General features: G+C 35.1%; 233 protein-coding genes, 2 tRNA genes, 7 pseudogenes and 1 riboswitch (1 of these 243 only partly in view). Of the genes and pseudogenes, 186 read left to right on the plus strand and 56 right to left on the minus strand.

What is annotated here, in order from left to right:
• Positions 1–176: 176 nt before the first annotated feature.
• The 15 genes from MKY69_RS02365 (at position 177) to MKY69_RS02435 (ending at position 11504) form a co-directional block, all read left to right on the plus strand.
• On the plus strand, positions 177–620 hold the full coding sequence (locus MKY69_RS02365) for a YlbF family regulator (protein WP_003105053.1): 444 nt from the start codon (positions 177–179) through the stop codon (positions 618–620).
• Positions 621–622: 2 nt separating this feature from the next.
• A complete protein-coding gene (locus MKY69_RS02370; RefSeq protein ID WP_003106243.1) occupies positions 623–898 on the plus strand; it encodes a YlbG family protein in 276 nt (91 codons plus the stop codon).
• 146 nt (positions 899–1044) lie between these two features.
• Entirely contained in the window at positions 1045–2220 is a 1176-nt protein-coding gene (locus MKY69_RS02375) for an ABC transporter substrate-binding protein (RefSeq protein WP_004234730.1), read from the plus strand.
• Between the two features lie 38 nt (positions 2221–2258).
• Complete coding sequence (locus MKY69_RS02380) at positions 2259–3128, plus strand: branched-chain amino acid ABC transporter permease (protein ID WP_003106245.1); 870 nt, start codon at positions 2259–2261, stop codon at positions 3126–3128.
• Between the two features lie 2 nt (positions 3129–3130).
• Entirely contained in the window at positions 3131–4084 is a 954-nt protein-coding gene (locus MKY69_RS02385) for a branched-chain amino acid ABC transporter permease (RefSeq protein ID WP_003106246.1), read from the plus strand.
• Complete coding sequence (locus tag MKY69_RS02390) at positions 4085–4849, plus strand: ABC transporter ATP-binding protein (protein ID WP_003103139.1); 765 nt, start codon at positions 4085–4087, stop codon at positions 4847–4849.
• Positions 4849–5559, plus strand: coding sequence for an ABC transporter ATP-binding protein (locus MKY69_RS02395; protein WP_003106074.1), 711 nt, complete (start codon positions 4849–4851; stop codon positions 5557–5559). Before MKY69_RS02390 ends, MKY69_RS02395 begins: the two co-directional genes overlap by 1 nt.
• An 81-nt stretch (positions 5560–5640) precedes the next feature.
• Positions 5641–6303 (plus strand): CBS domain-containing protein, encoded by a 663-nt coding sequence (locus MKY69_RS02400; protein WP_004234723.1) that lies wholly within the window; start codon positions 5641–5643, stop codon positions 6301–6303.
• 63 nt (positions 6304–6366) lie between these two features.
• A complete protein-coding gene (tmk, locus tag MKY69_RS02405) occupies positions 6367–7023 on the plus strand; it encodes a dTMP kinase (protein ID WP_003105765.1) in 657 nt (218 codons plus the stop codon).
• Between the two features lie 12 nt (positions 7024–7035).
• The gene (locus tag MKY69_RS02410) at positions 7036–7911 is read left to right on the plus strand and encodes a DNA polymerase III subunit delta' (protein WP_003104949.1); all 876 of its coding nucleotides are present in this window, start codon (positions 7036–7038) and stop codon (positions 7909–7911) included.
• Entirely contained in the window at positions 7908–8708 is an 801-nt protein-coding gene (gene ricT, locus MKY69_RS02415) for a regulatory iron-sulfur-containing complex subunit RicT (RefSeq protein WP_003104246.1), read from the plus strand. The genes MKY69_RS02410 and ricT overlap by 4 nt, the downstream gene beginning before the upstream one ends.
• A 43-nt stretch (positions 8709–8751) precedes the next feature.
• Positions 8752–9021 (plus strand): DNA replication initiation control protein YabA, encoded by a 270-nt coding sequence (gene yabA, locus MKY69_RS02420; RefSeq protein ID WP_340791869.1) that lies wholly within the window; start codon positions 8752–8754, stop codon positions 9019–9021.
• A gap of 3 nt (positions 9022–9024) precedes the next feature.
• Positions 9025–9894 carry a 16S rRNA (cytidine(1402)-2'-O)-methyltransferase gene (gene rsmI / locus MKY69_RS02425; RefSeq protein ID WP_003106249.1) on the plus strand — a complete coding sequence of 290 codons (870 nt, stop codon included), beginning with the start codon at positions 9025–9027 and terminating at the stop codon, positions 9892–9894.
• A 176-nt stretch (positions 9895–10070) separates the two neighbouring features.
• Positions 10071–11030 carry an IS30-like element IS1062 family transposase gene (locus tag MKY69_RS02430; RefSeq protein ID WP_002360751.1) on the plus strand — a complete coding sequence of 320 codons (960 nt, stop codon included), beginning with the start codon at positions 10071–10073 and terminating at the stop codon, positions 11028–11030.
• Positions 11031–11108: 78 nt separating this feature from the next.
• Positions 11109–11504: a DUF5684 domain-containing protein gene (locus MKY69_RS02435; protein WP_003104681.1), complete on the plus strand. Its 396-nt coding sequence runs from the start codon at positions 11109–11111 to the stop codon at positions 11502–11504.
• Positions 11505–11531: 27 nt separating this feature from the next.
• On the opposite strand, the gene MKY69_RS02440 is transcribed toward MKY69_RS02435, so the two are convergent.
• Complete coding sequence (locus MKY69_RS02440) at positions 11532–12164, minus strand: copper homeostasis protein CutC (protein ID WP_003106250.1); 633 nt, start codon at positions 12162–12164, stop codon at positions 11532–11534.
• A 116-nt stretch (positions 12165–12280) separates the two neighbouring features.
• Here MKY69_RS02440 and serC point away from each other — a divergent pair, with 116 nt between their 5' ends.
• The 5 genes from serC to MKY69_RS02465 all read left to right on the plus strand — a co-directional run bounded on the left by serC (position 12281) and on the right by MKY69_RS02465 (position 16091).
• On the plus strand, positions 12281–13372 hold the full coding sequence (gene serC / locus MKY69_RS02445; RefSeq protein ID WP_003106251.1) for a 3-phosphoserine/phosphohydroxythreonine transaminase: 1092 nt from the start codon (positions 12281–12283) through the stop codon (positions 13370–13372).
• 22 nt (positions 13373–13394) lie between these two features.
• Positions 13395–13943, plus strand: a complete 549-nt coding sequence (locus MKY69_RS02450; protein ID WP_004234714.1) for a GNAT family N-acetyltransferase — start codon at positions 13395–13397, stop codon at positions 13941–13943.
• A 47-nt stretch (positions 13944–13990) separates the two neighbouring features.
• Positions 13991–15166 (plus strand): 3-phosphoglycerate dehydrogenase family protein, encoded by a 1176-nt coding sequence (locus MKY69_RS02455; RefSeq protein ID WP_003106254.1) that lies wholly within the window; start codon positions 13991–13993, stop codon positions 15164–15166.
• Between the two features lie 68 nt (positions 15167–15234).
• Positions 15235–15735 (plus strand): methylated-DNA--[protein]-cysteine S-methyltransferase, encoded by a 501-nt coding sequence (locus MKY69_RS02460; protein WP_003106256.1) that lies wholly within the window; start codon positions 15235–15237, stop codon positions 15733–15735.
• Entirely contained in the window at positions 15732–16091 is a 360-nt protein-coding gene (locus tag MKY69_RS02465) for a Spx/MgsR family RNA polymerase-binding regulatory protein (RefSeq protein ID WP_340790914.1), read from the plus strand. Before MKY69_RS02460 ends, MKY69_RS02465 begins: the two co-directional genes overlap by 4 nt.
• A gap of 440 nt (positions 16092–16531) precedes the next feature.
• Here MKY69_RS02465 and MKY69_RS02470 read toward each other — a convergent pair whose 3' ends face one another.
• From MKY69_RS02470 to MKY69_RS02490, 5 genes are all read right to left on the minus strand, one after another.
• A complete protein-coding gene (locus MKY69_RS02470; protein WP_340791871.1) occupies positions 16532–17434 on the minus strand; it encodes a cation transporter in 903 nt (300 codons plus the stop codon).
• A gap of 246 nt (positions 17435–17680) precedes the next feature.
• A complete protein-coding gene (locus MKY69_RS02475; protein WP_003106265.1) occupies positions 17681–18097 on the minus strand; it encodes a VOC family protein in 417 nt (138 codons plus the stop codon).
• A gap of 18 nt (positions 18098–18115) precedes the next feature.
• The gene (locus MKY69_RS02480) at positions 18116–18490 is read right to left on the minus strand and encodes a glyoxalase/bleomycin resistance/extradiol dioxygenase family protein (RefSeq protein ID WP_003106267.1); all 375 of its coding nucleotides are present in this window, start codon (positions 18488–18490) and stop codon (positions 18116–18118) included.
• A gap of 74 nt (positions 18491–18564) precedes the next feature.
• Positions 18565–19230: a DNA alkylation repair protein gene (locus MKY69_RS02485; RefSeq protein WP_004234706.1), complete on the minus strand. Its 666-nt coding sequence runs from the start codon at positions 19228–19230 to the stop codon at positions 18565–18567.
• 1 nt (position 19231) lies between these two features.
• Positions 19232–20059 carry an exodeoxyribonuclease III gene (locus MKY69_RS02490; protein WP_003106271.1) on the minus strand — a complete coding sequence of 276 codons (828 nt, stop codon included), beginning with the start codon at positions 20057–20059 and terminating at the stop codon, positions 19232–19234.
• A gap of 175 nt (positions 20060–20234) precedes the next feature.
• On the opposite strand from MKY69_RS02490, the gene MKY69_RS02495 reads away from it, so the two are divergent.
• The 16 genes from MKY69_RS02495 (at position 20235) to MKY69_RS02570 (ending at position 33930) form a co-directional block, all read left to right on the plus strand.
• On the plus strand, positions 20235–20516 hold the full coding sequence (locus MKY69_RS02495) for an autorepressor SdpR family transcription factor (protein WP_004234704.1): 282 nt from the start codon (positions 20235–20237) through the stop codon (positions 20514–20516).
• Positions 20503–21150 (plus strand): SdpI family protein, encoded by a 648-nt coding sequence (locus MKY69_RS02500; RefSeq protein ID WP_340790915.1) that lies wholly within the window; start codon positions 20503–20505, stop codon positions 21148–21150. Before MKY69_RS02495 ends, MKY69_RS02500 begins: the two co-directional genes overlap by 14 nt.
• Positions 21151–21244: 94 nt before the next feature.
• The gene (locus MKY69_RS02505; protein ID WP_340790916.1) at positions 21245–22933 is read left to right on the plus strand and encodes a hypothetical protein; all 1689 of its coding nucleotides are present in this window, start codon (positions 21245–21247) and stop codon (positions 22931–22933) included.
• Positions 22934–23020: 87 nt separating this feature from the next.
• Positions 23021–23110, plus strand: a tRNA-Ser gene (locus MKY69_RS02510).
• A gap of 65 nt (positions 23111–23175) precedes the next feature.
• Positions 23176–23895: a YoaK family protein gene (locus MKY69_RS02515; RefSeq protein ID WP_340790917.1), complete on the plus strand. Its 720-nt coding sequence runs from the start codon at positions 23176–23178 to the stop codon at positions 23893–23895.
• A gap of 107 nt (positions 23896–24002) precedes the next feature.
• The gene (gene metG, locus MKY69_RS02520) at positions 24003–26009 is read left to right on the plus strand and encodes a methionine--tRNA ligase (protein WP_340790918.1); all 2007 of its coding nucleotides are present in this window, start codon (positions 24003–24005) and stop codon (positions 26007–26009) included.
• Between the two features lie 198 nt (positions 26010–26207).
• Complete coding sequence (gene brnQ / locus MKY69_RS02525) at positions 26208–27566, plus strand: branched-chain amino acid transport system II carrier protein (RefSeq protein ID WP_037619745.1); 1359 nt, start codon at positions 26208–26210, stop codon at positions 27564–27566.
• 69 nt (positions 27567–27635) lie between these two features.
• Positions 27636–28550 (plus strand): magnesium transporter CorA family protein, encoded by a 915-nt coding sequence (locus tag MKY69_RS02530; RefSeq protein WP_003103164.1) that lies wholly within the window; start codon positions 27636–27638, stop codon positions 28548–28550.
• A 258-nt stretch (positions 28551–28808) separates the two neighbouring features.
• Positions 28809–29045 carry a DUF2829 domain-containing protein gene (locus MKY69_RS02535; RefSeq protein ID WP_003103015.1) on the plus strand — a complete coding sequence of 79 codons (237 nt, stop codon included), beginning with the start codon at positions 28809–28811 and terminating at the stop codon, positions 29043–29045.
• Positions 29038–29736 (plus strand): 3-oxoacyl-ACP reductase, encoded by a 699-nt coding sequence (locus MKY69_RS02540; RefSeq protein WP_003106279.1) that lies wholly within the window; start codon positions 29038–29040, stop codon positions 29734–29736. Before MKY69_RS02535 ends, MKY69_RS02540 begins: the two co-directional genes overlap by 8 nt.
• On the plus strand, positions 29737–29901 hold the full coding sequence (locus tag MKY69_RS02545) for a hypothetical protein (protein ID WP_003105634.1): 165 nt from the start codon (positions 29737–29739) through the stop codon (positions 29899–29901).
• A 20-nt stretch (positions 29902–29921) separates the two neighbouring features.
• Complete coding sequence (locus tag MKY69_RS02550; RefSeq protein WP_004234687.1) at positions 29922–30884, plus strand: Gfo/Idh/MocA family protein; 963 nt, start codon at positions 29922–29924, stop codon at positions 30882–30884.
• A 98-nt stretch (positions 30885–30982) separates the two neighbouring features.
• Entirely contained in the window at positions 30983–32365 is a 1383-nt protein-coding gene (gene glmU / locus MKY69_RS02555; protein WP_340790920.1) for a bifunctional UDP-N-acetylglucosamine diphosphorylase/glucosamine-1-phosphate N-acetyltransferase GlmU, read from the plus strand.
• Between the two features lie 29 nt (positions 32366–32394).
• Positions 32395–32949 (plus strand): NUDIX hydrolase, encoded by a 555-nt coding sequence (locus tag MKY69_RS02560; protein WP_003106285.1) that lies wholly within the window; start codon positions 32395–32397, stop codon positions 32947–32949.
• Positions 32949–33224 (plus strand): cell wall synthase accessory phosphoprotein MacP, encoded by a 276-nt coding sequence (macP, locus tag MKY69_RS02565; RefSeq protein ID WP_003104502.1) that lies wholly within the window; start codon positions 32949–32951, stop codon positions 33222–33224. The genes MKY69_RS02560 and macP overlap by 1 nt, the downstream gene beginning before the upstream one ends.
• A gap of 13 nt (positions 33225–33237) precedes the next feature.
• On the plus strand, positions 33238–33930 hold the full coding sequence (locus tag MKY69_RS02570) for a 5'-methylthioadenosine/adenosylhomocysteine nucleosidase (RefSeq protein WP_003106287.1): 693 nt from the start codon (positions 33238–33240) through the stop codon (positions 33928–33930).
• Between the two features lie 29 nt (positions 33931–33959).
• Here MKY69_RS02570 and MKY69_RS02575 read toward each other — a convergent pair whose 3' ends face one another.
• Positions 33960–34607, minus strand: coding sequence for a metal-dependent transcriptional regulator (locus MKY69_RS02575; protein ID WP_003106289.1), 648 nt, complete (start codon positions 34605–34607; stop codon positions 33960–33962).
• 143 nt (positions 34608–34750) lie between these two features.
• On the opposite strand from MKY69_RS02575, the gene MKY69_RS02580 reads away from it, so the two are divergent.
• The 4 genes from MKY69_RS02580 (at position 34751) to MKY69_RS02595 (ending at position 38339) form a co-directional block, all read left to right on the plus strand.
• The gene (locus tag MKY69_RS02580; protein ID WP_003103719.1) at positions 34751–35683 is read left to right on the plus strand and encodes a metal ABC transporter substrate-binding protein; all 933 of its coding nucleotides are present in this window, start codon (positions 34751–34753) and stop codon (positions 35681–35683) included.
• A 60-nt stretch (positions 35684–35743) separates the two neighbouring features.
• Positions 35744–36463 (plus strand): metal ABC transporter ATP-binding protein, encoded by a 720-nt coding sequence (locus MKY69_RS02585; protein ID WP_003106292.1) that lies wholly within the window; start codon positions 35744–35746, stop codon positions 36461–36463.
• Positions 36463–37317, plus strand: a complete 855-nt coding sequence (locus tag MKY69_RS02590; RefSeq protein WP_340791874.1) for a metal ABC transporter permease — start codon at positions 36463–36465, stop codon at positions 37315–37317. Before MKY69_RS02585 ends, MKY69_RS02590 begins: the two co-directional genes overlap by 1 nt.
• 62 nt (positions 37318–37379) lie before the next feature.
• Positions 37380–38339 carry an IS30-like element IS1062 family transposase gene (locus MKY69_RS02595; protein ID WP_002360751.1) on the plus strand — a complete coding sequence of 320 codons (960 nt, stop codon included), beginning with the start codon at positions 37380–37382 and terminating at the stop codon, positions 38337–38339.
• A gap of 57 nt (positions 38340–38396) precedes the next feature.
• On the opposite strand, the gene MKY69_RS02600 is transcribed toward MKY69_RS02595, so the two are convergent.
• Positions 38397–39203 carry a peptidylprolyl isomerase gene (locus tag MKY69_RS02600; protein WP_003106294.1) on the minus strand — a complete coding sequence of 269 codons (807 nt, stop codon included), beginning with the start codon at positions 39201–39203 and terminating at the stop codon, positions 38397–38399.
• Between the two features lie 123 nt (positions 39204–39326).
• Positions 39327–40286, minus strand: a complete 960-nt coding sequence (locus tag MKY69_RS02605; RefSeq protein WP_002360751.1) for an IS30-like element IS1062 family transposase — start codon at positions 40284–40286, stop codon at positions 39327–39329.
• Positions 40287–40488: 202 nt separating this feature from the next.
• Between MKY69_RS02605 and MKY69_RS10550 the strand changes: the two are divergent.
• A pseudogene (locus MKY69_RS10550) lies at positions 40489–41128 on the plus strand (cell division protein FtsK); the annotation flags it as partial.
• Positions 41129–41415: 287 nt separating this feature from the next.
• Positions 41416–42897, plus strand: a pseudogene (locus tag MKY69_RS10555) (DNA translocase FtsK); the annotation flags it as partial.
• A gap of 27 nt (positions 42898–42924) precedes the next feature.
• Here MKY69_RS10555 and MKY69_RS02615 read toward each other — a convergent pair.
• Positions 42925–43275, minus strand: coding sequence for a DUF3397 domain-containing protein (locus tag MKY69_RS02615; protein ID WP_003103771.1), 351 nt, complete (start codon positions 43273–43275; stop codon positions 42925–42927).
• 181 nt (positions 43276–43456) lie between these two features.
• Between MKY69_RS02615 and MKY69_RS02620 the strand changes: the two genes are divergently transcribed.
• The 30 genes and pseudogenes from MKY69_RS02620 (at position 43457) to smpB (ending at position 68955) form a co-directional block, all read left to right on the plus strand.
• The gene (locus tag MKY69_RS02620; protein WP_003106299.1) at positions 43457–44557 is read left to right on the plus strand and encodes a baeRF6 domain-containing protein; all 1101 of its coding nucleotides are present in this window, start codon (positions 43457–43459) and stop codon (positions 44555–44557) included.
• A gap of 245 nt (positions 44558–44802) precedes the next feature.
• Positions 44803–45228 (plus strand): 50S ribosomal protein L11, encoded by a 426-nt coding sequence (gene rplK, locus MKY69_RS02625; protein WP_003105508.1) that lies wholly within the window; start codon positions 44803–44805, stop codon positions 45226–45228.
• A gap of 105 nt (positions 45229–45333) precedes the next feature.
• Positions 45334–46023 carry a 50S ribosomal protein L1 gene (rplA, locus tag MKY69_RS02630; RefSeq protein WP_003103240.1) on the plus strand — a complete coding sequence of 230 codons (690 nt, stop codon included), beginning with the start codon at positions 45334–45336 and terminating at the stop codon, positions 46021–46023.
• A 148-nt stretch (positions 46024–46171) separates the two neighbouring features.
• Positions 46172–46900 (plus strand): UMP kinase, encoded by a 729-nt coding sequence (pyrH, locus tag MKY69_RS02635; RefSeq protein ID WP_003104318.1) that lies wholly within the window; start codon positions 46172–46174, stop codon positions 46898–46900.
• A 33-nt stretch (positions 46901–46933) separates the two neighbouring features.
• Positions 46934–47491, plus strand: coding sequence for a ribosome recycling factor (gene frr / locus MKY69_RS02640; protein WP_003104966.1), 558 nt, complete (start codon positions 46934–46936; stop codon positions 47489–47491).
• A gap of 83 nt (positions 47492–47574) precedes the next feature.
• Positions 47575–48429 carry a CvfB family protein gene (locus MKY69_RS02645; RefSeq protein ID WP_003102620.1) on the plus strand — a complete coding sequence of 285 codons (855 nt, stop codon included), beginning with the start codon at positions 47575–47577 and terminating at the stop codon, positions 48427–48429.
• 68 nt (positions 48430–48497) lie between these two features.
• A complete protein-coding gene (msrA, locus tag MKY69_RS02650; RefSeq protein WP_003103153.1) occupies positions 48498–49019 on the plus strand; it encodes a peptide-methionine (S)-S-oxide reductase MsrA in 522 nt (173 codons plus the stop codon).
• Between the two features lie 20 nt (positions 49020–49039).
• A complete protein-coding gene (locus tag MKY69_RS02655) occupies positions 49040–49255 on the plus strand; it encodes a YozE family protein (RefSeq protein WP_003105877.1) in 216 nt (71 codons plus the stop codon).
• Between the two features lie 152 nt (positions 49256–49407).
• A pseudogene (locus MKY69_RS02660) lies at positions 49408–51140 on the plus strand (oleate hydratase).
• Positions 51141–51258: 118 nt separating this feature from the next.
• On the plus strand, positions 51259–52314 hold the full coding sequence (locus tag MKY69_RS02665) for a PhoH family protein (RefSeq protein ID WP_003106305.1): 1056 nt from the start codon (positions 51259–51261) through the stop codon (positions 52312–52314).
• Between the two features lie 58 nt (positions 52315–52372).
• A complete protein-coding gene (locus MKY69_RS02670; protein ID WP_003106306.1) occupies positions 52373–52948 on the plus strand; it encodes a uracil-DNA glycosylase family protein in 576 nt (191 codons plus the stop codon).
• Between the two features lie 172 nt (positions 52949–53120).
• Positions 53121–53618 (plus strand): rRNA maturation RNase YbeY, encoded by a 498-nt coding sequence (gene ybeY, locus MKY69_RS02675; protein ID WP_103344930.1) that lies wholly within the window; start codon positions 53121–53123, stop codon positions 53616–53618.
• Positions 53599–54006, plus strand: a complete 408-nt coding sequence (locus MKY69_RS02680; RefSeq protein WP_003105517.1) for a diacylglycerol kinase family protein — start codon at positions 53599–53601, stop codon at positions 54004–54006. The genes ybeY and MKY69_RS02680 overlap by 20 nt, the downstream gene beginning before the upstream one ends.
• Positions 54007–54019: 13 nt before the next feature.
• Entirely contained in the window at positions 54020–54919 is a 900-nt protein-coding gene (era, locus tag MKY69_RS02685) for a GTPase Era (RefSeq protein WP_003106308.1), read from the plus strand.
• A gap of 184 nt (positions 54920–55103) precedes the next feature.
• The gene (locus tag MKY69_RS02690; RefSeq protein ID WP_003106309.1) at positions 55104–55580 is read left to right on the plus strand and encodes an NUDIX hydrolase; all 477 of its coding nucleotides are present in this window, start codon (positions 55104–55106) and stop codon (positions 55578–55580) included.
• 144 nt (positions 55581–55724) lie between these two features.
• Entirely contained in the window at positions 55725–56114 is a 390-nt protein-coding gene (locus MKY69_RS02695; RefSeq protein ID WP_003106311.1) for a hypothetical protein, read from the plus strand.
• 57 nt (positions 56115–56171) lie between these two features.
• Positions 56172–56468, plus strand: coding sequence for a hypothetical protein (locus tag MKY69_RS02700; RefSeq protein ID WP_340790927.1), 297 nt, complete (start codon positions 56172–56174; stop codon positions 56466–56468).
• A gap of 62 nt (positions 56469–56530) precedes the next feature.
• Positions 56531–57490 (plus strand): IS30-like element IS1062 family transposase, encoded by a 960-nt coding sequence (locus tag MKY69_RS02705; protein ID WP_002360751.1) that lies wholly within the window; start codon positions 56531–56533, stop codon positions 57488–57490.
• 1140 nt (positions 57491–58630) lie between these two features.
• Positions 58631–59263, plus strand: a complete 633-nt coding sequence (locus MKY69_RS02710; protein WP_340790928.1) for an ABC transporter ATP-binding protein — start codon at positions 58631–58633, stop codon at positions 59261–59263.
• A gap of 286 nt (positions 59264–59549) precedes the next feature.
• Positions 59550–59783 carry a hypothetical protein gene (locus MKY69_RS02715; RefSeq protein ID WP_340790929.1) on the plus strand — a complete coding sequence of 78 codons (234 nt, stop codon included), beginning with the start codon at positions 59550–59552 and terminating at the stop codon, positions 59781–59783.
• A 232-nt stretch (positions 59784–60015) separates the two neighbouring features.
• Complete coding sequence (locus tag MKY69_RS02720; protein ID WP_003106321.1) at positions 60016–60303, plus strand: bacteriocin immunity protein; 288 nt, start codon at positions 60016–60018, stop codon at positions 60301–60303.
• Positions 60304–60658: 355 nt separating this feature from the next.
• Positions 60659–61483, plus strand: coding sequence for a DNA-formamidopyrimidine glycosylase (gene mutM, locus MKY69_RS02725; protein ID WP_003105438.1), 825 nt, complete (start codon positions 60659–60661; stop codon positions 61481–61483).
• Positions 61476–62066 carry a dephospho-CoA kinase gene (coaE, locus tag MKY69_RS02730; RefSeq protein WP_003106323.1) on the plus strand — a complete coding sequence of 197 codons (591 nt, stop codon included), beginning with the start codon at positions 61476–61478 and terminating at the stop codon, positions 62064–62066. The genes mutM and coaE overlap by 8 nt, the downstream gene beginning before the upstream one ends.
• Positions 62067–62073: 7 nt before the next feature.
• Positions 62074–62730, plus strand: coding sequence for a membrane protein YczE (yczE, locus tag MKY69_RS02735; protein WP_003103741.1), 657 nt, complete (start codon positions 62074–62076; stop codon positions 62728–62730).
• A 120-nt stretch (positions 62731–62850) separates the two neighbouring features.
• Complete coding sequence (locus MKY69_RS02740) at positions 62851–64353, plus strand: helicase HerA-like domain-containing protein (RefSeq protein ID WP_037619776.1); 1503 nt, start codon at positions 62851–62853, stop codon at positions 64351–64353.
• 100 nt (positions 64354–64453) lie between these two features.
• Entirely contained in the window at positions 64454–65656 is a 1203-nt protein-coding gene (locus tag MKY69_RS02745; protein WP_076751741.1) for a multidrug efflux MFS transporter, read from the plus strand.
• Positions 65653–65799: a 50S ribosomal protein L33 gene (rpmG, locus tag MKY69_RS02750; RefSeq protein WP_013793719.1), complete on the plus strand. Its 147-nt coding sequence runs from the start codon at positions 65653–65655 to the stop codon at positions 65797–65799. The genes MKY69_RS02745 and rpmG overlap by 4 nt, the downstream gene beginning before the upstream one ends.
• Positions 65800–65844: 45 nt before the next feature.
• Positions 65845–66081: a preprotein translocase subunit SecG gene (gene secG / locus MKY69_RS02755; protein WP_340790932.1), complete on the plus strand. Its 237-nt coding sequence runs from the start codon at positions 65845–65847 to the stop codon at positions 66079–66081.
• An 82-nt stretch (positions 66082–66163) separates the two neighbouring features.
• On the plus strand, positions 66164–68488 hold the full coding sequence (rnr, locus tag MKY69_RS02760; RefSeq protein ID WP_340790933.1) for a ribonuclease R: 2325 nt from the start codon (positions 66164–66166) through the stop codon (positions 68486–68488).
• A complete protein-coding gene (smpB, locus tag MKY69_RS02765; protein WP_003104652.1) occupies positions 68488–68955 on the plus strand; it encodes an SsrA-binding protein SmpB in 468 nt (155 codons plus the stop codon). The genes rnr and smpB overlap by 1 nt, the downstream gene beginning before the upstream one ends.
• 41 nt (positions 68956–68996) lie before the next feature.
• On the opposite strand, the gene gloA is transcribed toward smpB, so the two are convergent.
• Positions 68997–69374: a lactoylglutathione lyase gene (gloA, locus tag MKY69_RS02770; RefSeq protein WP_003102359.1), complete on the minus strand. Its 378-nt coding sequence runs from the start codon at positions 69372–69374 to the stop codon at positions 68997–68999.
• Positions 69375–69383: 9 nt separating this feature from the next.
• Positions 69384–70046, minus strand: a complete 663-nt coding sequence (locus MKY69_RS02775) for an NAD(P)H-dependent oxidoreductase (RefSeq protein WP_013793721.1) — start codon at positions 70044–70046, stop codon at positions 69384–69386.
• 164 nt (positions 70047–70210) lie between these two features.
• Between MKY69_RS02775 and MKY69_RS02780 the strand changes: the two genes are divergently transcribed.
• From MKY69_RS02780 to MKY69_RS02820, 9 genes are all read left to right on the plus strand, one after another.
• Positions 70211–71644, plus strand: coding sequence for a 6-phospho-beta-glucosidase (locus MKY69_RS02780; protein WP_003106329.1), 1434 nt, complete (start codon positions 70211–70213; stop codon positions 71642–71644).
• A gap of 210 nt (positions 71645–71854) precedes the next feature.
• On the plus strand, positions 71855–72190 hold the full coding sequence (locus MKY69_RS02785) for a hypothetical protein (RefSeq protein WP_003106331.1): 336 nt from the start codon (positions 71855–71857) through the stop codon (positions 72188–72190).
• Between the two features lie 152 nt (positions 72191–72342).
• Complete coding sequence (locus tag MKY69_RS02790) at positions 72343–72657, plus strand: PTS cellobiose transporter subunit IIB (protein WP_003106050.1); 315 nt, start codon at positions 72343–72345, stop codon at positions 72655–72657.
• Positions 72658–72718: 61 nt separating this feature from the next.
• Positions 72719–74686, plus strand: coding sequence for a BglG family transcription antiterminator (locus MKY69_RS02795; RefSeq protein ID WP_340790935.1), 1968 nt, complete (start codon positions 72719–72721; stop codon positions 74684–74686).
• Between the two features lie 9 nt (positions 74687–74695).
• On the plus strand, positions 74696–75010 hold the full coding sequence (locus tag MKY69_RS02800; RefSeq protein ID WP_003102976.1) for a PTS cellobiose transporter subunit IIA: 315 nt from the start codon (positions 74696–74698) through the stop codon (positions 75008–75010).
• 21 nt (positions 75011–75031) lie between these two features.
• Positions 75032–75550, plus strand: a complete 519-nt coding sequence (locus MKY69_RS02805; protein ID WP_003105572.1) for a hypothetical protein — start codon at positions 75032–75034, stop codon at positions 75548–75550.
• Between the two features lie 26 nt (positions 75551–75576).
• Positions 75577–76914 (plus strand): PTS cellobiose transporter subunit IIC, encoded by a 1338-nt coding sequence (celB, locus tag MKY69_RS02810; protein ID WP_003105300.1) that lies wholly within the window; start codon positions 75577–75579, stop codon positions 76912–76914.
• 69 nt (positions 76915–76983) lie between these two features.
• Complete coding sequence (locus MKY69_RS02815; protein WP_340790936.1) at positions 76984–78072, plus strand: DUF871 domain-containing protein; 1089 nt, start codon at positions 76984–76986, stop codon at positions 78070–78072.
• 95 nt (positions 78073–78167) lie between these two features.
• Positions 78168–78422 (plus strand): hypothetical protein, encoded by a 255-nt coding sequence (locus MKY69_RS02820; RefSeq protein ID WP_041828406.1) that lies wholly within the window; start codon positions 78168–78170, stop codon positions 78420–78422.
• A 19-nt stretch (positions 78423–78441) separates the two neighbouring features.
• On the opposite strand, the gene MKY69_RS02825 is transcribed toward MKY69_RS02820, so the two are convergent.
• Positions 78442–79527, minus strand: a complete 1086-nt coding sequence (locus tag MKY69_RS02825) for a M24 family metallopeptidase (protein ID WP_100083805.1) — start codon at positions 79525–79527, stop codon at positions 78442–78444.
• Positions 79528–79698: 171 nt separating this feature from the next.
• On the opposite strand from MKY69_RS02825, the gene ccpA reads away from it, so the two are divergent.
• The 6 genes and pseudogenes from ccpA to MKY69_RS02855 all read left to right on the plus strand — a co-directional run.
• Positions 79699–80700 carry a catabolite control protein A gene (gene ccpA, locus MKY69_RS02830; RefSeq protein WP_003106338.1) on the plus strand — a complete coding sequence of 334 codons (1002 nt, stop codon included), beginning with the start codon at positions 79699–79701 and terminating at the stop codon, positions 80698–80700.
• 43 nt (positions 80701–80743) lie between these two features.
• A complete protein-coding gene (locus MKY69_RS02835; protein WP_004234634.1) occupies positions 80744–82210 on the plus strand; it encodes an alpha-amylase in 1467 nt (488 codons plus the stop codon).
• A 67-nt stretch (positions 82211–82277) separates the two neighbouring features.
• The gene (locus tag MKY69_RS02840) at positions 82278–83276 is read left to right on the plus strand and encodes a glycosyltransferase family 4 protein (RefSeq protein WP_003104452.1); all 999 of its coding nucleotides are present in this window, start codon (positions 82278–82280) and stop codon (positions 83274–83276) included.
• 1 nt (position 83277) lies between these two features.
• The gene (locus tag MKY69_RS02845; RefSeq protein WP_340790938.1) at positions 83278–84609 is read left to right on the plus strand and encodes a glycosyltransferase family 4 protein; all 1332 of its coding nucleotides are present in this window, start codon (positions 83278–83280) and stop codon (positions 84607–84609) included.
• 342 nt (positions 84610–84951) lie between these two features.
• Complete coding sequence (thrS, locus tag MKY69_RS02850) at positions 84952–86898, plus strand: threonine--tRNA ligase (protein WP_003106342.1); 1947 nt, start codon at positions 84952–84954, stop codon at positions 86896–86898.
• Positions 86899–87445: 547 nt separating this feature from the next.
• Positions 87446–87550: pseudogene (locus tag MKY69_RS02855) on the plus strand (IS3 family transposase); the annotation flags it as partial.
• 57 nt (positions 87551–87607) lie between these two features.
• Here the strand turns inward: MKY69_RS02855 and dhaQ are convergent.
• The gene (dhaQ, locus tag MKY69_RS02860; RefSeq protein WP_004234630.1) at positions 87608–88597 is read right to left on the minus strand and encodes a DhaKLM operon coactivator DhaQ; all 990 of its coding nucleotides are present in this window, start codon (positions 88595–88597) and stop codon (positions 87608–87610) included.
• 8 nt (positions 88598–88605) lie between these two features.
• The gene (gene dhaS, locus MKY69_RS02865) at positions 88606–89145 is read right to left on the minus strand and encodes a dihydroxyacetone kinase transcriptional activator DhaS (RefSeq protein WP_003103591.1); all 540 of its coding nucleotides are present in this window, start codon (positions 89143–89145) and stop codon (positions 88606–88608) included.
• A gap of 151 nt (positions 89146–89296) precedes the next feature.
• Here dhaS and dhaK point away from each other — a divergent pair, with 151 nt between their 5' ends.
• The 5 genes from dhaK (at position 89297) to MKY69_RS02890 (ending at position 93163) form a co-directional block, all read left to right on the plus strand.
• Positions 89297–90286, plus strand: a complete 990-nt coding sequence (dhaK, locus tag MKY69_RS02870; protein WP_045406679.1) for a dihydroxyacetone kinase subunit DhaK — start codon at positions 89297–89299, stop codon at positions 90284–90286.
• Between the two features lie 9 nt (positions 90287–90295).
• Entirely contained in the window at positions 90296–90871 is a 576-nt protein-coding gene (dhaL, locus tag MKY69_RS02875; RefSeq protein ID WP_003105739.1) for a dihydroxyacetone kinase subunit DhaL, read from the plus strand.
• Positions 90871–91245, plus strand: a complete 375-nt coding sequence (dhaM, locus tag MKY69_RS02880) for a dihydroxyacetone kinase phosphoryl donor subunit DhaM (RefSeq protein ID WP_003104071.1) — start codon at positions 90871–90873, stop codon at positions 91243–91245. The genes dhaL and dhaM overlap by 1 nt, the downstream gene beginning before the upstream one ends.
• Positions 91246–91257: 12 nt before the next feature.
• Positions 91258–91968 carry an MIP/aquaporin family protein gene (locus tag MKY69_RS02885; RefSeq protein ID WP_003106349.1) on the plus strand — a complete coding sequence of 237 codons (711 nt, stop codon included), beginning with the start codon at positions 91258–91260 and terminating at the stop codon, positions 91966–91968.
• A gap of 187 nt (positions 91969–92155) precedes the next feature.
• The gene (locus MKY69_RS02890; protein ID WP_340790944.1) at positions 92156–93163 is read left to right on the plus strand and encodes a DUF3114 domain-containing protein; all 1008 of its coding nucleotides are present in this window, start codon (positions 92156–92158) and stop codon (positions 93161–93163) included.
• Positions 93164–93185: 22 nt separating this feature from the next.
• On the opposite strand, the gene MKY69_RS02895 is transcribed toward MKY69_RS02890, so the two are convergent.
• From MKY69_RS02895 to MKY69_RS02910, 4 genes are read right to left on the minus strand one after another with little or no spacing between them, the layout of a single operon-like run.
• On the minus strand, positions 93186–93833 hold the full coding sequence (locus MKY69_RS02895) for an amino acid ABC transporter permease (RefSeq protein WP_003104005.1): 648 nt from the start codon (positions 93831–93833) through the stop codon (positions 93186–93188).
• Between the two features lie 14 nt (positions 93834–93847).
• A complete protein-coding gene (locus MKY69_RS02900; protein ID WP_003104614.1) occupies positions 93848–94552 on the minus strand; it encodes an amino acid ABC transporter permease in 705 nt (234 codons plus the stop codon).
• Between the two features lie 13 nt (positions 94553–94565).
• Positions 94566–95381, minus strand: coding sequence for a transporter substrate-binding domain-containing protein (locus tag MKY69_RS02905; RefSeq protein ID WP_003106354.1), 816 nt, complete (start codon positions 95379–95381; stop codon positions 94566–94568).
• A 12-nt stretch (positions 95382–95393) separates the two neighbouring features.
• Positions 95394–96173 carry an amino acid ABC transporter ATP-binding protein gene (locus MKY69_RS02910; RefSeq protein WP_003106355.1) on the minus strand — a complete coding sequence of 260 codons (780 nt, stop codon included), beginning with the start codon at positions 96171–96173 and terminating at the stop codon, positions 95394–95396.
• A 247-nt stretch (positions 96174–96420) separates the two neighbouring features.
• Here MKY69_RS02910 and yycF point away from each other — a divergent pair, with 247 nt between their 5' ends.
• The 9 genes from yycF (at position 96421) to MKY69_RS02955 (ending at position 107420) form a co-directional block, all read left to right on the plus strand.
• Entirely contained in the window at positions 96421–97131 is a 711-nt protein-coding gene (gene yycF, locus MKY69_RS02915) for a response regulator YycF (RefSeq protein WP_003102576.1), read from the plus strand.
• Complete coding sequence (vicK, locus tag MKY69_RS02920) at positions 97124–98485, plus strand: cell wall metabolism sensor histidine kinase VicK (RefSeq protein WP_004234616.1); 1362 nt, start codon at positions 97124–97126, stop codon at positions 98483–98485. Before yycF ends, vicK begins: the two co-directional genes overlap by 8 nt.
• A 4-nt stretch (positions 98486–98489) precedes the next feature.
• Positions 98490–99299 (plus strand): MBL fold metallo-hydrolase, encoded by an 810-nt coding sequence (locus tag MKY69_RS02925; protein ID WP_037619792.1) that lies wholly within the window; start codon positions 98490–98492, stop codon positions 99297–99299.
• A 97-nt stretch (positions 99300–99396) separates the two neighbouring features.
• Positions 99397–100089: a ribonuclease III gene (gene rnc / locus MKY69_RS02930; protein ID WP_003103277.1), complete on the plus strand. Its 693-nt coding sequence runs from the start codon at positions 99397–99399 to the stop codon at positions 100087–100089.
• Entirely contained in the window at positions 100090–103635 is a 3546-nt protein-coding gene (gene smc, locus MKY69_RS02935; RefSeq protein ID WP_340790945.1) for a chromosome segregation protein SMC, read from the plus strand. It begins immediately after the preceding gene.
• Between the two features lie 16 nt (positions 103636–103651).
• Complete coding sequence (locus MKY69_RS02940; protein ID WP_340790946.1) at positions 103652–104458, plus strand: Cof-type HAD-IIB family hydrolase; 807 nt, start codon at positions 103652–103654, stop codon at positions 104456–104458.
• On the plus strand, positions 104451–105278 hold the full coding sequence (locus tag MKY69_RS02945; RefSeq protein ID WP_062806892.1) for a Cof-type HAD-IIB family hydrolase: 828 nt from the start codon (positions 104451–104453) through the stop codon (positions 105276–105278). Before MKY69_RS02940 ends, MKY69_RS02945 begins: the two co-directional genes overlap by 8 nt.
• The gene (gene ftsY / locus MKY69_RS02950) at positions 105278–106891 is read left to right on the plus strand and encodes a signal recognition particle-docking protein FtsY (protein WP_003106359.1); all 1614 of its coding nucleotides are present in this window, start codon (positions 105278–105280) and stop codon (positions 106889–106891) included. Before MKY69_RS02945 ends, ftsY begins: the two co-directional genes overlap by 1 nt.
• Before the next feature lie 40 nt (positions 106892–106931).
• Positions 106932–107420: a YkgJ family cysteine cluster protein gene (locus MKY69_RS02955; protein ID WP_445684233.1), complete on the plus strand. Its 489-nt coding sequence runs from the start codon at positions 106932–106934 to the stop codon at positions 107418–107420.
• 26 nt (positions 107421–107446) lie between these two features.
• On the opposite strand, the gene MKY69_RS02960 is transcribed toward MKY69_RS02955, so the two are convergent.
• The 4 genes from MKY69_RS02960 to MKY69_RS02975 all read right to left on the minus strand — a co-directional run bounded on the left by MKY69_RS02960 (position 107447) and on the right by MKY69_RS02975 (position 110859).
• Positions 107447–108802: an MFS transporter gene (locus tag MKY69_RS02960; RefSeq protein ID WP_013793738.1), complete on the minus strand. Its 1356-nt coding sequence runs from the start codon at positions 108800–108802 to the stop codon at positions 107447–107449.
• Positions 108803–108897: 95 nt separating this feature from the next.
• Positions 108898–109713 (minus strand): TIGR03943 family putative permease subunit, encoded by an 816-nt coding sequence (locus MKY69_RS02965; RefSeq protein ID WP_003103478.1) that lies wholly within the window; start codon positions 109711–109713, stop codon positions 108898–108900.
• Positions 109710–110615 (minus strand): permease, encoded by a 906-nt coding sequence (locus MKY69_RS02970; protein WP_003106363.1) that lies wholly within the window; start codon positions 110613–110615, stop codon positions 109710–109712. Before MKY69_RS02970 ends, MKY69_RS02965 begins: the two co-directional genes overlap by 4 nt.
• Positions 110616–110700: 85 nt before the next feature.
• A complete protein-coding gene (locus tag MKY69_RS02975) occupies positions 110701–110859 on the minus strand; it encodes an SPJ_0845 family protein (protein ID WP_003105237.1) in 159 nt (52 codons plus the stop codon).
• Positions 110860–111050: 191 nt separating this feature from the next.
• Between MKY69_RS02975 and MKY69_RS02980 the strand changes: the two genes are divergently transcribed.
• The 15 genes from MKY69_RS02980 (at position 111051) to MKY69_RS03050 (ending at position 123688) form a co-directional block, all read left to right on the plus strand.
• A complete protein-coding gene (locus MKY69_RS02980) occupies positions 111051–111434 on the plus strand; it encodes a VOC family protein (protein ID WP_003104707.1) in 384 nt (127 codons plus the stop codon).
• A 171-nt stretch (positions 111435–111605) separates the two neighbouring features.
• Positions 111606–112325, plus strand: coding sequence for a response regulator transcription factor (locus MKY69_RS02985; RefSeq protein WP_003104099.1), 720 nt, complete (start codon positions 111606–111608; stop codon positions 112323–112325).
• Positions 112309–113646: a two-component system histidine kinase PnpS gene (pnpS, locus tag MKY69_RS02990; protein WP_003106364.1), complete on the plus strand. Its 1338-nt coding sequence runs from the start codon at positions 112309–112311 to the stop codon at positions 113644–113646. The genes MKY69_RS02985 and pnpS overlap by 17 nt, the downstream gene beginning before the upstream one ends.
• A gap of 159 nt (positions 113647–113805) precedes the next feature.
• Entirely contained in the window at positions 113806–114687 is an 882-nt protein-coding gene (locus tag MKY69_RS02995; RefSeq protein WP_340790949.1) for a substrate-binding domain-containing protein, read from the plus strand.
• A 66-nt stretch (positions 114688–114753) separates the two neighbouring features.
• Complete coding sequence (pstC, locus tag MKY69_RS03000; protein WP_003104511.1) at positions 114754–115617, plus strand: phosphate ABC transporter permease subunit PstC; 864 nt, start codon at positions 114754–114756, stop codon at positions 115615–115617.
• Positions 115610–116428 (plus strand): phosphate ABC transporter permease PstA, encoded by an 819-nt coding sequence (pstA, locus tag MKY69_RS03005; RefSeq protein WP_003105386.1) that lies wholly within the window; start codon positions 115610–115612, stop codon positions 116426–116428. Before pstC ends, pstA begins: the two co-directional genes overlap by 8 nt.
• Complete coding sequence (pstB, locus tag MKY69_RS03010; RefSeq protein WP_003106366.1) at positions 116428–117180, plus strand: phosphate ABC transporter ATP-binding protein PstB; 753 nt, start codon at positions 116428–116430, stop codon at positions 117178–117180. Before pstA ends, pstB begins: the two co-directional genes overlap by 1 nt.
• A 15-nt stretch (positions 117181–117195) precedes the next feature.
• Positions 117196–117849 carry a phosphate signaling complex protein PhoU gene (phoU, locus tag MKY69_RS03015; protein ID WP_003102956.1) on the plus strand — a complete coding sequence of 218 codons (654 nt, stop codon included), beginning with the start codon at positions 117196–117198 and terminating at the stop codon, positions 117847–117849.
• 101 nt (positions 117850–117950) lie between these two features.
• Positions 117951–120083 carry a Tex family protein gene (locus tag MKY69_RS03020; protein WP_004234599.1) on the plus strand — a complete coding sequence of 711 codons (2133 nt, stop codon included), beginning with the start codon at positions 117951–117953 and terminating at the stop codon, positions 120081–120083.
• Entirely contained in the window at positions 120070–120510 is a 441-nt protein-coding gene (locus tag MKY69_RS03025) for a SprT family protein (protein WP_013793743.1), read from the plus strand. The genes MKY69_RS03020 and MKY69_RS03025 overlap by 14 nt, the downstream gene beginning before the upstream one ends.
• A gap of 60 nt (positions 120511–120570) precedes the next feature.
• On the plus strand, positions 120571–120843 hold the full coding sequence (locus tag MKY69_RS03030; protein ID WP_003103187.1) for a PspC domain-containing protein: 273 nt from the start codon (positions 120571–120573) through the stop codon (positions 120841–120843).
• A gap of 190 nt (positions 120844–121033) precedes the next feature.
• The gene (gene hprK / locus MKY69_RS03035) at positions 121034–121966 is read left to right on the plus strand and encodes an HPr(Ser) kinase/phosphatase (RefSeq protein ID WP_003102519.1); all 933 of its coding nucleotides are present in this window, start codon (positions 121034–121036) and stop codon (positions 121964–121966) included.
• Positions 121963–122742, plus strand: coding sequence for a prolipoprotein diacylglyceryl transferase (gene lgt / locus MKY69_RS03040; RefSeq protein ID WP_003104954.1), 780 nt, complete (start codon positions 121963–121965; stop codon positions 122740–122742). The genes hprK and lgt overlap by 4 nt, the downstream gene beginning before the upstream one ends.
• A 15-nt stretch (positions 122743–122757) precedes the next feature.
• Positions 122758–123165, plus strand: a complete 408-nt coding sequence (locus tag MKY69_RS03045; RefSeq protein ID WP_003105569.1) for a DUF948 domain-containing protein — start codon at positions 122758–122760, stop codon at positions 123163–123165.
• Positions 123158–123688: a YtxH domain-containing protein gene (locus MKY69_RS03050; protein WP_003102478.1), complete on the plus strand. Its 531-nt coding sequence runs from the start codon at positions 123158–123160 to the stop codon at positions 123686–123688. Before MKY69_RS03045 ends, MKY69_RS03050 begins: the two co-directional genes overlap by 8 nt.
• Before the next feature lie 29 nt (positions 123689–123717).
• On the opposite strand, the gene MKY69_RS03055 is transcribed toward MKY69_RS03050, so the two are convergent.
• Complete coding sequence (locus MKY69_RS03055) at positions 123718–124002, minus strand: DUF3270 domain-containing protein (protein WP_003106368.1); 285 nt, start codon at positions 124000–124002, stop codon at positions 123718–123720.
• A gap of 156 nt (positions 124003–124158) precedes the next feature.
• On the opposite strand from MKY69_RS03055, the gene MKY69_RS03060 reads away from it, so the two are divergent.
• Positions 124159–125085, plus strand: coding sequence for a peptidase U32 family protein (locus MKY69_RS03060; protein WP_004234595.1), 927 nt, complete (start codon positions 124159–124161; stop codon positions 125083–125085).
• 50 nt (positions 125086–125135) lie between these two features.
• Positions 125136–126425 (plus strand): peptidase U32 family protein, encoded by a 1290-nt coding sequence (locus MKY69_RS03065; RefSeq protein WP_003105933.1) that lies wholly within the window; start codon positions 125136–125138, stop codon positions 126423–126425.
• Positions 126426–126451: 26 nt separating this feature from the next.
• Here MKY69_RS03065 and MKY69_RS03070 read toward each other — a convergent pair whose 3' ends face one another.
• On the minus strand, positions 126452–126763 hold the full coding sequence (locus MKY69_RS03070) for a hypothetical protein (RefSeq protein WP_004234593.1): 312 nt from the start codon (positions 126761–126763) through the stop codon (positions 126452–126454).
• A 121-nt stretch (positions 126764–126884) separates the two neighbouring features.
• Between MKY69_RS03070 and MKY69_RS03075 the strand changes: the two genes are divergently transcribed.
• A complete protein-coding gene (locus tag MKY69_RS03075) occupies positions 126885–127097 on the plus strand; it encodes a YdbC family protein (RefSeq protein ID WP_003102937.1) in 213 nt (70 codons plus the stop codon).
• A 204-nt stretch (positions 127098–127301) separates the two neighbouring features.
• Entirely contained in the window at positions 127302–128951 is a 1650-nt protein-coding gene (locus tag MKY69_RS03080) for a peptide ABC transporter substrate-binding protein (protein WP_003103889.1), read from the plus strand.
• 19 nt (positions 128952–128970) lie between these two features.
• Here the strand turns inward: MKY69_RS03080 and MKY69_RS03085 are convergent, their stop codons facing one another.
• Together MKY69_RS03085 and MKY69_RS03090 are read right to left on the minus strand one after the other, a co-directional pair.
• Complete coding sequence (locus MKY69_RS03085) at positions 128971–129111, minus strand: hypothetical protein (RefSeq protein ID WP_003103556.1); 141 nt, start codon at positions 129109–129111, stop codon at positions 128971–128973.
• A gap of 25 nt (positions 129112–129136) precedes the next feature.
• On the minus strand, positions 129137–130171 hold the full coding sequence (locus tag MKY69_RS03090) for a DNA glycosylase AlkZ-like family protein (protein WP_013793747.1): 1035 nt from the start codon (positions 130169–130171) through the stop codon (positions 129137–129139).
• 124 nt (positions 130172–130295) lie between these two features.
• Between MKY69_RS03090 and MKY69_RS03095 the strand changes: the two genes are divergently transcribed.
• Complete coding sequence (locus MKY69_RS03095; RefSeq protein WP_003105214.1) at positions 130296–131057, plus strand: tryptophan-rich sensory protein; 762 nt, start codon at positions 130296–130298, stop codon at positions 131055–131057.
• 34 nt (positions 131058–131091) lie between these two features.
• On the opposite strand, the gene hutI is transcribed toward MKY69_RS03095, so the two are convergent.
• The gene (hutI, locus tag MKY69_RS03100) at positions 131092–132360 is read right to left on the minus strand and encodes an imidazolonepropionase (RefSeq protein ID WP_003106379.1); all 1269 of its coding nucleotides are present in this window, start codon (positions 132358–132360) and stop codon (positions 131092–131094) included.
• Between the two features lie 206 nt (positions 132361–132566).
• Between hutI and MKY69_RS03105 the strand changes: the two genes are divergently transcribed.
• The 8 genes from MKY69_RS03105 to hutG all read left to right on the plus strand — a co-directional run bounded on the left by MKY69_RS03105 (position 132567) and on the right by hutG (position 142715).
• Positions 132567–134600, plus strand: a complete 2034-nt coding sequence (locus MKY69_RS03105; RefSeq protein ID WP_062806899.1) for a urocanate hydratase — start codon at positions 132567–132569, stop codon at positions 134598–134600.
• A 131-nt stretch (positions 134601–134731) separates the two neighbouring features.
• A complete protein-coding gene (gene ftcD, locus MKY69_RS03110) occupies positions 134732–135631 on the plus strand; it encodes a glutamate formimidoyltransferase (protein ID WP_004234586.1) in 900 nt (299 codons plus the stop codon).
• Positions 135632–135644: 13 nt separating this feature from the next.
• On the plus strand, positions 135645–136271 hold the full coding sequence (locus MKY69_RS03115; protein WP_062806900.1) for a cyclodeaminase/cyclohydrolase family protein: 627 nt from the start codon (positions 135645–135647) through the stop codon (positions 136269–136271).
• Between the two features lie 11 nt (positions 136272–136282).
• Positions 136283–137956 (plus strand): formate--tetrahydrofolate ligase, encoded by a 1674-nt coding sequence (locus MKY69_RS03120; RefSeq protein WP_340790950.1) that lies wholly within the window; start codon positions 136283–136285, stop codon positions 137954–137956.
• Between the two features lie 11 nt (positions 137957–137967).
• The gene (locus MKY69_RS03125) at positions 137968–138582 is read left to right on the plus strand and encodes a HutD family protein (protein ID WP_340790951.1); all 615 of its coding nucleotides are present in this window, start codon (positions 137968–137970) and stop codon (positions 138580–138582) included.
• Positions 138583–138607: 25 nt separating this feature from the next.
• Entirely contained in the window at positions 138608–139945 is a 1338-nt protein-coding gene (locus MKY69_RS03130; RefSeq protein WP_340790952.1) for an APC family permease, read from the plus strand.
• A gap of 23 nt (positions 139946–139968) precedes the next feature.
• Positions 139969–141510 (plus strand): histidine ammonia-lyase, encoded by a 1542-nt coding sequence (gene hutH / locus MKY69_RS03135; protein WP_003106385.1) that lies wholly within the window; start codon positions 139969–139971, stop codon positions 141508–141510.
• Between the two features lie 194 nt (positions 141511–141704).
• Positions 141705–142715 carry a formimidoylglutamase gene (gene hutG, locus MKY69_RS03140; RefSeq protein WP_062806902.1) on the plus strand — a complete coding sequence of 337 codons (1011 nt, stop codon included), beginning with the start codon at positions 141705–141707 and terminating at the stop codon, positions 142713–142715.
• Between the two features lie 53 nt (positions 142716–142768).
• Here hutG and MKY69_RS03145 read toward each other — a convergent pair whose 3' ends face one another.
• Both MKY69_RS03145 and lysS read right to left on the minus strand, forming a co-directional pair.
• The gene (locus MKY69_RS03145; protein ID WP_003104042.1) at positions 142769–145807 is read right to left on the minus strand and encodes an AAA family ATPase; all 3039 of its coding nucleotides are present in this window, start codon (positions 145805–145807) and stop codon (positions 142769–142771) included.
• A gap of 119 nt (positions 145808–145926) precedes the next feature.
• Complete coding sequence (gene lysS, locus MKY69_RS03150; protein WP_037619813.1) at positions 145927–147417, minus strand: lysine--tRNA ligase; 1491 nt, start codon at positions 147415–147417, stop codon at positions 145927–145929.
• A gap of 173 nt (positions 147418–147590) precedes the next feature.
• Here lysS and MKY69_RS03155 point away from each other — a divergent pair, with 173 nt between their 5' ends.
• On the plus strand, positions 147591–148493 hold the full coding sequence (locus MKY69_RS03155; protein WP_003102444.1) for an HAD family hydrolase: 903 nt from the start codon (positions 147591–147593) through the stop codon (positions 148491–148493).
• A gap of 31 nt (positions 148494–148524) precedes the next feature.
• Here the strand turns inward: MKY69_RS03155 and MKY69_RS03160 are convergent, their stop codons facing one another.
• The 5 genes from MKY69_RS03160 to MKY69_RS03180 form a co-directional block, all read right to left on the minus strand.
• Positions 148525–149157, minus strand: a complete 633-nt coding sequence (locus tag MKY69_RS03160; protein WP_004234552.1) for a histidine phosphatase family protein — start codon at positions 149155–149157, stop codon at positions 148525–148527.
• A 16-nt stretch (positions 149158–149173) separates the two neighbouring features.
• A complete protein-coding gene (locus tag MKY69_RS03165) occupies positions 149174–149539 on the minus strand; it encodes a YccF domain-containing protein (protein WP_003104382.1) in 366 nt (121 codons plus the stop codon).
• A 2-nt stretch (positions 149540–149541) separates the two neighbouring features.
• Entirely contained in the window at positions 149542–150015 is a 474-nt protein-coding gene (locus tag MKY69_RS03170; RefSeq protein ID WP_003106393.1) for an aminoacyl-tRNA deacylase, read from the minus strand.
• A gap of 75 nt (positions 150016–150090) precedes the next feature.
• A complete protein-coding gene (thiT, locus tag MKY69_RS03175; RefSeq protein ID WP_003106395.1) occupies positions 150091–150654 on the minus strand; it encodes an energy-coupled thiamine transporter ThiT in 564 nt (187 codons plus the stop codon).
• 41 nt (positions 150655–150695) lie between these two features.
• Positions 150696–150792, minus strand: a riboswitch (TPP riboswitch).
• Positions 150793–150875: 83 nt separating this feature from the next.
• Positions 150876–151718, minus strand: coding sequence for a glycoside hydrolase family 25 protein (locus MKY69_RS03180; protein WP_340790953.1), 843 nt, complete (start codon positions 151716–151718; stop codon positions 150876–150878).
• A 331-nt stretch (positions 151719–152049) separates the two neighbouring features.
• Between MKY69_RS03180 and MKY69_RS03185 the strand changes: the two genes are divergently transcribed.
• Both MKY69_RS03185 and MKY69_RS03190 read left to right on the plus strand, forming a co-directional pair.
• Entirely contained in the window at positions 152050–152553 is a 504-nt protein-coding gene (locus MKY69_RS03185; RefSeq protein ID WP_003106399.1) for an ECF transporter S component, read from the plus strand.
• A complete protein-coding gene (locus MKY69_RS03190; RefSeq protein WP_003105997.1) occupies positions 152537–152911 on the plus strand; it encodes a DUF4430 domain-containing protein in 375 nt (124 codons plus the stop codon). The genes MKY69_RS03185 and MKY69_RS03190 overlap by 17 nt, the downstream gene beginning before the upstream one ends.
• Positions 152912–152944: 33 nt before the next feature.
• Here MKY69_RS03190 and pepF read toward each other — a convergent pair whose 3' ends face one another.
• Complete coding sequence (pepF, locus tag MKY69_RS03195) at positions 152945–154735, minus strand: oligoendopeptidase F (protein ID WP_003105575.1); 1791 nt, start codon at positions 154733–154735, stop codon at positions 152945–152947.
• 194 nt (positions 154736–154929) lie between these two features.
• Here pepF and ppc point away from each other — a divergent pair, with 194 nt between their 5' ends.
• The 4 genes from ppc to tpiA all read left to right on the plus strand — a co-directional run bounded on the left by ppc (position 154930) and on the right by tpiA (position 161599).
• Positions 154930–157746: a phosphoenolpyruvate carboxylase gene (ppc, locus tag MKY69_RS03200; RefSeq protein ID WP_004234543.1), complete on the plus strand. Its 2817-nt coding sequence runs from the start codon at positions 154930–154932 to the stop codon at positions 157744–157746.
• 139 nt (positions 157747–157885) lie between these two features.
• Complete coding sequence (ftsW, locus tag MKY69_RS03205) at positions 157886–159166, plus strand: cell division peptidoglycan polymerase FtsW (RefSeq protein ID WP_004234541.1); 1281 nt, start codon at positions 157886–157888, stop codon at positions 159164–159166.
• 264 nt (positions 159167–159430) lie between these two features.
• Positions 159431–160627: an elongation factor Tu gene (tuf, locus tag MKY69_RS03210; RefSeq protein ID WP_096633765.1), complete on the plus strand. Its 1197-nt coding sequence runs from the start codon at positions 159431–159433 to the stop codon at positions 160625–160627.
• A gap of 213 nt (positions 160628–160840) precedes the next feature.
• Positions 160841–161599 (plus strand): triose-phosphate isomerase, encoded by a 759-nt coding sequence (gene tpiA / locus MKY69_RS03215; protein ID WP_003104880.1) that lies wholly within the window; start codon positions 160841–160843, stop codon positions 161597–161599.
• A gap of 34 nt (positions 161600–161633) precedes the next feature.
• Here tpiA and MKY69_RS03220 read toward each other — a convergent pair whose 3' ends face one another.
• The 4 genes from MKY69_RS03220 to MKY69_RS03235 form a co-directional block, all read right to left on the minus strand.
• Positions 161634–162866, minus strand: coding sequence for an aminoacyltransferase (locus tag MKY69_RS03220; protein WP_003106404.1), 1233 nt, complete (start codon positions 162864–162866; stop codon positions 161634–161636).
• On the minus strand, positions 162866–164092 hold the full coding sequence (locus tag MKY69_RS03225) for an aminoacyltransferase (protein ID WP_003103860.1): 1227 nt from the start codon (positions 164090–164092) through the stop codon (positions 162866–162868). Before MKY69_RS03225 ends, MKY69_RS03220 begins: the two co-directional genes overlap by 1 nt.
• Positions 164092–164901 (minus strand): sugar-phosphatase, encoded by an 810-nt coding sequence (gene yidA, locus MKY69_RS03230; RefSeq protein ID WP_004234537.1) that lies wholly within the window; start codon positions 164899–164901, stop codon positions 164092–164094. Before yidA ends, MKY69_RS03225 begins: the two co-directional genes overlap by 1 nt.
• Positions 164902–165066: 165 nt before the next feature.
• A complete protein-coding gene (locus MKY69_RS03235; protein WP_013793757.1) occupies positions 165067–166368 on the minus strand; it encodes an HD domain-containing protein in 1302 nt (433 codons plus the stop codon).
• 87 nt (positions 166369–166455) lie between these two features.
• Here MKY69_RS03235 and MKY69_RS03240 point away from each other — a divergent pair, with 87 nt between their 5' ends.
• From MKY69_RS03240 to MKY69_RS03250, 3 genes and pseudogenes are all read left to right on the plus strand, one after another.
• Positions 166456–166842, plus strand: coding sequence for a DUF1934 domain-containing protein (locus MKY69_RS03240; RefSeq protein ID WP_003103787.1), 387 nt, complete (start codon positions 166456–166458; stop codon positions 166840–166842).
• A 2-nt stretch (positions 166843–166844) separates the two neighbouring features.
• Positions 166845–167785 (plus strand): annotated as a pseudogene (locus MKY69_RS03245) (cation diffusion facilitator family transporter).
• Between the two features lie 228 nt (positions 167786–168013).
• A pseudogene (locus MKY69_RS03250) lies at positions 168014–170701 on the plus strand (cation-translocating P-type ATPase); the annotation flags it as partial.
• Positions 170702–170751: 50 nt separating this feature from the next.
• On the opposite strand, the gene MKY69_RS03255 reads toward MKY69_RS03250, so the two are convergent.
• Entirely contained in the window at positions 170752–171711 is a 960-nt protein-coding gene (locus tag MKY69_RS03255; protein ID WP_002360751.1) for an IS30-like element IS1062 family transposase, read from the minus strand.
• 344 nt (positions 171712–172055) lie between these two features.
• On the opposite strand from MKY69_RS03255, the gene MKY69_RS03260 reads away from it, so the two are divergent.
• Positions 172056–172799 carry a glycerophosphodiester phosphodiesterase gene (locus MKY69_RS03260; RefSeq protein ID WP_004234523.1) on the plus strand — a complete coding sequence of 248 codons (744 nt, stop codon included), beginning with the start codon at positions 172056–172058 and terminating at the stop codon, positions 172797–172799.
• Positions 172800–172874: 75 nt separating this feature from the next.
• On the opposite strand, the gene MKY69_RS03265 is transcribed toward MKY69_RS03260, so the two are convergent.
• Positions 172875–173261 (minus strand): hypothetical protein, encoded by a 387-nt coding sequence (locus MKY69_RS03265; protein WP_340790956.1) that lies wholly within the window; start codon positions 173259–173261, stop codon positions 172875–172877.
• Positions 173239–174123, minus strand: coding sequence for a metallophosphoesterase (locus MKY69_RS03270; protein WP_076751726.1), 885 nt, complete (start codon positions 174121–174123; stop codon positions 173239–173241). Before MKY69_RS03270 ends, MKY69_RS03265 begins: the two co-directional genes overlap by 23 nt.
• Before the next feature lie 70 nt (positions 174124–174193).
• Between MKY69_RS03270 and MKY69_RS03275 the strand changes: the two genes are divergently transcribed.
• From MKY69_RS03275 to ftsX, 6 genes are all read left to right on the plus strand, one after another.
• Positions 174194–174838 carry an HAD family hydrolase gene (locus tag MKY69_RS03275; RefSeq protein ID WP_013793763.1) on the plus strand — a complete coding sequence of 215 codons (645 nt, stop codon included), beginning with the start codon at positions 174194–174196 and terminating at the stop codon, positions 174836–174838.
• A gap of 144 nt (positions 174839–174982) precedes the next feature.
• The gene (locus MKY69_RS03280; protein WP_340790958.1) at positions 174983–176899 is read left to right on the plus strand and encodes a fructose-1,6-bisphosphatase; all 1917 of its coding nucleotides are present in this window, start codon (positions 174983–174985) and stop codon (positions 176897–176899) included.
• A 122-nt stretch (positions 176900–177021) separates the two neighbouring features.
• Positions 177022–178140, plus strand: a complete 1119-nt coding sequence (gene queG / locus MKY69_RS03285; RefSeq protein WP_062806912.1) for a tRNA epoxyqueuosine(34) reductase QueG — start codon at positions 177022–177024, stop codon at positions 178138–178140.
• A 48-nt stretch (positions 178141–178188) separates the two neighbouring features.
• Positions 178189–179290 (plus strand): peptide chain release factor 2 gene (gene prfB, locus MKY69_RS03290; protein ID WP_340790959.1). Its coding sequence is split into 2 segments (ribosomal slippage): positions 178189–178260 and positions 178262–179290, totalling 1101 coding nucleotides; the frame shifts between segments, so codons are not numbered across the junction.
• 29 nt (positions 179291–179319) lie between these two features.
• The gene (gene ftsE / locus MKY69_RS03295) at positions 179320–180012 is read left to right on the plus strand and encodes a cell division ATP-binding protein FtsE (protein WP_003105787.1); all 693 of its coding nucleotides are present in this window, start codon (positions 179320–179322) and stop codon (positions 180010–180012) included.
• The gene (gene ftsX / locus MKY69_RS03300; protein WP_004234505.1) at positions 180005–180934 is read left to right on the plus strand and encodes a permease-like cell division protein FtsX; all 930 of its coding nucleotides are present in this window, start codon (positions 180005–180007) and stop codon (positions 180932–180934) included. The genes ftsE and ftsX overlap by 8 nt, the downstream gene beginning before the upstream one ends.
• 10 nt (positions 180935–180944) lie before the next feature.
• On the opposite strand, the gene MKY69_RS03305 is transcribed toward ftsX, so the two are convergent.
• On the minus strand, positions 180945–181904 hold the full coding sequence (locus MKY69_RS03305; protein ID WP_002360751.1) for an IS30-like element IS1062 family transposase: 960 nt from the start codon (positions 181902–181904) through the stop codon (positions 180945–180947).
• Positions 181905–182084: 180 nt separating this feature from the next.
• On the opposite strand from MKY69_RS03305, the gene MKY69_RS03310 reads away from it, so the two are divergent.
• Positions 182085–182372 (plus strand): helix-turn-helix domain-containing protein, encoded by a 288-nt coding sequence (locus MKY69_RS03310; protein WP_014571824.1) that lies wholly within the window; start codon positions 182085–182087, stop codon positions 182370–182372.
• A 2-nt stretch (positions 182373–182374) separates the two neighbouring features.
• Positions 182375–183253, plus strand: a complete 879-nt coding sequence (locus MKY69_RS03315; protein WP_167842509.1) for an IS3 family transposase — start codon at positions 182375–182377, stop codon at positions 183251–183253.
• A 73-nt stretch (positions 183254–183326) separates the two neighbouring features.
• Here MKY69_RS03315 and MKY69_RS03320 read toward each other — a convergent pair whose 3' ends face one another.
• Positions 183327–183962, minus strand: a complete 636-nt coding sequence (locus MKY69_RS03320) for an MBL fold metallo-hydrolase (RefSeq protein ID WP_003104512.1) — start codon at positions 183960–183962, stop codon at positions 183327–183329.
• A 173-nt stretch (positions 183963–184135) separates the two neighbouring features.
• On the opposite strand from MKY69_RS03320, the gene MKY69_RS03325 reads away from it, so the two are divergent.
• From MKY69_RS03325 to asnS, 3 genes are all read left to right on the plus strand, one after another.
• Positions 184136–186598, plus strand: coding sequence for a bifunctional DnaQ family exonuclease/ATP-dependent helicase (locus tag MKY69_RS03325; protein WP_307877781.1), 2463 nt, complete (start codon positions 184136–184138; stop codon positions 186596–186598).
• 124 nt (positions 186599–186722) lie between these two features.
• Positions 186723–187922, plus strand: a complete 1200-nt coding sequence (locus MKY69_RS03330; protein WP_003102759.1) for a pyridoxal phosphate-dependent aminotransferase — start codon at positions 186723–186725, stop codon at positions 187920–187922.
• A 24-nt stretch (positions 187923–187946) separates the two neighbouring features.
• Positions 187947–189293, plus strand: a complete 1347-nt coding sequence (gene asnS / locus MKY69_RS03335) for an asparagine--tRNA ligase (protein WP_003106428.1) — start codon at positions 187947–187949, stop codon at positions 189291–189293.
• A gap of 40 nt (positions 189294–189333) precedes the next feature.
• Here asnS and MKY69_RS03340 read toward each other — a convergent pair whose 3' ends face one another.
• Together MKY69_RS03340 and MKY69_RS03345 are read right to left on the minus strand one after the other, a co-directional pair.
• A complete protein-coding gene (locus tag MKY69_RS03340) occupies positions 189334–190590 on the minus strand; it encodes an ISL3 family transposase (protein ID WP_017768237.1) in 1257 nt (418 codons plus the stop codon).
• Between the two features lie 149 nt (positions 190591–190739).
• Positions 190740–191177: a nucleoside hydrolase gene (locus tag MKY69_RS03345; RefSeq protein ID WP_071519730.1), complete on the minus strand. Its 438-nt coding sequence runs from the start codon at positions 191175–191177 to the stop codon at positions 190740–190742.
• A gap of 360 nt (positions 191178–191537) precedes the next feature.
• Between MKY69_RS03345 and rapZ the strand changes: the two genes are divergently transcribed.
• The 18 genes from rapZ (at position 191538) to MKY69_RS03430 (ending at position 208474) form a co-directional block, all read left to right on the plus strand.
• Positions 191538–192431 carry an RNase adapter RapZ gene (rapZ, locus tag MKY69_RS03350; RefSeq protein WP_003104863.1) on the plus strand — a complete coding sequence of 298 codons (894 nt, stop codon included), beginning with the start codon at positions 191538–191540 and terminating at the stop codon, positions 192429–192431.
• Positions 192428–193405, plus strand: a complete 978-nt coding sequence (locus MKY69_RS03355; protein ID WP_003106431.1) for a YvcK family protein — start codon at positions 192428–192430, stop codon at positions 193403–193405. Before rapZ ends, MKY69_RS03355 begins: the two co-directional genes overlap by 4 nt.
• Complete coding sequence (whiA, locus tag MKY69_RS03360) at positions 193402–194313, plus strand: DNA-binding protein WhiA (RefSeq protein WP_003103234.1); 912 nt, start codon at positions 193402–193404, stop codon at positions 194311–194313. Before MKY69_RS03355 ends, whiA begins: the two co-directional genes overlap by 4 nt.
• Before the next feature lie 80 nt (positions 194314–194393).
• On the plus strand, positions 194394–195791 hold the full coding sequence (locus tag MKY69_RS03365) for a C69 family dipeptidase (RefSeq protein ID WP_003105466.1): 1398 nt from the start codon (positions 194394–194396) through the stop codon (positions 195789–195791).
• 160 nt (positions 195792–195951) lie between these two features.
• Positions 195952–197499 (plus strand): zinc ABC transporter substrate-binding protein AdcA, encoded by a 1548-nt coding sequence (locus MKY69_RS03370; protein WP_004234490.1) that lies wholly within the window; start codon positions 195952–195954, stop codon positions 197497–197499.
• A gap of 613 nt (positions 197500–198112) precedes the next feature.
• Positions 198113–199072 (plus strand): IS30-like element IS1062 family transposase, encoded by a 960-nt coding sequence (locus tag MKY69_RS03375; RefSeq protein ID WP_002360751.1) that lies wholly within the window; start codon positions 198113–198115, stop codon positions 199070–199072.
• Positions 199073–199176: 104 nt separating this feature from the next.
• Positions 199177–199626, plus strand: coding sequence for an HTH domain-containing protein (locus tag MKY69_RS03380; RefSeq protein WP_340790961.1), 450 nt, complete (start codon positions 199177–199179; stop codon positions 199624–199626).
• Positions 199627–199690: 64 nt separating this feature from the next.
• Positions 199691–201238 carry a PTS sugar transporter subunit IIA gene (locus MKY69_RS03385; RefSeq protein WP_340790962.1) on the plus strand — a complete coding sequence of 516 codons (1548 nt, stop codon included), beginning with the start codon at positions 199691–199693 and terminating at the stop codon, positions 201236–201238.
• 20 nt (positions 201239–201258) lie between these two features.
• Positions 201259–202370 (plus strand): IS3-like element IS981 family transposase gene (locus MKY69_RS03390; protein ID WP_340790963.1). Its coding sequence is split into 2 segments (ribosomal slippage): positions 201259–201475 and positions 201475–202370, totalling 1113 coding nucleotides; the frame shifts between segments, so codons are not numbered across the junction.
• A 112-nt stretch (positions 202371–202482) separates the two neighbouring features.
• On the plus strand, positions 202483–202938 hold the full coding sequence (locus MKY69_RS03395; RefSeq protein ID WP_062806915.1) for a PTS sugar transporter subunit IIA: 456 nt from the start codon (positions 202483–202485) through the stop codon (positions 202936–202938).
• Between the two features lie 12 nt (positions 202939–202950).
• The gene (gatB, locus tag MKY69_RS03400; RefSeq protein WP_231070365.1) at positions 202951–203229 is read left to right on the plus strand and encodes a PTS galactitol transporter subunit IIB; all 279 of its coding nucleotides are present in this window, start codon (positions 202951–202953) and stop codon (positions 203227–203229) included.
• A 34-nt stretch (positions 203230–203263) separates the two neighbouring features.
• Positions 203264–204610, plus strand: a complete 1347-nt coding sequence (locus tag MKY69_RS03405; protein ID WP_311981867.1) for a PTS galactitol transporter subunit IIC — start codon at positions 203264–203266, stop codon at positions 204608–204610.
• A gap of 15 nt (positions 204611–204625) precedes the next feature.
• Positions 204626–205666, plus strand: a complete 1041-nt coding sequence (locus tag MKY69_RS03410) for a galactitol-1-phosphate 5-dehydrogenase (protein ID WP_062806918.1) — start codon at positions 204626–204628, stop codon at positions 205664–205666.
• Entirely contained in the window at positions 205659–206588 is a 930-nt protein-coding gene (locus tag MKY69_RS03415) for a tagatose 1,6-diphosphate aldolase (protein ID WP_340790965.1), read from the plus strand. Before MKY69_RS03410 ends, MKY69_RS03415 begins: the two co-directional genes overlap by 8 nt.
• Before the next feature lie 62 nt (positions 206589–206650).
• Positions 206651–207583: a 1-phosphofructokinase gene (pfkB, locus tag MKY69_RS03420; RefSeq protein WP_062806920.1), complete on the plus strand. Its 933-nt coding sequence runs from the start codon at positions 206651–206653 to the stop codon at positions 207581–207583.
• A gap of 9 nt (positions 207584–207592) precedes the next feature.
• Entirely contained in the window at positions 207593–207763 is a 171-nt protein-coding gene (locus tag MKY69_RS03425; RefSeq protein WP_340790966.1) for a hypothetical protein, read from the plus strand.
• Positions 207764–207800: 37 nt separating this feature from the next.
• Positions 207801–208076, plus strand: a complete 276-nt coding sequence (locus MKY69_RS10560) for an aldose epimerase family protein (RefSeq protein ID WP_445684230.1) — start codon at positions 207801–207803, stop codon at positions 208074–208076.
• The gene (locus MKY69_RS03430) at positions 208073–208474 is read left to right on the plus strand and encodes a hypothetical protein (protein ID WP_062806922.1); all 402 of its coding nucleotides are present in this window, start codon (positions 208073–208075) and stop codon (positions 208472–208474) included. Before MKY69_RS10560 ends, MKY69_RS03430 begins: the two co-directional genes overlap by 4 nt.
• 393 nt (positions 208475–208867) lie before the next feature.
• Here MKY69_RS03430 and MKY69_RS03435 read toward each other — a convergent pair whose 3' ends face one another.
• The 5 genes from MKY69_RS03435 to yghU form a co-directional block, all read right to left on the minus strand.
• Entirely contained in the window at positions 208868–209101 is a 234-nt protein-coding gene (locus MKY69_RS03435) for a hypothetical protein (RefSeq protein ID WP_003105475.1), read from the minus strand.
• Between the two features lie 147 nt (positions 209102–209248).
• Positions 209249–209509 carry a type B 50S ribosomal protein L31 gene (locus MKY69_RS03440; protein ID WP_003104133.1) on the minus strand — a complete coding sequence of 87 codons (261 nt, stop codon included), beginning with the start codon at positions 209507–209509 and terminating at the stop codon, positions 209249–209251.
• A 105-nt stretch (positions 209510–209614) separates the two neighbouring features.
• Complete coding sequence (locus tag MKY69_RS03445; RefSeq protein ID WP_096633466.1) at positions 209615–210550, minus strand: DHH family phosphoesterase; 936 nt, start codon at positions 210548–210550, stop codon at positions 209615–209617.
• A 3-nt stretch (positions 210551–210553) separates the two neighbouring features.
• The gene (locus tag MKY69_RS03450; RefSeq protein WP_003103861.1) at positions 210554–210994 is read right to left on the minus strand and encodes a GNAT family N-acetyltransferase; all 441 of its coding nucleotides are present in this window, start codon (positions 210992–210994) and stop codon (positions 210554–210556) included.
• A gap of 86 nt (positions 210995–211080) precedes the next feature.
• Positions 211081–211860: a glutathione-dependent disulfide-bond oxidoreductase gene (gene yghU, locus MKY69_RS03455; protein ID WP_340790968.1), complete on the minus strand. Its 780-nt coding sequence runs from the start codon at positions 211858–211860 to the stop codon at positions 211081–211083.
• Between the two features lie 266 nt (positions 211861–212126).
• On the opposite strand from yghU, the gene add reads away from it, so the two are divergent.
• The 14 genes from add to MKY69_RS03525 all read left to right on the plus strand — a co-directional run bounded on the left by add (position 212127) and on the right by MKY69_RS03525 (position 224750).
• Entirely contained in the window at positions 212127–213146 is a 1020-nt protein-coding gene (gene add, locus MKY69_RS03460; RefSeq protein WP_004234474.1) for an adenosine deaminase, read from the plus strand.
• Positions 213147–213214: 68 nt separating this feature from the next.
• Positions 213215–213670, plus strand: coding sequence for a flavodoxin (locus MKY69_RS03465; RefSeq protein WP_003102675.1), 456 nt, complete (start codon positions 213215–213217; stop codon positions 213668–213670).
• A 107-nt stretch (positions 213671–213777) separates the two neighbouring features.
• Entirely contained in the window at positions 213778–214065 is a 288-nt protein-coding gene (locus tag MKY69_RS03470; protein ID WP_340790969.1) for a chorismate mutase, read from the plus strand.
• Positions 214052–215281: a chloride channel protein gene (locus MKY69_RS03475; protein ID WP_003106446.1), complete on the plus strand. Its 1230-nt coding sequence runs from the start codon at positions 214052–214054 to the stop codon at positions 215279–215281. The genes MKY69_RS03470 and MKY69_RS03475 overlap by 14 nt, the downstream gene beginning before the upstream one ends.
• 159 nt (positions 215282–215440) lie before the next feature.
• Complete coding sequence (rplS, locus tag MKY69_RS03480) at positions 215441–215788, plus strand: 50S ribosomal protein L19 (RefSeq protein WP_003102436.1); 348 nt, start codon at positions 215441–215443, stop codon at positions 215786–215788.
• Positions 215789–216470: 682 nt separating this feature from the next.
• Positions 216471–217151, plus strand: coding sequence for a hypothetical protein (locus MKY69_RS03485; RefSeq protein WP_003106447.1), 681 nt, complete (start codon positions 216471–216473; stop codon positions 217149–217151).
• Between the two features lie 61 nt (positions 217152–217212).
• A tRNA-Arg gene (locus MKY69_RS03490) sits at positions 217213–217284 on the plus strand.
• Between the two features lie 62 nt (positions 217285–217346).
• Positions 217347–218561 carry an FtsW/RodA/SpoVE family cell cycle protein gene (locus MKY69_RS03495; RefSeq protein WP_004234345.1) on the plus strand — a complete coding sequence of 405 codons (1215 nt, stop codon included), beginning with the start codon at positions 217347–217349 and terminating at the stop codon, positions 218559–218561.
• 86 nt (positions 218562–218647) lie between these two features.
• The gene (locus MKY69_RS03500) at positions 218648–219208 is read left to right on the plus strand and encodes an HAD-IA family hydrolase (protein WP_003104906.1); all 561 of its coding nucleotides are present in this window, start codon (positions 218648–218650) and stop codon (positions 219206–219208) included.
• Positions 219209–221161 carry a DNA topoisomerase (ATP-hydrolyzing) subunit B gene (gyrB, locus tag MKY69_RS03505; RefSeq protein WP_003106448.1) on the plus strand — a complete coding sequence of 651 codons (1953 nt, stop codon included), beginning with the start codon at positions 219209–219211 and terminating at the stop codon, positions 221159–221161.
• A gap of 140 nt (positions 221162–221301) precedes the next feature.
• Positions 221302–223026 carry a septation ring formation regulator EzrA gene (ezrA, locus tag MKY69_RS03510; RefSeq protein WP_340790971.1) on the plus strand — a complete coding sequence of 575 codons (1725 nt, stop codon included), beginning with the start codon at positions 221302–221304 and terminating at the stop codon, positions 223024–223026.
• Positions 223027–223124: 98 nt separating this feature from the next.
• The gene (gene serB / locus MKY69_RS03515; RefSeq protein ID WP_003104464.1) at positions 223125–223772 is read left to right on the plus strand and encodes a phosphoserine phosphatase SerB; all 648 of its coding nucleotides are present in this window, start codon (positions 223125–223127) and stop codon (positions 223770–223772) included.
• A 1-nt stretch (position 223773) separates the two neighbouring features.
• A complete protein-coding gene (locus MKY69_RS03520) occupies positions 223774–224205 on the plus strand; it encodes a VOC family protein (protein WP_004234339.1) in 432 nt (143 codons plus the stop codon).
• Positions 224205–224750, plus strand: coding sequence for a DUF1697 domain-containing protein (locus tag MKY69_RS03525; RefSeq protein ID WP_003102762.1), 546 nt, complete (start codon positions 224205–224207; stop codon positions 224748–224750). The genes MKY69_RS03520 and MKY69_RS03525 overlap by 1 nt, the downstream gene beginning before the upstream one ends.
• A gap of 20 nt (positions 224751–224770) precedes the next feature.
• Here the strand turns inward: MKY69_RS03525 and MKY69_RS03530 are convergent, their stop codons facing one another.
• Complete coding sequence (locus MKY69_RS03530) at positions 224771–225214, minus strand: YueI family protein (protein WP_003106454.1); 444 nt, start codon at positions 225212–225214, stop codon at positions 224771–224773.
• 221 nt (positions 225215–225435) lie between these two features.
• Between MKY69_RS03530 and eno the strand changes: the two genes are divergently transcribed.
• Positions 225436–226743, plus strand: coding sequence for a surface-displayed alpha-enolase (eno, locus tag MKY69_RS03535; RefSeq protein ID WP_003104921.1), 1308 nt, complete (start codon positions 225436–225438; stop codon positions 226741–226743).
• 83 nt (positions 226744–226826) lie between these two features.
• Here eno and MKY69_RS03540 read toward each other — a convergent pair whose 3' ends face one another.
• Entirely contained in the window at positions 226827–227786 is a 960-nt protein-coding gene (locus tag MKY69_RS03540; protein WP_002360751.1) for an IS30-like element IS1062 family transposase, read from the minus strand.
• 238 nt (positions 227787–228024) lie between these two features.
• Between MKY69_RS03540 and MKY69_RS03545 the strand changes: the two are divergent.
• Positions 228025–228665 (plus strand): annotated as a pseudogene (locus tag MKY69_RS03545) (TIGR00366 family protein); the annotation flags it as partial.
• Positions 228666–228848: 183 nt separating this feature from the next.
• On the opposite strand, the gene MKY69_RS03550 reads toward MKY69_RS03545, so the two are convergent.
• On the minus strand, positions 228849–229106 hold the full coding sequence (locus MKY69_RS03550; protein ID WP_196755765.1) for a LysR family transcriptional regulator: 258 nt from the start codon (positions 229104–229106) through the stop codon (positions 228849–228851).
• A 115-nt stretch (positions 229107–229221) separates the two neighbouring features.
• On the opposite strand from MKY69_RS03550, the gene MKY69_RS03555 reads away from it, so the two are divergent.
• Positions 229222–230412, plus strand: coding sequence for an acetyl-CoA C-acetyltransferase (locus MKY69_RS03555; protein ID WP_340790972.1), 1191 nt, complete (start codon positions 229222–229224; stop codon positions 230410–230412).
• A gap of 93 nt (positions 230413–230505) precedes the next feature.
• On the opposite strand, the gene MKY69_RS03560 is transcribed toward MKY69_RS03555, so the two are convergent.
• On the minus strand, positions 230506–230686 hold the final stretch of the coding sequence (locus MKY69_RS03560) for a helix-turn-helix transcriptional regulator (protein WP_003106457.1). The gene runs 494 nt beyond the window's last position; only the last 181 of its 675 coding nucleotides appear in the window; its start codon lies beyond the right edge, outside the window; it ends in the stop codon at positions 230506–230508.

A 230686-nucleotide genomic window follows, 5' to 3' on the forward strand; every position in this document is an offset into this window, starting at 1 on the left:
TGTCTAGCTTTTTTTGTACTATAATTATATCCAAATAATCAGGATACTGAGATAAAAGACATATCTGTGGAGAGTGATGTCTTTTTATTTTAAACATGCTATAATTGAAGAAAGCCAATAATAAATAAAAATCGACTAGAATAACTGATTCTGAGACATTATGATATAATCAAGTTATGTTAGTCATAAATGAAGACTTAATAGTAATTGATGATGCCATTGACCAATTGGTCAATGATTTGCTTGAGAGAGATGAGTTTCTTAATTATCAAGAAAAGTTAAATGCACTTGATCAAGATAGTGAGGTCCAAGTTGCTATTCAAGAACTAAGTCAATTAACTGATAGCTATACAAAAGAGATTGATTTTGTAAAGTTTCGACCAGAATTGAGAGAGTTGAGGAGGACGATTCTGGCAAACAAGAAGAAACTTGATATGAATTCAAAAGTGATCGAATTGAGATATGCGGAAGTAGCATGTCAAGAAATTCTAGCTGAAATCAGTCAGCAGATTGCAAATGTGGTGTCTCCCACAATTTTTGTTGATGAAGGTTTACCTCTATCATCAAGTAAAGAGCACCCAGAAATTGGTATCTATCAAAATATCAAAGAAAAGGATTAAACATGTATTCAAAACAAGATAGAATAGGCATCGTTGTTTATTTATATTACAATCGTGATGCAAGAAAAGTTACTAAGTTTGGTGACTTATATTATCATTCTAAACGCTCTCGTTATTTAGTATTGTATGTCAATAAAGAAGATGCAGAGTCGAAAATACAAGAAATTGAAAAATTTAAGTTTATTAAAGAGGTAAAACTATCTGCATTTGATGATATCAATCATGAATTTGTGGGAAATTTACACCGTAAAGAAGAGGAGAAATCTAAAATTATCTGACAATTAAAGTGACCTTTAAAAAGCCTAGAAGTATTGCTTCTTGGTTTTTTCTTTATTTTTTAAAAAGTAATCTTAAATTATTGACAATTTTCAGATAATTCTGTATTCTTATCTACATATCAATTTTATTAAATGAGGAAATGCATATGAAAAAGAGACTTGTACTTTGGTCAATGGCAACAATATCACTAATGTCTTTAGCAGCTTGCGATGCTGCGCCGCCAAGTAGTACTTCTAATGCCAAAGGAACAGAAATAAAAAAAACCATTAAGTTAGGCTTAAATTTAGAGTTGACTGGTCCAGTCTCAGCCTATGGTGGTGCTGAAAAGGTCGGTGCTCAAATGGCAGTTAACGAAATCAATCATGCAGGTGGAGTCAATGGTAAAAAAATTGAGTTGGTAACTAAAGACAATAAATCAGAGAATGCTGAATCCGCAACTGTAACAACCAGTCTTGCTACTCAAAATAATGTTAATGTTATCGTCGGACCAGCTACTTCAGGTGCAGCAGCTGCTGCCTCACCAAATGCTACGGCAGCCGCAGTTCCATTAATTACCCCTTCGGGAACACAAGATGACTTAACTATTGCTCGTGATGGGAAAACCTATGATTACATCTTTCGAACTACCTTTATTGATTCCTATCAAGGGGATGTCATGTCAACCTTTGCGACTGACCAATTAAAAGCTAAAAAAGTTTTCCTATTTTATGACAATTCAAGTGATTATGCAAAAGGAATAGCTAAACAATTCAAAAAGGTCTATAAGGGTAAAATTGTTGCCGAAGCAACCTACCAATCTGGAGATACAGATTTTCAATCTGCTCTTACCAAATATAAAAATAAATCATTTGATGCGGTGATTATGCCAGGTTATTATCAAGAAACTGGAACAATTATTAAACAGGCTCGAGAAATGGGTATTACTGCACCAATCGTTGGTCCTGATGGCTTTGCTGATGATAAGCTTGTTGAACTTGGTGGCAAAGAGAATGTTACCAATGTTTACTACCTATCAGGATATTCAGAAAAGACTTCCAAGAAAGCCGCTAAATTTGCCAAAACATTCAAAGCAAAATATGGCTCAAATCCTTCAATGTTTGCAGCCTTAGGCTATGATTCAGTTTATATGGCAGCAAAAGCCTCTGAAAATGCAAAATCTTCAAAGGATATTTCTAAAGCTCTCGCCAAATTGAAAGATTTTAAAGGTGTTACAGGAACAATGACCATTGATAAGCATCACAATCCTATTAAATCTGTATCTGTGATTGGCTTAACAAAAGGTAAAGAAACCTCGACAACAGTTATCCAAGCAAAAAAATAATGCTTGTACCAGATTATTATGAAAGAACGGTAACAAATATGCTCCAACAACTTGTAAATGGCCTAATCTTAGGTAGTGTCTACGCCTTGTTGGCCCTAGGCTATACAATGGTCTACGGGATCATCAAACTCATCAACTTTGCTCACGGCGATATTTATATGATGGGTGCCTTCATTGGCTATTATTTAATTAATACACTTCATTTAAACTTTTTTGTAACCCTATTGTTAACAATGGTTATCACAGCAACCTTGGGGGTGTTAATTGAATTTTTAGCCTATCGACCCCTAAGGAATTCGACGAGAATTGCTGCGCTGATAACAGCAATTGGTGTCTCATTCTTGCTAGAATATGGCATGGTCTATTTTGTGGGTGCAGAAGCGCGTGCTTTTCCACAAGCTCTCAAAATCATCAAGTACAACTTTGGACCAATTAGCGTGACCAATGTCCAATTAACCATCTTGTTGGTTTCTCTTATGCTGATGCTTGCTCTGCAATTCATCGTCAAACAAACCAAAATGGGTAAAGCCATGCGTGCAGTTTCGGTTGATAGTGATGCTGCTCAACTAATGGGAATTAATGTCAATTCAACAATAAGCTTCACCTTTGCTTTAGGTTCTGCCTTAGCAGGTGCGGGTGGGGTCTTAATTGGTTTATACTATAATTCAATCAATCCATTAATGGGTATGACACCAGGGATTAAAGCTTTCGTAGCTGCCGTTCTCGGAGGAATAGGGATTATTCCTGGTGCAGCCCTAGGTGGCTTTATCATCGGTCTCTTGGAAACATTTTCAACTTCTATTGGTTTATCAAGTTACCGTGATGCTATTGTGTATGCTGTCTTAATTATTATCTTACTAATTAGACCAGCCGGACTTCTAGGAAAAAATGTAAAGGAGAAGGTATAGTCATGAAAAAAAATATGTCATCCATTTTATCATGGGCAGTCTTAGTTACTGTTATTTTCCTTGTTCTTAGTTTTCTTATTGGTCAAGGTATTTTAGGTCCCTATTATGTGCAGATTTTAATGGGGATTGGAATTTCAATTATTATGGCGATGGGAACTAACCTTGTACTTGGTTTCTCTGGTCAGTTTCCTTTAGGACAGGCTGGCTTTATGGCCATCGGGGCATATACTACAGCCATTATTACACAAAATATTCCAACTTATTTAGGATTTTATGTTTCAATGCTAGTTGGAATATTAGTTGCAGGCTTAGTAGCGGTAATAGTTGGATTTCCGACCTTACGTTTGAAAGGGGATTACTTAGCTATTGCAACTTTGGGTGTTGCTGAGATAATTCGAATCGCTATTGTCAATGGTGGAGAAGTAACCAATGGCGCAGCTGGTTTAACAGGGATTCTTCGTTACACATCATGGCCAGTAGTTTTTGCCTTTGTTGTCCTCATCATTGTTTTAACCATGAATTTCTTACAGAGTTCAATTGGTCGTCAAGTCATTTCTGTTCGTGAAGATGAAATTGCGGCTGAATCAATGGGAGTTAATACAACTAAAATCAAAGTAGCAACCTTTGCTTTTGCTGCCATGACAGCAAGTGTTGCTGGTTCACTTTATGTCGGTTATATTGGCACTGTTGTACCAAAAGACTTTACAATTATGCGTTCGATTGATTATTTAATTATTGCTGTATTAGGTGGCTTAGGTTCAATGACTGGAACCATCCTTGCGGCTATTGTACTTGGAGGACTAAATATGTATCTCCAGAGCTTTTCAGAAGTTCGAATGATTGTTTACTCATTAGCATTAATCCTCGTCATGGTTTTCAAACCAGGTGGATTATTAGGGACAAAGGAATTTCAATTTTCTAAATTATTTTCAAATAAGACAGAGGAGGGCAGATAGATGGCGCTTCTTGAAGTGAAAAATTTAAGTAAACACTTTGGCGGTCTAACAGCTGTTGGAGATGTCACGATGGAATTACATGAAGGGGAATTAGTTGGTTTAATTGGGCCAAATGGTGCTGGTAAAACAACCCTCTTTAACTTATTAACTGGTGTTTATGTACCTAGTGAAGGGACTGTAAGCCTTGATGGTACTGTCTTAAATGGTAAATCCCCATACAAAATTGCATCTTTAGGTTTATCTCGGACTTTCCAGAATATTCGTCTCTTTAAAGATATGACTGTTCTCGAAAATGTCTTAATTGGTCTTGCTAATCAATCAAAATCTCATACTTTAGCTAGTTTGCTTCGTTTACCAGCTTATTACAAATCAGAAGCAGAACTTAAAGAAAAAGCTTTAGAATTACTGGCTATCTTTAATTTGGAAAAAGAAGCTGATACACTTGCTAAAAATTTACCTTATGGTCAACAACGACGCTTAGAAATTGTCCGTGCCTTGGCAACCAGGCCAAAGATTCTTTTTTTAGATGAGCCTGCTGCAGGGATGAATCCACAGGAGACAGCAGAGCTGACGGCATTAATTCGTCAGATCAAGAATGACTTTGGGGTTACAATTATCCTTATCGAGCACGACATGAGTCTTGTTATGGAAGTTACTGAGCGGATCTATGTTTTAGAATATGGTCGCTTAATCGCCCATGGCAATCCTGAAGAAATAAAAAATAATAAGCGCGTTATCGAAGCTTATCTTGGAGGTGATCTATAATGTCAATGTTATCAGTTGAAAACTTATCCATTAATTATGGAGCTATTGAAGCTGTTAAGGATGTTTCATTTCACGTTGAAGAGGGCGAGGTTGTAACCTTAATTGGGGCTAACGGTGCTGGAAAAACTTCCATTTTAAGAACAATCTCGGGTTTAAATCGTCCCAAAAGTGGAAAAATTAGTTTTTTAGGTAAAGAGATTCAAAAAATGCCAGCGAGAAAAATTGTAGCTGAAGGTTTATCTCAGGTGCCAGAAGGACGCCATGTTTTTCCTGGCTTAACAGTTATGGAAAACTTGGAGATGGGTGCCTTTTTGAGCAAAGATCGTGAAGAAAATCAAAAAAATCTTAAAATGATTTTTGATCGTTTCCCACGACTTGAAGAGCGTAAGGTTCAAGATGCCGCAACTCTTTCGGGTGGTGAACAGCAGATGCTTGCAATGGGTCGAGCCTTAATGAGTAAACCCAAATTACTCCTTTTGGATGAACCATCGATGGGATTAGCGCCAATTTTTATTCAAGAAATTTTCGATATCATTCAGGATATTCAAAAGCAAGGGACAACGGTCTTGTTAATTGAACAAAATGCCAATAAAGCATTATCTATTGCTAATAGAGCCTATGTTCTAGAAACTGGGAAAGTAGTTTTATCCGGTTCTGGTGTGGAACTATTAGCTTCTGATCAAGTTAAAAAGGCTTACTTGGGTGGCTAATTTAGGTAAAGTCGCTTGCAAGATGCATATAAATTATGGACCATGCTATAATAAATTATCAAGATAAATGAGGATAAAAATATGTCAGTAAAAGATTATATGACTAAAAACGTTGTTACCATTACACCTGACACAAGAGTAGCCAAAGCTGCCGATTTACTAAGAGAAGAAGACTTGCGTCGTCTACCAGTTGTCGAAAATGGACATTTAGTAGGTTTAGTGACTGCTGAGACAATGGCCGATGCCACTCCCTCAAAAGCAACCAGCCTGTCTATCTATGAAATGAATTACTTATTAAACAAAACGAAAATTAAAGACATTATGATTAAAAAGGTCATAACTGTTGAACCAAATGCTAGTTTAGAAGATGCAATCTACCTCATGCTTACACATAAAGTGGGTGTTTTGCCTGTTCTCGATGGCGAAGAACTTGTTGGTATCATTACTGACCGTGATGTTTATAAAGCCTTTCTCCACATCTCAGGATATGGTTTAGAAGGTATTCGTGTTGTAATTAATACAGATAATGCTGTAGGTATATTAGCGCGTGTTGCGTCAACTATTTCAGAGGAAAATTTAAATATTAGACGTACTGTTGTTGATACGCGTGCCAATGGTAAGACAGTTGTTGAACTTCAAATTGATGGCGATATCTCACCTGAAATTCTGAAAGAAAAATTGCATAATACTGGTGTTGAAGTCGAGTCAGTAATGAAAACACATGAAAAACCAGAAGTAAATTGAGGAATAAAGCACTGCTAATAATTGGCAGTGTTTTTTCTTCCAAAATTTTGGTAAAATAGATGTATGAATAATAAAGTAAACGACCTATCAAAGGGATTAATTATAACATTTGAAGGCCCTGATGGGGCGGGCAAAACTAGTGTTTTAGAGGCCCTCTTGCCTCTTTTAAAGGCTGAGTTTGATAAAGAATTGATTACGACAAGAGAACCAGGTGGCGTTGCTATTGCCGAAGAAATCAGAGAGGTCATTCTTGATGTTAACAATACAGCCATGGATTATAAAACGGAATTATTACTTTATATTGCAGCTAGACGCCAACATTTGGTAGAAAAAGTTTTACCAGCCAAAGAAGCGGGCAAGATTGTTCTGATGGATAGGTTTATTGATAGTTCAGTGGCTTATCAAGGAAGTGGCAGAGGTTTAGACAAAGCTGATATCCAGTGGCTAAATGATTTTGCAACAGATGGAGTTGATCCTGATTTGACCCTCTATTTTGATGTTCCTTCCTCAGTTGGCTTGGCTAGAATTGCTAAAAATAGGACACATGAAGTTAATCGCCTTGATCTTGAAAAGTTAGAAATGCATCAAGCTGTGCGAAATGGCTATTTAGAGTTGGCCAAGGAAAATCCTAATCGGATTGTCACTATTGATGCTTCAAATGTTTTAGAACAAGTCATTTCAGATGCCTTTAATGCAATAAAAGCAAAACTAAATGTCTGAGGGGGAAATGGTATGCAAATAGAGCAACAAGCACCAAAAGCATTCCAAGAATTCAAACAGATATTAAAAAAAGATCGCCTTAATCATGCATATCTCTTTTCTGGTGATTATGCCAATTTTGAGATGGCCATTTTTTTGGCCAAGGCTATTTTTTGTAACAACAAAATTGATTTTTTGCCTTGCGGCGATTGTCGAACTTGTCAGTTAATCGACAAAAATGAATTTTCAGATTTAACAATTTTAGAGCCAACTGGTCAAGTTATCAAAACAGAAGCTGTGAGAGAAATGATGCGTAACTTTTCTCAAACTGGATATGAGAGTCAAAAGCAAGTTTTCATCATTAAAGATTGTGAAAAAATGCATACAAATGCAGCTAATAGTCTTTTAAAATTTATAGAAGAACCACAGAGTACTTCTTATATATTCCTCTTAACTAATGATGATAATCAGGTCTTACCGACAATCAAAAGTCGGACACAAATTTTTCACTTCTCTAAAGATATTGAATTTCTATCTAGGGAAGCTCAAAAATTAGGATTATTAAAGAATCAATCTGATTTAATTGCACAACTTGCCAAGAATCCACAAGATTTAAAACTTTTAGCAAAAGATAATAGGCTTTTAGATTTAATCAATAAGAGTCAACAATTTGCTAATATTTTATTGACGGATAAAGACAAAGCATATCTTGAAGCAAGCAGACTGAGTCTTCTTGCGAGTGAAAAAGCAGAACAGGATACGGTCCTAAAATTATTAACACTTATTCTTGCAAAAGATTATTCACAAAAAAATAGCCTACATTATCTTCAAGCTTTATATCAAGCACGATTAATGTGGCAAAGTAATGTTAATTTTTTAAATGTTATAGAATTTATGGTGATGGCATGACTAAGGTAATTGGTGTCAAGTACGGACAAGCAAACTTGGCGAAATTTGTAAAAACAGATAAAGAATTTCCGGAAACAAGTCTGCTTGTTATAAAAGATGGCAAAGGTAGTTATTTAGCTAAAGTTTCACATAAGATGAGAGAAATTGCTGACGAAAAATTACCCAAAGATCTTCCAGAGATTGTTCGAGAAGCCTCTGAAATGGACACCAAAGCCCATGAAAACAATGCTAGTTATGCCCAATCTTCTCGAAAACTTGTTAAAGAGCTCATTGAAGCTAACAAGTTACAAATGAAGATTGTTGATATTATCTTTCCTTTAGAAAGAAGTTTCGTTTTGATAACATTTACAGCTGAGGACCGTGTTGATTTCAGACAACTATTAAAGGACTTAGCTACGCTGTTCAAAACAAGAATTGAATTAAGACAAATTAATAGCCGAGAAGAAGCAAAAATCCATGGGGCAATTGGGCCTTGTGGTCGTCCCTTATGCTGTACGAGCTTTTTAGGCGAGTTTCCCCCTGTTTCGATAAAAATGTTAAAAAATCAAGGATTATCATTAAATTCTGGCAAAAGTCAGGGTTATTGTGGACGTTTGCTGTGTTGTTTAAAATATGAAGACGATTTCTATAAAGAAAGTAAGCAAAAATTTCCTGATTATGGCACAATTGTTGAAACAAAAGATGGTTTAGGACGAGTTGTCTCTATTGACCTCTTTAAAGAAATTCTTAAAATTAAACTAGAAGAAAATGATACAGTTGTTCCTTACCCACTAGAGGAGGTAAAATTTGGTCAATAAAAGAGAGCTCTTTGACGCATTTGATGGTTTTTCACAAAATCTAATGGTTACATTAGCTGATGTAGAAGCTATGAAAAAACAAGTCCAAGGCTTAGTTGAAGAAAATACAGTATTACGAATTGAAAATACAAAATTACGTGATCGTTTAAGTCAAGTAGAACATGAAACGGTTCATAAAACCCTAAAACAAGGGAAAGAACACTTAGAAAGCATATATGACGAAGGTTTCCATATCTGTAATTTATTTTACGGACAACGCCGTGAATATGATGAAGAGTGTATGTTTTGTAGAGAATTATTAGACAGAAAGTAGCCCATGCAAATTCAAAAAAGTTTCAAAGATAAAAAAACGTCAGGAATTCTTTATTTAGTTCCGACCCCGATTGGTAATCTGCAAGATATGACGTTCAGAGCCGTTGAAACGCTTAAGTCTGTCGATTTGATTTGCGCAGAAGATACTAGGAATACCGGATTACTACTTAAGCAATTTGAAATTCCAACCAAACAGTTTTCATTTCACGAGCATAATGCATTTGAAAAAATTCCTTATTTAATTGATTTATTATTATCTGGGCAATCGCTGGCGCAGGTCTCAGATGCTGGGATGCCATCTATTTCTGACCCTGGTCATGATTTGGTCAAATCAGCTATCGCAAATGACATTAACGTTGTTGCCTTGCCAGGAGCATCCGCAGGAATAACAGCTTTGATTGCAAGTGGTTTAGCACCGCAACCCCATATATTTTATGGCTTTTTGCCAAGAAAAGCAGGCCAACAAAAAGAATTCTTTAGAGAAAAAGAAGTTTATCCAGAAACCCAAATTTTTTATGAATCACCATACCGTGTAGCAGATACTTTAGAAAATATGCTGACAATCTATGGTGATCGTCAAGTAGTGCTGGTCAGAGAATTAACAAAAATATTTGAAGAATATCAACGCGGTCAAATTTCTGAACTCCTTACCTCTATTAAAGAAACCCCATTAAAAGGGGAATGTTTATTGATTGTCTCAGGACAAAGTGAACAAAAGCAAGATATTAACCCTGAAGATCTGGAAAGAAGTTTACCAGACTTAGTTCAAGAATTGATTAATCAAGGGATAAAACCAAATCAGGCGATCAAAACAGTTGCAAAAGATTATCAATTAAATCGACAAGATGTCTATAATGCATATCATGGTCTATAAATGAGTTGAAAAAATTTCAACTTTTTTATTTTATCTTCTTCAATCTATTGGTTTAAGGTTAGAAATATGTTAAATTTTATATACGCCGATTGTAAAATTAAGCTAGACAAATAAAAAAGTCATTTGTGCTACACTCAAGATAGTTCCCGCAAAAGAATTATAAGGAGTGAAGACAAATGACCTATACCCATCTTACATCAAATGAACTTGCAATGATAGAGGCGTATTATAATAATCATCAATCTGTAGCTAAAACCGCAGTACTATTGAATAGATCTAGACAAACGATTCATAAAGTTTACCAATTTTTCAAAACAGGGCACAATGCTCTAGATTATTTCAATCAATACAAGAAGAATAAAACTCGCTGTGGCAGACGTCCTATTGTCTTATCAGATGAACAAACAGAATATATTCAAAAGAGGGTTGTTCAAGGTTGGACACCTGATGTGATTGTTGGCCGTGCAGAGTTTTCTATTTCTTGTTCTATGCGTACACTTTATCGTATGTTTAAACAAGGCGTATTTGAAGTGACTCACCTACCTATGAAAGGAAAACGTAAAGCCAACGGACACAAAGAAACTCGGGGAAAACAATCTTTTCGTCGATCACTTCGTGACAGAGGAAATGATTATTCTAAATTCAATCAAGAATTTGGCCACCTTGAAGGGGATACTATTGTGGGTAAAAAGCACAAAAGTGCTGTTATTACCCTCGTTGAGCGATTATCTAAAGTAATCATCACTCTTCAGCCAGAAGGCAGACGAGCTATAGATATTGAAAATCGTTTGAACCAATGGATGCAATCTGTACCTAAGCATCTATTCAAATCAATGACTTTTGATTGTGGAAAGGAATTTTCAAATTGGAAATCAATCAGTAATATAAATGATATTGATATCTATTTTGCAGATCCTGGTACACCATCACAAAGAGGGTTAAATGAAAACTCTAATGGTTTATTACGTAAAGATGGTTTACCAAAGCAAATGGATTTCAACGAAGTTGATGAATCTTTTATCCAATCTATTGCATCGAAAAGAAATAATATCCCTCGAAAATCATTAAACTATAAAACACCAATAGAAGTATTCTTGAGTCACATATGCAAAGAGGAATTGTCTAACTTAATTTGACAATTAATAATATTAGAATGTTATTATGACAATTTCGTCAGATTATTGTCATATGTTTTTTTCAGAAAGAGGAGATTTATGACTGAAGATGAATATGCATTAGTTGCCATTGTGGGCATCTATGGAATTATTTTTATTATTGCTTTAATTTCAATACTTTTAATGGTAATTGGGAATTGGCGTCTATTCAAAAAGGCTGGCCAAGAAGGTTGGAAATCAATCATTCCAATCTATGCTGATTTTGTCAAACATGAAATTACATTTGGGCCTGAAAATAAATGGCTTTACTTTATTGGATGGGTTTTCCCGATTTATTATTCTTATACACATTTTTGCTATTTAAGAGCATTTGGTGCATCAAAAGGCTTAGCAGTACTTGGTTTATTTTTCCCAGGAATTGTGACCTTAGTTGTAGCTTTTGGTAAACTATATCAAGAAGATAACTACCATATTGTTAAACACCTTATGGGCTAAAAAGATCAACTCATTGAGTTGATCTTTTTAGATTATTTTTGTGCCGTGAACAACTTTTGTTCCAGTCATTTGACTGAGTTCTTCTGCATTCGCGGCAGTGACACCTCCACCGATCATTAACTCAATGCGTCCGTCAGCATAGTCTACTAATTCTTTGATGTGATCGACATTATCATAAATACTCTGACTAGCTTCACTGCCGTGCAATAAAATACGGACAAAACCATAGTCAATTAAAGCATCAATTGTTGATTTTTGCTCTTCTTCAGGGATGGCATCAAAAGCCATATGAAAGACAAGTGGTAAACCTTGGCTAGCTGGTAAAAGCTGTTCAATGGCATCTGTATCTAAGAGATTATCTGAAGTTAGACAACCTAGAACTAAAGTATCTGATCCAGCTTCAATAGCTTTGATGATGTCTTCTTCCATGGCTCTGAGTTCAAGGTCATTGTAGACAAAGTTTCCACCTCGTGGACGAATCATTGTAGCTACAGTGATTGCCTTTTCATGTAATAGCTGACAGGCTTCTTTAATGACACCGTACGAAGGTGTCGTTCCCCCGACAGCTAAGTTGTCACATAATTCAACACGTGCAATAACAGGAGCTTGCAAGTTGCTTAAATGAGTTAGATTTTCTGCACAAAATTCTTTGATTAACATATCTTCTCCTTTACCTTTCTATTATACCATGATTATGGCCAGGAAATTTTCTAAAAATCTTTGTAAAATTCTGAAAATTATGATATACTCTGAATAATAATTTTGGAGGTGTACCTATGACAATTTATAATTTCTCTGCAGGACCTGCTGTCTTGCCAAAACCTGTCCTTGAAAAAGCACAAGCAGAAATGCTTGACTATCAATCAAGTGGCATGAGTGTATTAGAAATGTCCCACCGATCCAAAGAATTCGATAAAATCATCAAAGATGCTGAATACCTTTTAAGAGAATTAATGGCAATTCCTGATAACTACCGTGTCCTCTTTTTACAAGGGGGAGCATCAACGCAATTTACCATGCTCCCATTAAACTTAGCTCGTGGCAAAAAAGCCTACTATTTGGTGGCAGGTTCATGGGGGAAAAAAGCATATACAGAAGCATTGAAACTTGCTAAAACAGTGCCCTTTGAACCAATCTTGCTAGCATCATCAGAAGATAGCAACTTTGACCAGATTCCAACTTACGATGCGACGCAAATTGACCCAGATGCCGCTTATGTCCACCTAACAACCAACAATACTATTGAAGGAACAGCTATCTATGATTTGCCGAACACCAACGGTGTCCCCATTGTGGCCGATATGTCATCAAACATTCTAGCAGTTCGCTACCAAGTGGAAAAATTTGGTATGATTTATGCTGGCGCTCAGAAGAATATTGGGCCAGCTGGAGTAACTGTTGTCATTGTCAGAAATGATTTTCTCAACGAACAACCAACGCCGTCAAGTATGTTAGATTATAAGATTCAAGCAGATGCACAATCTTTATATAATACGCCACCAGCTTATAGTATTTATATTGCTAAGATGGTCTTTGAATGGGTCAAAAAACTTGGTGGCTTAGATCAAATGGAAACTTTGAACAGAGATAAATCAGGTTTATTATATAACTATATTGATCAATCTGAGTTTTATTCAAGCCCTGTCAAAAATTCAAAAGACCGTTCAGTGGCAAATATTCCCTTTACAACACCAAGTAAAGAATTAGATGATGCTTTTGTCAAAGAAGCAGATGCTCGTGGCTTTAAAAATATTAAGGGTCACCGTAGTGTTGGAGGTATGCGTGCCAGCTTATACAATGCCTTTCCAGCTGAAGGTGTTGTTGCTTTAGTTGATTTTATGAAAGAATTTGAAGCTAAAAATAAGTAATAGAAATGTGAGTTTTATAGGTATGGAAATTAGATTGGCTTTTCCTAATGAAGTAAAGCAAATTATGGACCTCATTGATGGGGCAAAAGAAATCATTGCTGCTTATGGCAGTGACCAATGGCAAGATGGTTATCCAGATGCCTCAATAATTATTGATGACATTTTGGCTGGTCAGGGTTATGTTGCCTTGGAAGATGGTGAGATTGTGGCTTATACGGCTGCCATTTTTGGCAATGAGGAAGCCTATAATGCTATTTTTGATGGTAATTGGTTAACAGATAATAAAGACTATATTACTTTTCACCGAATTGCTGTTGCTAAAGACAAACAAGGACAAGCTATCGGACAAACCTTCTTACAAGGACTCATTGAAGGATTTGATCAAGTTGATTTCCGTGGCGATACGCATGAAATGAACTTGGGTATGCAACATATTTTTGAAAAGTTGGGCTATACCTACTGTGGTAAAGTACCATTAGCAGGAGAAAGACTAGCCTATCAAAAAATCAAAGGAGACCATGAAAAGGCAGATTATCAACAAATTGATGAAGATAGTCGTTATGGTTTATAAAAATTAATAAGGAGTGCTGAGATAATCATCTCAGCTTTTAACAAATTATGGTATTTAGTGTAAAAACATTTAATAATATTAATCAAATTGGACTTAAAGAACTAGGGAATACTTTCCAGATTGATGGTGATTTGGCTGACAATCCAGATGCCTATATTTTAAGAAGTAAAAATTTGCATGGACAAATATTTCCAGATAATTTAAAAGCTATTGCGCGTGCAGGTGCAGGTACAAACAATATTCCAATTCAAGAGGCCACACAAGCTGGAGTAGTTGTTTTTAATACACCAGGTGCAAATGCCAATGCAGTAAAAGAAGCAATTTTGACATCTATCTTATTATCAGCTAGAGATTATATTTCTGCTAATCTATGGACAAATGGTCTAGTTGGAAATGATGTTCCAAAACAAGTAGAAGCTGGGAAAAAGCAATTTGCAGGTAGTGAAATAAGCGGAAAAACACTAGGTGTTATTGGACTTGGTGCTATCGGAGCAAGAATTGCTAATGATGCTTATCGACTAGGGATGCATGTATTTGGTTATGACCCATATGTATCAATTGAGACAGCTTGGAATATCTCAAGTCATGTCAAACGGGTTAATGATCTCAAAGATATTTTTAGGCAATGTGACTATATTACGATTCATGTTCCTTTAAATGAAGATACTCAAAATACTTTTAACAAAGATAACTTTGGAATTATGAAGAAAGGAACAACTGTTATCAACTTTGCACGCGCCGAACTGGTTGATAATCAAGCCCTCTTTGAAGCTATTGAAACAGGTGTGATTAAACGTTATATCACAGACTTTGGAACGGAGGAACTCTTAAACAAAGAAAAAGTAACTGTCTTTCCACACGTTGGAGGATCAACAGAAGAAGCTGAACTAAACTGTGCTATTATGGCTGGCCAAACCATTCGCCGTTTTATGGAAACAGGTGAGATTACTAATTCAGTCAATTTTCCAAATGTACACCAAGTATTGACAGCCCCTTACAGGATTACTCTAATTAATAAAAATGTCCCGAATATTGTTGCTAAGATCTCAACAGCTGTTTCGGATATGAATATCAACATTACCAATATCATTAACCGTTCAAAAGGTGATTATGCCTACACACTACTAGATTTGGATGAATGTGATGCTAATAAAATTGACCAATTAGTCCAAGACTTCAAAAACAATGACAACATCATCAAAGTGAGATTAATTACTAAATAAAAGAGACCTCCAGAAATTTGCTTTCGGGAGGCCTTTTGATTATACTAATGATTATAGAGGTGATGATTATGACATTATACCATGCAAGCTATCAATCACCATTAGGACCTATGTCCCTAGTGGCCGATAATTCTTACTTACTTGGAGCATGGTTTATAGACCAAAAGTACTTTCAAGCAGGGCTTGAGCAAGACCTTTTTTTAGAAAAAACTACACCTGTTCTCAAGCAAGCCATAGACTGGTTGGACACCTATTTTTCCGGAGAAATCCCAGCCAAACCACAATTTATAAAAGCTAATGCCAGCCCCTTCCAAGCCAAAGTTTGGACTCAATTGCTGACAATCCCTTTGGGACAGACCAGTAGCTATGGTGTCATTGCTAAAGCAATTGACTGCGCCTCAGCCCAGGCTGTCGGTGGTGCAGTGGGTCGTAATCCTTTAAGCATTTTTGTTCCTTGCCACCGCGTCCTAGCAAGTGACGGTCGCTTAAGCAACTATGCAGGCGGAATTGACAAGAAAGAATGGCTCCTCAATCACGAAAAAACAATTTTAGAAAAGGAAAGAAAATGATTATTTTTTATGAATACCCTAAATGTTCAACCTGTCAAAGAGCTAAAAAAGAATTGAAAGTCTTGGTTGATCAGTTTGAATCCGTAGATATTAAGACCAATCCACCAAAAGCAGAGCTAATCAAAGGCTGGATGGAAAATTCAGATTTTGCCATGAAGAATTTTTTCAATACCAATGGGAGTAGTTATAAAGCAATGGGTTTGAAAGATAAGATTAGCAGTTTAACAATTGATCAAGCAGCAGAACTCTTGTCAAAAGATGGTATGTTAATCAAACGTCCAATTCTAGTTCAAGATGATAAGGTATTACAAATAGGTGCTAGAAAACTTTATGATGAAGACTTGTTAAAAAAATGAAAAAGAAGATAAGTAGCTTATCTTCTTTCAGAATGAAGACAAAGTCACTTGTCTTCATTTTTTGATACTTTTCTTGTTAATTCGGCTCTAGTATGCTCTCCTTTAGTTTTAAGGAGAGCAGATCAAAGGGTTCACTGGAACCTTTTGATTCTTCGGAATTCCATTATTAAAATTTTAGTCCCCTCGCTTTTTTCTTTCAAGGGTCACGCAGAATTAGTACATTGGACTAATTCTCCAAAAATATTCCGAAAATGGCTGGTAATAATGTACTTCAGCCATTTTTACCACGTAGAAAAGTATCTTTTAATTTTGTATTGAAATTGATTTTAATGCTTAAAAAATCAAAATTTTATTCGTTGAAAGAAAATAAAATTTTGATGTAGATAATTTGTCTATAACCTCAAAGTAGATAAGTGATTTATCTTCTTTTTCATCTTCTATTAAAAAGTAAATTCTAAACTAATTTGTTCAAATTCTTTACGTAAGTGATTTAAGAGATTGGCTTTTTCCAAAGCTAGTTCTTCAATGGTATCAGTGTTATCAATACCAATAATAAAAACGCGAATATTTATTTGCATGCCTTGTTTATAAATTGTAATATCTAAATTTTCAAGGTGATTAGGTAATTCTGCTTTAAAGACGGAAATAATACTTGCTTTGATTTCTTGATCCTGGACAGTAGAGTAAGCAAATTCTTTAAAAGAATGAATAAGTACCATTAAAGGTTCTTTGAAGGATATGGCTACTAGCATAATAGTGATAAAAAAGTCACCAGTATAGTGTAAGAAACCTAATTTACCATCAATAGCAATAAAATACAGCATTAGTAAAGTTAAACCAATTCCATAAGAAATGATACCATCCACAAAGTTGGCCTTAATCTCCGCCTGTAACATGGTACTTAGATTGTTTATACTTTTATTTTTTTTATGGTTATAATATGCCAATAATAGACACATTGTCCCAGTTATGATTGCGTAAGGAAAAGCAGGCCCAATAGTTATTGGACTTCCTTGATTTTTAAAAAAATAAGCATAGGCAACTGTTGCAGATTCAAGACTTGCAATAATGAGAAGCATAAGAGTTGCAATTGACTTTAAGATTCCAAATAGTGGTTCCAGAAAGTACATGCCATTTGGAAAGTTTTTAGTTTTTCGGTGACTATTTTTAGTAATATAGAACCCGGCTAGGGTAGACGCACAACCGATAGCAGAAAATACACTATCTAAAAGCAATGCATTTAGTCCAGTAATGATATATATGATTATACCTGCAATCGCGGTAATAAAGTTTACAATTGTTGAAACAGCTAGTGCTTTCCTCTCGATAGATTTATTATTTATTTTTTTTTTGATCATGTATCCCCCTTTTTAATTTTTCTCTATATAATGGTAACATGAATAATAGGATAAATCAAAAATGGTCAGATATTACAAACTATATCACCTGTTATTGAATGATATGGTTTTATGCTTGATGTTACTTTAGTCAAAAAAATTTAGTAATCATTCATCAAGTTTGTATTGATAATACACAGCAAAAAAGACAAGAAATCTTGTCTTCATTTTGAGAGATGGAATTTCTCTCGATTATTTTGCTAATTCTGTGTTAATTTGCCACATGATACCATATTGGTCAATAAAGTTAGCATAGGCTGGGCTCCAGAAGATTTCTTGAAGTTCCATTAGAATGTTTTGAGCATTTACTGTTAATTTCTTGTAGAGGTCATGAGCTTCTTCAACACTATCAACGATAATAGCAGCTGACATGTTACCACCAGCTCTGTATTCAAAATCAGGGTTTTCATCTGATAATTGAAGACGAAGGCCATTAAATTCAAGTTGAGCATTCATTACTAAATCTTCACGTTCTTTTGGACAATCAGGAACGCCATCTTTCCAGAACATTAAGTTTGTGATTTCAGCATTGAAAACATCCTTGTAAAATTGAACAGCTTCTTTTCCATTGCCATTAGTAATTAGATAAACATTAATTGATGCGACCATGAAATTCTCCTTTGAGTCTTAGTTAGTCTGACGAATGGCAATATAATTGCCTTCGCTATCAGTGAAAGTAAAGTGAACAATTCCTTGATATTCCATGATTGGATTAGTAGTGACACCAGCAGCCGTCATACGTTCATATTCAGCTTCTAAATTATCAGTTTCAAACATTAATGAAGGAAAGCCAACATTCATTTCAGGATTTGCCGCAGCAACTAAGCCTTTATTAAATAAACCAAATTTAACATTTGATTCTTGAGAAGGTGCAATCTCGTAAGACATATGTCCTTCACCTTCAGCTTGCTCAATAATGACAAAGCCCATTTTTTCAGTCCAAAATTCCATTGCAGCCTTAGTGTCATCAACATAAAGCATTGTAGTAGATTTAATAATCATTGTTCTCTCCATTTAGTAATAAATTATTTTAAGTAATTATAGCTTGACTGGAAAAAATAGACAAGCTTTTTGGCTTAAATATATTTACTAGCTTCTCTAAAGGATAGTGGGGCTAAATCCTCCTGATATGTAATGACAAAATCTCTAACCCAATCGGGATTAACTTTGGAATAGTCACGTAAACTCCATCCAATAGCTTTGTTAATGAAAAATTCCTTAGAGCCAAAATTATTGGTAATAATTTCTTCCAATAAAGCAGTATCCGTTTTATCTTTACGACCTAGTTGGTGGTCAATAGCTATGCGTCGCAACCAGAAATCCTCAGATTGAGAAAGCTCCAGCATCAACGAAGGGATTCTATCATCGGAGATGTTTCCTAGAATCCGGTCAAAGTGATCAATGGAGTCCCACCATTGATTACTTTTAGCAAATGTTAGAATAAGCGGCACATCATCGTAACTTAAAAACTTATGTAGTCCCTTTAAATAATCACAGACAAAGTAGTGGAGTTCCCGTTTTTCTTGAGACCAAACTAAATTTAGCAAATCCCAATCAATCTTTCCATTCTTTTTATCAGCAATAATAATATCTTTATAAAGAGTCCTGCGGATTGGCGTTTGTACCCCATAAAAAGGAAAATGATTTTTCATATATGCAGCCATTCTACTAGCTTGCTCAGCATTAGCTTGCTCTTCAAAACGCACAAGCAATTCCTGATATTTTTCTCTTGCGTCAGTCATTTTATAAATCAATTTCTAATAAAATTGGGGTATGGTCTTGTCTTGCACCTGAGTTAATCATTTCTGATTTAGTGACTTTATCAGCAACTCGGTTTGATGTTAACCAGTAGTCAATTCTCCAACCTGTATTATTAATTTTACTGGTTTTACTGCGTTGTGCCCACCAAGTATATACATTTGGTATGTCACCGTGCAAATGGCGGAAGGTATCTGTGAAACCTTTGGCTAATAAGTTAGTGAAGCCTAAACGTTCTTCATCAGTGAAACCAGCGGAACGACGATTGCTGGCTGGGTTAGCAAGGTCGATTTCATGGTGAGCTACATTATAGTCGCCTGTGGCCAGAACTGGTTTAGTTTTATCTAATTCAGCTAGGTAATCAGCGTACTGAATGTCCCAAGCTTGGCGATCCTCAAGACGCTTCAAACCATCGCCAGCATTAGGGGTATAGACTTGTGTTACATAGAAGTCTTCAAATTCCAAGGTGATAATCCGGCCTTCCGCATCCATCGTTGTAGGAGCGCCAATTTCGGGGAAAGTTACTGTTGGGTTAAGCTCTTTTTTATAGAGGAACATAGTTCCAGCATAACCTTTACGGGCAGGCTCTACAGATGAACGCCAAACATGAAGGTATTCTGGAAAGTAGCTAAGAATAGCTTCCAAATGCTTTTTAGTTGGACCAGTTGCTGATAATTTTGTTTCTTGGATGGCAATAATATCAGCATCCTGATTAACAATGGTATCAATAACAGCACGAGATAAAAGGGCGCGTGGCGACTCGCCAGTAAGTGCAGCATTAAGGGAATCAATATTCCATGAGATTAATTTCATTTGATGGTCTCTTTCTTTATTTCTATCGTCTTTATTCTATCAAAAAAGGTCAAAGCAAGCGAGGTTTTAAGCTCTATGTAACTATTTAGAATTTTATCTAAATAGGTCTTGCATTCTGCATATATGATGCTATAATCTATTTAGAAATATTTCTAAATAGATGAGGGGTGATGAAATGAGTTTTGCTAATACTTTTAAAGCTTTATCAGATCCTATTAGGAGAGAGATTTTAACACTTCTAAAAAATGGTCAGTTATCTGCCGGAGACATTGCTAGTCAGTTTGATATGGCGCAAGCCAGTGTGTCCTATCATTTGAATATCTTAAAGAAAGCAGATTTGATAACAGAGGAGAAAGTCAAAAACTTTATTTATTATGATATCAATACCTCAGTTTTGGAGGATATAATGGTCTGGATTTCAGATTTAAAAGGAGACAATGACAATGAAAATCAATAAAAAATTATTACTAATAACATCTTTACTAACCTTGCTACCTTTGTTATTTGGGCTACTTTTATGGAATCAGTTACCTGAACAAGTTGCAACCCATTTTGGAATGAATGGTCAGGCTGATGACTATTCAGGAAAAGCTTTTACAGTTTTCTTTATGCCACTATTTATGATGGTCATGCATTTATTTGTCGTTTTTACCACAAGTTTAGATCCAAAGGCAAAGAAAATTGGAAAAATTTACAAATTAACTTATTGGATTATACCTCCTATTTCGATTTGGGTTCAAACAGCTGTTTTGTTAAATGCAGTAAAAATAGTTACTTTCTCTGGTAACTCAGTTTTATGTCTATTAGGAGCTCTCATTCTGATTCTTGGAAATTACCTTCCAAAAATTGGACAAAATTACACAGTCGGAATCAAACTACGCTGGACACTTAACGACGAAGGTAACTGGAAACAAACCCATCGCTTTGCCAGCAAAAATTGGGTTATTGGGGGTCTTCTCTTAATTGTTAGTGGGCTATTCAATATTTATCCAGTTGTCATCTTAATCATTGATTTGATTCTGATGATACTAGTACCAACTATCTACTCATATCTTATTTATAAAAAGAAGTTAGACATAACTAAAAACTAGGTCAAGAGAATTCTTTTGCTAATTTTATACCGTAAGTCTTTTCGAAGTTATGTTATAATATGGAAAAGTTTGATAGAAATCTATGAGGAAAAGAATGAAAAAAATGATGACCAGTGGACAAGTGATAGTCTCAATCTTAATTATTGTTGGCTATTACTGGAATAACCTACCGCCAATTAATATCTTCAGTGGTGATTTTTGGCTATTTTTAATTTTCATCCTATTTATTATTGCCGTTAATATTGTCCTATCATCCTATAGCCAAGGCTTTTCAATGCTTTTTTCAAGCAAGAACCCAGGTACTGCAAAGCCACTCAATGGCAAAAAAGATGTCACAGCTTACTTTAATCCTTTCTTAGGGAAAGTAAAATGGATAGTCATTACTATTATTGCAATAGCAATGGGATTAGGTCTATTATCGTTTTTTAACACGCGTGTTTTTCGTGCTAAAAGCTACGCCAATGTAATCAAAGTTAAAAATGCTGACTTTAAAAAAGATTTCCCTGAAACAAATATCTCAACCTTAGCCTTGCTAGACCGTGAGTCAGCAGAAAAAATTGGTGATACTTATTTAGGGACAATTGACAAAGTCTCACAGTTTGGTATCTCTGATGACTACCGCCAAATTACAATTGGGAAACAGCCTTATCGTGTGTCTCCATTACAATACAAGAGCTTTTGGAAATGGTTGACAAATAGAACTGAAGGCATTAATTATTATGTTAAGGTTAATCAAACAACAGGTAAAGCTGAGTTAGAAAAATTACAAAAACCAATGAAGTACTCTGATTCTGAATTCATGTTCAGAGATACGATGAGACATTTACGTTTCCTTCATCCCTTTACAATTTTTGCAGATCCGTCCTTTGAGGTTGATGACCAAGGTAATCCATACTATGTAGCCACGACTTATAAACCCAAATTTGGTTTATCTTCACCAGACCCAACAGGTGTCATCTTATTAGATGCTGTAACTGGTAAAACTAAACATTATAAATTGGGTCATATTCCTGAATGGGTTGACCGTGTTTATTCAGCAGAAAATGTAATTCAACGGGTTGATGACCATTATACTTATCATAATGGTTATTGGAATACGGTTTTTAGCCAAGCAGGGGTTAAAAACACAACAGATTCTTATAACTACATTACCATTGGATCAGATATTTACTTATATACTGGACTTACTTCAGCAACTGCTGATTCCTCAAATTTAGGTTTTATCTTAGTCAATATGAGAACCAGAGAAATCACTAATTACAAACTTGCTTCAGCAACTGAAACATCAGCAATGAAATCAGCAGAAGGAGAGGTTCAAGAAAAAAACTATACAGCTACTGCACCAACTTTAGTTAAGTTAAATAATAAAGCATTCTATTTAGTTTCACTTAAAGATGAAGCCAGTTTAGTTAAATCCTATGCCTTAGTTGATGCAGAAGATTATCAACAAGTTACAGTTAATAATGATATTGAAACATTAATTTCTCAGTTTACAGATCGTGATACAAGTGGACTGACAACGCTCAGTCCCTCAAATAAAAAAGTAGAAAAAGTTTCAGGCACTATTGAACAAGTTGCTAGTCAGACAATTTTAGGAACAACCATTTATTATATAATGACTGAAGGCAAGGTCTATAAAATCAGAGCCAGTCGTGAGACAAGTGACTATTTACCATTTGTCAAAGCAGGAGACCAATTTACTGCTGAACTTGGTGAGGCTAATTATTTACAAAACTTCAAATTGACCCTAGAAAAATCAACTACTTCTAATCAAACCAACTAAAAAGAGCGTTAGCTCTTTTTTCTTATGAAAACTTCTAAATGTTATTGTTTATTTGTAAATGCTATGCTATAATTTTAGATAGTTTTCGGAGGATTACCCAAGTCCGGCTGAAGGGAACGGTCTTGAAAACCGTCAGGCGTGTAAAAGCGTGCGTGGGTTCGAATCCCACATCCTCCTTATACTAGATAAAAATACTGACGTCAGTATTTTTTTTCGTGTAAAGACAAGAATGGAAGGACACAATGTCAAAAAGAAGTCGTAAAAAATATTATATTCACGAGGGTTTAAGATGTGCTATGACCCTTACTTTTATCTCTGGTTATGTCAATGCCTTTACTTTTATGACACAAGGAAGACGTTTCGCAGGAGTACAATCAGGAAATGTCGTTTCATTTGCGATGAGCTTAGCAGAAGGAAATATATCTAGGGCTTTAGATTTCTTACTTCCAATAATTGTCTTTATGTTAGGGCAATCTTTTACCTATTTTATGCATCGTTGGGCTAACAAGCATAATATTCACTGGTATTTCTTTTCGAGCTTTATTTTGACTTTAATTGCAGCAGTAACAGCTGTTTTAACACCACTATTACCAGCTTTCTTTACTGTATCAGGATTAGCATTTTTTGCATCAATCCAAGTGGATACTTTTAAATCACTTAGAGGGGCAGGTTATGCTAATGTTATGATGACTGGTAATGTTAAAAATGCTGCTTATCAATTAACAAAAGGCATTTATGAAGGCAATAAAGAATTGATATTAATTGGTCGAAATACGCTATTTGTCATTATTAGTTTTATCATCGGTGCCTCTACCTCAACAATTCTCTCGCTAAAAATCAATGAACTAGCTCTTATCCCAGTCTTACTACCTCTGTTTTACGTTAATTATTTATTGGGAAAAGAATTCAATCGCATTCAAGCAAAAGTTAAACCCTTTCAGACTGGCTATTCTGCGGAATAAACAGTTTTTTTGTTTTTTTACTTATGCTATAATAGTTTGTAGACTGTTCATTTTTTAGATGAACATAAAAATTCACAAAGGTTTCATTAGCCTTGAAAGGAATCAAAATGACTGAGAAAAAATCATTTTACATTACGACACCCATTTATTATCCATCAGGGAAATTACATATTGGGTCATCTTATACAACCATAGCATGTGATGTACTAGCACGTTACAAACGACTAATGAATCATGACGTCTTCTATTTAACTGGATTAGATGAACATGGTCAAAAAATTCAAACAAAAGCTGAAGAAGCAGGAATAACTCCGCAAGCCTATGTTGATGGGATGGCCAAAGATGTCAAAGAATTATGGTCACTTCTTGATATTTCATATGATAAATTTATTCGTACAACTGATGATTTTCATGAAAAAGTGGTCGCAGATGTTTTTGAACGATTGCTTGCCCAAGATGATATTTATTTAGGTGAATATTCAGGTTGGTATTCGGTTTCAGATGAAGAGTTCTTTACTGAAAGCCAATTGGAGGAAGTTTTCCGTGACGAATCAGGCAATGTTACTGGTGGTATTGCACCATCTGGACATGAAGTTGAATGGGTCTCAGAAGAATCTTATTTCCTTCGTCTTGGAAAATATGCGGACAGATTGGTTGCATTCTTTAATGAACATCCTGAATTCATCCAACCAGACGGTCGGATGAATGAAATGTTGAAGAACTTTATTGAGCCGGGTTTAGAAGATTTGGCTGTTTCTCGTACGACATTTACATGGGGTGTGCAAGTTCCTTCAAATCCTAAACATGTTGTTTATGTTTGGATTGATGCCCTCCTTAACTATGCTACTGCACTTGGTTACGGTCAAGAAAATCATGCTAACTTTGATAAATTCTGGAATGGCACAGTCTTCCATATGGTTGGTAAGGACATTTTACGATTCCATTCTATTTACTGGCCAATTTTGTTGATGATGTTAGATATGCCTTTACCAGAAAGATTGATTGCTCATGGCTGGTTTGTCATGAAAGATGGCAAAATGTCTAAGTCAAAAGGCAATGTCGTTTACCCTGAAATGCTAGTTGAACGTTTTGGTTTGGATCCATTACGTTATTATCTGATGAGAAGTTTACCGGTTGGATCTGATGGAACATTCACTCCAGAGGACTATGTAGGCCGTATCAATTATGAACTTGCTAACGATTTAGGAAATCTCTTGAATCGTACAATTGCCATGATTAACAAATATTTTGGTGGACAAGTTCCTTCCTATGTAGAAAATGTAACAGAGTTTGACCTTGACTTAGCTTATCTAGTTGAAGAAAAAATTGCTGATTACCATAAACAAATGGATGCAGTTGATTATCCACGTGCACTTGATGCCGTTTGGTCAATCATTTCACGTGCAAATAAATATATTGATGAGACAGCTCCATGGGTTCTTGCCAAAGAAGATGGTGATAAAGAACAACTAGCCTCAGTAATGGCTCATTTAGCAGCTAGCTTGCGTGTGGTTGCCCACTTAATCCAACCATTTATGATAGAAACGTCAAATGCAATCATGACTCAGCTTGGTTTGTCGATAGACTTTGACCTAGAAAATTTAACCCTCGCTAATATGCCTGAAAATATTCAAGTTATTACAAAAGGGCAACCTATTTTCCCACGTTTAGATATGGAAGAAGAAATCGCCTTTATCAAGAAACAGATGGAAGCTAGCCCCGCCAATTCTACACAGGAAAAAGAGTGGATTCCTGAAGAAGTTGAGCTAAAATCAGAAAAAGAAGAGATTAAATTTGAGACCTTTGATGCAGTCGAAATCCGTGTTGCCGAAGTAAAAGAAGTTTCTAAGGTCGAAGGCTCTGATAAATTGCTGCGCTTTAGACTTGATGCCGGAGATGGTGAAGATCGTCAAATCCTGTCAGGAATTGCTAAGTTCTATCCCAACGAACAAGAGTTAGTTGGCAAGAAATTGCAGATCGTCGCGAATCTAAAACCACGTAAAATGATGAAAAAATATGTCAGTCAAGGGATGATTTTATCTGCTGAATTTGATGGTCAATTGTCAGTCCTAACGGTTGATTATTCAGTTCCAAATGGTTCAGTTATTGGTTAAAAAATGATAAGAGTTACTGTAGTTGCAGTAACTCTTTATTAAATGTTTGAATTGTTAGAAAATTTCGAAAAAAGACTAGATTATTCAAAAATTTCTGTTATAATAGATAACAATCTATTCATTTTAGGACATTTGTCCGCTATTATGGATGAAACGAAAAAGAAAGGTGTAAGCAAAGGTTTACATAACTGGTGTTTTATGGTTAAAAAAGGTTTTCTAACAGGGTTACTTTTATTTGGAATATTTTTTGGAGCAGGTAACCTGATTTTCCCTCCTGCCTTAGGTGTTGATTCAGGTACCAATTTCTGGCCAGCAATTTTAGGATTCTGTCTATCAGGAGTAGGACTTGCCATTATTACCTTGCTTGTCGGAACCCTCACAAATGGAGGTTACAAGCATGAGATGGATTTAAAGTTTAGTCCATGGTTTTCATTAGGATTCCTTGTTTTACTTTATTTAACCATTGGCCCGCTATTTGCCATTCCTAGAACAGCAACTGTCTCTTTCGAAGTTGGACTAACGCCGCTTGTAGGACACAGTCAACTTGCCCTTTTCATCTTTACCCTAATCTATTTCTTGGCGGCATTTGCCTTGGCATTCCGACCAAACAACATTCTTAATAGTGTCGGTAAAATTTTAACACCCCTTTTTGCTTTATTAATTCTTTTATTAGTGACAATAGGTGCCCTGAAGTATGGTCATGAAACGAGTTCTGTAGCTAACGCGGCCTATACAGCCAGTGCATTTGGATCAGGAATCCTTGCTGGTTATAATACACTTGACGCTTTAGCCTCTGTCGCTTTCTGTTTGGTAGCAATTGAAACCCTCAAACAATTTGGTTTTAAGAGTAAACAAGAATATTTATCAACCATTTGGGTAGTTGGAATTGTAACCAGTTTGGCCTTCAGTATCCTATATATTGGACTAGGCTTCCTAGGTAACAAATTCCATATACCAGCTGATGTTTTAGCTGATCCAAATGTTAACAAAGGAGCATATGTTTTAGCCCAAGCCTCATATAGTTTATTTGGTCCTTTTGGACGTATCTTTTTAAGTTTGATGGTTGTGCTCACTTGTTTTACAACAACTGTTGGCTTAATTGTCTCTGTATCAGAGTTTTTTGATAAGCATTTCTCATTTGCTAATTATAAAGTATTTGCAGTTGCCTTTACGATTATTGGCTTCTTGATTGCAAATTTAGGCTTGAATACTGTGATTCAATTCTCTGTACCTGTTTTGACCTTACTTTACCCAATTGTGATTGTAATGGTCATCATTATTTTAATCAACAAATGGTTGCCTTTATCTAAAAAAGGGATGTCGGTGACTATTGGTTTGGTCAGCTTTGTTTCACTTCTAGAGGTTTTAGCAGGTTTAATTAAATCACAATTCTTATCAAACATAGTAAATGCTATTCCTTTCCATGCTCTGTCAATGGGCTGGTTGGTGCCAACAGTGATTGGTTTAGTGATTGCTTTGATTCTGCCAGATAAGCAATTGGGTCAAGCATTTAATCTTTCTCGTTTCCAAGCGGAAGCTAATGAAGAACTATCATAATTATCAAAAAGAGCTTCTGAGCTCTTTTTTTGGTATACTGGTTTTACCAATTCAAAGGAGAAAAAGCATTTGAAAGAAGTTACACAAGATTTATTTACAGTTGTTATGGCAAATGCTGATAACCCTGAGGATATCCTCTTTTTAAAAAATAAGTTACAAGTTGATGAAGAGATTTTGACTTATGCCTCTGACAAAAATGAGTTATCCCATTTAGAGTACAATAAGGACGAGCATAGTCTTCTCTTAATTTATAATGTTTTGGATGTATCCAAACAGGGTCATTATTATCAAACAGTTCCCATTACCTTTTATGTTCACCAAAATCGTTTGATTACGATTTATAAGGATCGCAGTGCTTACATTGTCAATCAAATGGCGACATTCTTGAAAAAAACGGATGGTCAAAGTCTTTATAAATTTCTATTTACCATGTTATATGTCATTTCAAAGAACTATTTTCCAACTGTTGAGAAGATGAACCATGAGCGCAATCGACTTAATCTATTGTTAAGGGAACGGACTAGTAAACGTGAATTACTGGAGTTGTCAGATTTAGAGACTGGTTTAGTCTATATGGTTTCGTCAAGTAAGCAAAACGTTTTGTTGCTTCAACAAGTCAAGAGCTTGGGTGCTCATCTGAAGTTGACTGATATTGAAGCAGAAGAGTTAGATGATGCCATCATTGAGGCCAAGCAGTTATTGGAAATGACCCAACTATCTGCTCAAGTCTTGAACCAGCTTGAAGGTACTTATAATAATGTCTTAAACAATGAGTTAAATGATACGATGAAAATCTTGACCTTATTGTCAATCCTTCTAACCATTCCAAGTATTGTAACTGGTTTCTTTGGGATTAATGTCCCACTTCCAAGAGGATTGACCCACAATCCGATTGGTTGGGTCATGGTTATTCTCATTTCAGTCGTTCTTTGGTTTGTGATGGCATTAATTTTAAGAGTCATGATGAAATATCGAAAAAAATGAGTAAAATTTTAATAGGGGTCACAAAACGAAAGCAGAGCTTTTTGTCTTCGTTTTGTGATATTTTTCTATAGTGGTGAAGGACGGCAGCGAATTCCGAAAGAATTCCATGCCTAATATTTTAACTTTGGTCTAAAATATTTCCCGCTCACTATATCTTATAAAAAAGGGAAACTAGTAATATCTGATTAGCTCCCTTTTTTTATGTTTTGCCTATTAGATGGTATAATAGACAGAGAATTAAGAAAAGGAGTCATTGACATGACATTTGAAGAAATTTTACCTGGATTAAAAGCTAAGAAAAAATATGTGAGAACTGGTTGGGGCGGTGCTGAAAATTATGTTCAGTTATTCGATTCTATAGAACAAAATGGACATGCTTTAGAGGTGACACCTTATTTCCTAATCAATGTATCAGGAGATGGTGAAGGTTTCTCAATGTGGGCGCCAACGCCGTGTGATGTCTTAGCCGAAGATTGGATTGAAGTGAATGACTAAATCTGTTTTAGTAACGGGTGTCTCGTCTGGTATTGGACTTGCCCAAGCTCAGGCTTTTTTAAAGCTTGGTTATACTGTTTATGGTCTTGATCTAGCTGATGAACCTAAATTGATAGGTAATTTTCATTTTTATCAGGCTGACATTAGTCAGGATTGCCAGGCAATTTTTGAAGAGATTGGGACAATTGATATCCTGTGCAACACAGCTGGTGTTTTGGATGCATACTTGCCCTTGCTTGATATCAGTCAAGACCAGTTTACAAGGGTCATGAACGTCAACTTTTTTGGGGCTGTTCGAACCACTTCCTTTTTTCTTGGCAAAATGCGAGCGCAGCAATCCGGCATAATCATAAACATGTGTTCCATTGCTAGTTTTATGGCTGGTGGTGGCGGTGCTGCTTATACAGCTAGTAAACATGCTCTTGCTGGGTTCACGAGACAATTAGCTTTGGACTATGCCAAGGCAGGTATTTCCGTTTTTGGGATTGCACCTGGGGCAGTTAAAACAGAAATGACAGCCATTGATTTTGAGCCAGGAGGCATGGCTGATTGGGTTGCTCAAGAAACACCAATTGGCCGCTGGTTGGAGGCTGATGAAGTGGCAAATTTAACTCTCTACTTAGCAAGTGGAAATGCATCAGGCTTACAAGGTGAAATTGTCAAAATTGACGGTGGATGGAGTTTGAAGTAAATGCAAATTAGACCAGAAAGAAAAAGTGATGAACAAGCTATTCAGACTTTAATTAATGAATCGTTTGCGACTGCTGAACATGCTGATGGCAATGAGGCAGAATTAGTCCGGGCTTTGAGAGCTGGTTCATCTTATGTTCCAGAGTTAACACTTATTTTGGAATGATTGATTAAGAAGGAGAAATAATGAAATTAGCTATATTAGGTACAGGTAAAATTGTTGAAGAAGCCTTACCTGTATTACAAGAAACAAAAGGTATTGTTCTCAAAGCCATCCTTTCTACGCCAAGAAGTATTGAGAAGGCTGAGCAACTAGCGGAAGACTGTGGAATAGAAGAAGCTACTAGTGATTTTCAGGAGTTGCTAAATAATTCTTCAATAGATACTGTCTATGTCGCAACACCAAACCATTTGCATTATGACATGGCTAAGAAGGCTTTGCTTGCAGGCAAACATGTTATTTGTGAAAAACCGTTTACCTTAACGATGTCTGAGTTTGAGGATCTTCGTCAGATTGCTCAGGATAAAAAATTGATTTTGTTGGAAGCAATTACTAACCAGTACTTGGAAAATTTTGCTTACATTAAAGAAAATTTAGACCAACTTGGGGAAATCAAGATTGTTGAATGTAATTATTCTCAATATTCCTCACGTTATGATGCTTTCAAAGTTGGAAAAATTGCGCCAGCATTTGACCCTGAAAAAGGGGGAGGAGCCTTGCGTGATTTGAATGTCTATAATATCCATATTGTGGTCGGGTTATTTGGACAGCCCAAAAATGTAAATTACATGCCAAATATTGAACGAAATATTGATACCTCTGGGATACTTCTGTTAGACTATGGACACTTTAAGGTAGCTTGTATTGGTGCTAAAGATTGTAGTGCTGAAATCAAGTCAACAATCCAAGGAAATAAAGGTTCAATAAGTATTTTAGGAGCAACAAATACAGTTCCCAAAGTAGCGTTGACGTTGAATGGTCAGGAAGAAGAAATCATTGATCAGAACCAAGGTAATCACCGTATGGTAGCTGAGTTTAAAGCTTTTGAAGAGATTATTAGTGGTAAAGACTTTGATAGAGCAAATCAAGCTTTAGAGCACAGTCAAATAGTTATGGCAGTCTTAGATCAAGCAGCAAAACAAATCTAAAAAAGAGGGAGTTAGTTAGTCTAACTTCCTCTTTATGCAGTCTTTCCCATTTTATGCTATAATGAGATGATATTTGAATAAAAAAATAAGGAAAATATATGACAAACTACGCAATTATTTTAGCTGCGGGTAAAGGTACTCGCATGAAGTCTGACCTCCCAAAAGTACTCCACAAAGTATCTGGATTAAGCATGTTAGAACATGTTTACCGCAGTGTTTCAGCAATTAATCCTGAAAAATATGTGACTGTCATTGGGCATAAAGCAGAACTAGTTCAAGAAGTTCTAGTAGACCAATCCGAATTTGTGCTTCAAGCAGAACAACTAGGAACTGGTCACGCAGTTATGATGGCTGAAGAGCAACTAGCTGGATTAGAAGGTAATACTTTGGTTATTGCTGGTGATACACCGCTGATTACTGGTGATAGCTTGAAAAATTTAATTGACTTCCATGTTAACCATAAAAATGTTGCTACAATTTTGACTGCGCGTGCTGAAGATCCATTTGGTTATGGTCGAATCATTAGAAATTCTGATGACGAAGTTATCAAAATTGTTGAACAAAAAGATGCAAACTCCTATGAGCAAGCAGTTAAAGAGATTAATACTGGAACTTACTTATTTGATAATAAACGTTTATTTGAAGCATTGAAAAATATTAACACTAATAATGCTCAAGGTGAATATTACTTAACAGATGTTATCTCAATTTTTAGAGAAAATCGTGAAAAAGTAGGTGCATATGTTCTTCGTAACTTCAATGAAAGTCTTGGTGTAAATGACCGTGTTGCTTTATCAACAGCAGAAAGTGTTATGCATCGTCGTATCAATAAGGTTCACATGGTTAATGGGGTAACATTCCAAAATCCAGATGCTACTTACATCGAGCGCGATGTTCAAATTGATCCAGATGTGGTGATTGAAGCTAATGTTACCTTAAAAGGCAAAACTAAAATTGGATCTGGAACTGTTTTAACTAATGGAACTTATATTGTTAATTCTGAAATTGGACAATCAGCAGTTATTACCAATTCAATGATTGAAGATTCAAAGCTTGCTGATGGAGTCACAATAGGTCCTTATGCCCACATCCGTCCAGGTTCAACCTTAGAAAAAGATGTACATGTTGGAAACTTTGTGGAAGTCAAAGGTTCAAAAATTGGTCAAGGTACAAAAGCAGGTCATTTAACTTACATTGGTAATGCCCAAGTTGGCTCTGATGTTAACTTTGGTGCAGGAACAATTACAGTTAATTACGATGGTCAAAACAAGTACAAAACGATTATTGGCAACAATGTCTTTCTTGGCAGCAATTCAACCCTAATCGCACCTTTGGAAATAGGCGACAACTCGCTGACAGCTGCTGGATCAACAATTACCAAAAATGTTTCCTCTGACAGCATTGCAATTGGGCGAAGCCGCCAAGAGACTAAAGAAGGCTATGCTAAACACTTGCCTCATCATCCATCAAATAAAAAATAAGTAAACTACTTGTGAAAAGGAGAAGAAGGATGGAATTTGAAGAAAAGACTATTCGTCGACAAACCATATATGAGGGAGCTATCTTTAATGTCGCAGTAGATGACGTGGAGCTTCCTAATGGCCTTGGACAAGCAAAAAGAGAACTGGTCTTTCACCGTGGAGCCGTTTCAGTTCTAGCTATTACGGATGACCAGAAGATTCTTTTGGTTAAGCAATATCGCAAAGCAATCGAGCAAATTTCCTATGAAATTCCAGCTGGTAAGTTGGAAGTTGGCGAAAATGGCTCTGAGCTTGACGCTGCAGCAAGAGAACTTGAGGAAGAGACAGGTTATCAAGGTCAATTAGAATTCATTTATGAATTCTATACAGCTATTGGATTTTGTAATGAAAAAATCAAACTTTATTTAGCTAAACAATTAGAAAAAGTTCCTAATCCTCGTCCACAAGATGATGATGAAGTGATTGAATTGTTAGAAGTGACTTATCAAGAGGCACTTGAAATGATAAGTAATGGCAAAATTGTTGATGCAAAAACAATTTTAGCTATTCAATACTATGGATTGACTGTTGGAGGTGAGATGTGATGGGAAAATCATTACTAACCGATGATGTCATTGAGCGGGCTAGGCGTGGTGAGACTTTTGAAGAAGATCCTTATTTAGACTCAGACACCAAAATTATCACATTTGCAGAAAATCAAATTAATGATGATCTTGATGATAATGTTGATAATCGAATTTATAAAAGTCGACGAATCGAGAATGCTAGAAGAGGGCAGTTTCAAGCTAAATTAAATTTAATGTTATTTGCCCTTTTAGTTCTGATAGCCATTCTTATCTTTGCCGTATTTAGACTTTAGGAGTATTATCAAAATGAAAATTGGAATAATTGCTGCTATGGAAGAGGAATTAAATTCTCTTTTAGAAGCATTAACCTCTAAAACGGAGTCATCTGTTTTAGGAAACACATATTATAGTGGTCGATTCGGTAAACACGAGCTTGTTCTTGTTCAATCTGGAATTGGTAAAGTCATGTCAGCTATGACGGTGGCTATCCTAGTTGAAAATTTTAATGTTCAAGCTATCATTAACACTGGTTCAGCAGGCGCTGTAGCCTCTGACTTATCTATTGGAGATATTGTTGTAGCTGATAAACTTGTTTATCACGATGTTGATTTAACAGCATTTGATTATGATTTTGGGCAAATGGCTCAACAACCACTTTTTTTTGAAAGCGATCAAGAGTTTGTTGAAACCTTCCAAGCTGTTTTAGAAGAGGCTGACAACCACAGTAAAATTGGCTTGATTGCTACTGGAGACTCCTTTATTGCAGGACAAGACAAGATAGACTTGATTGTCTCGCATTTTCCTGAAGTTTTGGCAGTTGAAATGGAAGGGGCAGCAATTGCCCAAGCAGCTCACACCTCTGGTGTTCCGTTTATTGTTGTAAGGGCAATGAGTGACACAGCTGCACATGATGCTAATATAACTTTTGATCAATTTATTATCGAGGCTGGTAAACAGTCCGCATTCACCTTATTAGCATTTTTAAACAAATTAAACTAAAAAAAAGATTGGATTCATATCCAGTCTTTTTATAGTTCAGAAACATATATCTCTTTTGCAATATTTTCGGGGATTATCAAACTTTTATCTTGATATGTAATTAAATAGGTTTTGGCATAGCTGTCAATACTTTGTAATTCGAAAACTGTTTGGATACTAAGCTGATGGGATTCCAGATATTGAATCAAATGATACTGGTCATGAATACGGCTCAATTGGTATTTGCCAGGCTCCGTAATTTGATTTAAGGTTCTTGTATTTATTTCATTTAGAGGTTGATCCTTACGAGGAATAGTTCCTCCATGCGGACAAAAAACGGGGAAACCAAGACGTTCATCTAGACGATCGATAAAGTTATCAGAAACAGTGTGTTCCAAAACTTCAGCTTCTTGGTGAACTTCCTGAGAGGTGTAAGATAGTTGATTAATTAGAAAAACCTCGATCAAGCGATGCTTACGATAGAGATTAGCAATTAATTTTAAGCCTTTATCAGTTAAATAATAACCAACTACTTTATCTTTAATAATCCATTCCTGGTTCAGCATTTTTTTTATCATTTCTGATACTGCTGGGGCAGATACTTGCATACCCTGAGCAATCATTTTATTAGAAATTTTTGCATTTTCTTGTCCCAGTTCATAGATGCACTTAAGGTAATCTTCTTTATTAGGCGTCATTTCTCTCTGCCTTTCTCTTATTTATAACCATTATTATAACAAATTTTTTGAGAAAAATCTTGACAAATGTTGATAAATAATGTAGATTAATATCATAATTAACTATACTTAATTAATTATATAACTTAAATTAAGGAGAAAAAATGAAGAAGAAATTTACTTTTGCTTTGACTGCTGCTTTGTCATTATTCATGCTATCTGCTTGCTCGACTAGTGGTCAACAGGCAAAAAAAGAAGAAAAATTAAATGTTGTTGCAACTAATTCTGTTATTGCAGATATGACAAAAAATATAGCCGGTAATAAGGTTAATTTGCATAGTATTGTTCCAGTTGGTCAAGACCCCCATGAGTATGAACCATTACCTGAAGATGTTGAAAAAACAAGTTCGGCGGATTTGATTTTTTACAATGGAATTAACTTAGAAGATGGTGGACATGCTTGGTTTACTAAATTGATTAAGAATGCCAAAAAAGAAAAAAATAAAGATTATTTTGCGGTATCAGATGGTATTGATGTTATCTATTTAGAGGGGCAAAATGAAAAAGGTAAAGAAGATCCTCATGCTTGGTTAAATCTTGAAAATGGTATGATTTATTCAAAAAATATTGCTAAGCAATTAATCAAGAAAGATCCTAAAAATAAAACTTACTATCAATCTCATTTAAAAAGTTATTTGGCAAAACTGGATAATTTAGATAAAGAAGCTAAATCTAAGTTTGATAAGATACCAGCAGATAAAAAAATGATTGTAACAAGTGAAGGCTGCTTCAAATATTTCTCTAAAGCCTATGATGTTCCATCAGCATATATTTGGGAAATTAATACAGAAGAAGAAGGAACACCGAGTCAAATTTCAACTCTCATTGAGAAATTAAAAAAGAAAAAATTATCAGCTATATTTGTTGAATCTAGTGTTGATAGTCGACCTATGAAATCTGTTTCTAAGGATAGTGGAATTCCAATTTATTCTGAAATTTTTACAGATTCTGTTGCCAAAAAAGGGAAACCTGGTGATAGTTACTATGCCATGATGAAATGGAATTTAGATAAGATTTCAGAAGGTTTATCGAAATAATAGCCATAAAGCACAGGAGCTCAAGGGCCATGTGCTTTATTTATTTTTAAGGAGTTTTATATGATTACAGTTAACAATTTATCAGTTTCTTATCCTGGCAAAATCGAGGCCTTGCAAGATATTAGCTTATCACTTCCTGGTGGGGGGATAACTGGCATAATTGGACCAAACGGAGCAGGCAAATCAACATTAATGAAGGCAATATTGGGTCTAATTAATTATTCAGGTCAAGTAAAAATTGATACAGCGGATGCTAACTCTAAAGCGACAGCTATTGCCTATGTAGAACAAAGAAGTAGTATCGATCTCAATTTCCCAATTACGGTATCTGAGTGTGTCTTATTGGGAACCTATGGGAAACTTGGATTTTTTAAAAAAATAAGTAAAGAGGATAGAGAAAAGGTTAGCCATTATTTGGAAAAAGTTGGTTTATTAGAGTTTGAACACCGCCCAATCAAAAGTTTATCTGGTGGCCAATTCCAACGGATGCTCTTAGCCAGATGTTTAATTCAAGAAAAAGATTATTTATTTTTGGATGAGCCATTTGCCGGGATTGATTCTTTAAGTGAATCAATTATTATTGATCTGTTAAAAAAATTGGCTAGTAAAGGGAAAACAATCTTAATTGTCCACCATGATCTTAGTAAGGTGGATTATTACTTTGATCGAGTTATTCTCCTAAATAAGAAATTAGTTACTTATGGGAAGGTAACAGATGTTTTTAATCCCAAATATTTAGAAGAAGCCTATGGTCATATGATGGTGGGAGGAGCACTATGATTTTTGAAAAATTTTTTAACGGCCTATGCCAATATCATTTTTTGCAAAATGCCTTTATCACGGCCTTAATTATTGGTATTGTTTCTGGAGTAGTTGGCTGTTTTATTATCCTTCGGTCAATGTCATTAATGGGAGATGCCATTTCTCATGCGGTCTTGCCTGGTGTAGCAATTTCTTATATTTTAGGGATAAATTTCTTTATTGGCGCGATTGTGTTTGGCCTATTATCCTCATTATTTATTACTTATATTAAAGAAAATAGTATTATCAAAGGAGATACAGCCATTGGAATTACATTTAGTTCTTTTTTAGCCTTAGGTGTTATCTTAATTGGAATTGCTCAAAGCACAACTAATCTTTTTAGCATACTATTTGGAAATATCCTAGCAGTTCAAGATAGCGACAAATGGATTACGATTGGCGTATCTTGCTTAGTTCTTTTGACAATTGTGTTGTTTTTCAAAGAACTTCAATTAACGTCTTTTGACCCAGTTCTTGCACAAACAATGGGTATCAATGTTTGTGCCTATCATTACTTGTTGATGGTTCTATTAACTTTAGTAGCTGTTACAGCAATGCAAAGTGTGGGAACAATATTGATTGTAGCTCTATTAATTACACCAGCAGCAACTGCCTATTTATATGTCAATAGCTTGAAAGAGATGTTACTACTATCAGCCACTCTTGGTGCAGTCTCTTCTGTATTAGGATTATTTATTGGTTACACCTTTAATATAGCTGCAGGATCAACAATCGTTTTGACAGCTGCTTTCCTATTTGCCATTAGTTTTTTTATTTCCCCTAAACAAGGGATTTTAAAAAACGCCGATTGTAAAATTAAGCTAGACAAATAAAAAAGTCATTTGTGCTACACTCAAGATAGTTCCCGCAAAAGAATTATAAGGAGTGAAGACAAATGACCTATACCCATCTTACATCAAATGAACTTGCAATGATAGAGGCGTATTATAATAATCATCAATCTGTAGCCAAAACCGCAGTACTACTGAATAGATCTAGACAAACGATTCATAAAGTTTACCAATTTTTCAAAACAGGGCACAATGCTCTAGATTATTTCAATCAATACAAGAAGAATAAAACTCGCTGTGGCAGACGTCCTATTGTCTTATCAGATGAACAAACAGAATATATTCAAAAGAGGGTTGTTCAAGGTTGGACACCTGATGTGATTGTTGGCCGTGCAGAGTTTTCTATTTCTTGTTCTATGCGTACACTTTATCGTATGTTTAAACAAGGCGTATTTGAAGTGACTCACCTACCTATGAAAGGAAAACGTAAAGCCAACGGACACAAAGAAACTCGGGGAAAACAATCTTTTCGTCGATCACTTCGTGACAGAGGAAATGATTATTCTAAATTCAATCAAGAATTTGGCCACCTTGAAGGGGATACTATTGTGGGTAAAAAGCACAAAAGTGCTGTTATTACCCTCGTTGAGCGATTATCTAAAGTAATCATCACTCTTCAGCCAGAAGGCAGACGAGCTATAGATATTGAAAATCGTTTGAACCAATGGATGCAATCTGTACCTAAGCATCTATTCAAATCAATGACTTTTGATTGTGGAAAGGAATTTTCAAATTGGAAATCAATCAGTAATATAAATGATATTGATATCTATTTTGCAGATCCTGGTACACCATCACAAAGAGGGTTAAATGAAAACTCTAATGGTTTATTACGTAAAGATGGTTTACCAAAGCAAATGGATTTCAACGAAGTTGATGAATCTTTTATCCAATCTATTGCATCGAAAAGAAATAATATCCCTCGAAAATCATTAAACTATAAAACACCAATAGAAGTATTCTTGAGTCACATATGCAAAGAGGAATTGTCTAACTTAATTTGACAATTAATAAAAATAGAAAAAGATGATAAGTTACCACATAACTTATCATCTTTTTCATCAATATTTAAAAGTATAATCTTTGTTGATTTTGATTTCTTTAATAAGAATTTTTTCTTTTGGTTTATCCTTTTCATCGACCTCTGTTTTGGCAATCTTGTCTACAACATCCATTCCTGTGATGACCTGTCCAAATACAGTATAGCCACCATCTAGACTGGGATTACCTCCCTTATTATAAGCATCAATAATAGGTTGGGGGTAGTTGTCACTCGAAAGGGATTTTCCTTGATTGGCTGTATTTTGATTGATGAAAAATTGACTTCCATTGGTATCTGGCCCCGCATTAGCCATGGCTAGGGCACCACGGATATTATAAAGGTAAGGTGAGATTTCGTTTGGGAACCCTTGTCCATTATCTTTATCAGGATCTTTGTCATACCAGATTGATTGACCACCGGAACCATCGCCCTTGGGATCACCGGTTTGAATCATGAAATCCGAAATGACGCGGTGAAAGCTTAATCCATTGTAATAGCCTTCTTTAGCATGCGTTAAAAAATTTTCAACCGCTAAAGGCGCTAATTTTGGAAAAAGCTTAATTGTAATGTCACCTTGACTAGTAATTAATATTACCTCTGCTTGATTTTTATCAACTTTCTCCGAAAGTTGGGGGAATTTATCAGGGCTAGCTTTTAAAGCTTCCTTGAATTTTTTTTGATAAACTTTTTCTGCACTTTCTCTACTTTTTTGAGCAATTTTATCATCAACATATTTATCGCCTTTTATAGCTCTATCAAGATATTGACATCCAGTCAAGGTAGAAATAAATATAATAAATAAGCCAATTGATAGCAGTTTTTTCATAGAAACTCCTTAGAAATGTTTTCTTTTATTTTACCATATAAAACATAAAGAAAACTAAAATCATTCGTCATTTAAGTTGAAATTATGCGTTTTATCTCATGTTTTTTTTAATATTATTAATTGTCAAATTAAGTTAGACAATTCCTCTTTGCATATGTGACTCAAGAATACTTCTATTGGTGTTTTATAGTTTAATGATTTTCGAGGGATATTATTTCTTTTCGATGCAATAGATTGGATAAAAGATTCATCAACTTCGTTGAAATCCATTTGCTTTGGTAAACCATCTTTACGTAATAAACCATTAGAGTTTTCATTTAACCCTCTTTGTGATGGTGTACCAGGATCTGCAAAATAGATATCAATATCATTTATATTACTGATTGATTTCCAATTTGAAAATTCCTTTCCACAATCAAAAGTCATTGATTTGAATAGATGCTTAGGTACAGATTGCATCCATTGGTTCAAACGATTTTCAATATCTATAGCTCGTCTGCCTTCTGGCTGAAGAGTGATGATTACTTTAGATAATCGCTCAACGAGGGTAATAACAGCACTTTTGTGCTTTTTACCCACAATAGTATCCCCTTCAAGGTGGCCAAATTCTTGATTGAATTTAGAATAATCATTTCCTCTGTCACGAAGTGATCGACGAAAAGATTGTTTTCCCCGAGTTTCTTTGTGTCCGTTGGCTTTACGTTTTCCTTTCATAGGTAGGTGAGTCACTTCAAATACGCCTTGTTTAAACATACGATAAAGTGTACGCATAGAACAAGAAATAGAAAACTCTGCACGGCCAACAATCACATCAGGTGTCCAACCTTGAACAACCCTCTTTTGAATATATTCTGTTTGTTCATCTGATAAGACAATAGGACGTCTGCCACAGCGAGTTTTATTCTTCTTGTATTGATTGAAATAATCTAGAGCATTGTGCCCTGTTTTGAAAAATTGGTAAACTTTATGAATCGTTTGTCTAGATCTATTCAATAGTACTGCGGTTTTAGCTACAGATTGATGATTATTATAATACGCCTCTATCATTGCAAGTTCATTTGATGTAAGATGGGTATAGGTCATTTGTCTTCACTCCTTATAATTCTTTTGCGGGAACTATCTTGAGTGTAGCACAAATGACTTTTTTATTTGTCTAGCTTAATTTTACAATCGGCGTATTAATAAGTAGTTGCAAGAAAATACAATTAAGGGTATCAGTATATTCTCAAAATTAATTGAATCTTGTTCGTATTTCATAATTATTGAAAAATGGTATAATGATTTTATGACTAAACGAAATACACAAAGAAAAGGCGCAAAACCTAAGCGTCTAACCAAAGCAGAAATCGAAAAACAACGAGCCATTAAACGGATGATATTCTCCGTTTTAACTGGACTAGTCTTAATTTTTGCTGCTATTAGATTAGGAATTTTTGGTGTTACAGCTTATAATGTTATCCGTTTTATGGTAGGTAGCTTAGCTTATCTCTTTATTGGTGCACTTTTTATTTACTTATTTTTTTTCAAATGGTTACAAAAGCAAGAGGGCTTAATTGCTGGTTTTGTCATTCTTTTTTTGGGACTTTTAATTGAATGGCATGCTTACCTCTTCACATTTAGTCTTATGAAGGGCAAAGAAATTTTTTCAAGAACAGCCCGGTTAATTATGAGCGACCTCTTACAGTTTAAAGTTCATTCTTTCCTAGGTGGAGGTATGATTGGAGCCCTTCTATACAAACCAGTTTCCTTTTTATTTTCTAATATTGGCTCATTTTTCATTGGTGGCTTGGTTATCCTTTTAGGGCTCTTTTTGATGACTCCTTGGGACGTTTATGACATCAGCAATTTTGTGAAGTTACAAATGCAAAACTTACTTGAAAAGCATCATGCAGCTAAAGAGCTCCGCTATATCAAAAAAGAAGAAGAAAAAGCGAGAGCTGAAGAATTACGTTTGCAAGAGGAGGCTTTACTTGAGAATAATCCAAATCAAAGAGCTGTAGATATAGAGACTGGTGAAATTCTAGATGGTCAGATGGCTGGAATGATGGATCCATTGGCGGTCGAGCAAATGCCACTGGCTGAGCCAGAGATAATTGCTTATGAGTCGCATCCAGAAGATTTGGGTGTAATTGAAATGGATCAATTTGATGAGCAAGATTCGATGTTAGAATCTTATCCCATTCCTGAAGCTACTGATCAAATGACCATTGATGATGAGCTATTTGACGATGAGCCAGTCGAAGTTGACTTTACTCCGAAAGCTAATTTACTTTATAAATTACCAACAATTGACCTGTTTGCACCTGATAAACCAAAAAATCAGTCTAAAGAAAAGAATTTGGTTCGCAAAAACATCACTGTTTTAGAAGAAACTTTCAAAAGTTTTGGAATTGATGTGAAAGTGGAACGTGCTGAAATTGGACCATCTGTAACAAAATATGAAATTAAACCAGCAGTCGGTGTTCGAGTTAACCGTATTTCAAACTTAGCGGATGACTTGGCTTTAGCTTTAGCTGCTAAAGATGTCCGTATTGAAGCTCCTATTCCAGGGAAATCTTTAGTCGGAATTGAAGTACCTAATTCAGAAATTGCCACAGTTTCCTTCCGTGAGCTTTGGGAACAATCTAATACTAGTGATGATAAATTACTTGAAGTACCACTTGGTAAAGCTGTTAATGGTATGGCTCGCTCCTTTGACTTAACAAAAATGCCTCATCTTCTGGTAGCAGGGTCAACTGGATCTGGTAAATCTGTTGCTGTTAATGGGATTATTTCAAGTATTTTGATGAAAGCTCGACCTGATCAAGTAAAATTCTTAATGGTCGATCCAAAAATGGTTGAATTATCAGTTTATAATGATATTCCTCATCTACTAATTCCTGTTGTTACTAACCCCCGCAAAGCAAGTAAAGCTTTACAAAAGGTTGTTGATGAAATGGAAAATCGTTATGAACTCTTTAGTAAAGTTGGTGTCAGAAATATTGCTGGTTATAATGGAAAAGTTGAAGATTATAATGCACAATCTGAACAAAAGCAAATTCCCTTACCATTGATTGTGGTTATTGTTGATGAGTTGGCTGACTTAATGATGGTAGCAAGTAAAGAAGTTGAAGATGCTATTATTCGATTAGGACAAAAAGCTCGTGCTGCTGGTATTCACATGATATTAGCAACTCAAAGACCATCAGTTGACGTTATTTCTGGTTTAATTAAAGCTAACGTTCCTTCGCGTATTGCCTTTGCAGTTTCCTCTGGGACAGATAGTCGGACTATTCTTGATGAGAATGGTGCAGAAAAACTTTTAGGTCGAGGAGACATGCTCTTTAAACCAATTGATGAGAACCATCCGGTTCGTCTTCAAGGTTCATTTATTTCAGATGATGATGTTGAACGAATTGTTGGCTTCATCAAAGATCAAGCTGAAGCAGATTATGATGATGCCTTTGATCCTGGAGAAGTGACAGAAAATGACATGGGTAATGGCTCATCTGGTGATTCCAATGAGGGCGATCCGTTATTTGAAGATGCAAAAGCATTAGTCCTTGAAACCCAAAAAGCTTCGGCCTCTATGATTCAACGACGTTTGTCAGTTGGATTTAACCGAGCAACCCGTTTGATGGATGAATTAGAAGAAGCAGGCGTTATTGGACCTGCAGAAGGAACTAAACCAAGAAAAGTTCTGCAAACAAATTAAAAACCTTGAGTTATGCTCAAGGTTTTTTTAGATGATAAAGACTGCAATAACTAGTAAAAAATAAGTAAAAAAAGTGACTAAAAAACCAATACGCCAAAAAAGTTTAATAAATCTTGGATAGGTGAACCTTTGAACTTTAATTACTAATACTAAGCAAATGACGATAGATAAAATAGCCATCAAAATTAAGTAGTAGGGAAGGAAGGTGTGAGTGAAAAATTTTCCTGAAACTAAAGCAATCTCCAGAATAAATAATAATAGAGCTAAATCAGGAAATTTTAATCCATACCGTCCTAATTTAAAGGTAGAAACGATAATGTATGAAAAAATTGGTGTTAAAAAAATGAAGGCTAAGGCCACTAATTTATATGTTATCATAAAATAATTTTATACTCTTTCGTTGTGATTGTAAACTATTTCTTCCATCTTAAAATATGATAGCAAGATAATGATGACCACTCGAAATTAAAAATGTAAGGTCACTTATGTTTTTTGTTAGGAAAAAGATGTTTCATATGTTACGATTATTATATAACAAAAATAAGTAAAGGAGAAATATATGGAACAGTTAAATCAATTTCCGCATCCTGACTTACTCGTTGAGGATCGCCAGTTTATTACAATTACTATCGATTTAGATCCCTTATCTGCTTATTCTGAAAAGGATAGTCTTATTTTAGACAATTATCTGAAAGAAGCCAGTCAATTAACTGACAAATTGGAAAAAGAATGGCAAAAACAAGTTGCAGAGGTAAAAAATAATGCTCGAACTATTCTAACAGGCAGTGGGAGTCTAGTTCTATACATTACTAAAGATAATTCTTTTTACTATCAAATTGATAACCCAGTAGTTAACGGAATTGTTTTAGGTCCTGCGCCTTATCTTAAACCATTGATTGAGCAATTCCAATTTGCATATGAATTCCATTTACTTGTCTTAAATCAAGAACAAGCACGTTTGTTTAAACTTGGAATGAGCTCACTGAAAGAAATCAAAGATAAACCATGGCCAATAAGTTTAACGCAAGCTTTAGGTGAGGAAATCGTTGGTGGAGAATTAAACCACAGTAGCTTTGGTGGCCAAGGTGGAAATGGACAACACAGTTTCCATGGACATAATGATACAAGTAGTGAAAAAGAAATTGACCGTAATAATTTCTTCCGCTTTGTGGATAAATCTTTAATTGATTATTTTGGTCAAGAAGAAAATAATCAGACTATCTTATATGCACTTCCAGAAAATCAGGCTGCTTACCGTGCTATTAATAAATATAAGGGATTAATGGATTTCGGCATTGAACAATCAGCAGCCAAAATTTCTGATGAAGATATTGCAAAACAAGGTCAAGCATTTATAACTGACTTAAATACAAATTATTATTCTGATCTTGTCAATCGTTTTAATGAAACAAGCCCAAAAAATAAAGTAGATAATGACTTAGCAGAAATCAAAACGTTAGCATTTGAAAACCGAATCGCTGAGTTATTGATTGTAAAAGATGACCAAGGGAACTATTTGGTGGTCGGAAATGATAATGATAAAGCTATTGACCTACGACTTATTGTAGTAGAAGTGCTAAAATCTTCAGGAAAAATTTATGTCATTACTGAGGATGAAGCTGCAGAAGGCTTGACAATTAGTGCACGCACTCGTTATTAAGTCTGATATTTTGAAGCATTAATCAGGCCAATCTTTAGAGTATACCAAGTCTAAGCTTAGACTTGGTATACTCCTTTTTTTATGTAAGTAATGATAAATTTCGTAAACAATTTTTTATATTATTCCGTGTAAATGTCTTGATTTTTTTCTCAAAGTAGGTATAATAGTAAGGTATGCTATAAGCATATCTGTGGGAGGTAAAAATCTTAGTTACCGCCAAAACCACAACAGGAGGATTTTTAAAAATGGCTAAAAAAGTCGAAAAACTTGTAAAACTTCAAATCCCTGCTGGTAAAGCTACACCAGCTCCACCAGTTGGACCAGCTCTTGGTCAAGCAGGTATTAACATCATGGGATTCACTAAAGAATTTAATGCTCGTACAGCTGACCAAGCTGGCATGATCATCCCAGTTGTTATCTCAGTTTATGAAGATAAATCATTTGATTTCATCACTAAAACACCACCAGCTGCTATTCTTTTGAAAAAAGCTGCAGGTGTTGAAAAAGGATCAGGTACACCTAACTCAACTAAAGTTGCAACAGTAACTCGTGCACAAGTACAAGAAATTGCTGAAACTAAGATGCCAGATTTAAACGCTGCAAACATCGAGTCTGCAATGCGTATGATCGAAGGTACTGCTCGTTCTATGGGATTCACAATCGCTGAATAATCAGTAACTGTCCCTATTACCCGCACGACTTCATCATAATTTGATGAGTGACGTGGGAGATTTTAAATCAAATCGATATGACCACATTACAAGGAGAATTTTAAAATGGCTAAAAAAAGCAAACAAATGCGTGCAGCACTTGAAAAAGTTGACAGCACAAAAGCATACAGCGTAGAAGAAGCTGTAGCATTAATTAAAGAAACTAACTTCGCTAAATTTGATGCATCTGTAGAAGTTGCATATAACTTGAACATTGATGTTCGTAAAGCTGACCAACAAATCCGTGGTGCAATGGTATTGCCAAACGGAACTGGTAAAACTCAACGTGTACTTGTTTTTGCACGTGGTGCCAAAGCTGAAGAAGCAAAAGCTGCTGGAGCAGACTTCGTTGGTGAAGATGACCTAGTTGCTAAAATCAATGGTGGATGGCTTGATTTTGATGTTGTTATTGCAACACCAGATATGATGGCTATCGTTGGACGTCTTGGACGTGTCCTTGGACCTCGTAACTTGATGCCAAACCCTAAAACTGGTACTGTAACTATGGATGTTACTAAAGCAGTTGAAGAATCAAAAGGTGGTAAAATTACTTACCGTGCTGACAAAGCTGGTAACGTACAAGCTATCATCGGTAAAGTATCATTTGACGCTGATAAATTAGTTGAAAACTTTAAAGCATTTAACGATATTATGGTTAAATCTAAACCATCAACAGCTAAAGGTACTTACATGACAAATCTTGCTATCACATCTACTCAAGGTGTTGGTATCAAAGTTGACCCATCAACAATGTAATAAAACAAGCTATCTTCGGATAGCTTTTTTTAGTCTAGTAAATTTAGAAATTTAGTCAAGTAATTTTGTTATATCGGACTGAGATTGAACTGTCAAAAACTAAATAATTATGGTAGAATAGTAAGGACAAAATAAGGAGATAAGTAAATTGGAACCAAAATATCAACGTATTTTAATAAAGCTTTCAGGGGAAGCTCTTGCAGGTGATAAAGGTGTTGGAATTGATATCTCAACTGTTCAACTTATTGCTAAAGAAATTGCAGAAGTTCATTCATCAGGAGTCGAAATTGCTTTAGTTATTGGCGGAGGTAACCTCTGGAGAGGTGAGCCTGCAGCAGAAGCGGGAATGGATCGCGTTCAAGCAGACTACACAGGTATGTTAGGAACAGTAATGAATGCCTTAGTTATGGCAGACAGTTTACAACATTTTGGTGTTGATACTCGTGTTCAAACTGCTATTCCAATGCAAAATGTTGCGGAGCCTTATATTAGAGGCCGTGCACTTAGACACTTGGAAAAAGGGCGCATTGTAGTATTTGGTGCTGGAATAGGTTCACCATATTTCTCAACAGATACGACAGCAGCTCTTCGTGCAGCTGAAATAGAAGCGGATGCAATTCTAATGGCCAAAAATGGTGTTGATGGGGTTTATAATGCTGACCCAAGAAAAGATGCTAATGCCGTTAAATTTGATGAATTGACCCATGGTGAAGTTATCAAACGTGGCTTAAAAATTATGGATGCAACAGCATCAACATTATCAATGGATAATGATATTGATTTAGTTGTCTTTAATATGAATGAAGCAGGAAATATTAAACGTGTTGTCTTTGGTGAACATATAGGTACAACAGTTTCAAATAAATCAGCAGAATAAGAAGAGTTTAGAAATATATAAGGAGTTTTAAAAATGGCAAACGCTATAATTGAGAAAGCAAATGAACGCTTTCAACAATCACATCAATCATTATCTCGTGAATATGCAAGTATCCGTGCAGGTCGTGCTAATGCAAGTCTTTTAGACCGTATCCAAGTTGAGTATTATGGAGCACCTACACCATTAAATCAACTAGCATCAATTACTGTTCCAGAAGCACGAGTTTTAATGATATCACCATTTGATAAATCATCAATCAAAGATATTGAGCGTGCAATTAATGCATCAGATTTAGGAATTACACCTGCTAATGATGGTTCTATCATTCGTCTTGTTATCCCTGCTTTAACTGAAGAAACACGTAAAGAGTTAGCTAAAGAAGTGAAAAAAGTCGGTGAAAGTTCAAAAATTGCTATCCGTAATATCCGTCGTGATGCAATGGATGATGCTAAGAAACAAGAAAAAGCTAAAGAAATAACTGAAGATGAATTGAAATCATTAGAAAAAGATATTCAAAAAGCAACAGATGATGCTATCAAGCACATTGATCAAATGACAGCTAATAAAGAAAAAGAACTATTAGAAGTCTAAGTTTAAATAAAGATATGGAGGTAGGTAACAATTTCAGAAGCAGTTGTTTTTGACTTGTGCCTACTTTTTTAAAGGTATAAATTATGAATGAATTATTAGCAACACAAATTACGGGCTTGGTAAGAGAAGAAAATGATAACTCTTATTTCATCCAAAAAGATGGCTTTATCTTCTCTTTGTCAAAAGAAGAGGGTGAACATCAGATTGGGGAAATGGTAACTGGGTTTGCATACACAGATATGAAACAAAAACTTCGCTTAACTACTAAAGATATCCAATCTCGTAAGGATTCATATGGATGGGGTGAAGTAACTGATGTCCGCCGTGACCTAGGAGTCTTTGTCGATACAGGTATTCCCAATAAAGAAATTGCTGTTTCCTTAGACCTTTTGCCAGACATGAAAGAATTGTGGCCTAAAAAAGGGGATAAGCTCTACATTACGGTGACCGTTGATAACAAAGATCGTCTCTGGGGTGTCCCTGCTCAACCAGAAGTCTTCCAAGAAATGGCAGATCCAGCCTTCGATAATATGCAAAATCAAAGTTGGCCAGCTATTGTCTACAGACTAAAACTTTCTGGAACATTTGTTTACTTACCAGAAAACAATATGTTAGGTTTTATCCACCCAAATGAACGTTATTCTGAACCACGGTTAGGTCAGGTATTAGATACACGTGTTATTGGCTTTAGAGAAGTTGACCGCACGCTAAATTTATCAGTTAAACCACGTTCATTTGAAATGTTAGAAAATGATGCTCAAATGATTGTTACTTACTTGGAATCAAATGGTGGATTTATGACATTAAATGATAAATCAGCACCTGAAGATATTCAAGCTACTTTTGGTATTTCCAAAGGTCAGTTTAAAAAAGCTCTTGGTGGTTTGATGAAAGCAAAACGAATCAAACAAGATGCAACAGGAACAGAACTAATTTAAGAAAAAAGCTTTGCCTCTGGCAAGCTTTTTTGTTACAATGAGAACAATAAAATTTGAGGAAGTAAACTATGGAAGAAAAATTAGAGCGTGCCATCTTCGCAGGCGGATGCTTTTGGTGTATGGTTGAACCTTTTGAAGAGATGTCTGGTATAAAATCAGTAATCAGTGGGTACACTGGAGGCCACATGCCTAATCCAACTTATGAAGATGTCTGTCAGGGACAGACTGGACATACAGAAGCAGTTGAAGTTATTTTCGATGACAATCAAATCAGCTACCCAGACCTACTAGATATATATTGGGCTCAAACTGATCCGACTGATGCTATGGGCCAGTTCCAAGACCGAGGAGATAATTATCGGCCCGTCATTTTTTATACGTCAGAGACGCAAAAGGAAATGGCAGAGCAATCTAAGGAAAAACTAGCTCAATCAGGACGTTTTGATCAGCCTATCGTAACGACAATTGAAAAGGCCCAACCTTTTTACCCAGCCGAGGAATACCATCAGGCCTTTTACAGAAAGAACCCAGGACGCTATGCTTTAAGTGCCCAGATTCGACATGACTTTTTAGAAGAAAATTGGAATTAGGACAATAAGGAGAGAATTGTTTGAGAAAATCATTTTATACCTGGTTAATGACCCAGAGAAATCCTAAATCAAATGCACCAGTAGCTATTTTAGCGGACTTAGCTTTTGAGGATACGACTTTTCCAAAGCACACAGATGATTTTGATTTGATTAGTCGTTATTTAGAGGATCAAGCAACTTTCACCTTTAATTTAGGTCAATTTGATAGTATTTGGGATGACTATCTAGCGCATTAAAATACACTTTTTATTAGAAGTGTATTTTTTTTTCGGACATTTTTTCAAAATAGTCTAAAATAATTCCATTTTTTATTAGCATCTCTTATTTTAATAAGAGTAATGTGTAGGTAATTAAAGCAATATGATTATTCTCGAGAAGGGGACTACGGATGTATTATAGTAGTGGTAATTTTGAAGCATTTGCACGACCATGAAAACCTGAGGGTGTTGATGATAAATCAGCTTATTTTGTTGATTCAGGCCTTGTTGGACTTGTAGCAGCTGAGATGGTCAAATGGCTGGCAAACAGATTCATATTTTAGAAGAACTGCCTTAGGATGGTGGTTCTTTTGATGGGACTGATTAGTCTGATATTGGTTTTGTGACCCGTGGAGGGCGTGGAATGGAAAACTATTTTGAATGTATGTGGGATATGAATTGTTCGATTCCGTCATTAAAATTCCAGGGGCTTCCTATCTGGATGAATTCTACTGGTTAGATATAGATAATCCAAATTCATCAACAAGGGACTCGACTCTCTGATGATATATGTATACCTTGGAAAACACTCCAAAGAGATTGTAAGAATGATAATGAAAACTGAAGAATCCCTTGGCAATCAAACAATCGACGGATTTTTTGACAGTAATTTCTGGGCTTATTGGGCTACTATGTTTGCCAATGAGAAATGGCATTCAGTTGCGTATATGCGTCGCTATGCAATGCGTTTTATCTACCACATTGATGGACTACCAGACTTCACGGCCTTGAAATTTAATAAATATAACCAATATGACTCAATGGTTAAACCAATCATTGCCTATCTAGAGGATCATGGTGTGGATGTCAATTTGATACTGCAGTTCGCAATATCAAAATGGATATAAAAGGTAATAAAAAGTTGCCAAGAAATTACTATTAACGGTTTCAGGAGAAAGTAAATCTCTAGATTTGGCAGAAAATGATTTGGTCTTAGTGACAAATGGCTCAATTACTGAAAGTACAAGTTATGGTAGCCATGATCAAATTGCTAAATCTAATAAAAATCTAGGTGGATCATGGGATTTCTGGGAGAATCTAGCTGCTCAATCTGATGATTTTGGTCATCCCAAAGTTTTCTATAAAGATTTACCAGCTGAATCATGGTTTGTTTCTGCGAGAGCTACGATATCAAATTTATTAGTAGAGCCATACATCGAACACCTTATCAAACGAAGCATGAATAACGGTAAAGTCAATATTGTTAGGATTATCACTGTTGTTGATTCTAACTGGCTCATGAGCTTTGCAATTCACCGCTAGCCACACTTCAAGAAACAAAAAAACAAAAAGAAAACGAAACAACTGTTTGGCTTTATGCCCTTTATTCTAAAAAAGAGGGTGACTATGTTTATAAAAAGATTGAAGATTGTACTGGTCAGGAAATCACAAAGGAATGACTTTATCATTTAGGAGTTCCAGTTGATTGGATTGCTGAGCTAGCGTAAAAAGAATCGATTAATTCCGTGCCAGTTTATGTGCCTTATATTGCAAGTTACTTCATGCCGCGTCTTGAAAATGATCGGCCAAAAGTTATCCCAAATGGGTCTGTAAACTAAGCTTTTATTGGTAACTTTGCAGAGTCTCCATCACTTGTCACCGACTTTACCACTGAATATTCAATTCGGACAGTCATGGAAGCAGTTTAGATGTTCTTGAATGTTGAACGAGGCATTCTGAAGTCTTTAATTCTATCTGCGACATCCGATCCGAGAACTCCTAAAATCACTTTATTACCTAGGAGATAAGAAACCATTGACCGACCAAGATTTACCAATAGTAAAATTAATTGAAAAAATCAGTCGTAAAAAAAATCAAAGATACTTTTGTTGAAGACTTATTAAAAGAAGCACATTTGATATAAGCTAAAAAAGTTAAGGATTTCCTTGCCTTTTTAACTTAGATTATAGGGGTAAATTTGACAAGTATCTCTAATAATCTGATATAATAAAGTTACATATATGAAGAAAAGGAAGTCTAATTTGCAAGAATATTCTACTGAAATCACCCTTAATCATCCGGATGATTTATTAGCGCTGTTTGGATCTAATGAGCGTCATTTAAAACGGATTGAAGATTACTTTAACGTCATCATTCATGCACGCACGGAACGTGTTCAGATTGTTGCAGATAGTCAAGCTAATTTAGACCTTGCCCAGATAACTATACAAGCCCTGATGGTTCTTGTTGGTCGTGGTATGCTTATTAACACTTCTGATGTAGTAACAGCAATGTCGATGGCTGAGAATGCGACGATTGATAAGTTTGTAGCCCTCTATGAAGAAGAAATTATTAAAGATAACAATGGTAAGCCGATTCGGGTTAAAACCTTAGGACAAAAAGTCTATGTTGATAGTGTCAAAAAACATGATGTCGTCTTTGGAATAGGTCCTGCAGGTACTGGAAAAACCTTCCTTGCCGTGACTCTTGCTGTAACAGCACTTAAAAGAGGACTAGTGAAACGGATTATTTTAACCAGACCGGCTGTTGAAGCTGGTGAAAGCTTAGGTTTCTTACCTGGTGACTTAAAAGAAAAGGTTGATCCCTATTTAAGACCTGTCTATGATGCTCTCTACCAAATTCTTGGCAAAGAGCAAACAAGTCGCCTAATGGAAAGAGAAACCATTGAGATTGCCCCCTTAGCTTACATGCGTGGTCGTACCTTGGATGATGCCTTTGTCATACTTGATGAAGCGCAAAATACAACCATCATGCAGATGAAAATGTTCTTAACACGTCTTGGATTTAACTCTAAGATGATCGTTAATGGCGATATTAGTCAGATTGATTTGCCTCGAAATGTTAAGTCAGGTTTGATAGATGCCAGTCAAAAGTTAGGTCATATTAAAGCCATCGATTTTGTTCATTTCACTGCTAAAGATGTCGTTCGTCACCCAGTTGTTGCTGATATCATTAAGGCTTATGAAACTGATCGCGCAAGCGATTCACCAAAAGAAGAAGAAAAAATAGAGAAGAAGTCCGGTCTTACCTCTTATGATGTAATTGGACAAGTAGCCTCAGATAAAGATGAAAAGTAAAGGTTTGGCCCATCGAAACAGGACTGTTTTAAGCCGGCCTTTTTTGCTAGGAGGATCTATGGATAAAATTTTTAAAGAAATTATGGATGATGAGGAGAATAAAACCTATACAGACAAGGGGATTGAGCCTTTATATGCAGCTCCCAAAACAGCCAAAATTGTCATTGTCGGACAGGCTCCAGGAATCATTGCTCAAGAAACGAAAATTTACTGGAATGACCGAAGTGGTATTCGTCTCCGTGAGTGGCTGGATGTTGATAATGACACCTTTTATAACTCCGGTCTTTTCGGTATTATTCCTATGGATTTCTATTATCCGGGTAAGGGCAAGTCGGGCGATCTTCCACCGCGGAATGGCTTCGCTGATAAGTGGCATCAAAAAATCCTAAAAACTATGCCAAATGTGGAATTAATCATTTTAGTTGGGCAGTATGCTCAAAAACATTATTTAGGTAAAGAATCCAAGAAAACACTGACAGAAACAGTTAGGTCATTTGAGGAATACCTACCAAACTATTTTCCTCTGGTTCATCCGTCACCTCGTAATCAAATTTGGATAAAGAAGAACTCTTGGTTTCAAGATCAGGTTATTCCGACATTACAAAAACGAGTAGCTGAAATTCTTAAAAACTAGGAAAAACAGTCTTTGAAATCGTTTTAATTCGTCGAACTGATGGAGAAGACACAAAAAAATTGGCTTCTATGATATAATAATATAATTAGTAGAATTAAAAGCTATTGAAAGGGTAAGGATTTTCTTTATTCATATTTATATGAAAGTAGTGGAAAACCTTGATAACAAAGATATGTATATTGAGATGATTGATGAAACCGGCCAAGTTCCTCAAGAGATTATGAAGCAAACAAAAGATTTGCTTAACTTTGCAGCAACCAAAACTGGAAAAGACCAAAAAGAAATGTCAGTCACTTTTGTGACAAATGAGCGAAGTCATGAATTGAATTTAGAATATCGTGATACAGATCGTCCGACTGATGTCATTTCACTTGAATACAAACCTGAAATACCGATTCTTTTTGATCAAGGTGATATGGAAGCTGACCCAGATTTAGCAGAAATGATGGCAGAATTTGATGCTTATATTGGCGAATTATTTATTTCAATTGATAAAGCTAAGGAACAAGCCGAAGAATATGGACATTCATTTGAACGAGAAATGGGCTTTTTAGCTGTTCATGGCTTCTTACATATCAATGGTTATGATCATTACACCCCTGCAGAAGAAAAAGAAATGTTTACATTACAGGAAGAGATATTGACTGCTTATGGCCTCACACGACAATAAATCCCAGCGAAAATGGAAAAACAGAACAGTAACATCCAGTCTGGAATTTGCCTTCACAGGTATCTTAACAGCACTGAGTGAAGAAAGAAACCTGAAAAGTCATCTTGTATCAGCTTTCTTAGCAATCGTTGCTGGACTAATTTTTAATATTTCTGCGACAGAGTGGTTATTTTTAACCCTATCTATTTTTTTAGTAATCGCATTTGAAATTGTCAATTCAGCAATTGAAAACGTTGTAGATTTGGCAAGTGACTATCACTTTTATATGTTAGCCAAAAAAGCTAAAGATATGGCTGCTGGAGCAGTTCTCGTTATTTCAATATATGCTGTCATTAGTGGCTTAATTATTTTTCTTCCAAAAATCTGGCATTTAATTTTTGGAAACTAGACAAAGGAGAAACATGGCTTTTAAATCAGGCTTCGTGGCGATTTTAGGTCGTCCAAATGTTGGTAAATCAACATTCTTAAATTATGTAATGGGGCAAAAAATTGCCATCATGAGTGATAAAGCTCAAACTACTCGTAACAAAATTATGGGTATCTATACAACTGAAACAGAACAAATCGTTTTCATTGATACACCTGGGATTCATAAACCTAAAACAGCCTTAGGTGACTTTATGGTTGAATCAGCTTATAGTACCCTTCGTGAAGTTGAAACAGTTATCTTCATGGTTCCTGCTGACGAAAAACGTGGTAAAGGTGATGATATGATAATTGAGCGCCTTAAAAATGCAAAAATCCCTGTTATCTTAGTTATCAACAAAATTGATAAGGTTCATCCTGATCAACTCCTTGAACAAATTGATGACTTCAGAAATCAAATGGACTTTAAAGAAGTCGTTCCAATCTCAGCTTTACAAGGTAATAATGTTAACCCATTGATGGAAATTCTCAAGGATAATTTGGAAGAAGGCTTTCAATATTTCCCAGAAGACCAAATTACAGACCACCCAGAACGCTTCTTAGTGTCAGAAATGATTCGTGAAAAAGTCTTACACTTAACACAACAAGAAATTCCTCACTCAGTTGCAGTCGTGATAGAATCAATGAAACGTGATGAAGAAACTGACAAAGTTCACATCCGTGCGACAATCATGGTTGAACGTGATAGCCAAAAAGGAATCATCATAGGTAAACAAGGAGCAATGCTGAAAAAAATCGGTAAAATGGCTAGACGCGACATCGAAGTCATGTTAGGTGATAAAGTTTACTTAGAAACATGGGTCAAAGTTAAAAAGAATTGGCGCGACAAAAAACTAGACCTCGCCGACTTTGGATATAACCAGAAAGAGTACTAAAACAGTCTGGGAATAGACTGTTTTAGGTCCGAGCTCAGAAACAGGAAAGCGTGGAAAGGTCCGGGGGATGTTTTTAAACCGAGCCTAAACTTTGTTTTGTCCTACTCAGACCAAAAATTCAAAATAAAATAAAAAATTGAAAAGCTGAGTAAATACTCGGTTTTTCTGCATTAAGGAGATAAAAATGAAAGAAGATTATATTTCATATATCCGTTCAAAAGTCGGTCATGGTAAGATCATTTTAAATTTTGCAGGTGGCATAATGACTGATAATCAAAACCGTGTACTCTTACAATTACGAGCTGATAAAGAAACATGGGCGATACCAGGTGGGACAGTAGAACTTGGAGAAAGTACTCTCGATACCTGTCTTCGGGAGTTTTATGAAGAAACAGGTATTGAAGTCAGTGCAAAACGCTTCCTCAATCTCTATAGTAACTTTGATGAATCTTATCCAAATGGTGATCAGGTGCAAACCATAGTTGCCATGTATGAAGTTGAAGCTATCAATGAGTTTACCATAGTAAACTTTCATAATGAGGAAACCAAGCGTCTTCAATTCTTTTCAGAGAAGGAAATTCAAGCCCTTGGGTCAGTTTCTAAAAAGCACTGCTTAATGCTAAATGAATTTTTTACTAACAGCTTTGCAATAGGACACTAAAAGAACTGGCAACAGTTCTTTTTTCGTGTCATCCATGACATTCTAAAAATAAAAATAAAATGATAAAATATGTAACACTTAGACTAACGAAGCTGTTTTACGAATAAATAAATAGGAATAATGAAACAATAGAAATGAGGTTTTATGAAAAAATGTCAAATTAGTATGTTGGTTTTAATAATTAGTTTATTTACATCTTCAATTAGCGTATTTGCAGGGGCTAGACAGATTGAACAATTATCGAATTTTCGAATTACGCCATCCTATACAGCGACAGGTTATTTGCAGAAAATGAATGATAGTTATTATGTTGTCAATTTGGATGCCAAAAATCCACAAATTAAGGTCAAACATTATTTAGCAAATTCTAATGGTGCTAAAAGAAGTGATATTGATATGATTTGGACAGGTCAAAGGGGTATTTATACTAATGATGCTAAGAGAAATCACATCTACAACTTAAATCTAGCAAGAGAAAATTTTTGGGATGGTGGCTTCTTCATCGATGGTAGTTGGTCGCCAGATTCTAAATAATAAATCCTAGCTTTAAATAAATTTTGTTTGTTATTCCCGTTATTTAAAGGAGAGGAAATGATTCCATTAAAAATTATACCTTATAAAAAATGGTACCTTTTTGCTGTCTTAATTTTTTTATTGTCAATATATCACCAAGCGATTTTTCATGTTTTATTCTTCGATGCTCAGGCTAGTGATTTAGAAGGATTAAACGGGGAAGTCATCAAGTTTAAATATCTAAAAGGCTTACTTTCCTTAAATAATAGTCTCTTCGAGTTTAATTTTTTTCAAGCATTTTTTATTCCGCTATTTATTATGTTTTTAGGATATATTTATTATTACGCCGATTGTAAAATTAAGCTAGACAAATAAAAAAGTCATTTGTGCTACACTCAAGATAGTTCCCGCAAAAGAATTATAAGGAGTGAAGACAAATGACCTATACCCATCTTACATCAAATGAACTTGCAATGATAGAGGCGTATTATAATAATCATCAATCTGTAGCCAAAACCGCAGTACTACTGAATAGATCTAGACAAACGATTCATAAAGTTTACCAATTTTTCAAAACAGGGCACAATGCTCTAGATTATTTCAATCAATACAAGAAGAATAAAACTCGCTGTGGCAGACGTCCTATTGTCTTATCAGATGAACAAACAGAATATATTCAAAAGAGGGTTGTTCAAGGTTGGACACCTGATGTGATTGTTGGCCGTGCAGAGTTTTCTATTTCTTGTTCTATGCGTACACTTTATCGTATGTTTAAACAAGGCGTATTTGAAGTGACTCACCTACCTATGAAAGGAAAACGTAAAGCCAACGGACACAAAGAAACTCGGGGAAAACAATCTTTTCGTCGATCACTTCGTGACAGAGGAAATGATTATTCTAAATTCAATCAAGAATTTGGCCACCTTGAAGGGGATACTATTGTGGGTAAAAAGCACAAAAGTGCTGTTATTACCCTCGTTGAGCGATTATCTAAAGTAATCATCACTCTTCAGCCAGAAGGCAGACGAGCTATAGATATTGAAAATCGTTTGAACCAATGGATGCAATCTGTACCTAAGCATCTATTCAAATCAATGACTTTTGATTGTGGAAAGGAATTTTCAAATTGGAAATCAATCAGTAATATAAATGATATTGATATCTATTTTGCAGATCCTGGTACACCATCACAAAGAGGGTTAAATGAAAACTCTAATGGTTTATTACGTAAAGATGGTTTACCAAAGCAAATGGATTTCAACGAAGTTGATGAATCTTTTATCCAATCTATTGCATCGAAAAGAAATAATATCCCTCGAAAATCATTAAACTATAAAACACCAATAGAAGTATTCTTGAGTCACATATGCAAAGAGGAATTGTCTAACTTAATTTGACAATTAATATTATTTAAAGAATAGATATTGTCGCTATTACTTAGGACGAACCAACTTATATTACAAGACTATCAAAAAGCTTAAACTGCAATTATCGGCAATATATATATTTACTTTTATTATATTATTAGTAATTATCATTATTACTGCAATTCTAGTTGGTAGATTTGAATTTGATGGATTAGAATTTTGTTTTAGTTCCATCTCAATTTTTAATTATTTTTCAACTAGCCTATGGCATTACGTGCAATATTATGTTCTAGTTAAATCGGTTGCCATTTGGACTGAGACCACTTTATTTTTTTATCTGATCGATTATTTTAATCATTTTTCAAAGTCTGCTTTTGCTTATATTTTATACCTTTGGGGAACAGCGCCGATTTTATATTGTTTCTTGCCTTTTTATCTGGTGCCGATGACTCATATTATGATTACTTCTTATGGGGATATTTCCTTATGGCAAATTCTAGCATCAAACTTATCATCTTTTGCTTTTCTTATTATCTTGAAAGTAAGACATTTACATGAAATTATCTAAAATATTATACAACATATCTAAGTTAATCCTTTCCTGGACAATATGTTTTATTTTACTGACATATTACAATGAATTCAATATTTTAGACCTTAAGGAGCTTGTTACTAATCAATTAATTAGTCCATTTCCCTCGGAAAATGAGCAGCAGTTAAGTTTTATTAAATTGATTATGATTCTTGGTTTTTCATTTGTTAGTTTCTTATCGACTTATAAAATGATGGCTGAAATATCTGTGGACATGAAAATGATGATTAAAAGTCATTGTAAAAATGAAAGATGTTATCAGATTTCAATAATGAAAATAATTATTAACATTTTCGTTAAAGAATTTTTGTGGCAAGCATTATTTATCTTATATTTTTTATCTATAAAATACCAGAGTATAGTGGTGGTAGTTGATGTCCTTTGCCTTTTATTTGTTTGGTTTTTAGTAGATTCTATAACTTATTTTTTAATCACATATTTCTGTTCTGATAGTGTACTTACCATTGTTTTAATCAGTATTGAAATAATTTTTAGAATCTTTTTCATAAATCATATTACTTATCTTTTGATGATTTTTTGCTTATTTTATTGTTTCGTTGCTATTAGGAGGTTAAAATGTGTTAGAAATAAAAAATGGATACATAACTAAAAATAGGAGAATATTATTAAATCAGATTAATTTAAAGTTTTTAAAACAGCATATTTATGGCTTAGTGGGAATAAACGGTTCCGGTAAAACCATGATTTTACGAACTTTGGCTGGCTTTTCTAAATTGACTAAAGGTAATGTTCTCCAAGATGGTCAAATCATTGGGCTAGGTGATAAAACAATTACAAATGCTGGATTAGTACTTGGAGACCAAGAATTTATTTCTTTTTTAACTCTAGAAGAAAACTTAAGGTTAATAAAAAACATCTGTCGGAACAAAGAGAAAATTGATTTAAATTATTGGATAAACCTATATCATCTTTCAGATTTTAAGGATATTTTGTTTAAAAACTTATCCTTGGGAACAAAGAAAAAAATGGTTTTGATTCAAGCTTTTATGGATTATCCTGAGATATTACTATTAGACGAGCCAATGAATGGGCTGGATGAAAAAAGTGTTAATATTACCAAACAATTGATAATGAAACACAAACAAAATGGTCTTGTTATTATGATATCGCATAATAAAAATGATATTGAGGATTTATGCGATTATATTTTTCACGTTAAGGAAGGAACAATAGTATCAGAAAAGTATTAATTTAATGTAGAAGTCGAAAAAGTTAATAATGGAAGGAAAAATTTGTAATGTGATTATTTTTACATTCTTATGTAGATAGTTGGGTACATAACTCAACTTTTTTTTGTTAATCAACGATTATAATTAATTGAAAAAGTTGAACAAAACTTTATTGTAACAATCTCCCAAAAGCATTCATTTTATATTAAACTAGTAAATTATAAGATAAATATTCTCATTTACTTTAACTTTATAAATAGCCTTTCGAATAAATAAATATAGCAGTACTTTGTCAGAAAGGAAATCAATGAATATATTCGTATTAGAAGATGTCATTCGTCAGCAGTTACATATGGAGACAGTAATCGAAAAAGTTCTCAATCAAAATAATTGGTTTTGTAACCAATTAGAATTTTTTGGACGAGGTGAGCAACTATTAGATCATGTCAATGAAAAAGGTAGTCATCAATTATTTTTTCTTGACATTGAAATTCATCAAAACAAGATAAAAGGAATAGGTTCATTTGGTGTAGTAAGGTAAACCTACATAAGTTAGATGAACGAAGAAAAATTTTTTTTGATAAAATTTAGAGTTAAAAAACATTAACAACTCACAAATAATTTGGAATTTTTATTTCGATAGAACTTAAGGACCAGATAGAAAACTGGGCCTGAAATTCTTTTAGGAGTAAAAGATAGTATAGTTAGAGTGAATAATAATTTAGAAATTATTATGTCCATATGATAAAAATTTAGAAAAAATAGAGGTCGATATGAAATGGTTTGCAGGTGGTTCGGAGCGTTCTGTGAAAGCTTTAGAACTTATTCAAAATTTACAAAATTCAATTGAAGGGAATAGTGAGCAGAAAGAAATAAGTCAGCTTTTTCAACGGTATCAGAGTGAATTAGAATCTAATGCGTCATCAGTACCTTTTATTCTGAGTCGTATGAATGTTGAACTATTTGAAGTGCTAACAAAACATAAAATCAATCTATCGAGTGAGCAATTGGGGTTGTTAAAAGAACTTCAGAAACTTTCTCAAATCAGATATGGGTATTAATGCTAGGAAATATTAAGTAAGAGGAATATATATTTGCTTGCAATGCTTTATGCCACAATGATTGGAATTACATATCGCTTTTGTAATAAAAATACTTTCAAAGCTATTAACATCATCCTAATTGTAAATTTCTTGATAAAACTGTATCATTTTCTTTTGAACTAACCTAGAGATATGTTATAGCTATTGAAGCTTTGAAATCAAAAGAAATCTTAGAATCATGGTATAATAATCATACATTTATGTCGCTTATAAAAACATATTTTGCTTGTCTAAATATGATTGTTGAATGATTTCATAGAAAGGTTAGAGGTCACAAACTCGAAATGAAGTTTGCCCTTGAATGGTAAGATTGATGCCAGAATTGCCAGAAGTTGAAACTGTCCGTCGTGGTTTAGAGCAGCTGGTCCGTGGGAAAGTTATTAGTCAAGTTACTGTCAAAGTACCAAATATGGTTAAGTATGATTGTCTTGCTTTCGAACTTGCTTTAAAAGGTCAAACGATAGAAGCTGTTTCACGGCGAGGTAAATATTTAATATTTGATTTAGGCCAATTAGTAATGATTTCTCATCTACGGATGGAAGGTAAATACTTACTCTTTAATGATTTTGTTCCCGTAAATAAACATTTTCATGTCTTTTTTACTTTTACTGATGGGTCTACCTTAGTCTACCAAGATGTGCGGAAGTTTGGTACATTTAATTTAATTGAGAAAAGTCAATTGGACCGATTCTTCTTAGAGAAAAAGATTGGTCCGGAACCAACTAAAGCTGACTTTAAGCTAAAGCCTTTTGAAAGAGCTCTGCTATCCTCCCAAAAGATTATTAAACCATGGCTTTTGGATCAAAGTTTAGTAGCTGGACTAGGGAATATCTATGTCGATGAGGTTTTGTGGGCTGCTAAAGTGCATCCTATGAAGCTTAGTAATAGTCTTAAGAAGGCCGAAATTAAAAGAATTCATGATCAAGCAATTGCTATTTTAGCTTTAGGGGTTGAAATGGGTGGGTCGACCGTTCGTACCTACCAAAATACTTTAGGCATGAACGGGTCGATGCAGGATTATCTTATGGTTTATGGGCAAAAGGATAAACCATGTCCTAGGTGTGGAACAGCTATTCAGAAAATAAAAGTTGCAGGAAGAGGGACGCATTTCTGTCCACGGTGCCAAAAATATGACTAAGATTATCGGTTTAACAGGAGGCATTGCCTCAGGTAAGTCAACAGTTGTCAAGGAAATTAGACAAGCTGGCTATGAGGTTATCGATGCTGATCAGGTAGTTCATGAATTACAAAGAAAAGGTGGTCGACTTTATCAAGCTTTGCTGAATTTTTTTGGTCCCTCTATTTTACAAGAAGATGGTGAGATTGACCGGCCAAAATTGTCAAAAATGATTTTTTCTAGTCTGGAAAATAGAGATCATTCTTCTAGGTTGCAAAATCAGATTATTCAAGAAGAATTGATGTCTCGGAAAGAGAAACTTGAAGCCAAGGGGAAGCCCTTTTTTATGGACATTCCTTTACTTATTGAATTAGATATGAGACACTGGTTTAATGAGATTTGGTTAGTTTATGTTGATCAAGACACGCAAAAACAACGGCTAATGAATCGCAATCACTATAGTGAGCAAGAGGCGCGTGACCGAATTGCTTCACAAATGCCATTACAAGAAAAGTTGAAATTTGCTGATATAGTGATTGATAATAATGGAAGCTTGCAAGAATTGACTGATCAGATAGGACAAATTCTTAGTAAGTTAGATTAGGAGAATCATGACAAAATCAATTATACCGAGAACACCTTGGATGGGAAAAACTTATTGGAGCTTAGAACCGGTCTCGGTTTCCGTGCTAATTTTGGGTTTAGTCTTATTTGGTGTAGGAGAGTCCTGCCTAGTATTAGCTAATCTAGGGTCGGCGCCCTGGACAGTCCTATCACAAGGGGTAAGTCATCTTTCGGGAATTAATATTGGTTGGGTAACTTTTTTAGTCAGTTTGACAGTTCTTATCCTCTGGCTACCACTAAAAATTAAGCCGGGTTTGGGAACAATTCTTAATGTCATCATCATTGCTCTAGTTATTGGTTTGATTGTTTCAAATGTGACGCCTCCTACAAGTATCATTGCGAGAATCTTTTTAACCATTTTGGGGGTTGTTTTGGTCGGAATTGCTTCCGCGATTTATCTAACTAGTCATAAAGGAGCAGGTCCACGTGATGGCTTGCTGGTGGGGCTCTGTTTCTTAACAGGCTGGCGAGTGGGGCTAGTTCGTACTATGATAGAAGGAACAGTCTGCCTATTAGGTTGGTTCCTAGGTGGAAGTTTAGGGATTGGAACCTTGCTCTTTGCTTTCGGAGTTGGTTGGGTGATGCAATTTTGCTTAGCATTTTTAGAAAAGCTTTACGGTCCGCTTGAAGTTCACAAAAAATGATAGAATCAAAGGGAGTTGATTATCAAATCAGGTCTCTTTTGTGTTATAATTGGGATAATTAGAGACCAATAAATAAGAATAATTCATTTAGGAAATTTATAGATGGAGAAAGAGGATTATATGGGCACAGTTACAATTGCTAAAGGGACAAACCCCGTTGAATTACAATTAAATATGCTCAACCGTCATGGTTTGATTGCAGGAGCCACTGGTACGGGGAAAACAGTGACTTTAAAAGTGTTAGCAGAACAATTAAGTTTGTCAGGTATTCCTGTATTCTTAGCAGATATCAAAGGTGATCTTGTCAACTTGGCTAAACCTGGACAGGTGACTGAAAAATTATCAGCCCGTCTAGACAAATTAAGTATTACAGACTACAGCCCACAATCATTTCCTGTGCGCCTCTGGGATGTTTTTGCAGAAAATGGTCAAGCTGTTAGAACAACAATTTCTGAAATGGGTCCATTAATGTTAGCCCGTCTCCTTAATTTAAATGATACTCAGACTGGGGTTTTGAACATTGTTTTTAAAATCGCAGATGAAAATGGTTGGTTATTAATTGATCTTAAAGACTTACAAGCTATTCTAAAAGAAGTAGCTGATCATGCTACTGATTATTCAGGTCAATATGGAAACATTGCGAAGCAGTCAGTTGGAGCTATTCAAAGGGACTTATTAACTTTGGAACAAGAAGGAGCAGAACTCTTCTTTGGAGAGCCGGCACTTGATATTACGGATTTTATGCAATTGGATACGGCAACCGGTTTGGGAGCAATTAACGTTTTAAATGCAACGAAACTCTTTAATTCTCCAACACTTTATACAACTTTTCTTCTGTGGATGTTGTCTGAATTATATGAATCACTTCCAGAAGTGGGAGATCTTGAAAAACCAAAGATGGTCTTCTTCTTTGATGAAGCACATTTATTATTCAATGATGCACCAAAAGTCTTTTTAGATAAAGTTGAGCAGATTGTCCGCCTCATTCGCTCAAAAGGGGTAGGAATCTTCTTCATCACTCAAAATCCGCTAGACTTGCCTGAATCAGTTTTGGCACAGTTGGGGAATCGTATTCAACATGCCCTACGTGCTTACACACCAAAAGAGCAAAAAGCAGTTCGCGTTGCTGCGGATACTTTTAGACAGAATCCAGACATTGACGTTGCGACAGCTATTACGGAGCTTGAAGTCGGCGAAGCTCTTATTTCCGTTCTTAACGAAAAAGGACAACCATCAATCGTGGAGCGTGCTTATGTTATGCCTCCTAAGTCTTCTTTTGACCAAATGGCTCCCGCTGAAATTCAAGCTATCGTTCAATCATCGCCGTTTGCGAGTAAATATGACCAAGCTATTGACCGTGAATCAGCTTATGAATTATTAGCAAAAAAAGTTATTGGAGAAGAAGCGGCCACTAAAGCTGCACAGGAAGAAAAAGACAAAGCTTTTGCTGACAAAGAAGCGGCAAAAGAAGCTGAGCGTGTTCAAAGACAAGCTAATCGTTCTGCTGGCAGACCTCGTAAAACAGTTGTTGAGAAAGCAACAGATGCTTTCATTAGTACGGCAGTAAGAACAATTGGTCGCGAATTAGTTCGTGGTTTAATGGGCTCATTACGTAAACGCTAAAACGTTTACTGGGACTTTCAATTAAATCTTTCTTGAATTTATGTTATAATGTAGGATATCGATTTTGGAAAGAAGATGATGACTTATTGATCAACAAGCAATTTCAACTGTAAATTGGCAACAAAATTTAAAAGTAGCTTGGCTTGGTAACTTTTTTACTGGGGCAAGCTTTTCACTTGTCATGCCTTTTATGGCGCTCTATGTCGAGGATTTAGGAGCACCAAAAAATAAGGTAGAGTGGTACGCTGGCTTAGCCGTAGCCATTTCAGCTTTAGCTTCTGCGGTATTTGCTCCTGTCTGGGGTAGACTAGCAGATCGCTATGGGCGTAAACCAATGATGGTTAGGGCTAGTTTTGTGATGACCTTTACAATGGGGGGATTAGCCTTCATTCCCAATGTTCATTGGCTACTCTTTTTGAGACTTTTAAATGGTATTTTTGCTGGCTATGTGCCAAATTCTACAGCTTTAATTGCTAGTCAGGCACCGAATGACAAATCAGGTTATGCACTTGGAACTTTAGCAACAGGGGTTACGGCAGGTATGCTGATTGGTCCTTTAATTGGTGGAGTTCTAGCAGAGATGACTGGTATTAGAATGGTCTTCTTGCTTGTTGGACTCATCTTATTTGTCTCAACGATTATGACCGTCTTCTTTGTCAAAGAGGACTTCGAACCGGTAAATCGAGCTCAAGTAGTGCCAACAAAAATTATTATTAAGAGGGTTAAAAGCAAACAAATCATGCTTGGCCTTTTTGTCACTAGTATGATTATCCAGATATCTGCTCAATCGGTAGCTCCTATATTATCCTTATATATCAGACATTTAGGACAAAAGGAGAACTTACTCTTTGTATCAGGTTTAATTGTCTCTTCAATGGGCTTTTCCAGTTTAATGAGTAGTTCGACTCTGGGGAAAATTGGTGACCGAATAGGTAATCATCGATTATTACTAATGGCATTATTTTATAGTTTTGTCATGTATTTTTTCAGTGCATTAGCACAAACCAGTCTCCAATTAGGATTATTACGTTTTGCTTATGGTTTTGGTGTTGGTGCATTAATGCCAAGTATTAATTCATTATTGACAAGAATAACACCACGTGAAGGAATATCTCGGATATTCGCTTTCAATCAAATGTTTACAAATCTCGGCCAAGTTATTGGACCTTTCATTGGTTCTAATGTAGCAATTATTCTTGGCTATCGATCTGTATTTTATGTAACCAGTTTAATTGTCCTAATTAATTTTCTGTGGAGTTTAATTAATTTTAGGAAATATCTAAAAATTAAGGATATTGTGTGAGAATAAAGATAAATTTAAAATGTAGTGAGTGTGGCAGTAAGAATTACTTAACTAGTAAAAATAAGACCACACATCCGGATAAGATTAAGGTTCCTAAGTATTGTCCTAAAGAGAGAAAAGTAACCTTGCATGTTGAATCTTAAGGTTATTTGTGTTAAAATTATTTAGACTATAGTGGAGGAAAGAAGATGTACAACTTACTACTTACAGCATTGCTTGTCTTGTCAGTGATTCTTGTGATTGCCATTTTTATGCAACCGCAAAAAAATCCTAGCAGCAATGTATTTGATAATAGTGGTTCAGAAGCTTTGTTTGAAAGAACAAAAGCGCGTGGATTTGAAGCGTTTATGCAACGTTTTACAGCGGTTCTAGTATTTTTCTGGATAGCAATTGCACTTGTGCTTGCTGTTTTATCAAGTAAATAAGATGTGAGCTTGACAGAGTTAGTCTAGCTCATTTTTTATTAGAAAAATGTACAGCTTATTACAGGAATAGAAATTAGGTAACATGAAAAAATTAATATTAAACTATCTAAAAGAACATGGTAAATCCAATATCAATGATATTGCTGCTGCTTTGGATATGGTCGGAGCACAAAAGTTTCCAAACTTAATCAAAGAAATCTCAAAAATGGAAAGTAAGCGACTTTTACGTTTCTCAAATGATGGGACGATTTCGCTTCGTAAACCGAGAGAAGAAAAAGAAATCATTACTGTTGAAGGAGTCTTTAGAGCTAATAAGGCAGGCTTTGGTTTCCTATTTGTTGATGAAAATGAAGATGATATGTTCATTGGACGTAATGATGTTGGTTATGCTATTGATGGTGACAAGGTTGCAGTAACTATCAAAAAACCTGCAGATCGTATAAAAGGGACAGCTGCTGAAGCAAAAGTTGTCAAAGTGGTTGAACATGCCCTAACAACTGTTGTAGGTAAATTTGTTTTAGATGATGATAAGCCAAAATATGCTGGTTATATTAAATCCAAAAATCAAAAAATTCAACAACCAATTTATATCAAAAAAGAGCCAGTTGTTTTGGACGGATCAGAAATTATTAAAGTTGAGATTGAAAAATACCCAACAAGAGGACATGATTATTTTGTGGGAAATGTCCGTGATATTGTTGGTCATCAAGGGGATGTTGGGATTGATGTTTTAGAAGTTTTGGAATCAATGGATATTGTTTCAGAGTTTCCAGATGATGTCTTAGCTGAAGCAAATGCTATACCAGATGCACCAAGTGATAAGGATTTAATGGGACGTGTTGATTTACGCAAAGAAATTACCATTACCATTGATGGGGCTGATGCCAAGGACTTAGATGATGCCATTCATATCAAAAAGCTTGAAAATGGGAACTTCGAACTAGGTGTCCACATTGCTGACGTGTCATACTATGTAACTGAAGGTTCTGCCTTAAATCGTGAAGCTGCTGAACGTGGAACATCTGTTTATGTAACTGACCGCGTTGTTCCAATGTTACCAGAACGTCTTTCTAATGGCATTTGTTCATTGAATCCAAACGTGGACCGTCTGACACAGTCAGCCATTATGGAAATCGATATGCAAGGTAAAGTTGTTGATTATCAAATCTGTCAATCTGTCATTAATACTACTTTGAGAATGACTTATAGCCGTGTAAATGATATGATTGCTGGCGATGAAGAGGCCCTTGATGAATTTGCACCTATTGTTGAGGCAGTCCAAGATATGGCAGTCCTTCATAAAATCCTTGAAACCATGCGTGTCAAACGCGGAGCCCTTAACTTTGACACCTCTGAGGCCCGTATTATTGTCAATGATAAAGGTATGCCGGTTGATATTGTGGTCCGCAGTCGCGGAATCGCAGAGCGGATGATTGAATCTTTCATGTTAGCAGCCAATGAGTGTGTAGCCGAGCATTTTTCAAAAGCTAAGCTGCCATTTATATACCGTGTCCATGAAGAACCAAAATCAGAGAAGTTACAAAAATTCTTGGACTATGCAAGTATTTTTGGTGTTCAAATTAAAGGTACGGCAAATAAAATCTCACAAGAAGCTCTACAAGATTTTATGGCCAAAGTTGAAGGCCAGCCAGGGGCAGAAGTACTGAACATGATGTTACTACGTTCCATGCAACAAGCTCGCTATTCAGAAACTAATCATGGTCACTATGGACTGGCTGCTGAGTATTACACACATTTCACTAGTCCAATCAGACGTTACCCTGACTTGCTTGTTCACCGGATGATTCGTGATTATAGTCATGTGACCGAAGAGAAGAAGGAACATTTTGCACAGGTTATCCCAGAATTAGCTGCATCATCTTCACGCTTAGAACGTCGTGCCATTGACGCAGAACGTTTAGTAGAAGCTATGAAGAAAGCTGAATACATGGAAGAACACGTTGGTGAAGAATTTGATGCCATTGTTGCCAGCGTAGTTAAATTTGGAATGTTCATTGAATTACCAAATACCATTGAAGGTTTAATCCATGTTACCAGTCTTCCAGAATTCTATAATTACAATGAACGTAATATGACCTTACAAGGTGAAAAGTCAGGAATAGTCTTTAAAGTCGGTCAGCCAATTCATGTTAAATTGGTCAAAGCAAATAAAGAAACTGGAGATATTGACTTTGAATATCTTCCAAGTGAATTTGATGTGAAAGAAAAAGTCGAAAAACCTGACAGACAAAATAATCGTCGCAGAAATAACGATTCTAAGAAGGGCGACCGATTCCCAAAAAACAAATCAAATGATCAAAACAAAGAGGAAGCACCTAAGAAAAAGGGAAGAAAACCTTTCTATAAAGACGCTGCCAAAAAGAATAGTAAGAAAAGGAGTCGTTAATGGCTAAAGGCGAAGGTAATCTACTTGCACAAAATAAAAAGGCTAGGCATGACTATCATATCGTCGAAACCATTGAAGCTGGGATTGTTTTAACTGGTACAGAAATTAAAAGTGTCCGCGCAGCTCGTATCCAATTAAAAGATGGTTTTGCACAGATAAAAAATAATGAAGTTTGGCTAGTGAATGTCCATATTGCACCATTTGAACAAGGAAATATATGGAATTCTGATCCAGAGCGTACGCGTAAGCTCTTGATGAAAAAACGAGAAATTCAGCATCTAGCAAATGAACTTAAAGGAACTGGGATGACCTTGATTCCCTTAAAGATTTATTTGAAAGATGGCTTTGCTAAGGTCTTGATTGGTCTGGCAAAAGGGAAACATGATTTTGATAAACGTGAATCATTGAAACGTCGTGAACAAGATCGTGATATCAAACGTGTTATGAAAAGCGTGAATTCACGTTAAAAAGAAAGAAGCTAGGGAAATCTGTCCCAGCTTCTTTCTTTTTATTTCTTCAAATCAATGACTTCAATTTTATACCCATCTGGGTCTTGAATGAAGTAGTAGCGTGCTGATGTTTTTGACAAGCCTTTGATATCAGTCACTGGGAAGCCAGCTTTTTTATGTTTGTCATAATCATTGTCAAAGTCTTCTGTGCCTACAGCAATATGGCCATAGCCATCACCTAAATTATAGGCTGCATGGTCATAATTATAGGTTAATTCAAGTTCATAGTCTTCACCTTCAAGGGCTAAATAGACTAAGGTAAACTTATTTTCTGGGAAATCACGACGGCGTGTTTCTTTGAAAGGAAAAGCTGTGGTGTAGAAATCAATAGATTTATCTAAATCTTTAACGCGAATACAAGTATGTAATGCTTTCATATCAGTCTCCTATTTATAAAATGAAATGACTTCATCTCTATTTTTACGGTTTTGCGGATGTCTTGGGTCTCTTAGTCGGTAACCTAAGGACATCATACTAGCAATGCCTTCTTTTTCTGGATCGATGATATTGTGTTTTGCCAAAATTTCATCAACTTTTGCATATTCAAATCCTTCAATTGGGCATGAGTCGATACCTAATAAGGCTGCTGACATCATCATATTGCCAAGAGCAATATAAGTTTGTTTTGCCGTCCAGTCAAAAAGTGCGCGTGGGTTATCAGCCATATCCATATCCCGTTTTTGGAAATCTTCATAGGTTTTTAGGCGACTGATCATGCCTTCACCATCTTTAATACCACGACGGACAAGGCTTTCCCGCATTGATGGACCATCATAGCGGGCATTTTTTTCAGCAATTAACAGAATAAAATGACTAGCTGTTTCTAGTTGATATTGAGCCCCCCAGGCAAATTCTTTTAGCTCTGCTTTGACGTCTTCGTTTTCCAAGACGACAAAACGCCAGCCTTCTAGGCCCACTGATGATGGGCTCCGCCATGCCGCATCCAAAATAATATTAAGATCCTCATCGGGAATTTTTTTATCGTTGTACACGCGAACAGCTGTTCTAAAATAAAAACTTTCTTTTACTTTTTCACGCATTGTATCCATGATTTTCCTCCTTTTTGTATAGTGTTATGATAGCATAAAGCTTTTCTGATGACAAAAATTCATGATTGTTTGCTGCTTTCCTTTTCTATAAGGAAATTTTTCAAATATTAAATCATGTAATCGTTTGCTACAATGATAGTATGAAATAATAGGAGGATTAGAACATGTCGAAATTACCAGATAGCTTTTTATGGGGTGGGGCAGTTGCTGCTCACCAACTCGAAGGAGGGTGGCAAGAAGGTGGTAAAGGACCTAGTGTAGCGGATGTGATGACTTCTGGCCGCCATGGTGTTCCTCGTGAAATTACTGCCGGAGTTTTAGATGGCAAGTATTATCCAAACCATGATGCTATTGATTTTTATCATCGCTATAAAGAGGATGTTAAACTTTTTGCTGAAATGGGCTTTAAATGTTTCCGTACTTCAATTGCTTGGACTCGTATTTTCCCAAATGGAGATGAATTGGAGCCAAATGAAGAAGGACTTCAATTTTATGATGATTTATTTGATGAATGTTTAAAATATGGCATTGAACCTGTTATTACACTTTCCCATTTTGAATTGCCTTATCATTTAGTTACTGAGTATGGTGGCTTCACTAACCGTAAAGTGATTGACTTCTTTGTTCGTTTTGCAGAAACAGTATTTACTCGTTACAAAGACAAAGTTAAATATTGGATGACTTTTAATGAAATCAATAATCAAGCCAACTACATGGAGGATTTTGCACCATTTACTAACTCAGGAATTGTGTACAAAGAAGGAGATGACCGTGAAGCAATTATGTATCAGGCAGCTCATTATGAGCTTGTAGCTGCGGCGCGTGCGACAAAAATCGGTCACGAAATCAATCCTGATTTTGAAATTGGTTGTATGATTGCCATGTGTCCAATCTATCCAGCGACTTGTAAACCAGCCGATATCTTAATGGCTCAGAAAGCGATGCAAAAACGCTATTACTTTACTGATGTCCATGTCCATGGCTATTACCCAAATCACATTTTGAATTATTGGGAACGTAAAGGGATTTCGGTTGACTTCACTGAAGAAGACAAAAAGGATCTTATGGCAGGAACTGTTGACTATATTGGATTCTCTTACTACATGTCATTTGCTATTGACTCTCATCGTCCAAATAATCCACATTATGACTATATGGAAACAGAAGATTTAGTTAAAAATGATTATGTAAAAGCTTCGGACTGGGGTTGGCAAATTGACCCAGAAGGGCTCCGCTATTCATTAAACTGGTTTACAGACATGTATCACCTTCCTTTATTTATTGTTGAGAATGGCTTTGGCGCAATAGATCAATTGGAACCTGATGGCATGGTTCATGATGACTATCGGATTGATTACTTAGGTGCCCATATTAAAGAAATGATTAAAGCTGTTGATGAAGATGGCGTTGATTTAATGGGGTACACACCTTGGGGCTGTATTGACCTGGTTTCAGCTAGTACTGGTGAAATGCGTAAACGTTATGGATTTATCTATGTAGATAAAGATGATCAAGGAAACGGTACTTATGATCGTTCACCTAAATTATCATTTAATTGGTATAAAAAAGTGATTGCAAGTAACGGCGAAAGTTTGTAACTTTTAATTTACAGGCAAGGAAGTTAAATTATTTTTAAATTAATGAGATTGAGCTTCTTTTGTTAATAATTTCAATCATCAAACAACTTTAAAAGTTTATGAAATTCCATCTGATTTGCAGTCTCAGATGGAATTTTTTGTTAAAATTTTGACAACGCTTTCAAAAGAAGGTATAATTCTCTTGGAAATAATCTGAATAAGGAGATTCTTATGTTAGAAGTATCGTTGATTATTACTTCTTTTATATTATTTATTCTGTTAGTTATCATTATTGTAAAAAACCAAATCCTATTTAGTAGACGAATTGGGTATAATTATTTAATTCGTTTTGAAGAGGTCTCAACTCCAATTGACTTAGGAAAAAATCATAAGATTTTGGAAAAAGTAAAAATTATTAGTGATGATAAAGATAAAGGGATTTATTCAGTACAATCTCAATTAAGTGATATCAAATTAAAAGAGTTTCTTATGTTAGAGTATCATTTGACCTTATCTCAAGTTATCGTTTCATCTATCCAATTATCAGGACCAATAGGCGCAATCTAACAATAATCTCTGATTATTGTTAGATTTTTGGAAAAAATTTTTTTTGCCTTATTCTTTTCCGTAGTGATACGGAAATTGTAGCTATGGTCATTGAAAGCGTATACACATATAATTAAGATACAAAATAACAAAACTTTACAGGAGGCAGTCAAATGACTAAAGCGTTAATTATCTGTGCCGGAGGCATGTCATCATCACTAATTGCTAAAAAAACTCAAACTCTACTTGCTGAACAAGGAGTTGAAGTGGAAATGAATGCTGTTGGTGTTCCTGAAGGTGGGAAATTAATTTCATCATCTGCTTATGACTTATACCTAGTAAGTCCACAAACAAAAATGCACTTCAAACAATTTGCTGATGCTGGTGCTAAAGTTAACAAACCAGTTGTTCAAATTCCACCACAAGCTTACATTCCAATTCCAATGGGAATTGAAAAAATGGCAACTCTTGTAAAGGAAAATATCTAATTTCTAATATTCTGAAATTTTAGTATACTAGAGATAGTACATTTTCTAAAGGAGATAACAGATGTTAGGTCAAAAGGAAAAGCTTATCTTACAATACTTATACCAAAATCGAGGAGAGTATGTTACCAGTAAAGTGCTAGCTGAACACTTGAAATGCTCAGATCGAACTGTAAGAACATATATCAAATCTTTATTGTCTTTTGTTACTGAGGAAGAAAATATTAATATTATCTCTAAACAAGGATACGGTTATAAGTTAGACCTGACTGAAGAATCAGCTTATCTAAATTTAGTTTCTGATAATAATATTCAAGTTGGTACGGATAACATTGATATCAACGATCGTCATAATTTCATCATCAATAAATTAATTTTCGAACAAGAGGATGTTTTCTTTGAAGATTTAATGGATCAGTTATACGTTAGTCGATCGACTTTATCATCAGATTTTAAAAAAATAAGAAATGAATTCGCTCGTTATCAATTAACAATTGAAAGTCGAGCAAATAAAAGTGTCTATGTTAGTGGCGCTGAGCATAATAAGCGCCACTTTATTATGGACTATTTTTACAGTGGGCATTTCTTAAAGAATATTCATCAGTATATTGGTGATGACTTCTTTAAACTACCAATTAGTTTTGAAGAATTAACCATTATTGTACTTGACGAATGTCGGAGCAAATATTTAAAATTGTCTGATTTTGTAATCCAGAATCTGATAGTCCATATTGCTTTAGCCATTTCCAGAGTAAAAGATGGATTCCAAATTTCTGAATTAATTATTGACAATAAAAAATTCAAAAAGGAAATTGGTGTTGCTACAAATATTATTAATCGAATAAATCGAGTGACTGGAACTGATTTTCCAGATGAAGAAATAAATTACATTGCTCTTCATTTAATTTCAGAAAGTATTAATTCATCACATTCAGATGATTTAGAAATAATTAGTTTAAGACAAGATTTGGTAGACGCAGCAAATGATATTGATTTGCACTATGGTTATCAATTTACTCAAGATTTCACCTTCTTAGAAGGTTTATTGAAACACTTAGAAGTCTTATTAGAACGAGTGAGAAACGGGGTTCGTCTGGATAATCCTTTATTAGAAGATATCCAAAAACAATATAAAGAAGCCTTTCTTGTCTCAAGAAGTTTAATGAGTCATCTAAGATATTTTAAAGATTTTTCCTTATCAGATGATGAAATTGCTTACGTTTCTCTCCATATACTAGCGGGAATTGAACGGTTTCATCAAAATAATAAACTAAATGCTCTAGTTATCTGTGCTACCGGATATGGAAGTGCTCAGATGCTTAGAATGCGTTTGGAAAATGAACTTGGTAGACAATTGAACATTGCTAACTTAGTTGGCTATTATGATATTACTGATGAGAATTTAGAAGGTATTGATGTCATAATTTCAACAATTGACTTAACTAATCTGGTGTTCTCTATCCCAGTCTTTACAGTTAGTGTCTTTCTTAAAGATGAAGAAGTGAAGGAATTAAAAAAACACTTTATCAGTATAGAAAGCAAACAGCATGGTCGTGGAGCTGAAAGTAATCAATTAGAAATAAACGAAATTTTTGATCATCATTTTTCTGAAGATGCTTTTATGATTTTGCATGACTGTGACAAAAAAACAGTACTTGAAAAATTAGTAGGAGCAATGGATAGTAAAGATATCGAGAATTATCAAATCTCGATGAGAGAATTAATTGCAAATCGTGAATCGATGAGTACGGTTATTTTCGATCAAGACATAGCTGTTCCACATCCCTTGAAATCATTAGACAGAGAAGCAAAAATTGGAATTGCGGTGATTCCGGAAGGAATTTACTGGGAGGAAGGATTTGAAAAAATCAAATTTGTTTTCTTAGTTTCACCTTCGATTTATAAAAACGATGGTTTAGCAGAAATGACTAAATTAATTGTTAATTTAACGGAAAATCCACAAACTAAACAAGAATTGCTTGAATGTCATGATTTCGACTGCTTTAAGAAAATATTATTAACATTAAAATAGGAGAAAAAAATGACAAACGAAGAAGTGCAAATGGCTGCATTTGAAATTATTTTAAATAGTGGAAATTCTAGAACTACAGTTCATGAAGCTTTTGCAGCTATGCGTGAAGGTGATTATGATAAAGCCTCAGAATTACTAGAAGCTGCTAATGAAGAATTACTATTAGCTCACAAAGCTCAGACTCACCTCTTACAAGAATACGCAGGTGGTACTGAAATCACAATTGAAATCATTATGGTTCATGCACAAGACCATTTGATGACAACAATGACGCTTCGTGAAGTTGCTATTGAGATGTTAGAATTGTACAAACGCATTAAATAATGCAATGAAGGAGTTAGGCAAATGACAAAAAAAGAAATGGAAAGAGTAGAGTCTCTACGTAAAACAAATGCTATAAAAACCATGTATTATACTCGTTATTTCATGGTGAGATATGTAGTGACATTCTTTTTCTTCGTAAACCTCTATTGGGGTGTAACGCTCTATTTATCAAATGCCACTTCGGCAATGTTGTTACCAATTGGTTTGGGAATTTTTGCTGGTCTTGGCATGTGGGAGCAATTTAGAATGTATACCACTGAGCAAAAAGAAGCAAAGAAATCAAAATTATTGTTTAAAGCAACTATTGCGGCTAATAGTTGTTTGGCACTACTAACCTTAGTTGGCCAATCACAACTATTATATCCATTCTTCAATGAAAATCTTTCAACAAGATTATTCATTCTTGGTATTCTAGTTCTTGGTATACTTATTTCCTTCTGGATGTTAGTCAAAATTAGCCGTATCGATACCAATAAAGATAGACAATTCGTTCGAATAAATCGTTATTTGGCATCACTTAACCTTAGCAAACATTATTAATGTAAATAAATTAGGAGGTAAGATTAATGTTTGAAATTTTAGAGAAGTACCTCATGGGGCCAATGGGGAAAGTATCAACTTGGCGTCCTGTACGTGCGATTGTAGCTGCTGGGATGGCAAGTATCCCACTTACTATCGTCGGTTCAGCATTCTTGGTTTTGGGAGTACTCCCACAAGCCTTTCCGTTTTTAGCAGGTATTTGGGCAGGCTCATTTGATAAATTTGCAGCTTTAACATTACTAGCTTATAAATGTTCAATGGGGATTTTAACCCTTTACTTCGCATTAGTTATTGGTTATGAATATACTAAGATTTATGCTGAAGAAGATGGGGTTAACTTAAACCCACTTAATGGTGGTATTCTTTCTGTATTTGCTTTCTTCATGACTATTCCTGAATTAACTTTCACAAAAGGAAATATGACTTTAGTTGCAACAGAAACAACTATCAATGGTTGGACTGTAGGAGGCGACAGCTTAGCTCGTTTGTCAACATCAGGTCTATTTACTGGTATCTTGATGGCAATCCTTGCTGTTCAATTATACCGTCTCTGTGTTGTTAAAAACTGGGTTGTTAAAATGCCAGAAGCTGTTCCAGAAGGTGTTGCTCGTTCATTTACAGCCTTGATTCCTGCATTTGTAGTTGCAATTACAGTTATCTTCATCAATGGTGCTTTCATCATGATGGGTACAGATATCTATAAAGTTATCGCTATCCCATTTGGTTTCGTTAAAAATATTACCAATTCAATTGGTGGTATCATCGTAATCTACTTCCTAGTTCACGCATTGTGGTTAGTTGGTATCCACGGTGCAAACATCGTTATGGGCCTTGTTAACCCAATTCTTCTTGCTAACATGGCTGAAAACGTAAATGGTGCACACTTTGCCTTTGCTGGTGAGTTCACTAATGCCTATGTTACAATTGGTGGTTCAGGGGCAACTCTTGGTGTGTGTATCTTCATGGCACTACTTGCTAAATCTGAACAATTGAAAATGCTTGGTCGTGCGGCTATCGGTTCATCTATCTTCAACATTAATGAACCACTTATCTTTGGTCTTCCAATCGTTTATAACCCAATCTTAGCTATTCCATTTATCTGTGCTCCAGTAGTTACAGCGGTTCTAGCTTATGTTGTTGTTAACTTAAACATTGTTAAAGAAGCAATCGTTCAAACTCCATGGCCAACACCTGGTGGATTCGGTGCCTTCATCGGTTCTGGTGGTGACATTAAAGCTGCTATTCTTTCTATAGTATGTATTGCTGTTGCTTTCTTAATCTGGTTACCATTCATCAAATATTATGACAATAAGCTTGTTGCTGAAGAACAAGCAGTAGCTGCAGAAGCTGCTACAGTAGCATAATTCACTAAAATATCTCAGCTCACTTAGTGACTTGAGGTATTTTATTTTTTAATAACCAAGGAGTATATTATGGGACAATTAGGAATTTCTGTTTACCCGTCCAAATCAAGTATGGTTGAGATGAAGAGTTATATTGACTTGGCGCGCAAATATGGTTACACACGTTTATTTACGTCAATGCTTGAAGTAGCAGATAATGCCCAAGAAACAGTTGAAACCTTTAAAGAAATCATCCATTATGGAAATGAAAATGGGCTTAAAACTTCATTGGATGTAAATCCAAGACTCTTTAAAGCTCTTGATATTGCCTACAACCAATTAGAAATCTTTAATGAAATGGGGATAGATGCGCTCCGTCTTGACGAAGGATTTACTGGTTATGAGGAGGCTATGCTAACACATAATCCATTTGGCATTAAAATTGAATTGAACATTTCAAGAGGTCAACATTACATCGACATGGTTAATGACTTCGGACCCAACCGTCAACTCTTAATTGGCTCGCATAACTTTTATCCTCAAGCATATACAGGTCTATCCTTTGATTATTTTGTAGAAACCGCAAAGCAATACAAAAACTACAATCTAGAAACTGCAGCCTTTATTGATAGTCCCGACGGCAAAATTGGTCCATGGCCACTTTCTGATCGGATGGTTTCAGCAGAAATTCAAAGAGACATGTCATTGGCTGCTCAAGTTTCTTTATTGAAGATGACTGGTTACATTGATGATATTTTGATCTCATCATCACTCCTCACGGAAGAGGATTTGAAAACAGTAGCTGAAAGCTTCAAAGCAAGTCTGCCAATTCTACCAGTGCAACTTGTGGAAGAATTAACTGACCTTGAAAAGGAAATCCTCTTAAACAATCAACACCACTATCGTGGTGATAAATCGGATTATATGATTAGATCAAGTCAACCAAGGGTGACCTATAAAGCACATGCTATTGCCCCTAAAAATACCGTCGATATTAAACGTGGTATGGTGACAATTGGTAATGATTTGGCTGGTCAATATAAGGGTGAGTTGCAAATTGCTTTGCAAGATCGGCCTAATAATGGACGACAAAATGTTGTTGCAAGTCTCCCTCAGGAGAATTTAGCACTTTTAGATTTATTACAGGTTTGGTATAGTTTTAATTTTAAAGAAACTTAGACTCCAAGACTTGTTTAAGCTTTAGTTTAGCTTGACAAGTCTTTTTTTAATGGCTCCAATTAAATAACGGTTGTTATATATTAAAAGGAGGCAGGATGAGAGGACCAAAACAAAAATATAGTAAGCAGTTACTTCTAGAAAAAGGGTTGGCGTATGTAAACGAATTTGGGATGTCAAATTTGAGTTTCAGGAAATTTGTGACCTATATTGGCTGCTCTACTCAGCCAATTATCTCATCATTTGGAAATCTGGAAATATTGATATTGGAACTAGGAATTGCTATTGATAGATTCTATCCATTGAAAAGAAATAAAACCCAGTCCGTTAGAACTGGGTTTTATGTTAGATAAAAGCATCTAACCAATCTTTTTATCCTTCAAAATAAAGGAGTTCTTTTGGTGTTTTAGTAAATGGTTGGAAGCCATCTTTTGTGACATAGCCACAATCCTCAATGCGGACACCAACTTTTCCTGGAATGTAAATGCCAGGTTCGACTGAGAAGCACATGCCTTCTTCAACAACCATGTCATTACCTTCCATGATTGATGGGAATTCATGGACATCCATTCCTAAACCATGTCCAAGGCGATGATTAAAGTACTCACCGTAACCTGCTCTTTCGATTACATCACGTGCAGCAGCATCGACTTGAGCAGCAGTGACACCTGGCTTAATAAATTCTTGTGCGGTTAATTGTGCCTCTAAACAAAGATTGTAGATATCGACTTTGAATTGATCAGGTTTTCCGACAGCTACTGTTCTTGTCATATCACTGGTATATCCTAAAGTTTCAACACCCAGGTCAAATAAAAGCAAAGCATTATTTTCAATTTTGTTGGTACCTGGAATACCATGTGGATTAGCTGCGTTATCACCTGTTAAAACCATAGTATCGAAACTCATTTTATTGATACCTTGCTTTTTCATTTCAAATTCAATTTGGGCAATAATATCAGTTTCTGTAACATTTAATGAAATGTTTTCAAAACCAACTTGGACTGCCTTATCGGCAAAGTCACCAGCAACTAGCATCTTTTCAATTTCATCTTTAGATTTAATTAAACGCATTCTTTGGATAAATGGACTCAAATTATCAAATTGACCAGAGAAAACAGTCTGTAAACCTTGGAATTTTGTTACATTTAAATGATCAAATTCCGCATAAATACGTTTTGCATCTTTAATTGGTAAGGCTACTTTAATCTTTTCCCAAGGGTTTTCTGCATCTAAATAACCTTGAACAGTAAATGAAACAATTGACTTTGCTCGAGCAACTTCTAATGCAGGTACAAATAGGAGTGGTTCTTTATCATGAAAAACAAATAAGAACATTTGTCTTTCATGAGGGTCACAATCAAAGCCAGAAAGATAATTTACTGTAACAGGGTCTGAAAAGACTGCAACTTCAGCCTCTGATTCTTTGATAAAATGACGTATCTTATTTAATTTAGTCATGGTATACCTTCTTTCTATCTCTATTTTTTCAAAAATAGTGCAAAATTGCAAGCTTTCCTTTGAATATTGAAAAAGTTTTCAAAATGTATCATTTTTACTTGAAAGTGTTTCCAAAACATGCTAGAATTAGTTTTGAAAGCGTAATTTTCAAGTAGAAAGGAAGATAAAACAATGAACACAGATGATACAATTACGATCTATGACGTTGCTCGCGAAGCAGGTGTTTCTATGGCAACAGTAAGTCGTGTTGTCAACGGAAATAAAAACGTTAAAGAAAATACACGCAAAAAAGTGTTGGAAGTTATAGACCGTTTAGATTATCGTCCTAATGCAGTTGCCCGAGGACTAGCAAGTAAAAAAACAACTACAGTAGGTGTGGTAATTCCAAATATTGCCAATAGTTATTTTTCAATTTTAGCAAAAGGGATTGATGATATTGCTGCAATGTACAAGTATAATATTGTCCTTGCATCAAGTGATGAAGATGATGATAAAGAGGTAAATGTTGTTAACACTCTATTTGCAAAACAAGTAGATGGTATTATCTTTATGGGTCACCATTTAACAGAGAAAATTCGTGCAGAATTTTCTCGTTCACGTACACCAATCGTTCTAGCTGGAACAGTTGACTTGGAACATCAGTTACCAAGTGTTAATATTGATTATAAATTGGCAGTTTCCAATGTAATTGATATTTTAGTAGAAAATCACAAAAAAATTGCTTTTGTGTCTGGACCACTAATCGATGATATCAATGGAAAAGTGAGATTACTAGGCTATAAAGAAGGACTTAGAAAGAATAAGTTGGACTATAAAGAAGGATTAGTTTTTGAAGCTAATTATTCTTATAAAGAAGGTTTTGAATTAGCTCAACGCGTAATCAATTCAGGTGCTACAGCAGCTTATGTTGGAGAAGATGAATTAGCAGCAGGCTTACTTAATGGTTTATTTGCAGCAGGGAAAAATGTTCCTGAGGACTTTGAAATTATTACAAGTAACGATTCACCAGTTGTTGACTATACAAGACCAAATCTTTCTTCAATCAGTCAACCTGTGTATGATTTAGGAGCTGTCAGCATGCGTATGTTGACAAAAATCATGAACAAAGAAGATTTGGAAGAAAAAGAAATTCTCCTAAACCATGGTATCAAACGTCGTGGTACAACAAAATAGTAAATCTACCTGCAAAGGTAGATTTTTTTAGAAAAGGATCTCTATGACAAATGATTTAATTATGCAAGCTTTTGAATGGTATTTACCAGCAGATAGTAAGCATTGGCAAAAACTACAAACTTCAATTCCTGAATTACAAAAATTAGGAATCAGCAAGATATGGTTACCACCAGCTTTCAAAGGAACTGGTACAAATGATGTTGGATATGGTATATATGACCTTTTTGACTTAGGTGAGTTTGATCAAAATGGGACAGTTCCAACTAAATATGGTAGCAAAGAAGAGTATCTTTCTTTAGTCTCAGAATTAAATAAAGCCGGAATTCAGCCAATTGCTGATGTAGTCTTAAATCATAAGGCAAATGCCGATCAAAAAGAGACATTTTACGTTTTGAAGATGAATCCTGAAAATCGTCAAGAACCAATTTCTGAACCATATGAAATAGAAGGGTGGACAGGATTTAATTTCCCAGGTCGTAAAAATAAGTATAACAACTTCAAATGGCATTGGTATCATTTTTCTGGTTTAGATTATGATGCAAGAAATAATGAAACAGGTATTTACCTAATAGCTGGTGACAATAAAGGTTGGGCAGATCAAGAAACTGTTGACAATGAAAAAGGAAATTTTGATTACCTCATGTTTAATGATATTGATTTTAAACACCCTGAGGTTAGACAACACCTTAAAGACTGGACAAAATGGTACATCAGTGAATCGCAAGTTAAAGGTTTCAGATTGGATGCTATTAAACACATTGATGCTTCCTTCATGAAAGAATTCATTACCTTTATTCAAGCAGAGATTGATGAGAATTTTTATATCTTTGGTGAATATTGGAAAGATGATTTTGATGCGACAGAACATTATCTTGAATTAATTGACTATAAATTTGATCTCTTTGATGTTGCCTTGCATATGAATTTTTTCCAAGCATGTCAAGCAGGAAATAATTTCGATATGCGTCAGATTTTTGATGGTTCTTTGGTTCAAACTCATCCCATGCATGCAATCACTTTTGTAGAAAATCATGATACACAAAAAGGGCAATCATTACAAAGTAATATTGAAGACTGGTTTAAACCGATTGCTTATTCCTTAGTTATGCTTCGTCAAGATGGTTTGCCATGTGTCTTTTATGGAGATTACTATGGTATTGAAGGTGATGACTTTGGTCAACCTTCCTTTAAAAATGACCTTGATAAATTAGCCTTCTTAAGGAAAGAATTTGCTTATGGACAAGAAGTTGACTATTTCGACCACGCTAATTGTATTGGTTGGACAAGACTCGGTGATGACGAGCATCAGTCTGCTTTAGCAGTAGTCGTAAGTAATGGCGATAAAGGTTGGAAACATATGGAAGTTGGTCAACTCTATGCCGGCCAAACTTTTGTTGATTATATGGGTAATAGTTCCGAAGAAATGACCATTGATGAAAATGGATGGGCAGATTTTCATGCCCAAGCAGGCTCTGTTTCAGCATGGGTACCTAAGAACAAAATAAAATAAGTCAGCCTTTTGGCTGATTTTTTTCTTATTAGTGTCAAATCAGCTAAAATAAGCTATAATAGAGGTTATGAGAGTCTTACTATATCTAGAAGCAGAAAAATACTTAAGTAAGTCTGGCATTGGCCGGGCTATTAAACACCAAGCTCGTGCTTTGTCATTAGTCGGACAAGACTATACTACAAATCCAGACGATAATTATGATTTAGTTCATATTAATACCTATGGTATTAACAGTTGGCTATTAATGAAAAAAGCCAAACGTTTAGGCAAAAAGGTGATCATGCATGGTCATTCAACCGAGGAAGATTTTAGAAATTCCTTCATTTTTTCGAATACCATTTCACCACTATTTAAAAAATATTTATGTTTATTTTATAAAAATGCAGATGCTATTATTACACCAACTGAGTATTCCAAATCCTTGATTGAAAGTTATGGCATCAAACAACCGATTTTTCCTATTTCAAATGGGATTGATTTGCGTCATTATGGAGCAAATCCTGATAAGGAAGCAGCTTTTAGGGACTATTTCAAAATTGAAAAAGGTCAAAAAGTTGTTATTGGGGCAGGATTATATTTTCTTCGCAAAGGGATTGATGATTTTGTTCGGGTGGCCCAAAAAATGCCAGATGTTCGCTTTATTTGGTTTGGGGAAACAAATAAGTGGATTATACCAGCAGAGGTTCGGCAGTTAGTTGAGCATAACCACCCTCAGAATCTTCTCTTTCCTGGTTACATTAAAGGTGATGTGTATGAAGGAGCAATGACAGCAGCGGATGCCTTTTTCTTCCCAAGTCGTGAAGAAACGGAAGGCATTGTTGTTCTTGAGGCACTGGCTAGTAAACAAAACATTTTAGTACGTGATATCCCTGTTTATAGTGGTTGGATTGATCAAGAGTGTGCTGAACTGGCTAGTGATGTGGATGGATTTGTTGAAGGCTTAGAAAGAATTTTTTCTGGTCAAGTTGATAAGACTCAAAAAGGATATCAAGTCGCTGAAAGTCGTAGCATCGAAAAAGTTGCGGCTCAATTAGTCGCGGCGTACCAAAAAGTAATGGAGTTGTAAGATGCGTGTAGGTCTATTTACAGACACCTATTTCCCACAAGTATCAGGTGTAGCAACCAGCATTCGAACCTTAAAGGATGAGCTGGAAAAACAAGGGCATGAAGTTTATGTCTTTACAACAACAGATAAGAATGTTAAACGCTTTGAGGATCCGACCGTTATTCGGCTTCCTAGCGTTCCTTTTGTGTCTTTTACAGATCGTCGTGTTGTTTACCGTGGTTTGATTTCTTCTTATAAAATAGCAAAGCAGTATGACCTAGATATTATCCATACGCAAACTGAATTTAGTTTGGGATTATTAGGTAAAATGGTTGGCAAAGCTTTAAGAATTCCCGTTGTTCATACATATCATACGCAGTATGAAGATTATGTTGGCTACATCGCAAAAGGTAAATTAATTCGACCAAGTATGATTAAACCCATTTTAAAAGGGTATTTGAAGGATTTAGATGGAGTTGTTTGTCCCAGTCCGATTGTATTAAATTTGCTAGATGGTTACGAGGTAAAAATCCCAAAACGGGTCATTCCTACAGGGATACATTTGGAAAATTATGTCCGTGAAGATATTAGCCAAGATGATGTGAATCAGTTAAAAAGGGATTTAGGAATTGCTTCAGATGAGACATTTTTATTAAGTCTCTCTCGTATCTCTTACGAGAAAAATATCCAAGCCATTATTAGACAGTTACCAAATGTTATCAAGGAAAACAAAAAAGTCAAATTAGTTATTGTCGGAAGTGGTCCATATTTGGAGGACCTTCAATTATTATCTGAAGAGCTGGATTTAATTGACTATATTATTTTTACAGGTATGGTCCCACATGAAAAAGTAGCTCATTACTATAAGGCTTGTGATTTCTTTGTTAGTGCCTCAACAAGTGAGACACAGGGATTAACCTATATTGAAAGTTTAGCAAGTGGCAAGCCAATTATTGCTCATGGCAATCCTTATTTGGATGATTTGATTTCTGATAAGATGTTTGGAACCTTATATTATCATGAAGATGAACTGGCAGATGCTATTATAGATGCGATAATTGAAACTCCAGATATTGATCAGACCTTACTAGCAGAGAAACGCTTTGAGATTTCATCTGAACACTTTGGACAATCTATTTATACTTTCTATTTAGACACGATTATTGGTAAATCATCAAAAGATAGTAAAAAGTTATCACTTTATATGAATCGTGAAAAACGTGAACCCTTGAAATTGGTTTCGGGAGTTGCCTTTTTACCCAAGCGAGGAGTAAAGAACCCAGTTCTGACTCCAGCAAAAGTCGTCAAGGCACCACTAAAATTAGTAAATGCAATACGAGATTTCTTGGACTAATGAACTAAACCAATAAAAATAATATATAGACCTTGTATTATTTGAAAAAATTGATATAATAATTTTGAAGACATGTTATATTAGAGTTTATATTAAGCGAGTGCTGGTTGGTGAAAAGAGCACATATTCTAATTTAATACTCCTTCCATGATTTTATGCAAACATAAAAGGGTGGTTCCCTTATAACCAATCAGAGGTTCAAGATAGTTTTTGTCTTGGATGAATGAAGGTGGAACCACGCAACCGCGTCCTTTTTAGGATGTGGTTTTTTCTATTTTTATATAAAGTAGGGGTGGTCATTAAGATAGCTAATATTAAATTAAAGAATATAAGGAGAAAATGATGATTAAGATTTCGTTTCCAGATGGTGCAGTCCGTGAATTTGAATCTGGCGTAACAACATTTGAGATTGCCCAATCAATTTCAAATTCATTAGCAAAGAAAGCTTTAGCAGGAAAATTTAATGGACAATTAATTGATACAGTTCGTCCTATTACTGAGGATGGATCAATTGAAATTGTCACTCCTGATCACGAAGATGCTTTCAGTGTTCTTCGACACTCGGCAGCTCATTTATTTGCGCAAGCTGCAAAACGTCTCTTCCCAGAAATTCACTTAGGTGTAGGTCCAGCAATCACTGAAGGTTTCTATTATGATACTGACAACCAAGCTGGTCAAATTTCTAACGAAGATCTCCCTCGTATTGAAGAAGAAATGAAAAAAATTGTCAAAGAAAACTTCCCATGTATTCGTGAAGAAGTATCAAAAGATGAAGCACTAGATATCTTTAAAGACGATCCTTATAAAGTTGAATTGATCAGTGAACACGCTGATGACGCAGCAGGCCTCACTATTTATCGTCAAGGAGAATTTGTAGACTTATGCCGTGGCCCTCATGTGCCATCAACAGGACGCATTCAAGTCTTCCACCTTCTCAATGTTGCGGGTGCTTACTGGCGTGGTAATAGTGATAATGCTATGATGCAACGTGTTTATGGGACTGCTTGGTTTGATAAAAAAGACCTTAAAGCTTACCTGACTCGTTTAGAAGAAGCAAAAGAACGTGACCATAGAAAACTTGGTAAAGAGCTTGATTTATTCATGATTAGCCAAGAGGTCGGTCAAGGTCTACCATTCTGGTTGCCAAATGGTGCAACTATCCGTCGGACCCTTGAACGTTATATCACAGACAAAGAACTAGCTTCAGGTTACCAACACGTTTACACCCCACCAATGGCCTCAGTTGAACTTTACAAAACTTCTGGACACTGGGAGCACTACCAAGAAGACATGTTCCCAACAATGGACATGGGCGATGGTGAAGAGTTTGTGCTTCGTCCAATGAACTGCCCTCACCATATTCAGGTTTATAAAAACCATGTACATTCTTACCGTGAGTTGCCAATTCGAATTGCTGAGCTTGGGATGATGCACCGCTACGAGAAGTCAGGTGCACTATCAGGACTTCAACGTGTGCGTGAGATGACTCTTAATGACGGGCACCTATTCGTCACACCAGAGCAAATCCAGGAAGAATTCCAACGTGCACTTCAATTAATTATCGATGTTTATGAAGATTTTAATTTAACAGATTACCGTTTCCGTTTGTCATACCGTGACCCTAAAGATACTCATAAATACTATGATAATGATGAGATGTGGGAAAATGCCCAAGCTATGTTAAAGGCAGCTCTTGATGAGATGGGTGTTGACTACTTTGAAGCAGAAGGTGAAGCAGCCTTCTATGGTCCTAAACTTGATATACAAGTTAAAACAGCCCTTGGGAATGAAGAAACACTATCTACTATTCAGTTAGACTTCTTGTTGCCTGAACGTTTTGATCTTAAGTATATAGGTGCTGATGGAGAAGAACATCGACCAGTGATGATTCACCGTGGTGTTATTTCAACTATGGAACGCTTTACTGCAATCCTAATTGAAACTTATAAAGGAGCTTTCCCAACATGGTTAGCACCTCATCAAGTGACTGTTATTCCAATTTCCAACGAAGCTCATATTGACTATGCTTGGGAAGTTGCTAAAACTCTTCGTGATCGTGGAATTCGTGCTGATGTTGATGATCGTAATGAAAAAATGCAATACAAAATCCGTGCTTCACAAACAAGTAAAATTCCTTACCAATTAATCGTAGGGGATAAAGAGATGGAAGATAAAGCTGTTAATGTCCGTCGCTACGGAAGTAAGGCAACACATACTGAAAGCATCGAAGAATTTGTTGACAATATATTAGCTGATATTGCTCGCAAATCTCGTCCAGTATCAGAATAATATAAAAAAGAGACCCTATTGATGGGTTTCTTTTTTATGTTTTATGAAAGAAATATAATAATTTACATTATTTTATATAAAAAATAGGAGAAAGTCTATTGAAGAAAAATGGAAAGTTATGATAATTATTAGCAATTTAGTAATAGGGGGACTTTTGTTTTATAAAAATTAAGGTTACTTTATTAATATTAGGTCTTTTGTGTCTGATTTCTATCCCATTTATGACATAACCAAGGCTGTTCCTGGGGATTTGAATCAGGTGAAATGGTATTTTCATTTGAGGTTAAGGAAGTAAATTCTCCATTAAGCGAGCAGACATATCTTCTGTGAGAGATAGAGAGCGCAGTAGTTAAATGCATATGAAGCAGCAGTAGATAAATCTGTAAAGATAAAACGTAAGCAAGTCAAGATATTGACGGTGGTGAAAGAAGGCCAAGCAATATCAGCTCAGGACGAGACTTTGGGTTTAGATATAACAGCCTAGGATGCTCATCTTAATTAAGTAGCTCAAATCACAGGTATACCTGTTGAGGGTCGGATTATTACAGAACAAGCTATTATAAAAAATATTAATTATTACAACAATAAATGGATCAAAGTAAAATTAAAAGGACTTCGTCCTATGCAGTACAGAACTAAATCCTCAACTTAAAATATAATGTCCAACTTTTTTTGGGTCAGTAGGAATGGCTAGGAGTGGTTTTCAGCCTTACCAAGCGTATGCATTACAAGGTGCTTGTAAGTACTCAAGCCATTTTTGGTCTTTAATCCGGCAAAGAGTCACTGATACTCCAGTCAGATCAAGACTGGTCATATATTTGCCACTCTTAATGAAGGGGAGCTGAAGTCCTTCTACATCTAAAAGTTGAATGATATCATTTAAGAAAATACCTTGTTCTAAATCTGTAGCAGTACCTAGATTATTGACTAAAAGTATAAAGTGCTCATTTTCATGCCAATGAAATTTGATTTGTAACTTGTTGATAATTTCGACAGCTAATTGTTCAGAAGATGAAAAGTCGACCTTGCGATAACCTTCTTCACCGTGAATGCCAATCCCATAGGAAATTTGATTCTCTTTTAAATCAAAAAGAGGAAGTGTTGCATTAGGCATGAATGCTGATTTTGTAGCAAAGCCAATTGTCGCAATTTCAGTCGCCAATTCAAAAGCAAGGTTCTCAATCTCTTCTAAACTGGCTCCATTTAAAGCAGCTTGCCCAAGTATTTTATGCAAGAGGATTGTTCCGGCAAGACCCCGATGACGCATCCGGAAATTCATTTTTGGATCAACGGAAATATCATCATGAGAAACGATGTATTTTACCAGAATGCCTTCTTCTCGCGCAGACTTGATAGCAGCATGAAATTCACGAATATCAGCTTCAAAGTTTTTGATGATAACAAAAACGCCTTTTCCTTTATTTAAGAATCGCAGAGCTTCCAAGATATCTTGAGCTTTAGGCGGAGTGAACAATTGACCGTAGATAGCAGCAGTAAGCATGCCTTTGCCGACAAAGCCAGTATGTGCAGGCTCATGACCTGAGCCGCCTCCAGATAGAATTGGTATAATTGATGGGTCTTGGTGTCTGTTATAAATGACAGGTAGACCTTTTAATTTCGCCAGATGAGGATGTGAGGCAAGGACACCACTCATATACTGGGAAATCATTTCATCATAATGATTAAGTATTGTGACCATAGGTCCTCCTAGTTTCCTTTTAAAGAAAGTGTGATTATTTCTTTGATATACTTAGTTTGTGGATAAAAGTCATTTGTGGTGACATAGGTTTTAATGATATTAGCCAATGCTCGACCATGATAATATTTGAGAAATTCATGGTAGTCACTTGCAATGGACAAATTTTCTTTTTGTTCAATTTCAGAAATGATTTTTTCAATTAGAATTAGACAATAGTTGCCGAAATAACTGTAAAAATCATTTTGATCTTTGATTGCAAAGAGTTGTGCGTAAAATAATTTGTTTTGTTCAAAGTAGAATAAAAGTTCATCTAACAACTGAAAACCAGTAATATAATTGAGATTATTGGTGATATGTTCATGCAGTTCAGTCTCAAAAATCCAATCTAAGAGCTCAAATTTATCAATAAAATGATTATAGAAAGTTTGTCTACGAATCCCAGCACGGTCCATGATATCAACGACGGATATCTTATCAAAAGGTTTATATTCTAATTCCTTTTTGAAGGCTTTGGCGATTCGTTTTTTTGTGATCAGTGACGTTGCCATAAGATTCCCTTTCTATCATTATCATCTCTATAATTATAGCTTATCAAAAGCCATTACAAAAGAATATGGACAAATTTATTTAATTGTCCCTTTTAAAAAAATCAAAGAACAGTTAAAATGAAAGCGTAAACAAAATTTTGGAGGTAATCTCGTGAAAAAAATCATGAATGACGCAAGTCAAATTGTTGATGATATGCTTAAAGGTTTATCCTATATGCATGGCGATCTAGTAACACGTTTAGAAGGCTTTGATGTTATTGTACGTAAAGCCGAAAAAAATGGTAAAGTTGCTATTATTTCAGGTGGTGGATCAGGTCATGAACCATCTCATGCTGGTTTTGTTGGAAAAGGGATGCTTTCAGCAGCAATCTGTGGAGCAGTTTTTACTTCACCAACCCCAGACCAAATTTTAGAAGCAATTAAAGCAGCTGATGAAGGTGCCGGTGTTTTCATGGTTATTAAAAACTATTCTGGTGATATCATGAATTTTGAAATGGCTCAAGAAATGGCTGAAATGGAAGATATTAAAGTAGCCAGCGTCATTGTCGATGATGATATTGCCGTAGAAGACAGTCTTTATACGCAAGGACGTCGTGGTGTTGCAGGAACAATTTTAGTCCATAAAATATTAGGACATGCTGCCGAAAATGGAAAATCACTTGAGGAAGTTAAAGCAATTGCTGATAAACTAGTTCCTAATATCAAAACAATTGGTTTAGCACTATCAGGAGCAACTGTACCAGAAGTTGGCAAACCAGGTTTTGTTTTAGAAGATGATGAATTTGAATATGGTGTAGGTATTCATGGTGAACCAGGATACAAAAAAGAAAAATTACAAGCTTCAAATGTATTAGCTAAAGAATTACTTGATAAATTGAGTTCTGATTTTGATATTCAAGAAGGACAATCTTTTGGACTTTTAATCAATGGATTAGGAGCTACACCTTTAATGGAACAATATGTTTTTGCTAATGATGTTGCTCACATCTTATCAGAAAAAGGCCTCGAAATTAACTTCAAGAAGATAGGCAATTACATGACTGCTATTGATATGGCAGGCTTGTCACTAACCTTAATTAAATTTGAAGACGTTGAGTGGATTGACGCATTAGCTGCCCCCGTAGAAACTGTAGCTTGGTAAGGAGTGCCTATGGACTTATTAAAAGTAAAAAAATGGATAAGTAATTTCAACAATAAAATTAATGACAACAAAGACTACCTCAGTCAATTAGACACACCAATTGGTGATGGTGACCATGGTGGTAATATGGCGCGTGGCATGGCGGCTGTTGTGGCCGAACTTGAAAGCAAGGAATTTGAGAGCAGTCAAGACTTATTCAAAATGGTGGCAATGCAACTTTTGAGTAAAGTCGGCGGGGCTTCCGGCCCCTTATATGGCTCTGCCTTTATGGGAATGGCTAAAGCCGACCAAAATCTGCCTTTAGCAGAAATCTTGTCGGAAGGCTTAGCTATGATACAAAAAAGAGGTAAGGCTGAAGTTGGGGAAAAAACCATGGTCGACATGTGGTCGCCAGTAGTCGATGCGCTTAAAGCTGGCAATTTGAGTCAAGAGGTGATTGATCAGGCATTAGAAGCAACTAAGGATATCAAGGCAACTAAGGGGCGTGCCTCTTATGTCGGTGAACGGTCGGTTGGTCATATTGATCCAGGGGCTTGTTCGTCTTCACTACTTTTCAAAGCCATGTTAGAAGCGGAGGTTGAATAATGTCTGAATTAGGAATTATCATTGTATCCCATTCAAAAAATTTGGCGCAAGGGATTGTCGATTTACTTGAGCAAGTTGCTAAGGATGTTTCAATTACCTACGTTGGTGGTAATGAGGACGGTGAAATTGGTACAAGCTTTGAACAAGTACAGGAAATCATTGATGATAACTCAGCTAATGATTTACTAGCTTTCTTCGATTTAGGTTCTGCCAGAATGAATTTGGAAATGGCGATTGATTTTTCTGACAAAAAAATTCAAATTATGTCTGTTCCGGTTGTTGAAGGGGCCTACACTGCAGCTGCTTTAATTCAAGCAGGTGTTGATAAAGCAGGTGTTTTGGAACAATTATGTGAATTAGAAATTAAAAAATAAGAGGAGTTAATAATGAACTTTATAGGTGAATTCCTAGGAACTATGGTCTTAGTTCTCTTAGGTGATGGTGTCGTTTCCGGCGTAGTTTTGAATAAAACAAAAGCACAAAACAGTGGTTGGGTCGTTATTGTTCTTGGCTGGGGACTTGCTGTAACTATTGCTGTTTACATGACTGGCTTCATGAGTGGGGCTCATTTAAATCCTGCTGTAACTTTAGCAATGGCTTCAATTGGTGCACTTCCTTGGGGACAAGTTCCAATTTACTTAATTGCACAAATGCTTGGAGCTATCTGTGGCGCAATTCTTTTGTTCTTACACTATTATCCTCACTGGAAAGAAACACCAGATTCAGCTAGCATTCTAGGTTGTTTTGCTACTGCACCAGCCATTCGTCACACATGGTCAAATTTCTTAGGTGAAGCACTAGGAACTGCTATTCTAGTCATCACTGTAATGGCTTTAGGTCCAAATAAATTATCATCAGGTTTTGGTGCTATGATTGTTGGTTTCGTAGTTATGGTTGTCGGATTTGGTTTGGGTGGCACAACTGGTTATGCAATCAACCCAGCTCGTGACCTAGGTCCACGTATTGCCCATGCTTTCTTACCAATCCCAAATAAAGGCGATTCAGATTGGGGTTATTCATGGATTCCTGTTCTTGGCCCAATTGTTGGTGGGGTTTTAGGTGCCTTACTATATAATGTTATTTTAGGAATGATGTAATTCAAAAAAAGCTGGGGTCAGAGTCTCAGCTTTTTTTAGAATTTTATATAAGAAGCAGGTGTTAATTGGGACGACAAAATCAAAATTCTCAGAATTACTGATTTCTGTCCACTCTTTTTCTTTTCATGTGTGATTTTTTAGGAAATAAGCTATAATAGAAAAAAAACATTTTGGGAGGAGGAGTTCTATGGCAATTAAACCAATTGAAAAACGTTATCATCAGTTACGCTTTTTGGCATCTATTGGTTGGACAAAAAAGGATTTAGCTTTAGTTAATGATTTTCCTGGAATTGATTACCGAATCGGCTCTCCTCTCTTTCTAACTTATTGGAACATTCATAAAACTGATAAAAATCCCAAATTTGTTTTACAATTTGTTTTGGCTATTGCCAAGCTTCCTAAAGAACTGACTGGTCAAATCGAAGAAACCAAGACTATTCTGCAACATTTCCATCCTGATTTAGAACCCAATCATTATTTTTGGGAAGAGTTTGCTGCGCAAGTTAATCAGGCCTTTCCAGAACGTAGTATTGGTAAGCCAGGAAAATTAGAAAAAGGACTTCACCAGTTTAGATATATCATCTCAAGTCAGCAAGCTCAGTATGTAAGAAATAATTTCAAAAAAGAAGGTATGACTGATGCCCAAGCTCTGGCCTCTTATTTAAGAAAAAAACGAGGGCCTTTTATTTGGCGAAAGCAAGTCGATTATTCTTTTAAAGAATCGTCACGTTTGCATAATAAATTGAAATTTGAAGATGGACAAGTGATTTTCCCGGATGATGAAATTTCCTATAATATTAAGCTTTTAATGAAATTCCATACGGAATTTATTCTGGACAGTTTTGGTAACTTTCTTAACGAAACAGACGCAGAATTAGTTACAGAACGTGGTGTAGTTAATGGTGCTAGTTTTAATTATGGAACAGAAGGTTTACGACACTGGGATTTAGATGTTGACCCAATCAGACGACATGATCCTCAATTTAGACGTGATATTTCAAAAGGATATCGTTCTCCAAAGCTAATTGTTAAACGATGGTATGATCGGGCAGCAGACGAATTTGATCAGTCCTATTTTAATGGCAAAGGATATTATGGTTATAAAGGTAGAAGTCCTTATCGTTATGTGAAAAAACAAAGTCAGTACTATAAGTGGAAAATAAGATTTCTTAAATTAGTGAATTTTAAAGATTAAAAAAGGATCCAATGATCCTTTTTTAGTTTGCCTGTGCCCATTTCTTGGCTAGGCGTCTTGATAGTGTTGAAATGATAAAATTGATTATAAAGTAAATTCCCGTAACCAAAGCATACAATGCGAAGACTTCTTTAGCCTGGAAGAATTTCCCCATTAAAATTTGACTCTTACCAAATAGTTCTTGTATCGCAATTACTGAATACAAGAGCGATGTGTCTTTGATAACAGTGACAAATTGAGAAATGATTGCTGGTAACATTTTGCGAATGGCTTGTGGAAAGACAATCAGAAGGAAAACTTGCGACGGTTTCAAACCTTGTGACAGTCCAGCTTCAGTTTGTCCATTGTCTACACCATTTAAACCGCCACGGACAATCTCTGCTAAAGCAGCTGAGGTGAAAACCGTAAAGGAAGTAATACCGGCAGGTGTTGATTTCATTTGAAAAACTAAGAAGATGATAAAAATCCAAAGTAAGTTAGGAACATTTCTGACAAATTCAATATAGATTCCAGAAATGACTTTAAATAACTTATTCTTTCCATTTCGCATGATTGCGAGAATTGTTCCAAAGATGGTTGATAAGATAATTGAAACGAATGAAATATAGAGTGTTAGGGCAAAACCTTTCAAGATAAAAGTAAGGTTGGCACCTGAAAATAATTCTGACATTTGCTTTCCTCCTTTTATACTGAATAAGTTTTCTTGTTTTCTTCTTCTTTATGACGCGCCCAGTGAGCTAAGGGATAACATAAGATGAAGTATAAAATAGCAGCTCCAGCAAATGCTGGGACGTAGTTAGTTGTATCATATGCCCATGCTTTAGCAGTGAACATAATATCTGCACCGGAAATGATGGCAACAATTGAGGTATTTTTAATCAGGTTGACCACTTGGTTGGTCATTGGGGGTAAGATAGTTCTTAAGGCCTGTGGCAAAACGATTAGGCTCATCGTTTGTTCATATGTAAATCCCTGAGACAATGCCGCTTCGATTTGACCCCGAGGCACAGATTCAATTCCTGAACGAATAACTTCTGCGATATATGCGCCATGATAAATCCCGACACAGAGCACAGCGGTCATAAACGTCGAAATCATAAGGTGCCCGTGCGTAATAATGGCAAGTCCGTAAAAGACGAAGACTAATTGAACCAATAAAGGTGTATTTTGATATAGTTCAACGTAGATACGCGCGATAGTTCGAAAGCTTTTTCTTTTTGAGGTAGACATAGCTCCAAAAATGGTTCCTAAAATTAAGGCTAAGAGAAGTGCGCCAATGGACATGCCAAGTGTGTATAAAAAGGCTTTGAAGAAAATATCTAAATTTTGAAAGAAACTTTGCCATCTTGAAAGGGCAAAGGGACTGGTTACTACTGTTAAAATAGCCATAAGTGCTCCTTTCTTATTTGTCAGCCTTAGCTGGTTTTAAATGGTGCTTTTTATAAATAGCTTTAAGATGGCCATCTTTTTGCCAGTTACTAATTAAGTCATTAATGTAATTGGTAAGGTTTTTATTTGCTTTAGTACTTGCAATACCATAGGCCTGTTGGTTAAAACCATCGGATAAAATTTGTGTTTGCTTACTTTGATAACCAGTTAAGATTGATTTATCAACAGAAAAAGCACTAATTCTTGTTGAATATAAAGAGATAGCTAGTTCTGGGTAAGATCCTAATTGAACAAATTTGAAATGAAGATTGTTTGCTTTGCCAAATTCTTCAATAGCTACTTTAGTGGTTGATCCTTGAGCAACACCAATCGTTTTATTATTTAGTGACTTGATTGATTTAAAGCCATCAGACTTGTTGACTAAGAAACCGACTTCATCTAAATAATATGGTTTGGAAAAAGAGTAGTTTGCTTGGCGTTCAGGAGTAATTGTATAGGTTGCAATAATCATATCCAATTGTCCATTATCTAATAAGGCCTCACGAGTTTGTGCTGTAACCGCCGTAAATTCAGCTTTGACACCTAATGATTTAGCAATATCTTTAGCAATCTCGACTTCCATCCCCTCATACTTACCAGTGTCTGGACTGTAGTAGCCAAAGTTTGGAACGTCTTGTTTAACACCAACTCGAATAATTCCTGCTTTTTGGATCTTCTTGATTTCCTTAGAAGACAACCATTTGTTGCTGTCGGCATTCACTTGTTGAAGATTGGAGATACTCAATAGAACAAAAAGGAGTAGAGCCAGTAATTTTTTCAATTTACTCATCTAACTACCTCCTTAAGGTTTTGATATTTTCTTAGCCGGAATACGATCACTAGTATGATTGATAATTTTGCTTAAGAATTGCTGCGCCCGAGGCTCTTTCGGATGATCAAAGAAGCCAGCGACATCAGTAGTGTCTTCTAAAATCTCCCCATCAGCCATAAAAATTATACGGTCCGCAACTTCTCTAGCAAATCCCATTTCATGTGTCACGACAATCATATTCATTCCACCAGAAGCCAAGTTTTGCATAACAGCAAGTACATCCCCAATAGTTTCTGGGTCAAGCGCTGAAGTTGGTTCATCAAACAAGAGTAATTCAGGTTGCATTGCTAATCCTCGAGCAATTGCGATACGTTGTTTTTGACCACCTGATAACATAGAAGGGTAGGAATCTTTACGATCCCACATGTTAACAAAGGTGAGATACTTTTCTGCAAGTTCAAGAGCTTGTTTTTTAGGTAAACCTAAAACCTTTATGGGAGCTAAGGTAACATTCTCCAAAACTGTTTTGTGAGGATATAAATTGAAGTGTTGAAAGACCATTCCGACTTCCTTACGTAACTCGACCAATTCCTTGGCAGTTTTACTTGCAATTTCTTTGTTATTTACAACTAAACTACCAGATTCAATTTTTTCTAAGCCATTGATTGTTCTAATTAATGTAGATTTTCCGGAGCCTGACGGACCAAGAAGAACGACCACCTGGCCACTTTCAATACTCAGGTTAATATTTTTTAACGCATGGTAGTCTCCATAATATTTTTCAACATTTTTGAATTCAATTAGTGCCATAATGTCTCCTTCTGTTTTTGATTATGTCAGATTTTCTGACATAAAAAGTATTGAGGTAATTTTATCATAATTACCCAACCATGTCAAAATTTTTAGAATATTTAGATTACAGTACTATTTTCTGTAATCTGATAGCTGCAATTGTCTTTTATAGTTGAAATTTGGTATAATCATATAGATATGAATATGAAGAGGCCAATAGTATCAAGCTTTTGGCAATTAAAAAATAAAATGTAGGAGTTATTTAATGAAAAAAGTTCTGATCGTCGATGATGAAAAGCCAATTTCAGATATCATCAAATTCAATTTAACAAAAGAAGGGTATGATACAATTACTGCCTTTGATGGGCGTGAAGCTGTAACTGCTTTTGAAGAAGAAAAACCTGACTTAGTTATTCTCGACTTAATGCTTCCTGAGTTGGATGGTCTTGAAGTAGCTAAGGAAATTCGCAAAACAAGTCATATCCCTATTATTATGCTTTCTGCTAAAGATAGTGAATTTGATAAAGTTATTGGGCTTGAAATCGGTGCAGATGACTATGTGACCAAACCTTTTTCAAATCGTGAATTATTAGCCCGTGTAAAAGCTCATTTACGAAGAACTGAGACGATTGAAACAGCAGTCGCAGAGGAAAATGCTATCTCTGGTACACAAGAATTAACTATCGGAAATTTACAAATTCTTCCGGATGCCTTTGTTGCCAAAAAATATGGTAATGAAGTTGAGCTTACCCATCGTGAATTTGAATTGTTGCATCATTTAGCAAATCACATTGGTCAAGTTATGACTCGTGAGCACCTGCTTGAAACGGTTTGGGGTTATGATTATTTTGGCGATGTTCGAACTGTCGATGTAACTGTTCGTCGTTTGAGAGAAAAAATTGAAGATACGCCTAGCCGTCCTGAATACATTTTGACAAGACGTGGTGTTGGCTATTATATGAAGGCGCATGACTAATAATATTATAGGAAATTTATCCTTATTTGAAATATCGATTCTCTTACTTTTGATTTTTGTTGCCATTTACTTTGTACATTTGGCAGTTCGTGATTATCGTAATGCAAAAATCATTAAACAGATGAGTCAAAAAATTAGAGACTTAATCAATGGACGCTATACAGACGATATTAACTTGCGTGCTGATATGGAATTAATGGATTTATCTGAGCAATTAAATGATTTATCAGATGTTTTTCGGTTAACCCATGAGAATTTGGCCCAAGAAAAAAATCGTTTAGCGTCGATTTTGGCTTATATGACCGATGGAGTCTTAGCGACCGACCGTTCTGGTCAGATTTTGATGATCAATGAAACGGCTCAAAATCAGCTTAACATGACCAAAGAGCAAGCACTTAAAAAGAATATTACGGATTTGTTAGATGCTGATGAACCCTATACATATCGGGAGTTAGTTTCTAAAACACCAATTGTTACAATTAGTCGGCGTGATGAAACTGGAGAATTTAATTCGTTAAGGTTACGTTTTGCTTTGAATAGAAGAGAGAGTGGCTTTATTTCTGGTTTAGTTGTTGTAATCCATGATACAACAGAGCAAGAAAAAGAAGAACGTGAACGACGCTTATTTGTTTCTAACGTAAGTCATGAATTGCGGACACCGCTCACGTCTGTAAAATCTTATTTGGAAGCATTGGATGAAGGTGCCATAAAAGAAGATATTGCTCCAAGTTTCATCAAGGTTTCATTAGATGAAACAAACCGGATGATGCGAATGATAACTGATCTCTTGAACTTATCAAGAATTGATAATCAGGCGACTCGTTTGACGGTTGAGATGACCAATTTCACTGCCTTTATGACTTCTATCTTGAATCGTTTTGATTTGGTCAAAAACCAAAATACCATTTCAGGTAAAAGTTATGAGATTATTCGAGATTATCCAATTAACTCAATTTGGGTTGAAATTGATAATGATAAGATGACTCAAGTCGTTGAAAACATTTTGAATAATGCTATTAAATATTCACCTGATGGTGGTAAAATTACAGTTAAAATGAAAACAACTGATAATCAGCTCATTATTTCCATTTCTGATCAAGGATTGGGTATTCCGAAAAAAGATTTACCTCTTATTTTTGACCGCTTTTATCGGGTGGATAAAGCAAGAAGTCGTGCGCAAGGTGGGACTGGTCTGGGCTTAGCAATTGCAAAAGAGATAATTAAACAGCATCAAGGCTTTATTTGGGCTAAAAGTGAGTATAGTAAAGGTTCAACTTTTACAATAGTCTTACCATATGATAAAGAAGCTGTTATGTATGATGATGTTGATGAATGGGAGGACGAAATCGACTAAATTTATGGAGAATTTTGGATTTAAATATAGTATATTAGCCTCTGGTTCAACAGGAAACAGTTTTTACTTGGAAACACCAAAGCAAAAGATTTTGGTCGATGCAGGACTCACTGGTAAAAAAATGACAAGTCTCTTAGCTGAGATTGATCGGAAACCTGAAGATTTAGATGCTATCTTGATTACACATGAACATTCTGACCATATTAAAGGTGTCGGGGTATTGGCTAGAAAATATCATTTAGATATCTATGCTAATCAAAATACTTGGAAAATAATTGATGACCGCAATATGATTGGCAAAATTGATTCCGAACACAAACATATCTTTGATCGGGATAAAGTCATGACTTTTGGTGATATTGATATTGAAAGTTTTGGGGTTAGTCATGATGCCCATGATCCGCAGTTTTATCGTTTTATGAAGGATAACAAATCCTTTGTCATGTTGACTGATACTGGTTACGTCTCGGATCGCATGTCGGGAATTATTGAAAATGCTGATGGTTACTTGATTGAATCAAATCATGACATCGAAATTTTAAGATCTGGTGGCTATCCTTGGAGCTTAAAACAACGTATATTGTCTGATAGAGGGCATTTATCTAACGAAGATGGTGCACAAGCTATGATACGAAGTATGGGAAATGCTACTAAGAAGATTTATCTTGGACATTTGAGTAAAGAAAATAATATCAAAGAGTTGGCTCATATGACGATGGAAAATCAACTAGCTATGGCAGACTTAGCTGTCGGTTCTGATTTCAAAGTCTACGATACCTCCCCTGATACGGCTAGTCCTTTGACAGATATCTAGAATAGAATAAATTATAAAATCAGTTAGATCAAGCTTCTAGCTGATTTTTTTGGTATAATAGACTAGTCTCTGTGTAGACAAATGAAAAGGAGAAATTATGAAAAAGCTAGAAGTCTTACTAAAAGATTCATTTGATATTACTTTTGCTGATAGAAACTTACTGGAAACTGCCTTTACACACACCTCTTATGCAAATGAGCACCGCCTCCTAAACATTTCACATAATGAACGTTTGGAATTTTTAGGAGACGCTGTTCTTCAATTGATTATTTCAGAATATCTTTTTGAAAAATATCCTAATAAAGCTGAAGGAGATATGTCAAAACAAAGATCAATGATCGTCCGCGAAGAAAGTTTAGCTGGCTTCTCGCGATTCTGCACTTTTGATAATTACATCAAACTGGGCAAAGGAGAAGAAAAATCCGGTGGACGAAATCGCGATACTATCTTAGGGGATCTCTTTGAAGCGTTTTTAGGGGCTCTCTTATTAGATAAGGGTGTTGAAAAAGTTCGTAAATTCTTATACCAAGTAATGATTCCACAAGTTGAAAAAGGAACCTTTGAACAGGTTATGGATTATAAAACAAATTTACAAGAACTTTTACAATCTCAAGGTGATATTATCATTGATTATCAGGTTATCAGTGAAGAAGGACCAGCTCATGATAAAGTATTTGAAGTAGCTGTCCTTTCGAATGAAAAAACCTTGAGTCAAGGAAAAGGCAAATCAAAAAAATTAGCTGAACAAGCTGCCGCTAAGAATGCTCTTGAGCAGTTAAAAGAGGAATAAATGTTTTTAAGAAGAATTGAAATGCAAGGGTTTAAATCCTTTGCTGATAAGACAAAAATTGAATTTGATAAAGGTGTTACAGCAGTAGTTGGTCCGAATGGTTCTGGCAAGAGTAATGTTACTGAAAGTCTTAGATGGGCTTTGGGTGAATCAAGTGCCAAGAGTCTTCGTGGTGGTAAGATGCCAGATATTATTTTTGCTGGGACAGAGAGTCGTAATGCCTTGAATTTTGCTGAAGTGGCAGTGATTTTAGATAATTCAGATCAATTTATCAAGGATGCGAATAAGGAAATTCGAGTTGAACGTCACATCTATCGTAACGGGGATAGTGATTATCTAATAGATGGTAAAAAAGTTAGACTCCGTGATATTCATGATTTATTTATGGATACAGGTTTGGGTAAAGATTCCTTTTCAATCATCTCACAAGGACGTGTTGAAGAAATTTTTAATAGTAAAGCTGAAGAAAGACGAGCTATTTTTGAAGAAGCTGCGGGAGTCTTAAAATATAAAACACGTAAAAAAGAAACTGAAAGTAAGTTAAATCAAACGCAAGATAATCTTGACCGCCTTGATGATATTGTCTATGAGTTAGAAACTCAAATTACACCTTTAGAAAAACAAGCAAAAACGGCTAAAGAGTTTATTCTTTTAGATGAAGATAGAAGTCAACTCCAATTGGATATCTTAGTCAGTGATATTGCTCTGGATAAAGTACTATTAACTACCAAAGAAGAAGAATTGTCAGCAATCAAGCAAGATATGACTGCTTATCACCAACATCGAGAAAAGCTTGAAAATGAAAATCAAAGCCTAAAGACAAAAAGACAAACAGTGGCTCAAGAAATGGACTTGAAACAAGGTCAATTACTGGAGTTAACGAAAGCTTTGTCTGATTTGGAACGTCAGATTGAATTAATTAAACTTGAAAAAAGTCAAAAAAGTGAGAAAAAAGAAGAAGCTAGTAGTCGAATCAAACAACTTAAAGAAGAATTGCTTACTTTGCAAAACCAGGAATCTGAAAAAACACTTGGCTTAGAAAATGTCAGTGTTCAACTTAGTCAACTTAGTCAAGAAGTTGTCCGTTTAACTGAAGAGATGGCTCGCTTTTCAACTGATCCTGACCAAGTTATAGAGGATTTAAGAGAAGACTATGTCAAGCTGATGCAAGATGAGGCAGACATATCAAATAAGCTTAGTTTATTAGTGGCCAACATTGAGCAAGAAAAATTAACGAAAGCTAATCAGGATAAAGAGTATCAAGAGACTAGTCAGAAAGTTGATCTTTTAATAGTTGAAAAAAAACAAGCATTTGAAGAATTTCAAGCAAGTCAACAAGAAGTTGCAAAACTATTAAAAAACTATCAAGATTTAGATCAGAAAGTTGGTCAAGAACAAGGAAATTATCAGCTTGCTCAAAGTAAATTATTTGATATATTAGATCAGAAAAAGGCAAAAGAAGCTCGCCAAACCAGTTTAGAGTCGATTCAAAGAAGTCATAGTCAATTTTATGCAGGCGTGCGAGCAGTTCTCCAGAATGCAAAACAAATAGGTGGCATTTTAGGAGCTGTCAGTGAACATCTCAATTTTGATAAAGATTACCAAACAGCTATGGAAGTGGCTTTAGGTGCAAGTAGTCAGCATATTATTGTTGAAAATGAAGTATCTGCTAAAAATGCCATTGCTTATTTAAAACAAAATCGCCAGGGTAGAGCAACCTTTTTACCTTTAACTACAATTAAGGCACGTTACTTAGCCGATAATTTCCAGAAGCAACTAGAAACTAGTCCAGGATTTATTGGAACAGCACAAAGCCTCGTTTCTTATGATTCGAAACTAGATGCAATTATCAAAAATTTACTTAATGTCACAGCTATTTTTGACACGATTGACCATGCCAATAGCGCAGCTAAAAAGTTAAATTATAAAGTGCGAATTGTTACTTTAGACGGAACGGAATTACGTCCAGGGGGGTCCTTCTCAGGGGGGGCTAACAGACAGAGTAATTCAACTTTTATTCAGCCAGAATTAGATCAGGTTTCAGCAGAGCTATTGGCCATAAATCAGGATCTAAAAAACCAAGAAAAAGTGGTTGCTGGATTGCTCCAACAATTGCAAGCAAAACAAGCTCAACTTGAAGAATTCAAGACAAGAGGTGAGCAAGCTCGACTTGCTGAACAAAAAGCAAATCTCTTTTATCAACAGGTTAAAGAACGTTTTGAAGATGCTAGTGCCTTACTTGAGGTGCTTGATACTAATGATCAAACGTCACAATTGGCAAAAAATCAAGATGAGAAATTGATTCTTGAAGAGAAGTTAGTTGAATTGGCTAAACAAAAAGAAAAATTAAATCTAGATATTGATGATATCAAGTCCAACAAGGATGCTATTGCTGATAAGAAAAATCAGATTATGGAAGATTTATCTCAAAAACGCCTTAAGGAACGTGATTTGCTTAATGAGCAACGTTTTGAAAGAAGTAATTTGGAATCTCTAGTAAATAGGATTCAATCTACACAAGATCATATAAGTCAGCAAGAGGATCTTTTAACACTGCATGTTTCACAAGAACATATTGACCAATTACCAAGTTTAGAAACGAAACTTGTAAAATTGGCAGAAAGCAAACAAGGCGTAGAAGAAAGATTAGTTCAGTTACGTTTTGAAAATGAAGATTATGCTGCATTATTAGAGGAACTAGAAGATTCATTAACCAAATTACAGTTCCAAAATGAGGACTTTATCCGCAAACAAACAAAACTAGAAGCTGAAGTGGAACAGGTATCAGATCGCTTACGGAGTCATGCCAAAGCACTGGTTGAAGATTTCCAAATGACACTGGAGGATGCTCAAAAAGACTGTAGAGCCGTGGAAGATGCTAACTTGGCAAAAGAAAATCTCAAACAACTTCAGAAGAAAATTAAACAGTTAGGTCCAATAAACCTAGATGCTATTGAACAATATGACGAAGTGGCAGAACGTCTAGAATTTTTAAATACTCAAAAAGCTGATTTAAATCGAGCTAAAGATATGTTGTTAGGAACAATTGGCAACATGGATAATGAAGTGAAAGCTCGCTTTAAAGTTACCTTTGAGGCTATTAGAGAAAGCTTCAAAGAGACTTTTAGTCAAATGTTTGGCGGAGGAACGGCTGATTTGGTTCTAACAGATGGAGACTTGTTGACTGCTGGGGTAGAGATTTCCGTGCAACCTCCAGGTAAGAAGATTCAATCCTTGAACCTTATGTCTGGTGGTGAGAAGGCACTTTCAGCCTTAGCACTGCTATTTGCCATTATACGAGTTAAGACAATTCCCTTTGTAATTTTGGATGAAGTTGAGGCAGCCTTAGATGAAGCTAATGTTAAGCGTTTTGGGGACTACCTTAACCGTTTTGACAAGAATAGTCAATTTATTGTCGTGACACACCGTAAGGGAACAATGGCTGCAGCAGACAGTATCTATGGTATTACCATGCAAGAATCAGGAGTCTCAAAAGTTGTTTCTGTTAAATTAAAGGAATCAGAAAATCTAGGATTCTTATCATAAATAGAAGTAGGGGAACATGATAAAATTAGTAGCAACAGATATGGATGGAACTTTTTTAAAAGAAGATGGTACTTATGATAAGGACCGTTTAGCAAATTTGCTTCCAAAACTTGCTGAAAAAGGAATTATTTTTACTGTGGCAAGTGGCCGGTCAGTATTAGCCATTGATGAATTATTTAAAGAACATCTGGATAAGATTGCTGTTATTGCTGAAAATGGTTCAGTTGTTCAATACCAAGGTCAAGTTATCTTCTCCGACTTTTTAACCAAAGAGCAGTATATTGAAATTTCTAAGAAAATATTGATTAATCCTCATTATACTGGGGCAGGTTTGACTTTTTCAGGTCAAAAAGCGGCTTATATTTTAAAAGGTGCGGGCCAAGCATATATTGATAAAATTTATCATTACTATGAAAATGTTAAAATTATCTCAGATTTTGATGAAATGGATGATGATGCCATTTATAAGATTACGACAACTTTTTCAGGTGATACAGTTTTAGATGGTAGTGATTGGTTAGATCGAGAATTACCATATATTACAGCTGTGACGACTGGTTTTGAATCGATTGATGTGATTTTAACAGAAGTTAATAAAGGTTTTGGGATGGAGCATTTGTGTAAAGCATTGGGAATTGAAGCCAATCAAGTCATGGCGTTTGGAGATAATCTCAATGATTTTCAAATGCTCGAGTATGTGCGCACAGCCATTGCCACAGAAAATGCTAGACCAGAAATAAAAGCAATTAGTCAAGAAGTGATTGGTCATTGTAATGATGCTTCTGTTTTGAGCTATTTAGAAGGGTTGGTTAGAGATGTTTGATATTAAAATTTTAGCCTTGGATTTAGATGGAACCTTATTTACCACTGAAAAAACAGTAACAGATGCTAATAAAGAAGCATTGAAAGCTGTGCGTGACAAAGGCGTCAAAGTTGTGATTACAACTGGTCGTCCCCTAAAAGCTATTGGTAATCTACTTGAAGAGCTTGATTTAGTCAATGAAGAAGATTATTCAATTACCTTTAATGGCGGACTGGTTCAAAAAAATACGGGATTGATTTTAGACAAGAGTGCTTTAGCTTTGTCCGATGTCAAAGTGATTCATCAGGAACTAGATAGAATTGGTTTACCGACTGATATTTTAAGTGAAGGAACGGTCTATAGTATTCCAAGCTCGGATGGGTGTCATTCCCAATATTACCTAGCCAACCCTTTATTATCTTTTATTGAAATTGACTCGATTGAAGATTTATCTAAAAAGATTGTTTATAATAAAATTGTAACAGTTACAGACGCGACTTATTTGGATCAACAATTAGCTAAAGCAAATCAAGACTTGTTTGGAAATTACGAATCCTTTAAATCACGTGATATCATTTTTGAAGTCATGCCCAAAGGAATTAATAAAGCCTTTGGTCTAAACCTTTTGTGCCAACACCTCGGCTTAGAGGCAAAGAATGTGATGGCTATGGGTGATGAAGCCAATGATTTATCCATGCTTAAGTGGGCTGGCCTCGGTATTGCAATGGCTAACGCGACGTCCCAAGCAAAAAAAGTTGCAGATGACGTCACAACTTTAACAAATGATCAGTCTGGTGTTGCACAAGCAATTCACAAGTACATATTAAAAGAGGTAGACTAATGGGATTATTTGATCGTCTATTCGGACATAAAAAAGAAGAAAATCAAAACCTTGATACTGAACAAGAAAAGATTGAACAGGTTGACGAGGAACAGTTAGAAGAAGTTTTTCCGATGGAAATGTCTGATGAGAAACCTTTCGAAGATGAGAGTGAATCGGAAAACCCTTTGGAAACAGATGTTCCTTTCTATGATGGTGACAATGATGACGACTTTGAGGTCTTTGATGATGAACCAGATTTATCAGCAAATCTAGATAATGAGTCTGTGGAGATTATTGAAGACAGCGATGACTATGAAGAAAAATTAGATATTCAAGAAATTGTCGAAACACCTGAACTGGATACTAATCAAGTGAACATGGCTCATAAAGAAGAAATGACAAAGAGTGATGACAGTCCAGCAATGACTGAAAATAATCAAGATGAAGACTTATCTTCTGATGACCAAAATTTAGCTCTTGATGATGAACCAGATATGACAAGAAGTGAATCTAAGTCTGAAAGAGTAGATTCCGAAATGATAGCGTCACAATCAGTTCAGCCTTCAGCTTCTAGCATTCAAATGATGGAAGAATACTACAAACGCAAGGCAGCTTTTGAAGAAGATATCCGTGAAGGAAGAATTCAACCTAAAGCTGATCCCGTCATTACAGAAGTTGAACCAGTTATTGTCGCCGAGCTAAATGAAAGTGACCAAGATAAGTATGACCGGTCACTAGCTAAAACGAGAACTGGTTTTACAGCTCGATTAAATGCTTTCTTTGCAAATTTCAGAAGAGTAGATGAAGAATTTTTTGAAGAATTAGAAGAAATGCTCATTTTATCTGATGTTGGTGTAACAGTGGCAACTAGGCTGACTGATGAGCTTCGTCAGGAAGTGAAATTAGAAAATGCTAAAAAGCCAGAAGATCTTCGTCGTGTCATTGTTCAAAAATTAGTTGATATCTATGAAAAAGATGGCGTCTATAATGAAGCTGTTAACTACCAAAAAGGACTAACAGTTATGCTTTTTGTAGGGGTTAATGGTGTAGGTAAAACAACTTCAATTGGGAAACTCGCATACAAGTATAAAAATGAAGGCAAAAAAGTAATGTTAGTAGCAGCAGATACTTTCCGTGCTGGTGCAGTTGCTCAGTTAGCAGAATGGGGACGACGCGTTGATGTACCAGTAGTTATGGGACCAGAAAAAGCTGATCCTGCTTCCGTCGTTTTTGACGGTGTTGAACGAGCAGTTTCTGAAAATGTTGATATATTATTAATTGATACCGCAGGTCGATTGCAAAACAAAGAAAATCTGATGGCTGAACTGGAAAAAATGGGTCGCATTATCAAACGCGTTATCCCAGATGCTCCTCACGAAACCTTGTTAGCCTTAGATGCCTCAACAGGACAAAATGCGCTTAGCCAAGCAAAAGAGTTTTCAAAAATCATGTCACTTACTGGCCTTATCTTGACAAAAATTGATGGCTCAGCAAAAGGTGGCGTCGTTTTAGCCATCAGACAAGAATTGGATATTCCTGTTAAGTTCATCGGCTTTGGAGAAAAAATCGATGATATAGGTCAATTCGACTCTGAAGAATTCATGAAGGGTTTACTGGGTGATATTATTTAGGCAAACATAGTCTATAAAAAGAGGAGAAAACATGTCAAGTATGAGTATTGACTTGGAAAAGTATAAAAATTTAGCCCAACAAAAACAGGCAGAACACCGCAAATTCTTAGCGACCTTAAAAAAGAAAGCACCTAAGAACTTGGATAAAATTGTTCAAGAAGTACATCAAGAGGTTTTTCAAGAAATTGATTGTACCAAGTGTGCTAATTGTTGTAAAAGTTTAGGGCCACTCTTTACAGAAGCAGATATTCAACGCATTTCAAAACATTTCAAAATGAAGATGCCAGCTTTTGAGAACATGTTTTTACAAGTGGACGAAGACGGGGATAAAATGTTTCAGTCGATGCCCTGTCCCTTCTTAGGGGATGATAATCTCTGTAGTATATATGATGTTCGTCCAAAAGCCTGTCGAGAATTCCCTCATACAGACCGCAAAAAAATCTATCAAATTAATCAATTAACTCTAAAAAATACCTTAATCTGCCCAGCAGCTTATCTATTTGTGGAGAAATTAAAAGATAGAATCTAAAAAACTTCCAATCGTGGAAGTTTTTTTTATTTTGCTAATGCTTTGAACATACCAAAATAGCTAAATAAACTTATTAAAGCAAATGCTGTAAATAGGAGATAAACATTTTGAACTCCTAAAGTAAAATTAGCATGGCTATTAGCAATGATTGAAGCTAGGGCAGTGCCTAACGCACCTGCAAATTGTTGCATCATTTGAAAAATAGCTGTTGCATCAGCATTTTTTTCATTTGGCAATTTTTTGATAGCTGTAGCTAGTGTATTGTTAAATCCCATATTTCGTCCAATTGTAAAAATGATATAAATGAAAGTGAAAGCCAGGGTTGAAAAAGTTTTTGTTGTCATTGTCATAAAGATTAAAGAAATTATGAGTAAGCTATTTCCTAAATAAAGAGAAATTTTAGGACCCTTTGTATCATATAGTTTACCAAGGATTGGGGCTAGAAGAGCTCCTAATAAGGTACCTGGCAAAAGAACCATCCCTGCTTGAGAAGAAGAAGCAATCTTATCCAAGACAATAAAATTTGGGGTTATGAAATTAATTCCTAAATTTATTAATTGAAATATAAAGAATGGGATTAATCCAAAAGTTACAGAAGGTAATGTTAATATCCGGATATCTAAAAACGCTTTTGGACTATGTAAACTTCGGTAGATGAAGAAAAATAAGCTAATCATAAAGCCAATTAAGTAGAAAGGATTTAGATGTCCGGACTCTAGGCTAGTGATTACAAGAAGTGCTAAGGTCAGAGCAACAGCTAATGATATAAAAGAAAGGTAGTCAAAGGACAATTTCTCACCCTTAGGAGAATTTTCAAGATATTTGAAGGCTAAAAAGCTAGCAATAATTGGAAAAGGGAGAATACAGATAAAAATCCATTGCCAAGCAAAATGACTTATCATAAAGCCACCATAGGATGGTCCGAAAGCTGGTGCCAAACTAATGATTAAACCTCCAAGCCCCATGTAAGTTCCAAATTTGCGTTCAGGAACCCGTTCTAAAATAATATTAAACATTTGAGGCATAATCATTCCCGTTGCTAGGCCTTGGATGACTCGAGCAATGAGCATAATCACAAATGAATTTGTAGCAGGGGCAAGAATTGTTCCGACAATTAACATACTAGAAGCTGTGAAGAAAATTTGACGTTCGCCAAAATTACGTTTAAGACTGGCTGATACAGTAGTCATAATGGCAACTGATAGTAAATATAAAGTTGTTATCCATTGTAAATTAGTTAAAGGCTGATCATATACAGTCATTAATTTAGAGAAGGTAACATTCATGCTAGTTTCGGACAAAATACCTGAAAAGCCAATCATAGCAATTGCTACTATAGCAAAAAAGGTTTCTCTAGATACAGTTTTTTCTTTGGATGGCATAGATTCTCCATTTCTATTCTTGTTTTGTGATTTTTGACAAAAGAAAAGTCATTTCAAGCAGTAGGTCCGTCGAAATGACTTTTCAAAAGGATTGGTTAAAAAATACGATAGACGTATGGGTTATCAGGCTTGTTGACTTGCTGGACTTCTGTAATATGTAAAACAGGTAAGGTCTGTTGTAAATCTTTGTTGTACTCAGTTTGGATATGACCTTTTAAGTTTAACCAAGTATTGTTTGGATAGGAAACCTGATTTCCAGTCGTTAATAAACCATAGACACCCGAGTCAGCTATACAATGTATAATACCAAATCTGAACAGAAATTGGTAGTCTTTATGACCAGGTTCGTTGTAAACAAAACCAGTATAAGAAATATCACGATCACTAAATTCATCTGGATAAAGATAAATTAGTTCCATTATTTCCATATAGTTCTGACTGGTAATCTGTAGAGGTTGATTTCCCTGATACTTTTTCATCTCTTTTTTCATTTCCCGTTGGTAGGCTGATTTGGTAAAGTAGAGACTGGTATCGGGTTTTAAATATTGAACAGTTGTTCCATCATCACTTATTCCATTTTTTGACGTTCCAGCTGCTAGTGGAAAAGTATAGCCTTTAGCTGAAACAGTTGTTGAATCAAGACTGACCGTTGGAATCAAAAGTCCAACCAGAACTGGTAAGACTAGAATCAAAGGACTTGTCAGCTTAGCCATTTTCCCGTGCAGATGACTGTGAACTTTAATATTTTTCATCCAAGTATAGAGTTGAACAGTGGCCAACAGAAAAGATAGGACCATTGATATATAAGCTAAATAAGAATAGCGAATATTGATGTACTGATCCAATTTTCCGGATAATTCTAAGTACATGGTTAGTTCAAAATAAGCTGCTAAGACTAAAAATCTGATCATGACATCACTCCCACTAATAAACAATATAGGATAATAACCGAAGCAGAGACGGAGATAAATTGGATAATGAATTTTTTCTTAAAGGCTTTTAACATCATCATCAAATTTTTGATATCAACCATAGGTCCAATTAGCAAAAAGGCTAATACGGGGGAAAAACCAAAGGTGGTTAACAAGGAAGCACCGATGAAGGCATCTGCCTCACTGCAAAGAGAAAGGATGAATGCAAGAAGCATCATCGTTAGAATGGCAGTGAGCGGATTGTGCCCAATGCTTGTTAAAATCCGAGTAGGAACAAAGATTTGCATGCCAGAGGCAATTAATGTACCGAAAACAAGATAACGTCCCGTGTCGAAGAATTCATCTATGGCGTGAGCTAAGGCAAAATATAGTTTTTTAGACCATTTTTCCTGGCTGTAATCATGTAAGTGAGCTGGCTCAGCCGATTCCTTTAGAATATCATCATCCACGAAATAAGCTAACAAGACTCCTAAACAAATAGCGACAATGATTGCTCCTAGTAAACGCAGTAATAAAAAGCGTAAGGAATTTCCAAAAGCTGAATAGGTTGCGAAGAGCACTATCGGATTGATAATTGGTGCAGTTGCTAAGAAGGGTATTGCAGTATAGGAAGGGACCTTTTTTTCGAGGAAACGATTGATGATTGGGATTATGCCGCATTCACAAGATGGGAAAACAAAACCAATCAAGGTCCCAAAAAGGATTCTCAGAAATTTCTGCCTTGGCAAGTAGCGTTGGACAATATCTGGGGTAATGTAAACCTCAATAAAACCAGATAGAATAGTTCCTAGCAAAACAAAAGGTAAGGCCTCAATGATAATCGACAAAAAGATAGCCGACCATTGAAGAATATCTGGTGGAAGAGATGAAAAGATTTGCATTATCTCTCCCCCTTTCTAAAAACATCATGATTTAAGTAAGATATCAGCAAAAAAAGAGAAGTCAGTGGACTTCCTGACTGATAACTCATAGTTTGTCAACCTCTTTTTTATTATTTTCTTCTTTGGTTGCAGGAATGATTTTGCCTTCAGCATCGACATCTATTGGTTTGTCAAAACTTGGAATACTTGCAAAACCTGACATCATTTTTTCTAATTCGTCATTTTTTTTATGTGTAATTGCCATTTTTCTACCAACTTTCTTTATAGATATACCACTATTATACTATCATTTAAAGGGAAATGAAAAGATAAATCATAATTCTTAATTGAAGAGAGAATTATAATAAGATAATAGTATCAGTATTAGCTTCTTTTATACAAGCTATTTTACCACGAAAGTCTTATACTTAACTTAAGAAGAAAAGGAGAAAAAATATGCAAGTTAAAATTGAACACATCGGACTATGGGTTAAAGATATGGAAGCAATGAAAGAATTTTATTGCCGTTATTTTGAAGCAAGTTCTACAAGTCTTTATCATAACCCTAAAACTGGATTTTATTCATACTTTTTAACATTTGCGTCAGGTGCTCGCTTAGAAATAATGAATAAAACTAATCTTGCTGACCAAAACCATGAACAATTTGGCTTTGCACATTTAGCATTGGCTTTAGGTTCGAAAGAAGCAGTTGATGAGTTTGCTTACTACATGCAAGACCAAGGTTTTCCTATTCAAAATGGTCCGCGTACAACAGGTGACGGTTATTATGAGGCGGTTATTAATGATCCAGAAGGAAACATTATTGAATTAACAATCTGAACATAACTTATATTAATAGGGAAGAATACTTGTCAAAGTTCATTATGCTTTGGAAAGTATTTTTTATATAAATTTGGAAGTTGAATACAGATTTTTTACTTTTGATCTCAATTCTAGATTTAATTATGTTTTCTGAGAAATGTGATATAATTAACTTCATAGGAGAAAGTAATGAAAAAACATGTTTTACTAGTGGATGACGAGGAACATATTCTTCGTTTATTAGATTATCATTTGGCCAAAGAAGGCTATCAGACAGAATTAGTCGGTGATGGTCGGTCAGCTTTAAAATTAGCAGAGACTGAACACTTTGACTTTATCTTACTAGACATCATGCTTCCTCAATTAGATGGGATAGAAGTTTGTAAAAGAATTCGAGCAAAAGGAATCACAACCCCTATTATGATGGTTTCAGCTAAAGGGGATGAATTTGACAAAGTATTAGCCCTAGAATTGGGTGCTGATGACTACCTAACCAAACCATTTAGCCCAAGAGAGTTAATTGCAAGAGTAAAAGCTATACTTCGTAGAACAGAAAAAGATCAAACTGATGATAATGATTTGAGTGATGAGCAATGGGTCGTTAATGGGCTACGGGTTTTTCCTGATCGTCATGAAGTCTATAAAGATAATGACATGTTAAACCTGACACCAAAAGAATATGAATTATTACTTTATTTAATAAAGCATCCTAATATGACCTTAACAAGAGAACGATTGCTTGAACGAATTTGGGGTTATGATTTTGGTCAGGAAACACGATTAGTCGATGTCCACATTGGTAAACTGAGAGAAAAAGTTGAAGATGATCCGAAAAATCCTAAGTTTATCAAAACCATTCGTGGTTACGGTTATAAATTTAAGGAGTTAAAGGATGAGAAAAAGTCTTAGTATCCTAGCAATCACGAATATATTATTATGGCTCTTTTGTTTTTTTATCTATTTCGACTATGGAAATAAGCAAGTTTGGATTAGTTTTATTATCCTCTTGATTTTGATATCAGTATTCGCAATAAAAAATATGCACGACACTCAAAATGACTTAGATGAATTAGTAGAGAATGCCTATACTTTAAGGTATTACAATTATTCTTCAGATGAGACAATTCAGGAACTAAACCATATTTTACGAAATTTTCGAAATCAAACAGAGCAACAAAAAGCAAGCATCAAAGGTATGTCTGAAAACCTTCAAGCTTTGCTATCCCACCTAACAATGGGCATGTTTTTGGTTGATCGAAAAAAAAATATCGTTATACATAGTAAATCCTTGCCTAACTATTTTCCAGATACAAAAATCGATTATAAGGTTTTAGATGATATTAGCCGAACGGATATCAAGTCTTTAGTTAAACAGACATTTTTAAGCACCAAAACCATAAAAAAAGAACTTCGTGGATTTCATGAAGGTGATTTGATTTTAGAAGTGACAGTCGTTCCAATTCTAAATGATGTTCAAGAGACTGAGCAAGTTTTAGTTTTACTCTATGATTTAACAATGATTCGGAATTACGAAAAATTGAACATGGATTTTATCTCAAATGCTTCTCATGAATTAAGAACACCGGTAACTTCTATTAAAGGTTTTGCGGAGACCATCAAGTCAATGCCGCAAGATGAAGAAGTTTTAAAAAAAGAATTCTTGGATATTATTTATAATGAAAGCTTGCGCTTAGAACACATTGTTGAGCATATGCTGACGCTTTCGAAGGTTAAAAAGACTCAATTACAGAAAACTGATATCGACTTGAATGAATTTCTCCAGTATATTGGCAATAGCTTAAAACATCAATTGCAGCAAAAACATTTACATTTGAAATATGATTTAGAAGCTAATGTTATCATTGAATCGGATAAATACCTTTTGTCTCAGATTATTTTAAATCTTCTATCAAATGCCATTCGTTATACTGAGGATGGCGGGGATATAATGGTTATTACTAGAGAAACAAAAGACAATATCACAATATGTGTCAAGGACACGGGAATTGGTATTAGTCAGTTAGAAATCGAACGGATATTTGAACGCTTTTACAGAGTTAATAAAGGACGCAGTCGCCAAAGTGGTGGAACTGGTCTAGGTCTTTCAATAGTGAAAGAACTTAGTCAAATCTTATCTGGCAAAATTAGTGTTTCTAGTCAGCTTGGTCAGGGAAGTATCTTTACCCTAACCTTACCATCAAGTATTATTTCAGAGAAAAAAGAAGCCTAAAAGACTTCTTTTTTTAATGTTTAGGAAATATTTTTTAGAAATATAAACTTTTACAAAATCTTTACAAAAATAGGGGATAAACCTTTACAAAGCATTGGTATACTAAACATGTAGCAAATCTACAAGAAGTAAAAAAATATATTTTAAAAGGTGAAACTTATGAAAATTCAAAAAATGATTACTCTCGCAGTTCTCGGTTTGTCTAGTCTTGGCTTAGTTGCTTGTGGCAACAACGATTCAAAATCTTCTGATACATCAGCATCAGGTGGAAAAATTGAAGTCATCACTCGTGAAGATGGTTCAGGAACACGTGGAGCATTTACTGAAATTACTGGTATTTTGAAAAAAGATGGTGATAAAGAAACTGATAACACTTCTAAATCAGCAGTTGTTCAAAACAGTACAGAAGGTGTTATCTCAGCAGTATCTGGTAATAAAGATGCTGTAGGATATATCTCACTTGGTTCACTTAATGATAATGTAAAAGCACTTAAAGTTGACGGAGTGGAAGCAAGCTCTAAAACAGTTAAAGATGGCGACTACCCACTTCAACGTCCATTCAACATTGTTTACAACGACAGCTTATCAGCTTTAGGAAAAGACTTCGTAGCATTCATTCATTCTAAACAAGGTCAAGCAGTTGTAACAGATAATAAATTTGTTGAAGCTAAAGATGATATGAAAGAATACACTTCACAAAAAATGTCAGGTAAACTTTCAGTAGTTGGTTCAACTTCAGTTACACCACTTATGGAAAAACTAGTTGAAGCATACAAAGAAGAAAATCCAGATCTAACAATCGATATCACTGCTAATGGATCTTCAGCAGGTATCACAGCTGCTAAAGAAAAAACAGCTGACATTGGTATGGTGTCTCGTGAACTTACTCCTGAAGAAGGCAAAGACTTAAAACATGATGCTATCGCACTTGATGGAATTGCAGTTGTTGTTAACAAAGACAACAAAGCAGAAGAAATCAGCATGAAATCTATCACAGATGTATTTACTGGTAAAGTAACTAGCTGGGATAAAGCAAAATAAGTCTAAGAAAGTGTAAGGGGGACACCTTTGTCCCCCTTACTTTCATTCATTTAGAAAGGATAGCGCGTGAAAAAACAAGCGTTCAAAGAAGAATTCTTCAGAATTCTATTCTTCCTTAGTGCAGCGATGTCAATTGTTGCTATATCATTAATCTGTATCTTCATATTTATGAATGGACTACCATTTATCGGAAAATACGGTGTTGCTAAATTCTTATTTGGCTCAAATTGGTCTCCTTCAAATACACCTTCTAGCTTTGGTATTTTACCAATGATTGTTGGTTCATTATTAATCACCATAGGAGCTATTATTGTCGGTGTGCCTACTGGAATTTTTACGTCTGTCTTTATGGTTTATTACTGTCCAAAACCAATCTATGGTTTCCTAAAAGGTGCAGTCAATATGATGGCTGCAATTCCATCAATTGTTTATGGTTTCTTTGGTTTACAATTAATGGTTCCTTGGATTAGAACATTTGCTGGAAACGGGATGTCCGTTATCACAGCATCATTGTTATTAGGGATTATGATTTTACCAACTATCATTAGTTTGACTGAATCAGCTATTCGAACAGTACCTGCAACTTTTTATTCTGGAAGTGTTGCTTTAGGAGCAAGTCATGAACGCACTATTTTTAGTGTTATTGTTCCAGCTGCTAAATCAGGTATTTTTTCAGCAATAATTTTAGGTATTGGTCGTGCAATTGGGGAAACAATGGCTGTTATTCTTGTCGCTGGGAATCAACCAGTTATTCCAACAGGATTATTTGAAGGCACTCGAACAATGACAACAAATATCGTGTTAGAAATGGCTTATGCTTCTGGTCAACATAGAGAAGCATTGATTGCGACTTCTGCTGTATTATTTATCTTTATCCTTCTAATTAATGCGTGGTTCTCTTATATGAAAGGAAAATCAGTAAATGAGTAAATATATTTTAAAAACTTTAGTTTACCTTTTTACCTTACTTACATTTGGATCACTTTTTCTAATCGTAGGATTTATCTTGGTTAATGGTTTACCAAATATTACTCCTTCACTATTTGAATGGAAATACACTAGTGATAATGTCTCACTGATGCCAGCAATTGTTTCTACTTTAATTTTAGTATTTGGCTCACTTTTGATTGCATTGCCAATTGGTGTATTTGCAGGATTCTACTTAGTCGAGTATGCTAAAAAAGGCTCAATATGGGTTAAACTGATTCGTATTGCTGCCGATACATTAGCTGGGATTCCATCAATTGTATTTGGTCTATTCGGGATGCTTTTCTTTGTTGTCTTTATGAAGTTCCAATATTCATTATTGTCAGGGATTTTGACATCAGTTATTATGGTTCTTCCAGTTATTATCAGAGCTACAGAAGAAGCTTTGATGTCTGTAAGTGATAGCATGCGTCAAGCCAGTTTTGGGCTTGGAGCTGGGAAATTGAGAACTGTTTTCAAAATTGTCTTACCAGTTGCCATGCCAGGTATTTTAGCAGGTGTTATTTTGGCAGTTGGTCGTATCGTTGGTGAAACGGCAGCTCTTATGTATACATTAGGGACTTCAACTAATGCACCAACATCTATTATGTCTTCTGGACGTTCACTCGCTTTACATATGTATATGTTATCTAGTGAAGGTCTTCATGTTAAAGAAGCATATGCCACTGGTGTTATTTTAATTATTACAGTATTGATTATAAATGCTATCTCTACAATTTTATCTCGTCGCCTTGTGAAAGGAGCATCTAAATAATGGGAACTTTTTCCGTAAAAAACCTTGAATTATATTATGGGGATTTTCATGCCCTTAAAAATGTTGATATTGAATTACCAGAAGGGAAAATTACAGCCTTGATTGGCCCTTCAGGGTGTGGTAAATCAACATTTTTGAAAACTTTGAACCGTATGAATGATTTGATTCCTAGTTGTCGTATCGAAGGAGACATTCTTTTAGATGACAAAAATATCTATGGAAAAGATATGAATTTGAATAGCTTACGTAAACGTGTCGGAATGGTTTTCCAACAACCCAATCCATTCGCGATGTCTATTTATGATAACGTAGCCTACGGCCCTAGAACACATGGTGTTAAAGATAAAGCTCAACTTGATGCAATTGTCGAAAAAAGTCTTAAGGGCGCAGCGATTTGGGAAGAAGTTAAAGATGATCTTAAAAAGAATGCAATGTCACTTTCTGGTGGTCAACAACAACGTATCTGTATCGCACGTGCCTTGGCAGTAGAACCTGATGTTCTTTTAATGGATGAACCTACATCAGCATTAGACCCAATTTCAACTTTGAAAATTGAAGATCTTGTGCAAAACTTGAAAAAGGATTATACCATCATTATTGTAACTCATAACATGCAACAAGCTTCACGTATCTCAGATAAAACAGCTTTCTTCCTAACTGGCGAAATCTGTGAATTCGGTGATACATTAGAAATTTTCACAAATCCTAAAGATAAACGTACAGAAGACTACATTTCTGGACGCTTCGGTTAGAGAAAGGACTTTTACATGAGAGAGCAATTTGAATTAGAACTTCAACTTTTAGAGCAACAATTTTTAGGATTGGGTCAAGCAGTTATTGAATCAGCTTCTAAAGCATTATTAGCATTAGCAGCAAAAGATAAAGAAATGGCTGAAAAAATCATTGAAGATGATAAATTGATTAACCAAGCACAAATTGATGTTGAGATGTCTTGTGCACGTATTTTAGCCTTACAACAACCACAAGTAACAGATCTTCGTTTTGTAATTACAATCATGTCAGCTTGTTCTGATTTAGAACGTATGGGTGACCATATGGCTGGGATTTCAAAATCAATTATTCGTTTGAAAGAAGTCGATACCTTAGATACAATCGAAGAACAAATTCACGATGCCGGTCAAAAAGCACTGAAAATGTTATCAGACTTATTAGCTGCTTTTCCTAAACGTAAAATTGAAAAAGCAATTGAAATTGCTAAACAAGATGAAGCTATTGATGAATTATATTATAAAACGTCTAAGGAAATCATGACTGAAATGAAAGGGCAAGAAACTTCAATTCGTAACGGAGCAGAATACCTTTACATGATGGGTCATATTGAACGTTTTGCTGATTATATTTCAAATATTTGCGAACGTTTGGTTTATTTAGAAACAGGCGAAATTGTCGAATTAAACTAATAAAAAAGGTGCCTAGGCATCTTTTTTTATTGTTAATTACTAACTAAAATAACATGCCAAAAGCCCATTAAATAGCCATTTTATGGTATAATATACTTATTATGGAAAATAAAATTATCGAAACAATTGCTGAGCAATTAGCAATCTCAATAAAACAAATTCAAGACGTTTTAGATTTAACAGCTGAAGGAAATACCATTCCATTTATTGCACGTTATCGAAAAGAAGTGACGGGTAATTTGGATGAAGTTGCCATTAAAGCTATTATTGATACTGAAAAATCTTTAACAGCCTTAAAAAATCGAAAAGAAACTGTTTTGGCAAAAATTGCTGAGCAGGGCAAACTATCTGATCAACTTAGAGCAGCTATTGAATCAGCAGATAAACTAGCTGATGTTGAAGAACTCTACTTGCCTTACAAAGAGAAAAGAAGGACCAAAGCAACAATTGCTCGTGAAGCTGGATTGTTCCCACTGGCTCGTCTCATCTTACAAGATGCTGACCAGTTAGAAGTAGAGGCTGAAAAATATACAAATGAAGCCTTTCCTACTGCAGAAAAAGCTTTGTCAGGAGCTGTTGATATTTTAGTTGAGGCAATGTCAGAAGATGCTAAGCTGCGCTCATGGACTTATAACGAAATTTGGAATTATAGTCAGCTTGTTTCGCAATTAAAAGACCAATCACTTGATGATAAAAATGTCTTTCAAATTTATTATGATTTTTCTGATAAAGTTTCCAAAATGCAAGGCTATCGGACACTTGCATTAAACCGTGGTGAAAAACTTGGTGTGCTCAAAGTTTCCTTTGAACATAACATTGATAAAATGTTGCGTTTTTTCAGTGTCCGTTTCAAGCAGAAAAATCCTTATATTGAAGATCTCATCTCACAAGCCTTAAAGAAAAAAATTATTCCTACCATGGAACGTCGGATTCGCAGTGAATTAACAGAGGCTGCTGAAGACGGTGCTATTCAATTATTTTCAGAGAATTTAAGAAACCTTTTGTTAGTTTCTCCATTAAAAGGGAAAATGGTTTTAGGTTTTGACCCAGCCTATAGAACTGGTGCTAAATTAGCAGTTGTCGATCAAACTGGTAAATTAATTACAACTCACGTCATTTACCCAGTACCACCTGCTGGACAAGCAAAAATTCAACTTGCAAAAAAAGAATTAGCTGAATTAATTCAAACCTACCAAATTGAAATTATTGCGATTGGAAATGGCACGGCTAGCCGTGAAAGCGAAGCTTTTGTAGCTGAAATTCTTAAGGACTTTCCAAGTACTTCATATGTCATCGTGAATGAAAGCGGTGCTTCTGTTTATTCAGCGTCTGAACTAGCAAGACATGAATTTCCAGAATTAACGGTCGAAAAACGCTCTGCCATTTCAATCGCAAGGCGATTGCAAGACCCATTAGCAGAATTAGTAAAAATTGATCCTAAGTCAATTGGTGTCGGTCAATATCAGCATGATGTTAGCCAGAAAAAATTAACGGATAATTTGGATTTCGTCGTTGATACCGTGGTTAACCAAGTTGGAGTTAATATCAATACAGCCAGTTCAGTGCTTTTGTCTCATGTTTCTGGACTTAATAAAACAATCTCTGAAAATATCGTTAAGTACCGTGAGGAAAATGGACGTATACTTTCCCGTGAGGCTATTAAGAAAGTTCCACGTCTAGGGGCAAAGGCATTTGAGCAAGCTGCTGGTTTTTTGCGGATTCCAAATGGTGAAAATGTTCTCGACAATACAGGGGTTCACCCAGAATCCTATGCAGCTGTTAAGCAATTATTTAAAGAATTAGATATTAAGGGATTAGACGACCAAGCAAAAGACAAATTAAAAGCAGTGAATAAGAAGGAGATGGCTGAGAAGTTGTCAATTGGTTTTGAGACATTGAAAGATATTATCAGTGATTTACTCAAACCAGGAAGAGACCTTCGGGATGAATTCCAAACGCCAGTATTACGTCAAGATGTTTTAGATTTAAAAGATTTAAGAATTGGTCAAAAACTGGAAGGGACTGTTCGCAATGTTGTCGATTTTGGTGCTTTTGTAGATGTTGGTGTCCATGAAGATGGCTTAATTCATATTTCCGAAATGAGTAAGACATTTGTAAATCACCCAAGTCAGGTAGTTTCCGTAGGTGATTTGGTGACTGTATGGGTTTCTAAAATTGATCTTGACCGTCACAAAGTTAACCTTAGTTTATTAGCGCCAAATGAATCTAACTGATTATGTAAAGCAGGTTTCCAAAGAGGATTTTGGACAAAGCTTCGAACACGAGGCCCATTGGAATAATCGTTTAAAAACAACAGGTGGAAGATTTTTCCCCAATGATGGTCACTTAGATTTTAATCTTAATCTTTATGAAGAATTTGGTCCTGAGATTTTTCGGAAAATTGTTAGGCATGAGCTCTGTCACTACCATCTCTATATGGCCAAAAAAGGTTTCCGACATCGAGACCAAGATTTTAAAGATCTATTAGCCCAGGTCGATGGTTTGCGCTATGCCCCAATTAGTCAAAAACTCAATAAAATTCATTATATATGTAAGTCTTGTAGGCATCATTTTACAAGAAGACGACAGATAAACACGCGAAAATATGTTTGCGGCTTTTGTCAAGGAAAAATAGTCAAAATAAATCAGTCAAAAGACTGATTTATTTATCATCAATAGGTATTATAATATAGAAGAAAATCAGCAAAGGAGGAGTGCGCAATGGATACAGTTTTTTACAAACAGCGCAAAAACAGGTTGGTTGCAGGTGTTGTTGCTGGCTTAGCTGATAAATATGGTTGGGATTTAGCAATTGCACGCGTTTTTGCAGCCCTGCTAATTTATTCAACTGGCTTTGGATTTGTTATTTACATTTTATTAGCTATCTTTTTGCCTTATAAAGAGGATCTAATTGCTAAAAAACGTAATAATGGGCCAAGACGTCGTAAGGATGCCGAAGTGGTTGACGATGAAGATGATGGTTGGTTCTGGTAAGAATTTTCTTTAACTTATTATTTTTGAACAGGGGAATAATGAATTAAAGACACAACCTATTGATTTGAAGAAGGACTTTATGACTGACATGAAGTCTTTTTCTCTAAAATTTTATATTTATGATACTTTAAAGTGACTCTATTAAAGGGTTTACAATTCAAGTATGATATAATATAAAAAAGGAGATATTATGTCAGTTACAGTTAAGATGCTCATTAATAAGGTTCGTTTTGAAATTATTTATGGCACCGATGAATTATTTGAAAAAGAAATCACAACATCCGACATATCAAGACCAGGGCTTGAAATGACCGGTTATTTTGATTATTATGCACCTGAACGCATTCAGATTTTTGGGATGAAGGAATGGTCATATTTGACAAAAATGACTTCTCATAACCGTTATTCAGTTTTAAGAGAGATGTTTAAAAAAGAAACACCAGCTGTGATCGTTTCTAGAGATTTACCAATACCTGATGAAATGATTCAAGCAGCTAAAGAGGAAAATATTGTTCTTTTAAAAAGTAAAACATCTACTAGTCGATTATTAGGTGAAATCTCTTATTTCTTAGGGGAATCATTAGCAGAACGAACAAGTGTTCACGGTGTTTTGATGGACATTTATGGTATGGGTGTTCTGATACAAGGGGACTCTGGTATAGGTAAAAGCGAAACTGGTTTGGAATTGGTAAAGCGGGGTCATCGTTTAGTTGCTGATGACCGAGTAGATGTCTATGCGAAAGACGAAGAGACACTTTGGGGGGAGCCTGCTGAGATTTTACGACATCTTCTCGAAATTCGAGGTGTTGGCATTATTGACATTATGTCACTTTATGGAGCTAGTGCTGTTAAAGATTCTTCACAAGTTCAGTTGGCTATTTATTTAGAAAATTTTGAAGCAGGGAAAATATTTGATCGTCTTGGCAATGGTAATGAAGATGTTGATTTTGCCGGCGTTAAAATTCCACGAATTAGAATTCCAGTTAAAACTGGGCGAAATGTCTCTGTTGTTATTGAAGCAGCTGCGATGAACTATCGTGCTAAACAAATGGGATTTGATGCGACTAAAACTTTTGAAGAAAGATTAACGAATTTGATTAGTCAGAATGAGGAAAACCAATGATTGACCCAATAGCATTTAAAATTGGTCCATTTGCCGTTCATTGGTACGCGATTTGTATCATGATGGGTTTGCTGTTAGGAGTCTACTTAGCTTCAAAAGAAGCTCCACACAAAAAATTGCCTAGTGACGATATTATTGACTTTATTTTGATTGCCTTTCCACTATCTATTCTTGGTGCACGAATTTATTATGTTGCCTTTGAATGGTCATATTATTCTCAGCACCTGAATGAAATTTTTGCCATTTGGAATGGCGGGATTGCTATCTACGGTGGTTTAATCACAGGTGCCATCGTCTTGTATTTTTACACCTATAATAAAGCTATTGATCCCATAAGATTTTTGGATGTTACAGTTCCTGGTGTAATGATTGCGCAGGCTATTGGTCGCTGGGGTAATTTTGTAAATCAAGAAGCTTATGGCAAAGCAGTAAAAAGTTTAAATTATTTACCAAACTTCATAAAACAACAAATGTTTATAGACGGAAGTTACCGAATTCCAACCTTTTTATTTGAGTCATTATGGAATTTATTTGGATTTATCTTTATCATTGTTTTGAGAAGAAAACCTAAGTTTCTCTTAGAAGGTGAAATCTTTGCTTTTTATCTCATCTGGTATGGTTGTGGTCGACTTGTTATAGAAGGCATGAGAACGGATAGTCTAATGTTCTTAGGAATCCGAGTTTCACAAATTGTTTCAATTATTATTATTGTAATTGGTCTTGCTTTTGTTATCAAAAGAAGAGCACAAAAAAATATTCCTTTCTATCAGGAATAAGCTAAAGGAGAAAATATGGATTTAGTAGGTATTGCATTAATTATCATCGCACTTGCATTTGTTGCACTCGTTATCTTTTTAATTATTGTTCTTAAAAAGGTATCAGAAACAATTGATGAAACGAAGAAGACAATTTCTGTTTTAACCAGTGATGTCAATGTAACTCTTTATCAAACTAATGAAATCTTAGCTAAAGCAAATGTTTTAGTTGAAGATGTCAATGGTAAAGTATCAACAATTGATCCCTTATTTGTTGCCATTGCAGATTTATCAGAAAGTGTTTCTGATTTAAATGTTCATGCAAGAACTTTGGGACAACATGCTAGCTCAGCAACAAGTGGTGTTTCTAAAGTTAGTAAAACTGCCATGGTAGGTAAAATGGCCTCAAAAGTATTTGGTAAAAAGGAGAAAAGTTATGAGTAATCTACTTAAATCATTAGTTATTGGTACTGCAACTGGACTTGCAACTGCCTATTTCTTATCAACAGAAAAAGGAAAAGAAATTAAAAGCCGTGCTGAACAGGCATACGATGCTTATAAAGAAAACCCAGAAGAGTATCATCAAATGGCAAAAGAAAAAGGTACTGAATATACTAACCTTGCAAAAGAAACATTTAATGATTATAAACATAAATTTGAAACTGGTGAGATTACTCCTGAACAAGTAATGGAAGCAGTTAAACAAAAAACAAATCAATTTGTTAATAAGACAAGCCAACAATTTACAGAAGAAAAAGATATGACAGATGATCAAACAATGACTACTGAAGATGTTGTTCTTAATGAAGAAGATGTAATCATTGATTATTCTGATATCAATGAGGAAGCTCCAGTGATGAACACTTCAGAAGATTTGATTTCAGATACAGATGTTTTTTCAGAAGAAATTATAGATGCATCAGCTAAGTCTGAACGTGAAGAAGAAGAGTTACATTCAGAAATATAAAAAAGTTTTGGGTTTTCCCAAAACTTTTTTTATTTGATAAGATTTTTAACAGATTTTTTGAGAACATTTGTGATACTAAAGCTGATTATGCCTGAGAACAAAAATGCCCATATCGGAGAAAAGTTTAATGCGAGTAGGACAAATGCAAATAAGACAGTGACTAAACTAAAAATTGCAATCGCAGCAAAAAAGAATAATTCTTCTAATTTAGCACTAGGTGCATTAAGTTCTTGAAATTCTTGAAATTTCGGAGTTTCATTCTGATAATCCTGTAATTGTTCAAAATGCTCTTCTTTTCTTAATGGTGATGGCATAGTCCTCTCCTTTCCTTCGAGATACTAAGTCATTTTATCACAAATTCTCCAATTTGTCATCTCTTTTTTGAAAATTAAAAAATGAAAGCACAGTTTTCAAGAATTGACAAGAAATATGCTTCCAAGGCCTCCAAAATTTGATATAATAATCTTTATATGAAAAAAATAATTATTACAGCAACAGCTGAAAGTATTGAACACGTTAAAGCATTGTTATCACTTGGGGTAGACCGTATTTATGTTGGAGAAAAAGATTACGGATTAAGACTTCCTCATAACTTCACTTATGATGAATTACGAGAAATTGCAACAATCGTGCATGCGGCAGGAAAAGAATTGACTGTGGCCTGTAACGCACTGATGCACCAAGGAATGATGGATGCCATTAAACCTTTCCTAGATTTAATGAAAGAAATTCAAGTTGATTACTTAGTGGTTGGTGATGCTGGACTCTTTTATGTTAATAAGCGTGATGGCTATAACTTTAAGTTAATTTATGACACGTCTGTCTTCGTGACATCAAGTCGTCAGGTCAATTTTTGGGGGCAACATGGAGCAGTAGAAACTGTATTAGCTCGTGAAATCCCTTCAGCAGAATTATTTACCTTAGCTGAAAATGTTGAATTTCCAGCTGAAGTATTAGTTTATGGAGCCTCGGTTATACACCATTCAAAACGTCCACTGATCGAAAATTACTATAATTTCACTCATATTGATGATGAAACAACCAGAGAACGCGGATTATTCCTTGCTGAACCTGGTGATGCCGAGAGCCATTATTCCATTTATCAGGACAACCATGGGACGCACATCTTTATCAACAATGACATTGATATGATGACCAAATTGGAAGAACTGCACAGCCATAACTTAAATAATTGGAAATTGGATGGGATATACTGTCCGGGTGATAACTTCTTAGCTATTACTAAACTCTTTATTGAGGCGCGCGAGCTAATTTTGGCTGGAGAATTTAGCCAAGAAAAAGCAGAAGAACTTGATCAAGAACTTAAAAGACTTCATCCAAAAGGTCGTGACTTAGATACCGGATTTTATGAGTTTGATCCGAAAACGGTTAAGTAATTTTTGAAGAATTGCTGATGCTCAACAGTCGAGAGAAAAAAGGATAAAAAATGTCAAATACAGAAAAAAAACGTCCAGAGGTCCTTTCACCAGCTGGAACTTTAGAAAAATTAAAAGTTGCTATTGATTATGGTGCAGATGCAGTTTTTGTCGGTGGACAAGCTTACGGTTTACGTAGTCGTGCCGGTAATTTTTCTATGGAAGAATTGCAAGAAGGAATTGATTATGCTCACGCTCATGATGCTAAAGTCTATGTTGCAGCCAATATGGTTACACATGAAGGTAATGAAGCAGGAGCAGGTGAATGGTTCCGTCAATTAAGAGATATGGGCTTAGATGCCGTTATTGTATCAGACCCTGCTTTAATAGTTATCTGTTCAACGGAAGCACCAGGTTTAGAAATTCATTTGTCAACTCAAGCTTCATCAACAAACTATGAAACATTTGAGTTTTGGAAAGAAATGGGCTTAACACGTGTTGTTTTAGCTCGTGAAGTAAATATGGCTGAGTTAGCTGAGATTAGAAAACGTACAGAGGTAGAGATTGAAGCCTTTGTTCACGGAGCAATGTGTATTTCTTATTCAGGACGTTGTGTCCTTTCTAACCACATGAGTCACCGCGATGCGAACCGTGGTGGTTGCTCACAATCTTGCCGTTGGAAATATGATCTTTATGAATTGCCTTTTGGTTCTGAAAGACGTTCTTTAAAAGGTGAAATTCCTGAAGATTATTCAATGTCATCAGTTGATATGTGTATGATTGACCATATTCCTGATTTAATTGAGAATGGGGTTGATAGCCTTAAAATTGAAGGTCGCATGAAATCAATTCACTATGTATCAACTGTTACCAATTGTTATAAGGCAGCAGTCGATGCTTATATGGAAAGTCCAGAAAAATTCTTTGCCATTAAAGATGAATTGATTGATGAACTATGGAAAGTAGCTCAGCGCGAATTGGCAACAGGTTTTTATTATGGAACGCCAACTGAGAATGAACAGTTATTTGGAGCTCGCCGTAAAATTCCACAATATAAATTTGTTGGAGAAGTAGTCTCATTTGATTCATCAACCATGCTAGCAACAATCCGTCAACGTAATGTTATTCATGAAGGGGACAAAATTGAGTTTTATGGTCCAGGATTCAGACATTTTGAAACAGAAGTAGTTGATTTACATGATGATCAAGGTAACAAAATTAATCGTGCACCAAATCCAATGGCATTACTAACAATTAAATTGCCACAGGCTGTTCAAGCAGGTGATATGATTCGTGCCTGTAAAGAAGGATTAGTCAATCTTTATAAAAAAGATGGCACTAGCCAAACAGTAAGAGCATAACAAAACTCCTCTATGAAGAGGAGTTTTCATGCTTTGTTTTTTGGTAGTATGGATATTTTTTTAATTTCAGAAATGGTGACTATTTGTGTCACATTATTGTTTTTTAAGATGAGCTGTCCTATTTCTTTATTGTATTTGGTAATCAGACCTGTTAGGTCCTTTTCTGAGCAAATAAGATGAACGGGAGTATTGCTTTCCATAGCCTCGTTAATAGTAGCTATATTTTTATTTGACTGAAGTGAAATAGGTTTTTGTTTGTCCTGTTGGTGGGGGTAATGGGAGTGTCCGTCAATAAAATCATAAAGGGATGACTTTATTATATTTGCAAGAGATTTCATAGCCATTTTCCTTATAAATTGTTAGAATAGTTTTATAGTATTTTATCGCAAAATTGTTATTTTTTAAAGAAAAGAGATAGAAATTTTTCTCTTTTTTTCGAATTATTTATTAGGAGGAAAAATGGCTGAATTTACTTTTGAAATTGAAGAACATTTAATTACTTTATCTGAGAATGATAAAGGCTGGACTAAAGAACTAAATCGTGTATCATTTAATGGTGCACCAGCAAAATGGGATATTCGAACTTGGAGCCCAGATCATACCAAAATGGGTAAAGGGGTTACCCTGACCAATGAAGAATTTAATCTTTTGGTCAAAGAATTTACAAAATAAGATAGGACACCTGCATAAGGTGTCTTATTTTTATTCACTCTATGCTAATAAGTGATTAAAAATTACACGAATAATGAGTAAATATGTAATTCAATCTAATTTTTAGAAAATATTTGAAATTGTTTGTCAATTCAGAATATTTGTGATATCATGTAAATCATAACTTAAAGATTAAGTTGAGTATTCAATTAGGAGAATAGGGATATGAAAGCATGGAAAACATTAACAACGGCTGGACTCGTTTTAGTAACGGTCTCAACTTTAGCAGCGTGTGGTAACTCAAACTCTGCATCAAAATCTGGAGATAAAAATACCATCAATTGGTATACACCTACTGAAATTATTACACTAGATATTTCCAAAAATACTGACCGCTACTCAGCGATGGCGATTGGGAATTCTGGTAGTAGCTTACTTCGCGTCGGTAAAGATGGTAAACTTGTTCCAGATTTAGCTACTAAAGTCGATATCTCAAAAGATGGTAAGACTTATACAGCTACTTTGCGTGACGACTTAAAATGGTCGGACGGTAGCAAAATGACTGCCGATGACTTTGTCTATACATGGCAACGTATGGTTGATCCTAAGACTGCGTCAGAATATGCTTATTTAACAACGGATGCTCACTTACAAAATGCTGATAAAATCATCGCAGGTGAGGAAAAAGATCTCACTAAATTGGGTGTTAAGGCTGATGGTAATAAAATTATCTTTACTTTGGACACTCCCGCACCACAGTTTGAAAGTCTCTTATCATTCTCAAACTTTATGCCACAACAAAAGAAATTTGTTGAAAAAGCAGGCAAAGAATATGGTACAAGTTCTGAAAAACAATTATATTCTGGGCCATATGTTGTCAAAGATTGGAATGGGACTAGTGGTAGCTTTAAACTAATAAAAAACAAATATTACTGGGATGCCAAAAATGTTAAAACCAAAACTGTAAAAGTACAAGCTATTAAAAAACCAGATACTGCGGTTCAAATGTACAAACAAGGTCAATTAGACTTTGCAAATATTTCTGGAACATCAGCAATCTACAATGCTAATAAAAACAATAAAGACAACATCAAAATTCCAGAAGCCCGTGCAGATTACTTAGCTTATAATGAAACTGGTTCTGTGAAAGCATTAACTAATCAAAAAATCCGTCAAGCACTTAACCTCGCTACTGACCGTGAAGGATTAGTTAAAGCTGCTGCAGATACAGGTTCTAAAGCGGCAAGCTCTCTAGCACCGACTGGTTTAGAAAAATTAACCAATGGTAAAGATTTAGGTGAATACACTGCACAACCTTACACATATGATAAAGAAAAAGCAGCAAAACTTTTTAAAGAAGGATTAGCAGAACTTGGAACTGAAAAATTAACCTTGACCATGTTAGCTGATTCAGATAATCCTATGAAGAAGGCTGCTGTGGATTACATCAAAGAATCTTGGGAGAAAAATCTACCTGGATTGACACTTGAAGAAAAATTTGTAACCTTCAAACAACGTCTTAAAGATACTTCAGAACAAAACTTTGAGATAGCTTTTGTTAGTTGGGGTGGTGATTATCCTGAAGGATCAACCTTCTATGGATTATTCACATCAAATTCTGACTACAACTATGGTAAAATTAAGAGCCCTGAGTATGATGCTGCTTATGAGAGTGCATTAACTACGAATGCTTTGGATAAAGATGCAGCAGCAGATGATTACAAAGCGGCAGAAAAAGCTTTATATGAGGGTGCTCACTATAGCCCGCTATATTATCTTGCCAATGAAGGTCTTCAAAACCCTAATATTAAAGGATTAGTTCGTAACTCAACTGGACTTGATGTTGACTTCACACATGCTTATAAAACAAAATAAAAAAAATAACTCTTCGGAGTTATTTTTTTGTTTTGAGATGATCAGCATAACCAATAATAAGTAAGGCTATTGCTAAGACTGTAAAAATCAGTTTATGGCTGACTAGTCCGTAGATTAAAAAAATTGTGCCAGATAAATAACTAATATATTCTTTTTTCATTATTTCCTCCTTTACTATTATAACATTAGTTAAGATAGCTTATAGATTTGAGCTGTTTTTTCATTTGACGACAATAGGTCTTAAAGACAGATTCAATTTGCTTTTTATCTTTTTTAAGTAACTTACCCTGTACTTCCACAGTAAAACTAATGTCACTTTTTTTATTTGAAAAGGTCCAAGTTGCAACTAATTTACCTTTCTTCAATATAATAGCTGAAATTTGTCCGGCTTTTTTCCAAACTTTTGCTTGCATATCCTGGTCAATGAGCAAATCTTTATTGGCGTAAGCAATCAACAAAGGATCGAATTTTCCCAGGACGACAATTTCTGGCAGACTGACTTGCTCATGATAGCTATCAAAGTAGTAGTTCTTCCCTTGATAGGTGGTTGCTTGTAAATTGCTTAGTGGTATTTTAGCTAAATGGCTTTGCTTAATACCAAAAAAATGAGCGGCATCAGCTAAAGTCGCTGGTCCATAAAAGATAAAATAGCGGTGCAGTAGCAATTCCATTTGAAAAGGAGCAGAAGTTGTCTGGTTTAATTGGTGCCAGTGGACAAAGCGGTCATTTTGGGTGGTCCAGGTATGATAGAGTTGGCCTTGTCGGGAATGAAGAAGAAAAAGGGCACTCCATTGAAAGAGGACTTTGTGATCTGGTCCAAAAAAATCGAGAACCTCTTGCCGAGTTCTTTTATCAATCAGATAATCTTCAAGAATTTGGCTGACAAGTTCCAGGTTAATGCCAGCTTCTGTCAGTAATTTTTTTGGCCAAAGTTCTTGTTCTGCTAGGGAAATTACAATGTCTTGCCAAGTTTCCTTTTGATAAAAATGATAGGTTTGGCGTTGTCCCCATGCTAAGATACTCTTTTTTTCTAATTCTGAAAAGGAATGAAAACTATCAGGGTCAAGGCGAGTTGAAATATTGAATAGGGCATGATTGATATACTGAGCTTGGATGCCTAGGGATTTGCTTAAGAGATGATCAATAGATTTAAGTTTTTCCACTAATCCATTATTATATAATCGTTGACTAATTATCTCTTGGCGACTTAATTCAAGCATTTTTTCTCCTTAACTGTTTTTCCTTTCATTGTACCATAATTGCCTGGGGGCACCTTTATATCATGTTAAAATTAAGTAATTTATTAGAAATTATTTTATAATATGAAAAAAAGGAGGTTTTACTATGAAAAAAGAAGCAAATAGAATAAAGTCACTTTTTGTTGCTTATATTCTGACACTCGTCTTTAATTTTCTGTCAGCCATCGGCTTTTTAACAGGGATGAGTCAGAAAGATTTATCTGATAAATATCATAATTTTTTGACCCCTAGTAGCCAAGCTTTTTCTATTTGGTCAGTGATTTATGGTTTATTATTTCTCTTATTGATCATTTATTATTTCAAATGGAGCTATAAAATCAAGGAAGAAATAGATCTTATTTATCCATTTTTGATGGGAACATTTATTTTTAATATCTTATGGACAATTTTATTTACCAACGATTTGATTGGTCTTTCTACAATTGCCATTATTATCTATGCTTTACTTTTACTGGTTATCAGTCATTATTTAGGAAAACTTGATGATGGTTTATCACTGTCTAAGTTTACCTTTGGGATTTATACTGGTTGGTTAATTATTGCTAGCTTAGTTAATATAGCTGCTTTCTTCAAAAAAACGCAATTTGGAGTACAGGCACCAAATGCCTTGGTTTCGGGATTGGTATTAATTGTTATTAGTGCTCTAGCTATCTTCCTAGTGAGAAAAGATAAAAATCCATTTATCCTATTAGCCATATCTTGGGCAGCCTATTTCATTTACACTGCTAACCATAATAATAGTGCCTCACCCGAACAGATGATTATGGCTGTCATTGCTATTGCAGTTAGTGTTATATTAGCTTTGGTCTTCATTTATCAATCTTATCAAATCATCAAAAAACCATAAAAAGAGCCTTTACGGAAAACCGTAAAAGCTTTTTTTATTTTGTAATATGACCTTCTTTAACAACAAGTTTACCATTTTTATAAACATGATGGATGAGATTTGTGGCAAAGAAGTAGAATGGATAATCAATATTATTGGCATTAAAGATCGCAATATCAGCTATTTTGCCTTCGTCAAAACTTCCGATTGTTTCTTGTCTATTTACAGAATAAGCAGCATTAATGGTAACTGAATTTAGAACTTCAATTGGCGTGAGTCGCATCATAAAGCAGCCTAATTGCATAACGAATTGTAAATTGGCAGTTGGACAAGAACCAGGATTACTATCTGTTGATAAAGTGATAGCCATTCCTGCATCAATCATTTTTTTAGCAGGTGCATAAGTATCTTCCATTAAGCTAAAGGTAGTAGCTGGTAAAAGATTTCCAATGACTTTTGCTTTTGCCATCTTTTCGATTCCTTGATCAGTCGCCATCATTAAGTGTTCTGCTGAAACTGCTTCAAGCTCAGCAGCAACATCAACACCGCCAATTGATTCAATTTCATCAGCATGGATACGCAATTTAAAGCCAAGTTCTTTTGCTTTGGACAGTAAATAACGAGATTCATCAGCCGTAAATACACCTTTTTCACAGAAGATATCACAGAATTCAGCTAAGTTTTCATCTTTAACTTTAGGAAGCATCTCATTAATAATATGATCTAAATAATCTTTTGAATGCCCTTTGTACTCAGTTGGAATCGCATGGGCTGCCATAAAGGTTGAAACCAAGTCTATTTGATGGTCAGCATTTAATTGTTTAACAACTTGTAATTGACGTTCTTCAGTTTCCCAGTTTAAACCATAGCCACTTTTTGCTTCGACAGTAGTAGTTCCATGTAATAACATGTAGTCTAATAATTGAGCCGATTTTTGATAGAGATTATCAAAGTCAGCTTCTCGGGTTGCTTTAACCGTACTTAGGATCCCTCCGCCTTGGGCAAGAATTTCTAAGTAAGAGACGCCATTCAATTTTTTGGAAAATTCATGTTCACGACTTCCACCATAAACTAAATGAGTATGGCAATCAATTAAACCTGGTGTGGCAATTTTCCCTTCATATGATTTAACTTTAGTCGCTGGACCAATTAAATCTGAATCTGGCTGTCCTGAGCCAACAGCTAATATTTTCCCATCTTTGATAGCAATATAGCCATCGTCTAATATTTGAGCATTTTTCATTTGATCACCATATAATGGATGCCCCATATCTTGAGGGCAAAAGACTTGATCAAAATGAACTAACAGTAAATCAGCAGACATATTTTATTCTCCTTTTACTCTATTATTTATCTATCATCTAAATAGTAGTTGGAAACCGTCTAATTTTTGTCAAAAAAATAGAAAAATAAAAAAATTAAGTTATTTGTTAAAATATCTCAAAAAGTGACATTTCGTCGACGATAGTATTTTACACTACAAGTGAAAATAAAACATCAAAGAGATGAAAAAAATAAGGAGGTTTTTCTATGACAACTTATAGTGAAGCTGAAATTGCTGCTGCTATGACTGTAAAACTGGATGATGTATTGCCAGAAAAAACAGTATTTGAAGAAGGTATCCGTCGTGCTCCTGACAGAGGGTTCCGTTTAACTCAGGAACAAACTGAAACAGCACTGAAAAATGCCTTACGTTATGTCCCTAAAAAATTCCATGAAGAAGTTATTCCAGAATTTCTTGAAGAATTAAAAACTCGAGGTCGTATCTATGCATACAGATGGCGTCCAAATGAAAGAATCCATGGCAAACCAATTGATGAGTATAAAGGAAATTGCACAGCTGCCAAAGCGATGCAAGTAATGATTGATAATAACCTTTCTTTTGAAATTGCATTATACCCATATGAATTAGTAACTTATGGTGAAACTGGTTCAGTTTGTGCCAACTGGTTACAATACAATTTGATAAAAAAATATCTTGAAGTAATGACTGATCAACAAACACTTGTTGTCGAATCAGGTCACCCATTAGGATTATTCAAATCTAAACCAGAAGCTCCTCGTGTTATTATTACTAATGGTTTACTTGTTGGTGAATATGATAATATGAAAGATTGGGAAATTGCTGAAGAAATGGGTGTTACCAATTACGGTCAAATGACAGCAGGTGGATGGATGTACATTGGCCCTCAAGGGATTGTCCATGGCACATTTAATACATTACTAAATGCTGGTCGCCTAAAATTAGGGGTTCCAGATGATGGTGATTTGACTGGTAAATTGTTTATTTCTTCAGGTCTAGGTGGTATGAGTGGTGCACAAGGTAAAGCTGCTGAAATTGCTAAAGCAGTCGCAATTATTGCGGAAGTAGACGCTTCACGTATCGAAACTCGTCATTCACAGGGTTGGGTCAGCCAAATCGCAGAAAGTCCTGAGGAAGCTATGCAATTGGCCCAAAAAGCCCAAGAAGCAAAAGAAACAACTTCAATTGCTTTTCACGGTAACATTGTTGACTTGCTAGAATATATCAATAAAGAGCATATCCATGTTGACTTGTTATCAGATCAAACTTCTTGTCATAATGTCTATGATGGTGGTTACTGCCCTGCAGGTATTACATTTGATGAAAGGACGAAACTTTTAGCTGAAGATAAAGATAAATTCATTGAAAAGGTTAATGAAACATTGGGTCGTCATTTCAATGCTATCAAAGAATTAACAAGTAATGGTACTTACTTCTTTGACTATGGTAATGCCTTCATGAAATCTGTTTTTGATTCTGGTGTTATGGAGATTTCTAAGAATGGCCGTGATGATAAAGACGGCTTCATTTGGCCATCATATGTTGAAGATATCATGGGCCCAATGTTATTTGACTATGGTTATGGTCCATTCCGTTGGTGCTGCTTGAGTGGTAAACATGAAGACTTAGTTGCCACTGACCATGCTGCTATGGAAGCAATTAATCCTGACCGTCGTTACCAAGACCGTGATAATTACAACTGGATTCGCGATGCTGAAAAGAACCAATTAGTTGTTGGAACACAAGCACGTATTCTTTATCAAGATTGTATGGGTCGTGTTAATATTGCTCTTAAATTTAATGAATTGGTACGTGAAGGTAAAATTGGTCCAGTTATGATTGGTCGTGACCACCATGACGTATCTGGTACTGATTCGCCATTCCGTGAAACATCTAATATCAAAGATGGCTCAAATATTTGTGCTGATATGGCTGTCCAATGTTATGCTGGTAATGCTGCGCGTGGTATGAGTCTCGTAGCTCTCCACAATGGTGGTGGTACTGGTATTGGTAAAGCTATAAACGGTGGTTTTGGACTTGTCTTGGATGGTAGTGAACGGATTGACGAAATTATTAAATCTGCCATTGCTTGGGACACTATGGGTGGTGTTGCAAGACGTAACTGGGCACGAAATGATCATGCCATTGAAACAGCAATTGAATACAATCGTCTGCATGAAGGTACAGATCATATTACCATTCCATATCTAACTGACGAAGATTTAATTAAAGATTCAGTAGCAAAATTATTTAAATTGTAATCTATAAGAGAACCTAGTAAAATGTTAATTAGTTGCTGGGTTCTCAAATAGATATTTATTTACGTCTAAATGTAAGCGGTACCAAATTTACTGCTTAATAAGTGCAATAACTTTGACTAGAGGAGGAAAAAATGTCAAAAATTGTTGAATGTATTCCTAACTTTTCAGAAGGTCGTAATCAGGATGTCATTGATGGTCTTGTGAAAACAGCAAAAAGCGTAGCTGGAGTAACCCTGTTAGATTATTCATCAGATGCCAGTCACAACCGTAGTGTATTTACTTTAGTTGGTGATGAAGAATCAATCCAAGAAGTAGCTTTCCGATTGATAAAATTTGCCAGTAAAAATATTGACATGACAAAACATCAAGGTGAACATCCTCGAATGGGTGCAACTGATGTGTGTCCTTTTGTTCCAATTAAAGAAATTACGACTGAAGAATGTGTAGAAATTTCTAAAAAAGTTGCGCAACGAGTAAATAGTGAACTCAATATTCCAATTTTCCTATATGAAGAATCAGCGAGCCGACCAGAACGTCAAAATTTAGCTAAAGTTCGTAAAGGTCAATTCGAAGGTATGCCTGAAAAATTATTGGAAGAAGACTGGGCACCAGACTTTGGTGAACGCAAAATCCATCCTACAGCAGGGGTAACAGCTATTGGTGCTCGTATGCCATTAGTCGCATTTAACGTAAACCTAGATACAGACAATGTAGATGTTGCAAAAAACATTGCTAAGATTATTCGTGGATCATCAGGCGGCTACAAATACTGTAAAGGTATTGGATTAATGCTTGAAGACCGTAATATTGCACAAGTTTCAATGAACATGGTTAACTTTGAAAAATGTTCACTCTATCGTACATTCGAAACCATCAAATTTGAAGCACGTCGCTATGGTGTAAATGTCATTGGTTCTGAAATTATTGGCTTAGCACCTGCTAAAGCGCTTGTTGATGTTGCAGAATATTATCTCCAAGTCGAAGACTTTGATTATCACAAACAAGTACTAGAAAACCACCTATTAGGGTAATGAGGTTATTATCATGAAATTAGTCGATTTATCTCTCTTTGAATTTGCCCAGGTATTGGGATCAGATGCGCCAGCTCCTGGAGGAGGGTCTGCGGCTGCTTTGTCAGCAGCAAATGGTATTTCTTTAACCAAAATGGTTTGTGAATTAACACTTGGTAAGAAAAAATATGCTGATGAGGAAGCATTGATCAAAACAGTGCATGAAGCAAGTAGTCAATTACAAATGGACCTCTTAGCAGCTATTGATAAAGATACAGAAGCTTTCAACCTTGTATCTGCAGTATTTGATATGCCAAAAGAAACTGATAATGATAAATTAGCTCGCAGACAGGCAATGCAAAATGCCTTGAAGGAAGCTACAAAATCACCTTTTAGCATGATGGAACAAATGCTTGAAGCTATTAAAGTTACAGAAAAAGCTGTTGGTCATACAAACACTAATGCTGCAAGCGATTTAGGTGTTGCGGCATTGAATTTAAAAGCTGGTTTACAAGGAGCGTGGTTAAATGTTCTGATTAACCTAGCTGGGATAAAGGATACTGAGTTTGTAGATAGTTATGAAACTAGAGGGCAAAGTATCTTGGAAGAAGGCTGTCAACTAGCCGATAAGATTTATACAGAGGTATTACATAGTTTATAAAAGGAGAAAAAATGGTGCTATCAGATATTGAAATTGCAAATTCAGTTGAAATGAGTCCGATTACTGATGTGGCCCGATCAATTGGTATTGAAGAGGATGCCTTAACCCTCTATGGAAAATATAAGGCTAAAATTGATGCCAGACAATTAGCTACATTGAAAGAGAAAAAAGATGGTAAGTTAATTTTAGTGACAGCAATCTCACCAACACCTGCTGGTGAAGGTAAAACAACAACTTCGGTTGGTTTGGTAGATGCCTTATCACATATTGGGAAAAAGGCTGTAATTGCACTTAGGGAACCTTCTTTAGGGCCAGTCTTTGGTGTCAAAGGTGGTGCTGCTGGGGGAGGTCATGCTCAAGTCGTTCCAATGGAAGACATTAACTTACACTTTACAGGTGATTTTCATGCTATCGGAATTGCAAATAACCTGTTAGCTGCCTTAATTGATAATCATATTCACCATGGGAATACATTAGGAATTGATTCACGTCGTATCACTTGGAAACGGGTTGTCGACATGAACGATCGCCAACTTCGCCATATTGTTAATGGACTTCAAGGAAAAGTTAATGGTGTTCCTAGAGAAGATGGCTACGATATCACAGTTGCTTCTGAAATTATGGCTATTCTATGTTTGTCAGAATCAATTTCAGATTTGAAAGAAGGCTTAGGCAAAATTATTATTGGTTACAACTTCCAAGGTGATCCCGTTACTGCACATGATTTAAAAGCAGAAGGTGCAATGGCAGCTCTTCTAAAAGAAGCTATTCATCCAAATATTGTTCAGACGCTTGAACATACACCTGCTTTAATTCATGGTGGACCATTTGCAAATATTGCACATGGCTGTAACAGTGTTTTAGCAACGAAATTAGCCCTCAAATATGCAGATTATGCAGTTACTGAAGCTGGATTTGGAGCTGACTTAGGTGCTGAAAAATTTATTGATATTAAATGTCGTCTCTCTGGTATTAGACCATCAGCGGTTGTCTTAGTTGCTACAATTCGTGCATTAAAAATGCATGGTGGTATAGCAAAAGCTGATTTAGGTACTGAAAATGTCCAAGCAGTCTTGGATGGTCTCCCAAATTTAGATAAACATTTAGAAAATATTCAGGAAGTCTATGGTTTACCAGTTGTTGTAGCAATTAATAAGTTCCCATTTGATACTGACGCTGAATTAAATGCCGTTTATGATGCTTGCGAAAAACGTAATGTCGATGTTGTTATTTCAGACGTTTGGGCAAATGGCGGAGCAGGTGGCGCTGAGTTAGCTGAAAAGGTTGTTGCATTAGCAGAAGAAGAAAATAATTTCTCATTTGTCTATGATGAAACTGACAGCATTGAAACAAAATTAACTAAAATTGTTACGAAAGTTTATGGTGGTAAAGGAATTTCATTAACACCAGCAGCTAAACGAGAAATGAATGATTTGGAAAGATTAGGTTTTGGAAATTTTCCAATCTGCATGGCAAAAACACAATATTCATTCTCAGATGATGCTAAAAAACTAGGTGCACCAAAAGACTTTACAGTTAAAATATCTAATCTGAAAGTTTCAGCAGGAGCTGGATTTATCGTTGCACTTACTGGTGCAGTTATGACTATGCCAGGTCTTCCGAAAGTACCTGCAAGTGAAAAAATTGATATTGATGATGAGGGCAATATCACTGGATTATTCTAGAGAATAATAATATGATACAAATTAAAATTCTAAGTGAAGCTGATTTCCATAACTCAATCTGGTCAGGGGGGAAAACGAAACAATTGTTTATCTTTCCTGAAACTGGTGATTATCAAAGTCGACAATTTGATTACCGCTTATCAACTGCAACTGTTGAATTAGCGCAATCTGAATTCTCTGATTTGACTGGATATCATCGATTAATTATGAGCTTAGATAAGTCAATCATACTTTCACTTAAAGATAAGCAAGTGGAAAAACCGTTACAAGCTTTCGAAAGTTATTCTTTTGAAGGAAAGGAAAAAATAATTAGTAGAGGGGAATGCACAGACTTTAATTTAATATATAATAATAATTATGTCGGCCAGATGATGGCTATCGCCCGCAATAATGATCCAATTTGTGACAATAATCCTATTCAATTCATTTATGCACTAAATGACCTCCATTTTCAAATTGAAAATATCTGTGAAGGGATATTACAAGTAAATCATTTATTAATTATAGAAACAAATTCAACAAATCACCCAATTAAGATATGTTTATCTCCCTATCATGAAATTGGCAAAATGATAGCGGTTTGGGCGGGGTTATCAGACAGAGACGGATTAAGTTTGCATGATTAAAGGATCTTTAAGGAGGAGCAATATTATGGATTCAAATAAACTTAGCGCGCAAGAACGGGAAGACGCAAAATTCTCACTTAGTGGAGCAACCTTGTATGGTATTAATGCAGTTATTGGTTCTGGGATTTTCTTACTTCCACAAAGTATTTATAAAGGCTTAGGACCTGCTTCAATTTTAGTAATGGCAGGGACAGCCGTATTGACAATAATGCTTGCAGTTTGTTTTGCAGAAGTTTCAGGCTATTTTGGAAAAAATGGCGGAGCCTTCCAATATTCAAAACGCGCCTTTGGTGATTTTATTGGCTTTAACGTAGGTATACTTGGCTGGGCAGTAACCATATTTGCTTGGGCTGCCATGGCTGCTGGTTTTGCAAAAATGTTCATTATTACCTTCCCTGCTTTTGAAGGAATGAATGTACCACTTAGTATTGGTTTAGTTATTCTTCTTTCATTAATGAATATTGCAGGTTTGAAAACATCAAAAGTTTTAACCATTACAGCAACTATTGCAAAATTAATTCCAATTGTTGCCTTTGCAGTTTGTACTCTCTTCTTCTTTAAAAATGGTATTGGTCACTTTACCCCATTTGTTCAATTAGAAGATGGACAAAGTTTGATGAGTGCCGTTTCAGGTACAGCTGTATATATTTTCTATGGTTTCATTGGATTTGAAACACTTTCAATTGTTGCTGGTGAAATGCGTAACCCAGAAAAAAATGTACCACGCGCTATCTTAAGCTCAATCTCAATTGTATCAATTCTTTACATGCTTATCATCGGTGGAACAATTGCCATGTTAGGTGGTGGTATCATGGATACAAATGCACCAGTACAAGATGCCTTTGTTAAAATGATTGGCCCTGCAGGAGCATGGATGGTTTCAATTGGTGCCCTTATTTCAATCACTGGTTTGAATATGGGTGAATCAATCATGGTTCCACGTTACGGTGCAGCTATTGCAAATGAAGGATTATTACCAGCAGGTATCACTAAAGAAAATAAAAATGCAGCTCCAGTTGTTGCCATTACAATTTCAAGTGGTATTGCAATTGCTCTCTTATTGTCAGGATCTTTTGAAACATTAGCTACACTTTCTGTAGTATTCCGTTTCTTCCAATACATTCCAACTGCCTTAGCTGTTAATAAAATGCGTAAACTTGAACCAAATGCTGATGTTACATTCCGCATTCCATTTGGTCCGGTAATTCCAATTGTTGCAGTTGTAATTAGTTTATTAATGATTATTGGTGATAACCCAATGAACGTTGTTTATGGTATTATTGGTGTCATTATTTCAAGTACTATTTACTACTTCATGCATGGTCGTAAACAAGCTACAGATACTCCAAAAACAACACATTAATTAGAATAGATAGAGGATATAAAATGACAAAAATTTTGAATTTAGATGGGAATAGTTTAACATTAGAAGATGTGATAGCAGTTGCTCGTGAAGGTCAGCAATGTCAAATTGATGAGAACGCAAAAAAAGAAGTAACTGAATCACGTAAAATAGTTGATAATATAGTGAGAGAAAAACGTGTCGTTTATGGGATTAATACTGGTTTTGGTTCTCTATGTAACGTTTCTATCTCACCTGAAGACACAACTCAATTGCAAGAAAACTTAATTAGAACTCACTCATCAGGTTTTGGTGACCCATTACCAGAAGATGCAGTTCGTGCCATCATGCTAATCCGTATTAACTCTTTAGTTAAAGGATTCTCAGGTATTCGTCTTTCTACAGTTGAAAAATTACTTGAACTCTTAAACAAAGGTGTTCACCCATATATTCCTGAAAAAGGTTCCCTTGGAGCTTCTGGTGACTTGGCTCCCCTTGCTCACATGGTATTACCAATCTTAGGTTTGGGTAAAGCTTACTATAAAGGTGAACTATTACCTGGTAAAGAAGCATTGAAAAAAGCAGGAATTGAACCAATCAAACTTGCTGCTAAAGAAGGCCTTGCTCTTATCAATGGTACAACTGTATTAACTGCAATTGGTGCTTTAGCAACTTATGATGCTATTCAATTATTAAAACTTTCAGATATTGCTGGCGCACTTTCTCTAGAAGTCCACAATGGTATTAACAGTCCATTCGAAGAAAGATTGCATATCATTCGCCCTCAAAGCGGACAATTGGCTACAGCTCGTAATATCCGTAATCTAATTGAAGGCAGTAAAAATATATCTGAAGCTACGCAGGATCACGTACAAGACCCATATACATTGCGTTGTATTCCACAAATTCATGGTGCAAGTAAAGACTCAATTGCCTATGTCAAAGAAAAAGTGGAAATTGAAATTAACTCCGTTACTGATAACCCAATCATCTGTAAAGATGGACATGTTATTTCGGGAGGTAACTTCCATGGAGAACCTATGGCACAACCATTTGACTTCTTAGGAATAGCTATTTCAGAAATTGGAAATGTATCAGAACGTCGTGTTGAACGTCTTGTAAATACAAACTTAAGTAAATTACCATCATTCTTAGTTAAACACCCAGGTCTAAATTCAGGATTTATGATTACACAATATGCTTGTGCAGCATTAGCTTCTGAAAATAAAGTTTTGGCACATCCTGCAAGTGTGGATTCAATTCCATCTTGTGAAAACCAAGAAGACTTTGTAAGTATGGGTACTATTGCAGCTCGTAAAGCTGGTGAAATTCTTAAGAATTCACGTCGTATTGTGGCTACAGAAATTATGGCTGCCTGCCAAGCCTTAGACCTTAAACCAGATAATGGAAAATTAGGTAAAGGTACTCAACCAGCATATGATGTATTCCGTAAAACTCTTAAATTTATTGAATTTGATAAAGATATTGAAATCTATGACGAATTGAATAAAGCATCTGAAGTCATTGAAAGTAAAGAATTCTTAGCAGCAGTAGAAAAAGCTGTTGACTTAACAATTCAATACTAACGACAATTACATCTGTAAAAGTCTATTTAATTTGTCATTAAATAGCTTATCCTTAAGTTAGGAAGAGTTTTTGCCAAACTCTTCCTTTTCTTATAATTATCAATAATAAACTCACTGATTAACAAATAACTATTGATATTGATTAATATGACCCTTATAATAGATGGTAGAATTAATAGTCTAAGGAGGAAGAAATGTTAAGCCATTATTTCCCAACAAGTTACTCATATTATAGACCTGGGATTGAAGATACAGATTTATATAACGCTAAGTGGGGAATGCTCATGTCATTCCTTGATTTAAATAATCTGGACTTGGTCCCTGCACAAGGAATTGCCTTTGGAATCATTGGATTTAAAAGTGATAAAGGTGTCTATATCAATAATGGACGGGTTGGGGCCGGGGAAGGTCCAATTGCCATTCGGTCACAGTTAGCTAAGTTACCTTGGCACTTTGGTAATTCGGTTCGTTTATATGATTGTGGTGATATTGATGCACCGAACCATTCATTAGAGGATATGCAAATGGCGCTTGCGGCAGCTGTGAAACGAATGAGGGAATTACAGATTGTCCCCATCGTTTTAGGCGGAGGTCATGGAACTGCCTTTGGCCATTATTTAGGACTAAAAGAGTCAATGGACCCTCTGGAGGAGTTGGCTGTCATTAATATGGATGCTCATTTTGATCTTCGACCTTATGAGCATACTGGCCCAAATTCAGGTACAGGATTTAGACAAATGTTTGATTATACTTTGAGTAATCATCAGATTTTCCCCTATATGGTGCTTGGTATTCAAGAGCATAATAATAATCTTTTTCTTTTTGATTTTGTTGCCAAATCAAAAGCTATCCAATTTTTAACAGGCCAAGATATGTACATGATGGGTTACCAAGATGTTTGTCTGGCAGTTGATGATTTTTTGAAAGATAAAGAACATATCTATTTAACCATAGACATGGACTGCTTTAATGCTGGTCATGCCCCTGGGGTTAGTGCGATTCAATCCTTAGGTGTAGACCCTCAATTAGCTCTGATTGTCTTGCAACACATAGCGGCAAGTGGTAAATTGATTGGTTTTGACCTAGTCGAAGTTTCTCCTCCGCATGATATCGATAACCATACAGCTAATTTAGCAGCAACTTTTATTTTTTACATTACCCAGATTCTTGCACAGAATCATCAAATCATTAAAAGTATAAAATAATAACCTAATAAGTAGAAGGAGTTTAAGTACTCTAATTCTACTTATCAGGTTTTTTACTTAGTTATGATGATTTTTTGGTTAAGGGAATCTAGTTCTTTGATTAATTGACAGTCTCGATATGGATTGAGATGTGTCTTTGCAGTCGAATAATAATATTGGAAATCATGTGGCAAAAGAGACTGAAGGGTGTCATCACAAATGATTTTCAGTTGTAGTTTGTAAGCAATAATTGCAAATAAATAATTAATATAGCCCTTATCTCGAGGATTTGAATAGCGTGAAATCAAACAATCTTGTTTATTAATGACATTAATTAAAGACTGATAATCACCTTTAGCACAATTAATTAGAGTGGAATAAACTTCTAATTGTGTTTCTTTCCAAGGAAAACTCAATGATTTTAGTGCTTCCTTGGATTGAATAAAGATTCGGTCAGCATTTTCAAAATCCTGTTTGTAATAATAGGAAATTCCTAAACCAATATAGAATGAGATAATAGATGGCTCATTTAAATTATTTTGTGACAATGTGATTGCTTTTTGTTGATAGGCCATGGCTTGATCGGGATTACCTTGCATTTGCTTAATTTCTGCCAAATAGTCTAGCGCAGCAGCAATTTGAATGGCATATTTACTTTGGAGACTAGCTGTCAAACTGAAGCAATTAATTGATTCTTTTATCTGGTGAATAGCGTCGTCAATTCTTCCAACCATCAGATAGTAGAGGCCATGCAATCTAAGATTGATCGCGATAGCTTCATGGTTATTTGCCTCTACCGATGCATCAAGTGCTAAATCAGTATAATACTTCATTTCGGGGATATTTTCTACTTGGATACAGTAGTAAATCAATTGGCGATATCCTTCAAGTAAGTAGTCTGTGTGGTGCCACTCATTAGCGAAAGCAATTACTCTTTGGATATTGGCAATTCCTTGTTGATACTGACCGACTCGAATCATGTAGCAACCTTCTAAATAGAGGAACTTAATCATCGACTCTTGGAAATCTTTGATTTTCTCATAACGTAATCTTAGTTCTTCTATTTGTTTACGAATCAGATTAAATTGATTTTGGATGAGCTGATGTTTCTCATTCCAAGAAGGACTGATTTGCTCATTGGTTTGGGTGTAAATTGGAAACAGTTCATGGTGGAATTGTAAGGTAGATTCTAGATAATTCAATTGAAAAGCTAAGGCTTTAATTGGTTGTTTGGCACATTTATAATGATAAGAAATCTCATTAAAGAGGTGACTGGGATCATGATGTTGGTGGATACTATTTTCTAAACTCTGAGCAATTTGCGCGTGCATCATTCTGCGTTTAGCAATTGTTAAGTGATCATAGCAGTAAATGGCAAATAGTGACTGATGGAAACGACAATTGACTTCTTGTTCACTATAGGTTTCCTCAAGAATTTGTTGATGGCATAAGTCTTCAACTATATCTAAACAATCTTGGTAAGGTAGAGTAAGTAATTCTGACAAAAGTGTCAATGGAGCAGACATTTGGAAACAAGCGAGGTAATTTAATAGCTCCGCTCCTTGGCTATTGACCTGTTCTAATTTAATAGAAAATTTTGCTTCCATTGCAGGGGTTAAGGCTTGGAATTTATAGCCTTGCAATTGCTGCGCACAGTATTCTGAAAGGAAAAATGGGTTACCTTGACTAAGAGTGAGAATTTTTTGAAAATCTTGGTCCCCTAAATTCAAATGGTCTAGGTTTTGGTGAAGATAAGCTAAACTTTCCTTCTCTGATAAGGGATTTAATTTAAGTTGATCCAATTGTTTTCTATAGACCAATTGATTGATAAACACGTCCAATTCTCTTGAAGAATCAATATGTTTCGTCAAGACGAAAGCAACAGGTAAATTCTTGATATGATTGATAATGTTTTGGAGTAAGTTGATTCCGTCAGCGTCCATAAAATGGATATCTTCAATTAGGATAACAGTTGCTTTTCGTTCAGCGATTCCTTTAATCAAATCAATTATAAAAGTAACTAATTCTGATTGATTTATTAAGACACTTTTATTAGAAAGTAGGGATGGAAAGAAATCCTGGATACGATTTTTCCATTCACTTATCGTCATTAGTTGGTGTTGGATAACTAAATCTCCTAAACCATCAGTTATTTCTTGCCAGAGACGTAGTGAATTTTGACGATCCTCCCGGAAACATTCAGAGGTAACAATTTGAAATTCTTTAGTTTGATTTGAAAGGACTTGTCGAGTAACCGTTCTTTTTCCAATGCCGGTGCCACCAACTAAGAGCATTGTTCGAGGTTGAGAACTTTCAAGGATCTTATCGAAATAATTTTCGAGCGCCTTGATTTCATTTATTCGTCCATAAAATTGATTAGTTGTTTTGAGAAACTGGGTAACTTTTCTTTTGTTTCGGTTTTTAGCAACAACTTCTTCATAGATTTGTTGACTAGTTTCACTGGGTGCTATTCCTAGTTCCTTATCTAATAAATTGACCATTTTATAATAGATCTCAATCACTTTTCCGAAACGATGGTGGTGTTGATAAAGACGCATTAATAATTGGTAATTTTTCTCTTCATATTCATCAATTGCTATTAAATGAAAGATTGTCTCTTCAACCTCTTCAAAAGGAGCAGTCGTCAACATCTGTTCAATTTTTTGATAAGAATATTTGATAAACATCTGTTCACAATGAGAACGCATTTTGGTTAACCAAAGGTCGAAGGTTTCATTCGATTTTAAGTAGAAACCTTGTAAGAAATCCCCCTTATATAAATCAAGATGATGTTTTGGGTTTGTTAAAAACTCAGTAACATCAGATTCAACAGTTAAGTCGGGGTTGAAAGCTAGGATTGAACGACTAGGACAGATAATAAAATCGTCTCCCAAAATTTTATTAACTTGATAAATTGTATTACGCAGATTTTTTTTAGCAGTTTGATTATCTTTATCTTCCCAAAGGATTCCTGCAATTTGGTCACGATTAACATTGCCGTTAATCACCATATAATAGAGCAAGGCATTAATTTTAGAGAAGGAAAAAAATATTTCTTTTTGATCAAGAAGAATAGAAGGGTTGCCTAATAAATTAAGTGTTAGTACTGACATAGTGTAAACGCCTCCATTCAAAATATACTACCAATATATACTAAATGGTTAGATAAATCAAGGTTCCATTAAAATTGGATTAACAAAAAAAAGCTAGTCTCATTAGACTAGCTCCATTGTTATTTCATTGTTGGGAATAGTAGAACATCGCGGATAGTAGTAGTGTTTGTTAACAACATACATAATCTGTCAATCCCAATTCCAAGACCACCAGTCGGTGGCATACCATATTCAAGTGCTTCAACGAAGTCATAGTCAATACCAGTTGCTTCATCGTCACCAAGCTCTTTAGCTTGAGCTTGGGCTTCGAAACGAGAAAGTTGATCAATTGGATCATTCAACTCCGTGAATGCATTAGCATACTCTTTAGTCATAATAAATAACTCAAAGCGGTCTGTGAAACGACCATCTTCAGGGTTTTTCTTAGCTAAAGGAGAAACTTCAACTGGATGTCCAAAGACAAAGGTAGGTTGAATTAATGTTTCTTCAACAAATTCCTCAAAGAAAGCATTGATAATATGACCAACACTTGTAAAGTGTTTTTCAAGTGGGACATGTTTTTCTTTGGCAAGAGCTAATGCATCTTCAATAGACATTTCTGGCCAAAAATCAATTCCAGTAACTTCTTTAATGGCATCAACCATATGAACACGTTTGAAAGGTTGATTAATTAAGATTTCATTTCCTTGATAGTCAATTGGTCCATCACCTTTAACAGCATTTGCTGCATGTTGGATGATTCCTTCAGTCAAGTTCATGATGTCTTGGTAATCAGCATAGGCTTGATAAACTTCAATTGTAGTGAATTCAGGGTTATGTGTAGCATCCATACCTTCATTACGGAAGATACGACCTATTTCATAAACGCGTTCCATACCACCAACAATTAAGCGTTTCAAGTGAAGCTCTGTTGCAATACGAAGAACCATATCAATGTTTTGTGCATTGTGATGAGTGACAAATGGACGAGCGGCAGCACCACCAGCTTCATTGTGAAGTACAGGTGTTTCAACTTCTAAGAAATCCATACCATCCAAGTAACGACGGATTTCTGAAATCATTTTTGAACGTGTAACAAAACGATCAAAACTTTCGCGATTCGAAATTAAATCCAAGTGACGTTTACGATAGATTGTTTCAATATCTGTTAAACCGTGGAATTTCTCAGGTAAAGGACGAAGTGATTTAGACAAATGAGTTAATTTTGTTGCTTTGATAGACAACTCACCCATATCAGTTCGCATAACTTCACCTTCAACACCAATAAAATCACCTAAATCGGCTTTTTTAAAGATATCATAGTTTTCTTCACCAACAGCATCTTTACGGACGTAAAGTTGGATTTGACCTTCACGGTCTTGTAAGTGGGCAAAGCCTACTTTTCCTTTGCCACGTTTTGTCATAAGACGACCTGCAACGATGGCAGTTTCATTTAAATCATGTAATTCTTCTTTAGATTTGTCAGCGTATTTTTCTTTTAATTGTGCTGAATTGGCAGTGCGTTCGAAACGCTTACCGAATGGATCAATTCCTTGTTCAGCTAAAGCCGTCATTTTTTCACGACGGACAATCTGTTGATCATTTAATTCTTCGATGTGTTCGTTAGACATGGTTTCCTCCAATAAGTTTTCCCTCCTATTGTAACACAAATGCATTCAGAATACACTCACTTTCACCATAAAAATAGTCGTGAAAAGCTACCATTATAATGGAAAGCTATTTGATTATAGGTCATGAAAATAGTATAATGAGACCTATATTACAAAATACAGAAAAGAGACCCATGATTACAGCAATTGTTTTTGATGTTGACGACACTATCTATGACCAACAAGCGCCATATTGTCAGGCTATGGAAAAGTGTTTCCCAAATTTTGATATGTCAGTTATTAATCAAGCTTATATTCGTTTTAGACATTACTCAGATATTGGTTTTCCTCGTGTAATGGCTGGTGAATGGACAACTGAGTACTTTAGGTTTTGGCGTTGTAAAGAAACTCTCCTTGAATTTGGTTACAAGGAAATCAGTCAAACTGAAGGAGAACATTTTCAAGCTGTTTATGAAGATGAACTGGAAAATATTACAATGCTTGAAGAAATGCGAATGACTTTAGATTTCTTAAAATCTAAAGGTGTTCCGATGGGAATTATCACTAATGGTCCAACTGAGCATCAATTGAAAAAAGTGAAAAAGTTAGGTTTGTATGACTATGTTGATCAAAAACGGGTCATTGTTAGTCAAGCTACTGGTTTTCAAAAACCCGAAAAGGAAATTTTTAATTTAGCAGCAGAACAATTTGATATGAATCCATCGACTACTTTATATGTCGGAGATTCTTATGATAATGACATTATGGGCGCCTTTAATGGTGGTTGGCATTCTATGTGGTTCAACCATCGTGGCAGAAAATTAAAGACAGGAACAAAACCTGTCTTTGACGTTGCTATCGACAACTTTGAACAACTCTTTGGCGCAGTTAAAGTCCTATTTGACTTACCTGATAACAAATTCATTTTTGACGTCAATGATAAGAAAAATCCAATTCTCGAATTAGGTTTAAACAATGGATTAATGATGGCAGCAGAGCGATTACTTGAAAGTAATATGAGTATTGATAAAGTTGTTATTTTATTAAGACTAGACAAACAGCAAGAAAAAATCTTGCGCATGAAATATGTTAAATAAAAAAAGATTGAAGAAAAGTCTTCAATCTTTTTTAATGAATTTTATCATCTAAGTAAGGTTTATCATTCCATAATAAACAATTAAAGTTTTTATTATCATCAGTTTCTAGAATAGTCAGGCTAGCATTATCTAGTCCACCTTGAGCTCTTAATAAAGCCGGTTCAAATCCAAGCAGTGAACGTATTGAAGCTGTCAAATTTGCTCCATGTCCAACTAATAAGACATGCTGGTAATCTTTTTCTTCAAAGCTTTGAATCAGTTTTTTAACTCTGAAAGTCGTTTGATAAATTGATTCAGCTTCAAATTGACTAGCATTAAATTTGGCTAAATTATTACTGAAAGCTTCCATCTGACGAGGATAAATAGCAGTCATCGTAGCAATTTTTGTCCCTTCTAATTTACCTAGTTTCCATTCACGTAGAGATTTGGTATAGATAATAGGACATTCTTGATTAGCATTTTCTAATAATAACTCTGTTGTCTGCTTTGCTCGATTTAAATCACTAGAATAAATAGCATCAAAATCGACACTTGCAAGGATTTGACCTAGAGCTTTGATTTCTTCATATGACTCTTCCAATAATGGCGAATCACCAGATGCACCTTGAAATCGTCCTTCTAGATTCCACTCAGTTTTTCCATGTCTCACAAAATATAACTTCATAAACTTCAACTAACTCCTAATTCAAAATAAACTTAGCCCCAAAAGGAAATAGGCTTAATTTTGCTAATTTCAAAGATTGAACGGCAAATGGGATACCAATTATACTAATACATAATAAAATGGCAGAGGTTAAGTGAACAGCAGCTAATTGCCAGCCGAAACAAATAATCCAAATCAGATTTAATAATAAACTAGTTCCAGATTGGCCAATTTCAATATCTTTCCCAAAGGGAAACAAGCCAAAATTAGCAATTTTAAAGCATTGTATTCCGACAGGTAAGCCAACAATGGTGATTGAAAATAGTAGACCGATGAAAGTCCATGACAACCAAGCCCATAGACCAGAACAAAGAAACCAGATAATATTTCCTAGAAATTTCATTTTTACTCCTTAATATCAGCGAAGTGACCGTCAACAAAATCAGCCAATTGTTGACTATCCACTTGAATAGACCGGCCCAGCTCTCCAGCAGAAACGATTAAGCTTCCTTTATCAAGTGCGGACTGGTCGAAAAAAATAGGGTAAGAATGTTTTTGATGGATACCAACAGGATTGTTAGCTCCATGAATGTAACCAGTTGTCTTTTGAAGATCTTTTTGTGGAATCATTGAAACCTTTTTGTTTCCAGAAATCTTGGCTAATTTTTTCTCAGACAAATGATTTGTAATAGACAAAATGCCAATAATTGGCCCAGTTTTATCACCAACTAAGGCTAAGGTTTTGAAAACATCAGCTTTCTCAATCCCATCAGGTAACTCCCCTTTTAGGGCATTAATTGCTAAGCTTTGGTAGCTGATTTTCGCTTTATCTAAAATTTGTTCAACTAAGGTTTTTTTGAGTTTTGCCTTTTTTGCCATAGGACCTTCCTTTAAGACCAATAAAAAAACGGTATAATATATTATTATACCATTTTTTATGATTGGCGTTAAGACCTAATCCCTTGGTGCAAAGAATTGACTTTGGGTTGGGATTAAAATAACAATCGCAATAACGACTACGATTAATGTTAGTAAACTAGCAGTGCCATTTACTGTGAAAGAATACCAAACAGCGGAAGTTCCTGCTGGTGCATATGAACCCCAGAAGATAACGCCTGCTAGGAAGTGCCAGAAATAGCGAAGAACTACAGCAGTAGTTGCTGCAAGACAAGCAACGGTCATAGAACCCATCTTGTTTTTGGCAATAATCAAATCTTTTAATTGATTTGAGAAGAAACCAGCCACACCCATTGACATGAAGGCCAAAATGTATTCAATAAATACTTGGCTTAAACTGAGATAATAAACTTTTCCAAGGACGAAGTGAAGGAGTCCCCATATTAGACCTGCAAGGACACCATATTTTAGGCCACGACGAAGTGAAAACAAGACTACAGGAATAGCACCATAAGAAGGACTAAACCAACTGAAAAAATCTGGAATAAAAGATAAAGCCATAGCTAATGCTGCGAAAATTGCTGCTTCCACTAAATAGCGGAGATTTGTGTTCTTAGACATAAAAAAGCTCCTTTTATTCACAAAAAGAGCCTTGATAATTACATTATCACGGTCACAATCCCTACGCTTGTATTAACAAGATCAGGTCTTTAGGATTTCGTCTTAACGATCTCAGCCAAAGCACTCCTTTGTGAAAATTTATTATTTTTAATCATTATAATATGTTCGAGTTAGACTTGTCAAGTTTGTGACTTTAGATATAGAAAAAGACCGAAAGGTCTTTATTTTTTACCAAATAATTTTTCATAAGTAGATTTTGTATCTTTATTAACAGCTATTTGATTTAAGTCTAATGGATTATCAAATCCCGGAAGATATCCTTGTGATGTATATTGGTGGAGATCGTAATCCAGCTTTGTATCAGGAGCTGCTTCATAATAACCAGAGTCACTCCCATAGGTAGGAATCCAAACTGCATCAAATCCTTCAGTAGATATTTCTTGTTCCGCCATAAAATATGTACCAATGTAAAGACCAACATTCTCAGCACCAAGTCTTTCCAATTCCTGACGGAAAGCTTTCACACCTTTGTTCATATCCTTCATTGTTACTTCCTCTACATCAATCCAGTAGAAAGTAGGATTATATGGGGAGGCATTTTTATAAAATGCTTTAGCTTCAGCTCGCATTTCTTTTGTGCTTGACCCTAAGGCGTAACTGTATACGGCAACAGGGATTTTTCGTTTCTTGAATTCGTTAATGTGTGTTTTAAAAGATTTATCAATACCAGTGGTATAAGCTGCATTGTTTTTTGAGGTTATTTGAGATCCCCCAAAAACACGCACAATAGCACCTGAAATATTTTCGGATAAGGTATCATAATCGATTTCACTTGGCAATTGCCAGCCCGACACATCAACAATGGGATTCAAGATTAATTCTTCATTGTCTATTGTGCTTTCTGTCTTTTTATCTGTTTTGCTAGTAACTATTGGAATATTTGATTGTGCAATACTTAATTCCTTTTCTTTCGTCTTGTCTGAATGATTTTTTCCAATAATTAAAAGAAATGCAATAAAGATAAAGAAGACTAGCACAACGATAGGCTTTATTCTTCTTCTCATTAGTCATATTGTACCCTAAAGCAAAAAAATAATCAAAATTTCCTAACTAATTTCTTATATTATCTTACTTTATAATCAATTATGTTCAAAACTAAACCCAATTACTGTCATGAAAGCCTTATTTAAAAATTTAAATCGATAATCAAATAGTTTGAAATTATAATAAATTATTCGTAATATACAGTATGAAACTATGTTAATGAGAAAATATGAGGAATTTTATAACCTGCCATTAATTTTATTCTTACATCTTATCATTCTATTTTGAATTGGACTAGTCAAGTTCCTTAAAATCTGTCATAATAGAGTAAAACTGATAGAAAGAAAAATGATGACCAGTAAACAAATCACTAGGATTGCCCTATTTTCAGCCCTTGCTTTTGTATTGCGAATGGCTTTTAGCCAACTGCCTAATATTCAACCAGTGACTGCTTTATTTTTAGTCTTTGCCATATTCTTTGGTTTTTATGAGTCACTATTAATCATGGTTATTACAATCTTTTTAACGTCATTCTTACTGGGGTTTGGTCCCTGGGTTTTTTGGCAAATGACAATATACATGATATTGATTAGCCTGTGGCATTTTATTATCTACCCACTTGCTAGAAAATGGCATAAAAAAGGATTACTGATTCAAGCTACCTTAGCCGCCTTTTTAGCTTTGGCATATGGTGTCATGATTGATTCATGTTTTGCTTATCTTTATAGCATGCCATATTGGTCTTATGTTTTGATTGGTATGCCTTTTGATATTGCGCATGCTGTTTCAACTTTTTTATTCTATCTGATTATTATTACTATTTTTAGGAGATTACTTCATGACAAGAAAATATAAGAGCCTCTTCCTTATTCTTTTTTCCTTATTTTTAGTTGCTTGTAGTCAGCAGAGCGATTCACCAAAGCAAGTTAAAAAAGAATATTATCTAACATTAATTGTAAAAGAAGATACTGATACAATTAGTGAAAAAGTTACCTTCAAAAAAGGTGATACTATTATGGATGTTTTGAAAGCTAATTATAAAGTAAAAGAAAAATCTGGTTTCATCACTGCCATTGATGGATTTGAACAAGATCCCAAAACTAAAACTTATTGGTTCTTTAAAGTTAATAAAAAGTTAGCAACCAAAGCAGCAGATAAAATCAAGGCTCATGATGGCGATCGAGTGGAGTTTTATCAAGAAAAAATGAAATAAAAAATGTCTGAGACAAATGTCCCAGACTCTTTTTTATAATTGATTGCTATAGGCAATGACTTGATCAACCGTATCACTTAAGAATTGAATAGTATCACGAAGTGGTTTATCAGTTGAGATATCTGCATGAATTAGCAGTGCGGTTTCAAGTGGTGTTAAGCTACCACCAGATTTCAAGAACCTTAGCCATTCTTGAGCGCCGTTTTCATTATTTTTTAGATTAAGATAGCCAGCAGTTGAGATTACCATCCCTGCAGAATAAGTGTAGCTATATAAGCCCATGTAATAGTGAGCTTGTCGCATCCAAGTTAATGCGGCATAGTCGTCAATTTCAATGGCATCTCCCCAGAATTCACTAAGAACTTCCTTCATCATCGCATTTAATTGTTCCGCACCAAAGGTGCCACCATTTTCAATTAAAGTATAAACTTTTCTTTGGAAAGCTGCTTCAAGTAAATGCGTAATGAAGTTATGGAAATAAGTATCAGTTAAACGGTGAGCTAAAGCAAAACGTTTTTGACGCGGATCTTCAAAAGCATGTTCTAAATAGTCACTCAATAAAAGCTCGTTGAAAGTTGAAGGAGCTTCAACATAATAAGTTGACATATGTGTATTGAAGAAGCTTTGATTGTTATCTGAGAAAATAAATTGACCAGAATGACCAATTTCATGGATTAGAGTATAAACATCGGACATACGACCAGTCCAACTCATTAAAACGTAAGGATGTACCTTATATGGATCTGCAGCGTAGCCACCTGAATCTTTGTTTGCATTAGCAGCAAAGTCAACCCAACGTTCAGCTTGATAACGTTCAACCTCTTTTTGGTACTCAGTTCCTAATGGGGCAACTGATTTCATCACTAAATCATAGGCATCATCAATGGAAACTTGAGGGTTAAGTTCATTATCAATATCTAATTTCCAATCAGCAAAGGTCATCTTGTCAAGACCATTAACTTGGGCAACGTGTTTCAAGAATTTTTGAGCAACAGGACCAAAGTCAGACATGATTAAATCAATTTGACGATCAAACATTGAACGTTCAACTTCTTGCTCAGCTAATAAATAGTCAAAAACAGAAGGATAGCCTTTCATATCTGCGATCAATTTTTCAGATTTAACCTTAGCTAAGTATGCAGCGGCTGCGGCATTTTGATGTTTTGCTAAACCTTTAGAAAAAGATTCGTAAGATTTGGCACGGATGTCGTGATTTTCATGATTTTGATAGAAGTTTTCATAAGTGACAAATGAATTTTTGTAAATTTTGCCATCTACTTCAAAATCATCCATTTCAAAGTCACCAGCACGCATCTTGGTATAGATATCATAAGGCGCATTAAGAACCTCACGTAAATTAGTTAATGCCTTTTCAACATCTGGACTGAGTAGAAATTGCTTTTGAACTTTTGCTTGACGAATAGTTGCACTGTAGTATGTGTTCGCTTCTAATTGGTCAAGCACTTGTTCATCAGCATTTGCAAGGGCAGTCTCAAAGAAAGAAAGTTCCACACTTGCTTTGGTCATAAAATCATCACCCGATTGCGCAATTTGAGCAAATTCTTCACTTGAAAAATCAGTTGTCTGTGGCATGAAGGCATAAGTAGAGATATGACTCATTTGGATATAAATTTGCTCAATCTCCATTAAAGCTCTGTTAAAATCCTCATAAGTTTCGAGGTGCCCATCAAAATCAAGCTTAAATTGTTTAACGTCTTCTAAAGCTTTTTCGATAGCTAAAAGAAAGTCTTGTCTGTCTTTATAAAGAGCAGTAAGATCCCAGAGTTCATTTTCTGGAAATAGGCTACGGTTTTTTAATTCCATTTTGGTCTCCTTTGTTTACTATTACTATAAGTATAGCAAAATTAAGATTTATATGATATAGGTACTAGAACAAACGATGATTGAAAATTATTGGATTTTTTTTGTAAAAAACAAACATTATTTTAATTAAATCATACTTTTTTACTAAAAAGTGGTATGATAAAGGAGTAGTAGCAGAAAAGGAGTGATGCAAATTGACTGTTAAAAAATTGGAAAGTAGCAATAACCATGAATTTATTGCAGAAGAAGTAACTATACTAAAAGAGACCTTGGAATCAATCACACGACACATGATTGGTGATGAAGCTTTTTCAAAGATTGAAAAGATCCTAAGTATTTCTGAAAAACAGGATTATATTCATTTAGAAAAAATTATTGGACAATTAAGCAATGATGAAATGGTTATTATTTCACGCTATTTCACCATTTTACCTCTACTGATAAATATTTCAGAAGATGTCGATCTTGCCTATGAAATCAATTACCAAAATAACACCAATAGTGATTACCTTGGTAAATTATCACAAACGATTACGGATGTGGCAGAGCATCAAAAAGCCCAAGAAATCTTAGAACATGTCAATGTTGTCCCTGTTTTAACAGCTCACCCAACACAAGTACAACGTAAAACCGTTTTAGAACTAACCAATAAAATTCATGACCTCTTACGTACCTATCGTGATGTAAAAGCTGGCGTTGTTAATAAGGATAAATGGTTAAGTGACTTACGTCGTTATATTGAAATCATCATGGAAACAGATATTATCCGTGAGAAAAAATTAAAAGTAAAAAACGAAATTACAAATGTTATGGCTTATTACAATTCATCATTGATTGAAGCTATCACCACCTTAACTAGTAATTATAAAGCACTGGCTAAGGAAAAAGGACTTGATTTAAGCAATCCAAAACCAATCACAATGGGTATGTGGATTGGTGGCGACCGCGATGGCAATCCTTTTGTAACAGCCGATACTTTAAGGTTATCAGCTACGCTGCAAAGTGAAGTTATTTTAAACTATTACATTGAAAAATTAACAAGTTTGTATCGAAGCTTCTCGTTATCATCAACTTTGACTAAAACCAGTCCAGAAGTGGAAGAATTAGCTCGTTTGTCTAATGATAAGTCTATTTATCGAGAAAATGAACCGTATCGTAAAGCATTCCATTATATTCAATCACGTGTCATTCAAACCATGTTAAGTTTGAGTCACAATACTGATCAACAGCCTCTAGGTCAATTCAGAAACCTAGCAGATGGGGTAACTGAATCAAATACTTCAGTAATTGCTGATTATGTTCAATCGCGCATCGATATCTTATCTGATGACATTAAAGAAAATCGTGTTCCAGTATACTCAACCGCGGAAGAATTCAAAGTAGATTTGCTTCTTATTGAATCTTCTTTGATTGAAAATGGTGACGGGTCACTCATTGGTGGTGACTTGAATGAGTTAATCCAAGCTGTTGACATCTTTGGTTTCTTCTTAGCTAGTATAGATATGCGTCAGGATTCTAGTGTACAAGAAGCTTGTGTTGCTGAACTATTAGAATCTGCAAATATTTGTCAAAACTACAGTGACTTGTCTGAAACTGACAAATGTCAATTGTTGCTTAAACAATTAACTGAAGATCCGAGAACACTATCTTCAACTAATAGTGCCAAATCAGAGTTATTAGAAAAAGAATTGGCTATCTATCAAACAGCCCGTTATTTAAAAGATAAATTGGGTGAAGAAGTTATCAAACAACATATCATTTCACATACAGAAAGTGTTTCAGATATGTTTGAATTGGCGATTATGTTGAAAGAAGTTGGGTTAGTTGATAAAGATAGTGCCCGGGTTCAAATTGTTCCTCTTTTCGAGACAATTGAAGACTTAGATAATTCTAACGCCATTATGCAAGAATTTTTAAGTTATCCGATTGTTAAAAACTGGATAGCTTCTAAAGATAACTATCAAGAAATTATGCTTGGGTATTCCGACAGTAATAAAGATGGGGGCTACCTATCGTCCGGATGGACCCTTTATAAAGCACAAAATGAATTAACCCAAATTGGGCAAGACCATGGCATTAAGATAACCTTCTTCCATGGTCGTGGTGGAACTGTTGGTCGTGGTGGTGGTCCTTCATATGATGCCATAACATCACAGCCTTTTGGTTCTATCAAGGATCGGATTCGTTTGACTGAGCAAGGTGAAATTATTGAAAACAAATATGGCAATAAAGACGTTGCCTATTATAATTTAGAAATGTTAATTTCAGCATCAATCAACCGGATGGTCACAAAAATGATTACCAATTCTTCTGATATAGATGAATATCGTTCTCGCATGGATGGCATTGTTGATTATAGTAATCAGGTTTATCGTGAGTTGGTTTTTGATAATCCTCATTTTTATGACTATTTCTTTGAAGCAAGTCCAATTAAAGAAGTATCAAGTTTAAATATTGGATCACGTCCAGCTGCTCGTAAAACAATTACTGAAATCACTGGGCTTCGCGCGATTCCTTGGGTCTTCTCTTGGTCTCAAAACCGAATCATGTTTCCTGGCTGGTACGGTGTAGGTTCAGCCTTTAAACACTATATTGATCAAGAAGATGGTAATTTAGCTAAGTTACAAGACATGTATGAAAATTGGCCATTTTTCCATTCACTTTTATCAAATGTAGACATGGTCTTATCAAAATCAAACATGAACATTGCTTTCCAATATGCCCAACTAGCAGAAAAAGAGGAAGTAAGGGATGTTTACCATGCAATTCTTGATGAGTGGCAATTAACCAAAAATGTTATTTTATCAATTGAACAGCATGAAGATTTATTAGAAGATAATCCTTCTCTTAAACACAGTTTAGATTTCCGTTTACCATACTTCAATGTTTTGAATTATATCCAAATTGAATTAATTAAACGTCTTCGTCAAAACCAGTTAGACAAAGATTATGAGAAATTGATTCATACAACAATTAATGGAATTGCTACTGGACTCCGTAATTCAGGCTGATAACTTTAAGTATTTTTAGGAGAACTAGTTATTGTATCGACATTTCAAAACTGTCTGCTAACTAGTTCTTTTTCTCTTTTTTTTGCTTGGGAAAGATGATATAATGCTTAAAGATTATCTGATATAAACAGGGGAAACTATGAAAATTGATAAAAGGCATCTGTTAAATTACTCAATTTTACTGCCTTACTTAATCCTTTCAGTTCTAGGACTGATTATGGTATACTCGACTACGAGTGCGACTTTAATTCAATATAATTTGAGCCCATTTCGCTCAGTTTTAAACCAAGGAGCTTTTTGGCTTTTGTCATTAACGGCGATATCCTTTATATATAAACTCAAACTAAACTTTTTGAATAATTCTAAAGTACTAACTTTAGTTATGATGATTGAAGTATTCTTATTAATTGTGGCTCGTTTCTTTACTAAAGAGGTAAATGGAGCCCATGGTTGGATTGTCTTAGGACCAATTAGTTTTCAGCCAGCGGAATATTTAAAAATTATTATCGTTTGGTATTTAGCCTCAACATTTTCTAGAAGACAAAAAGAAATAGCCACTTATGACTATCAGGCATTAACGAGAAATCGATGGTGGCCAAACCAATTTAGTGACTTAAAGGATTGGCGTGTCTATTCGATGGTGCTAATACTATTGGTAGCTGCTCAGCCCGACTTAGGAAATGCTGCGATTATTGTTTTGACAACAATTATGATGATTTCAGTGAGTGGTATTGGTTATAAGTGGTTCTCAGCTTTGTTAACGCTGATTACAATAACTTCAGCTATCTTCTTAGGTAGTATTTCAGTGATTGGTGTTGAAAGAGTTGCCAGGATTCCAGTATTTGGTTATGTTGCTAAGCGTTTCAGTGCCTTCTTTAACCCCTTCCATGATTTGACGGGTTCAGGACACCAACTTGCTCATTCTTATTATGCCATGAGTAATGGTGGATGGTTTGGCGTTGGTCTTGGTAATTCAATTGAAAAACGTGGCTATCTACCAGAAGCTCAAACTGACTTTGTTTTCTCAATCGTTATTGAGGAACTAGGCTTAATAGGTGCTACCTTAATTCTTGCACTTGTCTTTTTCTTAATATTAAGAATTTTAAATGTTGGTATTAAGGCAAAAAATCCTTTTAACTCAATGATGGCTTTGGGTGTTGGTGGAATGATTTTGATGCAAGTTTTTGTTAACATCGGTGGTATTTCAGGACTAATTCCTTCTACAGGGGTTACATTCCCATTTCTCTCTCAGGGAGGGAATAGTTTGTTAGTCCTCTCGGTAGCCATTGGCTTTGTACTAAATATTGATGCCAGTGAGAAGCGAGATGAGATTATGAAAGAAGCGGAGCTATCATACAGAAGAACCATTCGCAAAGAACAGGCTGACACAAATGTGATTAACTTAAATCAATTTAAATAAAATCTTCCTTAAGGGGGGATTTTTTTGCAGCTAGTTTTGATATTACAACTAAATTAAAGTTGTAGAAAACTTTGAGTAATTCACTTTAAATATTGGTGTGTCAGATAAAATTCAACCTTATCATCATCAAACTAAATAAAGAAAAGGCTATAAACATAAAATACTTGCTTTTTCCTTAGAATTTGCTACAATAGTAAGGTAAAGTTAGACTGTATTGCCTACCGTCTATCTATAAAATATATTTTATTGGAGGCTTTTCCCAAAATGGCAAAAGAAAAATACGATCGTAGTAAACCCCACGTTAACATTGGTACAATCGGACACGTTGACCATGGTAAAACTACTTTAACTGCTGCAATTACAACAGTACTTGCACGTCGCTTACCAAGCTCAGTTAACCAACCTAAAGACTATGCTTCTATCGATGCTGCTCCAGAAGAACGCGAACGCGGAATCACAATCAACACTGCACACGTTGAGTATGAAACTGAATCACGTCACTATGCGCATATCGATGCCCCAGGACACGCGGACTATGTTAAAAACATGATCACTGGTGCTGCCCAAATGGACGGAGCTATCCTTGTAGTTGCTTCAACTGACGGACCAATGCCACAAACTCGTGAGCACATCCTTCTTTCACGTCAGGTTGGTGTTAAACACCTTATCGTCTTCATGAACAAAGTTGACTTAGTTGATGATGAAGAATTGCTTGAATTAGTTGAAATGGAAATTCGTGATCTTCTTACAGAATACGACTTCCCAGGTGATGACCTACCAGTTATCCAAGGTTCAGCTCTTAAAGCTCTTGAAGGCGATACAGCACATGAAGATATCATCATGGAATTGATGAAAATTGTTGATGAATATATTCCAGAACCAGAACGCGACACTGACAAACCATTACTTCTTCCAGTCGAAGATGTTTTCTCAATCACTGGTCGTGGTACAGTAGCTTCAGGACGTATCGACCGTGGTACAGTTCGTGTCAACGATGAAATCGAAATCGTTGGTCTTAAAGAAGATACTAAAAAAGCTGTTGTTACTGGTGTTGAAATGTTCCGTAAACAACTTGACGAAGGTCTTGCAGGAGACAACGTAGGTATCCTTCTTCGTGGTGTTCAACGTGACGAAATCGAACGTGGTCAAGTTATTGCTAAACCAGGTTCAATCAACCCACATACTAAATTTAAAGGTGAAGTATATATCCTTTCTAAAGAAGAAGGTGGACGTCATACTCCATTCTTCAACAACTACCGTCCACAATTCTACTTCCGTACTACTGACGTAACAGGTTCTATCGAACTTCCAGCAGGTACAGAAATGGTTATGCCTGGTGATAACGTGGCAATTCAAGTTGAATTGATTCACCCAATCGCCGTAGAACAAGGTACTACATTCTCAATTCGTGAGGGTGGACGTACTGTTGGTTCAGGTATCGTTTCAGAAATCGAAGCTTAATTAAAATTAAGTTCCCAGATTAACAATTATTTGTCAGACAACAATTTAATTGTAAAGAGTCTCTTAGGAGGCTCTTTTTTGTAAATAATATGTTTTCAGAAAATTTCTGAAAAAAACTTGTGAATATATTCCTAAATTCCACTCAAATTCTTTTATTAGATAGTGAAATGTGATAAAATATAATTGTAAATAAAAAAAGAAGAGGTATGTGAAATGTCACGTAAACCATTTATTGCTGGTAACTGGAAAATGAACAAAAATCCTGAAGAAGCTAAAGCTTTTATTGAAGCAGTAGCGTCTAAATTGCCTTCATCAGAATTAGTTGAAGCTGGGATTGCAGCTCCTGCACTTGATTTAGCAACAGTTCTTGAAGCTGCTAAAGGTTCAGAACTTAAGATTGCAGCTCAAAATTCTTATTTTGAAAATACTGGTGCCTTCACTGGTGAAAATAGCCCTAAAGTATTAGCTGAAATGGGTACTGATTATGTTGTTATTGGACATTCAGAACGTCGTGAATATTTCCACGAAACTGACGAAGATATCAATAAAAAAGCAAAAGCAATTTTTGCTAACGGTTTGACTCCGATCATTTGTTGCGGTGAAACACTCGAAACTTATGAAGAAGGTAAAGCAGTTGAATTTGTAGGTGCTCAAGTTTCTAAAGCACTTGCTGGCTTATCTGAAGACCAAGTTTCTTCACTTGTTATTGCTTATGAACCAATCTGGGCTATTGGAACTGGTAAATCTGCAACTCAAGATGATGCTCAAAATATGTGTAAAGCAGTGCGTGATGTCGTTGCGGCTGACTTTGGTCAAGCAGTAGCAGATAAAGTTCGTGTTCAATATGGTGGTTCTGTTAAACCTGAAAACGTTGCATCATATATGGCTTGTCCTGATGTTGATGGCGCTTTAGTAGGTGGAGCATCGCTTGAAGCAGAAAGCTTCTTAGCCTTACTTGATTTCGTAAAATAATTAAAAAACTTCAGTCATCTGACTGGAGCTTTTTTTATTTTCTTCCTAAAATAGTTTTCACAAAGGAAATTGATTTGTGCTTTATTGGATTAGGGTAGTAAGTAAATTTTCCGGGAGCCCGTTCCACATAACCATTGAAGTTCTGTTTAAACCCAAGCACACCATCGCTACCATCAAAGTTTCCTTCAACACCAAGTAAATTATATCGTGGAATTCCTCGATCAATTGCTTCCAACATAGCATATTCTTGTAAGACAGTGGGGGCATAGAATTTATTGAATTCAGTGTAAGAACCACTAAAGAAATAGACTAGCTCTTGTTTGGTAAAAATGAACACAGACCCAGCTAGGATGACATCTTGATTTTGGTATTTTTCTATAAAGTCCTTAGCTTCTTTTTTTCGGACTTCAAAGGTTTGAAATTGACTTGAAATTTCTTTATGTTGGTTTTGTTTTTTTTCGGAATTAGGATTGATTTCTAAATCATGTTCTAATTTATCTAATTTTACACGTAATTTTGCTTGATCTTTTTCTAAATTAGTATGGTATTCTTGAAAATTTAAAGTTGCTACTAAAAATTCTGCATGTTCTCCAAAACTATCAAATAAATATTCATAGTATTCAAGTGATTTGTCATTATAATCACGACGATCTGAAGTAGAAGAAGTGATATCTTTAAAGAGATGTAATTCATCACGTTTCAAAGGACGGATTTTTATTCCAAATGTTTTGGCTTTTTTAACTAATGGTTTACCTTTTTTACTAAAAGACTTTATTAAATCTTTTTCAGTAAGTTGAGATAAATCCTTGATGTAATGCCAGTCAATTGACTCATAACCTTTTGTTAAACCTTCGTGTTTAAAACCAGCTTTTTTAAAAATGTCAGTTATTGAAAAGTTCTCTTCACTGATAGCATTACCATGATCATCAAATTTTTGGAAGACCTCGTATGGTTTTATTTCAAGTTCCATAACCTTCTTTTGTTTAGCAAAAGCACGAAGTTCAACAAGAAAATCGTGTAAGTATTTTTTATCTTCGAAAATTGGGCCATAATGAACTTCCATATGGTTGCCACCAAACATTGGTATTGAATAAATAAGTGCGGCTATTTGTAATTTTCCAGAACTGTCATTTAAACCAAGCAGATCAGTATGATGACCTCGTTTTTCAAGTAGAGATTTCATACTAATAGATTGTTCAAAAAATCGACGATCAACTGAATCAGCAAATTTTTCGAAAATTTCTTCAGTTAAAGTAATTAATGCCATTAGTGTTTGCTCCTTATTTGTTTTCGTAGGTTATAAGCTAACATTGCTGGACCATGGAGTGGACTGACTGGAATATTAAATTCGCCAGCAAATTCTTCTAAGGTCGGATTTAATTTTGACTTAAATTGATATAAACCACCATCCAAGTTGTTTTCGACACCACCCAGATTGTGCCAAGCACAGCCGCGTTTAAATGCTTCCTGGCCAGTTTCATACCAAGTTAAAAGTGCTGCTTGATAATTTCTGAATGTCTCATCCATACCAGCATATAAATTTTCTGAAGTCTTTCCGTAAACAATTGTCAAGGTACCTGCTAAAGGAGCCGTAGTGACACCAGTTTGAATATGCTCATTTAAGAAATTAATCTCACCAGTAAAACGGTCAATCGCATTTTCAGTTTCTTTTATCTTTCCTGGTTTTGTTTTATCAGTAAATTTACTTTTTGCTAACTTAGCTTGTTCCAGTTGATTTGTTAATTCTCGCTGACGTTTCACTAAATCTAAGCTAGTCATTGTGATATAAGAGTCATCTGGGTATGTGTCCATTAGTTTGCGGTAGTAATCAATTCCTCTTAGATTAATTCCTTTGCGGTCTTCGGTTTTCTTCATTAAAGTAGCAAAGTCTTCCAAAAGTTCTGGGCCACCAATGGTTAAATCAATCCCTTTATTTTGAGCAGTACGAATGGCCTGTTTTGTTTTCTTTGGAAGTAATTGAAAATCTGCATTTTTGGCATGAATGTTGGCTTGAATACGAGGTTGGATAGTTTGACCGATATCTCTGGTACGGCCTGTCCACTCGACGCCTAATCTTGTTAAAAACTTAATGAGGGTAATTGTTACTTCATCCTCTTCTTCATTAGTTTCAGGGTCTGTTGTAACCAGGTAACGAGTGAGGAAAAGCGAAGGGTCAAATTTAACAAAAATAGCTCGTTTACTTTTTCCGAATTCTTTTAATGAGGAGATGACAAAATCGACTAATTCATAATCAGTGTAATCCATGATTGGACCACGGGGAATATAAATTAAAGTGAAATTCATCGGCAAGTTCTTGATTAAGAGTGAGGCAGTAGCAACTAATTGGTCATCTTCATAAAAACCGATTCTTTCTGTCGACCAATTTGATTTGATGCCAGCCCAATTAGAACTTTGTAAGAGATTACATTGTTTGTTGTTTAGCAAAAATTCATCATGTTCTTTTTCAGAAATCCCAATTTTATAAGTATACATTAATTTAAAACCCACTCGCGTATAGCATGTGCTACGCCGCTTTCATTATTTGATTTGGTAATATGTTTGGCTATTTTCTTCAATTCTGGGACACCATTTTCCATGACAACAGGATTTGCAACAACTTCCAACATAGCACGGTCATTTTCGGCATCACCAATAGCCATTGTTTGGCTCATATCCAGACCTAGTTTATTAGCTAGATGAATAATAGCATTTCCCTTACTAACAGACTTTGTCATAAATTCTAAATAAAAGGGAGTTGATTTGACGATATTATATTTCTCATAAAAACTATCAGGAATATTTTTTATTGCCTCATCTAAGATTTCTGGTTCATCAATCATCATCATTTTGACAATTTCTCGATTTTGCATTTCTTCAGGAGTTCTGTAGTATATTGGCATGTTAACAAGGGTTGCTTCGTGAACAGTATATTTTCCAATGTTTCTGTTTGCAGTGTATATCCCCTCTTTTGTGATAGCATGCATATGAACCCCAAGTTTTCTACTTAGGAATTCAATATCCAAATAATCTTCGTAAGACATAGTTTCTTTTACGATTTCTGCACCAGTAGCAGCATCTTGAACTAATCCACCATTAAAAGTAATTACATAATCACCTTGATGATTCAAATTTAATTCTTCCAATAGTTGGGTTACCCCAGCAATTGGTCTGCCAGTCGCAATAACGACGTGGACACCTTCTTTCTTAGCATCCTGTACAGCTTGATAGACTTCACTTGTTATTTTGCGATCATCAGTAATGAGTGTGCCATCGATATCAACAGCAACTAGTTTTACAGACATGGAATTCTCCTTGTAATTGTTAAATAATTATATTGTTAAAAAAACATCTACCTTCTATCATACTAAAAATGAATGAATTTGTCATCGAATTGCAAGGCTAAATTGACAAAGAAAACGTTTTAAATTAAAGATTTTTGTCAACATAAAAAAGGACAGACTTGTCCTTTAATTTGGAAATTGGAAATGCTCATTTGCCATATATGATTTGAATTCTTGTTTAATCGGTGCAAATAAATCATCAGTAAATAACATTTCTTTTGGGAAATAGAAGCGGCGATCACCGTAAATGGTACCAGTTAAAGTCTTTACAATAGGTGAAAGCTGTGATAATTCCGAACGAGTGCCATCCTTATGTATCATTTCGATTTGAGTTCTTGGATTTTTTGTTCTTGGTCGATAGATATCATATGGAAGATCAAAATTGACATGAACACCAGTGTAATATTCAGGGTCAAAGCCAACAGCTTCGACTAATTCAGTTAGTTTTTTTAAGTCTTTTTCTGAGTCTTTATCAAATGTTACTGATTTAAATATTTTACGATTTATAAAGCGACTAGCTAAATCGGCTAAAATATCATCAGTACTTGCCATCCAGTTTTGGAAATAAGTATTCATGACACCATCATCAAGTTTCAAATAGTCACTTAGGATGAAATCACCGCTTAAAAAAGGAATTAAACCAGGAGCGGTCTTTTCAAAATAGACTTGATCAGTCAAAAATAATTTTTTAGCTCTTTTTAATAAATTTTGTAAGTTGAGTTCAACACCTCGACTTGCAGGGTGGAAATAGACTTGCATATACATTTGGAAACGACTAACAATATAATCTTCCACGGCATGCATACCATTTTTTTCAAAGACGATACCATCTGAAACTGGTCTAATCACTCGTAAAATGCGCATTAAATCAAATTGGCCGTAGTTTGCTGCAGAGAAATACGAGTCCCTCAGGAGATAATCCATCCGATCACAGTCGATTTGACTTGAAATTAATTGAACGACCTGTTTATTTGGGTAAGTATGATTAATGACACTTGCTACTTTTTCAGGAAACTCCGGAGAAACCCGGATTAATATCTGATTAATTTCTGTATCTGGATTACAAATTATTTCTTGTGTGATTGCCTCATGATCAGTATCAAATAATTTCTCGAAGGTGTGAGAATAAGCACCATGACCAATATCATGGAGTAGCGCAGCTGTCATCGTCAATAGCGATTCTTCGGATTTCCAAACGTCGCTATATCGCTCATCAAAGATTTCTGTAACGCGTCGAGCAATTTCATAAACACCAAGGCAATGTGAAAAACGACTATGTTCTGCACCGTGGAAGGTAAAGGCCGTAGTCGGAACTTGTTTTATACGACGGAGTCTTTGAAATTCTCTAGAATTGACGAGATCATAGATGACTCTTTGGTTGATGTGAATATAGTTATGGACAGGATCTCTGAATACTTTTTCGTTCATAAGTTTATTATAACAAAAATTGCTAAAATACACAGAAATTGGTAAAATAGACTGATTAAAAATTGTTTTAAGAGTAGAAAGATAAGAATGACAATCATAATAAAAAACACAATCAGATACGATAATCAAGTTGAGAAAATAAGAGAAGAGTATCCATGCCAATTTTTAGAAAAAGGGAATCATAATTATCTTATCTATCAGAATGCTGAGGATGAGAAAGTTGTGATTAAATTTAATTCAGAGGAGATGACGATTAGTCGCTTTTCAAAACCACAATCGATCATGAAATTTAAAAATGGTAAACAAGCATTAATTGCTGTGCCAACGCCTGTAGGGATTCAACAATTTCTGACTGATACAAGTTCCTTTACTCTAGATAGCTTACAACAAAAAGTACATATATCTTATAAACTTCTGCAAGAAAGTAGTCAATTAGAATTTGCGGATTACCATTTAGAAATAGAATGGACTTAAAAATGGGAAAAAAGAAAAATAATGGCATGGGCAGTGTTACTGCTGCATTATTAGCTAATCTAGTAGTTGCAATTTCAAAGTTTGTTGCTTTTCTTTTTTCGGGTTCAACAGCGATGATGAATGAGTCGATGCATAGTTTAGTTGACTGTGGAAATCAGGTTCTACTTTTAATTGGTGATAAAAAGTCAAAAAATTTAGCCTCTTCAACCCACCCTTTTGGGGAAACAAGAGCCAAATATTTTTATAGTACAGTTGTGGCAATGATGCTCTTTTTTGGTGGGGGAGCTCTTGGTATTATGGAAGCTATAAAAAAAAATGCTAAGGCAATCACTCCATTGAAAATCCTTATTTAGTTTTAATAGTCCTTGTTTTTGGGGTTATTGTTGAAGGAAGTAGCTTGAGAGTTGCTTTTAAAGAAATCAAAGAATTAAATAATGATAATTTACCAATACTAAAATTTCTTCGGGAAAGTCGTCATAGTGAAATAATAATTGTTTTTGCGGAAGATTTTTGTGCAGTTGTCGGACTTGCAATGGCTTTTATAGGAACAATTTTATCAATGGTAACTCATAATAGCTTCTATGATTCCTTCTCGGGATTACTTATTGGAATTATGCTTTGTCTAGTAGCTGTATTGCTAGCTAAAGAGTTTTATGGTTTATTAATTGGTGAAAGTGTAACAGATACCGATTTGAAAATAATTGAGTCTGCCTTTGAATATCCGGATGTCCAGCGAGTAATTGATATAAAGACTATACATTTAAGTGCTATTGATATTTTGATTACAGCCAAGATTGAATTGACTGAAAATCACATTACTAAGTCATCACACCTTATTAATCAAATTGAGGCAACTATTCGGCAAGGATTAACTGATAAAAAAGCCTATATTTATATAGAATTAGACCAATTCGATGAAAACTACAGTCGTCCCTTTATTTAAAATCATCAGACGATTAGCCCTGTATTTTTGAAAATTACAGGGTTTTCACTTGTTTTTTTCAAAGATTTTTAATATAATAGACGTAATTCAAGGGAGTAGCAGACGGTTTACCGTGGCTTGTGTCGTCAGTACGGAATTTCGATTTCCGGCACAGTCTGAAACAGCGAGACTTGTTTAAGAAATAAACAGGTCTTTTTTTGATACTTTTGAGAGACCAAGGAGGAGACTAATTTGTCGAAGGAACAAAAGAAACAAGCCTTTTACGTAGAGTCAGAGGAATCTGTCTTAAACTTGCTAGAATCCAGCAGAGAAGGTTTAAGTACAGAGCAAGTGGAAACACGTTTAGTAGAATATGGTCGTAATGAATTAGACGAGGGTGAAAAACGAAGTCTATTTATGAAATTCATTGATCAATTCAAGGATTTAATGATTATTATTTTAATCGTTGCCGCAATACTTTCAGTAGTAACTGAAGGTGCAGAAGGTTTAACAGATGCTATTATCATTTTAGCTGTTGTTATCCTAAATGCCGCATTTGGTGTCTACCAAGAAGGTCAAGCTGAAGCTGCTATTGAAGCCCTGAAATCAATGTCAAGTCCAATCGCTCGTGTTCGTCGTAATGGGCATGTCGTAGAAGTTGATTCTAAAGAATTGGTGCCCGGTGATATTGTTCTCTTAGAAGCTGGTGACGTTGTCCCTGCGGATATGAGATTCTTAGAAGCTAATTCGCTTAAGATTGAAGAAGCAGCCCTAACTGGTGAATCTGTACCCGTAGAAAAAGATTTGAATGCTACTGTAGTAGCTGACGCGGGTATTGGTGACCGCGTCAATATGGGTTACCAAAACTCAAACGTGACTTATGGTCGTGGGACAGGTGTTGTTACAAACACTGGTATGTTTACTGAAGTTGGTCATATTGCAGGTATGCTTGCAAATGCTGATGAAACAGATACACCATTAAAACAAAACTTAGATAGTTTATCTAAAATCTTGACATATGCTATCTTGGTTATTGCGGCAGTGACATTTGCCGTTGGTGTATTCATGCGTGGTGAAGGAATGCTTGAAGGTTTAATGACCTCAGTCGCACTTGCGGTTGCAGCTATTCCAGAAGGATTACCTGCAATTGTTACTGTTGTACTTTCCCTTGGTACACAAGTATTAGCCAAACGTAATGCCATTATTCGTAAATTACCAGCAGTTGAAACATTAGGTTCAACCGAAATCATTGCTTCAGATAAAACTGGTACATTGACAATGAACCAAATGACTGTTGAGCAAATTTATACAAATGGTAGTTTACAACATTCAGCTCAAGAAATTCCTGCTGAAAATAATACTCTTCGTGTTATGAATTATGCAAATGACACAAAGATTGACCAAACTGGTAAATTAATTGGTGACCCAACAGAAACAGCTTTAGTACAATATGGATTAGATCATAGTTTTGATGTTCGTGACTATATGATGACTGAACCACGTGTTGCTGAGTTACCATTTGATTCAGATAGAAAATTAATGTCAACAATTCATAAAGAAGCTGATGGCAAATATTTCGTAGCAGTTAAAGGTGCACCTGATCAATTATTAAAACGTGTTACTCAAATTGAGGAAAATGGTCAAGTTCGCCCAATTACTGATCAAGATAAACAAACTATCCTTGATACAAACAAGAGCCTAGCTAAACAAGCTCTTCGTGTCTTGATGATGGCTTACAAGTACACTGAAGCTGTACCAACATTAGAATCAGCTGTCGTTGAATCTGAGTTAGTCTTCTCAGGACTTGTAGGGATGATTGACCCTGAACGTCCAGAAGCTGCAGAAGCTGTTAAGGTTGCTAAAGATGCGGGTATTCGTCCAATTATGATTACTGGTGACCACCAAGACACTGCAGAAGCAATTGCTAAACGTCTAGGAATAATAAATGAAACAGACAATGAAGATCACGTCTTTACTGGAGCTGAACTGAATGAAATTTCTGATGAAGAATTCCAAAAAGTCTTTAAGCAATATTCTGTTTATGCGCGTGTTTCACCGGAACATAAAGTACGTATTGTAAAAGCTTGGCAAAACGAAGGTAAAGTTGTTGCCATGACTGGTGATGGGGTTAATGATGCACCTTCACTTAAAACAGCTGATATTGGTATTGGTATGGGTATTACTGGTACAGAAGTTTCTAAAGGAGCTTCTGACATGGTCCTTGCTGATGATAACTTTGCTACAATTATTGTTGCTGTTGAAGAAGGAAGAAAAGTCTTCTCAAACATTCAAAAAACAATTCAGTACTTGCTCTCAGCAAATATGGCCGAAGTATTTACAATCTTCTTGGCAACATTATTTGGTTGGGATGTATTACAACCAGTACATTTACTTTGGATTAACTTAGTTACAGATACATTACCTGCCATTGCCTTAGGTGTTGAACCAGCAGAACCAGGTGTTATGAAACACAAACCTCGTGGACGTAAATCAAGTTTCTTCGACGGTGGTGTTAAGGAAGCTATCCTTTACCAAGGTGCTTTCCAGACAATGCTTGTTTTAGGAGTTTATGCATTTGCCTTGTTCTTCCCAGAGCATGCTACAAATAAAGAAATTCATGCTGATGCCCTAACAATGGCTTACGTTACTCTTGGACTAATCCAATTGGTACACGCTTATAATGTTAAGTCTGTTTACCAATCAATGTTCAAAGTTGGATTATTTAGGAATAAATTATTTAATTACTCTATTCCAGCTGCCTTCATTATGCTAATGGTGACAGTTGTTGTACCTGGTTTTAATAAATTTTTCCATGTTTCACACCTTAGTATGACTCAATGGTTAGTTGTCATTGCAGGTTCATTATTAATGGTTGTTCTTGTTGAAATTGTAAAAGCTGTTCAACGCGCTATGGGACAAGACGAAAAAGCAATTTAATATATAAAAAACAGATTTTTTAAAAATCTGTTTTTTCTTTTTATTAATTGTCAAATTAAGTTAGACAATTCCTCTTTGCATATGTGACTCAAGAATACTTCTATTGGTGTTTTATAGTTTAATGATTTTCGAGGGATATTATTTCTTTTCGATGCAATAGATTGGATAAAAGATTCATCAACTTCGTTGAAATCCATTTGCTTTGGTAAACCATCTTTACGTAATAAACCATTAGAGTTTTCATTTAACCCTCTTTGTGATGGTGTACCAGGATCTGCAAAATAGATATCAATATCATTTATATTACTGATTGATTTCCAATTTGAAAATTCCTTTCCACAATCAAAAGTCATTGATTTGAATAGATGCTTAGGTACAGATTGCATCCATTGGTTCAAACGATTTTCAATATCTATAGCTCGTCTGCCTTCTGGCTGAAGAGTGATGATTACTTTAGATAATCGCTCAACGAGGGTAATAACAGCACTTTTGTGCTTTTTACCCACAATAGTATCCCCTTCAAGGTGGCCAAATTCTTGATTGAATTTAGAATAATCATTTCCTCTGTCACGAAGTGATCGACGAAAAGATTGTTTTCCCCGAGTTTCTTTGTGTCCGTTGGCTTTACGTTTTCCTTTCATAGGTAGGTGAGTCACTTCAAATACGCCTTGTTTAAACATACGATAAAGTGTACGCATAGAACAAGAAATAGAAAACTCTGCACGGCCAACAATCACATCAGGTGTCCAACCTTGAACAACCCTCTTTTGAATATATTCTGTTTGTTCATCTGATAAGACAATAGGACGTCTGCCACAGCGAGTTTTATTCTTCTTGTATTGATTGAAATAATCTAGAGCATTGTGCCCTGTTTTGAAAAATTGGTAAACTTTATGAATCGTTTGTCTAGATCTATTCAATAGTACTGCGGTTTTAGCTACAGATTGATGATTATTATAATACGCCTCTATCATTGCAAGTTCATTTGATGTAAGATGGGTATAGGTCATTTGTCTTCACTCCTTATAATTCTTTTGCGGGAACTATCTTGAGTGTAGCACAAATGACTTTTTTATTTGTCTAGCTTAATTTTACAATCGGCGTTTAATATAAATTTGTACCTAGGAATAAGTAGCCACAAAACAATAAGAAGTAATGAGCAGTTTGATAAATCATTCGTAGATGTATTTGATTATAAAAATATTGTACCTGTTGAAAATTTACCTGAATTGCAATTGACATATAAAGAACCTCTTATTTTTCAAATCACCTTATTCAGTATTTGCGAGCTTTTGCAATACTAAATAAGGTATCATATGGTAAACTAAAACTAGAATATACATTAGGAGTCATCATGACAGTAATTTTTGCCCATCGTGGGAGTAAATCAAATAGACCTGAAAACACACTTGCTTCTTTTTATGAAGCATTAAGAGTAGGGGCAGACGGGATTGAGTTAGATGTCCACCGTAGTCTGGATAATCATTTAGTTGTCATACATGATGAAACTGTTGACAGAACAACTAATGGAATTGGTTTAGTTAGAAATTTAACATTGGCACAATTAAAAGAACTGGATGCTGGTTCTTGGTTTGCTCCAGAGTATTTTCGTGAAAGAATTTCAACCTTAAAAGAGGTCCTGCATTTTTTAGTCGAACAAGATTTCCGCGGAACACTAAATATTGAAATAAAAACAGATAAATACCACTATCCGGGGATTGAACACGATGTGGCTCAAGTGATGCACTCTCAAAAATGGCCATTTGACTATCTATACTGTAGTTTTAATTTCAAAAGCTTAGAAATAATGGCCCAGGAAGATCCTGGAATAGAATTAGCCTTTTTGATGAAACAAAACCCATTTCACATTTGGTTAGGGCGAAAAACACCATTTGTGGGTGCAATTCATCCAAATAAGTTATGGTTTTTAAATGATTTAACAGTTGCAAAAAGTTTTTCCAAATCGGTTCGACCTTGGACTTTAAATAAAGAAAAACAAATGAACCTGGCCTATAAGTACGAACTGGCTGGATTTATGACAGATTTTCCTGAGCTAGCAGTGGCTCTGAGACAAACTTGGCAAAACAAAAACCAATAGATTGAAAAGAACCACTTATAATGGATAGTATAAAAAAGCAATGTATACTCTTTATATAAGGAGGTTCTTTTTAGATCATCTACTGGTTTTTTTGATGGTTAATTTTACTTGAGGTAATAAATAACTAACAAATATTAGCAAAATGGAAACTAGACTGATGTAGTATAGAACCGATGAATTATATGACAGAAATAAATGGCTTATTAAGATAGTAGCTACCCCAAGCCAGAAGAGAAGAAGGTTAAGAGGATTGTCTTGAATGATAACTAGATCCTGATTGTCGACAACTTTTGCTTTCTGCAGACTAGCTTTCACTTTCAGCTTTTCTTGTTTATCAATTTTGCACTTAATTTCTTGATTATTTTTAAGCTTTGCAGTGTAAGTATTGCCAATGTAAATTGTAATTTTTGTGCCAATTTTAGCAAAATGGGTTTCCCGTTTAATAATCATTATCTTTTTCATCCTCAATCTCAAAAATGGACATAGCTGACTGGAATTCCTTTGCTAATTCTTGTTTGCGGAAATTCTCAAATTCAGGTAGACGTCGAATAGCAGCGAAGCGTTTATTTAAATTCCAAAAATCTTCAGGAATTAAGTCAGGGTGCTTAACTAAAAAATCATTACTGATCTTCCATTCCTTTTGATAGCCGAGCGGCCGAGAGTGGTAAGTCACATCATCAATTTGCTGTGGAACCATGCGATGGTGATTGTGACCAAAATAGACCGTTTTAACCTGGTATTTTTGAAAGATGTCGTGAAATTTTTGACTCCCTAAGAATGCATTGAAGGGTAGGAGTTTGGGATGTTGTAAAATAAAATCACTATGTGGGACAAAATGCATACTAATAATAATATCACCTGATAAGGAAGCAAGTGTCTCTTCAAGATTTTGACAAGACCTTTGGGTCAAATCAATATCTGACAGAGGTCGTTTCAAACGACGATCAAACCAAAAGGTATTTTTAAAAGTAATATTTTCTGCAATTGATCTTTCTGGGAAGTATGAATAATCATACCAACCATGAAAAGCTACGAGTGTAACTTGTCCGGATAAGGGAATTACTTGAAAATCGAGCTCTTCAATTCTATCCTCACTTATATCTAAGAGGTCATGATTGCCAAGATTGTGACTAATAGTTACACGCGAATCAATTTCTTGAAAAAAAGGCAAAGTTTGTCGATCATAATGATTCGAAATATCTCCCGCTAAATGGAGATGGTCAATATTTTGATCGTGTAGGACTTGGTTTAAACAGTCGATATCTTCTTGACTAAATTGATTGATATCAATGTGTAAGTCACTCATAATAGCTAATTTCTTCATGACTTCATTTTATCAAAATTCACATAATATAGCTATTTATGATAAAATAACTAAAAAGAGAGGTTGTGCTATGGTCAAAGCAATTATATTTGATATGGATGGTGTATTATTCGACACGGAGCCTTATTATTTTGAAAGACGCAAACGATTCTTGGACAGTCAGGGTATTTCCATTAGTCATATGTCACCTAAAGATTTTATTGGTGGCAATTTACAACAAGTATGGCATCAACTCTTGGGTGAGCATTTTCAAGCAGCGCAAGTTCAAGCAATAAGTGATGATTATGAAGAATTTAAGAAAAATAACCCAGTTCCCTATACTGAACTTCTATTTCCAAAAATAAAAGAGACATTGCAACAATTGACAGAGAAAAATATTAAACTAGCTTTGGCTTCTAATTCTAGTCCAAGTGATGTTCAGCGAGCTATCGCGTCCTGCCAATTGAAAGACTATTTTGACTATGTCTTAACTGCTAAAGATGTTGACAATCCTAAACCTGCCCCTGATATTTATCTGAAAGTTGGTCACTTATTAGGTTTACCAAAGAATGAAGTCTGGGTTGTTGAGGATAGTCAAAAGGGGATTTCTGCTGCAAAAGCCGCAGGGTATCAGGTATATGGCATTAAAGATTATCGCTATGGGATTGATCAGGATCAAGCGGATCACATAATCGATAATATTTCAGAGTTGATTTCATTAATAACTGATAAATAATAAAAATACTTCTTAATTGAAGTGTTTTTTGTAAGCCTTTACACTTTTTGGTTGGCATTTTTTTTGAGAAGTTTTACAATGATTTTAGGAGTCTTTTTTAACTTCAAAAATAGTACTTCTAACGAAAGGAAAAAATAACTTAAAATGTCTAACTATTATCAATTGTTGAAAGAAAAATTCCCAAGCAAGTCATCACTGGTTACAGAAATGATAAACCTTGATGCTATTTGTCACCTTCCTAAAGGAACAGAGCATTTTTTAAGTGATTTGCATGGTGAGTATGAAGCTTTTGATTATCTGCTTAGAAATGGGTCTGGGTCTATAAAAAAGAAAGTTGCTGAGTGTTTTACTGATAGAACAGACGAGGAAATTGAATTTCTTTGCCAGTACATTTATTATCCAAAAGAAAAAATTGAAGTTAGACAAGAAGTATTAAGTTCAAATGGACTCATAGAAGAACTAACCCTTTTTCTTCCAGATTTATTACAACTGGTCAAATATATTGGTGGAAAATATACCCGATCTAAGGTCCGTAAAATGATGGCAGCTGATTATGCCTATATTATGGAAGAATTATTAATCGTTGAACAACCAGATGAAAATAAAATTTCCTACTATAATGCAATCATTTCAAAGGTTATTGAATTAGATCAATTGGATGACTTGTTTATTGCTTTTGCAACATTAATCCAAGATCTGTCAATTGATCATTTACATGTTGTAGGTGATATTTTTGACCGTGGAAAATATCCAGATTTAATTATTGACCGTCTGCAAAAGTTTAATAAAATTGATATCCAATGGGGAAACCATGATATAACATGGATTGGAGCAGTTTCAGGCTCAACAATTTGTATGATTAATGTAATCCGAATTGCTGCCAGATATAATAGTATAGCTTTGATTGAAGATCGATATGGCATAAATTTGCGGAGCTTAATCGAGTATGCGAAAAAGAATTTTGAACCTGAGGAAGTCTTTAACCCGATTTTAGATGGTGACGATATTTCTGAGTCGGATAAAGTCATGTTGAATAAATTACAACAAGCAACTGCAAACTTACAATTTAAACTAGAACACCAATTAATCGCACGACGCCCTGATTTTGATATGCAAGCCTCAAACCTCTTCACAAAGATTAATCGTGAGGAAAAAACAATTGAAATCAAAGGGAAAACTTATCCCTTACAGTCATTCCCATACCAGATGATAGATTGGGAAAGCCCTGAACAATTAACTGATGAAGAAGAACGAATTCTTTCAGGATTAATGCATCGTTTCCAGACTTCAAACCGTTTAAATCAGCAAATCGACTTCTTAATGGAAAATGGCTCCATTTATAAAGTTACCAATAATAATCTCCTTTTTCATGGCGGTATGCCCATGCATTCTAATGGTGATTTCAAGTCCATGCGTTTTGGGAATCAAGTTTACTGTGGAAAAGATTTAATGAACTTTTTCCAAAAACAAGTCATAAAATCCTATAAAAATAAAGATAAACATGATGATTTTGAAACAGATCTATTTTGGTACTTATGGTGTGGAGAAGTCTCTTCACTCTTTGGAAAAGACAGAATGACGACCTTTGAACGGTATTATATAGCTGACAAAGAAACACATGTTGAAATAAAAAACGCTTATTATCAATTGCGAGAGAGAGAAGATATCTGTTTGAGGCTCTTGAATGAATTTGGTCTTGATGAAACAGCTCATATTGTTAATGGCCATACGCCAGTTAAAGAAAAAGTTGGTGAAATTCCAATTAAGGCAAATGGTAGGATTATCATTATTGATGGTGGTCTGGCTAAAGGCTATCAGAAAAAAACTGGAATTGCTGGCTACACCTTGATTTCTAATTCATACGGCTTGGAATTAGTCGCCCATAAACCATTTTCTTCAGTAGAAGATGTCTTAGAGGGTAAATGTGATATCATTTTCATCAAGCGACTGGTTGAGGAAGTTTCGCAACGGACCTTGGTCAAAGAAACAGACAACGGGAAAGCAATTTTGAAAGAAATTTCGGAGCTCGATTATCTTTTCCATCACTTTGATTTATACTAAAGAAAGAGGAAGACGGGTGACTAACCTACACTTCCTTTTTATTGTTATAACTTTTTAATAAAAGTCATAATTCGTAATCACTTCGTCTTGAACTCTTTATAAAATTCGATTATGATAGTAGTATGGAAATTAAGGTGGCAATTCAACAATTAGCCCAAGAAATTGGGATTTCAAAAATTGGTTTTACAAGTGCAGATGATTTTGCTTATTTGGAAAAATCGCTGCGCTTGAGTATTGAAGAGGGACGAAACTCAGGTTTTGAACATAAAAATATCGAGGAAAGAATCCGTCCAAAATTATCCTTGGAATCCGCAAAAACGATTATTTCGATTGCAGTTGCCTATCCCCACAAATTACCAATAGCTCCGCAGAAAACAGAATATAAAAGAGGTAAAATTACGCCTAATTCTTGGGGTATAGATTACCATCATGTCCTTGCTGATAAATTAGAAAAATTAGCTCAGGGTATTGAAGCCTTGACAGCAGATTTTGAGTATAAAGGTATGGTTGACACTGGGGCACTGGTCGATACGGCAGTAGCTAAAAGAGCAGGAATTGGCTTTATTGGAAAAAACGGTTTAGTTATTTCTAAAGAATTTGGTTCTTACATGTATCTTGGTGAATTAATCACTAATTTAGAGATTGAACCTGATCAAGAAGTTGATTATGGCTGCGGTGATTGTACAAGGTGCTTAGATGCCTGTCCGACTTCTTGTCTAATCGGTGACGGCACCATGGATGCCAAACGGTGTTTATCCTTTCAAACGCAAGATAAAGGGATGATGGACCTCGAGTTTCGTAAAAAAATTAAAACAGTCATTTATGGTTGTGATATTTGTCAGATTTCTTGCCCTTATAATAAGGGGATTTCCAATCCCTTAGCAAGTGATATTGACCCGAACTTAGCACTGCCAGAACTAATTCCATTCTTGGAGTTGTCAAACAAAGGTTTCAAAGAAAAGTTTGGTCAGATAGCTGCCTCTTGGCGTGGTAAAAACATTCTCCAACGCAATGCCATTATCGCATTAGCTAATGGACATGACCGCACAGCCATTGTCAAATTAATGGAAATCATTGATAAGAATAATAATCCGATTCATACGGCAACGGCAATTTGGGCGCTGGGTGAAATAGTTAAGAAGCCTGATTCAGCAATGATTGATTTTATGGCAACTATTGCTATTACGGATGAGCAGGTTAAAAAAGAATTTGAATTAGTTCGTGCAAAATGGCAATTCTAAAGGCAGTGTGTTAAAATAGGGAAGATAAAAAGAGAAGAAGGTAAACGTATGGAAGTGGCAGAAATACGCCAAAAAATAGAAGAAAATAAAGAGAATTTGACTAGCTTCAGGAGGTCTCTTTGACTTAGATCGTCTGGAAGAAGACATTGCGCTCTTAGAAAATCAAATGTCTGAGCCTGATTTTTGGAATGATAATATTGCTGCTCAAAAGACATCTCAAGAATTGAATGAGTTAAAAGTTAAGTTTGATACATACCATGATATGCAGAACTTGTCTGAAGAGACTGAACTATATTTAGAAATGTTAGATGAAGATGATTCACTTCAAGAGGAATTAGAAGCAAGTTTAGAAAAACTTGATCAGATTTTATCAAGTTATGAAATGACCTTACTCTTATCAGAGCCTTATGATCATAATAATGCCATTCTTGAAATTCATCCAGGGTCAGGTGGAACGGAAGCTCAAGATTGGGCTGATATGCTCTTTCGAATGTATACCCGTTTTGGTAATGCTAAAGGCTTCAAAGTGGAAACTTTGGATTACCAAGCTGGTGATGAGGCAGGTATCAAGTCTGTTACTTTGTCTTTTGAAGGTCCAAATGCTTATGGCTTTCTCAAGTCAGAAATGGGTGTTCACCGTTTAGTTCGAATTTCACCTTTTGACTCAGCTAAGCGCCGTCACACCTCATTTACTTCCGTTGAAGTTATGCCTGAATTGGATGACACGATTGAAGTGGATATCCGTGATGATGATATTAAAATGGATACCTTCCGTTCGGGTGGCGCCGGTGGACAGAACGTCAACAAAGTATCGACTGGGGTTCGTTTGACACATATCCCAACAGGAATTGTGGTTGCTTCAACTGTTGACCGAACGCAATACGGAAACAGAGACCGAGCAATGAAGATGTTGCAGGCCAAACTATATCAATTAGAACAAGAGAAAAAAGCTGAGGAAGTTAATGCTTTGAAAGGTGATAAAAAAGAGATTACCTGGGGAAGCCAAATTCGTTCTTATGTCTTTACGCCATATACAATGGTTAAAGATCATCGAACTAGCTTTGAAGTTGCTCAAGTTGATAAAGTAATGGATGGCGACATTGATGGCTTCATTGATGCTTACCTTAAGTGGCGTATGAATGATGACTAAGATACTAAAAAAATAGAAAGAAGAAAATAATGGCTTTAATTGAAATGAAGGATGTTTCTAAGAAATATCGCAAATCAACAACAGCCTTGCGTGATCTTACAGTTTCTGTAGATCAAGGTGAGTTTGTTTATTTGGTTGGACCTTCTGGTGCAGGTAAATCTAGTTTCATCAAATTATTATACCGTGAAGAAAAAGTGTCAACTGGCTCTCTTTATGTTGGAGAATTTGACTTAACAAAACTTCGGAAAAAAGATATTCCAATTCTTCGTCGTAATATTGGGGTTGTCTTCCAGGACTACAAACTGTTAGAAAGGAAAACAGTTTTTGAAAATATAGCTTATGCTATGGAAGTTATTGGTGAAAAACGTCGCAATATCAAAAAACGAGTTCCGGAGGTTTTGGAACTTGTTGGTTTGAAACATAAAATGCGTTCTTTCCCAAATCAATTATCTGGTGGGGAGCAACAACGTGTTGCTATCGCGCGAGCAATTGTCAATAATCCTAAACTATTGATTGCTGATGAACCAACAGGTAACTTAGACCCAGAAATTTCATGGGAAATCATGCAATTGCTTGAAAGAATTAACCTTCAAGGGACAACAATTTTAATGGCAACGCATAATAGTCATATCGTAAACACGCTTCGTCACCGCGTAATTGCGATTGAAGATGGACGTATCGTCCGCGATGATGAGGAAGGAGAATACGGTTACGATGATTAGATACTTTTTCCGTCATATTTGGGAATCAATAAAGAATCTCAAACGTAATATTTGGATGACCATTGCTGCAGTTAGTTCAGTAGCAATTACTTTAACTTTAGTTGGTATCTTTGCTGCAACTTTATTAAATATTCAGCGAGTTGCATCTGGTGTTCAAAATAATATTCAAATTAATACTTATTTAGATGTTGATTCAACTGATACAGCTAAAATAATTCAAAATACAGTTGGTAAACAAGTCAAGAATGACAAATACCATGAAATATATGATCAAATTGTGCAAGTGCCTGGTGTTAATAAAGTTACTTTCTCAAGTAAAGATGAACAGTTGAAAAAATTACAAGACACTATGGGTGATGTTTGGAAAATGTATGATAAAGATACAAATCCCTTACAAGACATCTATATTGTGGAGACTAAAAAGTCAACACAAGTTAAGTCAGCTAGTGAGCAAATCAAAACGATCACTGGTGTTGAATCTGTTGACTACGGTGGTGTTAACTCAGAAAAACTATTTAAGTTCTCAGACTTTATCAAAACATGGGGACTTGTGGGAACTGGCTTATTGATCATAATTGCTATTTTCCTTATTTCTAACACAATCCGCATGACTATTATGAGTCGTCAACGAGACATTGAAATTATGCGTCTGGTTGGAGCAAAAAATTCTTATATCCGTGGACCATTCTTCTTTGAAGGTGCTTGGGTAGGATTTTTAGGAGCTATTCTTCCATCAGTTATCATTTACTTCTTATATGTATTTGCCTATCGCCAATTTACCCCTGAGCTACAATTAAATGGATTATCAATGTATCCAATTAATTATTACCTCTACATTTTGATTGGTGCATTGTTTGTCATTGGGATTATTATTGGGTCACTTGGTTCAGTCTTATCTATGAGACGGTATCTTAAATTTTAATTATTAATTGTCAAATTAAGTTAGACAATTCCTCTTTGCATATGTGACTCAAGAATACTTCTATTGGTGTTTTATAGTTTAATGATTTTCGAGGGATATTATTTCTTTTCGATGCAATAGATTGGATAAAAGATTCATCAACTTCGTTGAAATCCATTTGCTTTGGTAAACCATCTTTACGTAATAAACCATTAGAGTTTTCATTTAACCCTCTTTGTGATGGTGTACCAGGATCTGCAAAATAGATATCAATATCATTTATATTACTGATTGATTTCCAATTTGAAAATTCCTTTCCACAATCAAAAGTCATTGATTTGAATAGATGCTTAGGTACAGATTGCATCCATTGGTTCAAACGATTTTCAATATCTATAGCTCGTCTGCCTTCTGGCTGAAGAGTGATGATTACTTTAGATAATCGCTCAACGAGGGTAATAACAGCACTTTTGTGCTTTTTACCCACAATAGTATCCCCTTCAAGGTGGCCAAATTCTTGATTGAATTTAGAATAATCATTTCCTCTGTCACGAAGTGATCGACGAAAAGATTGTTTTCCCCGAGTTTCTTTGTGTCCGTTGGCTTTACGTTTTCCTTTCATAGGTAGGTGAGTCACTTCAAATACGCCTTGTTTAAACATACGATAAAGTGTACGCATAGAACAAGAAATAGAAAACTCTGCACGGCCAACAATCACATCAGGTGTCCAACCTTGAACAACCCTCTTTTGAATATATTCTGTTTGTTCATCTGATAAGACAATAGGACGTCTGCCACAGCGAGTTTTATTCTTCTTGTATTGATTGAAATAATCTAGAGCATTGTGCCCTGTTTTGAAAAATTGGTAAACTTTATGAATCGTTTGTCTAGATCTATTCAATAGTACTGCGGTTTTAGCTACAGATTGATGATTATTATAATACGCCTCTATCATTGCAAGTTCATTTGATGTAAGATGGGTATAGGTCATTTGTCTTCACTCCTTATAATTCTTTTGCGGGAACTATCTTGAGTGTAGCACAAATGACTTTTTTATTTGTCTAGCTTAATTTTACAATCGGCGAATAAAAAAAAACACTTTGAACAGCTCCTGGTAAAATGGACATGAAATAAAAAAACTATTTCAATCATTTTATCAAGGAGCTTTTTCATGCGTAAAAATCAGAACTACACGGGCGACTTTAAAGTAAAGGTTGCACAAGCTTATCTTTTTGACCACTTAGGTGGCTATCAATCAGTGGCAGAACATTTTGGTGTCACCAATCGCTCACAAGTACAACATTGGGTTAAATTGTACGAGAACAATCCTCAACTTCTCTATCAAGATAATCGTGGTAGACCGGCACAAGTTAAGTCAGAGACGATGACTTTAGAAGAACAAGTCAACTATCTCAAAATGGAGGTAGCTATTCTAAAAAAGCTCAGAAAGCTCTTGTAAAAATCTCTACAAGAGCTAAGTATCAAGTCGTTGATAGTTTAACAGGACAGTATGCCATTACTGCTCTTTGTCATTATCTTGGTATTTCAAGGAGTGGTTATTATAGCTGGATTAAGAAAAACCGCCCCCTTACAAAATCTTGGAATTCTCAGCTGGCAGAGAAGATTCAACTTCTCTTTGATGCCTCTTTTAAGGGCTATCGCTATATCTGGATGCAACTTAAGCGACTTTATGGTATAAGCGTCAACCCAAAGACTGTCCTTCGCTATATGCAAGTTCTCGGTTTGAAATCGCCAATACGCAAGAAACGCTTTACTTCTTGCACGAGGCAAGAAATGAACAAAAAAGCGAGAAAGGTTTCGCCAAACCTTCTCGCAAGACACTTCGTCGCCACACGACCTCATGAAAAGTTAGTGACAGATGTTTCTTATGTGTATCATAAACAGGGTAGACTGTACTTAAGTATTATCAAAGACCTGTATGATAACTCTATTTTAGCTTACAATCTATCAAAATTCAATGATAATCAGTTAGTTTTTGAGAATTTAGACCTTGTTTTCAGAAAAGATTGGGACAAATCAAAATCTTGTCTTTTACATTCAGATCAAGGATTTCAGTATACGAACAAGCAGTATCACAAAAAACTTGAAACTTTTAATGTGACGGTTTCTCATTCTCGTAAGGGAAACTGTTATGACAACGCTTGTTGTGAAAACTTTTTTTCTCATCTTAAAAGTGAATCTTTGGAATTATTTGTACCTGAAAATGAGACGGAATTGATGCAGCAGATTGACGATTTCATTACATGGTATAACTTTGATAGACCACAACTCAAACTAAAAGGCATGACTCCTATTGAATATAGGCAGACATACCTTTGAGTGGAAATGTGTTTTTTTTGAACTGTCTATTTTATTTGGGGCTTGACACTTCGGATAATAATCTGAAGTGTTTTTACTTTAAGAATGGATTGAAATTTTTTTCATGGCCAATTGTTGTCGGTTTACCATGACCTGGAAAGACCTGATAGTGGTTTGGTAAGGTGAATAATTTTTCTTTAATAGATTTTGATAATTGGTCGAAGTCGCCTGTTGGTAAATCGGACCGTCCGACACTTTCAAAGAATAAAGCATCCCCAGTGATGACAATTTCTTCCTCATCAAAAACAAAAGACACGCCTCCAATAGAATGGCCAGGTGTTTCTAGCACAGTGAAATTGAAGTCATCGACATGATAGTTTTTACCACTAATGAATAACTCTTCAGCAGGTTTTGTAATCACATCTGGAATATCTGCATGACGAATTAAACCAGAGAGATTGTCCTTCGGTGTGAATAACCAAGAAGCTTCTTTAGGTGATACATAAACTGATGGCCAGTCATAGTGTGCTCGAACTAAATCTAAACTTATTATATGATCATAGTGAGTATGCGTCAGCAATATTGCAGCTATAGGTTTATCAATTCTGGCAATAGAACTTAAAATATCTTGCCCATTACTACCTGGATCAATGATTATTAAAGAATTTTTATTCTCAAGGATATAAGTGTTTTCACTTGCAATTTCGTTTGTTATCGTTGTTATCTTCATATTTTTAGTGTATCAAATTTAAGGTAAAATACCTAAGAAAAAGATAGCAATTTTTAGATTTTTAATAAGAAAATGTTGCATACTTTGATAATCACTCATTAGAAGTTCTTATCTCAAAACTTTAACTCGCTATGTCAATGGAGCTAATAAAAACATGGTATAATATTAGTATTATGACAAAAGAAAAAAATCCCAAATATGCTGTGATTGATTTGGAAGCTACGAGTGCCGGAACTGCAGCAAAAATTATTCAAGTGGGTATTGTTATTGTTGAAGGTGGAAAGATTACTAACACTTATCAAACGGATGTAAATCCGCATGAAGATTTATCTGACCATATAAAATTATTGACTGGTATATCTGATCAACAATTAGCAAGTGCGCCTGAGTTCTCACAAATAGCAGGAACTATCTTTGATTTGATTAAAGATTGTATTTTTGTTGCTCATAATGTTAAGTTTGATGCTAATTTACTTGCGGAAGCATTGTTTTTTGAAGGCTTTGAATTACGAACACCTAGGGTTGATACTGTGGAATTAGCCCAAGTCTTTTTCCCACACTTGGAAAAATATAATTTAACTTATCTCTCAACAGAATTGAATTTAGAGTTATCGGATGCTCATACTGCAATTGCAGATGCAATGGCTACAGCCAATTTACTCTTAGTTCTACAAGATAAGATAAAATCTCTTCCAAAAGAAAGTTTAGCATATATCCTTCGCTACTCGGATAGTCTTATTTTTGAATCAGATTTGCTCATAGAAGAAGGACTCAAACATGCTAAGCCCTTAGATGCCATGGAATTTCAATTAATCGATGACTTAGTTATTCGGAAGGATCAACCTTCGCTTGATGCTTTAAAATTATCACAGTCGTTTGAAATTAATACAGCTTTATTGGGTCTTGAGAATAGACCTTTACAAAACCAGTTTGCTAGTTTAGTTGAAGACGCCTTTAATCAGCCTCAAGCTAGTTTTATTCAAGCTCAAGCAGGTATAGGCAAAACCTATGGCTATTTGTTACCACTCTTAGCTAAAGCAGATGGTAATCAAGTTTTGGTAAGTGTCCCAACTAAAATCCTGCAAGATCAGATGATGGCAAAGGAATTGCAATCTTTGATAGATCAATACCACATCAAAGCACACAGTTTAAAAGGACCAGGTAATTACATTAAACTTGATACTTTTAAAGCCAGTTTAGAAGAAATTCATGATAACCGTTTGATAAATCGCTATAAGATGCAATTAATAGTTTGGCTATTAGAAACAAAAACAGGTGATTTGGATGAAATCAAGCAGAAACAACGCTATGAAGCTTACTTTGAAGCTATCAAACATGATGGTCAGTTGACTCAATCATCCCCATTTTATGATTACGATTATTGGCAAAAATCATATGAAAAGGCAAAAAAAGCCGATTTGCTGATCACAAATCATGCCTATTTTTTACATCGTGTAGAGGATGATAAGAACTTTGCCAAAGGCAAAATCTTAGTTTTTGATGAAGCGCAAGGTTTGATGATACAATTAGATCATCTTTCAAGACAACAAGTTAATTTAACCCAAACTTTATTGGATATTCAGGAAAAAATCAATCTTACTGGGTCATTACTGGAAAAACGTCTTTACGAAAGTCTTGCTTTTGAGTTATCACAACTTACCAGTCAGTTCTACCATTCTCCAAAAATAGAAATTTCCAAGGAGCAAATTAAGTCCTTGAAAGTTTTGGTCGAGGAAATTGGTGATACTGACTTAATTGAACTATCGGATGCTTTTCGCTATCAAGATGGGGACTATTGGCTATCAAGTAAGGTCAATCAAGACAAGCGGGTAACCTATCTTAATGCAACCAATCAGCAGTTTATTAATTTTAAAAATTTCCTTCCTGAAACGACTAAAACCTATTTTATCTCAGCTACTTTACAGATTAGTCCACAAGTTTCACTGGCTGACTTATTAGGATTTGACTCTTTTTCTTATGACATTATTGTTAAGGAAAAATCGCAGAGCCAATTAGTCATTATTGATCAGGACATGCCAATTTTGGATGGGCTTTCAGACCATGATTATAGTCAAGAAATTGCTAAGCGCATCTATCACTTAAGGTCCTTGAATTATCCCATTTTGGTCCTCTTTAATTCACGACACCATCTCTTTATGGTTTCTGAACTGTTAGACCAATGGAAAGTTCCTCATTTAAGTCAGGAAAAAAACGGTTCAGCTTATAATATTAAACGTCGTTTTGATCGTGGGGAGCACTCAATCTTACTCGGCATGGGAGCTTTCTGGGAAGGTGTTGATTTTATCCATGCTGACCGGATGATTGAAGTTATTACACGGATGCCATTTGATAATCCTAAAGATTTATTTGTCAAAAAAATGAGTAATTATATTAGTTCAAAAGGCAAACATGCTTTTAGAGATTATTTCCTACCGATGACAATTCTCAAGTTAAAACAGGCAATTGGCCGTACAATGCGCCGACATAATCAGAAATCCTGTGTGCTTATTTTGGATAAGCGAATTATTGTTAAATCATATGGTCCGGAAGTTTTAGCAGGTTTGGATCAAGAATTTCTTGTTATTGATGAAAAATTTGAAAAGTGCCTAGGTGAAATGGCCCATTTTCTGCTATAATAGAAAAGATCACATGTTATTTTTTAGAAAAACCAAACAATATCATTTTATTTTGACTGATAATAGCCAAATAACGATTGACCATTGATTTTTAAGAGTCTTGTCATGTGATAAAGGAGAAACAATGACAAAGTTATCTAAACGTGTTTTAGAAATGGAAGAAAGTGTTACAATGGCCGCAGGTGCGCGTGCAAAAGAGCTTAAAGCACAAGGTAAAGACATCTTAAGTTTGACACTTGGAGAACCAGATTTTGTAACACCTAAAAATATTCAAGCAAAAGCGATTGAATCCATTGAAAATGGGAAAGCTAGTTTCTATACAGCAGCTAGTGGCATGCCTGAATTAAAAAAAGCTATTGCCATTTATATGGAAAATTTCTATGGATACCCTGTCAAGGTCAACAATATTGTGGCTGGTACAGGTGCTAAATTTATCCTTTACAGTTTCTTTATGGCTGTTTTAAATCCTGGTGATGAAGTGATTATTCCGACACCATATTGGGTTTCATATGCTGATCAGATAAAAATGGTAAATGGTCAACCAATTTTTGTGGAAGCCTTAGATGAAAATGACTTCAAAGTTACTGTTAACCAACTTGAAGCTGTCAAAACAAAGAAAACAAAAGTACTCCTAATCAATTCTCCCTCTAATCCGACGGGAATGATTTATAGTAAAGAGGAGCTTGAAGCAATTGGAAATTGGGCAGTGGAAAATGATATCCTTATCCTAGCTGACGATATCTATGGTCGTCTTGTCTATAATGGTAATCAATTTACAGCAATTTCAACCTTATCTGAGGCTATTCGTCGTCAGACCATAACTGTTAATGGGGTTGCAAAATCATATGCCATGACTGGTTGGCGTGTCGGATTTGCTGTTGGAGATCCAGAAATCATTGCTGCTATGGGTAAAATTCTTGGTCAAACAACTTCAAATCTGACAACTGCAGCACAATTTGCTGCCATTGAGGCCTTTTCTGGGGACCAAACGCCGGTTGGAGAAATGAGAAAAGCTTTTGAGGAACGATTAAATATTATCTATCCATTATTAGCTGCCATTCCTGGCTTTAAGGTTGTCAAACCACAAGGTGCTTTCTATCTATTTCCAAATGTAAAAGAAGCAATGGAAATGACAGGTTATACAGATGTTACCGAATTTACAAATGCTATCTTAGAAGAGGTTGGGGTTGCCATGGTGACTGGAGCCGGTTTTGGAGCTCCTGATAATATTCGCTTAAGCTATGCAACAGATTTAGAAACTTTAAAAGATGCTATGCAAAGATTGACTGATTTTATGTCTAAGCACAGCCATTCTAAAAAATAAATATACGAAAAGAAAAGAGAAAATATGTCAAAACAACTTGTATCAATTATTGATGTTAAAAAACATGTCGGCCAAGAGATTACAATCGGTGCCTGGGTTGCTAATAAATCTGGTAAAGGGAAATTAGCTTTCCTACAATTACGTGACGGGACTGCTTTTTTCCAAGCAGTTGCTTTTAAGCCTAATTTCATTGAAAAATTTGGCGAAGAAGAAGGTTCTGCTAAATTTGACACTATCAAACGTTTGAGTCAGGAAACTTCCGTTTATGTTACTGGTACCGTTAAAGAAGACGAGCGTTCAAAATTTGGATATGAGTTAGATGTAACTGACTTAGAAGTGATTGGTGAATCTGTTGATTACCCAATTACACCAAAAGAACACGGAACAGACTTCTTAATGGATAATCGTCACCTCTGGTTACGTTCTCGTAAACAGATGGCTGTGATGCAAGTTCGTAATGCCATTATCTACTCTACTTATGAATTTTTTGATCAAAATGGTTTTATTAAATTTGATAGCCCTATTTTATCAGGGAATGCTGCTGAGGATTCAACTGAGTTGTTTGAAACTGACTATTTTGGTACACCAGCATTCTTAAGTCAATCTGGTCAATTATATCTTGAAGCAGGAGCAATGGCTTTAGGACGTGTCTTTGACTTTGGTCCAGTTTTCCGCGCTGAAAAATCTAAAACACGTCGTCATTTAACTGAATTCTGGATGATGGATGCTGAATATTCATTCTTAAATCATGATGAGTCACTTGATTTACAAGAAGCCTATGTTAAAGCCTTAATTCAAGGTGTTATTGAGCGCGCACCACAAGCTCTTGAAATCTTGGAACGTGATATTGATGCTTTGAAACGTTATATTACAGAACCATTTAAACGTGTTTCTTATGATGATGCCATTAGCCTTCTTCAAGAACATGAAGCTGATGAAGATACAGACTATGAACATGTTGAGCATGGTGATGACTTTGGTTCACCACACGAAACTTGGATTTCAAATTACTTTGGTGTCCCGACATTCGTAGTTAACTATCCAGCAAGCTTTAAAGCTTTCTATATGAAGCCAGTTCCTGGTAACTCAGAACGTGTTTTATGTGCGGACTTATTAGCACCAGAAGGCTATGGTGAAATCATTGGTGGTTCTATGCGTGAAGATGACTATGAAGCACTTGTTGCCAAAATGGATGCATTAGAAATGGATAAATCAGAATACGAATTCTATCTTGACTTACGTAAATATGGATCTGTACCTCACGGTGGTTTTGGTATTGGTATTGAACGTATGGTAACTTTTGTTGCTGGAACTAAGCATATTCGTGAAGCTATCCCATTCCCACGTATGTTACACCGTATTAAACCATAATAAAAAGGCTCTTTGTCAACTGTAGTGGGTAGATGAAAAGCTAACACCTAGAGAGGACGAACTTCGTCCTCTCTTTCTTTATGTTCAATGCAATCAAAATCCGTTTTTTAAAGTTTTCAAAGTTCCTGAAACCAAAGGCATTTCTCTTAATGACTTTGATGAGATTATTGGTAGCTTCCAGTTTGGCGTTGGAATAAGGCAATTCCATGGCGTTTACAACCTTGTCTTTATCCTTTAAAAATGTCTTCAATACCGTCTGGAAAATAGGATTAACGATGGCTATTTCCTGTTCGATGAGGTCAAAGAAATGGTCTGAGTTCTTCTCTTGGAAATGAAATAAGAGAAGCTGATAGAGTACATAGTGTTGTCGTAGTTCCTCGGAGAAAGACAGGAGTTTTTCTAGGATTTCCTTGTTAGTCAAATGCATTCGAAACATAGGACGATAAAATCGTTTATCGCTGAGTTTACGGCTATCTTGTTGTATCAATTTCCAGTAACGTTTCAAGGCTCGGTATTCCTGCGATTTTCTGTCGAATTGATTCATAATTTGAATACGGACACGGTTCATAGCACGACTAAGGTGTTGCACGATATGAAAGCGATCGAGTACAATTTTTGCATTCGGAAAAAGTTGTTTAGCAAGTTGATAATAGGGACTAAACATATCCATGGTAATCACTTTGACCCGATTTCTAACCTTTCTAGGATAGCGAAGAAAGTGGTTTCGGATGGTTGCTTGAGTTCTTCCGTCGAGAATGGCGATGACATTTAGGGAGTCGAAATCTTGAGCGATGAAGCTCATTTTCCCCTTCTTGAAGGCATACTCGTCCCAACTCATCACCTCAGGTAGGGTATTCCAATCCGTTTCAAACTTGAACTCATTGAGCTTTCTCATAACTGACGATGTTGAAATTGATAGCCTGTGTGCAATATGTTTCATTGCTTGATTTTCGATGAGTAATTGTGCGATTTTCTGGTTAACAGCGACAGAGATTTGGTGGTTCTTCTTGACAAGAGGAGTTTCAGCGACCGCCATTTTTCCGCAATCTTTACACTTGAAACGACGCTTTCTAAGGCGGATAAGTAAAGGGTAGCCAGCAGTTTCTAAGTAGGGGATTTTAGAAGTTTTCTGGTAGTCGTACTTAGCCATTTGTCCCTTGCATTTTGGGCATTTAGGGGCTGTGTAGTCCAAGTGACCGTGGAGTTCTAAGTGAGTTCCCATATCATATTCATCAGTGATAGTGATATTTTTGTCTTTAATTCTGAGAAAATTTGTGATAAGATTTAGTTGTTCCATATGAGTCTTTCTAAAATGATAGTTTGAGCACTTTTCATTATAGGTCATATGGGACTTTTTGTATATACTCAAAAAGGCTCCATAATCTCTACAGTGGATTTACCCACTACAGAAATTATAGAGCCAATAAAAATAGCTGATTTTATCAGCTATTTTTTGCTAGAATAAATTATCTTAAAATTTTTGAAATGTCCTAAATCGTGTTCTGAATTTTCTATCTCACATTCGAGGGTAATTGTGAGAAACTCTGGCCAAAATTGGAAGATGTCAATTTCTGTATAAATAATACTATTTGCTTCATTTTGGTGAAAATTATCTAGATCAACAATTGATAGTCCAATAGCTAAGTCTTCGAAGACAACTTCTGTGTATATTTTAAATCCTTGACAGATTGGAAAGAGAGTTTTAAAAAGTGATAGAGGGTCATTGATGATACTTCCAATCCGATATTCTTGTTCCCAGTAAAAGACAAATTGCTTAGCTGTGATTAGGCGGATGAATTCTGCCATTTCAGGATTGATGTGTTTTATGTATTCCAAATGTTTTGGCGTCAGCACAATTTCTCTAGTTCCGTCGAGGGCAATCATCTCCACTTTTTTGCCAAAATTTTGATAGAAATAGGCTACTGCATCGCGTCACAATAGTATTTGTAGTCAGTGACCAGAGACGTGTTGCCACTGACTGCGAAAGCACCGCCCATTGTCATAAAATGCCAGCAGTTTTTTCCTAAATCGAGATTTTCATTAAGGTTTTGCCGATGTTGGTTAATGGGGCTGGGGCTAAGGCTGCTAAGATAGTCTTTTATGAAATTTGAAAAGGATTTCTTATGAATTTGAATAATTAAGTGAGCTTAATATAATTTTTGGGTCGAAAGAATCAGTTAAGCTTTATAATGATATATGTTATAATAAAAGAGAGTATATAAGTAATCAGAAAGGATTTTGGAAATGCTAGACAAGAAGATAATTGAACTCGTTATTGTCACAGGGATGAGTGGGGCAGGTAAGACAGTTGCAATCCAATCATTTGAAGATTTAGGATATTTTACAATTGATAATATGCCACCAACATTAGTTCCTAAATTTTTAGAAATCATCGAGCAAACAAATGAGAATAAACGTGTTGCCTTAGTTGTCGACATGCGAAGCCGACTTTTCTTTAATGAAATTAATATGATTTTGGATGCTATCGAGACAAATCCTAATCTCAATCTACGCATACTCTTCTTAGATGCAACGGATAATGAATTAGTTTCTCGTTATAAAGAAACGCGTCGAAGTCACCCATTAGCACCTACAGGTAGGGTCCTAGATGGTATCAAGCTTGAGCGTGAGTTATTAGCTCCAATAAAAAGTTTAAGTCAAAATGTAGTTGACACTAGTGAATTAACCCCAAGACAACTGCGACAAACTATTTCTGAACAATTTTCTGATGAATCAAGTCAAGTCTCTTTCCGAGTTGAAGTAATGAGTTTTGGTTTCAAATACGGCATACCACTAGATGCTGATTTGGTCTTCGATGTTCGTTTCCTACCAAATCCTCATTACATACCACAATTACGTGAAAAAACTGGACTTGATCAGGAAGTTTATGATTATGTCATGGGACATCCCGAATCAGAAGATTTTTACAATCATTTAACAGCTTTATTATTACCAATTTTGCCAGGTTATAAAAAAGAAGGTAAATCTGTCCTTACGGTAGCTATTGGTTGTACTGGAGGCCAGCATAGAAGTGTTGCTTTCGCTCATAGATTGGCCCAAAGTATCGAAGAGAAGTGGCCAGTAAATGAAAGTCACAGAGATAGAAATAAACGTAAGGAAACTGTTAATAGATCATGAGAAAACCCAAAATTACTGTTATTGGCGGTGGAACTGGAATACCTGTCATCCTCAATAGTTTAAGAACAGAAGATGTCGATATTACAGCTGTAGTAACTGCGGCTGATGATGGTGGGTCTTCTGGAGAAATTCGCAATGCCATGCAACAGACACCTCCAGGTGATTTAAGAAATGTACTAGTAGCCATGAGTGATATGCCTCGATTTTATGAAAATGTCTTTCAGTACCGTTTCAATGAGAATGACGGACCCCTGGCTGGTCATCCTTTAGGGAATCTGATTATTGCTGGAATTTCAGAAATGCAAGGTTCAACCTACAATGCTATCCAAATTCTTTCTAAATTTTTTCACACAACTGGTAAAATTTATCCTTCCAGTGAACATGCCTTAACACTCCATGCGGTCTTTAAAGATGGTCATGAAGTTATAGGCGAAAGCTCTATTGCCAAATACAAAGGTATGATAGACCATGTTTATGTTACAAATACATACAATGATGATGAGCCAAAGGCAAGTCGAAAAGTAGTCGACGAAATTATGACAAGTGATATGATTGTGCTTGGGCCTGGTTCACTATTTACGTCCATCTTACCAAATCTTGTCATTCCAGAAATTAATGAAGCATTAAGAAATACAAAAGCAGAAATCGTTTATATTTGTAATATTATGACCCAGTACGGTGAAACTGAACAGTTCTCAGATGCAGATCATGTATCAGTCTTAAATCGCCATTTAGGTCAAGATTTAATTGATACAATTCTTGTAAACATTGAAAAAGTTCCTCAAGATTATATGGATACCCACAAATTTGATGAGTATTTAATCCAAGTTGAGCATGATTTTGCAGGTCTCAAAATGGAAGCAAAAAAAATTATTTCCTCAAATTTTCTTACTTTGGAAAATGGCGGTGCCTTTCATGATGGTCAGTTAGTTGTTGAAGAAATTATGAACTTAGTAAGGGAACGACGCCTATGAGTTTCACTACTAAAGTTAAAGAAGAACTGATTCAATTGGCAGAATCAGATAAAATTGAATTATCTGCCATAATTAAATTGTCGGGAAGCTTAACGCTGTCAAATCAGGGTTTACATCTTTCAATTACAACGGAAAATGCTAGAATTGCTCGTTATATCTATTCTATATTTGAAAAAAGTTATGGAATATTTCCTGAAATCCGATATCATCAAAAAACTAATTTAAAGAAAAATCGTGTTTATACTGTTTTTCTCAATCAAGAGGTTGATAAAATATTAGCTGATTTAAAGTTAGCTGATTCTTTTTTTGGACTTGAAACTGGGATTGAATCTGAGACCTTGACTGATGATGATTTAGGAAGATCTTATCTTAAAGGAGCATTTCTAGCAGCTGGAACAGTAAGAGATCCAGAGTCTGGGAAATATCAGTTGGAAATTTATTCTGTTTATTTTGATCATGCCCAAGATTTAGCAGAATTAATGCAAAAATTTATGCTTGATGCTAAAACGATTGAACGAAAAAGTGGTGCAGTGACTTATCTTCAAAAAGCAGAAGATATCATGGACTTTTTGATAATTATTGGCGCTATGACATGTAAAGAAGAATTTGAATCAGTAAAATTATTAAGAGAAGCTCGCAATGATATCAATCGTGCTAATAATGCTGAGACGGCAAACATAGCAAAGACAATCACAGCTAGTATGAAAACAATCAATAACATTATCAAAATTATGGATACAAATGGATTGGAATCACTTCCTCTTGAATTACAACAAATTGCATTGATTCGTATTAAACATCCAGATTACTCAATCCAACAAATTGCGGATAATTTAGACTCTCCACTGTCTAAAAGTGGTGTTAATCATCGACTGAGAAAAATAAATAAAATAGCCGAAGATTTATAAGAAAGAGGAAGCTCTTTCTTTTATGTATTTATTGAGCTAACTAAAATTATTGAAAAATATAGAATATAAGGAGATATTTAATGGGATGTACGACAATTCTCGTAGGTAAAAGAGTAAGCTACGACGGCTCAACTTTGGTTGCTAGAACTGAAGATTCACAAAATGGAGATTTTACTCCCAAAAAAATGGTTTACATTACAAGTCAGATGCAACCAAAACACTATAAATCTGTGTTATCAAGTTTTGAAATTGATTTACCAGAAAATCCAATGGCATATAGTTCTGTTCCAGATGCCTTAGGAAAAGATGGTATTTGGGGTGAAGCTGGTGTTAATGAAGAAAATATTGGGATGAGTGCAACTGAAACAATCACAACTAATTCGCGTGTTTTAGGTGCTGATCCTCTTGTTGAATCTGGTATAGGGGAAGAAGACATGCTTACTTTAGTTCTTCCTTACATCCATTCAGCGCGTGAAGGTGTATTAAGACTTGGTCAAATATTAAGTCAATTTGGGACTTACGAATCAAATGGTGTTGCCTTTTCAGATGCGGATGAAATCTGGTGGCTAGAGACAATTGGTGGTCACCACTGGATTGCTCGCCGAGTACCAGATGATGCTTATGTAACTAATCCTAATCAATTAGGAATCGATTATTTTGAATTTAATAATCCTGATGACTATCTTTGTTCTGATGATTTGAGAAAATTTATTAAAAAGAATAATCTTGATTTAACATATTCAAATAAACATTTTAATCCACGATATGCATTTGGCAGTCAACGTGATAAAGACCGTCACTATAACACTCCCCGTGCATGGATTATGCAAAAATTTTTGAACCCAGAAATAGAACAAAATCCTCGTAGCTTTGCAATTCCATGGTGTCAAAAACCCTATCGTAAAATTACAATTGAAGATATCAAATATGTCCTTAGTAGTCATTATCAAGATACTGTCTATGACCCATATGGTCCTGAGGGAGATAAGATTAGTCAGAAGTCATTCCGTCCGATTGGAATTAATCGAACAAGTCAAACGGCTATCTTACAAATTAGACCAGACATGCCAAAAGAAATTGCTGCTATCCAATGGATGGCCTACGGTGCAATGCCTTTTAATACGATGGTGCCTTTATATACGCAGGTAACGGACTTCCCAGAATACTTTAAAAATACGGAAGAAGATGTCAATACCAATAATTTTTATTGGATGAATCGTTTGATTGCAGCTATTGCAGATAGTCATTATGCTCACCATAGTAGTTTACTTGAAGATTATCAAGAGAAAACAATGGGCTATGGTCACCAAATGCTTCATAAAATTGAAGAAGCATATGCTAGTGGTGAAAAGCTTGATTTGACAGAACAAAATCAATTAATGAGTGATTATATTCAAATAGAAACACAACAATTATTAAATAAAATACTCTTCGACGAAAGTAACTTAATGACAAACCGTTTTAGTTTAAGTGATTAATGACAAAGTTTAAAGGAGATTTGTCCTTTAAACTTTTTTAATTTTTTGAAAAAAAAAATAAAATACTTGCAAATTATTTTCATTATGATATTATTAACTGGTGAACTATTAACCGGTAAAGTACCGGTGAAGTTAATTAAAAAGAAACTTAGGAGGAATCATGAAAAAGAAAGTTCTATTGCTAATGAGTTTTGTCGGGCTAACATCTGCTTGGCAATTAAGTCAAGCCAAACAAGTAGAGGCTGACGATAGCAAAGTAAAAGTTGTAACAACTTTTTATCCAGTATATGAATTCACAAAAGGTGTAGTTGGTAATGATGGCGAAGTCACCATGTTAATGAAAGCTGGAACTGAACCTCATGATTTCGAACCATCTACAAAGGATGTTAAAAAAATTCAAGATTCAGGTGCCTTTATTTACATGGATGACAATATGGAAACATGGATTCCTGAAGTTAAAAAATCTATCAAATCTAAAAATGTAGATTATATTGAAGGAACAGGCGATATGATTTTGGCAGCTGGTTCAGAGTCTGAGCACGAACATGAACATAAACATAAAAATGATCATGAAGAACATGGTGAAGAAGGACATAGTCATGCTTTTGATCCACACGTTTGGTTATCACCTTACCGTAGTATTACTGTAGTCGAAAATATTCGTGAATCACTTTCTAAAAAATATCCTGATAAATCAGAAACGTTCAAGAAAAATGCCGATGCTTATATTGCTAAATTGAAAAAATTAGATTCAGAATACGCTAGCCAATTAGGAAATGCAAAAACTAAGAGTTTTGTTACTCAGCATGCTGCCTTCGGTTATTTAGCACTTGACTATGGATTGAATCAAGTATCCATTAATGGTGTATCAGCAGAGAATGAACCATCAGCGAAACGTATTGGCGAATTATCTAAATACGTCAAAAAGTATAATATTAAATACATTTACTTTGAAGAAAATGCTTCTAATAAAGTTGCTAAAACTCTAGCAGATGAGGCTGGTGTTAAAGCGGTTGTACTTAGTCCTTTAGAAGGTTTGACTCAAAAAGAAATCAAAAATGGCAAAGATTATTTCTCTGTTATGCGTAAAAATTTAAAAGCTTTGGAATTGACAACAAAACGTGAAGGTAAAGAAATTCAACCAGAAGAAGTTACAAGCAAATCAGTTTATAACGGTTACTTCAAAGATTCTGCTGTTAAAGACCGCAAATTGAGTGACTGGTCTGGAGACTGGCAATCAGTCTATCCATTCTTACAAGATGGCACCTTAGACCAAGTTATGGATTATAAAGCAAAAAAATCTAAAGGTGAAATGACTGTTAAAGAATATAAAGACTATTATGACGTTGGTTACAAAACTGATGTCAATAATATCAAAATCGACGGCAAGAAAAAAACGATTACATTTGATCGTAATGGTCAAAAGAAGATTTTTACTTATAAATATTCTGGTAAAAAAGTACTGACTTATGAAAAAGGTAATCGTGGTGTCCGTTTCATGTTTGAAGCTAAAGAAGCAGGTGCTGGTGAATTCAAATATGTTCAATTCTCTGATCATGGAATTGCACCAGAAAAAGCTGAACATTTCCATATTTATTGGGGTGGAGAAAGCCAAGATAAACTTCTTAAAGAGTTAGAACATTGGCCAACATATTACCCTTCAGATTTATCTGGACGCGAAATTGCACAAGAAATAAATGCACATTAAAAAAGATTGAGGTGAGAACCTCACTATTCATAGCTAATCTAAAAGACCAATCTTCTAAATTTATTAGGAGATTGGTCTTTTTGTTATTGTGGATAAAATGTAGCCTAATAAATTATAAGTTGGTTTTACCAGTATTTTTATCTTTCTCTGGTATATTCGATTAAATAGTTGAAGTGATAAATTTAACGAAACATATTTTATCTGGAAATACTATTTTATAAACTTTTTAAGAGATGTGGAATGGACAAAAATATTTTTATAAGGAAAATATTAAACATTGCAAATATAGCTAGTTGTTTGTAATTTCAAGAATAGTTTTTGGGTTAACTGAGCTACTATGAATTTCAAAGTTTCAGAAATACTTTTTTGTAAGTTCGATATTTTAAGCTAATTGAAAAAAGTATGACAGAATTTTGTAATATTAAAAATCTTAAAAATATTAATTGAAAAAATTTAGTATACTTAAGTTTATATACTTTTTTTCAATTAATATCATAATAATGTAAAAAAATAAATTATACGCCGATTGTAAAATTAAGCTAGACAAATAAAAAAGTCATTTGTGCTACACTCAAGATAGTTCCCGCAAAAGAATTATAAGGAGTGAAGACAAATGACCTATACCCATCTTACATCAAATGAACTTGCAATGATAGAGGCGTATTATAATAATCATCAATCTGTAGCTAAAACCGCAGTACTATTGAATAGATCTAGACAAACGATTCATAAAGTTTACCAATTTTTCAAAACAGGGCACAATGCTCTAGATTATTTCAATCAATACAAGAAGAATAAAACTCGCTGTGGCAGACGTCCTATTGTCTTATCAGATGAACAAACAGAATATATTCAAAAGAGGGTTGTTCAAGGTTGGACACCTGATGTGATTGTTGGCCGTGCAGAGTTTTCTATTTCTTGTTCTATGCGTACACTTTATCGTATGTTTAAACAAGGCGTATTTGAAGTGACTCACCTACCTATGAAAGGAAAACGTAAAGCCAACGGACACAAAGAAACTCGGGGAAAACAATCTTTTCGTCGATCACTTCGTGACAGAGGAAATGATTATTCTAAATTCAATCAAGAATTTGGCCACCTTGAAGGGGATACTATTGTGGGTAAAAAGCACAAAAGTGCTGTTATTACCCTCGTTGAGCGATTATCTAAAGTAATCATCACTCTTCAGCCAGAAGGCAGACGAGCTATAGATATTGAAAATCGTTTGAACCAATGGATGCAATCTGTACCTAAGCATCTATTCAAATCAATGACTTTTGATTGTGGAAAGGAATTTTCAAATTGGAAATCAATCAGTAATATAAATGATATTGATATCTATTTTGCAGATCCTGGTACACCATCACAAAGAGGGTTAAATGAAAACTCTAATGGTTTATTACGTAAAGATGGTTTACCAAAGCAAATGGATTTCAACGAAGTTGATGAATCTTTTATCCAATCTATTGCATCGAAAAGAAATAATATCCCTCGAAAATCATTAAACTATAAAACACCAATAGAAGTATTCTTGAGTCACATATGCAAAGAGGAATTGTCTAACTTAATTTGACAATTAATAATATATAAAATTTCCGTGGAGGTGAAGAACTTTGATATTTTGTTTATATAAAATTAACAATACAATAGAACTATCAAGGAAGGAGGCGCTTACAATTGAATCAAAGAAGTAAAGAAATTTTACATTTCATAATTGAAAGAAAAAGAAGTTCGTTACTTGAACTTTCTGAATTGCATGAAGTATCAGAACGAACAATAAGAAACGATTTATCAACTTTAAATGATTATCTACGAAACTTAAAATTTGGAAGTATCATTATAAAAAATAGAAATGTTGAATTAGAATTAATTGTTCCAAAGAACAAGGTGATTAGTGAACTAAATCAGTTCAATGTTTATGAATACAAGTTTAGTAGAGAAGAACGAAGTTTAATATGTTTGTTGATTTTAATCGCTTCAAAATCCTATGTCACTTTGAGTCAACTGTCAGAGCGACTTCTAGCTAGTAGATCAACCATAGTCAATGATGTAAAATCTATGAGAAAATTAGCAACGAAACATAAAATTAAAATTATTTCAAAAGCGAATAAAAGGATTTACAATTGACGCTAAAGAAGAAGATTTAAGAGAATTTTTATTTAATATCATTGGACAAGAGAATTTTTCAATTTTGGAGCCTATTATATTTGAAAAAGATAAAATGACATTGCTTGATTTTGAAAGTCTTCAAAAATTAGTTTACGATAATGACTTTACTTCTGAACTTACAGAAAAAGAATTAAATCAAATTCTAAAATACTCTTTAATTTCTGCGTATAGAAATATAAATGGTTTTAAATTAAATACAAAATTCCAAGCTATTGATAATCAAACTGGATTCTTTACAATTTATAATTTAGGAAATTATTCAAAATTTCTAACACAAAATGATTTGTATTTTATCTATTATAATGTATTTGTTCAAAATATTGATCCCTATCTAAAAACCGATATAAATAAAGAAACATTGCGTATTCAAGTTACAACAATGGAATTTATTGGTAAAATTTCACAAGATTTAGAAATTGACTTCAAAGATGACTATCTATTTTATGAAAATTTTTCAGCTCATTTATTAAGGATGATTCGTAAAGAAAAAGACTATAAAGATTTATTATTAGATGTTAGTGATATAGTTAGTTCTAATTTAAAAATAAAAAAAGCAATATTAAAAAACCTTTATATTATTGAAAACAACTTGGGTAGGAAAGCAACACCAGTAGAAATTGATTATATTATTATCCATGTCTATGCTGCTATGGAGAGAAAAAAACGTATTGGTGCTAATTTTAGAGTAGCAGTTCTAACTGAGCAAAAAGATACAGAAGTATTTTTCTTAGAAAGTAAACTATCAAGTAATTTTTCATTTAATTTAGATATTTATTCAATAAATGATACGATACGAGGTGATTATGATTTAATATTGACTACTACAAATATACCTAATAAAAATTATTTACAAATTTCACCTTTTGTTTCTGATGAAGATTATATTCTTATTGCGAATCATTTAAACGAGATATACCGTGAAAAAGATCAAAGTAATTTTAATTTAGATAAGGAAGTAGTACAAAAACTTTATAAAATGATTGAAAAAGAAATCGATAGTGACTATGAAGACCTATTGACTTTGAAAAAACATATAAAATTAAAATTATTAGAACAAGTAAATGCTAATGAAAATGAGGATGAAATTTTTTTACATGAATTTTTGACACCAGAACGTATTTCTTTAGATATTGATGTATCCGATTGGAAAGATTCTATCTATAAGGCAGGTCAATTACTTATTGATTCAAAAGACATCTCCCAACAATATTTGGATATTGTGATTGAGAATATTGAGCAGAATGGCCCCTATGTTGTTATCTCAGAAGGATTCGCATTCCCACATGCAGAAATTGGTGAATATAACTTCAATACAGCAATGAGATTGATAAGATTGAAAAATCCTATTTACTATAGTGATTCAATTATGGACGATAATGATGACATAACCACACTCCCGGTAAAATATGTATGTATTTTGTCTGCAACGGAAGAACAAAAACATTTGAAAGCAATATTTAATTTATTCAATTTACTAAAACAAAATTCATTTAAAGTAGCTCTAGACAAATGTTGTACAAGCGAAGAAGTATTGATGTTATCCTTAAATCTTAGAGTCACTATTGTATAATTTAGACAAAGGACAAAAACATGCAAAAACGCTACTCAAAAGAATTTAAAGAAACCCTTATCGCCTTCTATCATTCTGGTCAATCCGTCACCCAGCTGTCTAAAGAATACGACGTGGCCCCTGCAACAATTTATAAATGGATAGACCTCTACTCTACATCTAATGAAAGCTCCGTCTCTAAAGCTGATTTTCTAGAATTAAAAAGACAACTGGCTAAAGTTAAGGAAGAACGAGACATCTTAAAAAAAGTATTGACCATATTCGCCGAGAAAAAGAAGTGAGTGCTGCGGATATGGCTCAAACCATACAAACTTTAGCACTCAATGTCAGACTAAGCTGTCAACTCCTTGATGTTCCTGAATCAAGTTATTATGAACGGATTAACCGACATCCATCTAAAACTCAATTAAGGAGACAATACCTGTCACTCAAAATTTCTCAACTCTTCAATGCTAACCGAGGAATCTATGGTGCTCCTAAAATTCATCATCTTCTACTTAAACAAGGGGAAAAAGTCGGGTTAAAACTGGTACAGAAGCTAATGAAGCAACTTCAACTCAAGTCTGCAGTCATTAAGAAATTTAAGCCTGGATACTCACTAAGTGATCACATCAATCGAAAAAATCTCATACAGACTGAACCTACAAAGAAAAATAAGGTTTGGTCAACCGACATTACTTATATTCCTACTCAACAAGGATGGGCTTATCTCTCAACCATTATGGATCGTTATACTAAAAAAGTCATTGCTTGGGATTTGGGCAAGCGAATGACTGTAGAATTAGTGCAAAGAACTTTAAATAAGGCCATTAACTCACAAGACTATCCAGAAGCTGTTATTCTTCATTCTGACCAAGGAAGCCAGTATACGAGTCTAGAGTATGAAGAGTTGCTTAAGTATTATGGGATGACTCACTCTTTCAGTCGAAGGGGATACCCTTATCATAATGCCAGTCTTGAATCTTGGCATGGACATTTAAAAAGAGAGTGGGTGTATCAATTTAAATATAAGAACTTTGAAGAAGCCTATCAGAGTATTTTCTGGTACATCGAAGCCTTTTATAATTCAAAACGAATCCATCAAAGTTTAGGGTATCTTACACCTAATCAATTTGAAAAGGTAAGTGCTTAAAATAAATAGATTAAAATTCTACGTTTGTTACTCTAAAAACTTGACTTAACGTCAGTATATGAACTTATAAAAGAGAAAGAACACATGATGTGATGGTGTACGGGTAAGTTAAATGTTTGATGAAGAACTTATATTTTTAGATCATGATTTTGATAATGAAGAAGAGGTGCTTACATATAGTTATAAACAATTGAGGAGATTAGAATATGTAAAGGAAGAATATTTAGAATCTATATTGGAAAGAGAAAAAGAATTTCCGACTGGATTAAAAACACATGTTGGAATAAACATTGCTATGCCACATACTGAAGCAGATATGGCGTTGAAAGAGGCAATTGTGTTTATTAGAAATAAAAAAGATATTGTATTTCAACATATGATAGATCCTAATGAAGAGGTATCAACTAGATTAGTTTTTAATATAGTAGTAAAAGATCCTAAAAATCAAGTTACTTTTTTAACGAAATTAATGAAAATGTTCCAAGATGAAATATTGATGAATTATCTACTAGTTGAAACTGATAAAGAAAAAATACTGGAAAAGCTAAAAAATTTTTTGGAAAAATAAAAGGAGAAAATTATGAAAAAAGTAATCGTAGCATGTGGTGGTGCAGTAGCAACCTCTACAGTCGCAGCAAATCGTATTAAAGAATTATGTAAGTATAATAATATCGATTTAGACTTAGTTCAATGTCGTATTAGTGAAATTGAATCTCATATTTCAGGAACTGATTTAATTTGTACCACAATGAAGATAAGAAAAACATATGGAGATATCCCTATCTTAACTGTCATGGGATTCATTTCGGGAATTAACGAAGAAAAATTAGAAGCAGATATTTTAAATGTTTTAAAATAAAAATGTAAACGCTTAAATTAGAAAGAAGGACAATATGGCATTTTTACAATATATTATTGATTTGGGTGCAGCAGTAATGCTCCCACTAGTAATCTTTATTATTGCAGTTGCTTTTGGAATTAAGGTTGGTAAAGCATTCTATTCAGCAATTTCTATAGGTATTGGGTTTGTAGGTATTGGAATTATTGTTGGATTTATGCAGGAAAGCATTGGGCCAGCTGCTAAAGCAATGGCAGAAAATTTTGGTTTAGGTTTAACTGTTGTTGATGTAGGTTGGCCAGGGATGTCTCCAATTACTTGGGCTAGTAGTATCGCATTGATAGCGATTCCTATTGCTATTTTGGTGAATATTGTAATGCTTGTTTTAAAAATGACACGTGTTGTAAACGTTGATATTTGGAATGTTTGGCACATGACATTTACTGGTGCGATTGCTTATGTGGCTACTGGTAATTATTGGATTGGAATATTAGGAGTAATTATCCATGCTGCTTTATCATATAAATTTGGGGACTGGTTTCAATATGATACAGAAGAGTATTTTGGATTAGAAGGTATTGCAGTACCGCATGGTACATCAGCATATATGGCTCCATTTGCAGTAATGATTGATGCCTTGATTGAAAAAATCCCTGGATTGAACAAAATTAATATCGATAGTGAAAAAGTTGAAAAACGTTTAGGTGTTTTTGGTCAACCTGTGATTGTTGCATTCTTCTTAGGTATTATTATTGGATTATTAGCTAAATATAATGTAAAAGATACATTGCAATTAGCTATTAAAGTTGCAGCTGTTATTTCTCTAATGCCAAAAGTTATCAAACCAATCATGGAAGGTTTGATGCCAATTTCTGAAGTGGTAAAAACAAAACTTGCTAAGAAATTTAGTGGTAGTGAGTTCTTGATTGGTCTTGACCCTGCTGTACTTTTAGGAGATCCATCAGTAGTATCTGCAGGTTTAATTTTTATTCCACTTAGTATTTTAATTGCTCTTATTGTACCTGGAAATCAAGTTTTACCATTTGGTGATTTGGCTACTATTGGTTTCTTTATTGCTATGGCAGTAGCAATTCATAAAGGTAATATTTTTAGAACATTTATTTCAGGGTCAGTAATTATGTATATTACAATTTGGATTGCTAACCAATCAATTGGATTAACAACACAATTAGCAAAAGATACTGGGACTTTAAAGGAAGGTGTTGGTAAAGTAGCTGCATTAGACCAAGGCGGTTCTCCTGTAACCTACATTTTTACTCAACTTGTACATAATACAAATATGGTGGGTCTAATTATAATTGTTGCTATGTATTTAACAGGATTATACATGACTTGGACTCGATTCAAAAAATTACAACGTCTACATGAACAAACAAACTAGTTTGGAGGTATATTGATGAAGGCACTAGCTTTAGTTGAAAATAATAAAGTTGAAATACAGGAAAGACAAAAACCAACATTACAAGATTCAGGGGAAGTATTAGTAAAAATTGCTTATACAGGTATCTGTGGGTCAGATTATGTGAGATTTTTTGAAAACCAAGCAAAATTTTATCCGATTGTACTGACACATGAATTTTCAGGAATAGTTGAAAAAAGTAATTCAAGTAAATACACTAATGGGGATAAAGTGGCAGTAATTCCATTAAAACCAAATTTTGAAGATGAACAAAGTAAAAAAGGAAATTATTCATTGAGTGATAAATATGGTTTTATTGGTTCAAGAGAAGACGGTGGTTTACAAGAATACAAAATTATTAATGAAAATAACTTAGTAAAAATTCCAAAAGAGATTGATCTTCGTACTGCAGCGTTCATTGAACCTCTAACAGTAAATTTGCACGGGTTTAAAATTGCTAAGTTAAAGGATTTAGATGTTAAGAGTGTTGCATTAATCGGAATGGGTAGCATCGGATTATTAGCGCTTCAGATTCTTGTCCATTATGGGTATAACGTTACTTGTTTTGACATTAGCGATGAAAAACTTAATCTTTCGAAAGGGTTAGGAGCCAAAAATACAGTCAATACAAAAAATAATGATGAATTGGGAAATTCATTTGACCAATTTGATTTTGTCGTTGAAACATCAGGTGCTAATCAAAGTTATTACATAGTTAATAAGTTGGCGGCAAAAAAAGGAAATATTTTATATATTGGTACTCCTCACAAAGATTTACAAATTGATTTTCAGACTTTCGAACTGATAAACAGAAAAGAACTTACGGCACATGGTTCGTGGATGAATTATTCAGCACCATGGCCAGGTGAAGAATGGGAAGAGGCTATTGAACTATTTAAAAATGGGGCAATTCAAATAGATCCATTGATTGCCTGTGATACCACTATTGATAAATTTGGTTCGATCTTAGATGACTATAGAGAACGAAAGATAGATGGTAAAATATTCGTAACTGTCTGTGGAGGTGAGAATGAGTAACATAAAAACATTAACAACAAAATCTGGTATTATCTCAGCTTTAGCTATTGATCAACGTGGTGCACTACGGCGAATGCTAGGAGAAAATGCAGAAACAAAGGCTTTGGAAGATTTTAAAATATTAGTTTCTGAAACCCTTACACCTTATTCTAGCGCAATACTATTAGATCCTGAACTAGGCTTACCAGCATCGCAAAAAAAAGATAGCAATTGTGGTCTATTAATGGCCTACGAAAAAACAGGGTATGATGTATTAACTCCAGGTCGTTTGCCAGATTTAATTGAAAATCAGAGTGTGAAAAGACTTAAGGAAGAAGGAGCAGATGCTATAAAATTACTCGTTTATGTTGATGTAGATGAAGATGTAACTGTTAATGATACCAAGAAAGCATTTGTTGAAAGAGTAGGATCAGAATGTTTAGCTGAAGATTTACCATTATTTTTGGAAATTATAAGTTACGATGCAAATATTTCAGATAAACTAGAGTATGCAAAAATTAAACCACGTAAAGTAATCGAAGCAATGAAAATGTTTGCTGATAAGCGGTTTAACGTAGCAGTACTAAAAGTAGAAGTTCCAGTAGATATGAATTTTGTGGAAAGTTTTGGAACTAAATCTGTCTATTCAAAAGCAGATGCATCAAAATACTTTAAAGAGCAAAGTGAAGCAACTAATTTACCGTTCATATTCTTAAGTGCAGGTGTTTCTTCTGATTTATTTAGAGAAACATTGCGATTTGCAAAGGAAAGTGGTTCTACTTTTAATGGTGTACTTTGTGGTAGAGCTACCTGGGCAGGTGGAACAACTGTTTATAAAGAAAAAGGATTTGAAGCAGCTAAGGAATGGTTTAATAGTGTTGGTAAAACAAATATTGTTGAACTAAATACTCTTGTTGAAGAATTAGCCACACCAGTAAACTAGACTAAAATCAACTCAATTTTCAATGGAAAATTGAGTTGAAATTTTCTAAAAAAGGAGAAAACATGATTACGACTGTAACATTAAATACATCAATTGATAAAGCTTATTACTTAGAAAATAGTTTAACGGTTGGAACTGTTATGAGAGTAAAAAAAGTCATAAATTCAGCAGGTGGTAAAGGACTAAATGTAGCAAGAGTAGTTAAACTACTAGGAGAAGATGTACTTGCAACAGGATTAGTTGGAGGGAATAATGGCAATTATCTTCTAGATTTATTGAACCATGATGGTATTACTCATGGATTTACGACCGTGAGCTGTGAGACTAGAAGTTGTATTAATGTGATTGAGGTCAACTTTAGATCTACTGAATTTCTTGAAAGTGGCGAAGAAATTACTGAAAAAGAAATTGCAATGTTCGAAAAGAGTTTTTCAAACCTAATTGATAAAACGGATGTTGTAACTATTTCGGGGAGTATGCCAAAGGGCTTGAATCCAGATTTTTATAAGACATTAATTGAAATAGCACTAGAAAAAGGCAAAAAAGTAATTCTAGATAGTAGTGGATTAAGTTTTGAACTGGGTCTAAAAGGGAAACCAACACTTGTTAAACCAAATGAGGAAGAATTAGAAGCATTATTTCATCGTAAAATTAATTCAATCAATGATGTGATCGAGTTAGGTAAAAAAATTAGTGAAAAGGGAATTGAATACGTTGTAGTATCCTTAGGTAAAGAAGGGGCAATTCTGATACATAATAACTCTGTTTACCATGCTAAACCTCCTAAAATTAAGGCAATAAATACTGTAGGGTGTGGAGATTCTATGGTTGCGGCTTTAGCTTTCGGATTAAAGAATAATTTTAAACCTACAGATTGCTTAAAATATGCTGTTGCAGTTGGTACGGCAAATGCAATGACTATGAATACAGGAAGCTTTAACAAAATAGATTTTGAAAATATATTAACTCAAGTAAAAGTTGATGAAATATATTAAGGAGACTGAATGGAATATATTTTAAAAAATTATAAATTAATTGTTTCTCTTAATTCAAAGGGAGGGGTACTAACATCAATTAAAAATAATGAGGGATTAGAATACTTATGGCAAGGTGACGAATCATATTGGTCAGGACAAGCTCCAGTTTTATTCCCGATTTGTGGTAGCTTAACGTAATAATGAAGCTCGAAATAGTGCAGGTGAACAGATCCAAATGCCTCGTCACGGTATTATTAGAAAAAGGGAATTTAATTGTGAAAAACATACAGATACTGAAATAATTTTTTCGATCACTTCGGATGAAAATACATTAAAGGAGTATCCTTATAAATTTAAGTTATATATCCAATATATTTTGTTAAATAACCAAATAATAACACAATATCTGGTTGAAAATTTTTCAAGAAAAAGAATGCCATTTTTTATCGGAGGACATCCAGGTTTTAATTGTCCTCTAAATCCAGACCTAAAATTTTCTGATTACAGGTGATTTTTGACAAAACAGAGAAAAACAACTTACCTGAGAATGTTTTAGAAAATGGATTAGTTAATCGAAAAAATTTGAGATTGATAAATTTTGATGGTAAATCGCTTTCATTACAACACGAACTATTTACAAATGATGCTTTAATTTTCTATAAATCAAATTCAAAAAAAGCGAAGTTAAAATCGAATAAAGATAATCATAGTGTTGAAATTTATTTCGATTATTTTGATAATTTATTAGTTTGGTCAACAGTTAATAAAGGAAAATTTATTGCACTAGAACCCATGACTGGAATATCAACATTTTTAGATGAAAACGATATTTTTGAAGAAAAGACTCAAGTAAAATTTTTGGAACCAAATCATACTTCAATTTTAAGATTTACATTGAAATTAAATTAATATATTTAATCAAATGACGATTAATTCTAAAATCTTCGGAATAGAGTAACTTGGTGAAACAATATTATATGGCTCATTTTTTTCATTCAAGTTTATTCTTTAAAAAAATGCTAAAATATTTATTACTGTAAATCTTTTATTAGTTAGCTTTTATGATAATATTTTAGAAAAAATTCAAAATTAAGATTCTCCTGAAAAAAAGACCTCAAACTAAATGTTTGAGGTCTTCATTTCTTAATAATTATTTCTCTTCTTTATTTTTTTTCTTTTCTTCTGTAGGTTTAGTTTGTTTAACTTTACCACTGATTGTATGAAGTTCTTTATTTTTTTCTTTTGTCATTTGATGACCTCACTTATAGAAAGATAATATCATTTAAGCTAATATCTGACAAGTTATTTTTTCTTTTTGTCACTTGTTTTTTTAGTTTTTACTTTCGGAGTTGCATAGACCAAGTTTCTTAAGTTAATTAAGACACTTTTGTTGGTTTTTTCTGAAATCAATTCAATGGCAGTAGAATCAAATTCCATTTCATTGGCAACTTTAACAACGGTCATTGTTTCACCTGTTACAAAAGTTAGTTGTAAGATTTCTTTTTCTTTTAATATACTAATAATAAATGCTTTCATCTGAATATCCTCCTTAAACCTATTCTACCAAATAAATAAAACGCTTACAATTGTTTGTGTTTTATTTATTTGATAATCTGGGGAAAAGTAAAAGACAAGAAAAAACCTCCCCATAGTAATGGGAAGATTTTAATAAAAGCGTAAGTCTTATTTTGCTGCGTTTTCGTCTTTGAGACCGTATTTTTTGTTGAAACGGTCCACACGTCCGTCTGCTTGCGTGAATTTTTGACGTCCAGTATAGAATGGATGTGAATCTGAAGAAATTTCTACACGGATAAGTGGGTAAGTTTCCCCTTCGAACTCAACAGTTTCATTACTATTTTTAGTAGAACCGCTAAGGAATTGGTAACCTGTAGTTGTATCAAGAAATACAACTGGACGATAATCTGGATGAATGTTTTTTCTCATCTTTAAAATATTTCCTTTCTGCCATGGCACTTGTGCCCCATAGTTATTAACTAGACTAGTGTAACAAAATTAAAAGTATTTGACAAGCTTTTTGGAGTAATTCTTTTAATTTGCTAGGAGATCTTTTATTTCTTGGAAAATGACTTCATTTTCCTCTAGACTATATGAATTTGCTCCGCTAGCAAGTGGATGACCACCCCCATGATGACGCTTGGCAATTTCATTGATAAATTTTGTTTTGCTACGCATTCTGACACGGTAGTGCCCATCAGCTTGCTCGACAAAGATTGCCCAAGCTTGGACTAAATCAATTTTTCCGGGAGTCGAAACAATGGCTGAGCTCTCAGCATCAGTGATATCAAAGTCTTTGAGAATTTTTTGCGTCAGCACAACTCGTGCAGCTCCGTTTTCATCAATTTCGAGATTATCAAAAACATAGCCTTGCAGCTTGGCAATTTTAAAAGAGAAAGAATCCATTTGTCGGCCAATGGCTGAAAAATCAAATTCGTACTGGCGTAATTTACTGGCAATTAAGAAGGTTTTGCTACTAGTAGCAGGATAGAGGAAGCGTCCCGTATCTCCAACAATCCCAGCATAGAGCAGTTGCGCAGCTATGTTTGATAGTTTAAGGTTCATTTCGAAAGCAAAGTCAGCAATAATTTCACTAGCACTTGAAGCCATCGTATCAACATGACAGATATCTCCATAGACATCATCATTTGGGTGATGGTCGATTTTAATGGTAAAGTCGCCATCTAAATAACGAGCATCATCTATCCGAGGACGGTTAGCCGTATCTGTAATGATAACTAATGAGCCGGAATAATCAGAATCTTGGACTGTATCCATCATTGCGACCCAATCAAGACTTGGCTCGTCGTAACCAGTAATCAAGACTTTCTTATCTGGGAAATTAGCTTTAATAATTTCTTTCAAACCAGCTTGGCTACCAATGGCATCAGGGTCCGGATTTTTATGACGATGGATGATAATTGTTTGATGTTTTTTTATTTGTTCTAAAATTTCTTTATAAATTGTCATTGTTTAATCTTTTTCTTTCATCATATCAATATGGGGAATGTCGTCTTCTAAGTAGACCTCAGAAGTAGCATTAAAACCAAATTGTCCATAAAAGTCTTGCAAATGAGCTTGAGCTTGTGCATAGACTGGTAATTGAGGATAATTTTCTTGGCAATAGCTAAGTGCGGTGGCAACTAGTTCTTGCCCTAAGCCTTTACCACGAACTGTTTGAGTTGTCAGAACTCGGCCCAGTTTCATCATTTTTTCGGTTGGTATAATGCGACAGTATGCTAATAATTGACCCGAACTGTCTTGTTTGAAAATGTGTATTGATTTTTGGTCCAATTCATCAATTTCAGGATAAGCACAGGCTTGTTCCACAACAAAGACTGCAACCCGCTCTTTTAAAATAATAAATAATTCATCTCTGGTCAATTGATCAAATGCCTTAATACTCCAATTCATCATCACACCTAGCCTTCTCTAAAAGTCTTTTTAATAGTATACCATAAGTGCCAAAAAACCTATAGATTTACTATAGGTCAATTTGCTTAGTTTATTTCTTTTAAGGTTACTTCTAAAGCTCGTTTTACTGCTGGCCTTTGAGCTATTTTATCTGTCCATTGGTTGAGATATTTATAAGATTTTAGGTCAAGAAATTCTGCAGCATTGTCATAAAGTTGATCTTGTGCTAATTGTCCATACCAAGACCAGATAGCAATGTCTGCAATACTGTAGTCATCACCAGCAATATATGGTCTCTTGGCTAATTCTTTATCTAATAAATCAAATTGACGTTTTGTTTCCATGGTGTAACGATCGATTGGGTATTCTAATTTTTCAGGTGCATAATGGAAGAAGTGACCAAAGCCACCACCGACAAAAGGAGCAGCACCGGTCTGCCAAAATAGCCAATTTAATTCTTGTGTTCTGGTCGCATGATTTTGGCTAATCAAAGCATCATGTTTTTCTGCTAAGTAAAGAAGAATATTTGCAGATTCAAAAATATTGATGGTTTCAGAATCAGACAAGTCTAATAAAGCAGGAATTTTTGAATTGGGGTTGATTTCAGTGAAATCACTACCGAACTGTTCTTGCTTACCTAAATTGATTTTGAAAGCATCATAAGGAGCATCAGTTATATCAAGCTCTTTTAATTCTTCAAACATGATAATTGGTTTAATCCCATTAGGTGTTCCTAAGGTAAATAATTGATATGGATTTTCTCCTCGAGGTAGTTTTTGTTCGAAACGACTTCCAGCTGTCTCTTGATTTGAACCTGGAATCTTATGGGTATTTTTCCATATTTTTGGTAATTGATAAGTTGTCATAGGCTTGTCCTCTCTATTGCTACTAATTAGGATTATCATAACAAATAAAAAGTTGAATCACAAAAGTTTAGTTTGGTACAAGTTATTTATTGATTATTTGATTTTCTAATGTAAAAACATTTAACATTTTTTGTTTATACTATTTGATTTCAGTCTAATAATTAACCTTAATAAAATATTTAGGTATAAAATCTTTAGGAAAAATGCCTTGATTTATTTAATACATTTGTTATCATATTAAAAAGCTGCAAAGGAGTAAAATAAGAATGGAAGAAATAGATTTTGAAAAACTTGCAAAAACAGAGCTACATTGCCACTTGGATGGCTCCATTCCGTTTGGAACGATTAAGAAATTATTAAAACTTGCCAAGATAGAAATTCCAGATGACGATGACGATTTAAAACAGCTTATTAAAGCACCTAAATCAGCTACTTCCTTAATGGATTATTTAAAGACCTTTGACTTTATTAGACCACTCTTACAGTCAAAAGAGGCTCTTCAGCTTGCAAGCTATGACTTAGCCAAGTCGGCAGCTCAGGAAGGTGTTATTTATATGGAAATCCGTTTTGCACCAGAACTTTCAATGGATCAGGGGTTAACTTTAGTAGAAATAATGGAAGCTGTCTTAAAGGGGGCAAATAATGCAACCAGAGATTTTGGGATAGTCACCAAAATTATTGTTTGTGGTATGCGACAATCATCGCTTACTTTAACAGAAGAGATTTTTAAGAAAGTTATCCGATGGGCTGAAAAAGGATTAGTTGGATTTGATTTTGCGGGAAATGAGCTTGATTTTCCTCCAGAGTACTTAAGCACAATTATTGAGGAGACACAAAAATTAGGACTACCTTTTACCCTCCATGCAGGGGAATGTGGCTGTGCTAATTATATTTCACAAGCTATTGATCTTGGCATAAAGCGTCTTGGGCATGTTACTGCAGTCTCAAAAAATCCAGACCTTTTAAGACGTTTGAGACAAGAAGGGGTGACCGCGGAGCTATGTTTAACAAGTAACCTTCAAACTAAAGCAGCTCCAACAATTGCTGATTTTCCCTATCTTATGATGAAGCAAGCAGGTGTCAAACTGAGTATTAATACTGATAACCGAACTGTCTCAGATACTAATTTAACGAAAGAGTATCAATTATATAACTATTATTTTGGGACTAGTGTCGCTGATTTTTATCGTCATAATTGTGACGCTATTGAAGCTTCATTTGCGAGTCCCTCTGAAAAGAAGGAACTACTGGAACGATTAAAATTTTCCTATCAATACTATCTCTAATATCATAGTGATTTTATCCATTAAATATGTTAAAATAAATGAAGTTTAGTTATTTTTTGGAGGAAAATATGGCCATAGTAAAAATCGTTTATGCTAGTATGACAGGCAATACTGAAGAAATTGCTGATATAGTTGCAAATAAGTTAACCGAACTCGGACACGATGTTGAAGTTGACGAGTGCACATCAGTTGAGGCTTCAGATTTTGAAGATGCCGAAATAGCGATTGTTGCGACATATACTTATGGTGATGGTGACTTACCAGATGAAATTGTCGATTTCTACGAAGATTTACAGGATTTAGACTTATCAGATCGTATCTATGGGGTGGTTGGATCAGGGGATACTTTCTATGATTACTTCTGTAAGTCAGTAGATGAATTTGAAGAACAATTTGCTCTAACGGGAGCCATTAAAGGTGCTGAATCAGTTAAAGTTGACTTGGCAGCAGAAGATGAAGACATTGCCAATCTGGAAGCATTTGCGGAAGCAATTTCCAAGTCAGCAGAAAGTTTATTGCAATAACCAGATAATCAAATGTTAGTAGCCTAATTGCTTTATGAACGAATTTGTTTTTAAGGTGTTAAGTCACTAACCTTTTTTCTTGAGCAGAAGTAAGTTAGAAGGACACAATGGAATTAGAAGAAATAAGAAAAGAAATTGATTTGGTCAATGCAGACCTGCTTAAATTAATTGAAAAGCGGATGGACTTGGTCCAACACGTCACTACTTATAAGCGTAAGCATCAGTTGCCAGTTTTGGATGCATCGCGCGAGCAATTCATCCTAAAAGAAATTGGTAATCAAGTGAAAAATCAGGACTATAAGGAAGCTGTGATTGCGACCTTTGCAGCTATTATGGCAGCCTCTAGGAATTATCAGGAAGGCGCAATTAAGGGAGGCAAAGATGCTGAAAGCTAAGCTTCTCTCTATTAAGGATAGCTTAATCTTAGTGGTCTTAGCTTTAGGGATTGGTTTAGTGGTTGGTGCTTTAGACTTCGTTTTTGGTTCTGTACTTTTGTTAGTCTCGGATTTTAGGACTGAGCATCTAACCATCTTGCTACCGTTTTTAGCTGGAGCTGGACTCTTAACGGTTTTTCTCTACCATAAATTTGGAGGTAAGGCTAGCAAGGGGATGAGTTTAATTTTCCTTGTCAGCCAGGGAAAAGAAAAAGAAATACCTTTAGTTTTGATTCCACTGATTATGTTCTCGACCTGGATGACCCACCTCTTTGGAGGTAGCGCTGGCCGTGAAGGTGTAGCTGTTCAATTAGGAGCGACGGTTTCCCATTATTGCCATTCTTGGTTAAAAGTGGAGAATAGCTCGCGCATATTCTTGGCAATTGGTATGGCAGCCGGTTTTGCGGGTTTATTTCAAACCCCATTAGCAGCTATCTTCTTTGCATTTGAAGTCTTAGCAATGACACATTTTGCCTTCTTTGCATTATTTATCCCTGTAGCTGTCGCTGCTTATACAGCCTCTACGATCTCTCATGCTCTAGGACTGGAAAAATTCTCTTTTATCATTAAGGAGACAGTAGCTCTTAGTCCGATAATGATTGGTAAATTGGTATTACTAGGATTAATCTTTGGTCTAGCGGGTAATCTTTTTGCTTATACTTTAGGGAAAGCAAAGACATTTTTCTCAGAGAAGTTATCTAACCCATATCAAAAAGTTCTAGTTTTAGGTATAGTTGTGACAGTTCTTGTTTTCGTTTTACATTCAGGTCGCTATAGTGGACTAGGTACAAACTTAATAAATATGTCTTTTTCTGGTGAGACGATTTATTCCTATGATTGGTTCTTAAAAATAATGTTAACAGTTCTTACCATTGCAGCAGGCTACCAAGGGGGAGAAGTGACTCCACTCTTTTCTATTGGAGCTAGTCTGGGTGCCCTTATAGCGCCATTATTTGGCTTACCAGTTTTCTTGGTAGCAGCACTTGGCTATTCTGCAGTATTTGCCAGTGCGACAAATACCTACTTAGCTTCTGTTTTTATTGGATATGAAGTCTTTGGATCAGAAAATATGATTTCTTTTCTGATTGTTGTATTGATTGCTACCTTACTTAATCAGAAACATAGTATTTATGCCAATCAGGAACTCTTAGAGGTAAAAAATAAATTTCAAATTTAAAGCAATTTTTGATTAAATTTTTTTAATAAAATAGACTGTGAAGTTTCTTTACAAGTTCTCTTGAATATGATAAAATACTCTTTGTGTGTAATGGACACATATAAATAAGCTAATCCGCTGAGACAAGTACTTAAGATTGGTAAGATAGGAGAATATAAAATGAATCCATTAATCCAAAGCTTGACTGAAAGTCAACTTCGTACTGACATCCCTACATTCCGCGCTGGTGACACTGTTCGCGTTCACGCGAAAGTTGTCGAAGGAACTCGCGAACGTATCCAGATCTTTGAAGGTGTAGTTATTGCACGTAAAGGTCAAGGGATCTCAGAAATGTACACAGTTCGTAAAATTTCTGGCGGTATCGGTGTAGAACGTACTTTCCCAATCCACACTCCACGTGTTGATAAAATTGAAGTAGTTCGTTACGGTAAAGTCCGTCGTGCTAAACTTTACTACTTACGTGCATTACAAGGTAAAGCAGCACGTATCAAAGAAATCCGTCGTTAATTCAAGATACCAAGGGCGTCTAGAAATCGACAGAAAATTAGGAAACTGCCGCTGTGACATAGTCACAAGGCAGTTTTTCTATTTTCCGAGATTTCAGCCCGGGTTCAGTTCATTATGATGAAAAGGTCGTTAAGCAATCACAGCAAAAATAGGAGTTTTGACGAAGAAAGTTTACTTTCTAGGAAAAACTATCTTTTTTGCCAAGATTGTAGGATTTATTCAAATACAGGATTTGAGGACTCCCACAGTGGAGTCTTTTTTGTGTCAATAGACTCAAAGACATTGTGAGGTTTTTGAGACAGAATTAGTCCAGTGAACAAATTCTGCCTGAGCTTGAAAAAGGGAAAGCAAGGGAAGAGCGAGTTCAACTAAAACACACTTGATTTCAAGTGTGTTTTTTTTTCCGAGATTTCAGCCCGAGTTCAATTAAGGATACTGAGCCAGCCTGAAATTTTCGAATAAAACATAAGCAATACTGATGAAGATAACAGACTTCAAAGTCACTGCGAGATTTTTGATATAGAAATAGTCAAGTAGATGTATCTGCTTAAGATTGAAAATAATAGAGTGAGGTTGTAGTGGGGAATCTTTTAAAAAGAAAACTAATTGTTTTGTTTTTAAGGTATTAAATAATGACACTATGATAAAATAGAATAACAAAACAAACAATTTGAGGATAAAGATGAAGATTTCAAAAGAAAATGCACCTAATGTCATGTCTGACTTAAGAAAAGAGATTGTACGTATGCCAGATATCATCCGTCAATGTTCCGGTATATATATTTATGGCAGAAGGATTCGATCAGTTTTGTTTAGCACAGATGTTTCGGTCATTGCCAACCATAATGCAGATGCAATTTTAGCTGTGTATCCTTTTACACCTACTCCAACAATTCTAAAAAGTATTATGTTGGTTTCTTCTGTTCCGGTTTTTGCGGGAGTTGGTGGTGGCTTAACAACGGGCTACCGTTCTGCAAATATGAGTTTATTCTCAGAATCAGAGGGTGCTTATGCTGTAGTTGTTAATGCACCAACTAAGGTCGACACGATAAGTCACATCGAAGAAATTATTGATATTCCAATTATCTATACTGTTGTTTCAGAAGAGACTGATATTAAAAGTCGAATTGAAGCGGGCGTTGACATATTGAATGTTAGTGGAGGTGTAAATACTCCAACTATTGTACGGAAAATTAGAGAAGAGTTCCCAGACTTTCCAATTATGGCGACTGGTGGACCAAGCGAGGAAACTATTCTTGAGGTAATTGAAGCTGGTGCCAATGCGATCACTATAACGCCACCAACCAATGGGCAACTATTCCGAGCAAAAATGGAAAAGTACAGAGTAAGTCAAAAAGACTAAAGACTAGTCCTTGCAATTCCCAAATTTGTAGGCTAAAATAGATAAGGTAATTATACCTTATGACCCCTTAGTTCAATGGATATAACAACTCCCTCCTAAGGAGTAGTTACTGGTTCGATTCCAGTAGGGGTCATCAAAAGAGACCATCTTATTGGTCCTTTTTTCATTTAATTGTATTGAGAAAGCAGGTGTAAGATGTTTGGAAAACGAAGCAAATTAGATAACAAAATTGATTATGGCATTGTATGGCCAGTATTTTGTCTAATCATCATTGGCCTCTTTTCAGTTTACGTGGCCACTTTCCATGATTATCCTCATAATGTGACCAAAGTAATGATGCAACAAGTCCTATGGATTGGTTTTGGCTCATTATTTGCATTTATTTTAATGTTTTTTAGTCGTAGTTTATTATGGAAATTGACGCCTTTTTTGTATTTGTTGGGGCTTGGACTTATGGTACTACCATTAGTCTTTTACAGTCCTCAGCTAGTCGCGGCGACAGGTGCTAAAAACTGGGTAACAATTGGATCAGTTACTTTATTTCAACCCTCAGAATTTATGAAAATCTCTTATATTTTAGCTTTAGCAAGATTCACTGTTTGGTTTAAAGGAAAGAAGGAAAGAAATCAGTTTTCTGATGATTGGAAATTAATTCTATCTTATGTCTTAATTACCATACCAGTAATGATTTTGTTAGCTTTGCAAAAAGATTTAGGTACCGCAATGGTCTTTATAGCTATATTAGCTGGGGTAGTATTAGTCTCTGGAATTAGTTGGTGGTTTATTTTACCTTTACTTGGTCTCTTTCTATTTGCAGGATTAGCTTTTTTCATGATATTTTTCCTTCCACAGGGAAAAGAATTTCTGCTCAAAATAGGGATGGATACTTACCAAATCAATCGTATATCGGCTTGGTTAACGCCATTTGATTTTTCTGAGACAATTGCTTATCAGCAAACACAAAGTATGATTTCAATTGGTAGTGGTGGCTTTTTCGGAAAAGGATTTAATCATATTGATTTGCCGGTTCCAGTAAGAGAAAGTGATATGATTTTTACAGTTATTTCTGAAAATTTTGGTTTTCTTGGATCAGCCGTCCTACTTATTCTTTATTTGTTACTGATTTATAGAATGTTGCGACTTACTTTGGCTTCAAATAATTTATTTTATACTTATATTTCAACTGGTTTTATCATGATGATTTTATTCCACATTTTTGAAAATGTTGGAGCGGCTGTCGGTATTTTACCATTGACTGGGATTCCTCTCCCATTTATTTCACAAGGTGGGTCATCATTGATCTCAAATCTCATTGGTGTTGGCATAATTCTTTCAATGAATTTCCAACATGAACTCGGTCTGGAAAAGCAAAGTCAAGCTGAACTTCGTCGTTCACTAAAATATGATTAAAAGCTGGGGCTTGTCATGTGAACAAGCTCCTTTATTTTTGCGTCATATACTATAAAAATACAGCAAAATATGTTATAATAAAGGGTATGAATTATAAGGATTATATTTGGGATTTAGGTGGAACTCTCCTTGATAATTATGAGACTTCGACTACTGCATTCCTAAAAACTTTAGAACAATTTAATCTTTCCGCCAGTCATGATGCTGTTTTTTCAAAATTGAAAGAATCGACAGCGACAGCCATCGCTACATTTGCTCCTTATGAGCCACGATTTTTGCATTTTTATAAATTAAATGAAGCGCAAGCATTGGCCAAGCCTGCTTGGAAAAGTGGAGCAGAAGAGTTACTAAAAAATGTTGTAGCAGATGGAGGACGGAATTTTTTAGTCTCTCATCGTGATAAACAGGTGGTTTACCTTTTAGCTCATGCTAATCTTTTACAGTATTTTACTGAAGTTGTGACATCTGAAAATGGTTTTAAAAGAAAACCAGATCCAGAATCTATTTATTACTTAAAAAATAAATACGAAATAACAAATGCCTTAGTTATCGGTGACAGGGAAATCGATAAACAGGCAGGACAAGCTGCGGGTCTTAGTACTTTACTTGTTCAAGAAAATCAGTCCCTTTTGGAGATAGTTAATTAAATGGTTGAAGATATTAAACAGTCAAATGATAAAGCTCAAGAATATGATGCTAGTCAGATTCAAGTCTTAGAAGGATTAGAAGCCGTTCGGATGCGTCCTGGGATGTATATTGGTTCAACATCTAAAGAAGGACTTCATCACTTGGTTTGGGAAATTGTCGATAACTCAATTGATGAGGCCTTGGCAGGGTTTGCTAGTCATATTGAAGTATACATTGAAGAAGACAACTCAATAACAGTTGTCGATGATGGGCGTGGTATTCCAGTCGATATCCAAGCTAAGACAGGTCGTCCTGCTGTTGAAACTGTATTTACTGTTTTACATGCTGGAGGTAAGTTTGGCGGTGGCGGTTATAAGGTTTCAGGTGGGCTCCATGGTGTTGGATCATCAGTTGTTAATGCTTTATCATCTCAGTTAGATGTTCGTGTCTTCAAAAATGGTAGCATTCATTATCAAGAGTTTAAACGTGGAATCGTTTATGATGATTTGAAAATTATTGGAGAAACGGATTTAACAGGAACAACAGTTCACTTTACTCCGGACCCAGAAATTTTTACAGAAACAGTTGAATTTGATTTTGAAAAGCTTGCTAAGCGTGTCCAAGAATTAGCATTTTTAAACCGTGGATTACGAATCTCAATTGCCGATAAACGTAATGGAATTGAACAAGTCAAAGATTACCATTATGAAGGTGGTATCGCTAGCTATGTTGAATTTTTAAATGAGAAAAAAGATGTTATTATCGAACATCCTATCTTTACTGATGGAGAGATGGATGGCATTGCTGTCGAAGTTGCGATGCAATATACAACAGGCTATCATGAAAATGTAATGAGTTTTGCCAACAATATTCATACACATGAAGGTGGAACCCATGAACAAGGTTTTAGAACTGCCCTAACACGTGTTATTAATGATTATGCTAAAAAGAATAAGATTCTCAAAGAAAATGAAGATAACTTAACTGGTGAGGATGTTCGTGAAGGATTGACTGCTGTTATCTCTGTCAAACACCCTAATCCTCAATTTGAAGGACAAACTAAAACAAAATTAGGTAACTCAGAAGTTGTTAAAATTACTAATCGATTATTTAGTGATGCCTTACAACGATTCTTACTTGAGAATCCACAAGTTGCCCGTAAAATCGTAGAAAAAGGAATTTTAGCTTCGAAAGCTAGAATTGCTGCAAAACGTGCACGTGAAGTAACGCGAAAGAAATCTGGTTTAGAAATCTCTAATTTACCAGGTAAGCTAGCTGACTGTTCATCAAATAATGCCAGTCAAAACGAACTATTTATCGTCGAAGGAGATTCTGCTGGAGGTTCAGCAAAATCTGGTCGTAACCGTGAATTTCAGGCAATTTTACCAATTCGTGGTAAAATCTTAAACGTGGAAAAAGCAACAATGGATAAAATTCTTGCTAATGAGGAAATCCGCAGTTTATTTACAGCGATGGGAACTGGTTTTGGTGCAGAATTTGATGTAGCTAAAGCAAGATATCACAAGTTAGTTATTATGACTGATGCCGATGTCGATGGTGCTCATATCCGTACACTTTTGTTAACTTTGATCTATCGCTTTATGAGACCAGTCCTTGAAGCCGGTTTTGTTTATATCGCACAACCACCAATTTATGGTGTGAAGGTTGGTAGCGAAATTAAAGAGTATATTCAGCCTAGTACTAACCAAGAGGAACTTTTAAAAGCTTCTCTTGAAAAATATAGTGTAGGTCGTTCAAGACCAACTGTACAGCGTTATAAAGGTCTTGGAGAAATGGACGATCACCAATTATGGGAAACTACCATGGATCCGGAACACCGCTTAATGGCTCGTGTAACAGTTGATGATGCTGCAGAAGCTGATAAAGTATTCGACATGTTAATGGGTGATCGTGTTGAGCCAAGACGTGAGTTCATTGAGGAAAATGCGGTCTATAGTACGCTTGATATTTAGTCAATTTTACTTTGAAAAGCGCTTTAAAGTATGTTATAATCGTAACGTTATAATGTATTTAATATAAAATTTAATAAAGGGCGTTTGATGGTATTTTAAAATGGCTATCTTCAATCGCAAAACATATTAAGGAGAATAGGATGTCAAGCGGAATTATCTTGCTGATTGTAGCGATAGTCTTATTAGTGATTATTGCTTACCTAGTTGGCGTAATTATTCGTAAAAGAAATGATTCGTTTATTAAAAATTTAGAAGAAAGAAAACTAAAACTTTTTGGTTTACCTATTAACGAAGAAATTGAAGAAGTAAAATCACTACATTTAATAGGACAAAGTCAAACATCTTTTAGAGAATGGAATCAAAAATGGGTTGATTTAACAATGAACTCATTTGCAGATATTGAAAATCATCTATTTGAGGCAGAAAAACTAAATGATACTTTCAATTTTATTCGTGCTAAACATGAGATAATTAATGTAGAAAGTCAATTGGACTTAGTTGAAGAAGATATTACTTCAATTCGTGAAGCACTTGGCATTCTGAAAGAACAAGAAGAAAAAAATAGTGCTCGCGTTACGCATGCCTTAGATTTATATGAGCAATTACAAGAATCTATTAATGGTAATATAGGAAAATATGGAAGTACTAAACCTGAAATTGATAAGCAAATGAAGAATATCGAAACTGAATTTTCTCAATTTGTGACTCTTAATTCATCAGGTGACCCAGTTGAAGCCTCTGAAGTTTTGGATAAAGCTGAAGAGCATACAATTGCTTTAGGCCAAATTACAGAACAGATTCCAGAAATTGTAGCGAAACTAGAAGAAGACCTTCCTGAGCAAATGGATGATTTGGAATCTGGTTACCGTCGTTTACTCGAAGAAAACTATCATTTTCCTGAAAACAACATTGAAACGCGTTTCCAAGAAGTTCGTGAAGCAATTCGCAGTAATGCTGATGAATTAGTAACTTTAGATTTAGATCGTGCACGAGAAGATAACGAACATATTCAAGAACGTGTTGATGCATTGTATCAATTATTTGAACGTGAAATTGTTGCACATAAAAATGCTCTTAGAGACAGTAAAATTATTCCTAAGTACATAGCACACGTTCGAGAAAATAATGACAAACTTAAAAATGAATTATCACGACTTGCTCATAAGTACATTTTGAATGAAAACCAAGCACTTTCCGTCAAAGGTTTTGATAAAGATATTACTAAACTTGAAGAGTCAACTTTAGACAATGCACAAAGTTTTGGTTCTCAAGAAGTACCTTTTTCAGAATTAGAAGTGATATTTGATAAAGCTCTTAAAACACTTTCAGCAGTTGAGTCTGGTCAGTTGGATGTCTTTGAAGAAATTAAAGGCATTGAAAAGACAGAAGAATCTGCTCGGAGAGATATTGATATTTATGTAGCACAATTACATATGATCAAACGTTTTATGGAAAAACGTCATTTACCAGGTATCCCACAAGATTATTTAACTGCATTCTTCACAACAAGTACACAACTTGAAGCCCTAATGGATGAATTAAGTAAAGGTAAAATAAATATTGAAGCTGTTGGTCGCTTAAACACTATAGCTAAATCTTCTATTGCGAACTTAGAAGAATATAGTTATCAAGTCGTTCAAAATGCAACGTTAACTGAACAATTATTACAATATTCAAATCGTTACCGTAGCTTTGAAGCTGGTGTTCAAAATTCATTTGAAATTGCTATGCATTTATTTGAAGTTGAGTATGACTACCAAGGATCATTTGATGAAATATCATATGCTTTGGAAACAGTTGAACCTGGTGTAACAAGTCGTTTTGTTTCATCATATGAAAAAACAAGAGAATATATTCGATTCTAAAAAAACTTGAGTGGTACACTCAAGTTTTTTATTTTATTGCAGGAGATGAAAATTTCTAGTAAAATATATTAAAAATCTATTCTAGTAAGGAAGATATTATGGGAAAAATTTTAGGACTCTTTGTTATGGATGTCGATTCAACTCTAGTTAAAGAAGAAGTGATTGATTTATTAGCACAAGAGGCTGGTTTTGGAAAAGAGGTAGCACAAATTACAGAACTAGCAATGAATGGTCATCTGGATTTTGAGGCAGCCTTGAAAGAGAGGGTTGCTTTATTAGAAGGACTACCCTTATCAATTTTTGATAAAGTTTATCAGTCCATTCATTTCAATAGTGGCGCGCAGGAACTAGTGAATCAATTACATGATCAACAGTATAAAGTTGGTCTGGTTTCTGGTGGTTTCCATGAAACAGTGGATCGTTTAGCTGATGAATTGGGTATCGATTATGTCCACGCCAATCAACTCGCTAATAAAGATGGTAAATTGACAGGAGAACTTGAAGGTCCAATAGTTACAAAAGAGGTGAAATTACAGAAATTACAAGATTGGGCATTAGAAAATAACTTAAATTTATCCCAGACTGTCGCAATGGGTGATGGGGCAAACGATTTACCTATGATAAAAGCTGCTGGGATAGGCATCGCTTTTTGTGCTAAACCTATTGTTCAAAATCAAGCACTCTATCAGATTGATGTTCCTAATCTAATGGAAGCCTTAACTATTATTAATAAGGAGAGAGGTTAGGATGAATAGAATTAATCTTATTTGTTTAGGTGTTAGAGATATGGCTAAAAGTGTCACCTTTTATCGAGATGGTCTAGGTTTTGAAACAAAAGAAACTGCAGATTCTCCAAATGTCATATTTTTTAATAATGCAGGAACCAAGCTAGAACTTTATCCAATTGATTTACTCGCGGAGGATTTTGGCCATAGTCTTCCTACGTTAGAAGCTAATCAATTCAATGGAATGACACTTGCCTATAACACCACATCTAAAACTGAAGTTTATGCTATTTTTGAACTTGCTTTAAAAGCAGGAGCAAGGATTTTAAAAGAGCCACAAGAGGTTTTTTGGGGCGGTTTCCACGCTTATTTTGCAGACCCAGATAACTATGTTTGGGAAGTTTGCTGGAATCCAGGGATGCCTTTTGACGACAATGAAATGGTGATAATATAGTGGACTTTATACTCTTATTAAGAGGGATAAATGTCGGTGGCAATCATTCTGTAAAAATGGCAGAGCTAAAGGAGAACTTAACTAACTTAGAACTAGACAATGTTACTTCCTATATTAATAGTGGTAATCTCTTCTTTTCAAGTTTAGAATCCCAAGATGCTTTACAAGTAATGTTAGAATCTTATTTTAAAAATAACTATTCCTTTGATATTCCATTTTTACTGATTAGTCAAACTGACTATCAAAAAGAATTTGAAGCACTACCGGAATGGTGGCAAGAAGACTATTTTCGAAAAAATGCTTTATTTTTTTTACCTAATACCAAAAATGAAGATATTGACAATTTTCTTGAAATAGCTAATTTTAGTCAGGATGAGTTAATTCATATTGGGGAATTTGCTATCTATTGGATAATAAAAAAAGAAGGGGCCTATCCCCAATCCTTCTATCATACTAAATTCATTAAAACCAAACTATATAAACTAGTCAGCATTCGCAATTTCAAAACTGCCTACTACCTAGCCTTTAAACAAAAACACAAATAAAAGAAGCCGAAGCTTCTTTTTTATTTTCCGAAAATATTATCCCAAAAACTAGCTTTTTTTTCTTTAGGAGGTGTTTCATCTTTTGGTAGATTATCAGCAATTGAAGTTTGATTCAGGTTAACTGCATGGTCTGTATGCAGAACAAGCGCAAAAGGAGAGGTAGCACTGGTTTCGTCTATTATAGTTGAAGGAATACCCTTTTTGCTAGCTAACTTCATAAAGAACATTTGATATTCAGAATCTAAGTCGGCTGATAATTTAAGTGATAAAGGAGAATAGTCTTTAACATAAGAAGGCAATAAGCGTTCAAATTCATTCTTAGCAATTTCTTCTTCAATGCCGACCAAGGGGATAGTTAATAAGACACGTTCAGCATAAGTGCCTAAATAGTAGCGTTGTTGATCAGGATCAAGTCTATTTTCACCTAATGCACCTTTTAAAATCTTATGATCTAATGACTCCATAGTAGCCTCCTTAATCCATTTAAGTTCATTATACTGATTTTTAAAAGAAAAAGCCATTAAAACATGTATTTGTAAGGATTTGAAATATTATTGAAAACTATAAAACATTTGCATGAAAACGAATACAAATTTTCATAATGGCTGTTTTTAAGTTGAAAATACTAGTACTTTGTGGTATTATTAACATGTAAAAAATTAAAACTCATAAGGAGAGTATTATAATGTCAATTATTACTGATGTTTACGCTCGCGAAGTCTTAGACTCACGCGGTAACCCAACACTTGAAGTAGAAGTTTATACTGAATCAGGTGCTTTCGGACGTGGAATGGTTCCTTCAGGAGCATCAACTGGTGAACATGAAGCAGTTGAACTACGTGACGGTGACAAATCTCGTTATAACGGATTAGGAACTGAAAAAGCAGTTGACAACGTAAACAACATTATCGCTGAAGCTATCATCGGTTTTGATGTACGTGATCAACAAGCTATCGACCGTGCTATGATCGCTCTTGACGGAACTCCTAACAAAGGTAAATTAGGTGCTAACGCTATTCTTGGTGTTTCTATTGCCGTAGCTCGTGCTGCTGCAGACTACCTTGAAGTACCTCTTTACAACTATCTTGGCGGATTTAACACTAAAGTACTTCCAACTCCAATGATGAACATCATCAATGGTGGATCTCACTCAGATGCTCCAATCGCTTTCCAAGAATTCATGATCATGCCTGTAGGTGCTACAACATTTAAAGAAGCTCTACGTTGGGGTGCTGAAGTATTCCATGCTCTTAAGAAAATCCTTAAAGAACGTGGTCTTGAAACAGCTGTTGGTGACGAAGGTGGATTCGCACCTAAATTTGATGGCACTGAAGATGGTGTAGAAACTATCCTTAAAGCTATCGAAGCTGCTGGATATGAAGCTGGCGAAAACGGAATCATGATTGGTTTCGACTGTGCGTCATCTGAATTCTATGATAAAGAACGTAAAGTATACGACTACGCTAAATTTGAAGGAGAAGGCGGAGCAGTTCGTACTTCTGCAGAACAAATTGATTACCTTGAAGAATTAGTTAACAAATACCCAATCATTACTATCGAAGATGGTATGGATGAAAATGACTGGGATGGTTGGAAAGCTCTTACTGAACGCCTAGGCGGACGTGTTCAATTAGTTGGTGACGACTTCTTCGTTACAAACACTGAATACTTAGCTCGTGGTATCAAAGAAGAAGCTGCTAACTCAATCCTTATCAAAGTTAACCAAATCGGTACTTTGACAGAAACTTTTGAAGCTATTGAAATGGCTAAAGAAGCTGGATTCACTGCAGTTGTATCTCACCGTTCAGGTGAAACTGAAGATTCAACAATCGCTGACATCGCAGTTGCAACTAACGCTGGACAAATCAAAACTGGTTCATTATCACGTACTGACCGTATTGCTAAATACAACCAATTACTTCGTATCGAAGATCAACTTGGTGAAGTTGCTCAATACAAAGGTATCAAATCATTCTATAACCTAAAAAAATAATTTAACTATTTGATTTAGATTATCTTAGATAATTTGAAAAGCACTAATTTTAGAATTAGTGCTTTTTTTGTTTATATTAATTGTCAAATTAAGTTAGACAATTCCTCTTTGCATATGTGACTCAAGAATACTTCTATTGGTGTTTTATAGTTTAATGATTTTCGAGGGATATTATTTCTTTTCGATGCAATAGATTGGATAAAAGATTCATCAACTTCGTTGAAATCCATTTGCTTTGGTAAACCATCTTTACGTAATAAACCATTAGAGTTTTCATTTAACCCTCTTTGTGATGGTGTACCAGGATCTGCAAAATAGATATCAATATCATTTATATTACTGATTGATTTCCAATTTGAAAATTCCTTTCCACAATCAAAAGTCATTGATTTGAATAGATGCTTAGGTACAGATTGCATCCATTGGTTCAAACGATTTTCAATATCTATAGCTCGTCTGCCTTCTGGCTGAAGAGTGATGATTACTTTAGATAATCGCTCAACGAGGGTAATAACAGCACTTTTGTGCTTTTTACCCACAATAGTATCCCCTTCAAGGTGGCCAAATTCTTGATTGAATTTAGAATAATCATTTCCTCTGTCACGAAGTGATCGACGAAAAGATTGTTTTCCCCGAGTTTCTTTGTGTCCGTTGGCTTTACGTTTTCCTTTCATAGGTAGGTGAGTCACTTCAAATACGCCTTGTTTAAACATACGATAAAGTGTACGCATAGAACAAGAAATAGAAAACTCTGCACGGCCAACAATCACATCAGGTGTCCAACCTTGAACAACCCTCTTTTGAATATATTCTGTTTGTTCATCTGATAAGACAATAGGACGTCTGCCACAGCGAGTTTTATTCTTCTTGTATTGATTGAAATAATCTAGAGCATTGTGCCCTGTTTTGAAAAATTGGTAAACTTTATGAATCGTTTGTCTAGATCTATTCAATAGTACTGCGGTTTTAGCTACAGATTGATGATTATTATAATACGCCTCTATCATTGCAAGTTCATTTGATGTAAGATGGGTATAGGTCATTTGTCTTCACTCCTTATAATTCTTTTGCGGGAACTATCTTGAGTGTAGCACAAATGACTTTTTTATTTGTCTAGCTTAATTTTACAATCGGCGTTATTTAATACAGGAATATATTTTCATAACTATGAAGTATAGAATGAATAAGATACTGAAATTTTCAAAAATATGAGAACGGTTTTATTATTAAGTAATCATTGAAATAACAAAGCATGATAACTTTTCACTTCTTGAGTGACTCATAACTTTAATATTAACTTTTTTAGTTGTTATGATGGCATTGACTAAAGCACCTTTAATAAGTGATAAGAAGGCGGGTGGAATTACCTTTGGTTGGGTAAATGATTTCTCGGGTTTCTTATTTTTTGCAATGCAAATGACTATTTTGTTAGTAACAGGAAATGCTGTTGCCAGCTCACCATCTGTCCAGTTATTTCTTAAAGCACTGGCGAAAGTTCCGATTACAAGTACACAGATTATCATTTTCTCCGTTCTTGTGAGCTCTATTTTGGGATTTTTACATTGGGGCTTGAAAATGATGGTTGCTATTGTTCTTGGTAAGGAATTACTTGTACAAGCTCGTTTTTAGGGGAATAAGGTTGTTTGTCTCAACCCTATTCTTTGGGATGTCGGGAGGAGCTGCCGTTTTATATGATGCAACTCCCAATTACTTAAAAAATAGGGTTGCAAAATCCTATAAAAATTTGGTTCTAGATATTGTTCCTCTAACTGAGTCAGTTCTCAATTTACCTTTTATCAGCTTTTTTTGTGGTATGCATGGTGATTCCTATTTGCTTTGCCTCTTTTGCTCATCCAAAGGAGAACAGTAAAATCATTGAACTTGATGAAGTGATTTATCAAAAAAGTTTAAACTCTGGTACTCTTTATTAACTTCTTTCAAAATTAATTTCTTCTGCAATTCATATGATCCGACTTTAATTATGGTAAACTTAATATCTGGGATATTTTCGATTAATAAAGGAATTAGTTCAGAAAAGACAATACCAGATATCAATTCAGATATACCAAATGTGGTTTGTTCTTTGTATTTCTTAGAAGCAATCCTTAAAAAGCTGTTAATTGTTCGTGAGATGAAATGACTAGTTTTGCATTTTCATAAAATCTTTCCCCAATACTGGCTAAACCAACTAATCTACCTTTTTTCCGAAAAAAAAGGGTTATGTCTTCCTCAAATTCAATTGTTTTTATATAATTACTAAGGGCAGGTTGTGAGTTGTGACACCTGGCAGTGGCCTTGGTTAAGTTATAATTGCAAATAACAATTTTTATAAAATAGATTAGATTGATAATGTTCGTAAACACCTTATCTTTAATAAATTTTTGTGATATCTATTATAACCAAACTATAGCCATAATTAATACCAATAATTACATAATATAAATATAAGCGTTTCATTAATAGAAAAAAGGAGTATATATGTCAAAAGAAGTAGTTGTCGTTTCAGCTTTAAGAACCCCAATTGGAAACTTTGGAGGTGCCTTTAAAACTGTTTCAGCCGTAGATTTAGGTACGACAGTAGTTGAGAAAATTTTACAAGATACAAAAATTGCTCCTGGTTTAGTGGAAGAAGTTATTTTTGGAAATGTCCTACATGCAGGATTAGGACAAAATGTTGCAAGACAGATTGCAATTTATGCCGGATTGCCTGTTACCACGCCAGCCTTTACCTTAGATATGGTTTGTGGTTCTGGATTAAAGTCCGTGGAATTAGGTGCCCTAAAAATTCTTTCTGGTGATGCTGAGGTTGTTATAGTTGGTGGTACAGAGAATATGAGCCAGGCTCCATATGTCATTACTAACCAAAGATGGGGCTCACGAATGGGCGAATCCAAGGTCGTTGACACCATGATTTCAGATGGTCTGAGTGATGCTTTTAATAACTACCACATGGGAATTACTGCTGAAAATATTGCTCGACAGTACAATATAAGTAGAGAGGAGCAGGATCAATTTGCTTTAAATAGTCAACTTAAAGCAAAAGTAGCTATTGAATCAAACCGTTTTAATGAAGAAATAGTTCCAGTAAGAGTTCCTCAACGTCGTGGAGAGAATCTGATAGTTGATCAGGACGAGTACCCAAGAACAGATAGTAGTCTTGAAAAGTTAGCAAAATTACGTCCTTCTTTCCTTAAGGAAGATGGTACTGTAACTGCAGGTAATGCATCTGGTATCAATGATGGTGCTGCAGCTTTATTACTTATGAGTCGAGAAAAAGCTGAACAGTTAGGCTTGCCTATTTTAGCGACCATTCTGAGCTCAGCTAGTGCGGGTGTAGAACCAAGTCTAATGGGATGTGGTCCAATCCCTGCTAGTCGCAAAGCTCTAAGTAAAGCGAATTTAAAAATGGAACAAATTGATTTGATTGAAGCAAATGAGGCTTTCGCATCGCAATCTCTTGCAGTTGCAAAAGAATTAAATCTTGATCCAGAAAAAATCAATGTTAACGGCGGAGCAATTGCCCTTGGGCACCCAATTGGGGCTTCTGGTGCACGTATCTTAGTGACCTTGATTTCCGAAATGAATAAACGTGATGTAGAATATGGACTTGCAACTTTATGTATCGGCGGTGGTCAGGGACAAGCTGTTATTGTTCAAAAATCTAAATAAAAATCATATTATGTCTTGCTAATGTTTGGGTTACAATAGATATTAAAAAGACTTCTAAACTATTAGAAGTCTTTTTCTTTTAAGTATTCGTAATCAATCCATTTCAACTTTTTTTAGATAACGATAAACACTAGGTTCAGAGATTTTTAATATCTCAGCAACCTTGGAAACAGCTCCTTTGAGTTGGAAGACACCTTTTTCAGATAATTTAGTTACAATTTCAATTTTGACATCTTGACTTAATTGAATGTTTTGATTAATAAGTGAAGGGTCA

This window comes from Streptococcus sp. FSL R7-0212 (assembly GCF_038007985.1).
In the GTDB taxonomy this organism is placed as follows: domain Bacteria; phylum Bacillota; class Bacilli; order Lactobacillales; family Streptococcaceae; genus Streptococcus; species Streptococcus parauberis.

What these genes read in the sequence shown, in the direction of transcription:
- MKY69_RS02365 (WP_003105053.1), top strand. Translation starts at nt 177, where the DNA reads ATGTTAGTCATAAATGAAGACTTAATAGTAATTGATGATGCCATTGAC.
- MKY69_RS02370 (WP_003106243.1), top strand. Translation starts at nt 623, where the DNA reads ATGTATTCAAAACAAGATAGAATAGGCATCGTTGTTTATTTATATTAC.
- MKY69_RS02375 (WP_004234730.1), top strand. Translation starts at nt 1,045, where the DNA reads ATGAAAAAGAGACTTGTACTTTGGTCAATGGCAACAATATCACTAATG.
- MKY69_RS02380 (WP_003106245.1), top strand. Translation starts at nt 2,259, where the DNA reads ATGCTCCAACAACTTGTAAATGGCCTAATCTTAGGTAGTGTCTACGCC.
- MKY69_RS02385 (WP_003106246.1), top strand. Translation starts at nt 3,131, where the DNA reads ATGAAAAAAAATATGTCATCCATTTTATCATGGGCAGTCTTAGTTACT.
- MKY69_RS02390 (WP_003103139.1), top strand. Translation starts at nt 4,085, where the DNA reads ATGGCGCTTCTTGAAGTGAAAAATTTAAGTAAACACTTTGGCGGTCTA.
- MKY69_RS02395 (WP_003106074.1), top strand. Translation starts at nt 4,849, where the DNA reads ATGTCAATGTTATCAGTTGAAAACTTATCCATTAATTATGGAGCTATT.
- MKY69_RS02400 (WP_004234723.1), top strand. Translation starts at nt 5,641, where the DNA reads ATGTCAGTAAAAGATTATATGACTAAAAACGTTGTTACCATTACACCT.
- tmk (WP_003105765.1), top strand. Translation starts at nt 6,367, where the DNA reads ATGAATAATAAAGTAAACGACCTATCAAAGGGATTAATTATAACATTT.
- MKY69_RS02410 (WP_003104949.1), top strand. Translation starts at nt 7,036, where the DNA reads ATGCAAATAGAGCAACAAGCACCAAAAGCATTCCAAGAATTCAAACAG.
- ricT (WP_003104246.1), top strand. Translation starts at nt 7,908, where the DNA reads ATGACTAAGGTAATTGGTGTCAAGTACGGACAAGCAAACTTGGCGAAA.
- yabA (WP_340791869.1), top strand. Translation starts at nt 8,752, where the DNA reads ATGGTTACATTAGCTGATGTAGAAGCTATGAAAAAACAAGTCCAAGGC.
- rsmI (WP_003106249.1), top strand. Translation starts at nt 9,025, where the DNA reads ATGCAAATTCAAAAAAGTTTCAAAGATAAAAAAACGTCAGGAATTCTT.
- MKY69_RS02430 (WP_002360751.1), top strand. Translation starts at nt 10,071, where the DNA reads ATGACCTATACCCATCTTACATCAAATGAACTTGCAATGATAGAGGCG.
- MKY69_RS02435 (WP_003104681.1), top strand. Translation starts at nt 11,109, where the DNA reads ATGACTGAAGATGAATATGCATTAGTTGCCATTGTGGGCATCTATGGA.
- MKY69_RS02440 (WP_003106250.1), bottom strand. Translation starts at nt 12,164, where the DNA reads ATGTTAATCAAAGAATTTTGTGCAGAAAATCTAACTCATTTAAGCAAC.
- serC (WP_003106251.1), top strand. Translation starts at nt 12,281, where the DNA reads ATGACAATTTATAATTTCTCTGCAGGACCTGCTGTCTTGCCAAAACCT.
- MKY69_RS02450 (WP_004234714.1), top strand. Translation starts at nt 13,395, where the DNA reads ATGGAAATTAGATTGGCTTTTCCTAATGAAGTAAAGCAAATTATGGAC.
- MKY69_RS02455 (WP_003106254.1), top strand. Translation starts at nt 13,991, where the DNA reads ATGGTATTTAGTGTAAAAACATTTAATAATATTAATCAAATTGGACTT.
- MKY69_RS02460 (WP_003106256.1), top strand. Translation starts at nt 15,235, where the DNA reads ATGACATTATACCATGCAAGCTATCAATCACCATTAGGACCTATGTCC.
- MKY69_RS02465 (WP_340790914.1), top strand. Translation starts at nt 15,732, where the DNA reads ATGATTATTTTTTATGAATACCCTAAATGTTCAACCTGTCAAAGAGCT.
- MKY69_RS02475 (WP_003106265.1), bottom strand. Translation starts at nt 18,097, where the DNA reads ATGGTCGCATCAATTAATGTTTATCTAATTACTAATGGCAATGGAAAA.
- MKY69_RS02480 (WP_003106267.1), bottom strand. Translation starts at nt 18,490, where the DNA reads ATGATTATTAAATCTACTACAATGCTTTATGTTGATGACACTAAGGCT.
- MKY69_RS02485 (WP_004234706.1), bottom strand. Translation starts at nt 19,230, where the DNA reads ATGACTGACGCAAGAGAAAAATATCAGGAATTGCTTGTGCGTTTTGAA.
- MKY69_RS02490 (WP_003106271.1), bottom strand. Translation starts at nt 20,059, where the DNA reads ATGAAATTAATCTCATGGAATATTGATTCCCTTAATGCTGCACTTACT.
- MKY69_RS02495 (WP_004234704.1), top strand. Translation starts at nt 20,235, where the DNA reads ATGAGTTTTGCTAATACTTTTAAAGCTTTATCAGATCCTATTAGGAGA.
- MKY69_RS02500 (WP_340790915.1), top strand. Translation starts at nt 20,503, where the DNA reads ATGAAAATCAATAAAAAATTATTACTAATAACATCTTTACTAACCTTG.
- MKY69_RS02505 (WP_340790916.1), top strand. Translation starts at nt 21,245, where the DNA reads ATGAAAAAAATGATGACCAGTGGACAAGTGATAGTCTCAATCTTAATT.
- MKY69_RS02515 (WP_340790917.1), top strand. Translation starts at nt 23,176, where the DNA reads ATGTCAAAAAGAAGTCGTAAAAAATATTATATTCACGAGGGTTTAAGA.
- metG (WP_340790918.1), top strand. Translation starts at nt 24,003, where the DNA reads ATGACTGAGAAAAAATCATTTTACATTACGACACCCATTTATTATCCA.
- brnQ (WP_037619745.1), top strand. Translation starts at nt 26,208, where the DNA reads ATGGTTAAAAAAGGTTTTCTAACAGGGTTACTTTTATTTGGAATATTT.
- MKY69_RS02535 (WP_003103015.1), top strand. Translation starts at nt 28,809, where the DNA reads ATGACATTTGAAGAAATTTTACCTGGATTAAAAGCTAAGAAAAAATAT.
- MKY69_RS02540 (WP_003106279.1), top strand. Translation starts at nt 29,038, where the DNA reads ATGACTAAATCTGTTTTAGTAACGGGTGTCTCGTCTGGTATTGGACTT.
- MKY69_RS02545 (WP_003105634.1), top strand. Translation starts at nt 29,737, where the DNA reads ATGCAAATTAGACCAGAAAGAAAAAGTGATGAACAAGCTATTCAGACT.
- MKY69_RS02550 (WP_004234687.1), top strand. Translation starts at nt 29,922, where the DNA reads ATGAAATTAGCTATATTAGGTACAGGTAAAATTGTTGAAGAAGCCTTA.
- glmU (WP_340790920.1), top strand. Translation starts at nt 30,983, where the DNA reads ATGACAAACTACGCAATTATTTTAGCTGCGGGTAAAGGTACTCGCATG.
- MKY69_RS02560 (WP_003106285.1), top strand. Translation starts at nt 32,395, where the DNA reads ATGGAATTTGAAGAAAAGACTATTCGTCGACAAACCATATATGAGGGA.
- macP (WP_003104502.1), top strand. Translation starts at nt 32,949, where the DNA reads ATGGGAAAATCATTACTAACCGATGATGTCATTGAGCGGGCTAGGCGT.
- MKY69_RS02570 (WP_003106287.1), top strand. Translation starts at nt 33,238, where the DNA reads ATGAAAATTGGAATAATTGCTGCTATGGAAGAGGAATTAAATTCTCTT.
- MKY69_RS02575 (WP_003106289.1), bottom strand. Translation starts at nt 34,607, where the DNA reads ATGACGCCTAATAAAGAAGATTACCTTAAGTGCATCTATGAACTGGGA.
- MKY69_RS02580 (WP_003103719.1), top strand. Translation starts at nt 34,751, where the DNA reads ATGAAGAAGAAATTTACTTTTGCTTTGACTGCTGCTTTGTCATTATTC.
- MKY69_RS02585 (WP_003106292.1), top strand. Translation starts at nt 35,744, where the DNA reads ATGATTACAGTTAACAATTTATCAGTTTCTTATCCTGGCAAAATCGAG.
- MKY69_RS02595 (WP_002360751.1), top strand. Translation starts at nt 37,380, where the DNA reads ATGACCTATACCCATCTTACATCAAATGAACTTGCAATGATAGAGGCG.
- MKY69_RS02600 (WP_003106294.1), bottom strand. Translation starts at nt 39,203, where the DNA reads ATGAAAAAACTGCTATCAATTGGCTTATTTATTATATTTATTTCTACC.
- MKY69_RS02605 (WP_002360751.1), bottom strand. Translation starts at nt 40,286, where the DNA reads ATGACCTATACCCATCTTACATCAAATGAACTTGCAATGATAGAGGCG.
- MKY69_RS02615 (WP_003103771.1), bottom strand. Translation starts at nt 43,275, where the DNA reads ATGATAACATATAAATTAGTGGCCTTAGCCTTCATTTTTTTAACACCA.
- MKY69_RS02620 (WP_003106299.1), top strand. Translation starts at nt 43,457, where the DNA reads ATGGAACAGTTAAATCAATTTCCGCATCCTGACTTACTCGTTGAGGAT.
- rplK (WP_003105508.1), top strand. Translation starts at nt 44,803, where the DNA reads ATGGCTAAAAAAGTCGAAAAACTTGTAAAACTTCAAATCCCTGCTGGT.
- rplA (WP_003103240.1), top strand. Translation starts at nt 45,334, where the DNA reads ATGGCTAAAAAAAGCAAACAAATGCGTGCAGCACTTGAAAAAGTTGAC.
- frr (WP_003104966.1), top strand. Translation starts at nt 46,934, where the DNA reads ATGGCAAACGCTATAATTGAGAAAGCAAATGAACGCTTTCAACAATCA.
- MKY69_RS02645 (WP_003102620.1), top strand. Translation starts at nt 47,575, where the DNA reads ATGAATGAATTATTAGCAACACAAATTACGGGCTTGGTAAGAGAAGAA.
- msrA (WP_003103153.1), top strand. Translation starts at nt 48,498, where the DNA reads ATGGAAGAAAAATTAGAGCGTGCCATCTTCGCAGGCGGATGCTTTTGG.
- MKY69_RS02670 (WP_003106306.1), top strand. Translation starts at nt 52,373, where the DNA reads ATGGATAAAATTTTTAAAGAAATTATGGATGATGAGGAGAATAAAACC.
- ybeY (WP_103344930.1), top strand. Translation starts at nt 53,121, where the DNA reads ATGTATATTGAGATGATTGATGAAACCGGCCAAGTTCCTCAAGAGATT.
- MKY69_RS02680 (WP_003105517.1), top strand. Translation starts at nt 53,599, where the DNA reads ATGGCCTCACACGACAATAAATCCCAGCGAAAATGGAAAAACAGAACA.
- era (WP_003106308.1), top strand. Translation starts at nt 54,020, where the DNA reads ATGGCTTTTAAATCAGGCTTCGTGGCGATTTTAGGTCGTCCAAATGTT.
- MKY69_RS02690 (WP_003106309.1), top strand. Translation starts at nt 55,104, where the DNA reads ATGAAAGAAGATTATATTTCATATATCCGTTCAAAAGTCGGTCATGGT.
- MKY69_RS02695 (WP_003106311.1), top strand. Translation starts at nt 55,725, where the DNA reads ATGAAAAAATGTCAAATTAGTATGTTGGTTTTAATAATTAGTTTATTT.
- MKY69_RS02700 (WP_340790927.1), top strand. Translation starts at nt 56,172, where the DNA reads ATGATTCCATTAAAAATTATACCTTATAAAAAATGGTACCTTTTTGCT.
- MKY69_RS02705 (WP_002360751.1), top strand. Translation starts at nt 56,531, where the DNA reads ATGACCTATACCCATCTTACATCAAATGAACTTGCAATGATAGAGGCG.
- MKY69_RS02715 (WP_340790929.1), top strand. Translation starts at nt 59,550, where the DNA reads ATGAATATATTCGTATTAGAAGATGTCATTCGTCAGCAGTTACATATG.
- MKY69_RS02720 (WP_003106321.1), top strand. Translation starts at nt 60,016, where the DNA reads ATGAAATGGTTTGCAGGTGGTTCGGAGCGTTCTGTGAAAGCTTTAGAA.
- mutM (WP_003105438.1), top strand. Translation starts at nt 60,659, where the DNA reads ATGCCAGAATTGCCAGAAGTTGAAACTGTCCGTCGTGGTTTAGAGCAG.
- coaE (WP_003106323.1), top strand. Translation starts at nt 61,476, where the DNA reads ATGACTAAGATTATCGGTTTAACAGGAGGCATTGCCTCAGGTAAGTCA.
- yczE (WP_003103741.1), top strand. Translation starts at nt 62,074, where the DNA reads ATGACAAAATCAATTATACCGAGAACACCTTGGATGGGAAAAACTTAT.
- MKY69_RS02740 (WP_037619776.1), top strand. Translation starts at nt 62,851, where the DNA reads ATGGGCACAGTTACAATTGCTAAAGGGACAAACCCCGTTGAATTACAA.
- secG (WP_340790932.1), top strand. Translation starts at nt 65,845, where the DNA reads ATGTACAACTTACTACTTACAGCATTGCTTGTCTTGTCAGTGATTCTT.
- rnr (WP_340790933.1), top strand. Translation starts at nt 66,164, where the DNA reads ATGAAAAAATTAATATTAAACTATCTAAAAGAACATGGTAAATCCAAT.
- smpB (WP_003104652.1), top strand. Translation starts at nt 68,488, where the DNA reads ATGGCTAAAGGCGAAGGTAATCTACTTGCACAAAATAAAAAGGCTAGG.
- gloA (WP_003102359.1), bottom strand. Translation starts at nt 69,374, where the DNA reads ATGAAAGCATTACATACTTGTATTCGCGTTAAAGATTTAGATAAATCT.
- MKY69_RS02775 (WP_013793721.1), bottom strand. Translation starts at nt 70,046, where the DNA reads ATGGATACAATGCGTGAAAAAGTAAAAGAAAGTTTTTATTTTAGAACA.
- MKY69_RS02780 (WP_003106329.1), top strand. Translation starts at nt 70,211, where the DNA reads ATGTCGAAATTACCAGATAGCTTTTTATGGGGTGGGGCAGTTGCTGCT.
- MKY69_RS02785 (WP_003106331.1), top strand. Translation starts at nt 71,855, where the DNA reads ATGTTAGAAGTATCGTTGATTATTACTTCTTTTATATTATTTATTCTG.
- MKY69_RS02790 (WP_003106050.1), top strand. Translation starts at nt 72,343, where the DNA reads ATGACTAAAGCGTTAATTATCTGTGCCGGAGGCATGTCATCATCACTA.
- MKY69_RS02795 (WP_340790935.1), top strand. Translation starts at nt 72,719, where the DNA reads ATGTTAGGTCAAAAGGAAAAGCTTATCTTACAATACTTATACCAAAAT.
- MKY69_RS02800 (WP_003102976.1), top strand. Translation starts at nt 74,696, where the DNA reads ATGACAAACGAAGAAGTGCAAATGGCTGCATTTGAAATTATTTTAAAT.
- MKY69_RS02805 (WP_003105572.1), top strand. Translation starts at nt 75,032, where the DNA reads ATGACAAAAAAAGAAATGGAAAGAGTAGAGTCTCTACGTAAAACAAAT.
- celB (WP_003105300.1), top strand. Translation starts at nt 75,577, where the DNA reads ATGTTTGAAATTTTAGAGAAGTACCTCATGGGGCCAATGGGGAAAGTA.
- MKY69_RS02815 (WP_340790936.1), top strand. Translation starts at nt 76,984, where the DNA reads ATGGGACAATTAGGAATTTCTGTTTACCCGTCCAAATCAAGTATGGTT.
- MKY69_RS02820 (WP_041828406.1), top strand. Translation starts at nt 78,168, where the DNA reads ATGAGAGGACCAAAACAAAAATATAGTAAGCAGTTACTTCTAGAAAAA.
- MKY69_RS02825 (WP_100083805.1), bottom strand. Translation starts at nt 79,527, where the DNA reads ATGACTAAATTAAATAAGATACGTCATTTTATCAAAGAATCAGAGGCT.
- ccpA (WP_003106338.1), top strand. Translation starts at nt 79,699, where the DNA reads ATGAACACAGATGATACAATTACGATCTATGACGTTGCTCGCGAAGCA.
- MKY69_RS02835 (WP_004234634.1), top strand. Translation starts at nt 80,744, where the DNA reads ATGACAAATGATTTAATTATGCAAGCTTTTGAATGGTATTTACCAGCA.
- MKY69_RS02840 (WP_003104452.1), top strand. Translation starts at nt 82,278, where the DNA reads ATGAGAGTCTTACTATATCTAGAAGCAGAAAAATACTTAAGTAAGTCT.
- MKY69_RS02845 (WP_340790938.1), top strand. Translation starts at nt 83,278, where the DNA reads ATGCGTGTAGGTCTATTTACAGACACCTATTTCCCACAAGTATCAGGT.
- thrS (WP_003106342.1), top strand. Translation starts at nt 84,952, where the DNA reads ATGATTAAGATTTCGTTTCCAGATGGTGCAGTCCGTGAATTTGAATCT.
- dhaQ (WP_004234630.1), bottom strand. Translation starts at nt 88,597, where the DNA reads ATGGTCACAATACTTAATCATTATGATGAAATGATTTCCCAGTATATG.
- dhaS (WP_003103591.1), bottom strand. Translation starts at nt 89,145, where the DNA reads ATGGCAACGTCACTGATCACAAAAAAACGAATCGCCAAAGCCTTCAAA.
- dhaL (WP_003105739.1), top strand. Translation starts at nt 90,296, where the DNA reads ATGGACTTATTAAAAGTAAAAAAATGGATAAGTAATTTCAACAATAAA.
- dhaM (WP_003104071.1), top strand. Translation starts at nt 90,871, where the DNA reads ATGTCTGAATTAGGAATTATCATTGTATCCCATTCAAAAAATTTGGCG.
- MKY69_RS02885 (WP_003106349.1), top strand. Translation starts at nt 91,258, where the DNA reads ATGAACTTTATAGGTGAATTCCTAGGAACTATGGTCTTAGTTCTCTTA.
- MKY69_RS02890 (WP_340790944.1), top strand. Translation starts at nt 92,156, where the DNA reads ATGGCAATTAAACCAATTGAAAAACGTTATCATCAGTTACGCTTTTTG.
- MKY69_RS02895 (WP_003104005.1), bottom strand. Translation starts at nt 93,833, where the DNA reads ATGTCAGAATTATTTTCAGGTGCCAACCTTACTTTTATCTTGAAAGGT.
- MKY69_RS02900 (WP_003104614.1), bottom strand. Translation starts at nt 94,552, where the DNA reads ATGGCTATTTTAACAGTAGTAACCAGTCCCTTTGCCCTTTCAAGATGG.
- MKY69_RS02905 (WP_003106354.1), bottom strand. Translation starts at nt 95,381, where the DNA reads ATGAGTAAATTGAAAAAATTACTGGCTCTACTCCTTTTTGTTCTATTG.
- MKY69_RS02910 (WP_003106355.1), bottom strand. Translation starts at nt 96,173, where the DNA reads ATGGCACTAATTGAATTCAAAAATGTTGAAAAATATTATGGAGACTAC.
- yycF (WP_003102576.1), top strand. Translation starts at nt 96,421, where the DNA reads ATGAAAAAAGTTCTGATCGTCGATGATGAAAAGCCAATTTCAGATATC.
- vicK (WP_004234616.1), top strand. Translation starts at nt 97,124, where the DNA reads ATGACTAATAATATTATAGGAAATTTATCCTTATTTGAAATATCGATT.
- MKY69_RS02925 (WP_037619792.1), top strand. Translation starts at nt 98,490, where the DNA reads ATGGAGAATTTTGGATTTAAATATAGTATATTAGCCTCTGGTTCAACA.
- rnc (WP_003103277.1), top strand. Translation starts at nt 99,397, where the DNA reads ATGAAAAAGCTAGAAGTCTTACTAAAAGATTCATTTGATATTACTTTT.
- smc (WP_340790945.1), top strand. Translation starts at nt 100,090, where the DNA reads ATGTTTTTAAGAAGAATTGAAATGCAAGGGTTTAAATCCTTTGCTGAT.
- MKY69_RS02940 (WP_340790946.1), top strand. Translation starts at nt 103,652, where the DNA reads ATGATAAAATTAGTAGCAACAGATATGGATGGAACTTTTTTAAAAGAA.
- MKY69_RS02945 (WP_062806892.1), top strand. Translation starts at nt 104,451, where the DNA reads ATGTTTGATATTAAAATTTTAGCCTTGGATTTAGATGGAACCTTATTT.
- ftsY (WP_003106359.1), top strand. Translation starts at nt 105,278, where the DNA reads ATGGGATTATTTGATCGTCTATTCGGACATAAAAAAGAAGAAAATCAA.
- MKY69_RS02955 (WP_445684233.1), top strand. Translation starts at nt 106,932, where the DNA reads ATGAGTATTGACTTGGAAAAGTATAAAAATTTAGCCCAACAAAAACAG.
- MKY69_RS02960 (WP_013793738.1), bottom strand. Translation starts at nt 108,802, where the DNA reads ATGCCATCCAAAGAAAAAACTGTATCTAGAGAAACCTTTTTTGCTATA.
- MKY69_RS02965 (WP_003103478.1), bottom strand. Translation starts at nt 109,713, where the DNA reads ATGATCAGATTTTTAGTCTTAGCAGCTTATTTTGAACTAACCATGTAC.
- MKY69_RS02970 (WP_003106363.1), bottom strand. Translation starts at nt 110,615, where the DNA reads ATGCAAATCTTTTCATCTCTTCCACCAGATATTCTTCAATGGTCGGCT.
- MKY69_RS02975 (WP_003105237.1), bottom strand. Translation starts at nt 110,859, where the DNA reads ATGGCAATTACACATAAAAAAAATGACGAATTAGAAAAAATGATGTCA.
- MKY69_RS02980 (WP_003104707.1), top strand. Translation starts at nt 111,051, where the DNA reads ATGCAAGTTAAAATTGAACACATCGGACTATGGGTTAAAGATATGGAA.
- MKY69_RS02985 (WP_003104099.1), top strand. Translation starts at nt 111,606, where the DNA reads ATGAAAAAACATGTTTTACTAGTGGATGACGAGGAACATATTCTTCGT.
- pnpS (WP_003106364.1), top strand. Translation starts at nt 112,309, where the DNA reads ATGAGAAAAAGTCTTAGTATCCTAGCAATCACGAATATATTATTATGG.
- MKY69_RS02995 (WP_340790949.1), top strand. Translation starts at nt 113,806, where the DNA reads ATGAAAATTCAAAAAATGATTACTCTCGCAGTTCTCGGTTTGTCTAGT.
- pstA (WP_003105386.1), top strand. Translation starts at nt 115,610, where the DNA reads ATGAGTAAATATATTTTAAAAACTTTAGTTTACCTTTTTACCTTACTT.
- pstB (WP_003106366.1), top strand. Translation starts at nt 116,428, where the DNA reads ATGGGAACTTTTTCCGTAAAAAACCTTGAATTATATTATGGGGATTTT.
- phoU (WP_003102956.1), top strand. Translation starts at nt 117,196, where the DNA reads ATGAGAGAGCAATTTGAATTAGAACTTCAACTTTTAGAGCAACAATTT.
- MKY69_RS03020 (WP_004234599.1), top strand. Translation starts at nt 117,951, where the DNA reads ATGGAAAATAAAATTATCGAAACAATTGCTGAGCAATTAGCAATCTCA.
- MKY69_RS03025 (WP_013793743.1), top strand. Translation starts at nt 120,070, where the DNA reads ATGAATCTAACTGATTATGTAAAGCAGGTTTCCAAAGAGGATTTTGGA.
- MKY69_RS03030 (WP_003103187.1), top strand. Translation starts at nt 120,571, where the DNA reads ATGGATACAGTTTTTTACAAACAGCGCAAAAACAGGTTGGTTGCAGGT.
- hprK (WP_003102519.1), top strand. Translation starts at nt 121,034, where the DNA reads ATGTCAGTTACAGTTAAGATGCTCATTAATAAGGTTCGTTTTGAAATT.
- lgt (WP_003104954.1), top strand. Translation starts at nt 121,963, where the DNA reads ATGATTGACCCAATAGCATTTAAAATTGGTCCATTTGCCGTTCATTGG.
- MKY69_RS03045 (WP_003105569.1), top strand. Translation starts at nt 122,758, where the DNA reads ATGGATTTAGTAGGTATTGCATTAATTATCATCGCACTTGCATTTGTT.
- MKY69_RS03050 (WP_003102478.1), top strand. Translation starts at nt 123,158, where the DNA reads ATGAGTAATCTACTTAAATCATTAGTTATTGGTACTGCAACTGGACTT.
- MKY69_RS03055 (WP_003106368.1), bottom strand. Translation starts at nt 124,002, where the DNA reads ATGCCATCACCATTAAGAAAAGAAGAGCATTTTGAACAATTACAGGAT.
- MKY69_RS03060 (WP_004234595.1), top strand. Translation starts at nt 124,159, where the DNA reads ATGAAAAAAATAATTATTACAGCAACAGCTGAAAGTATTGAACACGTT.
- MKY69_RS03065 (WP_003105933.1), top strand. Translation starts at nt 125,136, where the DNA reads ATGTCAAATACAGAAAAAAAACGTCCAGAGGTCCTTTCACCAGCTGGA.
- MKY69_RS03070 (WP_004234593.1), bottom strand. Translation starts at nt 126,763, where the DNA reads ATGAAATCTCTTGCAAATATAATAAAGTCATCCCTTTATGATTTTATT.
- MKY69_RS03075 (WP_003102937.1), top strand. Translation starts at nt 126,885, where the DNA reads ATGGCTGAATTTACTTTTGAAATTGAAGAACATTTAATTACTTTATCT.
- MKY69_RS03080 (WP_003103889.1), top strand. Translation starts at nt 127,302, where the DNA reads ATGAAAGCATGGAAAACATTAACAACGGCTGGACTCGTTTTAGTAACG.
- MKY69_RS03085 (WP_003103556.1), bottom strand. Translation starts at nt 129,111, where the DNA reads ATGAAAAAAGAATATATTAGTTATTTATCTGGCACAATTTTTTTAATC.
- MKY69_RS03090 (WP_013793747.1), bottom strand. Translation starts at nt 130,171, where the DNA reads ATGCTTGAATTAAGTCGCCAAGAGATAATTAGTCAACGATTATATAAT.
- MKY69_RS03095 (WP_003105214.1), top strand. Translation starts at nt 130,296, where the DNA reads ATGAAAAAAGAAGCAAATAGAATAAAGTCACTTTTTGTTGCTTATATT.
- hutI (WP_003106379.1), bottom strand. Translation starts at nt 132,360, where the DNA reads ATGTCTGCTGATTTACTGTTAGTTCATTTTGATCAAGTCTTTTGCCCT.
- MKY69_RS03105 (WP_062806899.1), top strand. Translation starts at nt 132,567, where the DNA reads ATGACAACTTATAGTGAAGCTGAAATTGCTGCTGCTATGACTGTAAAA.
- ftcD (WP_004234586.1), top strand. Translation starts at nt 134,732, where the DNA reads ATGTCAAAAATTGTTGAATGTATTCCTAACTTTTCAGAAGGTCGTAAT.
- MKY69_RS03115 (WP_062806900.1), top strand. Translation starts at nt 135,645, where the DNA reads ATGAAATTAGTCGATTTATCTCTCTTTGAATTTGCCCAGGTATTGGGA.
- MKY69_RS03120 (WP_340790950.1), top strand. Translation starts at nt 136,283, where the DNA reads ATGGTGCTATCAGATATTGAAATTGCAAATTCAGTTGAAATGAGTCCG.
- MKY69_RS03125 (WP_340790951.1), top strand. Translation starts at nt 137,968, where the DNA reads ATGATACAAATTAAAATTCTAAGTGAAGCTGATTTCCATAACTCAATC.
- MKY69_RS03130 (WP_340790952.1), top strand. Translation starts at nt 138,608, where the DNA reads ATGGATTCAAATAAACTTAGCGCGCAAGAACGGGAAGACGCAAAATTC.
- hutH (WP_003106385.1), top strand. Translation starts at nt 139,969, where the DNA reads ATGACAAAAATTTTGAATTTAGATGGGAATAGTTTAACATTAGAAGAT.
- hutG (WP_062806902.1), top strand. Translation starts at nt 141,705, where the DNA reads ATGTTAAGCCATTATTTCCCAACAAGTTACTCATATTATAGACCTGGG.
- MKY69_RS03145 (WP_003104042.1), bottom strand. Translation starts at nt 145,807, where the DNA reads ATGTCAGTACTAACACTTAATTTATTAGGCAACCCTTCTATTCTTCTT.
- lysS (WP_037619813.1), bottom strand. Translation starts at nt 147,417, where the DNA reads ATGTCTAACGAACACATCGAAGAATTAAATGATCAACAGATTGTCCGT.
- MKY69_RS03155 (WP_003102444.1), top strand. Translation starts at nt 147,591, where the DNA reads ATGATTACAGCAATTGTTTTTGATGTTGACGACACTATCTATGACCAA.
- MKY69_RS03160 (WP_004234552.1), bottom strand. Translation starts at nt 149,157, where the DNA reads ATGAAGTTATATTTTGTGAGACATGGAAAAACTGAGTGGAATCTAGAA.
- MKY69_RS03165 (WP_003104382.1), bottom strand. Translation starts at nt 149,539, where the DNA reads ATGAAATTTCTAGGAAATATTATCTGGTTTCTTTGTTCTGGTCTATGG.
- MKY69_RS03170 (WP_003106393.1), bottom strand. Translation starts at nt 150,015, where the DNA reads ATGGCAAAAAAGGCAAAACTCAAAAAAACCTTAGTTGAACAAATTTTA.
- thiT (WP_003106395.1), bottom strand. Translation starts at nt 150,654, where the DNA reads ATGTCTAAGAACACAAATCTCCGCTATTTAGTGGAAGCAGCAATTTTC.
- MKY69_RS03180 (WP_340790953.1), bottom strand. Translation starts at nt 151,718, where the DNA reads ATGAGAAGAAGAATAAAGCCTATCGTTGTGCTAGTCTTCTTTATCTTT.
- MKY69_RS03185 (WP_003106399.1), top strand. Translation starts at nt 152,050, where the DNA reads ATGACCAGTAAACAAATCACTAGGATTGCCCTATTTTCAGCCCTTGCT.
- MKY69_RS03190 (WP_003105997.1), top strand. Translation starts at nt 152,537, where the DNA reads ATGACAAGAAAATATAAGAGCCTCTTCCTTATTCTTTTTTCCTTATTT.
- pepF (WP_003105575.1), bottom strand. Translation starts at nt 154,735, where the DNA reads ATGGAATTAAAAAACCGTAGCCTATTTCCAGAAAATGAACTCTGGGAT.
- ftsW (WP_004234541.1), top strand. Translation starts at nt 157,886, where the DNA reads ATGAAAATTGATAAAAGGCATCTGTTAAATTACTCAATTTTACTGCCT.
- tuf (WP_096633765.1), top strand. Translation starts at nt 159,431, where the DNA reads ATGGCAAAAGAAAAATACGATCGTAGTAAACCCCACGTTAACATTGGT.
- tpiA (WP_003104880.1), top strand. Translation starts at nt 160,841, where the DNA reads ATGTCACGTAAACCATTTATTGCTGGTAACTGGAAAATGAACAAAAAT.
- MKY69_RS03220 (WP_003106404.1), bottom strand. Translation starts at nt 162,866, where the DNA reads ATGGCATTAATTACTTTAACTGAAGAAATTTTCGAAAAATTTGCTGAT.
- MKY69_RS03225 (WP_003103860.1), bottom strand. Translation starts at nt 164,092, where the DNA reads ATGTATACTTATAAAATTGGGATTTCTGAAAAAGAACATGATGAATTT.
- yidA (WP_004234537.1), bottom strand. Translation starts at nt 164,901, where the DNA reads ATGTCTGTAAAACTAGTTGCTGTTGATATCGATGGCACACTCATTACT.
- MKY69_RS03235 (WP_013793757.1), bottom strand. Translation starts at nt 166,368, where the DNA reads ATGAACGAAAAAGTATTCAGAGATCCTGTCCATAACTATATTCACATC.
- MKY69_RS03240 (WP_003103787.1), top strand. Translation starts at nt 166,456, where the DNA reads ATGACAATCATAATAAAAAACACAATCAGATACGATAATCAAGTTGAG.
- MKY69_RS03255 (WP_002360751.1), bottom strand. Translation starts at nt 171,711, where the DNA reads ATGACCTATACCCATCTTACATCAAATGAACTTGCAATGATAGAGGCG.
- MKY69_RS03260 (WP_004234523.1), top strand. Translation starts at nt 172,056, where the DNA reads ATGACAGTAATTTTTGCCCATCGTGGGAGTAAATCAAATAGACCTGAA.
- MKY69_RS03265 (WP_340790956.1), bottom strand. Translation starts at nt 173,261, where the DNA reads ATGAAAAAGATAATGATTATTAAACGGGAAACCCATTTTGCTAAAATT.
- MKY69_RS03270 (WP_076751726.1), bottom strand. Translation starts at nt 174,123, where the DNA reads ATGAAGAAATTAGCTATTATGAGTGACTTACACATTGATATCAATCAA.
- MKY69_RS03275 (WP_013793763.1), top strand. Translation starts at nt 174,194, where the DNA reads ATGGTCAAAGCAATTATATTTGATATGGATGGTGTATTATTCGACACG.
- MKY69_RS03280 (WP_340790958.1), top strand. Translation starts at nt 174,983, where the DNA reads ATGTCTAACTATTATCAATTGTTGAAAGAAAAATTCCCAAGCAAGTCA.
- queG (WP_062806912.1), top strand. Translation starts at nt 177,022, where the DNA reads ATGGAAATTAAGGTGGCAATTCAACAATTAGCCCAAGAAATTGGGATT.
- ftsE (WP_003105787.1), top strand. Translation starts at nt 179,320, where the DNA reads ATGGCTTTAATTGAAATGAAGGATGTTTCTAAGAAATATCGCAAATCA.
- ftsX (WP_004234505.1), top strand. Translation starts at nt 180,005, where the DNA reads ATGATTAGATACTTTTTCCGTCATATTTGGGAATCAATAAAGAATCTC.
- MKY69_RS03305 (WP_002360751.1), bottom strand. Translation starts at nt 181,904, where the DNA reads ATGACCTATACCCATCTTACATCAAATGAACTTGCAATGATAGAGGCG.
- MKY69_RS03310 (WP_014571824.1), top strand. Translation starts at nt 182,085, where the DNA reads ATGCGTAAAAATCAGAACTACACGGGCGACTTTAAAGTAAAGGTTGCA.
- MKY69_RS03320 (WP_003104512.1), bottom strand. Translation starts at nt 183,962, where the DNA reads ATGAAGATAACAACGATAACAAACGAAATTGCAAGTGAAAACACTTAT.
- MKY69_RS03325 (WP_307877781.1), top strand. Translation starts at nt 184,136, where the DNA reads ATGACAAAAGAAAAAAATCCCAAATATGCTGTGATTGATTTGGAAGCT.
- MKY69_RS03330 (WP_003102759.1), top strand. Translation starts at nt 186,723, where the DNA reads ATGACAAAGTTATCTAAACGTGTTTTAGAAATGGAAGAAAGTGTTACA.
- asnS (WP_003106428.1), top strand. Translation starts at nt 187,947, where the DNA reads ATGTCAAAACAACTTGTATCAATTATTGATGTTAAAAAACATGTCGGC.
- MKY69_RS03340 (WP_017768237.1), bottom strand. Translation starts at nt 190,590, where the DNA reads ATGGAACAACTAAATCTTATCACAAATTTTCTCAGAATTAAAGACAAA.
- MKY69_RS03345 (WP_071519730.1), bottom strand. Translation starts at nt 191,177, where the DNA reads ATGATTGCCCTCGACGGAACTAGAGAAATTGTGCTGACGCCAAAACAT.
- rapZ (WP_003104863.1), top strand. Translation starts at nt 191,538, where the DNA reads ATGCTAGACAAGAAGATAATTGAACTCGTTATTGTCACAGGGATGAGT.
- MKY69_RS03355 (WP_003106431.1), top strand. Translation starts at nt 192,428, where the DNA reads ATGAGAAAACCCAAAATTACTGTTATTGGCGGTGGAACTGGAATACCT.
- whiA (WP_003103234.1), top strand. Translation starts at nt 193,402, where the DNA reads ATGAGTTTCACTACTAAAGTTAAAGAAGAACTGATTCAATTGGCAGAA.
- MKY69_RS03365 (WP_003105466.1), top strand. Translation starts at nt 194,394, where the DNA reads ATGGGATGTACGACAATTCTCGTAGGTAAAAGAGTAAGCTACGACGGC.
- MKY69_RS03370 (WP_004234490.1), top strand. Translation starts at nt 195,952, where the DNA reads ATGAAAAAGAAAGTTCTATTGCTAATGAGTTTTGTCGGGCTAACATCT.
- MKY69_RS03375 (WP_002360751.1), top strand. Translation starts at nt 198,113, where the DNA reads ATGACCTATACCCATCTTACATCAAATGAACTTGCAATGATAGAGGCG.
- MKY69_RS03395 (WP_062806915.1), top strand. Translation starts at nt 202,483, where the DNA reads ATGTTTGATGAAGAACTTATATTTTTAGATCATGATTTTGATAATGAA.
- gatB (WP_231070365.1), top strand. Translation starts at nt 202,951, where the DNA reads ATGAAAAAAGTAATCGTAGCATGTGGTGGTGCAGTAGCAACCTCTACA.
- MKY69_RS03405 (WP_311981867.1), top strand. Translation starts at nt 203,264, where the DNA reads ATGGCATTTTTACAATATATTATTGATTTGGGTGCAGCAGTAATGCTC.
- MKY69_RS03410 (WP_062806918.1), top strand. Translation starts at nt 204,626, where the DNA reads ATGAAGGCACTAGCTTTAGTTGAAAATAATAAAGTTGAAATACAGGAA.
- MKY69_RS03415 (WP_340790965.1), top strand. Translation starts at nt 205,659, where the DNA reads ATGAGTAACATAAAAACATTAACAACAAAATCTGGTATTATCTCAGCT.
- pfkB (WP_062806920.1), top strand. Translation starts at nt 206,651, where the DNA reads ATGATTACGACTGTAACATTAAATACATCAATTGATAAAGCTTATTAC.
- MKY69_RS03425 (WP_340790966.1), top strand. Translation starts at nt 207,593, where the DNA reads ATGGAATATATTTTAAAAAATTATAAATTAATTGTTTCTCTTAATTCA.
- MKY69_RS10560 (WP_445684230.1), top strand. Translation starts at nt 207,801, where the DNA reads ATGCCTCGTCACGGTATTATTAGAAAAAGGGAATTTAATTGTGAAAAA.
- MKY69_RS03435 (WP_003105475.1), bottom strand. Translation starts at nt 209,101, where the DNA reads ATGAAAGCATTTATTATTAGTATATTAAAAGAAAAAGAAATCTTACAA.
- MKY69_RS03440 (WP_003104133.1), bottom strand. Translation starts at nt 209,509, where the DNA reads ATGAGAAAAAACATTCATCCAGATTATCGTCCAGTTGTATTTCTTGAT.
- MKY69_RS03445 (WP_096633466.1), bottom strand. Translation starts at nt 210,550, where the DNA reads ATGACAATTTATAAAGAAATTTTAGAACAAATAAAAAAACATCAAACA.
- MKY69_RS03450 (WP_003103861.1), bottom strand. Translation starts at nt 210,994, where the DNA reads ATGAATTGGAGTATTAAGGCATTTGATCAATTGACCAGAGATGAATTA.
- yghU (WP_340790968.1), bottom strand. Translation starts at nt 211,860, where the DNA reads ATGACAACTTATCAATTACCAAAAATATGGAAAAATACCCATAAGATT.
- add (WP_004234474.1), top strand. Translation starts at nt 212,127, where the DNA reads ATGGAAGAAATAGATTTTGAAAAACTTGCAAAAACAGAGCTACATTGC.
- MKY69_RS03465 (WP_003102675.1), top strand. Translation starts at nt 213,215, where the DNA reads ATGGCCATAGTAAAAATCGTTTATGCTAGTATGACAGGCAATACTGAA.
- MKY69_RS03470 (WP_340790969.1), top strand. Translation starts at nt 213,778, where the DNA reads ATGGAATTAGAAGAAATAAGAAAAGAAATTGATTTGGTCAATGCAGAC.
- MKY69_RS03475 (WP_003106446.1), top strand. Translation starts at nt 214,052, where the DNA reads ATGCTGAAAGCTAAGCTTCTCTCTATTAAGGATAGCTTAATCTTAGTG.
- rplS (WP_003102436.1), top strand. Translation starts at nt 215,441, where the DNA reads ATGAATCCATTAATCCAAAGCTTGACTGAAAGTCAACTTCGTACTGAC.
- MKY69_RS03485 (WP_003106447.1), top strand. Translation starts at nt 216,471, where the DNA reads ATGAAGATTTCAAAAGAAAATGCACCTAATGTCATGTCTGACTTAAGA.
- MKY69_RS03495 (WP_004234345.1), top strand. Translation starts at nt 217,347, where the DNA reads ATGTTTGGAAAACGAAGCAAATTAGATAACAAAATTGATTATGGCATT.
- MKY69_RS03500 (WP_003104906.1), top strand. Translation starts at nt 218,648, where the DNA reads ATGAATTATAAGGATTATATTTGGGATTTAGGTGGAACTCTCCTTGAT.
- gyrB (WP_003106448.1), top strand. Translation starts at nt 219,209, where the DNA reads ATGGTTGAAGATATTAAACAGTCAAATGATAAAGCTCAAGAATATGAT.
- ezrA (WP_340790971.1), top strand. Translation starts at nt 221,302, where the DNA reads ATGTCAAGCGGAATTATCTTGCTGATTGTAGCGATAGTCTTATTAGTG.
- serB (WP_003104464.1), top strand. Translation starts at nt 223,125, where the DNA reads ATGGGAAAAATTTTAGGACTCTTTGTTATGGATGTCGATTCAACTCTA.
- MKY69_RS03520 (WP_004234339.1), top strand. Translation starts at nt 223,774, where the DNA reads ATGAATAGAATTAATCTTATTTGTTTAGGTGTTAGAGATATGGCTAAA.
- MKY69_RS03530 (WP_003106454.1), bottom strand. Translation starts at nt 225,214, where the DNA reads ATGGAGTCATTAGATCATAAGATTTTAAAAGGTGCATTAGGTGAAAAT.
- eno (WP_003104921.1), top strand. Translation starts at nt 225,436, where the DNA reads ATGTCAATTATTACTGATGTTTACGCTCGCGAAGTCTTAGACTCACGC.
- MKY69_RS03540 (WP_002360751.1), bottom strand. Translation starts at nt 227,786, where the DNA reads ATGACCTATACCCATCTTACATCAAATGAACTTGCAATGATAGAGGCG.
- MKY69_RS03555 (WP_340790972.1), top strand. Translation starts at nt 229,222, where the DNA reads ATGTCAAAAGAAGTAGTTGTCGTTTCAGCTTTAAGAACCCCAATTGGA.